The sequence below is a fragment of the Microbacterium maritypicum MF109 genome, from assembly GCF_000455825.1.
Lineage (GTDB): Bacteria > Actinomycetota > Actinomycetes > Actinomycetales > Microbacteriaceae > Microbacterium > Microbacterium maritypicum_A.
The window spans coordinates 1-174536 of the sequence record NZ_ATAO01000228.1 but is presented as its reverse complement, the minus strand read 5'-3'; the positions used below and the strand labels follow the sequence as shown (position 1 = coordinate 174536).

Annotated in this window: 174 protein-coding genes, 3 tRNA genes and 1 pseudogene; 78 read left to right on the top strand and 100 right to left on the bottom strand. The window is 67.6% G+C overall.

The features are described 5' to 3' along the window. Positions 1 to 83: 83 nt before the first annotated feature. Genes L687_RS40100 through L687_RS42025 form a run of 3 tightly spaced genes read right to left on the bottom strand, consistent with a single transcriptional unit; the run spans position 84 to position 3172 of the window. On the bottom strand, positions 84 to 947 hold the full coding sequence (locus tag L687_RS40100; RefSeq protein ID WP_021201493.1) for an amidohydrolase family protein: 864 nt from the start codon (positions 945 to 947) through the stop codon (positions 84 to 86). Next, on the bottom strand, positions 947 to 2137 hold the full coding sequence (locus tag L687_RS40095; RefSeq protein WP_021201492.1) for a CaiB/BaiF CoA transferase family protein: 1191 nt from the start codon (positions 2135 to 2137) through the stop codon (positions 947 to 949). The genes L687_RS40100 and L687_RS40095 overlap by 1 nt, the downstream gene beginning before the upstream one ends. A gap of 30 nt (positions 2138 to 2167) precedes the next feature. Then, on the bottom strand, positions 2168 to 3172 hold the full coding sequence (locus L687_RS42025; RefSeq protein WP_167540724.1) for an alcohol dehydrogenase catalytic domain-containing protein: 1005 nt from the start codon (positions 3170 to 3172) through the stop codon (positions 2168 to 2170). A 193-nt stretch (positions 3173 to 3365) separates the two neighbouring features. Here L687_RS42025 and L687_RS40090 point away from each other — a divergent pair, with 193 nt between their 5' ends. Next, a complete protein-coding gene (locus L687_RS40090) occupies positions 3366 to 4442 on the top strand; it encodes an ABC transporter substrate-binding protein (RefSeq protein WP_021201490.1) in 1077 nt (358 codons plus the stop codon). A gap of 162 nt (positions 4443 to 4604) precedes the next feature. On the opposite strand, the gene L687_RS40085 is transcribed toward L687_RS40090, so the two are convergent. The 8 genes from L687_RS40085 to L687_RS40050 form a co-directional block, all read right to left on the bottom strand. Further along, a complete protein-coding gene (locus L687_RS40085) occupies positions 4605 to 4853 on the bottom strand; it encodes a Txe/YoeB family addiction module toxin (RefSeq protein WP_021201489.1) in 249 nt (82 codons plus the stop codon). Positions 4854 to 4861: 8 nt separating this feature from the next. Beyond that, entirely contained in the window at positions 4862 to 5113 is a 252-nt protein-coding gene (locus L687_RS40080; protein ID WP_021201488.1) for a type II toxin-antitoxin system Phd/YefM family antitoxin, read from the bottom strand. Positions 5114 to 5248: 135 nt separating this feature from the next. Beyond that, positions 5249 to 6082, bottom strand: coding sequence for an ABC transporter permease (locus L687_RS40075; RefSeq protein WP_021201487.1), 834 nt, complete (start codon positions 6080 to 6082; stop codon positions 5249 to 5251). Beyond that, positions 6079 to 6912: an ABC transporter permease gene (locus L687_RS40070; RefSeq protein ID WP_021201486.1), complete on the bottom strand. Its 834-nt coding sequence runs from the start codon at positions 6910 to 6912 to the stop codon at positions 6079 to 6081. The genes L687_RS40075 and L687_RS40070 overlap by 4 nt, the downstream gene beginning before the upstream one ends. Beyond that, on the bottom strand, positions 6909 to 7736 hold the full coding sequence (locus L687_RS40065) for an ABC transporter ATP-binding protein (RefSeq protein WP_021201485.1): 828 nt from the start codon (positions 7734 to 7736) through the stop codon (positions 6909 to 6911). The genes L687_RS40070 and L687_RS40065 overlap by 4 nt, the downstream gene beginning before the upstream one ends. A gap of 40 nt (positions 7737 to 7776) precedes the next feature. Next, positions 7777 to 8751 carry an LLM class flavin-dependent oxidoreductase gene (locus L687_RS40060; RefSeq protein ID WP_021201484.1) on the bottom strand — a complete coding sequence of 325 codons (975 nt, stop codon included), beginning with the start codon at positions 8749 to 8751 and terminating at the stop codon, positions 7777 to 7779. Then, positions 8748 to 10160 (bottom strand): dihydroorotase, encoded by a 1413-nt coding sequence (locus tag L687_RS40055; RefSeq protein ID WP_021201483.1) that lies wholly within the window; start codon positions 10158 to 10160, stop codon positions 8748 to 8750. Before L687_RS40055 ends, L687_RS40060 begins: the two co-directional genes overlap by 4 nt. Next, on the bottom strand, positions 10157 to 11137 hold the full coding sequence (locus tag L687_RS40050) for an alpha/beta hydrolase (RefSeq protein ID WP_021201482.1): 981 nt from the start codon (positions 11135 to 11137) through the stop codon (positions 10157 to 10159). The genes L687_RS40055 and L687_RS40050 overlap by 4 nt, the downstream gene beginning before the upstream one ends. Before the next feature lie 230 nt (positions 11138 to 11367). Here L687_RS40050 and L687_RS40045 point away from each other — a divergent pair, with 230 nt between their 5' ends. From L687_RS40045 to L687_RS40035, 3 genes are read left to right on the top strand one after another with little or no spacing between them, the layout of a single operon-like run. Beyond that, positions 11368 to 12363, top strand: coding sequence for a putative F420-0 ABC transporter substrate-binding protein (locus L687_RS40045; protein ID WP_021201481.1), 996 nt, complete (start codon positions 11368 to 11370; stop codon positions 12361 to 12363). Continuing rightward, positions 12360 to 13430 carry a putative F420-0 ABC transporter permease subunit gene (locus L687_RS40040; protein WP_021201480.1) on the top strand — a complete coding sequence of 357 codons (1071 nt, stop codon included), beginning with the start codon at positions 12360 to 12362 and terminating at the stop codon, positions 13428 to 13430. Before L687_RS40045 ends, L687_RS40040 begins: the two co-directional genes overlap by 4 nt. Further along, positions 13427 to 14236: an ABC transporter ATP-binding protein gene (locus tag L687_RS40035; RefSeq protein WP_021201479.1), complete on the top strand. Its 810-nt coding sequence runs from the start codon at positions 13427 to 13429 to the stop codon at positions 14234 to 14236. Before L687_RS40040 ends, L687_RS40035 begins: the two co-directional genes overlap by 4 nt. Positions 14237 to 14256: 20 nt before the next feature. On the opposite strand, the gene L687_RS40030 is transcribed toward L687_RS40035, so the two are convergent. The 13 genes from L687_RS40030 to L687_RS39970 all read right to left on the bottom strand — a co-directional run bounded on the left by L687_RS40030 (position 14257) and on the right by L687_RS39970 (position 28771). Then, positions 14257 to 14670, bottom strand: coding sequence for a hypothetical protein (locus L687_RS40030; protein ID WP_136025495.1), 414 nt, complete (start codon positions 14668 to 14670; stop codon positions 14257 to 14259). A gap of 194 nt (positions 14671 to 14864) precedes the next feature. Continuing rightward, a complete protein-coding gene (gene cofD / locus L687_RS40025; protein ID WP_021201477.1) occupies positions 14865 to 15893 on the bottom strand; it encodes a 2-phospho-L-lactate transferase in 1029 nt (342 codons plus the stop codon). Further along, a complete protein-coding gene (cofC, locus tag L687_RS40020) occupies positions 15890 to 16561 on the bottom strand; it encodes a 2-phospho-L-lactate guanylyltransferase (RefSeq protein ID WP_021201476.1) in 672 nt (223 codons plus the stop codon). Before cofC ends, cofD begins: the two co-directional genes overlap by 4 nt. A gap of 10 nt (positions 16562 to 16571) precedes the next feature. Next, on the bottom strand, positions 16572 to 17606 hold the full coding sequence (fgd, locus tag L687_RS40015; RefSeq protein ID WP_021201475.1) for a glucose-6-phosphate dehydrogenase (coenzyme-F420): 1035 nt from the start codon (positions 17604 to 17606) through the stop codon (positions 16572 to 16574). Further along, the gene (gene cofE, locus L687_RS40010) at positions 17603 to 18433 is read right to left on the bottom strand and encodes a coenzyme F420-0:L-glutamate ligase (protein ID WP_021201474.1); all 831 of its coding nucleotides are present in this window, start codon (positions 18431 to 18433) and stop codon (positions 17603 to 17605) included. Before cofE ends, fgd begins: the two co-directional genes overlap by 4 nt. Further along, complete coding sequence (locus tag L687_RS40005; RefSeq protein WP_021201473.1) at positions 18430 to 19422, bottom strand: TIGR03557 family F420-dependent LLM class oxidoreductase; 993 nt, start codon at positions 19420 to 19422, stop codon at positions 18430 to 18432. Before L687_RS40005 ends, cofE begins: the two co-directional genes overlap by 4 nt. 216 nt (positions 19423 to 19638) lie before the next feature. Then, on the bottom strand, positions 19639 to 20040 hold the full coding sequence (locus tag L687_RS40000) for a hypothetical protein (RefSeq protein WP_021201472.1): 402 nt from the start codon (positions 20038 to 20040) through the stop codon (positions 19639 to 19641). Between the two features lie 151 nt (positions 20041 to 20191). After that, entirely contained in the window at positions 20192 to 22015 is a 1824-nt protein-coding gene (locus L687_RS39995) for an ABC transporter permease (RefSeq protein ID WP_167540723.1), read from the bottom strand. 47 nt (positions 22016 to 22062) lie between these two features. Next, the gene (locus L687_RS39990; protein WP_021201470.1) at positions 22063 to 23223 is read right to left on the bottom strand and encodes an ABC transporter substrate-binding protein; all 1161 of its coding nucleotides are present in this window, start codon (positions 23221 to 23223) and stop codon (positions 22063 to 22065) included. Between the two features lie 57 nt (positions 23224 to 23280). Beyond that, complete coding sequence (locus L687_RS42610) at positions 23281 to 24405, bottom strand: ABC transporter ATP-binding protein (protein ID WP_021201469.1); 1125 nt, start codon at positions 24403 to 24405, stop codon at positions 23281 to 23283. A 71-nt stretch (positions 24406 to 24476) separates the two neighbouring features. Beyond that, positions 24477 to 25967 carry a DHA2 family efflux MFS transporter permease subunit gene (locus L687_RS39980; RefSeq protein ID WP_031208211.1) on the bottom strand — a complete coding sequence of 497 codons (1491 nt, stop codon included), beginning with the start codon at positions 25965 to 25967 and terminating at the stop codon, positions 24477 to 24479. A 97-nt stretch (positions 25968 to 26064) separates the two neighbouring features. After that, positions 26065 to 27678, bottom strand: coding sequence for an LVIVD repeat-containing protein (locus L687_RS39975; RefSeq protein ID WP_021201467.1), 1614 nt, complete (start codon positions 27676 to 27678; stop codon positions 26065 to 26067). Between the two features lie 124 nt (positions 27679 to 27802). Then, on the bottom strand, positions 27803 to 28771 hold the full coding sequence (locus L687_RS39970) for a LysR substrate-binding domain-containing protein (RefSeq protein ID WP_021201466.1): 969 nt from the start codon (positions 28769 to 28771) through the stop codon (positions 27803 to 27805). 83 nt (positions 28772 to 28854) lie between these two features. Between L687_RS39970 and L687_RS39965 the strand changes: the two genes are divergently transcribed. Genes L687_RS39965 through kynU form a run of 9 tightly spaced genes read left to right on the top strand, consistent with a single transcriptional unit; the run spans position 28855 to position 37294 of the window. Continuing rightward, positions 28855 to 30363 carry a 2-hydroxymuconic semialdehyde dehydrogenase gene (locus tag L687_RS39965; RefSeq protein ID WP_021201465.1) on the top strand — a complete coding sequence of 503 codons (1509 nt, stop codon included), beginning with the start codon at positions 28855 to 28857 and terminating at the stop codon, positions 30361 to 30363. Beyond that, positions 30360 to 31202, top strand: coding sequence for a 2-keto-4-pentenoate hydratase (locus tag L687_RS39960; protein ID WP_021201464.1), 843 nt, complete (start codon positions 30360 to 30362; stop codon positions 31200 to 31202). The genes L687_RS39965 and L687_RS39960 overlap by 4 nt, the downstream gene beginning before the upstream one ends. Further along, positions 31199 to 32137: an acetaldehyde dehydrogenase (acetylating) gene (locus tag L687_RS39955; protein WP_021201463.1), complete on the top strand. Its 939-nt coding sequence runs from the start codon at positions 31199 to 31201 to the stop codon at positions 32135 to 32137. Before L687_RS39960 ends, L687_RS39955 begins: the two co-directional genes overlap by 4 nt. Next, positions 32134 to 33168: a 4-hydroxy-2-oxovalerate aldolase gene (dmpG, locus tag L687_RS39950; RefSeq protein WP_021201462.1), complete on the top strand. Its 1035-nt coding sequence runs from the start codon at positions 32134 to 32136 to the stop codon at positions 33166 to 33168. The genes L687_RS39955 and dmpG overlap by 4 nt, the downstream gene beginning before the upstream one ends. Continuing rightward, on the top strand, positions 33165 to 33968 hold the full coding sequence (locus L687_RS39945) for a 2-keto-4-pentenoate hydratase (protein WP_021201461.1): 804 nt from the start codon (positions 33165 to 33167) through the stop codon (positions 33966 to 33968). Before dmpG ends, L687_RS39945 begins: the two co-directional genes overlap by 4 nt. Then, positions 33965 to 34459 carry a RidA family protein gene (locus L687_RS39940; protein WP_021201460.1) on the top strand — a complete coding sequence of 165 codons (495 nt, stop codon included), beginning with the start codon at positions 33965 to 33967 and terminating at the stop codon, positions 34457 to 34459. The genes L687_RS39945 and L687_RS39940 overlap by 4 nt, the downstream gene beginning before the upstream one ends. Then, positions 34456 to 34992 carry a 3-hydroxyanthranilate 3,4-dioxygenase gene (locus tag L687_RS39935; RefSeq protein ID WP_021201459.1) on the top strand — a complete coding sequence of 179 codons (537 nt, stop codon included), beginning with the start codon at positions 34456 to 34458 and terminating at the stop codon, positions 34990 to 34992. The genes L687_RS39940 and L687_RS39935 overlap by 4 nt, the downstream gene beginning before the upstream one ends. A 6-nt stretch (positions 34993 to 34998) precedes the next feature. Further along, positions 34999 to 35991 (top strand): amidohydrolase family protein, encoded by a 993-nt coding sequence (locus tag L687_RS39930; RefSeq protein WP_021201458.1) that lies wholly within the window; start codon positions 34999 to 35001, stop codon positions 35989 to 35991. Positions 35992 to 36019: 28 nt separating this feature from the next. Continuing rightward, on the top strand, positions 36020 to 37294 hold the full coding sequence (gene kynU / locus L687_RS39925; RefSeq protein ID WP_021201457.1) for a kynureninase: 1275 nt from the start codon (positions 36020 to 36022) through the stop codon (positions 37292 to 37294). 189 nt (positions 37295 to 37483) lie between these two features. On the opposite strand, the gene L687_RS42020 is transcribed toward kynU, so the two are convergent. After that, on the bottom strand, positions 37484 to 38215 hold the full coding sequence (locus tag L687_RS42020; protein ID WP_021201456.1) for a GntR family transcriptional regulator: 732 nt from the start codon (positions 38213 to 38215) through the stop codon (positions 37484 to 37486). 371 nt (positions 38216 to 38586) lie between these two features. Here L687_RS42020 and L687_RS39920 point away from each other — a divergent pair, with 371 nt between their 5' ends. After that, complete coding sequence (locus L687_RS39920; RefSeq protein WP_021201455.1) at positions 38587 to 42273, top strand: efflux RND transporter permease subunit; 3687 nt, start codon at positions 38587 to 38589, stop codon at positions 42271 to 42273. Between the two features lie 141 nt (positions 42274 to 42414). Here the strand turns inward: L687_RS39920 and L687_RS39915 are convergent, their stop codons facing one another. Beyond that, positions 42415 to 43155, bottom strand: coding sequence for an alpha/beta fold hydrolase (locus L687_RS39915; protein WP_021201454.1), 741 nt, complete (start codon positions 43153 to 43155; stop codon positions 42415 to 42417). A gap of 73 nt (positions 43156 to 43228) precedes the next feature. On the opposite strand from L687_RS39915, the gene L687_RS39910 reads away from it, so the two are divergent. Beyond that, complete coding sequence (locus L687_RS39910) at positions 43229 to 43927, top strand: helix-turn-helix transcriptional regulator (protein ID WP_021201453.1); 699 nt, start codon at positions 43229 to 43231, stop codon at positions 43925 to 43927. Positions 43928 to 43998: 71 nt separating this feature from the next. On the opposite strand, the gene rplI is transcribed toward L687_RS39910, so the two are convergent. Genes rplI through rpsF form a run of 4 tightly spaced genes read right to left on the bottom strand, consistent with a single transcriptional unit; the run spans position 43999 to position 45663 of the window. Next, a complete protein-coding gene (gene rplI, locus L687_RS39905; protein ID WP_021201452.1) occupies positions 43999 to 44451 on the bottom strand; it encodes a 50S ribosomal protein L9 in 453 nt (150 codons plus the stop codon). 11 nt (positions 44452 to 44462) lie between these two features. After that, a complete protein-coding gene (gene rpsR / locus L687_RS39900; protein WP_017829850.1) occupies positions 44463 to 44717 on the bottom strand; it encodes a 30S ribosomal protein S18 in 255 nt (84 codons plus the stop codon). Between the two features lie 56 nt (positions 44718 to 44773). Next, positions 44774 to 45289, bottom strand: a complete 516-nt coding sequence (locus tag L687_RS39895; protein WP_021201451.1) for a single-stranded DNA-binding protein — start codon at positions 45287 to 45289, stop codon at positions 44774 to 44776. Positions 45290 to 45294: 5 nt separating this feature from the next. Further along, positions 45295 to 45663, bottom strand: a complete 369-nt coding sequence (gene rpsF, locus L687_RS39890) for a 30S ribosomal protein S6 (protein ID WP_021201450.1) — start codon at positions 45661 to 45663, stop codon at positions 45295 to 45297. Between the two features lie 255 nt (positions 45664 to 45918). Between rpsF and L687_RS39885 the strand changes: the two genes are divergently transcribed. After that, the gene (locus tag L687_RS39885; protein WP_235045255.1) at positions 45919 to 46623 is read left to right on the top strand and encodes a hypothetical protein; all 705 of its coding nucleotides are present in this window, start codon (positions 45919 to 45921) and stop codon (positions 46621 to 46623) included. A gap of 112 nt (positions 46624 to 46735) precedes the next feature. On the opposite strand, the gene L687_RS39880 is transcribed toward L687_RS39885, so the two are convergent. The 5 genes from L687_RS39880 to L687_RS39860 are packed head-to-tail and all read right to left on the bottom strand — an operon-like array spanning position 46736 to position 51962. After that, the gene (locus tag L687_RS39880) at positions 46736 to 47575 is read right to left on the bottom strand and encodes an ABC transporter ATP-binding protein (RefSeq protein WP_021201448.1); all 840 of its coding nucleotides are present in this window, start codon (positions 47573 to 47575) and stop codon (positions 46736 to 46738) included. Then, positions 47568 to 48401: an ABC transporter ATP-binding protein gene (locus tag L687_RS39875; RefSeq protein ID WP_021201447.1), complete on the bottom strand. Its 834-nt coding sequence runs from the start codon at positions 48399 to 48401 to the stop codon at positions 47568 to 47570. Before L687_RS39875 ends, L687_RS39880 begins: the two co-directional genes overlap by 8 nt. Continuing rightward, a complete protein-coding gene (locus L687_RS39870; protein ID WP_021201446.1) occupies positions 48398 to 49309 on the bottom strand; it encodes an ABC transporter permease in 912 nt (303 codons plus the stop codon). The genes L687_RS39875 and L687_RS39870 overlap by 4 nt, the downstream gene beginning before the upstream one ends. After that, positions 49306 to 50367 carry an ABC transporter permease gene (locus L687_RS39865; protein WP_021201445.1) on the bottom strand — a complete coding sequence of 354 codons (1062 nt, stop codon included), beginning with the start codon at positions 50365 to 50367 and terminating at the stop codon, positions 49306 to 49308. Before L687_RS39865 ends, L687_RS39870 begins: the two co-directional genes overlap by 4 nt. Before the next feature lie 11 nt (positions 50368 to 50378). After that, entirely contained in the window at positions 50379 to 51962 is a 1584-nt protein-coding gene (locus L687_RS39860; RefSeq protein WP_021201444.1) for an ABC transporter substrate-binding protein, read from the bottom strand. Between the two features lie 204 nt (positions 51963 to 52166). Here L687_RS39860 and L687_RS39855 point away from each other — a divergent pair, with 204 nt between their 5' ends. Next, positions 52167 to 52700 carry an Lrp/AsnC family transcriptional regulator gene (locus L687_RS39855; protein ID WP_021201443.1) on the top strand — a complete coding sequence of 178 codons (534 nt, stop codon included), beginning with the start codon at positions 52167 to 52169 and terminating at the stop codon, positions 52698 to 52700. Between the two features lie 24 nt (positions 52701 to 52724). On the opposite strand, the gene L687_RS39850 is transcribed toward L687_RS39855, so the two are convergent. Beyond that, positions 52725 to 53081 carry a hypothetical protein gene (locus tag L687_RS39850; RefSeq protein WP_235045254.1) on the bottom strand — a complete coding sequence of 119 codons (357 nt, stop codon included), beginning with the start codon at positions 53079 to 53081 and terminating at the stop codon, positions 52725 to 52727. Between the two features lie 128 nt (positions 53082 to 53209). On the opposite strand from L687_RS39850, the gene L687_RS39845 reads away from it, so the two are divergent. Further along, complete coding sequence (locus L687_RS39845) at positions 53210 to 55561, top strand: arylsulfatase (RefSeq protein WP_021201441.1); 2352 nt, start codon at positions 53210 to 53212, stop codon at positions 55559 to 55561. 75 nt (positions 55562 to 55636) lie between these two features. Here L687_RS39845 and L687_RS39840 read toward each other — a convergent pair whose 3' ends face one another. The 3 genes from L687_RS39840 to L687_RS39830 all read right to left on the bottom strand — a co-directional run bounded on the left by L687_RS39840 (position 55637) and on the right by L687_RS39830 (position 58025). After that, entirely contained in the window at positions 55637 to 56251 is a 615-nt protein-coding gene (locus L687_RS39840; RefSeq protein ID WP_021201440.1) for a GNAT family N-acetyltransferase, read from the bottom strand. Continuing rightward, positions 56248 to 57261, bottom strand: a complete 1014-nt coding sequence (locus L687_RS39835) for a hypothetical protein (RefSeq protein ID WP_021201439.1) — start codon at positions 57259 to 57261, stop codon at positions 56248 to 56250. Before L687_RS39835 ends, L687_RS39840 begins: the two co-directional genes overlap by 4 nt. A gap of 86 nt (positions 57262 to 57347) precedes the next feature. Then, on the bottom strand, positions 57348 to 58025 hold the full coding sequence (locus L687_RS39830) for a Pr6Pr family membrane protein (protein WP_021201438.1): 678 nt from the start codon (positions 58023 to 58025) through the stop codon (positions 57348 to 57350). An 80-nt stretch (positions 58026 to 58105) separates the two neighbouring features. Here L687_RS39830 and L687_RS39825 point away from each other — a divergent pair, with 80 nt between their 5' ends. Both L687_RS39825 and L687_RS39820 read left to right on the top strand, forming a co-directional pair. Then, positions 58106 to 59074, top strand: a complete 969-nt coding sequence (locus L687_RS39825) for a hypothetical protein (protein ID WP_031208199.1) — start codon at positions 58106 to 58108, stop codon at positions 59072 to 59074. Further along, on the top strand, positions 59071 to 60171 hold the full coding sequence (locus tag L687_RS39820; RefSeq protein WP_021201436.1) for a hypothetical protein: 1101 nt from the start codon (positions 59071 to 59073) through the stop codon (positions 60169 to 60171). The genes L687_RS39825 and L687_RS39820 overlap by 4 nt, the downstream gene beginning before the upstream one ends. Positions 60172 to 60497: 326 nt before the next feature. Here L687_RS39820 and L687_RS39815 read toward each other — a convergent pair whose 3' ends face one another. After that, on the bottom strand, positions 60498 to 61127 hold the full coding sequence (locus tag L687_RS39815) for a TetR/AcrR family transcriptional regulator (protein ID WP_021201435.1): 630 nt from the start codon (positions 61125 to 61127) through the stop codon (positions 60498 to 60500). A gap of 76 nt (positions 61128 to 61203) precedes the next feature. Between L687_RS39815 and L687_RS39810 the strand changes: the two genes are divergently transcribed. Both L687_RS39810 and L687_RS39805 read left to right on the top strand, forming a co-directional pair. Continuing rightward, a complete protein-coding gene (locus L687_RS39810) occupies positions 61204 to 61584 on the top strand; it encodes a DUF1761 domain-containing protein (RefSeq protein ID WP_021201434.1) in 381 nt (126 codons plus the stop codon). 16 nt (positions 61585 to 61600) lie between these two features. Continuing rightward, complete coding sequence (locus L687_RS39805; protein ID WP_021201433.1) at positions 61601 to 61882, top strand: DUF1905 domain-containing protein; 282 nt, start codon at positions 61601 to 61603, stop codon at positions 61880 to 61882. 9 nt (positions 61883 to 61891) lie between these two features. On the opposite strand, the gene L687_RS39800 is transcribed toward L687_RS39805, so the two are convergent. Both L687_RS39800 and L687_RS39795 read right to left on the bottom strand, forming a co-directional pair. Beyond that, complete coding sequence (locus L687_RS39800; protein ID WP_021201432.1) at positions 61892 to 62638, bottom strand: 3-hydroxybutyrate dehydrogenase; 747 nt, start codon at positions 62636 to 62638, stop codon at positions 61892 to 61894. Between the two features lie 18 nt (positions 62639 to 62656). Further along, on the bottom strand, positions 62657 to 64018 hold the full coding sequence (locus L687_RS39795; protein ID WP_036271975.1) for an MFS transporter: 1362 nt from the start codon (positions 64016 to 64018) through the stop codon (positions 62657 to 62659). A gap of 106 nt (positions 64019 to 64124) precedes the next feature. Here L687_RS39795 and L687_RS39790 point away from each other — a divergent pair, with 106 nt between their 5' ends. The 7 genes from L687_RS39790 (at position 64125) to L687_RS39760 (ending at position 70746) form a co-directional block, all read left to right on the top strand. Beyond that, positions 64125 to 65036, top strand: coding sequence for a LysR family transcriptional regulator (locus tag L687_RS39790; protein ID WP_021201429.1), 912 nt, complete (start codon positions 64125 to 64127; stop codon positions 65034 to 65036). 71 nt (positions 65037 to 65107) lie between these two features. Next, the gene (locus L687_RS39785; RefSeq protein WP_021201428.1) at positions 65108 to 65803 is read left to right on the top strand and encodes a DUF1684 domain-containing protein; all 696 of its coding nucleotides are present in this window, start codon (positions 65108 to 65110) and stop codon (positions 65801 to 65803) included. Positions 65804 to 65831: 28 nt separating this feature from the next. Further along, entirely contained in the window at positions 65832 to 67328 is a 1497-nt protein-coding gene (locus tag L687_RS39780) for an ABC transporter substrate-binding protein (protein ID WP_021201427.1), read from the top strand. A 52-nt stretch (positions 67329 to 67380) separates the two neighbouring features. Further along, on the top strand, positions 67381 to 68343 hold the full coding sequence (locus L687_RS39775; protein ID WP_021201426.1) for an ABC transporter permease: 963 nt from the start codon (positions 67381 to 67383) through the stop codon (positions 68341 to 68343). Continuing rightward, on the top strand, positions 68340 to 69200 hold the full coding sequence (locus tag L687_RS39770; RefSeq protein WP_021201425.1) for an ABC transporter permease: 861 nt from the start codon (positions 68340 to 68342) through the stop codon (positions 69198 to 69200). Before L687_RS39775 ends, L687_RS39770 begins: the two co-directional genes overlap by 4 nt. Next, complete coding sequence (locus L687_RS39765; protein WP_021201424.1) at positions 69197 to 69994, top strand: ABC transporter ATP-binding protein; 798 nt, start codon at positions 69197 to 69199, stop codon at positions 69992 to 69994. Before L687_RS39770 ends, L687_RS39765 begins: the two co-directional genes overlap by 4 nt. Then, positions 69991 to 70746, top strand: coding sequence for an ABC transporter ATP-binding protein (locus L687_RS39760; RefSeq protein ID WP_021201423.1), 756 nt, complete (start codon positions 69991 to 69993; stop codon positions 70744 to 70746). Before L687_RS39765 ends, L687_RS39760 begins: the two co-directional genes overlap by 4 nt. A gap of 13 nt (positions 70747 to 70759) precedes the next feature. Here L687_RS39760 and L687_RS42015 read toward each other — a convergent pair whose 3' ends face one another. The 5 genes from L687_RS42015 to L687_RS39735 all read right to left on the bottom strand — a co-directional run bounded on the left by L687_RS42015 (position 70760) and on the right by L687_RS39735 (position 75360). Then, positions 70760 to 71263: an HIT family protein gene (locus L687_RS42015; RefSeq protein WP_152525983.1), complete on the bottom strand. Its 504-nt coding sequence runs from the start codon at positions 71261 to 71263 to the stop codon at positions 70760 to 70762. Beyond that, positions 71260 to 71661, bottom strand: a complete 402-nt coding sequence (locus L687_RS39750; RefSeq protein ID WP_021201421.1) for a DUF779 domain-containing protein — start codon at positions 71659 to 71661, stop codon at positions 71260 to 71262. Before L687_RS39750 ends, L687_RS42015 begins: the two co-directional genes overlap by 4 nt. Before the next feature lie 67 nt (positions 71662 to 71728). Then, positions 71729 to 73279: an acetaldehyde dehydrogenase ExaC gene (exaC, locus tag L687_RS39745; RefSeq protein WP_021201420.1), complete on the bottom strand. Its 1551-nt coding sequence runs from the start codon at positions 73277 to 73279 to the stop codon at positions 71729 to 71731. A 109-nt stretch (positions 73280 to 73388) separates the two neighbouring features. Then, complete coding sequence (locus L687_RS39740; protein WP_021201419.1) at positions 73389 to 74717, bottom strand: GAF domain-containing protein; 1329 nt, start codon at positions 74715 to 74717, stop codon at positions 73389 to 73391. A gap of 76 nt (positions 74718 to 74793) precedes the next feature. Then, positions 74794 to 75360 carry a TetR/AcrR family transcriptional regulator gene (locus tag L687_RS39735; RefSeq protein WP_021201418.1) on the bottom strand — a complete coding sequence of 189 codons (567 nt, stop codon included), beginning with the start codon at positions 75358 to 75360 and terminating at the stop codon, positions 74794 to 74796. Positions 75361 to 75430: 70 nt separating this feature from the next. Between L687_RS39735 and L687_RS39730 the strand changes: the two genes are divergently transcribed. Genes L687_RS39730 through L687_RS42935 form a run of 3 tightly spaced genes read left to right on the top strand, consistent with a single transcriptional unit; the run spans position 75431 to position 76774 of the window. Beyond that, on the top strand, positions 75431 to 76000 hold the full coding sequence (locus L687_RS39730) for a dihydrofolate reductase family protein (RefSeq protein WP_021201417.1): 570 nt from the start codon (positions 75431 to 75433) through the stop codon (positions 75998 to 76000). 47 nt (positions 76001 to 76047) lie between these two features. After that, on the top strand, positions 76048 to 76395 hold the full coding sequence (locus tag L687_RS42940; protein WP_021201416.1) for a FitA-like ribbon-helix-helix domain-containing protein: 348 nt from the start codon (positions 76048 to 76050) through the stop codon (positions 76393 to 76395). Continuing rightward, on the top strand, positions 76382 to 76774 hold the full coding sequence (locus L687_RS42935; protein ID WP_046399039.1) for a PIN domain-containing protein: 393 nt from the start codon (positions 76382 to 76384) through the stop codon (positions 76772 to 76774). Before L687_RS42940 ends, L687_RS42935 begins: the two co-directional genes overlap by 14 nt. A 6-nt stretch (positions 76775 to 76780) precedes the next feature. Here the strand turns inward: L687_RS42935 and L687_RS39715 are convergent, their stop codons facing one another. Continuing rightward, positions 76781 to 78208 carry a CCA tRNA nucleotidyltransferase gene (locus tag L687_RS39715; RefSeq protein ID WP_021201414.1) on the bottom strand — a complete coding sequence of 476 codons (1428 nt, stop codon included), beginning with the start codon at positions 78206 to 78208 and terminating at the stop codon, positions 76781 to 76783. 283 nt (positions 78209 to 78491) lie between these two features. Between L687_RS39715 and L687_RS39710 the strand changes: the two genes are divergently transcribed. The 11 genes from L687_RS39710 to L687_RS39660 all read left to right on the top strand — a co-directional run bounded on the left by L687_RS39710 (position 78492) and on the right by L687_RS39660 (position 91395). Continuing rightward, positions 78492 to 81038, top strand: a complete 2547-nt coding sequence (locus L687_RS39710) for a purple acid phosphatase family protein (protein WP_021201413.1) — start codon at positions 78492 to 78494, stop codon at positions 81036 to 81038. A gap of 138 nt (positions 81039 to 81176) precedes the next feature. Beyond that, entirely contained in the window at positions 81177 to 81818 is a 642-nt protein-coding gene (locus L687_RS39705; RefSeq protein WP_152525982.1) for a hypothetical protein, read from the top strand. Positions 81819 to 81916: 98 nt separating this feature from the next. Then, the gene (locus tag L687_RS39700; protein WP_021201411.1) at positions 81917 to 82942 is read left to right on the top strand and encodes an Lrp/AsnC family transcriptional regulator; all 1026 of its coding nucleotides are present in this window, start codon (positions 81917 to 81919) and stop codon (positions 82940 to 82942) included. A gap of 115 nt (positions 82943 to 83057) precedes the next feature. Continuing rightward, complete coding sequence (locus L687_RS39695; RefSeq protein ID WP_021201410.1) at positions 83058 to 84548, top strand: aldehyde dehydrogenase family protein; 1491 nt, start codon at positions 83058 to 83060, stop codon at positions 84546 to 84548. Continuing rightward, positions 84545 to 85303 (top strand): gamma-glutamyl-gamma-aminobutyrate hydrolase family protein, encoded by a 759-nt coding sequence (locus tag L687_RS41690; protein ID WP_021201409.1) that lies wholly within the window; start codon positions 84545 to 84547, stop codon positions 85301 to 85303. Before L687_RS39695 ends, L687_RS41690 begins: the two co-directional genes overlap by 4 nt. Next, a complete protein-coding gene (locus L687_RS39685) occupies positions 85300 to 85770 on the top strand; it encodes a DUF3830 family protein (protein ID WP_017829890.1) in 471 nt (156 codons plus the stop codon). Before L687_RS41690 ends, L687_RS39685 begins: the two co-directional genes overlap by 4 nt. Positions 85771 to 85811: 41 nt before the next feature. Continuing rightward, a complete protein-coding gene (locus tag L687_RS39680; protein ID WP_021201408.1) occupies positions 85812 to 86891 on the top strand; it encodes an extracellular solute-binding protein in 1080 nt (359 codons plus the stop codon). Next, entirely contained in the window at positions 86888 to 87715 is an 828-nt protein-coding gene (locus L687_RS39675; protein ID WP_021201407.1) for an ABC transporter permease, read from the top strand. Before L687_RS39680 ends, L687_RS39675 begins: the two co-directional genes overlap by 4 nt. A 2-nt stretch (positions 87716 to 87717) precedes the next feature. After that, entirely contained in the window at positions 87718 to 88518 is an 801-nt protein-coding gene (locus L687_RS39670; protein ID WP_031208187.1) for an ABC transporter permease, read from the top strand. After that, positions 88518 to 89561: an ABC transporter ATP-binding protein gene (locus tag L687_RS39665; protein ID WP_021201405.1), complete on the top strand. Its 1044-nt coding sequence runs from the start codon at positions 88518 to 88520 to the stop codon at positions 89559 to 89561. Before L687_RS39670 ends, L687_RS39665 begins: the two co-directional genes overlap by 1 nt. Positions 89562 to 89628: 67 nt before the next feature. Next, positions 89629 to 91395, top strand: a complete 1767-nt coding sequence (locus L687_RS39660) for an alkaline phosphatase family protein (protein ID WP_021201404.1) — start codon at positions 89629 to 89631, stop codon at positions 91393 to 91395. Positions 91396 to 91416: 21 nt separating this feature from the next. On the opposite strand, the gene L687_RS39655 is transcribed toward L687_RS39660, so the two are convergent. From L687_RS39655 to L687_RS39635, 5 genes are all read right to left on the bottom strand, one after another. Next, positions 91417 to 93360, bottom strand: a complete 1944-nt coding sequence (locus tag L687_RS39655; protein WP_021201403.1) for an MSCRAMM family protein — start codon at positions 93358 to 93360, stop codon at positions 91417 to 91419. Between the two features lie 50 nt (positions 93361 to 93410). Further along, positions 93411 to 93833 carry a GNAT family acetyltransferase gene (locus L687_RS39650; RefSeq protein WP_021201402.1) on the bottom strand — a complete coding sequence of 141 codons (423 nt, stop codon included), beginning with the start codon at positions 93831 to 93833 and terminating at the stop codon, positions 93411 to 93413. A 36-nt stretch (positions 93834 to 93869) separates the two neighbouring features. Continuing rightward, positions 93870 to 94520, bottom strand: coding sequence for a dihydrofolate reductase family protein (locus L687_RS39645; protein WP_021201401.1), 651 nt, complete (start codon positions 94518 to 94520; stop codon positions 93870 to 93872). Between the two features lie 99 nt (positions 94521 to 94619). Next, positions 94620 to 95675 carry an LLM class flavin-dependent oxidoreductase gene (locus L687_RS39640; RefSeq protein WP_021201400.1) on the bottom strand — a complete coding sequence of 352 codons (1056 nt, stop codon included), beginning with the start codon at positions 95673 to 95675 and terminating at the stop codon, positions 94620 to 94622. Between the two features lie 28 nt (positions 95676 to 95703). Then, positions 95704 to 97212 carry a DUF7059 domain-containing protein gene (locus tag L687_RS39635; protein ID WP_021201399.1) on the bottom strand — a complete coding sequence of 503 codons (1509 nt, stop codon included), beginning with the start codon at positions 97210 to 97212 and terminating at the stop codon, positions 95704 to 95706. A 97-nt stretch (positions 97213 to 97309) separates the two neighbouring features. Between L687_RS39635 and L687_RS39630 the strand changes: the two genes are divergently transcribed. From L687_RS39630 to trxA, 4 genes are all read left to right on the top strand, one after another. Beyond that, positions 97310 to 99556 (top strand): DUF6049 family protein, encoded by a 2247-nt coding sequence (locus tag L687_RS39630; protein ID WP_021201398.1) that lies wholly within the window; start codon positions 97310 to 97312, stop codon positions 99554 to 99556. After that, complete coding sequence (murJ, locus tag L687_RS39625) at positions 99549 to 101165, top strand: murein biosynthesis integral membrane protein MurJ (RefSeq protein ID WP_021201397.1); 1617 nt, start codon at positions 99549 to 99551, stop codon at positions 101163 to 101165. The genes L687_RS39630 and murJ overlap by 8 nt, the downstream gene beginning before the upstream one ends. Before the next feature lie 119 nt (positions 101166 to 101284). Then, on the top strand, positions 101285 to 102265 hold the full coding sequence (gene trxB, locus L687_RS39620; protein ID WP_021201396.1) for a thioredoxin-disulfide reductase: 981 nt from the start codon (positions 101285 to 101287) through the stop codon (positions 102263 to 102265). Positions 102266 to 102329: 64 nt separating this feature from the next. Continuing rightward, positions 102330 to 102653, top strand: a complete 324-nt coding sequence (gene trxA / locus L687_RS39615) for a thioredoxin (RefSeq protein ID WP_021201395.1) — start codon at positions 102330 to 102332, stop codon at positions 102651 to 102653. 88 nt (positions 102654 to 102741) lie between these two features. Here trxA and L687_RS39610 read toward each other — a convergent pair whose 3' ends face one another. The 11 genes and pseudogenes from L687_RS39610 to rpmH all read right to left on the bottom strand — a co-directional run bounded on the left by L687_RS39610 (position 102742) and on the right by rpmH (position 111988). Next, positions 102742 to 103266: a GrpB family protein gene (locus tag L687_RS39610; RefSeq protein WP_021201394.1), complete on the bottom strand. Its 525-nt coding sequence runs from the start codon at positions 103264 to 103266 to the stop codon at positions 102742 to 102744. A 7-nt stretch (positions 103267 to 103273) separates the two neighbouring features. After that, on the bottom strand, positions 103274 to 103609 hold the full coding sequence (locus L687_RS39605; protein WP_021201393.1) for a hypothetical protein: 336 nt from the start codon (positions 103607 to 103609) through the stop codon (positions 103274 to 103276). 9 nt (positions 103610 to 103618) lie between these two features. After that, positions 103619 to 105067, bottom strand: a complete 1449-nt coding sequence (locus L687_RS39600) for a sugar porter family MFS transporter (protein ID WP_231479931.1) — start codon at positions 105065 to 105067, stop codon at positions 103619 to 103621. Positions 105068 to 105127: 60 nt separating this feature from the next. Then, positions 105128 to 106099 carry a ParB/RepB/Spo0J family partition protein gene (locus L687_RS39595; RefSeq protein WP_021201391.1) on the bottom strand — a complete coding sequence of 324 codons (972 nt, stop codon included), beginning with the start codon at positions 106097 to 106099 and terminating at the stop codon, positions 105128 to 105130. Further along, positions 106099 to 107025, bottom strand: coding sequence for a ParA family protein (locus L687_RS39590; protein WP_021201390.1), 927 nt, complete (start codon positions 107023 to 107025; stop codon positions 106099 to 106101). The genes L687_RS39595 and L687_RS39590 overlap by 1 nt, the downstream gene beginning before the upstream one ends. 1896 nt (positions 107026 to 108921) lie before the next feature. Further along, positions 108922 to 109613: pseudogene (rsmG, locus tag L687_RS39585) on the bottom strand (16S rRNA (guanine(527)-N(7))-methyltransferase RsmG). Continuing rightward, positions 109579 to 110070 (bottom strand): Jag family protein, encoded by a 492-nt coding sequence (locus L687_RS39580; protein WP_021201388.1) that lies wholly within the window; start codon positions 110068 to 110070, stop codon positions 109579 to 109581. The pseudogene rsmG and the gene L687_RS39580 overlap by 35 nt, the downstream one beginning before the upstream one ends. Next, positions 110067 to 111137, bottom strand: coding sequence for a membrane protein insertase YidC (gene yidC / locus L687_RS39575; RefSeq protein WP_021201387.1), 1071 nt, complete (start codon positions 111135 to 111137; stop codon positions 110067 to 110069). The genes L687_RS39580 and yidC overlap by 4 nt, the downstream gene beginning before the upstream one ends. A gap of 3 nt (positions 111138 to 111140) precedes the next feature. Then, complete coding sequence (gene yidD / locus L687_RS39570) at positions 111141 to 111491, bottom strand: membrane protein insertion efficiency factor YidD (RefSeq protein WP_029259463.1); 351 nt, start codon at positions 111489 to 111491, stop codon at positions 111141 to 111143. Beyond that, positions 111488 to 111844 carry a ribonuclease P protein component gene (gene rnpA, locus L687_RS39565; protein WP_021201385.1) on the bottom strand — a complete coding sequence of 119 codons (357 nt, stop codon included), beginning with the start codon at positions 111842 to 111844 and terminating at the stop codon, positions 111488 to 111490. The genes yidD and rnpA overlap by 4 nt, the downstream gene beginning before the upstream one ends. 6 nt (positions 111845 to 111850) lie before the next feature. Then, positions 111851 to 111988 carry a 50S ribosomal protein L34 gene (gene rpmH / locus L687_RS39560; protein ID WP_013584598.1) on the bottom strand — a complete coding sequence of 46 codons (138 nt, stop codon included), beginning with the start codon at positions 111986 to 111988 and terminating at the stop codon, positions 111851 to 111853. 316 nt (positions 111989 to 112304) lie between these two features. On the opposite strand from rpmH, the gene dnaA reads away from it, so the two are divergent. From dnaA to L687_RS39525, 7 genes are all read left to right on the top strand, one after another. After that, positions 112305 to 113696, top strand: coding sequence for a chromosomal replication initiator protein DnaA (dnaA, locus tag L687_RS39555; protein WP_017829913.1), 1392 nt, complete (start codon positions 112305 to 112307; stop codon positions 113694 to 113696). Positions 113697 to 114193: 497 nt separating this feature from the next. Then, positions 114194 to 115336, top strand: a complete 1143-nt coding sequence (dnaN, locus tag L687_RS39550; RefSeq protein ID WP_021201384.1) for a DNA polymerase III subunit beta — start codon at positions 114194 to 114196, stop codon at positions 115334 to 115336. Positions 115337 to 115412: 76 nt separating this feature from the next. Then, on the top strand, positions 115413 to 116606 hold the full coding sequence (gene recF / locus L687_RS39545) for a DNA replication/repair protein RecF (protein WP_031208177.1): 1194 nt from the start codon (positions 115413 to 115415) through the stop codon (positions 116604 to 116606). After that, positions 116599 to 117147, top strand: coding sequence for a DUF721 domain-containing protein (locus L687_RS39540; RefSeq protein WP_200861077.1), 549 nt, complete (start codon positions 116599 to 116601; stop codon positions 117145 to 117147). Before recF ends, L687_RS39540 begins: the two co-directional genes overlap by 8 nt. A 118-nt stretch (positions 117148 to 117265) precedes the next feature. Next, positions 117266 to 119335, top strand: a complete 2070-nt coding sequence (gene gyrB / locus L687_RS39535) for a DNA topoisomerase (ATP-hydrolyzing) subunit B (protein WP_021201381.1) — start codon at positions 117266 to 117268, stop codon at positions 119333 to 119335. A 43-nt stretch (positions 119336 to 119378) separates the two neighbouring features. Continuing rightward, positions 119379 to 121934 carry a DNA gyrase subunit A gene (gene gyrA, locus L687_RS39530; RefSeq protein ID WP_021201380.1) on the top strand — a complete coding sequence of 852 codons (2556 nt, stop codon included), beginning with the start codon at positions 119379 to 119381 and terminating at the stop codon, positions 121932 to 121934. Further along, a complete protein-coding gene (locus tag L687_RS39525; protein ID WP_017829919.1) occupies positions 121931 to 122335 on the top strand; it encodes a DUF3566 domain-containing protein in 405 nt (134 codons plus the stop codon). The genes gyrA and L687_RS39525 overlap by 4 nt, the downstream gene beginning before the upstream one ends. 69 nt (positions 122336 to 122404) lie before the next feature. Here L687_RS39525 and L687_RS39520 read toward each other — a convergent pair whose 3' ends face one another. Further along, a complete protein-coding gene (locus L687_RS39520) occupies positions 122405 to 123115 on the bottom strand; it encodes a VIT1/CCC1 transporter family protein (RefSeq protein WP_021201379.1) in 711 nt (236 codons plus the stop codon). A 125-nt stretch (positions 123116 to 123240) separates the two neighbouring features. Between L687_RS39520 and L687_RS39515 the strand changes: the two genes are divergently transcribed. From L687_RS39515 to L687_RS42290, 6 genes are all read left to right on the top strand, one after another. Further along, complete coding sequence (locus tag L687_RS39515) at positions 123241 to 124509, top strand: sensor histidine kinase (RefSeq protein ID WP_021201378.1); 1269 nt, start codon at positions 123241 to 123243, stop codon at positions 124507 to 124509. Then, on the top strand, positions 124497 to 125186 hold the full coding sequence (locus L687_RS39510) for a LuxR C-terminal-related transcriptional regulator (RefSeq protein WP_021201377.1): 690 nt from the start codon (positions 124497 to 124499) through the stop codon (positions 125184 to 125186). The genes L687_RS39515 and L687_RS39510 overlap by 13 nt, the downstream gene beginning before the upstream one ends. Then, positions 125183 to 126139 carry a hypothetical protein gene (locus L687_RS39505; protein ID WP_029268144.1) on the top strand — a complete coding sequence of 319 codons (957 nt, stop codon included), beginning with the start codon at positions 125183 to 125185 and terminating at the stop codon, positions 126137 to 126139. The genes L687_RS39510 and L687_RS39505 overlap by 4 nt, the downstream gene beginning before the upstream one ends. Positions 126140 to 126224: 85 nt before the next feature. Beyond that, positions 126225 to 126298, top strand: a tRNA-Ile gene (locus tag L687_RS39500). A 26-nt stretch (positions 126299 to 126324) separates the two neighbouring features. After that, a tRNA-Ala gene (locus tag L687_RS39495) sits at positions 126325 to 126397 on the top strand. 252 nt (positions 126398 to 126649) lie between these two features. Beyond that, complete coding sequence (locus L687_RS42290) at positions 126650 to 127903, top strand: CDP-alcohol phosphatidyltransferase family protein (RefSeq protein WP_021201375.1); 1254 nt, start codon at positions 126650 to 126652, stop codon at positions 127901 to 127903. Positions 127904 to 127909: 6 nt separating this feature from the next. Here L687_RS42290 and L687_RS39485 read toward each other — a convergent pair whose 3' ends face one another. The 4 genes from L687_RS39485 to L687_RS39470 form a co-directional block, all read right to left on the bottom strand. After that, complete coding sequence (locus tag L687_RS39485; RefSeq protein WP_021201374.1) at positions 127910 to 128371, bottom strand: GNAT family N-acetyltransferase; 462 nt, start codon at positions 128369 to 128371, stop codon at positions 127910 to 127912. 30 nt (positions 128372 to 128401) lie between these two features. Next, the gene (locus L687_RS39480; RefSeq protein WP_021201373.1) at positions 128402 to 128776 is read right to left on the bottom strand and encodes an HNH endonuclease; all 375 of its coding nucleotides are present in this window, start codon (positions 128774 to 128776) and stop codon (positions 128402 to 128404) included. A gap of 35 nt (positions 128777 to 128811) precedes the next feature. Then, positions 128812 to 129936 carry a M24 family metallopeptidase gene (locus L687_RS39475; protein WP_031208175.1) on the bottom strand — a complete coding sequence of 375 codons (1125 nt, stop codon included), beginning with the start codon at positions 129934 to 129936 and terminating at the stop codon, positions 128812 to 128814. A gap of 165 nt (positions 129937 to 130101) precedes the next feature. Beyond that, positions 130102 to 130548 carry a hypothetical protein gene (locus L687_RS39470; protein ID WP_021201371.1) on the bottom strand — a complete coding sequence of 149 codons (447 nt, stop codon included), beginning with the start codon at positions 130546 to 130548 and terminating at the stop codon, positions 130102 to 130104. A 137-nt stretch (positions 130549 to 130685) separates the two neighbouring features. Here L687_RS39470 and L687_RS39465 point away from each other — a divergent pair, with 137 nt between their 5' ends. Then, positions 130686 to 131108 (top strand): NUDIX hydrolase, encoded by a 423-nt coding sequence (locus L687_RS39465; RefSeq protein ID WP_021201370.1) that lies wholly within the window; start codon positions 130686 to 130688, stop codon positions 131106 to 131108. 24 nt (positions 131109 to 131132) lie between these two features. On the opposite strand, the gene L687_RS39460 is transcribed toward L687_RS39465, so the two are convergent. Both L687_RS39460 and L687_RS39455 read right to left on the bottom strand, forming a co-directional pair. Next, on the bottom strand, positions 131133 to 131588 hold the full coding sequence (locus tag L687_RS39460) for an aminoacyl-tRNA deacylase (RefSeq protein WP_029259474.1): 456 nt from the start codon (positions 131586 to 131588) through the stop codon (positions 131133 to 131135). A 56-nt stretch (positions 131589 to 131644) separates the two neighbouring features. Then, positions 131645 to 132145: a hypothetical protein gene (locus L687_RS39455; protein WP_031208173.1), complete on the bottom strand. Its 501-nt coding sequence runs from the start codon at positions 132143 to 132145 to the stop codon at positions 131645 to 131647. A gap of 147 nt (positions 132146 to 132292) precedes the next feature. Between L687_RS39455 and L687_RS39450 the strand changes: the two genes are divergently transcribed. Next, entirely contained in the window at positions 132293 to 132850 is a 558-nt protein-coding gene (locus L687_RS39450; protein ID WP_021201367.1) for a peptidylprolyl isomerase, read from the top strand. A 21-nt stretch (positions 132851 to 132871) separates the two neighbouring features. Next, the gene (locus L687_RS39445; RefSeq protein ID WP_021201366.1) at positions 132872 to 133771 is read left to right on the top strand and encodes a rhomboid family intramembrane serine protease; all 900 of its coding nucleotides are present in this window, start codon (positions 132872 to 132874) and stop codon (positions 133769 to 133771) included. Between the two features lie 210 nt (positions 133772 to 133981). Here L687_RS39445 and L687_RS39440 read toward each other — a convergent pair whose 3' ends face one another. Further along, positions 133982 to 134221, bottom strand: coding sequence for a cell division protein CrgA (locus L687_RS39440; RefSeq protein WP_021201365.1), 240 nt, complete (start codon positions 134219 to 134221; stop codon positions 133982 to 133984). Between the two features lie 113 nt (positions 134222 to 134334). Here L687_RS39440 and L687_RS39435 point away from each other — a divergent pair, with 113 nt between their 5' ends. Genes L687_RS39435 through L687_RS39425 form a run of 3 tightly spaced genes read left to right on the top strand, consistent with a single transcriptional unit; the run spans position 134335 to position 135942 of the window. Continuing rightward, positions 134335 to 135129, top strand: a complete 795-nt coding sequence (locus L687_RS39435) for a class E sortase (RefSeq protein ID WP_029259477.1) — start codon at positions 134335 to 134337, stop codon at positions 135127 to 135129. Positions 135130 to 135157: 28 nt separating this feature from the next. After that, entirely contained in the window at positions 135158 to 135313 is a 156-nt protein-coding gene (locus L687_RS42930; RefSeq protein ID WP_021201363.1) for a hypothetical protein, read from the top strand. Beyond that, complete coding sequence (locus L687_RS39425) at positions 135310 to 135942, top strand: anthranilate synthase component II (RefSeq protein WP_021201362.1); 633 nt, start codon at positions 135310 to 135312, stop codon at positions 135940 to 135942. Before L687_RS42930 ends, L687_RS39425 begins: the two co-directional genes overlap by 4 nt. Before the next feature lie 33 nt (positions 135943 to 135975). Here the strand turns inward: L687_RS39425 and pknB are convergent, their stop codons facing one another. Genes pknB through L687_RS39390 form a run of 7 tightly spaced genes read right to left on the bottom strand, consistent with a single transcriptional unit; the run spans position 135976 to position 144833 of the window. Beyond that, entirely contained in the window at positions 135976 to 137664 is a 1689-nt protein-coding gene (pknB, locus tag L687_RS39420) for a Stk1 family PASTA domain-containing Ser/Thr kinase (RefSeq protein ID WP_031208171.1), read from the bottom strand. Positions 137665 to 137709: 45 nt separating this feature from the next. Next, positions 137710 to 139446 (bottom strand): protein kinase domain-containing protein, encoded by a 1737-nt coding sequence (locus L687_RS39415; RefSeq protein WP_031208170.1) that lies wholly within the window; start codon positions 139444 to 139446, stop codon positions 137710 to 137712. After that, positions 139443 to 140897 (bottom strand): peptidoglycan D,D-transpeptidase FtsI family protein, encoded by a 1455-nt coding sequence (locus tag L687_RS39410; RefSeq protein ID WP_021201359.1) that lies wholly within the window; start codon positions 140895 to 140897, stop codon positions 139443 to 139445. The genes L687_RS39415 and L687_RS39410 overlap by 4 nt, the downstream gene beginning before the upstream one ends. 1 nt (position 140898) lies before the next feature. Continuing rightward, a complete protein-coding gene (locus L687_RS39405; protein WP_021201358.1) occupies positions 140899 to 142284 on the bottom strand; it encodes an FtsW/RodA/SpoVE family cell cycle protein in 1386 nt (461 codons plus the stop codon). Beyond that, on the bottom strand, positions 142281 to 143582 hold the full coding sequence (locus L687_RS39400; RefSeq protein ID WP_021201357.1) for a PP2C family protein-serine/threonine phosphatase: 1302 nt from the start codon (positions 143580 to 143582) through the stop codon (positions 142281 to 142283). The genes L687_RS39405 and L687_RS39400 overlap by 4 nt, the downstream gene beginning before the upstream one ends. Positions 143583 to 143589: 7 nt before the next feature. Next, entirely contained in the window at positions 143590 to 144111 is a 522-nt protein-coding gene (locus L687_RS39395) for an FHA domain-containing protein FhaB/FipA (protein ID WP_021201356.1), read from the bottom strand. Further along, the gene (locus L687_RS39390) at positions 144108 to 144833 is read right to left on the bottom strand and encodes an FhaA domain-containing protein (protein WP_031208169.1); all 726 of its coding nucleotides are present in this window, start codon (positions 144831 to 144833) and stop codon (positions 144108 to 144110) included. The genes L687_RS39395 and L687_RS39390 overlap by 4 nt, the downstream gene beginning before the upstream one ends. A 144-nt stretch (positions 144834 to 144977) precedes the next feature. Here L687_RS39390 and L687_RS39385 point away from each other — a divergent pair. Beyond that, positions 144978 to 145060, top strand: a tRNA-Leu gene (locus L687_RS39385). Positions 145061 to 145270: 210 nt separating this feature from the next. On the opposite strand, the gene L687_RS39380 is transcribed toward L687_RS39385, so the two are convergent. Beyond that, positions 145271 to 146086 (bottom strand): hypothetical protein, encoded by an 816-nt coding sequence (locus L687_RS39380; protein WP_021201354.1) that lies wholly within the window; start codon positions 146084 to 146086, stop codon positions 145271 to 145273. 213 nt (positions 146087 to 146299) lie between these two features. On the opposite strand from L687_RS39380, the gene L687_RS39375 reads away from it, so the two are divergent. Both L687_RS39375 and L687_RS39370 read left to right on the top strand, forming a co-directional pair. Further along, positions 146300 to 147331: a hypothetical protein gene (locus tag L687_RS39375; protein WP_021201353.1), complete on the top strand. Its 1032-nt coding sequence runs from the start codon at positions 146300 to 146302 to the stop codon at positions 147329 to 147331. A gap of 247 nt (positions 147332 to 147578) precedes the next feature. Next, complete coding sequence (locus L687_RS39370) at positions 147579 to 148049, top strand: hypothetical protein (RefSeq protein ID WP_021201352.1); 471 nt, start codon at positions 147579 to 147581, stop codon at positions 148047 to 148049. 139 nt (positions 148050 to 148188) lie between these two features. Here L687_RS39370 and L687_RS42600 read toward each other — a convergent pair whose 3' ends face one another. The 4 genes from L687_RS42600 to L687_RS39360 all read right to left on the bottom strand — a co-directional run bounded on the left by L687_RS42600 (position 148189) and on the right by L687_RS39360 (position 150926). Then, entirely contained in the window at positions 148189 to 148467 is a 279-nt protein-coding gene (locus L687_RS42600; protein ID WP_152525981.1) for a hypothetical protein, read from the bottom strand. 89 nt (positions 148468 to 148556) lie between these two features. Continuing rightward, positions 148557 to 148793 (bottom strand): hypothetical protein, encoded by a 237-nt coding sequence (locus L687_RS39365; RefSeq protein WP_152525980.1) that lies wholly within the window; start codon positions 148791 to 148793, stop codon positions 148557 to 148559. 573 nt (positions 148794 to 149366) lie between these two features. Continuing rightward, positions 149367 to 149738 (bottom strand): hypothetical protein, encoded by a 372-nt coding sequence (locus tag L687_RS42595; RefSeq protein WP_152525979.1) that lies wholly within the window; start codon positions 149736 to 149738, stop codon positions 149367 to 149369. A 480-nt stretch (positions 149739 to 150218) separates the two neighbouring features. After that, positions 150219 to 150926 carry a hypothetical protein gene (locus tag L687_RS39360; protein ID WP_031208165.1) on the bottom strand — a complete coding sequence of 236 codons (708 nt, stop codon included), beginning with the start codon at positions 150924 to 150926 and terminating at the stop codon, positions 150219 to 150221. Positions 150927 to 151210: 284 nt separating this feature from the next. Here L687_RS39360 and L687_RS42010 point away from each other — a divergent pair, with 284 nt between their 5' ends. Beyond that, a complete protein-coding gene (locus tag L687_RS42010) occupies positions 151211 to 152851 on the top strand; it encodes an SIR2 family protein (RefSeq protein ID WP_167540722.1) in 1641 nt (546 codons plus the stop codon). 189 nt (positions 152852 to 153040) lie between these two features. Here the strand turns inward: L687_RS42010 and L687_RS39355 are convergent, their stop codons facing one another. Continuing rightward, a complete protein-coding gene (locus tag L687_RS39355) occupies positions 153041 to 153490 on the bottom strand; it encodes a hypothetical protein (protein WP_031208159.1) in 450 nt (149 codons plus the stop codon). A 602-nt stretch (positions 153491 to 154092) separates the two neighbouring features. After that, entirely contained in the window at positions 154093 to 154941 is an 849-nt protein-coding gene (locus tag L687_RS39350; protein WP_021201346.1) for a ribokinase, read from the bottom strand. A 113-nt stretch (positions 154942 to 155054) separates the two neighbouring features. Here L687_RS39350 and L687_RS39345 point away from each other — a divergent pair, with 113 nt between their 5' ends. Next, positions 155055 to 155987: a nucleoside hydrolase gene (locus L687_RS39345; RefSeq protein ID WP_021201345.1), complete on the top strand. Its 933-nt coding sequence runs from the start codon at positions 155055 to 155057 to the stop codon at positions 155985 to 155987. A 3-nt stretch (positions 155988 to 155990) separates the two neighbouring features. On the opposite strand, the gene L687_RS39340 is transcribed toward L687_RS39345, so the two are convergent. Further along, the gene (locus tag L687_RS39340; protein WP_040569840.1) at positions 155991 to 157007 is read right to left on the bottom strand and encodes a LacI family DNA-binding transcriptional regulator; all 1017 of its coding nucleotides are present in this window, start codon (positions 157005 to 157007) and stop codon (positions 155991 to 155993) included. A gap of 112 nt (positions 157008 to 157119) precedes the next feature. On the opposite strand from L687_RS39340, the gene uriT reads away from it, so the two are divergent. The 3 genes from uriT to L687_RS42000 all read left to right on the top strand — a co-directional run bounded on the left by uriT (position 157120) and on the right by L687_RS42000 (position 160327). Next, positions 157120 to 158538 (top strand): uridine transporter UriT, encoded by a 1419-nt coding sequence (gene uriT / locus L687_RS39335; RefSeq protein WP_031208155.1) that lies wholly within the window; start codon positions 157120 to 157122, stop codon positions 158536 to 158538. A 360-nt stretch (positions 158539 to 158898) separates the two neighbouring features. Next, complete coding sequence (locus L687_RS42005) at positions 158899 to 159603, top strand: GntR family transcriptional regulator (RefSeq protein WP_021201342.1); 705 nt, start codon at positions 158899 to 158901, stop codon at positions 159601 to 159603. Next, the gene (locus L687_RS42000; protein ID WP_152525978.1) at positions 159596 to 160327 is read left to right on the top strand and encodes a GntR family transcriptional regulator; all 732 of its coding nucleotides are present in this window, start codon (positions 159596 to 159598) and stop codon (positions 160325 to 160327) included. Before L687_RS42005 ends, L687_RS42000 begins: the two co-directional genes overlap by 8 nt. Before the next feature lie 257 nt (positions 160328 to 160584). Here the strand turns inward: L687_RS42000 and L687_RS39320 are convergent, their stop codons facing one another. Then, complete coding sequence (locus tag L687_RS39320; RefSeq protein WP_031208151.1) at positions 160585 to 161553, bottom strand: GNAT family N-acetyltransferase; 969 nt, start codon at positions 161551 to 161553, stop codon at positions 160585 to 160587. A 150-nt stretch (positions 161554 to 161703) separates the two neighbouring features. Here L687_RS39320 and L687_RS39315 point away from each other — a divergent pair, with 150 nt between their 5' ends. Continuing rightward, positions 161704 to 162342 carry a hypothetical protein gene (locus L687_RS39315; protein ID WP_152525977.1) on the top strand — a complete coding sequence of 213 codons (639 nt, stop codon included), beginning with the start codon at positions 161704 to 161706 and terminating at the stop codon, positions 162340 to 162342. 55 nt (positions 162343 to 162397) lie between these two features. On the opposite strand, the gene L687_RS39310 is transcribed toward L687_RS39315, so the two are convergent. From L687_RS39310 to L687_RS39290, 5 genes are all read right to left on the bottom strand, one after another. Beyond that, positions 162398 to 162700 carry a hypothetical protein gene (locus L687_RS39310; protein ID WP_021201338.1) on the bottom strand — a complete coding sequence of 101 codons (303 nt, stop codon included), beginning with the start codon at positions 162698 to 162700 and terminating at the stop codon, positions 162398 to 162400. Next, the gene (locus L687_RS39305; protein WP_021201337.1) at positions 162697 to 162963 is read right to left on the bottom strand and encodes a hypothetical protein; all 267 of its coding nucleotides are present in this window, start codon (positions 162961 to 162963) and stop codon (positions 162697 to 162699) included. The genes L687_RS39310 and L687_RS39305 overlap by 4 nt, the downstream gene beginning before the upstream one ends. A 302-nt stretch (positions 162964 to 163265) precedes the next feature. After that, positions 163266 to 164069 (bottom strand): SDR family oxidoreductase, encoded by an 804-nt coding sequence (locus L687_RS39300; protein ID WP_021201336.1) that lies wholly within the window; start codon positions 164067 to 164069, stop codon positions 163266 to 163268. Continuing rightward, positions 164066 to 164566, bottom strand: coding sequence for a MarR family winged helix-turn-helix transcriptional regulator (locus tag L687_RS39295; protein WP_021201335.1), 501 nt, complete (start codon positions 164564 to 164566; stop codon positions 164066 to 164068). The genes L687_RS39300 and L687_RS39295 overlap by 4 nt, the downstream gene beginning before the upstream one ends. Positions 164567 to 164621: 55 nt before the next feature. Beyond that, positions 164622 to 165215: an isochorismatase family protein gene (locus tag L687_RS39290; RefSeq protein WP_021201334.1), complete on the bottom strand. Its 594-nt coding sequence runs from the start codon at positions 165213 to 165215 to the stop codon at positions 164622 to 164624. A gap of 114 nt (positions 165216 to 165329) precedes the next feature. Here L687_RS39290 and L687_RS39285 point away from each other — a divergent pair, with 114 nt between their 5' ends. Continuing rightward, on the top strand, positions 165330 to 166283 hold the full coding sequence (locus tag L687_RS39285) for a GlxA family transcriptional regulator (RefSeq protein WP_021201333.1): 954 nt from the start codon (positions 165330 to 165332) through the stop codon (positions 166281 to 166283). Positions 166284 to 166367: 84 nt separating this feature from the next. Here the strand turns inward: L687_RS39285 and L687_RS39280 are convergent, their stop codons facing one another. The 5 genes from L687_RS39280 to L687_RS39260 form a co-directional block, all read right to left on the bottom strand. Then, positions 166368 to 167795, bottom strand: a complete 1428-nt coding sequence (locus L687_RS39280) for an MFS transporter (protein ID WP_021201332.1) — start codon at positions 167793 to 167795, stop codon at positions 166368 to 166370. Positions 167796 to 167973: 178 nt separating this feature from the next. Next, on the bottom strand, positions 167974 to 168528 hold the full coding sequence (locus L687_RS39275; RefSeq protein WP_021201331.1) for a peroxiredoxin family protein: 555 nt from the start codon (positions 168526 to 168528) through the stop codon (positions 167974 to 167976). Beyond that, positions 168521 to 169552 carry a type I glyceraldehyde-3-phosphate dehydrogenase gene (gap, locus tag L687_RS39270; protein ID WP_021201330.1) on the bottom strand — a complete coding sequence of 344 codons (1032 nt, stop codon included), beginning with the start codon at positions 169550 to 169552 and terminating at the stop codon, positions 168521 to 168523. The genes L687_RS39275 and gap overlap by 8 nt, the downstream gene beginning before the upstream one ends. A 114-nt stretch (positions 169553 to 169666) precedes the next feature. Then, positions 169667 to 170818 (bottom strand): calcium:proton antiporter, encoded by a 1152-nt coding sequence (locus tag L687_RS39265; RefSeq protein WP_021201329.1) that lies wholly within the window; start codon positions 170816 to 170818, stop codon positions 169667 to 169669. Between the two features lie 139 nt (positions 170819 to 170957). Then, positions 170958 to 171242 (bottom strand): hypothetical protein, encoded by a 285-nt coding sequence (locus L687_RS39260; RefSeq protein WP_021201328.1) that lies wholly within the window; start codon positions 171240 to 171242, stop codon positions 170958 to 170960. A gap of 317 nt (positions 171243 to 171559) precedes the next feature. Here L687_RS39260 and L687_RS43270 point away from each other — a divergent pair, with 317 nt between their 5' ends. Next, positions 171560 to 171694, top strand: a complete 135-nt coding sequence (locus tag L687_RS43270) for a hypothetical protein (RefSeq protein ID WP_017829963.1) — start codon at positions 171560 to 171562, stop codon at positions 171692 to 171694. A gap of 235 nt (positions 171695 to 171929) precedes the next feature. On the opposite strand, the gene L687_RS39255 is transcribed toward L687_RS43270, so the two are convergent. Beyond that, positions 171930 to 172754, bottom strand: a complete 825-nt coding sequence (locus L687_RS39255; protein WP_021201327.1) for a shikimate 5-dehydrogenase — start codon at positions 172752 to 172754, stop codon at positions 171930 to 171932. Positions 172755 to 173274: 520 nt separating this feature from the next. Between L687_RS39255 and L687_RS0122115 the strand changes: the two genes are divergently transcribed. Next, entirely contained in the window at positions 173275 to 173481 is a 207-nt protein-coding gene (locus L687_RS0122115; RefSeq protein WP_017203899.1) for a cold-shock protein, read from the top strand. A 92-nt stretch (positions 173482 to 173573) separates the two neighbouring features. Here the strand turns inward: L687_RS0122115 and L687_RS39250 are convergent, their stop codons facing one another. Next, positions 173574 to 174239, bottom strand: a complete 666-nt coding sequence (locus tag L687_RS39250) for an HAD hydrolase-like protein (protein WP_021201325.1) — start codon at positions 174237 to 174239, stop codon at positions 173574 to 173576. Positions 174240 to 174536: the final 297 nt, after the last annotated feature.

The following is a 174536-nucleotide window of genomic DNA, read 5'->3' as shown; positions in this document are numbered from 1 at the left end:
CGCATCGCCCGCCACAGCAGCGGGTTGTGCGGGGTCGCTGCGGCCATCACCAGTTCAGCCACGATCGGCTCCTTCCTTCGCGCTCACAGTCGGAACAGCGTGCGTGCGTTGTCGAGCAGGATCTTCCGACGCGATTCCTCCTTGAGCCCGAGCTCGTCGAACTCGGCCATCCAGCGGTCGGCGGTCATCACGGGCCAATCCGACCCGAAGAGCACCCGGTCGGAGATCAGCGAGTCGGCGTAGCGGACCACCTCGGGCGGCAGGTACTTCGGCGCCCACCCCGACAGGTCGAGGTACACGTTCGACTTGTGCCACACCATCGCCAGGTTCTCGAGGTGCCACGGCCATGCCGGGTGCGCGCTGATGATGTTCAGCTCGGGGAACTCTGCAGCCACGTCGTCGATGTACGGCACAGGGCGGGCGTTCTCGAGCCGATATCCGCCGCCACCGGGAGTACCCGCACCGGCGCCGGGGAACCCGGAGTGGAACATCACCACGAGCCCGAGTTCAGCGCAGGTCTCCCAGATCGGGAAGAAGCGACGGTCGTTGGCGAGGAACTTCTGCCGCGACGGGTTGAGTTCGCCGACGCCCTTGATGCCGTACTCGGCGTGCATCCGACGGATCTCGGCGACCGCGGCCTCGCCCTTCCACGGGTCGATGCCGGCGAAGGCGAGGAACACATCGGGGTGATCCTGCTGCGCCTTGCCGAGGAGGTCGTTCGGTGCACCCTTGATTCCGCTCGTGGTCTCCGAGTCGGAGTTCACGATCACGGCCATCATCTTGCGGTCGCGGTACTGATCGGCCTGCTCGGCGAACGACACCACCGGCCGCTCGCGCCCGAAGTGCGCCGACATCTGGGAGTGCCGCTGGCCCATCGCCGCGATGAACTCCTCGGTCTGCGGGTGGGTGTGGACGTCGATCGCGACGAGGTCGTCGATACCGGACATCAGGCTGCCCCTTCCTTCGCTCGTGCGGGTTCGGATTCAGATTCGGTCCGCAGTCCCGTGATCTCCTCGGTGTCGGCGCCGAGCGCCGGCGCGTATCGCAGCTCGGGTCGACCGGACCGCTGGAACCGGATGCTGGGCACCGGGACGCGCAGCGCGCCATCAGGCCCCTCGATCTCCTCGACCAGACCCATGCTCGCGATCTGCGGATCGTCGAACAGGTCGCCCATCGTGTTCAGCGGACCGTGCGGGATGTCGTGCGCGGCGAGCCGGTCGAGCCAGTACTGCCGGGGTCGGGTGGCGGCGATCTCCTTGACCACCACGTCGAGCTCGTCATAGTTGCGCACGCGCGCTTCCCGGGTCGAGAAGCGCGGGTCGTCGGCGAGATCGGGCCGCTCGAGCACGTCGAGCAGTCCGGTCCAGAACTTCTCCGGCACCGACATATGGATCACAAAGGCCTTGTCGTCCGACCCCCGGCAGGCGTAGGCCTGCGCGCGGCGCGGACGCGAGTCGGGCGATGAGACCTGTCCGGTCTCGAGGAACGCCGAAGCGGACTCGGTGAGGAAGTCGAGCAGGGCACCCACCATCGTGACCTCGACATGCTCGCCCACCCCGTTGACGTCACGGGCGTGCAGGGCGGCGAGCACGGCCTGTACGGCCGACATCCCCGACAGCAGATCGGAGAACGCAGGCCCCAGCGGACGGATCGTGGAGGCCGGGACCACCTGGCTGTACATGCCGCCGGTCGCCGAGATCACGGTGTCGTAGGCAGGGCGCTTCGCGGCCGGCCCGGTGGGGCCGAAACCGGTGATCGAGCACGTGATCACCCGCGGGTTGCGCTCGTGCAGCGCATCGGGGCCGAACCCGAGCCGCTCGGCGACACCGGGGCGGAAGTTGTCCAGCACGATGTCGGCATCGTCGACCAGGCCGAACAGCGCAGCGAGCCCCTCGGCGCTCTTGAGGTCGAGCACGACCCCGCGCTTGCCCCGGTTGTAGGCGGCGAACTGGGGACTCATGGTCGCCCGCCCCTCCCATCGGCGCATCGGGTCCCCCTCGGGCGACTCGACCTTGACGACGTCGGCGCCGAGGTCGGCGAGCAGCTTGGCCGCGAACGGACCCGAGATGTACTGGCCCAGCTCGACCACGCGGATCCCGGCCAGCGCACCCGCGCCGGGTGATGCGGAATTCGTCACTTCTGGTCTCCTCTTCGATACCGAGGGCGGTCAGCGCACATCGACGACGACCTTCCCGTCGCCCTTGCGGGGGAAATCGCGATACGCCGTGGCGATGTCGTCCAGCGCGTAGCGGCGGCCGACGAGCGAGGGCAGGGCCCCGGCGGCGGCGAGCGCGAGAGCCTCGGCCACATCGTCGTAGCGTGCGCTGGCCACACCCGACAGCCGCTTGCGACGCAGGTAGAAGTCGCGGGCGTCGATGCGCAGGTCGCTGTCGACGGATGCCGCGCAGAACACGGCCCGACCTCCCCACCGCAACGCCGAGATCCCGGCGCTCAGGGTCGGAGCGTGGCCGGAGACATCGAGCACGACGTCGAACCCCTCTCCCCCGTCGAGGGCCGCCGCCAGCGCGGGAGCTCCCGAAGCCTGGATGAGCTGCTCGTCTCCGAGCGGTGAGAGAGTACGGCGCGACGCGGCGACGACCTGGGCCCCACGAGCGAGGGCTACGGCAACGGCCGCGCGTCCGAGCGTTCCGCCCGCGCCGGTGACGAGCACCCTGTCGCCCGCGGCGAGCGCGACCGTGCGCACGGCGTTGATCACGATGGAGGCGCTGTGCACGACGGCGGTCGCCTGTGCCGCGTCGAGGGCGTGGCGGTCGATCGCGTTGCGGGAGGGGACGACGACGTACTCGGCCGCTCCCCCGTCGCGGTGCACGCCGACGACGGTCTGGTTCGGGCAATCGGCTTCGTCTCCGGCCTGGCAATGAGCGCACTGCCCGCAGGCGATGTTGGGTTTGACCACCACGGTCTGGCCGATCCGCTTCTGGTCGACACCCGCTCCGATGGCGATGATCTCGCCGGCCGGGTCGATCCCGAGGATGCGAGGCAGCTGCGCCCGTGCTCCTGGGCCGACACCGGCGATGACGTTGAGGTCGAGCTGATTCACCCCGACCGTCTCCACGCGCACGAGCACTTCGCCGTCGCCGGGTGCCGGGACATCCGCGACCGCGACGGTCAGCCCGTCCAGGTCATGACGGCTCAGCACGGCGGCACGCATCTTCACCTCTTCATCGCGGGAATCTGTTTGGGATACTGTATCCAATTTTCATCACGGTCGTCTAGACCCTGTTCGAGCACGATATCCCGCAAACCATGGACACCCGATTCCAAATTGGATACCGTATCCCAAAATCCGCGTGAGGCGCCCCACTCCACGGAGGAGTCGCACGCACTTGCCCGAATGGAGAGTCATGCGCACGACACGAAACAGACTCGGCATCGCCGCGGTCGGGGGCGCAGCAGCACTGACGCTGCTCGCCGCCTGCGCCTCGCCGACGCCGACACCGGAAGGACCCGTCGACCTCGGCGACGGCGAACCCGGAGCCGCGGAGGACACCAGCATCACGGTGGCCATCCCCTTCCCCGACATCACGATGTACTCGATGTTCGTCCTGGCGTCCGACCTCGGCTACTACGAAGACGAGGGCCTCACCGTCGAGGTCATCACCGCCGACAACGTCACGGCCGCCGTCGCCAGCGGCAGTGCCGACATCGGCGTCGAGTCGACCGGCACCGTGATCGACGCCATCCGCGGCGGTGTCGAGATCGATCTGGTCTCCGGCCACTACTGCCGGCAGAACTTCGACTTCGCGGTGCAGTCCGACGTGAAGAGCGTCGACGACCTCGACGGCACGTCGATCGTGCTGGCCGGCACTCCCGGCGACCCGGCCGAGTTCCAGCGCGCCCAGGTGTTGAAGGAGGAGGGCTGGGACGTCGCATCCGTCGACACTGAGGTCGTCTACCCGGGCCCCGGATCGGAGTCGTGGACGGAGTTCTTCGTCAACGACAAGATCAGCCTGCAGCCGTTCTACGCCGACGACAGGGCAGCACTCGAAGCTCACGGCGCGAACATCGTGGTCGAGTCGCTGCGCAACTGGGCGAACGACGTGCAGATCGCCGGCACGAAGTGGGCGCAGGAGAATCCGAATACCCTCGTCCGGTTCCTGCGGGCCACGCTGAAGGGCACCGACTTCATGACGGCGCCCGCGCCCGGCGAGTTCCCCGAGAACGCGGAGGAGGCGCTGGACATCTACGAGGCCAACGACTTCGACGTCGCGGAACTGCGTGATTCGGACAGCGTCTGGATCCTCGACGGACACCTCGCCTGCCCGAACCTGTACTTCGACGGCGAGGCGTGGGACACCACCATCGAGACGCAGAAGCTCGAACCGCTGGAGTTCGATGACGAGCAGCTCGTCTACCTCCGCAAGGCGCAGGAGCTCCTGGGCCTCGACAACGAGGGACCGGCCACGCTGACCTACCCGTGAGTCGCTGACTCGCACGAAAGGCCCCACCGTTGCGCATGGCGGTGGGGCCTCTTTGTATGGCGGCTGGCGTGTTCGCTTAGGCCCCGCAACTCCCGCGGGATACAGAGCGATGCCACTTCACACCCAGCCGGCAGTCGACTAGACGGCCCTTCGGCCCGCGTCCTAGTAGTGGTCGCGAGCCTGGAGAATGACGATCTGCTCGTCGCTCACGTAGTAGACGAGGCGATTGGCCTGGTCGATGCGGCGGGACCACGCCCCGGAGAGCACGTGCTTCAGCGGCTCCGGTTTCCCGATGCCCTCGAAGGGATCACGGAGAACGTCGGCGATGAGCTGGTTGATCCGCCTCAGCGTCTTGCGATCCTGGCCCTGCCAGTACGTGTAGTCCTCCCACCCATGGGGGTCGAAGGCCAATCTCCGAGTCACTCGTCGATCAGGTCGTGCTGCTCGGCCTCACCGCGGCGCGCACGCTCGATCGCCGAGAGAAGTCGCTCTGCACCCACAGGGTTTCGCAGCAGGTACGCCGTCTCCGTGAGGGCGTCGTAGTCGTCCTTCGACATGATGACGGCGTTCCCACGTCGGGAGACGACCTCGACGGGCGCATGGTCATCGTTCACCTGCTGGATAAGGCCGAACAGGCTCTTGCGGGCCTCGGTAGCCGAGATCGCGGACATCCTCCACCTCCCTAGTGGTACAACAAAGCGTACCACTCGATCGCGAGTGAATGCCCGCCGAACGGACCCGACCCCCGTCGCGCATGAGACGGGGGTCGGGAGTCGAGGGGCGTCGGGAGTCTGCGTCGGTGCCGGTCAGCCGACGATCTTGCGCTCGTCGTACCAGGGCGCCAGCCGGCGCCGGAGGATCGAGATGAGCAGCAGCGTGAGGTTGGCGATGATGACCATCACCACGACCATCGCGATGGCCTCGTCCATCCGGAATTGGTATGCGGCGAACTCGAGCAGGTGACCGAGGCCGCCGGTGCCGCCGAGGAACTCGCCGAGCACCTCGCCCGTGAAGCCGAGGGCCGCACCGCGCTGGATGCCGGAGAGGATGTAGGGCAGCGTGGCGGGGAAGATCACCTTCCAGCCGAGGCCGATCCCCTTCGCGCCGTACACCCTGGCCGCGTTGACGAGCGAAGGGTTCACGGTGACCGCGCCCTCCATCGTGTTCAGCAGAATCGGGAACACCGCCAGCAGGATCACGAGGGCGATCTTCGACTCGCTGCCGAGGCCCAGGCCGAGGATGAACAGCGGGGCGAGCGCGACCTTGGGCGTGGAGTACAGCACCCACAGGAACGGGGCGACCATGAAGCGCAGCACCGGCGACCAGCCGACCGCGAGCCCCACGACCACACCGACGACGATCGCGATCGCGAGGCCGATCAGCAGGTTGGTGACGCTGAACGCGAAGGCGCTCCAGAACTCGGGGTCGACCATGAGCTGGCCGAACGCCGCGGCCACCGCGGTCGGTGCGGGCAGGAAGGCCGCCGGTATCCAGTGGAACCAGCTGACCGCCGCCTCCCACAAGAGCAGCACTGCGGCGATCACCCCGATCAGGAGCAGGGTCCACTTTCCCTCGCCGGAGCGCACCACCCGCCGCGGTCGCACGATGCGGACGGTTCCGGTTGCCGAGACGACGCTCATCGCGTGCCCTTCCTCGTCCACGGCGCGACCCCGCGTTCGATGGCCGTGACCACCTGGGTCATGCCCACGCTCCACAGCACGACGACGGCGATCGCGGCGAACGCCTGGTCGGTCTGATACGTGTTCGACGCGCGGATGATGAGCGCGCCCATGCCGCTCGACGAGCCCGCGAGCTCGGCCACGACCATGCCGATCGTGGCGAGGACGACCGCTTGCCGCAGCCCCGCGAACAGGAACGGGATCGTCGACGGCAGGTACACCGAGCGATACAGCCGCATCCGCCCCGCCCCGTACACGCGGGCGGCGCGGATGATCGACGGGTTCGTGGTGCGCATGCCCGCGGCGACGTTGAGCAGGATCGGGAAGATCGCGCTGATCGTCACGAGGAAGATCACCGGACCGATGCCGAATCCGAACCACGCCTTCGCGAGCGGCTGATAGGCGATCGACGGCGTGGCGTAGATCGTCCACGCGATCGGACCGATCACGCGGTCGACGGGAAGCGATGTTCCCATCAGGAGCCCGACCGGGATGCCGACGACCACCGCGAGCGCGAAACCGGTCAGCCACGCCTGCACCGAGATGCCGGCGTTGGCGGCGAGCGATCCGTTCGCCACGATCTCGCCGAACCCCTGCGCGATGGCCAGAGGCGGCGGCAGGAAGACCGGACTGATCCAGCCGAACACCCCGACGACCAGCTGCCAGAGCACGAGGAGCATGACGACCTCGACCGCGATGACCGCCGCCTTGCCCCGGGCGCTCAGCCCCGCGAGCCAGGCGGCGAGGCCACCCCTGCCGAGGTTCGGCCCGGTGGCGAGCAGCGCGGTCATTTCGACACCGCCGCTGCCGTGGCCTCACCCTCCAGCGCCTCCCAGAGGTGGTCGCGGAGTTCGAGGAAGCGCGGATCGTGCTGCACCGACCGTTCCGAGCGCGGGCGCGGGATGCCGGTCGTGATGATCTCCTTGATCGCACCGGGGTGGCTCTTGAAGACGACGATGCGGTCACCGAGGAGGATGGCCTCCTCGATCGAGTGCGTGATGAAGAGGACGGTCTTGCCCGTCGCCTCGATGAGCTTCTCGATCTCGTCGCGCATCACCTCGCGGGTGAGGGCGTCGACGGCACCGAGCGGCTCGTCCATCAACAGGATGCGCGGTTCCGCGACGAACGCGCGGGCGAGCCCGACGCGCTGCTGCATGCCGCCGGAGAGCTCACGGGGGTACGACGACTCGAATCCCGCGAGCCCCACCATCTCGATGGCCTCCTGCACCTTCGCCCGCCAGTCGGCGGTGCGCAGGCCCTTCTGCATCTCGAGTCCGAACTTCACGTTGTCGAACACGGTGCGCCAGGGCAGCAGGGCGTAGTCCTGGAAGACAACGGCCCGGTCGGGACCAGGGCCGTCGACCTGCTTCCCATCGACGAGGACGGCCCCGGTGCTCGGCGCGACGAGGCCGGCGATGACGTTCATGAACGTCGTCTTTCCGCACCCCGACGGGCCGAGCACCGTGATGAACTCACCTTCGAACACGTCGAGGTCGACGTCTTCGATGGCGATCAGCTTCTTTCCCGTCCGCGCGACGTCATAGCTCACCGAGAGCCCGGTGACCGAGATCAGCGGATCCGCCGAGTCCCGTGCGGTGTCGTTCACGTCAGTCATCGTCGACCTCTCGTCTCATCGCCGCGCGTCGGTGCGCGACTTATCGCAGCTTCGGAAGCACCTCGGTGCCGAGGAGTTCGATCTGCTCGAAGAACCGATCGAACTTGAAGCGGAAGTCGAACACCAGGTGCTCGGTGCCGACCTCCTCGAACCGCTTGATCTGCTCGACCGCCTCGTCGGGGCTGCCGACGATGAGCTGTCCTTCGAGGTCTTCGACGGTCTCGAAGCTGCCGGACGGCGGCTTCACCGCGAACTTGGCCTTGTTCGCCCAGGCGAGAAGGCCCGGGATGTTCACGTGCTTGAGCGCCTCTTCGCGGGTGTCCTCGATCGACGTGGGCGGGATGACGGCGATGGTCGGCATCGGGCGGCCGTTCTCGTCCGTCATCTCGCGCATGGTCTTGATGCGCTTCTCCATGGTGAGCAGGCCCGTGCGTCCCGGCATCCACCCGTCGGCGAACTCCGCCGCGAGACGGGCCGAACGCGGGGTCGCGCCGCAGTACCAGAACGGGATGCGTCCCCCCACGGGCTTGGGCTCGATCGTGACGTTCTCGAATGTGAAGATGCCGTCGTCGTAGGTGACATCGTTCTCGGTGAAGACGCGGCGCAGGATCTCGGCGTTCGAGCGCACCATCTCGACGCGGTCGAGGTCGCCCCAGCCGATCGCGTCGAACTCGTGGTCGAACGTGCCGGCGCCGAAGCCGAGGATCAGGCGCGGGCCGAGCAGCTGGGTCATCGTGCCGGCCATGAGAGCGGTGACGAGCGGGTGCCGGAACGGGATGAGCGATCCGGTGCCGAGCTCGATCTTGTCGGTGACGGCACCGATGGCAGTGAGAGTCGTCAGCGCGTCGTAGAACGTGCGGTTCGGCTTCTCCATCTCGCCGTGCGGCTCGAACACCAGGTGATCGCGCACCCAGACGGAGTCGAATCCGAAGCTCTCGGCGAGCTTCGATCCCTCCAGGAGCTTCTCCTTGCTCGCCTCCTCGCCGAAGTGCGGCAGCAGCAGTCCGAATTTCATGTCAGTTCCTCTCCAGCGGCGAACGCCGCCCTGTCTTCCGCCGATGCGGCGAGCTTTCCGAATGTGCGGTCGCCGACGACCTCGTCGCCGACGTAGACGTCGACACCGCGCACGAGCGTGCGCTGGATGCGGGCGCTGATGGTGCGCCCGTCGTAGGGGGTCCAGCCAATCTTCGACAGCACGCCGTCGTTGGTGATGGTCCACTCCTCGGCCAGGTCGGCGATGACGATGTCGGCATCCGCCCCGATCGTGAGAGACCCCTTCACACCCTCCAGGCCGAACTTGGCTGCGGGGATGTGGGCGACCATGTCGATCGCGCGCTGCAGGTCGAGCTCGCCCTTGTTCACGGCGTCGAGCATGAGCTCGTAGTAGTACTGGATGCCGGGGGTGCCGGTGTGCGAGCTCCACATCTGCGTCCACCCGACCTCCTTCTCCTCGCGCGTGTGCGGGGCGTGGTCGCTGGCGGCGATGTCGATCGTGCCGTCGCGCATGCCCTCCCAGACGGCCGCGCGGTTGTCGTCGGGCACCCAGTAGCTGAGCGCGTACGGGCCGAGGGTCTCGACGTCGTTCCAGGTCGACAGGAACGGCGCCCAGTGGTTGACCTCGCAGGTCACGTCGATGCCGTTCTGCTTGGCGCGCCGAACGGCCTCGATCGAGCGTCGGGTCTGGATGTGCGCGATGTGCACGGGACAGCCGGAGGCCTCGGCGAGACGCAGCACGACGTCGATGGCCGTGTCCCAGATCACACCCTCGCGCGCGGCGTAGGCGGAGGCGTAGCCCTCGGGGGTGTTCTCACCGCGGGCGAGGTAGGCGCCCTCGATGTAATCCATGAGCGCCTGGTCGTGCGGGTGCACGATGAAGCGCTTGCCGGTCTGGGCGATGTGATCCATGATCTCGAGCAGGTGGCCGTGGTTGTGGATGCCGGTGCCGGAGGGGTGCGGGTAGTCGCGGCCCGTGTCGACGACCATGTAGATCTTGTACGCCCGGATGCCCATCTCGCTCATGCCGGCGATCTCATCGAACTTCGTCGGCGCGGGGTTGTGGTTCCAGTCGACGATCGACGACTCCTCGTACCGGTGGAACACGTCGGTCAACGTGGCGACGTCGGTGGTCGGCGGCTTGAGGTTGGGCATCCCGAACATCGTGGTGACGCCACCGGCCGCGGCCTGCAGGCTCGTCGTGTAGATGTCGTCCTTGTGCTCGTAGCCGGGCTCGCGGGTGTGCACGTGCACGTCGACCATGCCGGGAAGCACGAGCTTGCCCGCGGCGTCGATCGTGCGCGCGGCCGCGACGTCGGTACCGGCCGCGACCATGCCGGCGACCTTGCCGTCGGCGACGAGCAGGTCGGCCAGGACCGGCCCTGCGGGGGTGACGACGGTGCCGCCGGTGATCTTCAGATCCACGCTCATCGCGCGACCTCCTCTTTGCTGTCGGACTGTGTCTGCACGGTTTCGGTGGTGATGGATTCGCCGATCGCGGGCGACGGCGAAGACCGGTGGATGAGGTGCGCCGGGCGCACGTACCGGTCGAACCAGCCCACGATCACCGGGGTGGTCTGCTCCCAGTACGCGTCGTAGGCGGCGTAGTGGGTGGTGTGCCGCTGCATGATGAGCTGCTTCGGTCCGCGTGCCGCCTCGTAAAGCGCCTCGGCGTGGTCGGTCGGGGTGGTGGCGTCGCCTTCGACGCCGATCACGAGCAGCGGTGTGGTCAGGCGGCCGGCCGCGTCGATCGGCCGGTACGCGATGATGCCCTCGGCGCACGCGAGCGGCACGGCTGTCGGGATGCGGTCGTCGACGTCGGCCTTGATCTTCGTCGCCCGACGCTCGGCCGTGGGGATCATGATCTCCTCACGGGGGTGCACGATCCGCCCCTCCCCCGTGGCGACGCGCTGGCGGCGGTCCTCTTTGAGGGACTTCTGGAAGTCGAGCCACTCGTACTCGCTGCGCATGCGGTGCAGCCAGTCCTCGCCGTCGGCGACCGGCACCTGGCTGACCGCGGCCTTGATGCGCGGGTCGGCGTCGGCGAGGAGCACGGCGTTGCCGCCCCCGGTGCCGCCGGTGCCGAAGACCCCGATCGCGTCGGCGATCACGTCGTCGCGGGTGGTGAGGTAGGTCACGGCGTTCACCAGGTCCTGCAGCTGCCAGGCCGGCGAGAGGTATCCGCGGTCGCCTTCGGAGTCGCCGAAGCCGCGGTAGTCGATCACGAGCACGGCGAAGCCGGCATCGACCAGCGCCTCGTGGTAGCGCACGTAGAGCTTGGCGTCCTTCAGCCCGAGCCAACCGGGGCCCTGAACGATCGCGCGGTACGGACCCTGATGATCGGGGGTGCGCCACACGGCGGAGATGCGCTGACCCTCGCTGAAGTACGAGACGGGTGTGGTCTGCATGGGTTCCTCTCGGCTGAACGCGGCGTCGCGATCGGCGATGTGCGCCGCTGCGGTGGGGCGCTCTCCATCCTCGTCGATTTTGGATCCAGAATCCAGTATTGATTTGGATCCAGTATCCGCACTACCATGACCCCATCGCGTCGACCCGATTGGCCGACGCCGGTGGTCCCGACCTGGACTGCGAACGTGCTCTCTCTTGCGCCCTTCCCGTCCTCGTCTCCCGGAGAACCATGCCTGCCACCGCCCGCGCCCTCGGCGCCCTCCCCGCCCTCGCCCTGCTCGTCGCCGCCGGACTCAGCGGCTGCGCCGGCGCGCCGGCGTCATCGGCCGAAGCGCCCGACGCCGAAACCCCCAGCACCGAGCCGATCGTGCTCGACAACTGCGGCACCGAGGTCTCGCTCGGCGCCACGCCGCAGCGCATCCTCACCGTGAAGTCGTCGACTCTCGAACTCGCGCTGGCCCTCGGCGCCGGGGATCGGATCATCGGCTCCGCCTTCTCCGACGGCCCGCTGCCTGACGATCTCGCGGCGGATGCCGAGGACATCCCGGTCGTCTCCGACAAGGTGCCGTCGAAGGAGGCCGTGCTCGACCTCGAGCCCGACCTGGTGTTCGCCGGATGGGAGTCGAACTTCTCGGTCGACGGCGCCGGTGAGCGAGCCGACCTGCAGAATCTCGGCATCACCACCTACGTCGCCCCCGCGGCCTGCAAGGCTCCGGCCTACATGCCCGACCCGCTCACGTTCGACACGGTCTTCGATGGCTTCGCGGAGGCCGGCCAACTGCTCGGCGAGACGGAGGCGGCGAGCGCGCTGATCGCCGAGCAGCGCGCAGAGCTCGACGCGATCACCCCCGACGACCGTGGCCTCACGGCGCTCTGGTACTCGTCCGGCACCGACCAGCCCTTCGTGGGCGCCGGCATCGGCGCGCCGGAGATGATCATGTCGGCCGCCGGGCTCGAGAACGTCTTCGCCGACGTGCACGACACCTGGACGTCGAGCTCGTGGGAGCTGATCGCCGAGGCCGACCCCGACGTGATCGTGCTGGTGGACGCCGCCTGGAACACCGCCGCGTCGAAGATCGCGCTGCTCACCTCGAACCCGGTCACCGCACAGCTCGACGCGGTGCGGAACGAGCGGTACGTGCTGGTCGACTTCCCGGCGACCGAGGCGGGCATCCGCAACGTGACGGCCGTGGAATCGATCGTGACGCAGCTCGGAGAGCAGTGAGCGTCACGGTTCCGCTGATCACGGCGCTCCCTGTCACGGCGGCATCCGCCCCCCACCCCCGGGGACGTACCGTCTCGGCGATCACGGTGCTGCTGCTCGCCCTGGCGGGATCGGTGGTCGCCGCGGTCGCGATCGGGCCGGCCGACGTCGCCCCGGCCGAGCTCGCGGCGAGCGTGTGGTCGCACCTGACCGGCGCGGCCACAGGCCTCACCCCGCTCCGCGACGCGATCATCTGGGAGGGGCGAGTACCCCGCGTTCTCACGGCCGCGGCGGTCGGAGGCGGCCTGGCCCTGTGCGGTGCCGTGATGCAGGCCCTCACCCGCAACCCGCTCGCCGATCCCTACCTGCTCGGTCTGTCCTCCGGCGCCTCGACCGGCGCGGTGATCGTCATCGTGCTCGGTGCGGCGGTGGCACTGCCGTTCGCCGCGTTCGCGGGTGCGCTGCTCGCCCTGACACTCACGTTGGGCCTCGCGCGCGCGGCCGGTTCCGCAGGAGCCACCGCCGTGGTCCTCGCCGGTCTCGCCGTGTCGGCCGTGCTCGCGGCACTGACCAGCCTCGTGATCTTCTGGAGCGCGACGAACGACAGCTACCGTGAGATCCTCAGCTGGCTGCTCGGCTCCCTCGGAGGTGCCGACTGGGCGGACGCCGCCCTCGCCGGGGTCGCCGTGGTGGTCTGCGCCGTCCCCCTGCTGGCTGCAGCCCGGCCACTGGACACCCTCGTACTGGGTGACACCGCGGCCGAGGCACTCGGCATCCCGGTGACCCGGCTGCGCGTGCTGCTCTTCGTGTGCACGGCGCTGCTGACCGGAGCGCTCGTGGCGGTGAGCGGGTCGATCGGCTTCGTCGGACTGATCCTGCCGCACGCGGTTCGGGCGGTCGTCGGCGCCCGGCATCGCGCGCTGCTGCCGGTCTCGTTCCTCGCGGGCGCCGTGTTCCTCATCTGGGCCGACACCATCGCCCGCACCGTGTTCGAGCCACGCGAGCTCCCGGTCGGGATCGTCACCGCTTTGATCGGCGGCCCCGTGTTCGCGCTGCTGATGCTGCGTATGCGGAAGAGCCGCGCATGACCGGAGTGCGTGAGGACGGCCTCGATGCCCGACGCATCCGATTCGCGCACGGGGGTCGGATCCTCTGCGACGACATGCACATCACCGCCCCCGGAGGTTCGGTGACCGCTCTCCTCGGACCCAACGGCTCGGGCAAGAGCACGCTGCTGCGGCTGATCGCCGGAACCCTGCGGGGCGAGGTCGAGACCCTCGCGATCGACGGCGCATCGCTGCCGTCGATGCGGCGGCGGGAGCGCGCACAGCGCGTCGCCCTGGTCGAGCAGGAGTGGTCGACCGCCGAGGGGATGACCGGGCGCGACATCGTCGGGCTCGGACTGCTTCCCCACCGCGGGTGGCTGTCGTTCGAGGGGGCGCAGACGGATGCCGTCGCCACCGATGCGGCTCTCGTCCGCGCGGGGGCGCTCGAGTTCGCGGAGCGCGATGCCGCGACCCTGTCCGGCGGCGAACGCCAACGGGTGAACCTCGCGCGGGCCCTCGCTCAGCGACCGGCGCTGCTGTTGTGCGATGAGCCGACGAACCACCTCGACATCCGCGCGCAGCTGGACGCACTCGCCCTCCTCGCGTCCCTCGCGCGCGACGGCATGACCGTGCTGGCTGCTCTGCACGATCTCAATCACGCGGCGGCATTCGCCGATCGCGTCGTCGTGATCGCCGACGGTCACGTGCAGGCGGCGGGTTCCCCACAGGAGGTGCTGACGCGGGAGCTCATCGCGCGCGTCTGGCAGGTCGACGCCGAGGTGCTCCTCCGGCCGGGCAGCGATCGTCCGCTGATCGTGTTCGATGCGGCTCCCGCCCTCACGCGCTGACCGGTTCGGACGATCGGGATTCAGACGAGCTCGGCGGATGCGAACTGCGGAGCGAGGACGAACGAGCCCAAGCGGTGCGCGAGCGCTTCCGCCTCGGCCTCCAGCGCCACCTGCTCCTGGCAGTCGTCGAGCGCCACGGAGCCGGCACCCCCTCCCACCCCGACGAGCGCGCATACCTGCGCGGGCTTCCGCAGCTGGTCGAAGGTCATGGGCAGACTCTCGCATCGCGTGTGCCCGCACAGCAGGTGCGAGAGCTCGTGGATCACCACGTGCAGTCGGTACCACTGCGGATCGGAGCGGCGGACCGGAATCCTCGCACGGTCACCGTCGACGAGCAGGAACCGCGGAACGGCCCGCCACTCCTCCTCGTTCAACACGTCGACCTCGATGTCCAGCCCCAGCAGGGCGGACGCCCGTTCCGTGATGCACTGCATGCTCGCGCCGCACTCGACCTCCAACTCTTCGAAGAGCCGGTCCACTCGACTTCGACCACTCACGATTCCCTCACCCCTCGCACAGCCCGACCCCCTTTCGGCCGGACAACCCTCACAGTGGAGAGACGGCGGTGGGGGCCCGGTCATTACGCCGAAAGACTGGGAACTTTCGGCCAGTCTTTCGAGACCTGTGACTATGACGTTTGGTGCGCGTCGAGCTCAGCCGAGTGGAGAGCCTCGGCGGCGAGAGCCGTCGCAGTGTCGAGATCGCGCATCCACAGCGGATGCACCGGCGCGCGCAGCCCGGCCGCCTCGAGCCCGCCTGCGAGAGAAGCATCCTCCTCGGCGATGAGCCACGCATCCAACAGTCCGCCGGCTGCGCGTGCCCCGTAGTGGTGTCCGACCGCGTCGGCCGTGGCGGCGAGACCGATGGCGGCCAGACAGGCGTCGGCCATACCGCGCACGGGCGCGCCGGCGATGATCGGCGACACCCCGACCACGGCTCCGGGGGCGGCACGTACGGCGTCGGCGATGCCGGGGACCGAGAGGATCGGCCCGAGCGAGACCACAGGATTCGACGGGGCGAACAGGATGACGTCCGCCGCAGCCAGCGCGTCGACCGCTCCGGGTGCGGGCGCGGACTGCGCGATCCCCGGGGCATCGAACCCCTGCGCCGGGAGGGTCGCACGATGCCGGGTCCACCACTCCTGGAAGTGCATCCGACCCTGGGCGGTGAACACGTGGGTGTCGACTTCGGTATCGGTCATGGGCAGCAGTCGGATGCCGAGCGGCCATCGGGAGGCGAGGCGATCGACGACCTCGGTCACGGAGGCGCCGTCGCGGAGCCAGCCTGTGCGGGCGATGTGGGCACCGAGGTCGAGGTCACCCAACGTGAACCACGGCCAGCCGGCTCCCCATGCCTGCAACTCGGTGGCGACGCGCTCGCTCTCTCCCGCCCTCCCCCATCCGCGTGCGGTGTCGTTGACACCGGCGAGCGCGTAGATCATCGAGTCGACATCGGGCTGCAGCCGCAGGCCGCTGAGCCACAGGTCGTCGCCGGTGTTGACGATCACCGTGATCTCGGCTCGGGCTCCTCCCGCGGCATCCGGCCACCGTCGCCGTGCGGCCTCCCGCACACCGACCACGAACTTCGATCCGCCGACGCCACCGGCGAGGACGACGATGCGCGGGCCATCGGAAGTGTCGGCGACGCCGCCGGTCATGAGGCGAGCACCAGCGGTCGGTCGACCAGCGCCGCGGTGCGCGGGCCCAGTCCGGCACGGCGGGCGGCCCGCAGGTGCTCGGCATGATCGAGGTCGCGTCGCAGACCGCTCAAGACGGGAAACCCGACCTCGACGAAGCCGGCCGCGCGATGTGCGGAGGCCGAGTCCGCCCCGAAACACGGAGTGAGGTCGAAACCCGCCCGCGCCGTGGCGAGCACGGTGCCGGTGCCCTCGGCGTCCGGCACGAACGCCCGGGAGTGCGAAGAGGCGAACGCGAGCGCCCTGGCCAGCTCGTCGGGGCGCAGCGCCGGCAGGTCGCCGAGCATCACGGCACGAGGGCGCATGTCGGGGGCCGCGCTCACGCCGAGCCCGATCGCCGCGGTCAGCCCTTCGCTGCGGTCGCGCACCAGTCGCACCCGCGGCAGCACACGCAGAGCGGTCGCCGTGACCTCGTCGCTCGTGACGACGATGACTTCGACGACGCGCTCGCATGCGGTGGCCGCCTCGACCGTGTCGAGGGCGATCGCGCGGGCGAGGGGCTCGCGATCGACGCCGGGGATGCGCAACCGCGACTTGCCGATCTCGGCGCGCTTCACCGGGATCACCACGATCCACTCACGAGCGGGCACTCCCGGCAGCGGCACCCCGACTCCCGAACCGCGGATCATCTCCGTCGCCTCACCCGCGCAGTTCGGCAGCGGTGTCGCGCAACCGGGGGGCGATGTCGCGCTCGAAGAGCTGCAGGAACCGGCGCTGGTCGTGGCCCGGCGCATGGAAGACGAGGTGGTTGAAGCCCCAATCGATGTACTGCTGGATCTCGGCGGCCACGGCATCCGGGTCGTTCCCGACGATCCAGCGCTTGGCGATGGTCTCGAGCGGCAGCGCATCGGCGGCCTTCTCCATCTCGACGGGGTCGGTGATGTCGTGCTTCTGCTCCTTCGAGAGCGACAGCGGCGACCAGAAGCGGGTGTTCTCCAACGCCGCCTCCCGGGTCTCCTCGTACGACAGCTTGATCTCGATCATCCGGTCGTAGTCGTCGAACGAGCGCTCGGACTGCTCGAGCCCCTCTCTCACGGCCGGGAGCAGCTGGTCGACGTAGAGCTCCTGGCCCTTGCCCGAGGTGCAGATGAAGCCGTCGCCCGCGCGCCCGGCGTAGCGCGCGACCATCGGTCCGCCCGCGGCGATGTAGATCGGGATGCCGCTCTCGGGACGGTCGTAGATCGAGGCGTCGTGCGTGGAGTAGTACTCGCCGTCGAAGTTCACCCGGTCGCCCGACCACAACGCCCGCATCAGACGCACGGATTCGCGCAGCCGCGCATAGCGCTCCTTGAACTCGGGCCACTCCTGCTCCCCGGCGCCGCGGAATCCGGTCGCGATCTCGTTCAGCGCCTCGCCAGAGCCGACGCCGAGGATGATGCGGTCCTGGTACAGGCAGCCCAGGCTCGCGAACGCCTGCGCGAGCACGGCAGGGTTGTAACGGAAGGTCGGGGTCAGCACCGAGGTGCCGATGCGGATGCTCGACGTGCGCTCGCCCACCGCCGCCATCCAGGTGAGCGAGAACGGAGCATGGCCGCCGGTGTGGCGCCAGGGCTGGAAGTGGTCGCTCGCGAACACGGACTGCATGCCGTGCGCCTCGGCCGCGACCGAGATCTCGACCAGCTCCCGGGGGTCGAACTGCTCCGCGCTGGCCTTGTATCCGAGAGTCAGTGTCATGTCGCATCCTTCGTGTCGGGTTCCTGCTGTGCGTGTAGGTGCTGTTCCTGGGTGCCGAGGTCTGCGAGCGCAGCGGCGTAACCGTCGCGGTATCCCTGGTCGAGTGCTTCGGCGGTGCCCAACCAGAAGAGGTCGCGCTCCGCGCCGCGCACGATGCTGGCGGCCCCGGGCAGGGTGAGGGGTCCGACAAGGTCGCCCCGCCCTCGCACCACGGCGACCGGGTTGCCGCTCGCCTTGCCCTTGACCAGATCTGCGGCCGCGGCGAGCTCGTCCGCGACACACGGGGTCGTGACGCTCAGGACCTTTCCCGCCTGGTCGGTCGTGCCACGGAGGTCGGCGATCATGTGCACGCCCCCGCCGCCGATCGCGACGTCGGTCTGCCCTTCGCGCCAGGGACGGCCGAGGGTGTCACTGAGGATCACGCCCACCTCCGCGCCCGTGGCCGCCCGCAGTCCCGCGGCGAGCGCACGCGCCGAACGGTCGGGGTCTTCGGGGAGCAGCAGCACCCAGCCGTCCGGGGTGTTGCTGGCATCGACGCCGGCGGCCGCGGCCACCATGCCGAGCCGGTTCTCGACGATGCGCATGGTGTGCCCGTCGAAGGTGCGAGAGGCGACGAGCCGCACGGTCTCGGCGGTGATGGCCTCTTCGCGGTCGGCGGCCTGTACGTAGCGGCCTTCGGCCTTGGAGACGATCTTCGAGGTGACGACGAGGATGTCGCCGTGGGCGAGTTCGACGCCGGTCGCGAGGATCAGGGCCACGAGGTCATCACCGGGGTGCACCTCGCCGATGCCGGCGAGGGCGAAGACGGTGATCGCGGGGGCGCTCATGCGTGCACCTTCGGCAGCACGTCGCGGCCGAAGACCTCGACGAACTCCCGCTGGTCGGGCCCGACGTTGTGCAGGTAGATGCGCGTGAAGCCGAGGTCGACGTAGCGCTGGATCTGCGCGCGGTGCACCTCGGGGTCAGCGGAGATGAGCATCGACGCCCGCATGTCGTCGGCCGTCACCCCGCGCACGAGTTGCTCGAAGTCGTACGGCGAGCGCACGTCGCCCCGGCGCATCCGGAGTCCGCCGATCGGCCACTCGGTCAGTGCGTTCGCGAGGGCCTGCTCGTCGGTCGGCGCCCACGAGAGCCGCAGCTGGAGCACCTTCGGGAGGGCCTCGGGGTCGTGCCCCGCCTCCCGTGCCCCGTCGGCGAATCGGGCGAGCAGCGGGGCGAGGCGCTCGACTTCGGCCGAGGTCGTGATCAGGCCGTCGGCGTTCCGGCCGGCGCGGCGAGCGGTGGCCGGGCCCGCCGTGGCCACGTAGACCGGTGGCGCAGTGGGCGGCATCGTCCAGAGCCGGGTCGATTCCATGCGGAAGTGCTCGCCACGGTGGCGGGTGTCGCGACCGGCGATCGAGGCGGTGAAGAGCTTGCGGATCAGGTCGACGGCCTCGAACATGCGGTCGATGCGCTCGGCGGGTTCGGGCCAGTATTCGCCGACGATGTGCTCGTTCAGCGCCTCCCCCGATCCGACGCCGAGCCAGGCCCGGTCGGGGTAGAGGGTCGCCAGCGTCGCTGCGGCCTGCGCGACCACGGCGGGATGCGTGCGGAAGCCGGGGGTCGTGACGCCGGGGCCGAGGTCGCCGGTGGTGTGCGCGCCGATCGCGCCGAGCATGGTCCACACATGGGCGGCGTTGCGGTGGCGGGGAAGCCAGGGCTGGAAGTGATCGGTGGCCATGATCCCGCGGAACCCGTGCGCCTCGGCGAGGACGCAGTTCTCGATCACGGCGGTCGGCTCGATCTGCTCGAGCATCGCGGCGTACCCGATGTGCATGCGGCCTCCTCACCCTTTCTTCTCCTGCTGTTCCTATTGAATGGATACTGGATCCAAAAGTCAAGGGAGAGGTTCGGAGTGGTGTCGAATGCACGGGATCTCGCCGAGCGCACGGCGTGTTCACGCCAAGAAGCCGTGCACTCGACAGGAAGCCGTGCACTCGGCGGGAGCGAGAGGGCGGGAGCGAGAGGGTGGGAGCGAGGGAGCGAGGGCGGGCTATCCCTTGTGCGGCCGCTCGACGCGGGCGAGGCGGGTCGCGGAGAGCGCATATGCCCCGGCCACCGCAAGCGTCAGCAGCGCGCCCAGAACGACAGCGGCCGGGAACGGGGCGGTCCCCGCTCGGAAGAGACCGACGACGGCCTGAACCGCGAAGAGCACGGAGAGGACCGCGCTGGAGAGAGCCGTCGTCGTCATCCGCCACCACGGCCGCGGCGCCATGCTCTCTCCGGGACCACGGAACACCCGCGCGGTGAACACCACCAGCGCGATGACCGCCAGCAGCGACCAGACATATCCGGCGAACAGATCCATCACGGCGAGGACGACCCCGAGCATCGGGAGGATGAGCAGGGCTCCGACGACGATCCCGGCCTTGGCCGATGGTGCGCGTACACGCATCGCTCCCTCTCCTCTCCCCCACACGACAAAGAGCACGTTACCCGTCGAACGCACGTTATCCGTCGAGAGCACGGGATCTCGTCGAGCGCACGGCTTCTTCACGCCAGGAAGCCGTGCACTCGACAGGAAGCCATGCACTCGGCGGACGGGGTCAGCGCTTGTGACGCTGCACGGCCAGGGTCACCGTCGCGGAATCGGCGGGAGCGGGAGCAGGAGAGGCGGCGGCGAGGTCGGGGAGACCCGCGGAGACCGCCTTGCGTGTGCGACCGATCGCTCGGCGAGAGAGCGCCCACTGCAGGCCGTAGCCGATCGCGAACACCATCAGCGTGAAGATCAGCGCCATCGCGGCCCCCTGGTCCGGCGCATACAGCTGTGCGGACCGCGGGTTGATCATGGCGTAGATGTACATCGACAGCGGCCGCGACGACGGGGTCGCCAGGAACGCCGGGAGCGTGAACTCATTGGTGCCGAGGATGAACATCTGGATCCACACGGCCATCACGGTCGGCATCAGCAGCGGCGCGATGATGCGTCGGAATCCCTCGAACCGACTCGCTCCGCTGGTGAGCGCCGCCTCCTCCAGCTCGGGTCGGATCTGCAGCGTCGCGCTGTACGACGAGCGGTAGGCGATCGACACCCGGTAGGAGTACGCGATCACGAGCGCGAGCAGCGTGCCCGCGATCGGGATGTACGGGTTGATCACCATGAAGGTGAGGAACATCGCGAAGCCGGCGATGGTCGCGGGGATCGCGACCGATGAGGAGGCGAACAGGTCCATGGCCTTCACCCACCCGGTCTTCTTGCTGCGGGCGATGCCGTAGGCGAGCACCGTGGCGAAGACCACCGCGATCGTGGCGCTGCCGCCCGCGATGATGACCGTGCGTCCGAGCGACACCCAGAACTCGGGGTCGGCGAGCACCGTGCCGAAGGCGCCGAAGTCGGTGCTGCCGAGCATCGCGTCGATCGAGAACGCCACCGGATAGGGCGTGATCGCCGCCCACAGCAGAGCGAGCAGAGGGAGGATGCCGGTGAGCAGGATGAACACGGCGACCAGCAGCATGACCGGGATCTTCCACGGCCCCATCCGCATGGTCGACGGCCGGAAGCCCTTGCCCGACACCGAGGCTCTGCGCTCGGCGTTGCGTGTCGCCCGCAGGTAGATCGCGAACGCGACGGTCGTGATCACGAGGAACACCAGCCCCCATGCGGCGGCCAGACCGTACTGCGGCAGTTCGCCCGCGTTGGAGCTGATGAGGGTCCAGAGCTTGAGGGCGAAGATGTCGCGTCCCGACTCCTGGCCGAACAGCAGCGGCACCTCGAGACTGCCGAGGCCGAGGATGAAGGTCAGCACCGTCACCCCGAGGAGCCCCGGCCACAGCATCGGTAGCGTCACTCGACGAAGCGTCTGCGGCCAGGAGGCCCCCGAGACCCGCGCCGACTCCTCCAGCGAGCCGTCCATGTTCGTCAGGATCGGCACGATCATCAGGTACGGGAACGTGACGTTCGTGAGCGCCTGGATGAAGATCATCGTCGGGAACGCATAGGGATCGATCGGCACGTCGCTCGCGAACGGCAGCAGCCGCAGCAGCTGGTTGAGCACCCCCGACTCGGGCGACAGCATCAGCAGGTAGGCCTGGGCCTTCACGATCGGCGGGATGATGTACGGCACGATCACCAGCACCGAGATCAGACGGCGCCACGGGGCATCCGTGCGCACCGTGACCCAGGCGAGGCCGAACGCCATCAGGAGCGTGAGGAGCGTGGACCCGCCGACGAAGGCGCCGGTCGCGCCGAGCACGCCCCAGAAGTCTTCGCGCAGCTGCCACAGGGTGACGAAGTTCTCGACACCCCACTGGGCCGACGAGACGCCGAAGGGCAGGAACGGACCACGGAACGCGGTGATCACCTGGACGATCAGTGGTACCGCGAGAAGGATGAAGATGACCGCGCCCGAGACGATCATCGCGATCGTCATCGTGGTGGGACGCTTTCGCCCCGTGGTCCGTCCTGCCTTGAACATCGTTATCCGTTCAGCGCCTTGTCGGCGGCGTTGATCATGGCCTGCCAGTCGTCACGAGTGGCCTGCGTCTCGGTCTCGGCACCGTTCTCGAGGCCGAGCAGCAGCGCGTCGGAGTTCGTCTTCATGAGTCCGGTGGACTCGGCGAAGGTCGCGGCGGGGAGACCGGCGAACGGCACCTGCGTGCTGGCGAAGCGCTCGTCCGTCATGCGGAGGCTGATCCAGTCGGGGTCGAATGCGTTCCACAGGGTCCACAGCGCGGCCCCCGGCTTGTTCTTGGCGTCGGAGTTGACGCCGGAGAACTGCGCCCAGACTCCCGCGTGCTCGAACGGTGAGACCTGCAGCGCCGGGTTCGGGTTGAACAGCGTCTGGTTGAGCGCGACCGGCACGTCACCACTCGACAGCGGAGCGCCCTGGTCCTCCAGCAGCTTCAGGTTGCCCGACGACAGGAGCTCGTCGATCAGCGAGACCATCTTGTCCTCGCCCTCGGCCATGCCGTATCCGGCGAAGACCACCGCGTTGTAACCGGCGACCGACACCTTGTCCTTGTATTCGGTGGCGAGCAGCCCGTCGAGCGTCTCGGGCACCGCGGTCACCTTGTCGGTGTTGTACTGGATGAGCGTGCCGTTGATGCTGTCGGGCATGAGCTCGGGGGCGCCGATGGTCAGGAACTCCTTCGGAACGCCGAAGCTCTCCCAGTCGACCTTCTCCCAGAAGCCCTCGTCGTACATCGCGGCCATCGAGGTGATCGAGCCGGACACCACATCGGTGTTCCGCGAACCGGTCGCCTTCGCCGAGATGATCGCCGACGACAGGTTGTACGTCAGCCCCCTGGTCTCGACCTTGATGTCGGGGAAGCGCTTGTTGAACTGCTCGATCACGTCAGGCGACAGCTCGTACCAGTCCCAGATGACCAGCGTGCCGCCGTCGGCCTTCTTCGCCTCTTCGTAGAGGGCGTCGAGCTGCTTGTCGATCTCGGGCCAGTAGTCGTCGTAGAAGTTCTCGCAGCGGGTGATCGCTCCGACTTCCACGGCGTCGCAGGTGGCCGACGCGGCGTCGCCCTCGAGCGCGCTGTCACCGCCGCCGGCATCGGTCGAGGTGTTGCATCCGGTCAAGGCGAGCGCGAAGACCGCCGTGATGGCGACAGCTCCCAGTGTTCTCTTCATGATCTGAATGTCCTCTCTGACATCAGGTGTGTGATTGCGGGTGTGGTGCGGGGTGGATCAGGCGCCCAGCACGCGGCAGGCGTGCGAGACCAGTTCGAGGAAGACCCTGCCGCCCTCGGGGGGTGTCGCGAGTGGCGCTCCGCGTCCGACGATCGTGGCGACGGGCTCGCCATCGGTGAGCACTTCGGCCTCGTACTCGACGATCTCGCCGAGGAACTCCACCCGCACGATGCGCACGGGAAGGACGTTCGGGCGATCGATGTCGGTCTCATGCCAGCGCACGGTCTCGGGCCGGAATGTCAGCGTGACCTCGTCGCCGATCGAGACCCCGTCGGGCACCGGCGTCTGCAGCCGGGTGCCGAGCGCCTCGACCACCGCGTCGCCGGCGCCGTCACGATCGATCACCACGGCGGGGATCATGTTCGCGCGACCGACGAAGTTCGCCACGAATCGGTCGGCCGGCTGGTCGTAGAGCTCGCGGGGTGACGCCTCCTGCACGATGCGTCCGCCGTTCATCACGGCCACCCGATCCGACATCGACAGCGCCTCGGATTGATCGTGCGTGACGTAGAGGGCACTGATGCCGAGGGTGCGCTGCAGGCTCCGCAGCTCGTTGCGCATGGTGTCGCGCAGCTTGGCGTCGAGGTTCGACAGCGGCTCGTCGAGCAGCAGCAGACGCGGTCGGTGGGCCAACGCACGAGCGAGGGCCAGGCGCTGCTGCTGACCGCCTGAGAGCGCGGTGGCCGGGCGCTGCGCGAGATGATCGAGCTGCACGAGCTCCAGCGCCTCCATCGCCCGCTTGCGCGCCTCCTGCTTCGGAAGCTTCGAACCCGCGACCTGCAGCGGGAAGATCGCGTTGGCGAACACCGTCATGTGCGGCCAGATCGCGTAGTTCTGGAACACCATGCCGATGTCGCGCTTGTCGGGCGACACGTGCGCGGTGCCGGTCGACAGCACGTTGCCGTCGAGCGAGATGACGCCGCCGTTGCTCCGTTCGAGGCCGGCGACACAGCGCAGGGTGGTGGTCTTGCCGCATCCCGACGGGCCGAGGAGCGAATAGAACGTCCCGGGCTCGATCGTGAACGTGACGTCCTTGACCACGGGGACGGCGGCGCCGTCGAGCTCATAGTCCTTCTTCAGGGCGTCGACGACCAGTCGACCGCCTCCGGAGCTGACCGTCATCGGAGTCCTCTCGTCCTTCGTGCTCGTGGTCGGATTCGTTCTGGATGTTGGATCCACTGCGATCGCCGCCATCATCGTCCCTCTCTCACGACAGAACCCGCCGTCTGCGGGGTGACCGGGGCTCCCCAGGCTCGCGGCTTCTCGAAGAACACCACGACGACCGCGCACACCGCGAAGGCGATGGCCGAGAGCAGCAGCGACTGCGACATGGCCGCGGCCAGTCCGATCCCGTCCTTCGTCGACAGCTCGCTCCCCGGGTGGATCGCCCCTGGCACGAAACCGGTGATGTGCGCGGCGAGCGTCACGTTCATCAGCACCGCCAGCAGCGCCGATCCGATCACGGACCCCATCTGCCTGGTGGTGGAGTAGACGCCGGATCCCGCTCCTGCTTGCGTGTGCGGGAGATTGCGGGTGGCCGTCGACGCGAGCGGACCGAACATCCCCGATACGCCGACGCCCAGCAGCGCCGAGGGCAGAAGCAGGAGCCAGAACGGGGCGTCGATCGTCATCGTCGCCGCATACCAGGCCATGGCCACCGCCGAGATGACGAAGGCGGCGAAGGTGACCCACCGCGGACCGATCCGGTCGCTCAGCTTGCCGACGAACGGCCCGAGCACCCCCGAGACGACCGCCATCGGTGCGAGCATGAGCGCTGCGAGCGTCGGGTCGAGCCCGCGGGCGACCTGGAAGTAGAAGGCGAGGGGGACGGGCATGGCCGTGATGCCGACACCGACGAGGAAGATCGTGGCGTTCGCGACCGAGAAGTTGCGGTCGCGGAAGAGGCTGAGGGGCATGAGGGGCTCTGCACGATTGACGCGCTGCCACACGACGAAGAGCACCAGGAGCACGGCTCCGGCGACGATGACGCCCCACACGGTGACCGGACCGAACATCACCCCCCAGTCGTAGACCTCGCCCTCCTGGATGCCGAAGACCAGCAGGAACAGTCCGAGTCCGGACAGCGCGACCCCCACCACGTCGAAGCGGTGCGGGTGTCCTTCGAGATCGGGGACCAGACGCCAGGCAACGACGAAGGCGACGATCCCGACAGGCACGTTGACGAAGAAGATCCACTCCCAGCCGACGGTGTCGGTGAGCACGCCGCCGAGGATCGGGCCGACGAGCGTCGCGAGCCCTCCGACAGCGCCCCACGCCCCCATCGCCTGACCCCGACCGCGCGGCGGGAACACCCGCGCGATGATCGCCATGGTCTGCGGCGTCATCAGCGCGGCACCGAAGCCCTGCACGGCGCGAGCCGCGATGAGCATCTCGATGCTGCCGGCCAGACCGCACGCGAGCGAGGCGAGGGTGAACAGCACGAGCCCCACGAGATAGACCCGCTTGGGACCGAAGCGATCCCCCAGGCGACCGGTCACCAGCAGGGGGACGGCGTAGGCGAGCAGGTAGGCACTGGTGACCCAGATGACCGTGGTCAGGTCGGCGTCGAACGCCGCGAGGATGACCGGGTTGGCGATGGCCACGATCGTCGTGTCGACGAGGATCATGAAGAAGCCGATGCACAGCGCCCACAGGGCCGGCCACGGCCTAACTGTCTGAGTCATGGATCACTTTCGGGACGGATCGTCAGGGGTCGGGAGCCGGTGTCCGTCCACTCAGCCCCTTATGTGGAGGACGGACACCGGAGTTTCCGGGAAGAGTTCAGCCTTCGGTGGCGGGGAGACCGACCACGGGTTCACCCAGCAGCGGGGTCGACACCGCGTAGATGCCGTGGTTGGCGAAGAGCCAGATCACGTTGCGATCCCACTCCACGAAGATGCCGTGCACGGGTGCGGCGAGGTCATCGTCGTCCTTGAGGCCGATCGGAGGGACGAAGTACGCGCCGACCTGGGGGTTCTCCGGGTCGCGCACGTCGAAGATCTGCAACCCCGCGGCGTAGAACGCGTAGGGGATGACGCCGCCGTGCGGCGTGCCCGTGTTGGTGAAGTACCCCGAGCGCTTGGGCCCGAACGACCCGCGGCGCTGCGCCCAGTCGGTGAACGCGGCCTCTGCCGGCGGCGTCGGGCGCGGCAGCGTGCGCACGACCCGCGGGTTCGTCGGATCGCTCACGTCGATCTGGTAGATCTCCTTGGCCGGCTCGTAGCAGTCGGTGTTCATCGGGTAGCCCGAGACATAGACGTAGCCCGTCTCCTCCACCTGGGTGGTGTCGACGTTGTCGCCCTCGGTGCCGGCGACGCTGACCGGCAAGTGGCACCAGCCGACGTGGTGGATGTTCGCGGGATCGGACACGTCGAGCACGAAGAAGCCCTGACCGCCCTGGGCGGCGTAGCCGTACTTCCATCCGGACTCGACCGAGCGCGGCAGGAAGATGCCCATGCGCGAGCCGAACCACGAGGTCTTGTTGTTCCAGCGCTCGTTGTCGGCGAGGTACTCGGAATCCGCCTCCTCCCCGGCACGCGACCCGGGCACCCACCAGTTCGAGAGCAGTTCGGGCTTCGCCGGGTCCGACACGTCGTAGGCCGCGTGTCCGGCGGTCCACAGCGTGGTCTTGTACGGCTGGTTGGTGAAGGTGTTGTCGGGCGCGGTCGCCACGAACAGGTACTTGTCGCCGTAGTAGACAGGAAGGTCGAGCACGCCGTTGCCCTCCTGGATCTCGTCCGGCCCGTGGTTCGGATCGGTCGAGACCTCGGTGAGGAGGGTCCAGTCGCGGGGGCTCGGGCCGTTCATCTCCCACGTGCGGAAGCCGCGCAGGCCCTCCCACTCCTTCAGCTGGCCCTCGACGGTGTCGTCGATCCACTTGTTGGCGACGCGCCCCTTGAGGAAGTACCGCGGAGTCTCGCTCGCCTGGATCGCGATGTGCTTTCCGAGCTTCTGGTTCCACTGCACCGTGGTGGCGCCGAACTGCGGGCGGGGGTCGTCCCAGCCCCACTGCTCCTCGTCGACGATCGTCAGGTCGCGAGGGTCGGTGATGTCGTAGAGCTTCCAGTGGTTGCCGCCGCCGTAGTGGAGCATGAGGCGACGGCCGTCCCAGTCGTAGATGCACTGCCACGAGTGACTGGTGTTCACCACGATCGGGTAGAACGCCTCGGCCTTGGCGTTGAGCGCATACGTCTCGGGGTCGCGGTAGTCGAGCTGGCCCGGCCAGTCGATGAAGACGTCGCGCGGGACGGACGGCGTGTGCGCCGGCGGCAGGAAGGTACCGTCGGGCTGCATGCCCCAGCTGGAGGGATCGGGATCGGCCGGTTCACCCTCGACGCGCTGGAAATCCTCCGGGCGGTACTTCTTCGCATCGGGCACGTAGGGAGAGCCGGCCATGTCGCCTCCATTGGCTGAATCGGGTGAGATCGTCACGACGTGGTGTCGTTCTCATCAGGTTCGTCCCGGTGAAGCGATGCTGTCCAATATCCATACGGGTCAGAGCTATGACCGTTCGGGCATATCAGCCGGCGAAGCGCGGCTCCGTCTCCGCGTAGTCCCGCTCGAGCTCCGCCAGGCGGGCGCCCTCTTCGCGAAGATGGGTCAGCAGCGCGGTGGCCGCTGGCGACGGCGCCCGATCCTTCGGCACCGTCACGCCGACCGAGCGGCGGATGGAGCTCAACGGCGTGGGCAGGATCCGCAGTTCACGGTCGTCGACGGCGATGAACATCGGCAGCGCCGCGATCACGTCGGTCGAGATCAGCAGGGTGCGCAGTGTCAGCATGGAGGTGCACTCGACGCGGTCGGGCGGCAACGGCAGCCCCTCGTGGAAGAAGACCGCTTCGAGCTCGGCCCGGAGCGCCGTCTGGGCCACGGGGAAGATCCAGGGATACGCGATCAGCTCGGCGAGGGAGTTCGCCTTGACACCGCCGAGCACCGGATGCCCGGCCCGTGCGACCAGACGGATCGGCTCCAGGTGCAGTCGCTCCTGCTCGAGCCGCACCGGCACCGTCGGCGAGAGCCGCCCGACGGTCAGGTCGAGGTCGCCCGCGAGCAGCAGCTGCTGCAGGGTGTCCGGGGTGCCCTCGCGCACCACCACGGTCAGCCGTGGATGCTCGGCCTTCAGCGCCGCGATGGCCCGCGGCAGCAGCAGGTTGGAACCTGCGAGGTGCGTGCCGACGGTCACCGTGCCGAGCTGCCCCGACTGCAGCAGCCGCACCTCCTCCCCCGCGGCGCGCAGCTCGGCGAGCACCGAGCGGGCGCGCTCGATGAACGAGTGCCCGTATTGCGTCGGCCGCACGCCGCGCGGCAACCGTTCGAACAGCGGCACACCCAGCACCTCTTCGACCTCGCGGAGACCGCGGGTGACGACCGGCTGGGTGATGTGCAGCGACTCGGCGGCGCGCACCAGGGTGCCTTCGTCGGCGATGGCGGTGACGAGGACGAGGTGGCGGATCTTGACCCGCCCGTCGAGCAGTCGATCGGTGACCATGATCCGGACTATAGCCGTACGGGCATGGCAGTGCATCAAGAGAGTATTTGTCGGCATCCCTCGAACGTTCCTAGCCTGAGCCCATGCCTTCCGAGACGATGACGCCTCCCCTCCGTGCCTCCGAGCAGGAGCGAACGCCCCGCGCGATCCACAACATGATCGCCGGCGAGCGCGTGGAGGGCATCGCCACCTTCGCGAAGGTCAGCCCGGTCGACGGCTCGGTCATCGCCGAGGTGCACGAAGCCGGCACCGAGCAGGTCGACCGCGCCGTGGCCGCCGCGCGCGCCGCGTTCGACGGACCCTGGGGACGGATGACGATCGCGGAGCGCGCCCGTCTGCTGCGCGGTGTGGCCGACGCGATCGACCGCCGCGCCGATGAGCTCGTCGCGGCCGAGGTCGGCGACACCGGCAAGCCCGAGGCACTCGCCCGCGACCTCGACGTGGCCCGTGCCGCCGCGAACTTCCGCTCCTTCGCCGACACGGTCTCGACGGCAGGCCTCGACTCGTTCCTCACCGAGCTGCCCGACGGCCGGCGCGCCCTGAACTACGCCGTGCGCAAGCCGCTCGGGGTCGTCGCCGTGATCGTGCCGTGGAACCTGCCGCTGCTGCTGCTCACGTGGAAGCTCGCTCCCGCCCTCGCCACCGGCAACACCGTGGTGATCAAGCCCTCGGAGGAGACGCCGTCGTCGGCGACGCTGCTGGCCGAGATCCTCGCCGAGGCGGGGGTGCCCGCGGGGGTCGTGAACGTCGTGCACGGTTTCGGCGCCGATTCCGCGGGCGAGGCCCTCACCACGCATCCGGGCATCGACGGGGTCACGTTCACCGGCGAATCGTCCACCGGATCCGCGATCATGCGGGCGGTCGCGCCGCGGGTGCGCCCGGTCTCGTTCGAGCTCGGCGGCAAGAACGCCGCGCTCGTGTTCGCCGACGCCGACCTCGATGCCGCCGTCGCCGGGCTCGCCCGCTCCACGTACCTCAACACCGGCCAGGTGTGCCTGTGCACCGAGCGCATCTACGTGCAGCGCGCGGTCTTCGATGAGGTGGCCGCGGGCCTCGCCGAGCACGCCGCCCGTCTGCGTCTGGGCCGCCCGGAGGACCCGGCCACGACCACCGGTCCTCTCATCTCGCAGGCTCACCGTGAGAAGGTGCGCTCGTACTTCGACCTCGCCGTCGCGGAGGGGGCGACGGTGCTCGCGGGCGGCGGCATCCCCACGCTCGGCGACGGACTCGACGGCGGATCGTGGATCGAGCCGACGCTGTGGACCGGCCTCGACAACAGCAACCGCACCGTGCGCGAAGAGGTGTTCGGTCCCGTCGCCGCCCTCATCCCCTTCGACACCGAAGAGGAGGCGATCCGATTGGCGAACGACACCGACTACGGCCTCGCCGCGGTCACCTGGACCACCGACCTGACCCGCGGACACCGCGTGGCGCAGCAGATGCGCACGGGCATGTCGTGGGTGAACACCTGGTATCTGCGCGACCTGCGCAGCCCCTTCGGCGGCGTCGGACTCTCGGGCATCGGCCGCGAGGGCGGGCACCACTCGCTCGAGTTCTACACCGAGCCGACGAACGTGTGCGTGCAGCTGTGACCGGCCTCCCCGAGTCCGACGGTGTGCGTGCGGCCGACGAACGGCTGCGACGCGCGGCCGAATCGGGGCACCCGTGCGCCCCGGTGCGCGACCTGCTCGGCGAGACGGATCAGGATGCCGCGTACGCGGTGCAGTCGCTCGGCATCGCCCGCCGCCTCGACGAGGGTCGACGGGTCGTCGGCCGCAAGATCGGCCTCACCTCCCCCGCCGTGCAGACGCAGCTCGGCGTCGACAGCCCCGACTACGGGGTGCTGCTCGACGACATGATGTTCGCCGACCGCGAGCCGATCGACCTCGCCCGCTTCCTGCAGCCGCGGGCCGAAGCCGAGGTCGCCTTCGTGCTCGGCAGCGACCTCGACTCCCCCACCACCCATGTCGCCGACGTGATCCGTGCCACGGAGTTCGTGCTGCCCGCGATCGAGGTCGTCGACTCCCGCGTGGCCGGGTGGGACATCCGCATCACCGACACGATCGCCGACAACGCCTCCAGCGGGGCGGTCGTGCTCGGCACCACGCCTCGGCGCCTCGACGGGTTCGATCTGACCGCGCTCGCCATGACGCTCGACCGTGAGGGCCGTCCGGTCTCGACCGGTTCGGGGGCCGCATGCCTCGGCAGCCCGGTGATCGCGGTGGCCTGGCTCGCCCGCGAGGTCGCCCGCCGCGGGCAGCCGCTGCGCGCCGGCGAGGTGCTCCTCTCCGGAGCCCTCGGCCCCATGGTCGACGCGACCGCCGGGGTGTATCGCGCCCGACTCGACGGTCTCGGCGAGGTCCGTGCCGACTTTTTCGGCACGGCATCCGGAAGAGCGTCGGGCACATCATCGGAAGGGGCTGCGGCATGACCGTCGGCATCGCCATCATCGGCTCGGGCAACATCGGCACCGACCTGCTCATCAAGGTGAAGCGGCTCTCGACCACGCTGCATGTGGTCGCGATGGCCGGCATCGACGAGCACTCCGACGGCCTCGCCCGTGCGCGACGGCTCGGAGTCGCCACCACCCACGAGGGCGTGGACGGACTGATCGCGATGCCCGAGTTCGCCGACGTCGAGCTCGTGTTCGACGCCACCTCGGCCGGCGCCCACGCCCGCAACGACGCCCTCGTGCGCAACGCCGGACGCCTCATGGTCGATCTGACCCCCGCCGCGATCGGGCCGTACGTCGTGCCCGTCGTCAACCTCGACGCCCACCTCGGTGCGACCAACGTCAACATGGTCACGTGCGGCGGCCAGGCCACGGTGCCGATGGTGGCCGCCGTGTCGCGCGTCGCCCCGGTGGCCTACGCCGAGATCGTCGCCTCGATCGCCTCGAAGTCGGCCGGTCCCGGCACCAGAGCGAACATCGACGAGTTCACCGAGACCACGGCCCGTGCGCTGGAGGTGATCGGCGGCGCCGACCACGGCAAGGCCATCATCGTACTCAACCCCGCCGACCCGCCGCTCATCATGAGGGACACGGTGTTCTGCCTGGTCGAGGGCGACCCTGAAGCCTTGGATCGGGATGCCGTCAGCGCCTCGGTCGCCGACATGGTCGCCGCGGTGCAGGCCTACGTCGGGGGCTACCGGCTCAAGCAGCAGGTGCAGTTCGATGCGGTCGACGAGCCCTACGTGCCCGCACTCGACCGACCGTTCCGCGGGACGCGCGTGACCGTCCTGCTGGAAGTCGCCGGCGCCGGCCACTATCTTCCGGAGTACGCGGGCAATCTCGACATCATGACCTCGGCCGCCCTGCGCACGGCCGAACGACTCGTCGCCGAACGGACAGGGGTTCCCGCATGACCACCTCATCTCCCCGCGTCTACGTGCAGGACGTCACGCTCCGCGACGGCATGCACGCCATCGGCCACGGCTACACGACCGACCAGGTGCGCGATATCGCCCGTGCTCTCGAGGCGGCAGGCGTTGATGCCATCGAGGTCGCGCACGGCGACGGCCTCGGCGGTTCGAGTGTGGCTTACGGACAGGGAGCGCACACCGACTGGCAGTGGATCGAGGCGGCGGCCGAGGTGCTCGACCGCGCCGTCCTGACCACCCTGATCCTTCCCGGCATCGGCACGATCGACGACCTCGCCCGGGCCCGCGACCTCGGCGTCGCGAGCGTGCGGGTCGCGACGCACTGCACCGAGGCCGACGTCGCCATCCAGCACATCACGTGGGCGCGCGAGCACGGCATGGACGTCTCGGGCTTCCTGATGATGAGCCACCTCAACGACCCGCGCGGTCTCGCGGAGCAGGCGAAGATCATGGAAGCGGCCGGCGCGCACTGCGTGTACGTCACCGACTCGGGCGGGCGCCTCACGATGCGCGACGTCGCCGACCGCGTCGATGCCTACCGCGAGGTGCTCGACCCCGGCACGCAGATCGGCATCCACGCGCACGAGAACCTCTCGCTGAGCGTGGCCAACAGCGTCACGGCCGTCGAGCACGGCGTGTACCGGGTCGACGCCTCGCTCGCAGGGCAGGGTGCCGGAGCGGGCAACTGTCCGATCGAGGCGTTCATCGCGGTGGCCGACCTGCTCGGCTGGGAGCACGGCTGCGACCTGTTCGCCTTGCAGGATGCGGCGGAGGAGCTGGTGCGTCCGCTGCAGCGCCGCCCCGTCCGCGTCGACCGCGAAACCCTCACGCTCGGCTACGCCGGGGTGTACTCGAGCTTCCTGCTGCACGCCGAGCGCGCGGCCGAGAAGCACGGCCTCGACGCCCGCGACATCCTCGTGGAGCTGGGCCGCCGCCGCATGGTGGGCGGCCAGGAGGACATGATCGTCGACGTCGCGCTCGACCTTGTCGCCACCCGTTCGGGGGTGACCGCATGACCGCGGACGCGGTGTTCGCCGCCGCGCTCGACACCGCGCAGCGCACCGCGACCGCGATCAGCCAGCTCTCCGCATCCGCAGAGGTCGATCTCGACACCGCGTACGCCACGCAGCATGCACTGATCGCCCGTCGGATCGCCCGCGGCGAGCGCCTCACGGGCCTCAAGCTCGGGTTCACGAGCCAGGCGAAGGCGCAGCAGATGGGCGTGCATGACGTCATCGTCGGCAGCCTCACCGATGCGATGCGCCTCGACGACGGCGCGCTGTTCGACCGGCGGTCCGCCATCCACCCGCGCATCGAACCCGAGGTCGCGTACCTGCTCGCCGCGGACTTCGACGGCTCCGAGGTCGACCGTCCGTTGAGCGAGGTCGTCGCGGCCGTCGCTCCCGCACTGGAGATCATCGACTCCCGGTACCGGGACTTCCGTTTCAGCCTCGCCGATGTCGTCGCCGACAACACGTCGGCCGCCGCGTACGTGATCGGCCCCTGGACCCCGTTCGTCCAAGCCGGTGCCCTCGACAACAGGGCCGTGCGGCTCGAGGTCGACGGCAGGATCAGCGCCACAGGCTCCACCGCGGCCATCCTCGGCGACCCCGGCCGTGCCGTCGCCGCGGCCGCGCGCCTCGCCTCCCACCACGGCTTCACGCTGCGCGCCGGCACGGTCCTGCTCGCCGGCGCCGCGACCGCCGCCGTCCCGCTGCCCGACCACGGCATGGTCGAGGCGACGATCACCGGCCTCGGACGCGTCTCCATCCACACCCACGACGGATCCGACAGCCTCGAGAAGGGATCACGATGACAACATCACGCGGCATCCTCGTCGAGGGCAAGGCGACGCCCCGCGGCCGCTTCCCGCACGCCAAGGTCTCCGGCGACCTGGTCTTCGTCTCGGGCACGTCCAGCCGACGCCCCGACAACTCCATCGCCGGAGCGGAGGTCGACGAGTTCGGCGCGACCCGGCTCGATGTCGCGGTGCAGACCCGCGCGGTCATCGAGAACATCCGCGAGGTGCTGGCCGCCGCCGGCTGCACCCTCGACGACCTGGTGCAGGCGACGAGCTTCCTGGTCGACATGAATGACTTCGCTCCCTACAACGCGGTCTGGGCCGAGTACTTCGACGAGCAGGGACCCGCCCGCACGACGGTCGCCGTGCACGCCCTGCCGCATCCGCATCTGCGCATCGAGATCCAGGCGATCGCGCGCCGCCCCGACACAACGATCGAACACAACACCGCTGACCACACCACCGCTGACCACAACACCGCTGCCACTCTCGAGGAGGAGAAATGAGCACCACCACACCCGTCATCCCACCCGTGATCGATTTCCCGGCCTGGATCAAGGAGAACGAGCATCTCCTGAAGCCGCCGGTCAACAACAAGGCCGCCTGGACGCCCCTGGGCGACTTCATCGTGCAGGTCGTCGGCGGCCCGAACCAGCGCACCGACTTCCACTTCGACCCGTACGAGGAGTGGTTCTACCAATACCGCGGCAACATGCACGTGAACATCCAGACCCCCGACGGCCTGCAGCGCATCGACATCCGCGAGGGCGAGATGTGGCTGCTCCCCGGTAACGTCTTCCACTCCCCGCAGCGCCCCGAAGAGGGCTCCATCGGGATCGTGATCGAGCGCATCCGCGAAGAGGGCACGCTCGAGAAGTTCGCCTGGTTCTGCCCCAACTGCAATGCCAAGGTGCACGAGGTCGAGCTGCAGGTGCGCGACATCGTCGAGGACCTGCCGCCGGTGTTCCGCGACTTCTACGAGAGCGAAGAGGGGCGCACCTGCCCCGAGTGCGGCGCCGTCCACCCCGGCAAGGGCTGAAGCCCCTTGGGCACGATCGACGTCCACACGCACTTCGTGCCGAGTTCCTGGCCCGACCTGTCGACACAGGTCGGGCCGGGTGTCTGGCCGACCCTGCGGGTGGATTCCGAGCGCGAGGCGATGATCATGCTCGGCGAGACCGAGTTCCGCCGCGTCGGCGACGACTGCTGGGATGCGTCGGTGCGCGTGGCCGACATGGACGCCGACGGCGTCGAGATGCAGGTCGTCTCTCCCACGCCGCTGTTCTTCTCGTACGACAAGTCGGGTGACGAGGCCGTCAAGGTCGCGCGCATCTTCAACGACCTCGCTCTGGAGATCTGCGCTCCGGCCCCCGGCCGGCTGATCCCGTTCGCACAGGTACCCCTGCAGGATCCGGATGCCGCGTGCGCGGAGGCCGACCGCGCGATCGCCTCGGGCCACGCCGGTGTCGAGATCGGCAACCACGTGGGCGACCGCGACCTCGACGACGAGGGCACGGTGACCTTCCTGCAGCACTGCGCCGACAGCGGCATCCCGGTCTTCGTGCATCCGTGGGACATGCCGGGCTCCCCTCGTCTCGACCGCTGGATGGCCCGGTGGCTCACCGGCATGCCCGCAGAGACGCACCTGTCGATCATCGCGATGATCCTGGGCGGGGTCTTCGATCGCGTCCCGCCCACCCTCCGCCTGGCGTTCGCGCACGGCGGCGGTTCGTTCGCGTTCTGGCTGGGCCGGTTCGAGAACGCCTGGCGGCAACGCCCCGACCTCATCGGCGTCAGCGAGCGGCCGCCCTCTGCGTACCTCGACCGTTTCAGCGTCGACAGCGTCGTGTTCGACCCCGTGGCCCTGCGCGTGCTGGTCGAGACCCTCGGCGCCTCCCAGGTGATGGTGGGCAGCGACTACCCCTACCCCCTGGGCGAGCGACCCGTCGGCGGCGTCATCGACCGGGCCGACTTCCTCGACGAGGCGCAGAAGAGCGCCATCCGCCGCGACAACGCCCTGCGATTCCTCGGGCGCTGACCCGCATGATCTCGAACGGACCCGCCGCATGAGCACCACCTCCACCCGCCCCGCCATCGACCGCGCGACCTGCACGGCCCTCGACGATGCCGATCCGCTCGCCTCGATGCGCGAGCGCTTCGTGCTGCCCGACGGTGTGATCTACCTCGACGGCAACTCGCTCGGAGCGCTGCCCCGCCACACCGCGGCGCACCTGCAGCGCGTGATCACCGAGGAGTGGGGCACCGGCCTCATCCGCAGCTGGAACGATGCCGGGTGGTTCGCCAAGCCGCGCACGATCGGGGACCGCATCGCGCCGCTCGTCGGAGCGGATGCCGGAGAGGTCGTGCTCGGCGACTCCACGTCGGCGAGCCTGTTCCAAGCCGTGGTCGCTGCGGTCAGACTCCGACCGGGACGACGCGTGATCGTCGCAGAGCGGGGCAACTTCCCCACCGACCTCTACATGCTCGAAGCGGTGCAGGAGCTGCTCGGCAGCGGAACGCCCCTGGAGCGCCGACTGATCTCCGACGACGGCCCCACGTTCGACGACGTGCTCGACGATCACGTCGCCGTCGTCGTGCTCACCCAGGTCGACTACCGCACGGGACGCATGCACGACATCGCCGAGGTCACGCGCAAGGTCCACGCCGCCGGCGCCCTCGTGGTCTGGGATCTGTGCCACAGCGTCGGTGCCGTGCCGATCGACCTGAACGCCGCCGACGCCGACTTCGCGGTCGGCTGCACCTACAAGTACCTCAACGGCGGCCCCGGTTCGCCCTCGTTCATCTGGGCGGCCGCTCGGCATCACGATGCTGCCCGCCCCGCCCTCACCGGCTGGCACGGCCACGCGCGGCCGTTCGACTTCACCGTGGACTACACCCCGGCCCCGGGCATCGAGCGGTTCCGCGTCGGCACCCCGCAGCTGCTCTCGGTGGCCGGACTCGAGGCGAGCCTCGACATCTGGGACGACGTCGACCTGGAGCTCCTCCGCGAGAAGAGTCTGCGGCTGACCGAGCTCTTCATGTCGCTCGTCGACACCCGCCTCACACCGCGCTGGGGCATCGAGCCGGTGACCCCCCGTGAGTCCGCCCGCCGTGGCAGCCAGGTCTCCCTCCGACACGAAGACGGCTATGCGGTGATGCAGGCGCTGATCGAGCGCGGAGTGATCGGCGACTTCCGCGCCCCCGACCTCATCCGCTTCGGGTTCACACCTCTCTACACCTCCTACACCGACGTGTGGGATGCGATCGACGCGCTGGAAGACGTGCTGCACAGCGAGATCTGGCGTGAACCTCGCTTCGCACGTCGCGGCACCGTCACCTGAGAGCACCGTCACCTGAGAGCACCGTCACCTGAGAGCACCGTCACCTGAGAGCACCGTCACCTGAGGACACGGTCACCTCAGAGCACGGTCACCTAGGTCACACACCTGCATGACTGCTGCCCGGATGGATGAACGGACTGGTGTGCCGAGTCATGCATCCGTGTAGGAGTCATGCATTCCCCCCAGGCGTCAGGCTCCGTCGCCGGCAGCCTCGGTCGCCGCCGCGTCGAGCAGTGCGATGACCCCGTCGCGCACGTGGTTCAGGTGCGACTCGAGCACGCGCAGAGCCTCGTCCACATCTCCAGCTGCCACGACGTCGATCAGCTCACCGTGGGAGTGGTCATGTGCGCCGGGAGAGACCAGACGCCAGCCGAGCACGTAGCGTCCGAGCTTGAGCCGCAGCTGCTCGATCATCTCCCACATCACCGGCCGGGCCTCGGCGTCGTAGAGCGTCGCGTAGAACTCGGTGCGGGCCTCGACGAACTCGCCGCCCTCCGAGATGTCGTCCGCCGTCTTCGCGAGCTCCCGCAGCCGGCTGACCCGCTCCGGGGTGATCTCCTCCATCGCCAGGCGCAGCGCGTCCTTCTCGAGCAGCGTGCGCAGGTGGTAGACCTCGGTCGCCTCCTGCACCGAGAGTGCCCGCACCATCGCGCCGCGGCGGGCATGGAAGACCACGAGGCCGTCGGCCTCCAACTGGATCAGGGCGGAGCGGATCGGCAGTCGCGAGATGCCGATGGACTCCGCCAGGGTCTCCTGCCGCAGCTTCATCCCCGGAGGCAGGGTGCCGTCGAGGATCGCATCGCGGATGATGTCGTAGGCCATCGCTCCGACGGACCGGTATCCGGCTCCATGTCGCTGCGCGAGCTTCTGCAGAGCCTCGGCCCGTTCCTTGGGCGACGCGGCGTTCCCTGATTGCACCATGGGAGCGAGAGTATCGGATCATCCCGGCCAACTCTGCATTCTGGATCCAAAATCACCTCGCGTCGCGGGACCACTGTCGCGCCTCGGCGTGCGCACGCCGGGGCGCCCGGGACGCATGTCGGGCCGGGCACGCCGAGTCCACCCGCGGGGGGACGAGGATCACCCCGCGGGAGGATGCCCCGGCACCCTCGACCCGGCAGGCTCGAACTGTCGATCGTGTCGCCGAAGCTCAGTCGCCTCTCGTCGCGCTGAGCCGGAGCCACAGGATCCGGCTCAAGTGACGAGGGTCGGGTGACCACAGGCGGCTTCCGCGTCGCGCGCGTGCTTCTCGGCCTGCCGCAGCGACCCAGCCGAAAGCACCTCATCGCTCCATGTCGTTCCTCACACGCAGCAGTCTCAAGAACCGCCTGATCCTCTCTCTCGCGACGCTCGCCGTCGTCGTCCTCGGCCTGATATCGATGGGTTCCCTCAAGCAGGAGCTGATGCCCTCGCTGCAGGCTCCGATGGCGTTCATCTCCGCACAGTCGCAGGGCCTGGCACCCGAGGAGATGGCGAGCAGCGTGACCGAGCCGCTCGAACAGGCGGTGCGAGCGGTTCCCGGTGTGACGAGCGTGACCTCGACGACATCGAGCGGCAACGCGCAGGTGCTCGTCGAGTGGACCTTCGGCGAAGACGACGAGGAGACGCTGCGCACCATCCGCAGCGCGGCCGAGTCGCTGAAGCCGAGCTTCCCCTCGGACACGGAGGTCAGCGTCGCGTCCGGCGGTGCGGGCGACCTGCCGGCCATGGCACTGAGCGCCGGCACCAGCGGCGACCAGGAGGCGTTCGGCGATGCGCTCCAGCAGACCGTCGTCCCGGCGCTGAAGGGCGTGCCGGGTGTGCGCGACGTCACACTCGCCGGCCAGGAGACGCAGCGCATCACGATCGACCTCCGCCCTGCCGACGTCACCCGCCTGAAGGTCGAGCCCTCGACGCTCGGACCGATCCTCGAAGCGCATGGCGCCGCCCTCCCGGCTGGACAGGCGGATTCCGCCGAAGGCCCCCTCTCGATCACGGTGGGGTCGCGTCTCGCGACGCCGGAAGACATCCAGGCGCTCCCGGTGCCCACGAGCGAGGGGGCCGTCACGGTCGCGGAGTTCGCCGACGTCACGGTCGAGACCGTGCCGGCGGAGACCATCTCGCGCGTCAACGGCAAGCCGTCGCTCACGCTGCAGGTGATGCCGGCACAGGGTGCCAACGTCGTCGACATCTCCCACGGCGTGAACGCCGAGCTCGACCGGCTCGCGCCGATCCTCGACGCCGAGTTCGTCACGATCTTCGACCAGGCCCCCTACATCGAGCAGTCGATCCACGACCTCTCCGTCGAGGGCGGGCTCGGTCTGCTCTTCGCGGTGCTCGTGATCCTCGCGTTCCTGCGCTCGTGGCGCTCGACGGTCATCGCGGCCGTGTCGATCCCGCTGTCGCTGCTGATCACCCTGGTGGGCCTGTGGTGGAGCGGCAACACCCTCAACATCCTCACCCTCGGCGCCCTCACCATCGCCATCGGACGTGTCGTCGACGACTCCATCGTGGTGATCGAGAACATCTCCAGACGCCGTGGTGACAGCCCGCTCACGATCGACGGCATCGTCGCCTCTGTGCGTCAGGTCGCCGGGGCCATCACCGCCTCGACACTCACCACGGTGGCGGTCTTCCTGCCGATCGCATTCGTCTCGGGCATCGCCGGCCAGCTGTTCCGACCGTTCGCGGTGACCGTCTCGATCGCGCTTCTCGCCTCGCTCGTCGTCTCGCTCACGATCGTGCCGGTGCTCGCATCCTGGTTCCTCAACAAGGCTCCGAAGCAGCGCGCCGCCGACGCAGACACGGCTCAGCCTGCGGCCGAGGGCATGACGACCGACGCAGCTCCTGCCGCCGCAGCCACCGCGGTGGCGGCAGAGGTCGCGGCTCCTGCCGCGGCGACCGTCTCGCCGTCGCCGTCTGCGGAGAGCGACGTCCCGTCCGAGCTCGACGAGATCCACACCGCCCCCGACCGGCTGCAGCGCACGTTCATGCCGGCGTTGAACGCGACCCGTCGTCACCCCGTGATCACCCTCGTCGCCTCCGCGCTGCTGCTCGTCGCCACGCTGGGGATGACACCGTTCATCCAGACCGACTTCCTCGGTTCCTCCGGCCAGGCCACCCTGCAGGTCGTCCAGACGCCCCCGAAGGAAGCCACCGCCGACCTGGTCGCCGCGGCCGAGCCGGTGGAGAAGACTCTCGGGAAGGTTCCGGGCATCGCCGACATCACCACCTCGATCCCGGTCCCCACTCCCGGCACCCCGGCGTCGATCACGTACGACCTCCGTCTGAAGGACGGCTCCGACGTCGCCGAGGTCGAATCGGAGGTGCAGAAGGCGCTCGACGGGCTTCCCGACAGCGGTGAGATCGACCTCGCGTCGCAGGACGCCTCGCTGGCAGGTGCCGGTGACGGCATCGACCTGCAGATCCAGGGCAACGATCCGGCAGCATTGCGCGCGGCGAGCGACCTGCTCGAGAAGCAGCTCGCCGACGCCGACGGCGTGCGCTCCGTGAAGAGCGAGCTCGCAGGCGAGCAGCCGGTGCTGCGGGTGAAGGTCGACGAACCGTTGGCCGCGCGCCTCGGCTTCGACCGCGCCACGATCGCGAAGGCCGTGCAGGAGGCACTCTCCGGCACCACGGTCGGCACGCTCATGTACGAGGGCCGTGAGCGCGACATCGTCGTGCGCACCCCTGGTGCGGCGCGCACCGCCGACAAGATCGGTGAGATCATGCTCCCGGTCACGCCCCAGCAGACCGCCGAGGCGCAGAAGGCGGCAGCGGATGCGCTCCAGGCCAAGGCGGAGGCGAAGGCCGCAGAGGCGAAGACCAAGGCCGAGAACGAACTGAACTCGCAGATCAACACCGCCACGAAGCAGCGCGCCGAGCTCGCCGGCCAGATCGGGGCCCTGAACAGGCAGCTCGCCGAGCTTTCGGCGGCACCGATCGTGCCCGAAGACCCGCTGAGCCCGGATGAGGAGGCCGTGCTCAAAGCGCAGGCCGAACGCGCCGAGCAGCTCGCGGCGCTGCAGGGTGCGATCGAGGGGGCCCAGTCCGGCGTCGCGGCGGCGGACGAGCAGATCAAGGCCCTGCGCCAGAGCCGCAGCGACGCCGCGGCCCAGCAGGCCGAGGCCGATGCCGCCGAGGCCGAGCAGAAGGCGGCCGCCGAGGTCACCGGCACGGCGATCCCGCTCGCCGCGATCGCGACCGTCGAGGAAGAGCTCACGGCGCCGACCATCACGCGCGCCGAGGGCGAGCGTCAGGTCACGCTGACCGTGACCCCGGAGAAGGGCGGGCTCGCGGCTGCCGGTCGGGCGATCGACAAGGCGATCGCCGACACCGATCTGCCGGCGGGAGTCACCTTCCTGCAGGGCGGCGCGTCCGCACAACAGGATGAGGCCTTCAGCCAGCTCGGACTGGCGATGCTGGCCGCCATCGTTCTCGTGCTGCTGGTGATGGTGGCGACCTTCCGCAACTTCCGCGGACCCCTCGTGCTGCTCATCTCGATCCCGTTCGCAGCGACCGGCGCGATCCTCGGCCTGCTCCTCACCGGAACCCCGATGGGTCTTCCCGCCCTGATCGGACTCCTGATGCTCATCGGCATCGTGGTGACGAACGCCATCGTGCTCATGGATCTCGTGAACCGCCTTCGTGGGGCGGGAGCGAGTCTCGACGAGGCGGTGGAGCATGGAACCCGCCTGCGCCTGCGCCCGATCCTGATGACGGCGGCCGCGACCGTGTTCGCGCTCGTCCCGATGTCTCTCGGGCTGACCGGCGGCGGAGTGTTCATCTCGAAGCCGCTGGCGATCGTCGTGATCGGCGGCCTGGTGTCGTCGACGCTGCTGACTCTGGTTCTGGTCCCGGTTCTCTACACGCTCGTGGAGCGCAGTAGGGAACGCCGGATCGCCAAGCGCGCCGAGCGACGAGCCCGGCGCGAGGAGCGTCGTGCCGCTTCGGCCGAGACGTCGACGGACATCTTCGAGGTCACGTCCGAGAAGCCGTAGCCCCGAGGCACGGCGACGTGCGGCACATGTCGGGAGAATCGGGCGGATCCCCTGCGGACCCACCCGATTCTCCCGACTTCCGCGCTTTCTCCAGGCATCCGTGCCGGGGTACGGGATCGGGGCGCTGGCTCAGGGGTGGGTTCAGCGGCCGCGCGACGCGGCCGCCTGGATCAGCTCGGCGAGGTCACCGGGACGGCTCCACATCGGCCAGTGCCCCGTGGGCAGGTCGACGACGTCGAGGTGGTCGAGCATCGCGACCTCGGCGAACATGGGATGACCGGCGCGCGCGAGTTCGAGCAGCTGTGCACTCGGAATCGAGCAGCAGATGAGGGTGGTCGAGATCGTGCGTCGCTCGTCGTTCGTGAGCTCGACGGGCTGACGCAGCACGGGCCCGGGCTCGGGAACGGCCCGCTCGCGGAAGCGCTCGAGCACCTCTGCACTCAGGCCTTCGAGGCTCGCCTGCTGTCCCAGCACCTCGAAGGGCGGAAGCGGAAGCTCCTCCACGTCGTCCGGAAGGTCGGGCGCGAACACGCTCCCGGCGGCCACCGGGCCGGAGTCGACCCACACCACGCGTGCGATCAGGGCGGGGTGTCGGTCGAGCACGAGGCTCACGGGGGCGTTCGCCCCGCTGTGCGCGACGATGATCGCGGGCTGCTGCTCCGAGACGCCGAGCTGGCCGACCTCGTCGAGAATCGCGTCGGCCTGGTCATCGAGCGTCTTCGCCGCCCGCGCGGGGTCGGTCGCGTCGAGACCCGGCAGCGTCATCGCGACGGCGCGAGACCTGTCGGCGCCGAGGCTTTCGAGGACCTCGTCCCACGCCCAGGCACCCAGCCAATGGCCCGCGATGAGAAGGATGGTCGGAGTGCTCGTCGTGTGTGTCATACCCCCATGCTGCTCCGCACTGTGGACAGGTGTGTGTCACTATTCATGTCATGAATTCCCCACGGATCGAACGATGAAGCGCGCAGAGCGTCTGCATGCCCTCTCCGAGATGCTGCGCCGCAGCGGGTCGCGGGGGACGTCGGCCGAACGCCTGGCCCGCGAGTTCGAGGTGTCCGTGCGCACGGTCAAGCGCGACCTGGCGGCCCTCGAGCGCGGTGGAGCACCGCTGTGGTCGCGCCCGGGCCCGGGCGGCGGCTACGGATTGGCGGCAGGTGCATCCCTGCCACCCGTCAGCCTCTCCCCCGCGCAGGCCGTGGCGCTGCTGGCGGCCGTGTCCGCCGCATCCGATGCTCCGTACGCCGACTTGGCCGCAGCCGCCGTGCGGAAGATCCTCGACGTGCTCGATCCCCGCACCCGTGCGCGAGCCGACGAACTCGCCCACCGCGTCTGGGTCGACGCGTCACCCATCCCCTCACGCGCGATCAGATCGGCACTGGAGGAGGGCATGGCGGAGCAGCGGGTGGTACGCATCCGCTACACCGCAGGAGACGGGAGCACCACCACCCGTGATGTCGAACCCGTGCTGTTCGCCTCCACGAACGGCCAGTGGTATCTGGTCGGATGGTGCCGACTGCGCGACGCCATGCGGTGGTTCACCGTGTCGCGTGTCGAGAGGGCCAGCGTGACCGCGACGGCGTGCAGCGGCCACACCGTCGATGAGGTCGGCGAACCCCCGGCGAACGCCCGACCGGTGCACGGTCGGAGCGGGTGAGGCGGCGCCGATCACCCTCGGAATGCAGAACGCCCCCTGTCCCGAAGGACAGGGGGCGTTCTCGACGTGCCTTACTTGGCGGCGACGACCTGCAGCGTGATCACTGCGGTGACGTCGTCGTGCAGACGCACGGTCGCCTCGTGCTCACCGGTCACCTTGATGGGCGACGGGATGTGCACCTTGCGCTTGTCGATCGAGCCCAGGCCAGCGGCTGCGACAGCATCCGCGACGTGGTCGGTCTTGACGGAGCCGAAGAGACGACCCTCCTTGCCGGCCTTGACCGTGAGGCGCACCTTCGTGCCCTCGAGAGCGTTCTTCAGTGCGACAGCGTCATCACGATCGTGGATCGCGCGTGCCTGACGCGCGGCCTGGATCGATGCGACCTGCTTTTCGCCACCGCGGGTCCACGCCGTAGCGAAGCCCTGCGGGATGAGGAAGTTGCGGGCGTACCCGTTCTTGACCTCGACCACGTCACCGGCGCTACCGAGCCCGGCGACCTCGTTCGTGAGAATCAGCTTTGCCATCTCGATACCCCTTACCGGCCGGCGCCAGCGTAGGGCAGGAGCGCCATTTCGCGCGCGTTCTTGATCGCCGTGGCGATCAGACGCTGCTCCTGCACCGAGACACCGGTGATACGACGGGCACGGATCTTGCCGCGCTCCGAGACGAACTTGCGAAGGGTGGCGACATCCTTGTAATCGATGACACCGACCCGGATGGACTTCGCGGGAGCGGTGGGCTTGCCACCCTTCCGCGGCTTGCGGCGGTCGCCGCTCGACTTTCCAGCCATAGTTTTTCCTTAGTGATGAGCGGATGCCGGCCGTGCAGGCCGGATCCAGAAGTTGTTCAGAACGGGGTGTCGTCGCCGAAGCTGCCGGGAGTGCTCCAGGCATCCGCGCTGGTCGACGAACCGGGCGTGGACCACGGCTCCTCCGACACCTGCTGCTGCGCGGGACGGGACTGTCCACCGCCACCGGCACCGCCGGCACCGCCGGTCGAGGCCGCACGGGTGACCTGCGCGGTCGCGTACCGGAGCGAGGGGCCGATCTCGTCGACCTCCAGCTCGATCGCGGTGCGCTGGTTGCCCTCGCGGTCCTGGTAGGAGCGCTGACGCAGACGGCCCTGCGCGATGACGCGCATGCCCTTCGTCAACGAACCCGCCACGTGCTCGGCGAACTCGCGCCAGACGGATGCACGGAGGAACAGCGCATCGCCGTCCTTCCACTCATTCGCGGCACGGTCGAAGTTCCGAGGCGTCGATGCGATGGTGAAGTTCGCCACCGGCAGCCCGTTCTGCGTGTAGCGCAGCTCGGGGTCGGCCGTGAGGTTTCCCACCACGGTGATGACGGTTTCGCCGGCCATGAGACTTAGGCCTTCGCAGCCTTGGCGGCCTTGCGGGCAGCCTTCTCTTCGGAGCGCTTGGCCTCGGAGGCGATCATCGCCTGAGCCTCTTCAGCGCGGAGCACCTTGGTGCGCATGATCTGCTCGTTCAGCTTCAGCTGACGGTCGAGCTCCTGCGTGGCGGCGCTGGTCGCGGTGAAGTTGACGACGGCGTAGATGCCCTCGGTCTTCTTCTGGATCTCGTATGCGAGACGGCGCTTTCCCCAGATGTCGACGTTCTCGATAGAGCCACCATCGTTGGTGATGACCTTCAGGAACTTGTCGAGCGTCGGGGCGACCTGGCGCTCGTCGATCTCGGGGGTCAGAATGACCATGAGTTCGTACTGGTGCGTCACTTACCCACCTCCTTCGGACTAGAACGGCTCTCGGGACTTTCCCGGGAGCAGGAGGGTGTGTGCACGTGCCCGCCTCTGGAATCCCGAATGGACGCCGCAAGGCAGACAACCTCGACAGTCTAGCGGAATCACGCGTCCGCCGCGAATGACGCCCGACACCACGACTGCGGGGCGCGAGAACCTCTGCGACGTTTGGCATGCTGGGACGAGTGCCCGATGACGGTCATCGGGCATCTCGACCTGAGGGGGGACGCGATGCGCGTCAACAAATGGGGGGTCGGCGTCATTCTCGCCGCCGCCGTGCTGCTCACGGGATGTGCAGGGGGCGGATCGGACACGACAGCCGAGAAGAAGCCCGACTCCGGGGCATCGCAGGAGGCGGAAGCGCCGAAGACGGACTGCCCCGAGCTGAAGGAGGGCGCGACCGTCGACGGCTCCACGCTGGCGGAGTGCGTGACGGCGGCGATGACCGACACCGCCGGATTCTCGGCGACGATGACGACTCTGGGCATGGAGTCGACCACCCGCTACAACCCGGCCGACAAGGCCGTCGAGACCAGCACCAGCTTCGGCTCGGTCATCGTGATCGGCGACGACGCCTGGGTGAAATCCACCACCGGCGAGTGGCAGGTCGCCGACGAGAACTCCACCGACCAGGAGATCAGCACGCTCAGCACCGCCGCGAAGGCCGTCGACGCCTCCGACCCGATGGGCGTGGCCGACACGCTCTCCGGCGAATACACGGTCACCGGCACGGGCTCGCGCCTGGGCCAGGACGTGTACCTGCTCAGCGGCACGACCGAGTCGCAGGGATCGACCGTCACGATGCTCTTCGAGGTCACGAGCGACTATGTGGTGCTCGCGGCCAACGCCTCCACTGAGGTCGAGGGCCAGAAGATCGAGAGTGTTCAGGAAGTCACCGAGTGGGACGTGAAGCAGGACATCGTCGCACCGCTCTGACGCCGCAGACCCGTGCGGGCCGAGGGCTGCAGCCTCGGCCCGCACGGTCCTGTCACGGCCGGGGCGCTCGGAGCACACGCGCGAGCGGAGCACGGGTGAGCGCGGAGAGTTCTCAGTACATGACCGGCGGGATCTCCGCCCACACCGTGCGGTCGTCGACCGACGGGGCGGCGGGGATGCGACCCGCGCCGTCGGGCTCGGGGATCGCCGCGAGCAGCGCCTGTGTATAGGGGTGCCGCGGTGCGGCCCAGAGCTGATCGGTCGGACCCGACTCGAGCACGCGTCCGCCGAACATCACGAACGTGCGGTCGGCGATGCGGCGGACCACGGCGAGGTCGTGCGAGATGAACAGCATGCCCGCTCCCGACTCCGCCACCAGGTCGCGCATCAGGCCGGCGACGCTCGTCTGCGTGGACGCATCGAGCGCTGAGATCGGCTCATCCGCCACCAAGAGCGAGGGACGAGCGGCCAAGGCCCTGGCGATCGCGATGCGCTGCTTCTGCCCGCCCGAGAACTGATGCGGGAAGCGTGTGCTCACGGTGGTCGGCAGACCGACGCGCTCCAGCCACTCGTCCACGGTCGATCCTTCGGCGCCACGGGCGCGGGCGGTGGCGATGCCGTCGGCGATCTGGTCGCCGACCCGGCGCCGCGGATTCAGCGAGGTCGCCGGATCCTGGAACACCATCTGGATGCCGGTGAGGGCGATCGAGCGACGGCGGATGCCGAGCGGCGACACCGGAGCATCGCGGAACAGCACGGTCCCTGCGGCGGTCTTCTCGATGCCGACGACGGCACGGGCGAGACTGGACTTGCCGCTGCCGGACTCGCCCACCAGGGCCACGGTCTCCCCGGCGGCGACGCTGATCGACACGCCGTTCACGGCGATCACCGGCGGGTTGCCCGGGTAGCGCACGACCACGTCCTGCGCATCGAGGACGGAGACCTCACTCATCTGCGGCCTGCCCTTCCGGTGCCTCGTCGATGCGCGACCCCGGCAGGGCCGCGAGCAGCATGCGCGTGTATTCGTGCTGGGGATCGCGGAACAGCGTCTCGCGATCGGCGAGCTCCACGATCCGGCCGTCCTTCATGACGGCGACCCGGTCGGCGATCGCGCTCATCACGCCCAGGTCGTGCGTCACGAGCAGCACGGCCAGGTTGCGTTCGACCGCCAGGTCGCGCAGCAGCTTCAGGATGCCGGCCTGCACCGTGACGTCGAGAGCCGTGGTGGGCTCGTCCGCCAGCAGCACCTCGGGGTCGCAGGCCAGGGCGCATGCGATCGCGATGCGCTGACGCTGGCCGCCGGAGAACTGGTGCGGATAGCGCTTCAGTGCCTCGGCGGGGTTCGGCACCTGCACGGTCTCGAGCAGCTCGACCGCCCGCGCCCGTGCGGCGGCGCCCTTGAGTCCGAGGTGCACGCGCATGTGGTCGGTGAGCTGGCGTCCGACCGGCAGCTGCGGGTGCAGAGAGGCCGACGGATCCTGGAAGACCATGGCGATCCGCTTGCCGCGCACCCGGTTGAGGGCGCGACGGCGCAGTCCCACCAGCTCTTCGCCGCCGAGCAGGATCGACCCGCCGGTCCGCGCCTGCCGCGGGAGCAGCCCCAGCACGGCGAGCGAGGTGAGCGTCTTGCCCGACCCCGATTCCCCGGCGAGGCCGTGGATGCGACCGGCCTCGAGTTCGAGCGAGACACCCTTCACGAGCGGGCGTCCGATGTCGATCGTCAGGTCGCGGATGCTGAGCGTCGATGTCTGCTGCACGGCAGCGCTCTGCGCGCTCATGCGGCCACCCCCGTCGCGGAAGCCTTGTGATCGGCGGCCTTCTCGTGCGTGATCTCGGCCGTGGGGTCGAGCACGTCGCGCATCGCGTCTCCGAGGAAGTTGAACGCCAGCACCACGGTCAGGATCGCGAGCCCGGGGAAGACCCCGAGCCACCAGGCGTCGAAGTTCTGCATCGCGCCCGAGATCATCGAACCCCACTCCGCGGTCGGCGGCTGCGCGCCGAGACCGAGGAAGGAGAGGCCGGAGAGGAGCAGGATCGCCGCACCGATGTCGAGCGTCGCGAGCACCAGGACGGGGCCGGCGATGTTCGGGAGGATGTCGACGAACAGCGTGCGTGCCGGCGAGTGCCCGAGCAGGCGGCCCGCGATCACGTAGTTCTGACCCCGGAGCCCCAGCACGATGCTGCGCGTGACGCGGGAGTACTGCGGCCACGACACCACGATGGCGGCGATCACCGCGTTGAACAGCGACGGTCCGAGCGAGGCGGCGACCACCATGGCGAGGATCACGGTCGGGAAGGCCATGAACAGGTCGGTGATGCGCATCAGCGTCTCGTCGACCCAGCCACCGAAGTATCCGGCGAGCGCACCGATGAGCGTGCCGATGATCATGGCGGCGATCACGAGCATGAGTGCCAGCGGGAGACTCACGGTGGCTCCGGTCATCAGACGCGAGAAGATGTCGCGTCCGTTGCCGTCGGTGCCCAGGAACGTGTCGATGCCCGGCGGCTGCAGACGCGGCAGCACCTGCGCGTTCGGCGGATACGGGACCCACCACTGCGCCGTGAAGGCCACGATGATCCACGCTCCGGCGATGACGGTGCCGATGATGCCCAGCGGCGTGCGCCAGGCACGGGGCCAGCGGAATCGGAAGCGCCCGGCGGGGGACGCGGCGGCGATGCGGCTCATGCGATCCTCACTCTCGGGTCGAGCACGCCGTAGAGGATGTCGACGATGAAGTTGATGAGGAGGTAGATGATGCCGACCACGAGGCCGACGCCCATGATGCCGGGCAGATCGAGGTTCGCGGCCGAGTTGTAGGCGTAGGTGCCGAGGCCCGGCCAAGCGAACACCGACTCGACGAGCACCGTGCCCGACAGCAGTGCCCCGAACGCCACGCCCACCACCGTGAGGATCGGCAACGAGGCGCCACGCAGCACGTAGTCGAGGATCACGCGCATGGCCGGGAGGCCCTTGGCGCGTGCGGCGCGCACATAGTCGCTGCCGAGCACCTCGAGCACCGAGGTGCGGATGAAGCGGGTCAGCAGGCCGATGGTCACGAGCGAGAGCACCATGACGGGAAGAGTCAGGTGCGCGAGGGCGTCGAAGAAGCCGACGGCGTCTCCGTTCAGGAGATAGTCGACCGTGTAGAGCCCGGTCACGCGCGGCGGCGGGGTGATCGACGGCGAGATGCGACCGGAGCCCGGTGCGATGCGCAGCTCGAGGAAGAAGACGTAGAAGCTCACGAGCGCCAGCCAGAAGGTCGGCACGCTGAGGCCCACCAGCGTCACGACCCGGATGACCTGGTCGGTGACGAGTCCACGGCGGTAGGCGGCGAGCGTGCCGAGCACGATGCTGACCGCCAGGCTGACGATGATCGCCCCGATCGCGATCTCGATGGTCGCCGGCACCGCGGTGGCGAGGTCGCTGGTGACCGGGCGTCCGGTCACCAGCGACGTGCCGAGGTCCCCGCGCAGCAGGTTCCCCATATAGATGAAGTACTGCACGAACAGCGGCTGGTCGAGACCATGCTCCTTGATGAACGCATCACGCGTCGCGGGGTTCTGCGACGCACCCTCACCGAGCGCGGCCGAGACCGGGTCTCCCGGCACCAGGTTGGTGAGCGCGAACGTGACGATCGTCACGCCCACCAACAGGAGCAGGGAGGTGCCGGCCCGCCGCAGCAGGTATCCGATCAGAGGCGACCGGCGCCGTTGCGCCTGCCTCTGCACCGCCACTGTCGTCATGGGATGTCCGTTCAGCCGGCCGGCGTGATCTCGGCGATGTCCATCTCCCAGACGGAGTTGTACACCGCACCCTTCACGCTGTCCGCGGAGGAGATGTTGCGACCGGGCACGATCAGCGGGACGAACGGACCCTCGGCCTGCATCGCCTCGGCGAAGTCGGTGAAGGCGGCGGTGCGCTGGTCGGGGTCGGTCGCGGCGGCAGCACCGGCCGCGATACCGGCGATCTCCGGGTTGGCCTCGGCGGCCCAGCCGGCGCGGAGGCCGACCTTCAGGCCCGGGGCGAAAGGCAGGAAGTTCGCGGAGTCCGCGTAGTCCGGACCCCAGAACCACAGACCGAAGCCCTCGGTGCCGTTGACGTAGGCGTCGAGCTCGGTCGCGAAGGGCGCGGGGGCGAGGTCGACCGTGATGCCGGCGTCTTCGAGCTGTGCCTGCACGCGCTCGGCGAGCGGGGTGAACTCCACGCCGCCGACCGGGTAGTCGTTCGGGAACTGCAGCTTCAGGGTCTGGCCCGTGTAGCCGGCCTCTGCGAGCGCGGCCTTCGCCTTGTCGAGGTCCTGCTCCACGCCGCTGTCGAGAGCACCCTCGAATCCGGGAGGGATGACGCCGGTCGCCTGCACGGAGCCGGCGCCGGCCAGCTCCAGCAGCGCGTCGTAGTCGAGCGCGTAGCGGATCGCCTCGGCGATCTTCACGTTCGCCAGGTCGCCGGCGACGGCCGAGGACTGGTTCAGCAGCAGGAAGATCGTCTGGCCGGACGGAACGGAGTCGACCGTGATGTCGTCGCCGAGGCCGGCGACCTGGTCGCCGTTCAGGTCCATCGCGACCATCGAGTCGCCGCCCTTGAGGTTGGCGAGCTGGGTGGCGCTCTCCGAGACGTTGCGGACGACCACGCGCGTGTAGTCGGAGGCCTCGTCACCGTTGTACTCGTCGTTCTTGGTCAGCACGACCTGCGAGCTGAGGTCGAGGGTGTCGAGCACGAAGGGACCGGAGCCGGCGGATGCGCCGTCGAGGAACTTCTGTGCCGAGTCGGTGCCGTCGATCGCACCGCCGTTCTCGATCACGACGTCGGAGTTGACGATGCCGAGTGCCGGGTTCGCGAGGATCGCGGGCAGCTGCAGCAGCGGGGTCTCGGACGTGAACTGGATCGTCTTGTCGTCGACCTCGGTGATCGTGAGGCCGCCGAGGAGGAAGTTCGGCTTGGCGTCTTCCATGCCCTGGATGCGCTGCAGCGAGAACACGACGTCCTTCGCCTCGATCGGCGATCCGTCGGAGAAGACGCGGTCGCCCTCGAGCGTGAAGGTGAACTCGGTCGCCTCGTCGTTCTGCTCCCAGGATGCCAGGCCCGGCACCGGGGTCGAGACGTCGGAGCCCTCGAAGTCGACGAGGGTCTCGTACAGGGCCTTCGCGATCATGTTGCCGGTCGGGTCGTAGGTGTGACCCGGGTCGGTGGTCTCGATCGAGAACGCGGTGTCGATGACGAGGGAGTCGGAGCCGGACTGTCCGCCGCCCGTCGCCGAGTTCCCTCCCGAGCAACCTGCGAGCGCGAGGAGCGCGACGGCTCCGAGCGCGATGACCGGCGTGATACGGCGTGACGACATGAGGGCCTCCAGAGGCGAGGAGTACATTCGGGTGAGTCGCCACCGATGTGGACGACCGTGGATCAGATTCGCATCATATGCGACGATGTGTCCAGCAAGAGCGGGTCACCTCGACACGCTCTGTCCAGAACCTCGGATGTGAGGAACAATATGTCCAGCAAGAATGCGGAAGATCCGAAGCATTCTGGACGAAGTGCTGCCCCTTTGGACGAGACGGCGTACAGAATCCTCGAAGTCCTGCGTGATAACGGTCGTGTCTCGATCGCGGCACTCGCCGACAAGGTCGGGATCTCCCGCGCGAATGCGTACACGCGGGTCGAGTCGCTCGTGCACGACGGGGTCATCACGGGCTTCAGCGCCCGCGTCGATCAGGCGAAGGCGGGGCTCTCCATCGGCGCGCTCGTGTTCGTCACGGTGATGCCGCAGGCCTGGGCGTCGTTCCGCGAACGCGTGCTGGAGATGCCCGACGTCGAGTGGTGCGCCATCACCACCGGCGAGCACGACGCCATGCTGCTCATCCGCGCCGTCGACGTCAGCGGCGTGCACGAGTTCTCCACCGGCGTGATCGCCCAGCTGCCCGAGGTGCGCACGGTCGTGAGCGTCGTCGTGCTCGACGAGGTGATCCGCCGCCCCTACCTGCTGCCGGCGGACCTGCCGAAGCGCGACACCGAGATCCCGCTCGGGATGACGCGGTGGACGCCCGCCTCTCCCGGTCGCGACGCCCTCCCGCCGCGCTGAGGCGCCGTCACTCAGGCGCAGGCCTCAGGCGGAGATCTCCTCGCACACGCTGAGCTGCGGGAGTCCGTGCATCTCGTAGTGCTCCACGAGACGGATGCCACCGTCGTCGGTCAGCTCCAGCTCGCTCTCACCATCGCCGGTGACGACCGTGCCGTCGGCCTTGAGCACGTGCACGAACGACACCCAGATCGTGTCACCCATGCGGGTGCCGACGAACTTGCCGAAGGTGACCGTGTCGCCCTCGTACCCGCCCCAGATGGCGCCGTCACGTTCGAAGTACTCGAAGATGCTCGGGGCTTCCGGGTCGACCGCAGAGGTCGTGGACGACACCATCCGGAATCGGCGGCCGTCGAGGGAGGGAAGGGTTGCAGTCGCAGTCACACCCTTGATTATGCCCGCCGAAACTCACCCGCAAAGTCACCCGTCGCGGGTGGTGACACCCTGGACCCGCCTGCTTAGGCTGAGCGCGAAGCGGGCTGCTCTGCTCGCCGAGAGCCGTAGGAGTCAGTATGTCCGAACCCCAGCGTTCCAGTCTTCCGATCCCCGATCTGGCCTACACGGGCACGGTCACCTACGACGCGACCGACCCGGACACGTCCTTCCCGCCGATCACGCCCGTGCGCCCGCCGAAAGATGCCCCGAACGTCCTCGTGGTACTCATCGACGACGTCGGCTTCGGCGCGTCCAGTGCCTTCGGCGGTCCGATCCACACCCCGAACTTCGAGCGTGTGGCCGCCGCAGGGCTCAAGTACACCCGCTTCCACACCACGGCCCTGTGCTCGCCGACCCGTGCCGCTCTGCTCAGCGGACGCAATCACCACACCGTCGGCATGGGCGGCATCACCGAGATCGCGACATCGGCCCCCGGCTACAACTCCCTGCGCCCCAACAGCTGCGCGCCGCTGGCCGAGACCCTCAAGCTCAACGGCTACAACACCGCCCAGTTCGGCAAGTGCCACGAGGTGCCGGTGTGGCAGGCGAGCGCGATCGGACCGTTCGACGGCTGGCCCACCCCGGGCAACGGCTTCGAGTACTTCTACGGCTTCATCGGCGGCGAGACCAACCAGTGGTATCCGGCGATCTACGAGAACACCACGCCCGTCGAGCCGTGGGGCACACCCGAGCAGGGCTATCACTTCATGGGCGACATGACCGACAAGGCGATCGGCTGGACGCGCGAGCAGAAGATGCTGGCCCCCGATGTGCCGTCGTTCACCTACTTCGCCCCGGGCGCGACGCACGCCCCGCACCATGTGCCCGCCGAGTGGGCCGACAAGTACAAGGGGCAGTTCGATCAGGGATGGGACGAGATCCGCAAGGAGACCTTCGCCCGCCAGCTCGAGCTCGGTGTCATCCCGGCCGACGCCGTGCTCACCGACCGCAGCCCCGGCATCCCCGCATGGGACGAGATGAGCGACCTGATCAAGCCCGCCCTGGCCCGACAGATGGAGGTGTACGCCGGCTTCCTCGCCTACGCCGACCATCACGTCGGTCGCCTGCTCGACGCCTATGAAGAGCTCGGCATCCTCGACGACACCCTCGTCTACGTGATCATCGGCGACAACGGCGCGAGCGCCGAAGGGTCGATGCACGGCACGACCAACGAGGGCTTCACGATCAACCACATGAACGATGTCGAGACCGAGCAGTATGTGGCCGACCACATCGACGACATCGGCACCCCGAGCTCGTACAACCACTACGCGGTGGGCTGGGCCCACGCCATGGACACCCCGTATCAGTGGACCAAGCAGGTCGCCAGCCACTGGGGCGGCACCCGCAACGGCACGATCGTCAGCTGGCCGAATGGAGGCGTGGAGAAGGGCGGCATCCGCAACCAGTTCTCGCACGTGATCGATGTCGCCCCGACGGTGCTCGAAGCCGCGGGCATCCCCGAACCGACGAGCGTGAACGGTGTGACGCAGCGCCCCTACGAGGGGACCCCGATGAACTACACATTCGCGGACGCGGAGGCCGAGGAGCGCCACATCACGCAGTACTTCGAGATGGTCGGCAACCGCGCGATCTATCACAAGGGGTGGACGGCGGTCGCGAAGCACAAGGATCCGTGGCTCGGATCGGACCACGGACTCGATGACGACCGATGGGAGCTCTACAACGTCGACGAGGACTGGACCCAGTCCCACGACCTCGCCGACCAGGAACCGGAGCGGCTCGCCCACCTGCAGCAGCTCTTCCTCATCCAGGCAGCGCGCTTCAACGTGCTTCCCCTCGACATCCGCACTGCCGAGCGGTTCAACCCCGACCTCGCCGGTCGGCCGGTGCTCTCGATGAGCGACACCCAGAAGTTCTACCCGGGCATGAAGCGCCTCAGCGAGAACACCACCATCAACATCAAGAACAAGTCGTGGACCGTGACCGCCCGCGTCGCGGTGCCCGAATCCGGAGTCGACGGCGTGCTCATCGCGCAGGGAGGGGCGTACGGCGGCTGGTCGTTCTACACGAAGGACGGACGCCTCGCGTTCGCCTACAACCTGCTCGGAATCGACGTCGACATCATTCGCTCCGACGATCCGATCCCTGCCGGCGAGCAGGAGCTGCGGGCGCACTTCGCCTATGACGGCGGCGGACTCGCCAAGGGCGGCACCGTCACCCTCTACGCGGGCGACGACAAGATCGGCGAAGGGCGCGTGCACAAGACGATCCCGTTCCAGTTCACTTTCGACGAGACCGTGGATGTCGGCTGCGACCTGGCCTCGCCGGTCTCGCCCGACTACCCGGCAGCAGGCAACGGCTTCACCGGCACGCTCGAGTGGGTGCGCATCGATCTCGGAGACGACGACCACTCCCATCTGATCGACGACTCGCACAAGCTCGCCGTCGCGATGCTCAAGCAGTAGCGGGAGGGCTTCGGGACGGCGTGCGATCAGTGATCGCACGCCGTCCCGGTCATCTCCGCCCGCTATCTCCGCCCGCTACCTCCGCCCACGGCGTCCGCGCCATTCGTCGCCGAGGAGGGCGTAGACGAGCAGGGTCGTCCACTCGTCCTTGAACCACTCGCTCTCCACGAACCGCGCCTCGCGTCGGAAGCCGAGCCTCTCGGCGACCCGCGCGGATGACGTGTTGCGCTCATCGAGCCGCGCGACGATGCGGTGCAGACCCAGGCCGTCGAAACCGAGGGCGAGGAGCGCGTCGACCGCCTCGGTCGCATAGCCCCGACCACCAGCCCGCGGGTCGAAGATGTATCCGACCTCGCCGGATCGGTCGTTCTCGCTGCGCCAGAACAGCACCACGTCGCCGACCAGGGCTCCGGACGCACACTCCTCGACGGCGAGGGAGACAGCGTCGCCCTCCTTCGTGAACCGCGTGTTCGACCAGGTGGTGGCGATGCGCCGTTCGACGTCGGCCAGCTCCAGCGGTGGATACGGCACGTATCGCACGGCATCCGGATCCGACTTGTACACGTGCATCGCGACGGCATCGGCGGGGGCGATCGGGCGCAGGAGCAGCCGCTCCGTGCGGATCGGGTACTCGGGGGCGAACCTCGCCGGCTCCGGCACCGGCACCGGCCCCTGCTCCGGCGCCGTCACTCGAGATCCAGGGAGAGCAGGCCGGGCAGATGCGCCGTCCTGGCACGTACCGCCAGGAGGAGATCGCCGTAGTCCGGGGTGATGCCCACGCGCGAGGAAGCGAGCAGGTGCGTCGTGGCCTTGCCGCCGGCACGCTCGAGGCGGAGGCGCTTGACCGGGTACGCGGGCGGAGTCAGCCAGATGCGGGTGAGCTGCGAGTAGGGGGTGTCGACGCCGTCGATGCGGATGCCCTGACCATCGACGGAGACGTGGGCGGGAATCGACCGCACCAGGCGTCGTCGCTGCACCGCCCCGATCCCGAACCCGATGGCGGCGAGTGCCGCGAACGGGGCGAGCAGGATGAGGGCCGAGAGCTCGCTCTCGACGAAACCGGGCACCGCCACGAGCAGCCCGACAGCGATCGCGACGACGAGGAACACGACAGCGGCGATGGTGATCCGCGTCGCCAGGCGCCGCTCGCCCCCGCCGTCGATCGCGAACTGCGTCGGCAGCTGGGCCCCGGCGCGCGCGGCGGCGACGGGATCGTCGAACACCGGCTGCGCGATCGGATTGAGCGTCGCCATCAGCTCGTTGAACATCGGCCTCGAATAGCCGGGGAGCTCGATCGTGATCTCCCGGTCGCCGCTGTGAACGATCAACGCACGCGTGGTGCCGCTGGGCAGTCCGTTCGTGCGGTGCTCGGTGATCTTCGCGCGGAAGGCGGTCGTCGCCCGTGCGAACGTCTCACGACTGCCCGCCTTGCCGATCTCGACCTCATGGGGACGCACCACGATCCGGATGTTGCGGAACCAGAAGAAGCCGGTGAACACGGCGATGGTCAGCGCGATCGCGACCACGAGCACCACGACGCCGCGGGTCGAGATCTTCATGGTGGCGGGCAGGAACCTCGGGAGAAGGAAGAGCGTCGCCGCAGAGAGCACCACCGAGAGCATGATCGCCCCGACGGCCGAGCGGAGCGGGTGCCTGCGGAAGACCCTCTCGCCGGACACCGCTTCGGCCTGATTCAGCATTCGGACTCTCCCCCAACCACCATCGGCTCGCGTGACGCGGTTCCTACCGTAGTGCCCGGCCCGGGACAGCACAGCACCGGGTCGGATCAGGTGCGGTCGATGCCACGACCGGCGCTCCACACGCCGCGGAATCGGCTGGCGGACCAGACCAGGACTCCGGCGAGCAGAACGGCGGCGAGCAGGACGACGATGTGGAGCAGCAGCGACAGCGGGCCCCGCTCCGGGAGCAGGAAACCGTACGGAACCCACCCGTCCGTCACGCCACGCAGGAGCACCACGATCAGCCACATCACGGGGTACGGCAACAGCAACCACAGCAGGCGCCACGGCAGGCGCGGGCGATCGCCGACCAGCAGCCAGTCGAGCACGACGACCACGGGGAAGACGACGTGCAGGACGACGCTCACCCAGGGCGGCGCCGAGCCGGTGCCCGGGACGAGCACGTTGTAGATCACGCCGACGACGATCAGGTACGCGGTCACGAGGCCGCGCAGCAGGGTGAGCCAGGACGGAGCCCGTCGGCCGCTCACACCGAGGAATCCGGTGCCGATCAGGACGCCTGCCGCGATCAGACCGGTCAGATTCGTGAAGTACCCGAAGTAGTCGAACGGATTCACGTCTCCGACGGCGATGCGCAGGGCATAGGCGTATACGAGGATTCCGACGACCGCGATGCCGATCAGAATGCGGGAGAGCTCCCACGCGGGAGCGGGCCGCAGCGCGACGGAGGATCGCGGCGCGACGGTCCTTCTCCCGGTCTCCACGCCGTCAGCCTAGAGCCGCTCTCTGCACGCCCGGTGTCCGCCGACACTGCGCGCCGCGATGTGCCGGGTAGCGTGGGGGCATGGAGTGGATGTCCGATCCCTCGGCGGGAGCGTGGCTGCGCGAGCGGCTCGACGCAGACTACGAGACCATGCACGGGGTGGTGCCCCGTGGTTTCCCTGCGTACGCACGCATCTTCCATCCGGCGATCGCCCGGTCGCTGCCCGGCCGGACGATCCCGACGGCTGACGAGCTGGTGCGCATGCCAGAGCCCGAGCAGCGCGCACTCATGGCCGAGTTCGTCGACGAGCCCGTCTCCTGGGCGCAGACCGCCGCGGCATTCGGCACGGTCCTGCATCCGCTCGCGCAATGGCAGCGGATCGTGCGCACCCCGCCCGACGGCGACTGGCGCACGCGGATCGCCCCGGACGGTCGCGAGTTCACCGCCCCGATGGAGAGTGAGCTCGATCCGACCCTTCTGGCGGCCATCGCCGCTCACCTCGTGGACCACACTCAGACCCCGGATGCGGGCTTCGCCGCGCTCTGGGAGGGGCGAGGGGGGCTGCTGGGCTTCTTCGGTGTCACACCCTCCCGCTCCTTCCTGACCTTCACCGACGATCCGAACCATCAGGCGATGCTCGAGCGCAGCGCGCACGACCCGTTCAACAACGTCTTCCGTCGGCCCACCTGGCAAGAGGGCATCCTCTCGCGGGAGATCTCGGAGGGGCCTCGGCTCGATCTGCCGGGGCGCGACCACGTGCTGTTCTCCGCTCCGCCGCGCGCATTCGCCGACCCGGAGTGGGTGCTGCACGTGCCGTGGCGCGATCTCCCCGCCGAGGAGCACGGATTCCCGCCATCGGGCCAGAGCCCGAGCATCCTCTGGCCCGAGGATCGTGCCTGGGTGATGGTGAGCGAGGTCGACTACGACTCGACGATCGTGGCCGGCTCGCCTGCCCTGATCGAGGCGCTCTGCGCGGACGAACAGCTGGAGGCGCTCCCTCTTCCCGAAGGGGCCGCCCTCACGTGGGACGCCGATGCGGTGAACCGGTGACCTCCCCGCAGCCGCCCTTCGACGCGCGCCCGCTCACCGATGCGGTGGATCCCGCTGCGGTGCGCGCCTTCGCCGCCGAACTCCGTTCGCGACCGACGGGCGGCGTGACGGCGTCCACGGTCATCGGCATCGTCGCGGCAGCGATCTTCGCGGTCGTGATGCTCCCGCTCCTCGTCGGCGTCACCCTGAGTCTGGCGTCCTTCGGCGACTCGCCCGCCGCCGCGGCGATCCCCCTCGTGCTGATCGTGCTCCTCCTCGCCGCGGTGGGAGTGATGATCTGGTTGGGGGTGCGCAACGCGCAGGCCCGGCGATATCGACTGCACAGCTTCGCCCAGGCGAACGGAATGACCTACGAGCCGAAGGTCGCCGACCCACCCCTGCCCGGGATGATCTTCCATCTCGGCCGCGCACGGCAGTCCACCGATCTGATCCGCGGCACCCGCCCGCGCTTCGTCGAGTTCGGCAACTACCAGTACACGGTGCAGTCGGGAAAGAACTCCACGACCTACCGGTGGGGATACGTGGCCGTGAAGCTCGACGTGCCGCTGCCGAACATCGTGCTCGACGCCACGGGCAACAACGGCTTCGGCTCGAACCTGCCGGCATCGTTCCAGCGAAGCCAGCGCCTGTCCCTCGAGGGCGACTTCGATCGGCACTTCACGCTCTACTGCCCTGAGGGGTACGAACGCGATGCCCTCTATCTCTTCACGCCAGACATCATGGCGAGGTTCATCGACAACGCCGCCGAGCTCGACGTGGAGATCGTCGACGACTGGCTGTTCCTCTACACGCAACGGAAGGTCTCGACCCTCGATCCCGCCACCTGGGCCTGGCTCTTCGGCACCGTCGGAGCCCTGCTGACGAAGTTCGATCAATGGACGCGGTGGCGCGATGAGCGGCTCGTGGCCGAGACCGGATCGCTCGCCTCGGCGCCGGCGCCGACTCGCTCATTGCCGTTCGCTCCCCCGGCCGGGCTGCTCACCCCGCCTCCCGGCGTCGCGCCGCAGGGCCGACGGCTCAAGCGCGGCGGCACCTGGGTGCCGGTCGTCATCGTGATCGCGGTCATCGGCTTCTGGATCGTCAGCCGACTGTACTGAACCCATTCCACGGAGCCGACCGAACGGAGGCCGACGGAACCGAGCCGACGGAACAGAGGCCGACGGAACCGAGCCGACGGAACGAGCCGAGCTGAGCCGACGGGCGGAGAGAGGCGGAGGGCCGAGTGTGGGGGTGGGTGCCGGCTGGGGACCGAGCTCCCACCCCATCCCCCCTCGGGATCGAAAAGAGATCCACTCTCCCTCCGCATGACGGCTGAGCCGCCCCGCCCACGGTCAGCTGGGGACTGACGCTGCTGGGCGTATGGCCAAATGGTATACCGGGCGAGGTTGCAACCCGTTGCATCCATTCGGGCGAATGCGCTTGCTTACCCGCGGTCCTCGCGAGGGAGGTAGCCCGCCAAGAACAGATCGACGGCTCTGGCCACCGGTGGCTCACCTGTCTCCACACCCAAGAGGCCGGCGTTCAAAGGTGCGCCCACGACCAGCCAAGTGAACTCGCTCGCGAGTGCGTCGGCGTCGTCGACGGTCAGACCGTGCGCGTCGGAGAGATCGATCATCGCGTCTGCGAGATTGCGTATATTCGCGTCCCAGCTCTGCGCCAGGTAGTCCCTCGCGACCTCCGGATGCGCGGCCGCCTCGGCGATGACCAGTCGACGCATCGCCACCACCGGCGCGCTCAGCATCCCGGCCCGCATCGTCTCGCCGAGTGCGACGAGCCCCTCCCTCAGGTCGGGATGCGCCCTCACCGCTTCGAGAGCCGGTCTCATGGCATCACGGCCGGCGAGCGCCCAATGCCGGACGACGGCGGCATACAGCGCCGACTTCGACGCATGCTCCCGATAGAGGGACGCCTTCGAGATGCGGGCGCGCTTGGCGACCTCGTCCATCGATGCCCCCGCGTATCCGAACTCGAGGAAGACATCACGGGCGGTATCGAGCAGCGCTTCGCCCGTGCGACCGGCCGGACGTCCAGGCGTTCGAGTCATCGCGGTCATGTCGTTCAGTTTAGTACTTGACAGTTTCCCCTGTTGGGCATACTTTGAGTACCAACAAGTACTAAAGGAGGCCGACATGATCGTTCCGGCAATCGTCCTCGCCACGGTGGCATCGTTCATCGCGAGCGCTCTGCTCTACGCCGTGCCCCCGGTCTCCGCGCTCATCTCTCGGACGAGCACTCCTCGACCCGGCCTCCCCGCCGCCGCACAGATGGCATCGGTGGTCCTGCGCAGCCTCATCGTCTCCTGCCTCGTGGCCGGGCTGATGATCGCAGCCGGCTGGCACGGCGCCGGTTCCGGGTCGCTCCTCGGACTGGCGCTGTGCACACTCCCTCTCGTCCTGCTCATGGGCGGCGTCGTGCACGAGAACACCGCGCTGCCGGCAGCGGGCGTGCACCTGCTCGACTGGATCCTCAAGCTCGTCATCATCGGAGCGATCGTCGGATCGTTCGTCTGACCGAAAGGAGAGGCACATGAGCAGCCCCCTCGACATCACATTCACGGCCACCCTCGGAAAGGTTCGCGAAGGCGACACCTGGACCTGCGTGCAGCTGGACGACTCCGCGACCATCTTCGGCACACGAGGACTCGTCAAGGTCGCGGGCACCATCGACGGCGAGCCCTTCCGCGGCGCCTTCATGGCGCTCGGCGACGGCACCCACAAGCTCCCGGTCGCCGCCCCCATCCGCACGCGCATCGGAAAGGGCGACGGCGACGAGGTGACCGTGCATCTCACCGAGCGCCTCAACGGCTGAAGCACGCCCTCAGCGGGCCGACCAGCCGCCGTCGATCGTGTAGCTGGCCCCGGTGACCATCCCCGCGGAGTCACCGGCGAGCCACAGCGCGAGCGAGGCGACCTCGCTCGGCTCGACGAGCCTCTTGATGGCGGACTCGATGAGCATCACGGTCGCGAGGACCTCTTCCTCGGGGATCCCGTGCACGCGGGCCTGATCGGCGATCTGCTTCTCGACGAGGGGCGTGCGCACGTAGCCCGGGTCGATGCAGTTGCTCGTCACACCTCGGGGCCCGCCCTCCAGCGCCGTCACCTTCGACAGCCCCTCCAAGCCGTGCTTCGCTGCGACGTACGCCGCTTTGTAGGCGGAGGCGCGCAAGCCGTGCACGCTCGACACGTTGATCACCCGTCCGAAGCCCCGGTCGTACATTCCGGGGAGGGCGGCCCGGATGAGCAGGAACGGCGCCTCGAGCATGAGCCGCAGGATGAAGGAGAACCGCTCCGGCGCGAAGTCCTCGATCGGGCTCACGTGCTGCACTCCCGCATTGTTGACGAGGATGTCGACGTCGATGCGGGCATCGGCCAGCGCCCCGAGGTCGGAGAGGTCAACGTGCCACGCCTCTCCGCCGATCTCCGCCGCGAGCGCCTCCGCGGACGCACGGTCGACATCGGCGACCGTGACCCGGGCGCCCGCCGAAGCGAGCTCACGGGCGCAGGCCGCCCCGATCCCGCTCGCCCCACCCGTGACGAGCGCCCTGCGTCCATGCAGATCGGTCATGTCGTACTCCTTCGCATGTCAGGCCGCGGCCGCACGGGCGGCATCGGCGTCATCGATGGCCTGCAGCGAGATGCCCTTCGTCTCGCGCAACGACACCACGGCGATGGCGGTCACGACGCAGGCGATGACGATGTAGATCGCGATCGGCAACCAGGATCCGAAGTCGCGCAGCCACTGGATCGCGAGGATCGGGGCGAGCGAGCCGGCGAGGATCGCGGTGACCTGGGAGCCGAGGGAGACGCCCGAGTACCGCATCCGCGTGGGGAACAGTTCCGCCATCACCGCCGGCTGCGGGGCGTACATGAAGGCGTGGAAGCAGAGCCCGATGGTCACGGCCAGCACGATGAGGACCGGGTTGAGGGTGTCGAACATCGGGAAGGCGAAGAACGCCCAGGTCGCGCTGAGGATCGCGCCGGTGAGGTAGACGGGCTTACGCCCCCACCGGTCGGCGAGACGCCCCAGCTGCGGGATGATCGCGAAGTGCACGACGTGCGCGATGAGCAACGCGAGCAGCAACTGACTCGTGTCGTATTCGTGCACCGTCTTCAGGTAGACGATCGTGAAGCTGACGACGATGTAGTAGACGATGTTCTCGGCGAAGCGGATGCCCATCGCCTGCAGGATGCCCTTCGGATAGCGGCGCAGCACCTCGACGACACCGTACGACGTGGCCTTCTCCGCCTCGACCTGCGCCTTGGCCTCGAGGAAGATCGGCGCCTCTTCGACGTGACGGCGGATGTAGAAGCCGACCAGCACGATCACCGCCGACAACCAGAAGGCGATGCGCCAGCCCCATTCGAGGAAGGCGGCCGAGCTCATCACCCATGAGCTCACGAGCAGCACGAGGGTGGCGAGCAGGTTGCCCACGGGCACGGCGGCCTGCGGCCAGCTCGACCAGAACGAACGCGAGCGGTCGGGGCTCTGCTCGGCGACCAGCAGCACGGCGCCGCCCCACTCCCCGCCCACGGCGAAGCCCTGGAGGAAGCGCAGCGCCACCAGCAGGGCGGGCGCCCAGTAGCCGATGCTCTGGAACCCGGGGAGGCACCCCATCAGGAACGTCGCTGCGCCGACGATGATGATCGTCGCCTGCAGGGTGGGCTTGCGGCCGAACCGGTCGCCGATCTGCCCGAAGACGATGCCGCCGAGCGGACGCGCGATGAATCCGATCGCGTAGGTGACGAAGGCCGCGATGATCCCGTCGAGGGGAGAACCGGTTGCGGGGAAGAAGTAGGTGCCGAACACCAGGCTGGCCGCGGTGGCGTAGAGGAAGAACTCGTACCACTCCACGACCGTGCCGGCCATGGAGGCCGCGACGACCCGCTTCAGCTTCGAGTTCGGGGCGGAGGGGGCGGTGGGGGCCGCGCTCACTGAGGATGTCATGTCTGTCTCCTTCGGGTGTCGCCGGTGACACCCGCGTCCCAGTGTCGAGCACGGCGGTCTCTGCAACAACGCCCAGTGCTGCACATCGACTGTGCATAATTGCAGAATGGATGCTGTCAAGCGGCCTCGCGCCGACGACCTTCTCGTGCTCCTCGCGGTCGCGCGCACCGGACGTTACACGAGTGCCGCCGCGCATCTGGGACTCGATCACACGACTGTCGCCCGCCGTATCGCCGCCCTCGAGGACGTGCTCGGCGGGCGCGTGGTCGCACAGTCGGCGACGGGGTGGGAGTTGACCGACCTCGGCCGGTCCGCCGCAGAGACGGGAGGCCGGATCGAAGCGGCGCTGTCGCAGCTCGACGGCGGCACCGAACCGCCGGATCCGATCTCCGGCGTCGTCCGCATGTCGGCGACAGACGGATTCAGCGCCTACATCGCGGCCCCCGCGGTCGCCGCGCTGCGCAGGGACCATCCGCGACTCACGGTCGAGATCGTCGCGGCGACCCGGCGCGCCGCCGAGCATCGCGCCGGTCTCGATCTCGAGGTCGTGGTGGGGGTGCCGCAGACGCGTCGTGCGCACGCCGTGAAGCTCGGCACCTACACGCTGGGAATGTACGCGTCCCGCGACTACCTCGATCGGGTCGGAACGCCGAGCACCGCTGCCGAGTTGGAGCAGCACCAGCTGGTGTACTTCGTCGATTCGATGCTGCAGGTCGATGCCCTCGACCTGCCTCGCCGACTCGTGCCGCGCATGCAGGACGGCCTGACCTCCACCAACGTCTTCGTGCATGTCGAGGCCACGCGAGCAGGCGCCGGCATCGGCCTCCTCCCCTGTTTCGCGGCAGACCGCCACCACGACCTCGTGCGGCTGCTGCCCTCGGTGTTCGCCGAGAAGCTCCCCTACTACCTGGTCGCTCGTCCCGAGTCGCTGCGCCTGCCCGCCGTCTCCGCTCTGGCCGCAGCTCTGCGCGCGCAGACGCGCGCGTCGAGAACGATGCTCGACGGCGCGAGCGACTGAGCACCGCCCTGTGTGACCCCGGGTGACGAACCCGACCCCGCCCCCTTCTGCATGCAAGAGAATTGAAAGCGATGTCTGAACGAGAAGAACACACCCACTGGCAGACCGAGCGCCGCGCCGCCGTCACGTCGCCGACCGGCAACCTCGCCCTGGTCGAGACCCGCTGGACCGGTGAGCGCCCCGATGTCGAGGCAGAACAGCGCGCCGCGGCCGGCACAGTGACCGTGACGCCGATCGAGCGCACGAACATCGAGACGGGTCAGGCGGAGCACGGGCTGCGCGTCTGGGATGCCGACGCCCCCGCCATCCGCGCCTTCGACCGCATCGACACCTATGATTACGACCCGGCGTGGGTGCTCGAGGGACACTTCACCCCGGTCTCCGGTGATCGACGCGTGTCGTTCGAGCACATCCGCGACAACGGCGGCACCCGTGATCTGGTCGTCCCGGGCGACATCCGCCTCGAGCTCGACGGCCAGGAGTACACCCTCGCCGCGTTCGACGACGGCGGCACGCTGTTGCTCGTGTTCGGCGACGAGACGAACGGCTCGGAGACCTACGGATCCGGTCGCTTCCTGTTCGTGCAGCTGCGCGACGACGAGGGCTCCGTCGTCCTCGACTTCAACCGCGCCTTCGTGCCGCCGTGCGGATTCAGCGCCCAGTACAACTGCCCGCTGCCGCCGGCATCCAACCGCTTCCCCCTGCCTATCCGAGCAGGCGAGAAGAACGTCGTGTTCCGCGACGGCTTCGACATCTACGCGGCGTGACGCCGCACTCGCTCACCCTGGAGTACTCATGAGAAGAACCCGCATCCTCGGCGCGCTCGGCGCCGTCGCCACGCTCGCCCTCGTGGCCGGCTGCGCGTCGGGCACGAGCAACGACGCCACCGCGAGTGAAGACGCCACGATCCTCATCGGGTCGCTGTACGAGCCCACCAACCTCAGCAACACGCAGGGCGGCGGCCAGGGTGTGACCGAGGCGCTGACCGGCAACGTCTACGAGGGCCTGTACCGGCTCACGGACGACGGCGAGGTCGAACCGCTCCTCGCCGAAGACGCCGAGGTGTCCGACGACGGCCTGACCTACACGATCACGCTGCGCGACGACGTGACCTTCCACTCGGGCGACCCGCTCACCTCCGCCGACGTGAAGTCGAGCATCGAGGCCGTCACCGCCGAAGACTCCGTGTCCGCCCGCAAGTCGAGCTTCAAGACCATCGCCGACATCGCCACCCCCGATGACAAGACGGTCGTGTTCACGCTGTCGGAGCGCTCGATCTCGTTCCTGTACAACCTCAGCTACGTCTGGATCGTGAACGACGAGGCCGGCGACATCACGTCGTCCGAAGACGGCACCGGCCCGTACACGCTGGACGAGTGGAAGAAGGGCTCGACCCTCACCCTCCAGCGCTGGGACGACTACTGGGGCGAGCCTGCCAAGAACGGCGAGGTCGTCTACACGTACTTCACCGACGCGACGGCGGAGAACAACGCACTCCTCACGGGTGAGATCGACGTCATCACCAGTGTGCAGAACCCCGACTCGCTCACGCAGTTCGACTCCGACGACTACGTCGTGAGCGAGGGCACCTCGACCACGAAGGAGCTGCTCGCCTTCAACGACCGCGTCGCCCCCTTCGACAACCCGCTCGTGCGCAAGGCGGTCTATTCCGCGATCGACACGAAGAAGCTCCTCGAGTCGATCTGGGGCGACTACGGCACGCTGATCGGGTCGATGGTGCCGCCGACCGACCCCTGGTATGAGGACCTCACCTCCGTGAATCCCTACGACGTCGAGCTCTCGAAGGATCTGCTCGCGCAGGCCGGCTACGCCGACGGCTTCACGTTCACGCTCGACACCCCGAGCTACGACCCGCACCCCGCCGTGGCGGAGTTCCTGCAGTCGCAGCTCGCCCAGGTCGGCATCACGGTCGAGATCAACACGATCAGCGCCGACGAGTGGTACACGAAGGTGTTCAAGGAGCAGGACTTCGAGGCCACTCTGCAGGAGCACGTGAACGACCGCGACGTGGTCTGGTACGGCAACCCCGACTTCTACTGGGGCTACAACGACACCGACGTGCAGCAGTGGGTCGCCCAGGCCGAGCAGGCCGCAACGACCGACGAGCAGACGGCCCTGCTGAAGCAGGTCAACGAGAAGATCGCCGCGGATGCCGCGAGCGTATGGTTGTACCTGTACCCGCAGATCGTGGTCGCCTCCAGCGATCTCAGCGGGTACCCGGTCAACGGCCTGAACTCGCAGTTCTTCGCCTACGACATCGTCAAGTCCTGACGTTCGTGGGGGATGCCGCGCGTCGGCATCCCCCACGTCATCCTGAGAAGCCATGCTCGCCTACCTCCTGCGCCGCCTCGCGTTCCTCGCGGTATCGCTCGTCGTCGCGATGGTCGCGATCTTCGTTCTGCTGCGCCTGCTTCCCGGCGACCCGGCCAACGCCCTGCTCTCGGTGAACGCCACCCCGGAGCAGATCGATGCCGCGCGCGCTCAGGTCGGCTCCGACCAGCCGCTGCTGCAGCAGTTCACGACGTGGGCGAGCCAGGTACTCCGCTTCGATCTGGGTGAATCATTCCTGAGCTCGCGCCCCGTCGGGCCCGACATCGCCGACCGTCTCGCCGTGACGCTCCCGCTCACCCTCATCGCCTTCACGATCGCGCTGCTCGTCTCCCTCGTCATCGGCATCACCGCCGCCGTGAAATCCGACCGCTGGTACGGCATCGCCCTCTCGGGCTTCGCGCAGCTCGGTGTCGCGGTCCCCGTGTTCTGGGTCGGCGTGGTGCTCGTCTGGGTGTTCGCGCTCGGCCTCGGTGCTCTGCCGTCCGGCGGATTCCCCCGCAAGGACTGGGAAGATCCGGCGGATGCACTGCGCTCGCTCGCGCTGCCCATCCTCACCATCGTGATCGTCATGAGCGCCTCCCTGAGCCGCTACGTGCGCTCGGCGACGCTCGACGTGCTCGGCAGCGACTATCTGCGCACCGCCCGCGCCGGTGGTTCCGGCATGGGTGAGGCTCTGCTCCGGCATGGGGTGCGCAACGGCGCGGTGCCCGTCGTCGCGGTGCTCGGCATCGAACTGTCGACGACGCTTCTCGGCGCGGTGGTCGTCGAGAGCGTCTTCACGCTTCCGGGACTCGGCAGCCTGCTGCTGTCGGCCATCGAGCAGCATGACTTCCAGGTCATCCAGGGCGTCCTCGTCGTCAGCACCCTGTTCGTGCTGCTGGTCGGGTTCGCCGCCGACATCGTGCAGCGCCTGATCGACCCGCGCCTGCGCACGAGCGTCTCGGGGAACCGATGAGCCGCGTCGCCGAACAGCTGATCACCGCGTCCGTGCCCGTGCGCCGGCGGCCGAAGGCGACCCTGCTGATCGGGATCGTCCTCACCGGCATCATCGTGCTGATCGCCCTGGTCTCCCTGTTCTGGCTCCCCTATCCGCTGGCCGACACCAGCGGCGGCCGTCTCGAGGGGCCCAGCGCCCTGCACCTGCTCGGCACCGACCGACTCGGACGCGACCTGTTCTCGCAGCTGATGTGGGGCGCACGTATCGCCCTCATCGTCGGCACCTGCGCCGTCGCGATCGCGGCGATCCTCGGCACCGTCGTCGGGCTTCTCGCCGCATTCGCGCGCCCCTGGGTCGACGACACCCTCTCCGCCGGACTGGATGTCGTGATCGCGTTCCCCGTCCTCCTGCTCGCGATGCTGGTCGTCGCCGTACAGGGAGCGTCGCTGTGGTCGGCGGTGCTCGCGATCGGACTCGCGATGTCGGCGGTCGTCGCCCGCCTCACGCGCATCCTCGCGCGTCGCGTGCTGCAGGAGCAGTACATCACCGCCGCGCGCACGAGCGGCACCGGCGTGCTCGGCATCGTGTTCCAGCACGTGCTTCCGAACATCGCCCCTACCCTCGCCGTGAGCCTGGCGCTGCAGTTCGGCGCAGCCGTGCTGGCCGAGGCGAGCCTGTCGTACCTCGGGTTGGGGGCACCGCCGCCCAACGCCTCCTGGGGGCGGATGCTGCAGGAGGCGCAGGGCACCGTGCTCACCGCCCCCGTCGGCGCCATCGCTCCCGGTGTCGCGATCATCGCGCTCGTGCTCGGCGTGAACTTCCTCGCCGACGGTCTGCGTGACCTGGCCGACCCGACCCGCAGGAGGAGCCGATGAGCATCCTCGACGTCTCCGGCCTCACGGTCCGCTCCGGCGCGGGCACCCTCGTGCGCGATGTCGCCTTCTCCCTCGCGCCCGGTGAGCGCCTGGGCCTGATCGGTGAGTCCGGCTCGGGCAAATCACTGACCTCCCTGGCCGTGACCGGGCTGCTGCCGGATGCCCTCAGCGCGTCGGGCTCGGTGCTGCTCGACGGCCACCAGGTGATCGACGCCCGCGACGCCGACCTCCGCCCGCTGCGCGGACCCGTCGCGCAGATCGTGTTCCAGGAGCCCCTCACCGCGCTCGACCCGCTGATGAAGGTCGGCCGCCAGATCGCCGAACCGCTGCGCCGCCATCTCGGGCTGCGCGGGGCAGAGCTGAAGAGCGCCGTCGCCGCGGCCCTCGACGAGGTCTCCCTGTCCGACGCCCGCATCGCACGCGCCTACCCGCATGAGCTCTCGGGTGGCCAGCGTCAGCGGGTGGCGATCGCCGTCGCCCTCGCGGCTCGCCCGCAACTGCTCATCGCCGACGAACCGACGACTGCACTGGACGTGACCGTGCAGGACGGGGTGCTCGCGCTGATGGAACGCCTGGTCGACGAACGAGGCATGGCGCTGCTGTTCATCAGCCACGATCTGGCCGTCGTCTCGCGCATGGTCGATCGCATCGTCGTGCTGCGCGACGGACTCGTGGTCGAAGCAGGCACGGTCGCGCAGGTGCTGCAGGAGCCCTCCGAGCCGTACACGAGGATGCTGGTCGACAGCGCCCGTGCACTCGACGCCTTCCTCGACGCCGGGGAGGTCGGCGCATGAGCCTGCTCGAACTGCGTGGTGCCGGCTTCGCCTACGGGTCCCGCCGCGTGCTCGACGACGTGTCGCTGCGCATCGACGAAGGCGACTCCCTCGGCCTGGTCGGCGAATCGGGTGCGGGCAAGTCGACGATCCTGCGACTGCTGCTCGGACTCGCCGCCCCGCGCGATGGACAGGTGCTGTTCGAGGATGCCCCGCTCGCACTGCGCGACCGGGCGCAGATGCGTCGCTTCCGCGCGAGCGTGCAGCCGGTGTTCCAGGACCCGTACTCGTCTCTCGACCCGCGCCAACGCATCGACCGGATCATCGGCGAACCGCTCCGTTCGCTGGGTCTGGCATCCGGCGCCGATGCACAACGCCGCATCGCCGAGGCGCTCGACTCCGTCGGACTTCCCGCCGATACCGCGCGCCGCTATCCGCACGAGTTCTCCGGTGGGCAGCGCCAGCGCATCGCGATCGCGCGCGCCGTGGTCTCACGCCCCCGGGTGCTGCTCGCCGACGAACCCGTCAGCGCCCTCGACGTGACGACGCGCGTGCAGGTGCTCGAGCTGCTCGACCGGCTGCGCCGCGAGAACGGCCTGTCGCTCGTGATGGTGTCGCACGACCTGACCGCGATCGCCTCGGCCTGTGATCGCACGCTCGTGCTGCAGAACGGCCGCGTGGTCGAGCAGGGGGCCACCCCGGCCGTGCTGCACAAACCGCAGGACCCGTACACGCGGGCTCTGGTCGATGCCGTGCCGCGGCTGCCGCGCTGAGCACCGGGCGGGGTCAGGCGAAGTCCCGCCACGTCTCGCGAAGAGCGGCGACGGAACCATCCAATTCGGACGCCGACAGGTACACAGGCCCCTCCGCGATATCCACATTCCGAAGCGGGTCATCGTCTCGATGCTGCGGGAACACATGGCAGTGCAGGTGCGGTGCGCGATGCCCCATCACGAGGTAGTCGATCTTTCGGGGCGTGAACGCCGCGCCGACCGCCTTCCCCGCGCGCTGCACGTCGTGCCAGAAAGCATTGAGCTGGAGCGCATCGAGCCGATCGAGGTCGGTGACGTGTTCACGAAGAATCACCACGGAATAACCGGCGTGAGCTTGATTTCGCACGAGACGAAAGTACGTGGCCTCGGTGGAACCCACCAGGATGCTGTGTTCGTTCTCCTCCAGGTGAGCGTCGCCGCACATGCCACACCGCGCGGGATCGATGAGCTCCGACCACTGCTCGTCCGTCCACCACATCGGCTCATCGTAACCAGAAGCCTCCGTCGCGCCGTTCACACCGCTCGCGTCGACAAGCCGAAGTACTCCAGCTCCGCATCGTTCAGCATCCGGGACCGGATCAGGAATCGCATCCCGGTCGGGCCTTCGACCGAGAAACCCGCACCGCGCCCCGGCACCACGTCGATGGTCAGGTGCGTGTACTTCCAGTACTCGAACTGCGACTCCGACATGAACACCTCCACCGTCTGCGGCAGCCCGACGTCGAGGGCACCGAGCAGCACGTCGCCCGGCCCCGTGATGAACATCCCGATCGGATAGCACATGGGTGAAGAGCCGTCGCAGCAGCCGCCGGACTGGTGGAACATGAGCGGCCCGTGCTGTGCGGTCAGCTCACGCACGAGTGCGGCCGCCGCCTCCGTCACGTCCACGCGCTGATAGGTGCCGATGCTGACCATGACTGCCGCCTTCCGGGGAGGGAGCCGGGCGGACGCTGAGGGAGCAGCGCCCGCCCGGGGATCGAGCTCAGAAGAAGCCCATCGGCCCTTCCGCGTACGAGACGAGGAGGTTCTTCGTCTGCTGGTAGTGGTCGAGCATCATCTTGTGGTTCTCGCGCCCGACGCCCGACTGCTTGTACCCGCCGAACGCCGCATGCGCCGGGTACTGGTGATACGTGTTCGTCCAGACGCGTCCGGCCTCGATCGCTCGTCCTGCACGATAAGCCGTGTCCCCGCTGCGGCTCCACACGCCGGCACCCAGTCCGTAGAGGGTGTCGTTCGCGATCGAGATCGCGTCGTCGAAGCCGTCGAACGAGGTGACCGACAGCACCGGCCCGAAGATCTCCTCCTGGAAGATGCGCATGTCATTGGTGCCCTCGAACACGGTCGGTGCGACGTAGAAGCCCTCGCTCAGATCGCCGCCGAGATCGACCCGCTCGCCACCGGTGAGCAGTCGCGCACCGCCCTGCTTGCCGATGTCGATGTAGCTGAGGATCTTCTCGAGCTGATCGTTCGACGACTGCGCGCCGATCATCGTCGCCGGATCCAACGGATTGCCCTGCACGACCTTCGCGACCCGTTCCAGCCCGTCGGCGAGGAAGCCGTCGTAGATCGACCGCTGGATGAGTGCGCGCGAGGGGCAGGTGCAGACCTCGCCCTGATTCAGCGCGAACATCGTGAAGCCCTCGAGCGCCTTGTCGTAGAACGGATCGCTGGTCGAACGCGCGACGTCTTCGAAGAACACGTTGGGGCTCTTGCCTCCGAGTTCCAGCGTCACCGGGATCAGGTTCTGCGAGGCGTACTGCATGATGAGGCGACCGGTCGTGGTCTCGCCCGTGAAGGCGACCTTGCGGATGCGCTTGTGCTGCGCGAGCGGAGCGCCCGCCTCGATACCGAACCCGTTCACGATGTTCACGACGCCGGCCGGCAGCAGGTCGCCGATGATCTCGAACAGGAACAACAGGGATGCCGGTGTCTGCTCGGCGGGCTTGATCACGACGCAGTTGCCCGCGGCGAGCGCGGGCGCCAGCTTCCAGACCGCCATCAGGATCGGGAAATTCCAGGGGATGATCTGCCCGACCACACCCAGCGGTTCATGGAAGTGGTACGCGACGGTGTTCTCGTCGAGCTGGCTGATGCCGCCTTCCTGCGCCCGCAGGACGCCGGCGAAGTAGCGGAAGTGGTCGACGGCGAGCGGGATGTCGGCGGCGAGGGTCTCGCGCACCGGCTTGCCGTTCTCCCAGGTCTCGGCGACCGCGATCTCCTCGAGGTGCTGTTCGATCCGGTCGGCGATCTTGTTGAGGATCACGGATCGCTCGGCAGGACTGGTCTTGCCCCAGGTCGCGAACGCCTGCCACGCGACCTCGACGGCCCGGTCGATGTCTTCGCTCGTGCCGCGACCGACCTCGGTGAAGACCTTGCCGTTCACGGGGCTGACGTTCTCGAAATACTGGCCCTTCACGGGCTCGACGAACTCGCCGCCGATGTAGTGGCCGTAGCGCGGCCGGTAGTTCGCGAGGGCGCCCGGCTGGCCCGGGGCCGCGTAGGCGAGGGACACGTCTTCTTCGACGATGCTCATGGGGTCTCCTTCGACGGGGCCGCGCGTCGGTGCAGCGGCTCTTCTCCGAAGGTAGGTCGCCCGGGGTTGCGCCCCGATGCGCAACGTTGCGCCCGGTTGCAGGCCGCGGTCAGGCCTCGAGGCGCTCGATCCTCGCGACGAGCCCTGCGCGCTTCGGCGACCGGGCGGGGAGCATCTCCAGCGCGAGACGGAGTGCCTCGGCATCTCCCTGCCCCTCGGGGATCTCTGCGTAGGAGAGCAGCACGTCGAGACTCGCCTCGGACAGCATCGCTTCGCGGAGCGCTCCCCTCACCGACTCCCGGAACTCCTCGACGCCGGGCGAGGTCGACTCGGGGAGCACCGGACCCCGATAGGCGGTGAGCGCCACCCGGTGCGCGCCGCGATCGAGCAGTGACAGCACGTCATGTGCGTCGGTATCGAGGGCGACGGGAAGGCGGTACGGGCGCGACTCGGGCACCAGATCGGGGGCCGTGCGCTCGAGCACCTTGCGCAGGCGAACCATCTCCGGGCGGAGCGTGTCGGGCGAGACGCCCGGGCCGTAGACGAGCTCGCAGAGGCGCTCGGCCGAGAGACCCTGGCGGTGCACGGCCAGCATCAGCAGGATCGCCGCGTGGCGTGCGCTGAGCTCGATCATGGACTCGTCGTGTGCGGACTCGGTCTCCAGGCGGGCTCGATCCCGGCCGAGCACATGCAGCGTCGCGCGCGCGGTCGCCGGCATGCGTCCCTTCGTCACGCTGGTTCGCGGCCGGGACTCCTCGCTCCGTCGGCGCAGACGAGCCACCATCAACTCCGACTCGACCGCGCGGGCCGTCGCATCGACCAGCAGTCGCGCCTGCAGCGAGACCACCTCGGGGCCTCCGGTGATGTCGATGACTCCGAGCACACGCTGCGTCTCGGGGTCGCGGACGGGTGCAGCCGTGCATGACCACGGATGCACGAGGCGGTTGTAGTGCTCCGCGCCGCGGATCTGCACCGACTGGCCGAGGGCGAGCGCGGTTCCGGGGGCGCTCGTGCCGACGGCATCCTCCGACCAGTTCGCACCGGCGACGAAGCCCATGCCGTCGGTGAGCGAGCGCAGCTGATCATCCCCCTCGATCCAGAGCAGGCGTCCGGCCTGGTCGCCGACGGCGATGATCACTCCGGTGTCCTCCGCCTCGCCGGGCAGCAGCAGCGCACGGATCATGTCCATCACCGAGGCGAGAGGGTGGGCGAGGCGGTAGGCCTCGAGCTCGTCGCTGACCAGTTCGAGCGGAGGAGCGCCTTCGGGTCCGACCCGACCGCGCCACGACCTCTCCCACGACTCGCGGACGAGGGGGCGCACCTCTTGCAGGCGCCGGTCGTCGAGATTGCCGGCGAGCAGCTCTTCGTGCGCACGCTCGATGAGCAGTCGCGATGTCGGGGGGAGGGACTCGCGGGATACCTGCCACGGCGCAGACACAGCGGTCTCCGATCGTCGAGAGCGTGCGTTGCCTCAGTGTACGAGCAGCGCGGCCCCGAGGGAACACCTCACCGCGTCAACGGAGGAGGCCGGCGACGAGGTCGTCGATCACCTCGTCCGTCGAGGTGTCCGGATCGATCGGCGTGGTGAGCCGGTCGAGCAGCAGTCCGTCGATCGCGTAGTGGAAAAGCGCGATCTCGCGCCGTCCGCCCGGGAGCCCTGCCGAGGTGTTGAAGGCGATGTCGCCGTCGAAGCCGGCACGTTGCCAGGCGCCCAGCACGGCGGCGACCTCGGGGCGTCGGCCGCCTTCGAGTCGCAGCTCGAACAGGGCGAGCGTCACGTCTCGATCCTCGGTCAGCCTTCGCACGATGTCGCGGATGTAGTCGGCGAACAGCGCGGGGCCGGGTGGCACGTTCGCGCGGCGCTCGAGATCCTCGGTCGTAGGAGCGAGACGCTCTCCGATTCGCTCGACGAGTCCCTCGATCAGGGCGTTCCGACTGCGGAAGTAGTTCGATGTGGTGCCGGTCGGAACCCGCGCGGCGACGTCGACCGCGCGGTGCGTGAGACCTCTCGACCCTTCCCGTGCGAGCACCGTGAGTCCCGCATCCGCGATCGCCCGCCGCCGGGAGTCGTTCTTGACCATGGGAAGAAGACTAGCGCAATCACTACGCCTGTTGTACTGTAACTGCGACAAGTGTAGTGATTGGAGCATCATGCGAGAACTCGTGTACTACGCCGCCGTCACCCTCGACGGCTACATCGCCGGCCCGAACGGCGAGTTCGACGCGTTCCTCGTCGAGGGCGACCACATGGACGGCATCAATCGGCGCTTCGCCGACACCCTCCCGACCGCCGCGGCCGCAGCGCTCGGGATCGCACAGAACCTCGACGTCTTCGACACGGTGCTGATGGGGTGGAACACCTACGCCGTCGGCGGGGTCTCCAGCCCCTACCGTCACCTGCGACAGATCGTCTTCAGTCGTTCGAAGACGGCCGAGGGCGAGAGCCTCGTCGTCACGGCCGAGGATCCGATCGACGTCGTGCGGCGACTGAAACAGGAAGATGGCGCCGCCATCTGGCTCTGCGGCGGGGGCGCCCTGGCGGCGACACTCGCCGACGAGATCGACCGACTCGTCCTCAAACGACAGCCCTTGCTGTTCGGCTCGGGCATTCCCCTGTTCGGTGAGCGCCCGTATCGCCCCGAGAGGTTCGACGCCGTGCAGACGGTCGCCTACGAAAGCGGCGTGGTGTTCACCGAGCTGGAGCGTCGGCGCGAGGGGTGATGCGAGAGAGATCTTCCTGCTAGCATTCTGCTGTCAGGAGGCGGGATATGGCGACCGTGACCATCCGGAATCTCAGCGACGATGTCGTCGACGCGCTGAAGGAGCGTGCCCGACAGAACTCCCGCTCGATGGAGGCCGAGGTGCGCGACGTGCTCACGCGATTGGCGAAGAACAGCGCGAGCGGGCTCGAAGCCGACCTGGCGCAGCGGATGGCCCGTCCGCGCCGGTGGTCGGTCCCATCAAGCGAGATCATGGCGAGGGTGGAAGCGAACCCGTCGACCCCGGAACAAGACAGGATGCGTCGGGAATGGGCGGCGGAGCTGGAGGCGGACAGGCCGAATCCCTTCTTCCTCGAACCGCTCCGGGACCCGTGGGAGAGTCGTGATTCTTCTTGACACGAACGTGCTGATCCAGCTCGACAGCGTGCAGTTGCCCCCGGACGACGTGGCTCTGAGCGCCATCGTCTACGCCGAACTTCAGCTCGGAGTCGAGCGTGCGACGGATCCGGTTCTTCGCCGCAGCCGCCGCAACGAACTGATGCGCCTCTCCTCACTCCTCGAAGCCGACTGGCTCCCGTTCGATCGGGCAGCCGCGGAGGGATACGCCCGCCTTGCGTCGGAGGTGATCCTGACCCGTCCCGCACATGCCCGGAGCAAGGACCTCATGCTGGCCGGGCACGCCTACGCACTCGGCGCCGCCCTCCTCACCTTCAACCCGAAGGACTTCGAGCTCGTGTCCGGCGACGTCGAGATCATCGTCCCCGAACTGCGCTGAGACAGGTCAGCCGCGCGCGGCCCACCACTCCCGAAGCCGCTGCTCGGCGACATCGGGCCCGAGCACGCCCTCGTCCAGGCGCAGGTCGAGGAGGAACCGGTACGCCTCGCCGACCTCGCGTCCGGGGCTGATGCCGAGCACCTGCTGGATGCGGTTGCCGTCGAGCTCCGGACGGATCGCGTCGAGCTCCTCCTGCTCGCGGAGTGCGGCGATGCGCGACTCGATGTCGTCGTAGGCGCTCGCGAGACGACCGGCCTTGCGCTTGTTCCGCGTGGTCACGTCGGCGCGGGTGAGGATGTGCAGGCGCTCCAGCAGATCGCCGGCATCGCGCACGTAGCGACGCACGGCCGCATCCGTCCAGGCGCCCTCGGCGTAGCCGAAGAAGCGCAGGTGCAGCTCGATGAGCGTGGCGACGGCGTTCGTGGTCTCGGTGTCGAAGCGCAGCGCCTGCAGCCGCTTGCGCGCCATGCGCGCCCCGACCACATCGTGGTGGTGGAACGTGACCACTCCCCCGGCCTCGAGCTTGCGGGTGCGCGGCTTGCCGATGTCGTGCAGGAGTGCCGCGATGCGCAGCGGCACGTCGGGCGCGGCGCCGGGGTGCCGGGAGTGCTCGAGCTCGATCGCCTGGGCGAGCACGGTGAGCGAGTGCTCGTAGACGTCCTTGTGGTGGTGGTGCTCGTCGACCTCGAGGCGCAGTTCGGTGACCTCGGGCAGGAACTCGTCGATCAGCCCGGTGTCGACCAGCACGCGGATCCCGCGCACCGGGTCTTCGGTCTGCATGAGGCGCACGAGCTCGGACTGGATGCGCTCCGGACTCACGATCTTCAGCGTCTCGCGGAGCTCGGCGATCGCCTCGGCCGTGGCCTCTTCGACGCGGAAGCCGAGCTGGGCGCTGAAGCGCGCGGCGCGCAGCATGCGCAGGGGGTCGTCGCCGAATGAGATCCGGGGGTCCGCCGGGGTGCGCAGAACACCCGCGATCAGATCTTCCACCCCACCGGTCGGGTCGACGAGCTTGACCGACGGCACCTGCAGGGCCATGGAGTTGACGGTGAAGTCGCGGCGCACGAGGTCGCCGTCGATCGTGTCGCCGAACTCCACCGTGGGCTTGCGGGTCACACCGTCGTAGCTGTCGGCACGATACGTCGTGATCTCGACCTGTTCGCGCTGCACGCGCGCGCCGATCGTGCCGAACGCCCGGCCGATGTCCCACTGGGCGGTCGAGATCGGCGTGACGATGGTCAGGATCTCGTCGGGCGAGGCGTTGGTCGTGAAGTCGAGGTCATGGGTCACGCGTCCGAGCAGCGCATCGCGCACCGGACCACCGACGACGGCCAGATCGAAGCCGGCCTCCTCGAACGCCGTCGCGAGGGTGCGGACGACCGGATTCTCGGCGAGCGCACCGAGACGGGCGAGGCCGTCAGCCATATTGAGCATGGGTTCCAGCGTACCGGGGTGAGCCGTTCGTGCCGGGGCAGTCTGCTGCCCCTGCCTCTTCTCCGAGCCCTTCTGCGAAAACCCAGACCGTCCGCCCGCGCGCCGGCGCGCCACCCCTCGACACGCCGGTCCCCGCGACGTCGGTCTCCGTTTCGGCCGAAGGAGCGTCGGTCGCGGAGTTCACCCACCCTTCCCTTCGGGGTCAGACGCCGGTCATCCGTCTTCGATGGGGTGGAGGGGCCTCGTGCGGCTGAGCACGGAAACCCCACCTCGAAGGACTGACATGACCTCCCCCACCCCTGCGGTGCGGTGGCGGCGTCGCGGACTGACGTCCGTCGCGCTCCTCGCCCTGCTCGGCGGCGCCGTCGTCGCCCCCGCGGCTCTCGCCGCACCCGACCCCGAGGTGCCGACGGGATCGCTGATCACCGGCGACACCTCCTGGCACTACCTCGACGACGGCTCCGACCCGTCTCCCGCACCGGCGGCGCTCCGTGACTGGACGCTGCCCGCCTATGACGACAGTGCATGGAAGACCGCTGCCGGCTCGTTCGGCGCGAAGGGCGGGAAGCTCGCACCGGTCGGTCCGCAGACGCCGAAGACCCTTCTGAACCACTACCTCGACGGCACGGCGGCCCCCACCGTCCCGACCTACTTCTTCCGCACGACCTTCGAGCTCGAAGCGGGCGTCGCCGAGCAGGTCGCGGCCCTCCAGAGCACTATCACGTACGACGACGCGATCATCGTCTGGATCAACGGCGAAGAGGTCGCCCGCTACGTCGACGGCCGCATCACCGACACCACCAACGTCGAGTACGCGGGAGACGGCAACGGCGACCCGCTCACCAGCACGTTCAGCGCCGAAGGCGACCTGCTGCACGACGGCACCAACACGATCGCCGTCTCGCTGTTCCAGGACCGGGAGACCAGCTCCGACATCTTCTTCGACATGTCGTCGCTGACCCTGGTCAAGGCATCCGCCCCCGGCACCCCGGTCGTCGCCCCGCCGACCCGCGTCATCCTCACCCCGACCGAGCAGCCTGCCGTCTCGCAGTCGTTCTCCTGGCTCGCCGGCGACTCCTCGCACACGGTCGGACAGGTCGAGATCGCGCCCTCGGCGGGCGGCGAGACCCGCACCGTCGACGCATATGACGCGGGTGTCGTGAACGGCAACCCGAACAAGCACTTCTCGGCCACCGTGACCGGCCTCACCGCCGCCACCGAGTACCGCTATCGCGTCGGCCTCCCGGGCAGCTGGAGCGACTGGTTCACCTTCCGCACCGCGGATCCGTCCGCGACCGACTTCCAGTTCATCTACTACGGCGACGCGCAGATCGGCCTCGACACCACGTGGCCGAGCGTCGTGAAGCAGGCGGAAGCCGCCGCGCCCCGGTCGATCGGCTCGGTGCACGCGGGTGACCTCATCAACACGTCGAGCAACGAGAACGAGTGGGTCAACTGGTTCAAGGGCATGAAGGACTCGGCCGTCCGCACCAACGTGATGGCCGCCCCTGGCAACCACGAATACTCGGGCGACAAGCTGCTCACGGCGTGGAAGGCCGCGTTCGAATACCCGCGCAACAACCCGTCGACGAGCTCGATCGGCGAGCTGGCCGACCTCGCCAAGGGCGACTCCGCCGTGGCGCAGCAGTACCGCGCGTTCTTCGACCACTGGAGCTCGTTCGCCGCCGAGACCGCGTACTACACCGACTACCAGGGCGTGCGTTTCATCACGCTGAACGCCACCCGCGACACGACCTTCCTCACCCCGGCCGGACTCCCGTCCTGCACGGGCACGGAGTGCCCGTCGTCCCAGATCGGCACGCTGTGGACCCGCTTCCAGGGCGCCTGGCTCGACCTGCTGCTGCAGAACAGCCCGTCGAAGTGGAACGTCGTCACGTTCCACCAGCCGGTGTTCTCGGCATCCGAGGGTCGCGACGAGCCGGTGTTGCGCGCCGAGTGGCTCCCGGTCTTCCAGCGCAACGACATCGACCTGGTGCTCATGGGCCACGACCACACCTACGCTCGCGGCTACGTGAACACCGATGCCACCGAGACCACCGGCCTCACCACCGGCCCGGTCTACGTCGTGTCGAACTCGGGCGCGAAGCACTACGACCTCGAGATCCCCGAGAAGAACGTCTGGACCAACAACGGCGCCACCCAGGTGCTGCGTGGCCAGGGTGTCACCACGTACCAGGTCATCGACGTGTCGAAGAATCAGCTGGTCTACCGTTCGTACCTCGCCGAGAAGCAGCCGGGCGCGACCACCGACCTCCCCGTCGGCGCCGTCTACGACACGTTCACCGTGACGAAGTCGAATGCCGGGGAGAAGTGGGTCACCGAGGCCGGCGTCACGCCTCCGGTCACGCCGGAGCCCGAAGTTCCGGCCAAGGTCGAGCTCGGCGCGGCATCCGTGAAGGCCGGCGGCACGGTCACGGTATCGGGCAGCGGCTTCGCGGAGGGCGCGCAGCTGCGACTCGAGCTGCGGTCCGACCCGGTGCAGCTGGGCACCGCCACCGCCGGTGCGGACGGATCCTTCCAGCGCACGGTCACGATCCCGGCGAACACCCCGGCCGGCGGGCACACGCTCGCGGTGATCCTGCCCGACGGCACCGAAGTCACCGCGGCCCTCACCGTCGCAGCGGCAGCCGGTGGCGGAGCGGTGGCACCGGGCAACGGCGGCTCGACAGGCGGCGACCTCGCCACCACAGGTGCCGACAGCGCGCCGTACATCGTCGCAGCCGTCGTGCTCCTCGCCGCCGGCCTCGGCCTGTTCGCGATGCGCCGTCGTCGCCGCCACGCCGCGGTGGAGACGACCGAGGCGGAGTAGTCCGCACGAGAGGGTGCCGTGCCGTCTTCGGACAGGCCGGCACCCTCTTTCCCTGCACAGATATCCCATCGATAACGATGCGGATTCCGCTGCTCACGGGGAGCCATCCCCTCCTCCACACACCCCTACGCTGTGGACATGCGCCCTCACTCTCGCCTCATCCTCGCTTCGGCCACAGCCGCACTCCTGGGCCTCTCGCTCACCGCCTGCGCCCCGGCGAGCACAGACGGCTCGGTGACGCCGTCATCGTCATCGTCGCCGGTCGCCTCTCCGTCCCCCACGCTTGCGGACCGGGTCGTCGAGATCTCGGTCGACGGCCTCTCGGTCGACGACGGCGCCGTGATCGCGTACGACGACCCTGACGGCGCTGTCGCCGCCCTCACCGACGCCTTCGGATCGGCTCCGACGGAAGGAACCGTCGAGGGCCCCTACGGCGCCGTGTACTCCGGATACGACTGGCAGGGCACGAAGGCGACGGTCCGCGAGACCCGTATCGACCTGGTCGTGTCGGCGGATGCCCCCGGTGTGATATTCCGCACCCCGGAGGGCATCGGCATCGGTTCCACGCGCGCCGAGGCGATGGCCGCAGGAGCGGTGGACGGCTGGGATGAAGACGGCGACGGCGTCGCCGACTACCTGAGCATCGGCGTGCGAGAGGTTCCCGGCACGTCATCCCTCGTGAATCCCGGAGAAGTCGGCGTGGAGTACATCGACCTCAAGATCACCGGCGATGTCGTGACCCGCCTCAGCAGCGGAGGCAACGACTTCAGCGACATCTGACGCGAATCCAGACGCTGCCGACAAGACTCCCCATCGCCTGACGGAACCGCCGACTGAGATAACCTTCACCCGAGTCCGTCCCCGGTGAAGGAGAGCAAGTGTCCGCGAATGATGTGATCGCCGACGAGACCGATCGGATCGTCGCCGCGGCCCTGCAGGTGAACGGCCGCGCGTCGTGGGGCGAGATCGCTCGCGTGGTCGATCTGCCCGAGCGCACGGTCGCCCGTCGAGGCCAACGGCTGCTGGATCGAGGACTGGTCCGCGTCTCCACCTACGTCGACCCGGCCCGCGTCCTACACGCCCGCGCGGTGCTGTTCCGCATCACGACCGAGCCCCATGCCCTGTGGCACGTGGCACGCACGCTCGCGCGGCGGGCGGACGCGTCCTCGGTCTCGGTGCTCGAGGGCAGCAGCGACATCGCCGGAATGCTGCTCCCCCACGATGACGCCTCCATCCGCGAGCTGCTCTTCACCGACTTCCCCGAGCTCGACGGCATTGACTCGATCAATGTCACGACAGTGCTGAAGTTCTTCCGCTCGGGGCACGACTGGCGCGCGGGAGTGCTCACCGACGAGCAGGCGCGCATGCTCGACGAGTCGTCCGGATCCGAGGTCGACCCCGCCGATTCTCTGAGCACGGACGAAGAGGCGCTCATCCGGCTGCTGCTGAAGGACGGACGGATGCCGGTCGCTCAGCTTGCCCGATCGCTGGGACTGAACGTCACGACCACCCGGCGCCGGATGGAGTCCCTGAGCCGTCGCGGTCTGATGCATCCGCGGACCGAGGTCGTGCCGAGTCTGTTCGGGTTGGGACTGGAGGCGCTCGTCTGGCTCCGGGTGCCGATGGCGCGCCTCGAGAGAGTGGGAACCGCCCTGGCGGCAGCGCCCGAGGTGAAGTTCATCGCCGCGACCACCGGCACCTCGCAACTGCTCGCCAACGTGCTCGTGAAAGACGCCGACGAGTTCTACGAGTTCCTCACCGGGCCGGCCGTGGCGGGCCACGAAGGCCTCGAGGTCGTGGAGTCGCTGGTCGTCATCACGCCGGTGCTGCGTGGGTCGCTGATCGTGGATGAGGCACCCGAAGCACTGGCGAACGACATGCCCACCGGCGCCATCCGCCTATAGTCTGATTCTGTTACTGACATGTAACGAAATGGCGAGATCGTTCTTCAACGCTTGACCTAGTGGCGAAATAGGGCAAGTATCCTCTCCAGGGCCATCACCCCTGGAGAGGACGACCGTGTTCACGGCAACGGGAGACAACTGGGCGGATCGCGCGGCGACGCTGCCCCTGCGCACGCGCTTGTTCATCGACGGTGCGTGGGAGGAGGGCTCGGCCGAGCCACTGACGCCGGTGAGCCCGCGCGACGGACGGACGCTCCCGCCGATCAGCGCAGCCTCGGTGGGCGATGTGGACCGTGCTGTGCGCTCGGCGCGCGCGGCATTCGACTCCGGGATCTGGTCGCGGATCGCTCCCCGCGAGCGTGGACAGCTGCTGATCGCGTTCGCCCAGAGGATCCACGACAACGCCGAAGAGCTCGCCCTCACCATCTCGCTCGAGATGGGCAAGCCCCTGCGCGAGGCGCTGCAGACCGAGCTCCGCGCCGTCGTGAACTGCTTCCGCTGGTACGGCGAGGCTGCGGACAAGGTCCTCGACGAGATGCCGGTCACCGCCCCGGGCAGCCTCGCGCTCGTCACCCGCGAACCGGCGGGAGTGGTCGCGGCCGTCGTGCCCTGGAACTTCCCCCTGACCATGACCGCCTGGAAGCTCGCCCCCGCTCTCGCGGTCGGCAACAGCGTGGTGCTCAAGCCCGCCGAGCACACCACCTTCTCGGCGCTCCGTCTGGCCGAGCTCGCACACGAGGCCGGGATCCCCTCCGGCGTCCTGAACGTCACACCCGGCACCGGCCAGGTCGCCGGCCGTGCTCTCGGCGAGCACCATGACGTCGACGTCGTCACCTTCACGGGCTCGCCCGAGGTCGGCCGCAAGTTCCTCGGCTATTCGGCGGCGTCGAACGGCAAGCGCGTCTGGCCCGAGCTCGGTGGCAAGACCGCGAGCCTGGTGCTGCCGGATGCCGACCTCGAGCGCGCGGTGCGGGCCACCGCCGACGGCTGCTTCTACAACCAGGGCCAGATGTGCACGGCCTCGTCGCGTCTGCTGGTTCCCCGCGCCCAGCGGGACCGTGCCCTCGAGATCGCCGCCGACGTCGCACGCACGACCCTTCCCGCCGACCCCTTCGAGGTCACGACCTCGATGGGCGCGATCGTCAGCGAGAGGCAGCTCGCGGGCATCGCCGGCTTCGTCGAGCGCGCCCAGGCGGAAGGCGGCGAACTCGCGGCCGGCAGCCCCGAGCGGTTCCACGCCGTCGATGGTGGCAGCTACTTCGCCCCGGTCGTGCTCGGCGTCACTCCCCAGCACGAGGTCGCGCAGCGCGAGGTGTTCGGCCCCGTGCTCTCGGTCATCGCCTACGACGACGTCGAAGACGCCCTCGAGATAGCGAACGGCACCGAGTTCGGACTCGCCGCCGCGCTCTGGAGCACCGACCTCAACGCCGCGCACACCCTGTCTCGGCGCCTGCGCGCCGGCGTCGTGTGGGTCAACTGCTTCGAAGAGGGCGACATGACGATCCCGTTCGGCGGCGTCAAGGGATCCGGATTCGGTCGCGACAAGAGCCTGCACGCGCTCGAGAAGTTCACCGATCTGAAGACCACCTGGATCGAGCTCTCATGACGCGCCCGTTCATCGGCATCACCACCTGGCGCCGGTTCATCGACACCGATCTCGGGGCCGGCCGCGCGGCGCACACCCTGGGAACGGAGTACGCCGCCCCCATCGAAGCGGCCGGCGGTGCCGTCGTTCTCCTCCCTCCGACGGCGAGCGTGGACGAGGTGCTCGACCGCCTCGACGGGCTGGTGCTCTCCGGCGGCGAAGACGTGCACCCCTCGCGCTATGGTGCCGAACCGCAGGAGGGGAAGAACTACGACCCCTCGCGCGACGGCTTCGAGATCGAACTCGCCCTCGGGGCACGCCGGCGCGGTGTCCCCGTACTCGCGATCTGTCGCGGACTGCAGGTGAGCAACATCGCCTTCGGCGGGTCCCTCGTGATCGATATCCCGACCACGGAACACCACCAGCCGGTGCGCGCCGCCGACCAGCAGCTCGCCGCCCGGCATCCGATCGTCCTCGCGGACGGGAGCCGGCTCGCCGCCCTCTACGGCACGCGGGAGCGGATCGTGAACACCATCCATCACCAGTCGATCGACATTCCCGCCCCCGGTGTCCACTCCGTCGCCTGGGCGCCGGACGGGATCGTCGAAGCCGTCGAGTCCGACGACGACTGGCCCTTCTGGGCAGTGCAGTGGCACCCCGAGAAGATGATCGACCCCGATGAGGCCGCAGAGGAGATGCCGCTGTTCACGGCGTTCGTCTCGGCCGCCCGCGAACGAGCAGCGGAACACCCCGCTGCGGAGAAAGGAACACGATGACCAAGCAGGTCTTCCTCGAGTACGAGAACGGCGTCCGCGCCGTCGCCACCCTGTTCGAGGACCTCGCCCCTCGCACGTGCGAGGCCATGTGGGGTGCGCTGGAGAAGCCGGTCACCATGCAGGCGATGCACGCGATGTATGCCGGACCGGAGGTCATGGTCGGGCTCCCCGAAGAGGCTCAGAACTTCGACCCCGAGAAGGTGCCGTTCGAGAACCAGCAGGTCGTGCCCGCACCGGGTGATCTGCAGTGGTACTGGCAGCGACCCATGCAGATGGGTGGGCTGCCGTTCGAGTGGTACGAGATCGGCGTCTTCTACGATCGTGGTGCCCGTACTCTCGGCCCGCTCGGATGGACACCCGTCAACATCTGGGGCGGCATCACCGAAGGACTCGCGGAGTTCGCCAAGGAGAGCGCGGCGATCCGCATCGACGGAGCCAAGCAGCTCACCATCGGACGCCTGGTCTAAGGCGTCTACTCAGTGCTGGACCCATCCCGAAGGAGCAGTGCATGAATACCCGAAGAATCCTCACCACCGGAGCGCTCGTCGCCACCGGAGCCCTCGTCCTCGCCGGCTGTGCTGCCGGTGACGACAGCGCATCGTCCGGCGACAAGGAGTTCGCCGGCGAGACCATCGTCGTCACGTCGTTCGGCGGCGACTGGGAGAAGGCCTTCATCGAGGCCGTCGTCGATCCCTTCGAGGAGGAGACCGGGGCGAAGGTCGAGCTGATCACGCTGTACAGCGCCGACGCCCTCGCGCAGGTCACCGCCCAGAAGGCGAGCCCGCAGATCGACGTCGTGCATTTCTCCGGAGGGCAGGAGTTCACCGCGGCCGCAGACGGTCTCATCGCGCCGATCGCCGCCGACGAACTCTCCGAGACCGGCGACCTGATCGACCTGGCCACGGCCGGACTCGAACGGGGCGAAGGCCCGGTCATCCAGCTCGCGCCGATCGGGCTCGTGTACAACACCGAGGCGGATGCGCCGGCACCCACCTCGTGGTTGGATCTGTTCGACGAGGCCTACGCAGGGCACGTCGCCCTCACGGACTTCTCGAACACGTACGGCGTGCTCTCGATGCTCCGGGTCGCCGACGCGCTCGGTGGTGGCATCGACGACCCGTCGCAGGCGATCAGCGATCTCGGGGCCCTGGCTTCCTCGGGCGACGCGATCGTCGTCCCGACCTCGCCCGATCTGCAGACCGCCTTCGCCCAGCGCGACACGTGGCTCGCACCGTACGCGATGGACTACGCCGGCACGCTGCAGGACGCCGGCCTTCCGGTAGAGTTCATCGTCCCGGAAGAAGGCGTCACCGCCTCCCTCATCACGGCGAACGTGGTCGAGGGCCGGGACAACCCCGACCTCGCGAAGCTCTTCATCGATTTCGAACTGCGCCCCGAAGCACAGGCCGTCTTCGCGGAGAACATGCGGTACTCGCCGGTCAACACCAAGACCGAGCTCTCCGACGAGGCTGCGGACGCGGTGCTGACGGGTGACGAGCTCGAGACGGTCGTCGTCTACGCTCCGGGCGATGTCGCGGCTTCGCGACCGGCCTGGACCGATGAGTGGAATGCGCTGATCACCAAATGAGTGTGCGAACCCGTAGGGAGCCCTGGCTCCTGCTCCTGCCGGCGATCGTGCTGCTCGCGCTCGCCTTCATCACCCCGGTGGCTGGCATGCTCCTCATGAGCGTGCAATCGTCGGCAGGCGGGTTCACCCTCGACAACTTCACCCGGTTGTTCACGAGTGAGTATCACCTCCAGGCGGCGCTGCGCTCGCTCCGCCTGGGGGTGATCCAGACGGTGATCACCCTGCTCATCGCCATCCCGCTGTCCTACGTGATGGCGCGCGCCGGATCCAAGGTGCGCTCGTTCCTGCTGATCGTCGTGATCCTCCCGCTCATGACGAGCGTCGTCGTCCGCACGTTCGGGTGGGTGGTCCTGATGGGACCGTCAGGGCTCCTCATGAAGATCCCCGGTGCCGAGTTCCTCGTGAGCGGCACCCAAGGCTTCCTCGGAACCGAGACCGGTGTCGTGATCGCGATGGTGCAGGTTCTCCTCCCGTTCGCGGTGCTGAGCATCCTCGGCGTGATCTCGGGCATCCGGCCGCAACTGGAGGAGGCCGCACGCACCCTCGGCGCCGGATTCTGGCGCACACTGTGGCACGTCGTCCTCCCCCTCGCGATCCCCGGCATCGTCGCCGGCGCCTCGCTCGTCTTCGTCCTGTCGGTGAGCTCGTTCATCACCCCGCGCTTCATCGGCGGCGCGCAGATCCCGGTGTTCGCGCAGACGATCTACATCGATGCGACCACCAACCTCGACTGGTCGTTCGCGGCCGCGCAGGCCGTGCTGCTGTTCGCCGGGGTCATGCTCGTGCTCGCAGCGACGTCCCGACTCGGGAAGCAGAAGGTGTGACCATGGTCCGTTCCGTTCCGATCCTCGGCGGGGTCCTCGCCATCGTCCTCGGCGTCGTGGTGACGCTCTACATGCTCGTGCCGCTCATGGTCGTCGCCGGAGCCTCGATCGGCGAGAACCGCTTCCTGACCTTTCCCGGTCAGGGCTTCACGCTCGAGTGGTACGTCGAGGCGCTCACCTCCGACACGTATCTCGAGCCGTTTCGGCTGAGTCTGCTGGTCGGCATCACGGTCGCGATCGTCGCCGCAGCCATCGGCACCGCAGCCGCTCTCGCCCTCACCCGCTTCAAGGTCCCCGGCGGTGCCGCCATCCAGGGGCTGCTGATGTCGCCGCTGACGATCCCCACGATCATCCTCGCCATCGGCGCACTGTCCATCTCCTCACTCACGATCGGGTCGCCGAATGTGGGTGTCCTGATCGCGATCCACGTCGTGATCGCGATCCCCTATGTCATGCGCACCGTCACAGGTGTCATGACCAGGGCCGACCACTTCACGGAAGAGGCGGCACGCACCCTGGGCGCCAGCACCTGGAACCGCTACCGCCTGGTGGTGCTCCCCATCGCCCGCCCCGGCATCGCCGCCGGCGCGTTCTTCGCCTTCAACATCTCGTTCGACGATGCGGTCATCGCCCTCTTCCTGCGTACTCCGCAGCTCGAGACCCTGCCCATCGCCATCTACGGCCAGCTGGAGTTCAGCACGTCGCCCACCGTGGCCGCCGTCTCGACTCTCATGGTCCTGCTCACCGTCGTCCTCATGATCGTGCTCGAACGCATCATCGGCCTGGGAAGGTTGTTCGTCTGATGACAACACTCACCATCACTGCTCTCACCAAGGACTTCAAAGGGACGAAGGTGCTCAAGGGCATCGACATCTCGATGCGTTCGGGGGAGTTCGTCTCCTTGCTCGGGCCCTCGGGGTGCGGCAAGACCACGCTCCTGCGCTGCATCGCGGGCCTCGAGTCGCCCAGCGGCGGCACGATCGAGATCGCAGGCCAGGATGTGACCGGGCTCCCGCCCGAGAAGCGCCACCTCGGCATGATGTTCCAGAGCTATGCGCTGTTCCCGCACATGAGCGTCGTCGAGAACGTGCGCTTCGGTCTGCGCATGTCGGGCGAGAAGACCAAGGCCGAGCAGAAGGAACTCGCCGTCCGTGCGCTCGAGCGCGTGCAGATGGGCCACCTGGCCGATCGGATGCCGGCGCAGCTGTCGGGCGGACAACAGCAGCGCGTCGCCCTGGCCCGTGCCATCGCGTTCGAGCCGCGCGTACTGCTGCTCGACGAGCCGCTGTCGAACCTCGATGCCCGCCTACGGGAGGACATGCAGGTCGAGCTGAAGGAACTGCACCGCACGCTCGGCCTGACCACCGTGTTCGTCACCCACGACCAGGAGGAGGCGATGAGCCTCTCGGACCGCATCGTCCTCATGAACGCGGGTGTGATCGAGCAGGAGGGCGCACCGGCCGAGCTCTACGGAGCACCGCGCACTCCCTTCGCCGCCGACTTCATCGGTGCCGCGAACCTGCTGCCTGCGACCCGTTCCGGCGCCGTGGCGACATTGAATGGCACCACGATCCAGGTGCCGATGACCGGCGCGGGCCCCGATGGCGCCGGCGAGGTGGTGCTCCGCCAGGAAGATCTGCGGCTCTCCCCGACGATCGGAGGCGACGCTCCGGTACGTGTCGAGGTCGTCACCCATGTCTACCGAGGCGCCGACGTCGTCTACATCGTCGAGCTCGCGGGAAAGCGGATGCGCGTCGTGCGTCCGCGGCACGAGGCGCCGATCCCCGAGGGTGCGGCCGGTCTCGGCTGGCGAGAGGGTGCCGTGCTCTGGATCGCCGCGGCCTGACGAACAGATCCGCTCCTCGTCGGAGGGCGCCCTCCGACGAGGAGCGGCACCGTCGTAGGATCGCGGCATGGCCGACGAAGATTCCCCCTCCCCCGACGCCCCCCGCGATGCCTCCCGCCGAGGCTTCTTCAAGGTGGGCGGCGCCGCCCTCGCCGGCGCGGTGGTCGGCGGTGTCGGCGGCGCGGCCATCGGAGCCTCCATCGCCGGTAACGGTCGCGACGGTTTCGCGGCGGATCCCGATCCGTTCGCCGCCCTCACGCCGCGCAGCGAACCCGGTTTCGATCACCTCGTCGTCGTGATGGGCGAGAACCGCTCCTTCGACAACCTGCTCGGGTACCTGTACTCGAAGGAGAACCTCCCGGCGGGCGAGACGTTCGAGGGTCTGGAATTCGGCTCCTACAGCAACACCGCCTCCGACGGCACGGTCGTCGACGCGCACGTGTACGAGGGCGACACCGACCGGATCATGAGTCTTCCCGACCCGGACCCGGGCGAGGAGTACCCGCACGTCAACACGCAGATCTTCGGCACGGTCGATCCTCCGACGAACGCCGACCTCTTCGTCGACGAGATGACCGCGCCCTTCAACGCCCCGACGCGCGGCGAGAAGGCCACGATGTCGGGTTTCCTCGAGGACTACATCATCAACTTCCGACGCCTGCGCAAGGGTGTGGATCCCCGGCCCGACGAAGCCGCGCACATCATGGGCTCGTTCTCTCCCGAGATGCTGCCGGTGCTGTCGACGCTCGCCTCGGAGTTCGCGGTGTTCGACCACTGGTACGCCGGAGTGCCCTCGCAGACCTTCTGCAACCGTTCGTTCTTCCACGCCTCCACGTCTCACGGTTTCGTGACCAACCAGGCCGGAGGCGGCTACCGGAAGTGGTTGGATGCGCCGGCAGCGCCCACGGTGTTCAACCGGCTCGAAGACAAGAAGGTGAGCTGGAAGATCTACATCGACAAGCTCCAGCTCGTCTCGTTCACCGGCATGCTGCATGCGGCGGTGCTGGAGAAGTATTGGCGCACCGATCATTTCGGAACGATGGAGGACTTCTACGCCGAGGCGAAGGACGGCACGCTCCCCGCATACGCCTTCATCGAGCCGCGGATGGTTTACGACCACAACGACTTCCACCCTCCTTTCGGTTCCCCCCGCGAGAGCGAGGTCGACGGTGAGGCCGTGTTCGACAGTGCGATCTCTGACGTGCGTGCCGGAGACCGCCTCATCCACGACATCTACGAGGCGGTGCGCACGAGCGCTTCCCCGAAGGGCTCCAACGCCGTCAACACCCTGCTGCTCATCACCTTCGACGAGCACGGCGGGTGCTACGACCACGTGCCGCCGCCCGCCGTGACGAAGCCGACGCCCGAGACCGGCCCGGGTGAGATGGGCTTCACCTTCGATCGGCTCGGGTGCCGGGTGCCGGCCATCGCCGTCTCGGCCTATACCAAGCGCGGCAGCATCATCCATGACGAGATGCATCACGGATCCGTGACCGCGACCCTCTCTCGCCTGCACGGCCTGACGCCCCTCAACGACCGGGATGAGTCGGCGAACACGCTCCTGAACGTCGTCAACCTCGACAAGCCGCGGCATCCGTCCGACTGGCCGGTGACCACCCCGGCCTACACGCCGCCCAACCCGGAGGACACGGCACCACAGCCCGGAGAGAAGGATCAGCTGAAGCCTCTCACGCCGCCCGCACGCGGTCTGCTCGGCCTACTCCTCGCGCGATACGGCAAGCCCGGTGAGCAGGAGCCGGAGACCTTCGCCGACGCGTACAAGCTGCTGCACGAGCACGGCGAGGAGCTGTTCGGTCCGCCGAGCGGCAGTTGACCGCGACTTGCGGCCACCGGGCTACTGCCGCCCTGAGCGCCGGCGGGAGACGATCAGGAGAGTCGCGCCGAGGATGATCACGACCGCACCGCCCGCCGCCCAGGCGAACGTCTCGGGTCCGAGTCCGGTTGCAGGCAGTCGTCCGCTGCCGCTGCTGTTCCCGTTTCCGGTCGAAGGACCGGGCGACGGCAATGGTGGGCCGACGACCGCCGCGAGAGTGAAGTCCTGCCCCTCGATGGACTCGCCGGCAGCGGAGATCACGACGGTGCGGGTCGCCGCGCCGACCACACTGCTGCCGTTCGGCGTGCGCACGCTCAGCTCGTAGGTTCCAGGAGCGAGGCTGCCGAGACCGTAGGTGCCGTCGGCGCCAGTCGTGTACTGCTGGGGACCCCCGGGTCCATTCACGTCGATCACCACACCCCCGATGGGAGTGCCGCCGTCGGTGCGCACCGTGCCGTCGATGGCCCCCAACCGCGCCAGGTCGAAGTCCACACCCGTGACGTCCGTTCCCGCGACTGGTGCGGTGCGGCTGACAGGAGATGTGGCGATATACCCCTCGGGCGTCGTCATCGTCACCGTGTAGCTGCCGGCGGGCAGGCGCGGGAACGCATATCCGCCGTCCGCTCCGGTCACGGCCGTGAGCGTGTCCCCACCCTGCAGCACAGCGGTGACCGTGACGCCGGGCACCCCGCTTCCATTCCACCGTACGGCGCCGCTCAGACTCGGATCCGCCTTGATGACGAAGTCGGCGAGGGTGATCAGATCCTCGTTGTCTGCGGGAACCACGAACCCCGGCGGGGCGCTGACGACGGTGTATCCGGTCGGACGGGCGATGCTCGCTTCCTGCGGCCCGTCCAGGACCATGTCGAACAGATACCGTCCATCAGCGTCGGTCATCATGGTCTGTCCGCCGATCGTGACCGCGATACCCGCCATCGGGTTGCCGTCCACGTCGACAACCAGACCGGTGACGGGCGAGGGGATGATGTCTCGCACCGTGAAGTCGACCCCCTCGGCATTGCCGCCGCTGAGGTTGACCGGGGTCGTGGTCTGTCCGACCGCGATCTTGTCCTCGGGTGCCGTCACGCTCACGCGGTATCCGTCGGTGGCGATGAAACCGGGGAACGAATAGGTGCCGTCCGATGCAGTGGTCGTCCTGTCGACGATCGAGCCGTTGCCGTCTGTCAGCGTCAGGGCGACACCGCCCAGAGGACCGGTGACCGCGTCTGTGACGGTGCCTCGGATGTCGTTCGCTGCCGAGACGAACCAGGTCTGGTAGACGGGAAGACCGGCCCGGCGGGTGAAGATGAAGCTGAGGGAGCGGATGGGGGTCGAGGGCTCGAACCAGGCCGCGGAGCCGTTGGTGTCGGCGGCCGCGGGGTTTCCGGTCAGGGTGAGGGTCGTGGCATCCCATGCCGGGACGTCGTCCGCCGCACCGTTGCACGCCGGCTTTCCGGCGACACCCGGGGCGCAGTAGTTGAAGCGGTCTCGGAGGCCGAGCTCGGCGGCACTCAGCACGTGCCCGTCGGGCGCGACGGCGTGGATGCGCACGCTGTCGGAGTCGATGTCGCCGAGCGCGAAGGCCCATCCCGAGGTCGGAGTGGGTGCGGCGAATGAGTAGGTCGTCGTCGAGGGACTCATCGCGTTGTCGGCTTTGGGCCGCAGATTCAGGTACGGCTGGTCCCTGCTCGATCCGTACTTCGCCCCGATGGGTGTGCCCTCGGACAGCCAGATCGACGTCCCGGAGATGACCCCGACCTGCCCGGCGCGAGAGTCGCTGGTCATGGTGGCGGTGAGCGCAGGATCGGGCGCCACCTGCACCGTCGTCGTGTAGGCACCGCTCGTGCCGGCGAGCGGGCCCCACGTAGCCCACGACGTCACCGCCGCCGCGGCAGGAAGGGCGCCGACGAGCACGGCGATGAGGACGATCGATCCGGCGATGATCCCGTTGCGGCGAAAACGCATGGCGTCAGCGTACTGATATACCGGATCGCTGAGAAGTGGATTCCTCCCGACTACACGTCGGCGATGAGCCTCTTGCCCAGGTCGACCGTGTCGTCGATCTCGTAGCCGAGGCGTCGGTAGAACTCGACGACCTGGGCGTTCCCCGACCGCACCTGCAGGTTCACCTTGGGGCAGCCCAGCTCGCGCAGACCGGCCTCGACGTGGGCGACGAGTGCCCTGCCCACCCCGAGCCCTCGTGCATCGAGATGCGTGGCGAGATAGTTCATCCACCCGCGATGTCCGTCGTAGCCGGCCATGACCGAACCGAGGATCCGCCCTGTCTCGTCCTCCGCCACCACGAAGAGATGCGGCTGCACAGTCGCCTTGCGGGCGATGTCCTGAAGCGGGTCGTTCCACGGTCTCGTGAGACCTGCGGTCTCCCACAGGGCCACGACGGCATCGGTGTCTTCGGGCTGGAACGGTCGGATGCGCACCGGTCCAGCTTTCCAGATCGACCCCGCCTGCCCGGGTCAGCCCTCGCGGGAGAACGTGATGTGCGTGACACCGGACTCGGCGACCTCCGAGGTCACGCGGTAGCCCGACTCGAACCCGCGCAGGTCGTCCCACAGGCGGATCCCGCTGCCGATCAGGATCGGCGTGATCCCCACATGCAGGTCGTCGACGAGTCCGGCGCGAAGATACTCGCGCACGGTCGTCGCCCCGCCTCCGACGCGCACGTCGCGTCCATCCGCAGCGGCGACCGCCTTCCGGAGCGCCTCCTCGGGCTCGGCAGACAGGAAGTGGAAGCTCGTGCCGTTGGCGAACTCGATCGACGGACGCGGAGTGTGCGTGAGCACGAACACCGGAGCCTGGAACGGCGGCTCCTCTCCCCACCACCCGCGCCAGTCGGGGTCGTCCGGGTTCGCGTGGAGCCCGAACATCCCTGCCCCCATGATCTCGGCGCCGATGTTCTCGAAGTAGTGCGAGGCGTACTTCTCGTCCACGCCGGTGGTGCCCGCCCCGCTGGTGTCATGGAAGACGCGTTCGTGGAACGTGCGGGTTGCCGTATATGCCGCCGTCAACCGCCCCCAGTCCTCGCCGAACGGGTTCTCGGGAGTCTGATCCGTCGTCGTGGCGAAGCCGTCGAGCGAGATGTTGAGATCGACGCGAACACGGGTCATGACTGCCTCCGGAACTGCACGGGGTGACGACGCGTCCATCGACGCGCCGTCACCCAGCGTCAGCGTTCAGCGACGCCTTGTCAAGGACGAGGGTAGTGTTCAGACGGCGTCGCCCTGAACGGGCCCTTCCGTGTTCGGCTTCCATCCGAGTGCAGGTGCCACATGCTTCGCGAACGACTCCAACACGTGCAGGTTGTACTCCGGCCCGAGCTGGTTCGGGATCGTCAGCATCAGGGTGTCAGCGGCCATCACCGCCTCGTCCTGCTTCAGCTGTTCGATCAGCACGTCGGGCTCCGCCGCATAGGTCTTGCCGAACGTGGAACGGAAGCCGTCGATGATGCCGATCTGGTCGGCGTTCTCCTCGCTGCGAAGGCCGAAGTAGGCCCGGTCCATATCGGACACCAGCGGGAACACGCTGCGACTGACCGAGACGCGCGGTGTGCCGGTGTGACCGGCCTCCTTGTACGCCGAGCGGAAGAGGTCGATCTGCTCACGCTGCAACTCGTGGAACGGCTGCCCTGTGGCCTCGGTGACGAGCGTCGAGCTCATCATGTTCAGGCCCTTGCGACCCGTCTCGATCGCGGTGGGACGCGAGCCCGATCCCCACCAGACGTGATCGCGAAGCGTCGGCGACTGCGGCTCGATCGCGAGGTAGCGTCCGGCGCCCACCATGCGGGGATCACCGGGGGCGATTCCCTCGCCGTCGATCGCGCGCAGGAACAGGTCGAACTTCTCCCGGGCGATGACGCTCCCGCGCTCGGTGTCCTCCTCATCGACGTAGCCGAAGGTCTCATAGCCGCGCAGAGCCGTCTCGGGTGAACCGCGGCTCACCCCGAGCGCGATGCGTCCGTCGGAGATCAGATCCAGCGCGGCCGCTTCTTCCGCGAACTGGAACGGGTTCTCGTAGCGCATGTCGATCACCCCGGTGCCGACCTCGATGCGCTTCGTGCGCGCCGCCATGGCCGTCAACAGGGGCATCGGCGAAGCCGCCTGACGCGCCCAATGGTGCACACGAACGTATGCGCCGTTCACACCGATCTCGTCTGCGCCCTCGGCGATCGCGATGGTCTGCTTCAGCATGTCCCCCGCGGTGCGGGTCGCTGAGCCGGGCACATCCGCATAGTGCCCGAAGGAGAGGAATCCGAAAGCCTTCATGATCTATTCCAACGCATGGAAACGCCGTCTATTCCCCCGGTACCAGGATGCCGTCGAGCACGAGTGACCGGATGCGTGGCTCGATCTCGGCCCACAGATCCGGGAGCGGAACCTCGAAGAGGTCGGCCAGCGCCGAGACGATCTGCACCACGGTGAGCTCGCCGTCGCACGCGCCCACGAACCCGGCGAGCGCGGGATCCACGTTCACCGTCCGGGCGAAGCCGCCGCCCTGTCGCAGCTCGATGACGCTCGGGTCGTCGTTGCCCGGAAGCAGGTGCCGGGCCTCGGTGACATCGGGTGCCGTCACCAGCGTTGCAGGAAGCCCGTCGGCGAGGGCGTCGTGCGCGGCCAGCCCGGTACCGAGAGCGGCACCGACGTTGGAGACCGGCTGGGCGATGCGCTCCGTACGGCGAAGCGGAGGCGTCGAGCCTCGCCGCATCAGTACGTAGCCGAATCCGACCGACGTCACCCCTCGCGCGGCGAAGTCGTCAAGCCAGGCGGTCAGCAACGGGGTGAATGCAGGGTCGCGGGGTGTGGTGCCGCCGTCACGGATCCACAACTCCGCGTAGCCGAGCGGCGACAGCTCCTCGCGTTCGATCACCCAGAGGTCGATGTCGCTCGGCACCCACGCGTCGAGACGTGCGAGGCCCGTGATCCCGGCCCGCGACTCCCAATTGCCGAGCAGCTGGGCGATGCCGTGCTGCGTCAGATACGCGGGTGCGCTCCGCACGAACTGCTCGACGAGCGCGTCTCCCTCCAGTCCGCCGTCGCGGTATTCGTACGCCGGGACGCCGTCCATCCGGGGGGTGATGACGAACGGCGGGTTGGAGACGATCAGGTCGAAGGCCTCGCCCGCGACGGGCTCGAACATGCTGCCGTGTCGGAACTCGATGTTGGCCACGCCGTTGAGGCGGGCGTTGAGTTCCGCGAAGGCCAGGGCGCGCTCCGAGATGTCGGTCGCGATCACGGTGCCGGCCCGACGGGCGACGAGGAGCGCCTGGATCCCGCACCCGGTCCCCAGATCGAGCGCGCGATCGACCTGGATGGGAACGATCGTCTCGGCGAGAGTGCGCGACGCCCCGCCGACCCCGAGCACGTGGTCGAGAGGAAGAGGGCCGTCGAGCGCGACCTCATCGAGGTCGCTGGCGATCCACCACTCCCCGACGCCGTCGGCGTCTACGAACGACTGTGGACGCAGCAGGACGGTCGGGGTCACGGTATCGGCATCGGCTTTCGCGAGTGCGAGCGCCACGAGCCCGTCCACGCCGAGCTGCGGCAATGCGGCGGCGACCGCCACCCGCGGCTGCGGCATGCCGAGCACCAGGAGGCGTCCCAGGGTCGCCAGCACGCCCCCGTCACCGGCGATCGCGCGCAGGATAGGCTCTCTCATCCCGCGGGCGAGGGCATCGTCGGCCTCCTCGCCCCACAGTCGGCGAAGGGGCGCGGAACGCAGGTCGGCGGCGTCGAGATCAGAAGCGAGTGCGGCGACGAGAAGCGGGTCGGTGTGGGGTGCGGGGGTGTCGGACACGGCCGTCACTCTACGCGTCTTCAGGGTTCTCCTTCCCCAGGCCTCCTAGAATCAGGGGGTCAGTACTCACGATCAGCCCTTTTCCGGGCGTTCGAGGAAGACCTTCATGACCGCGATCACCCCCGAGCACGGCTTCCGTGCGCGCCTGCGAAGGCTCGCAGGCGGGACCGCTGTACTCGCGATCGCTTTGGGCGCCTACACGGTCGCTCTCCCGAGCACCGCCATCGCCGCCGGCGGATCCTCCTCAGACGACGAGCAGAGCATCGGGTTCCATGTCTCCGCAGGTCTGCGGGGGCTCGTCGCCCCCGGTTCCGCGACCACGGCGATGATTACGCTGCAGAACGACACGGATTCGAAGCTCTCCGGCGGTCAGGTGCAGGTGGAGCTCAGCAAGACTCCCCTGACGGATGAGGCGTCGGTCACGAGCTGGCTCGACGAGGGTGAGGCTCCTGGCGACTTCGCGACGATCGGTTCCGAGACGACGGCGCCACTCGAGGCCGACACGTCGGCCACGGCGACGGTCTTCGTGCCCGCCGACACCCTCTCCGATCTCACCCCTGGTGTGTACCCGCTGCGCGCAGAGCTCACCGGCGCGAAGACGGCGAGCGCCACCGACGATCGCGCGACAGCCGTCGCGGCCGCCGCCACGAGCGTGCTGGTCGTGGCGGACTCCCAGACGACGCAGGTCGGTGTCCTGGTCCCGGTCACCGCGACGCCGGAGGGTGGGGCGCTGCTCAGTTCTGACGAACTCGCCGCGCTCACCGCGCCGGACGGTGCTCTCACCGCTCAGCTCGACGGTGTCGCAGGAACCACCGCGGTGCTCGCGATCGACCCCTCGATCCTCACGGCCATCCGCGTGCTCGGCTCCTCAGCGCCGCGGTCGGCCCAGGACTGGCTCACCCGTCTCGAAGCTCTGCCCAACGCACGGTTCGCACTGCAGTTCGGTGATGCGGATGCCACCGCTCAGGCACAGGCGGGGCTACCCGCACTCCTGCAGCCGACGACGCTGGCTCCGTTCCTCGATCCCGCGAACTTCCCGCAGGCACCTGCCAGCGTCTCCTCGACGGACGGACCGAGCGCGACGCCGGGCCCGTCCCCCAGCCCGACCAACACACCGCAGCTTCCTGACGACCAGGAGCTCACGGCCGTCGAGGGTGCCCTTCCTCGAATCCTGTGGCCGGACGACGACCTCGGACCCGACGACCTCTCCTCGTTCACGCGCTACCTCGGCGAGGGCACGACCACGGTCGTCTCCTCGGCAGCGCTCGGCGGACAGAGTGCGGCGCACGCCACGCTCGGCGGAAACGACCTCCTGGTCACAGACACGGGCCTGTCCGAGTCCTTGTCCGACGTCGCGGCCGAAGCGGACCCGCTCGATCGCCAGCGCCTCCTCGCCGAGGCCGCTGCTCTGCTCCTGCTCGCCGAGGATCGCGTCGCCGGTGCCCCCCTGCTCGTCGGACTCGACCGCGACGAGAACCGCGACGCCGACGCGTTGCGCGACGCGATCTCGGCCGCCGATTCGATCGGATTCGAGCTGTCCGCGCTCCGCGCGACACCGCCGGTTCCGGCCGCCCTCACCTCCCAGGCCGATCCCGCTCGCGCCACCGCGGTCAACGAGCTCCTCGCCGATGAGGGCACTCTCACCGCCTTCTCCTCGATCCTCACCGACCCCCAGGTGCTGCTGAGCCCCGAGCGCATCAGGATCCTCCGCACGCTGGCCGTCGGATCGTCGGCGAAGTCCTTCGCCGACGGTGTCGAGAAGCACCGGAAGCGCACCACGGAGACGCTCGCGGCCGTGAGCATCCCGCCGTCCAGCACCATCCAGCTGCTCACGGCCAACGCCGACCTGCCGATCGCCGTGCGCAACGACCTTCCGTGGCCGGTGACGGTGCAGCTGTTCGTCTCGCCGACCGACCCGCGCCTCGAAGTCACCCCGATGACCGAGACCGTCGTCGAGGCGAACTCGACGAAGCGCGTCAAGGTCCCGGTATCGGCACGCGTCGGCAGCGGTGAGGTCGACCTGCGGCTCAGCCTCTACAGCCCCACCGGCGTGCAGATCCACGGTCAGCAGGAGATCCGAGTCGCCGTTCGCGCCGAGTGGGAGACCATCGGTCTGGTCATCTTCGGAGGTCTCGCCGTCCTCCTGATCACCCTCGGTGTGATCCGGACGGTCCGCCGCAAGCGCCACGAGGCTGCTGAGGAGGCCGAGGCGGAGGCCGAGCTCGAGAAACTCGACGAGGTGGCCGCGGAGGCGGAGGTGTCCACGGAAGACGAGGTGGTCGTGGAAGCCGAATCCGATGCTCCTGCACCGACGACTGGAGACAAGACCGGCGACGGGAGACAGATTGAATAGTCTCGGCCGCGCGAGCGCCATCATCGGCGCCGGCACCCTCGTCTCTCGACTGACCGGCCTGCTCCGCAGCATCGTGCTCGTCGGAGTGATCGGCTCGTACAAGTCGGGTCCTGCTGATGCTTTCGCCGCTGCCAACACATTGCCGAACAGCGTGTTCTCGCTCATCTCCGTGGGAATCCTCACGGCGGTCATCGTGCCCCAGATCGTCAAGGCAGCTGCGGATGCCGACGGCGGAAACGCCTTCATCTCGAAGCTCTTCACGCTCGGCACCGTCGTACTCGTCGCCGTCACTGCCATTGCGACGATCGCGGCCCCGTGGCTGATCCAGCTCGTGGCTGGCGGCCTCTCTCCCACCACCCAAGCCTTGGCGACTGCATTGGCCTACTGGTGCCTCCCACAGATCCTGTTTTACGGCCTCTACGCGCTCCTCGGCGAAGCGCTCAACGCCCGTCGCATTTTCGGCCCGTTCACGTGGGCGCCCGTCGTCAACAACATCGTCTCCATCATCGGGTTCCTCGTGCTGGGCTGGGTGTTCTCGCCGGTCTCCCGGGTGTCGGCGGACTGGACCCCCGACATGATCGCAACGCTCGGCGGTACCGCGACGCTGGGCATCGCTATCCAAGCGCTCGTTCTTCTGCTGTTCTGGCGGCGCACCGGACTCTCTCTACGGCCTGACTTCCGCTGGCGCGGCGTCGGACTGGGAGGGGTCGGCAAGCTGGCAGGCTGGACTTTCTTGATGGCTTTTGCGTCGCTGGCGGCTGGCATCCTGCAGGGTCGGATCGTGAGCGCCGCCTCTGGGACTGGAGCCTCCCTCGCCGTCACGGGCAACGCATGGCTAATCTTCATGTTGCCGTACTCAGTCATCGTTCTCTCCATAGGTACGCCGTACTTCACGCAGATCAGCGAGCATGCTGCGGCCGGTCGTCACGACGAGGTACGTGCGGACATCTCCCGCAGCATCCGAACTCTCCTCTTCTTCATCGTCGCCGCGGTCGCTGCCGTCGCAGCGGCGGCGATCCCGGCCTCTCGTGTTTTCACCGAGAGCGCCCCGGACGCTCAGGGCGCGGCGCTGGTGCTGCTCTGTTACCTGCTCAGTCTGATTCCGTTGACCATCCTCTTCATTGTCCAGCGCACGTTCTACGCTTACGACGACACGCGCACGCCGTTCTGGTTCACGATCTTCCAGTGTGTGCTGATCGTCGTCACCGCGCTCGCAGCCGCAGCGCTCCTCTCGGCAGACGTCATTCCCCTGACTCAGCTCGCCGCGGCCGTCGCCCTCGGGCAGTCGATTGCCAGCACCCTCCAGACGATCGTTGCCACCTGGTTGCTCCACCGCAAGATCGGCGGGCTGGGCGTCGCATCCTGGATGATCGCGATCCTTCGTTTCGCGATCGCCGGGCTACCGGCAGGACTCGCGGGTTGGGGAGTGTTCCAGCTTCTCGGTGGCACCACCGGATGGGCCACCTCCGGTGTGATCCCCGCCACCCTCGGCACCGCGATCATCGGGCTCGTCGTGGTGATCGTCTACATCGCGATTCTCGCTCTCCTGCGTGCCCCTGAGCTCAAGGCCGGCAGCGCCCTCATCCGTCGCTTCCTGCCCGGTCGCTGATCCCACCCCAAAGGCTTCTCCCAGCGCAGCGGCGCAGACTGTGCGGGGAATGCCTCGCGGTTACCATGGGTTGAAGCATTCGAAGGTCATTCGACTGCAGTTTCTAAGACGGAGAGCACATGCGTCAGGTCATCATCATCGGCTCCGGCCCCGCCGGATTCACGGCTGCCATCTACGCGGCCAGGGCGAACCTCAAGCCGCTGCTCATCGCGAGCTCCGTCGAGGTCGGCGGCGAGCTGATGAACACCACCGAGGTCGAGAACTACCCGGGCTTCCCCGAAGGCATCCAGGGCCCCGAACTCATGGCCAAGTTCCAGGAGCAGGCGGAGAAGTTCGGCACCGAGGTCGTCTACGACGACGTCACCGAGCTGCAGCTCGACGGTCCCGTCAAGAAGGTCATCCTCGGCAGCGGTGCGGAGCACGAGACGCAGTCCCTGATCTACGCGACCGGTTCCGCCTACCGCAAGCTCGGCATCGAAGGTGAAGAGCGCCTCTCGGGCTACGGCGTCTCCTGGTGTGCCACGTGCGACGGGTTCTTCTTCCGCGAGAAGACGATCGCGGTCGTCGGAGGCGGCGATTCCGCGATGGAAGAGGCCACGTTCCTCACCCGTTTCGCCGACAAGGTCTACGTCATCCACCGCAAGGACACCCTGCGAGCGTCGAAGATCATGCAGGAGCGCGCCTTCGCGAACGAGAAGATCGAGTTCGTCTGGAACAGTGAGGTCGCCGAGGTGCTCGGTGGTGACTCCGTGACCGGCGTGCAGCTGCGCTCGACCGTTGACGGCACCCTCAGCGACCTCCCGCTCGACGGACTCTTCATCGCCATCGGCAACGACCCGCGCACGCACCTCGTGCACGACAAGCTCGAGCTGACGTCGGAGGGCACCATCTGGGTCGACGGCCGTTCGTCGAAGACCTCGGTTCCCGGAGTCTTCGCTGCCGGCGACGTCATCGACCCCACCTATCGTCAGGCCATCACGGCTGCCGGCACGGGGACGGTCGCCGCTCTCGACGCGGAGCACTTCCTCGCAGACTTCGAAGACGCCTCCGTCGAGGTCCCGGCGGCCGAGGCCGCTGAGATCCTCACCGCCTCGGCATAGCCCGGGAACACTTTCCCCTCGTCGGCTGTTGTAGCAGACGAACCTCGAATCAAGGAGAACTCTGATGAGTGCAAAGGCTACGAGCCAGGCGACCTGGGAGCAGGACGTTCTGCAGGCCGACGGTCCGGTGCTGGTGGACTTCTGGGCTGAGTGGTGCGGTCCGTGTCGTATGGTCGCGCCGGTTCTGGACGAGATCCAGGCCGACAACCCCGACAAGATCACCATCCTCAAGCTCAACGTCGACGAGAACCCCGAGCTGGCGATGAAGTACCAGATCACGTCGATCCCGGCGATGAAGGTCTTCCACGGTGGTGAGGTCAAGACGACCATCATCGGCGCCAAGCCCAAGTTCGCGCTCGAGAAGGACCTCGCCGCATTCATCGGCTGATCCTCTGACAAGAAGGGGCCGTACCTCCCGGGGAGGTACGGCCCCTTCTTCGTCTCCGCGTCGCATCGCGGCCGCGACGCCGTTCGTCTCAGTGCTTGTCGTGCACCGAGACGGCCGGCAGTCCGCGCGCGGCGCGAGCCCGATCGAGGATGTTCTGGATCACGGCCGTCTTCCCGTCGTTGTACGAGCCCTCTCCCCGAAGGGCGGTGCCCACGGCGGCATGCTTCGCACGTGCGTAGAGCTCGACGTCGTCCGGATGCTGCAACAGCCAGTCCCGAAGTATCCGCTGGTTCACATCAGCCCACTCGTCCGCGCCGAAGAAGTGGGCAATTCGCGTGCGGACGCCGTCCTGCTCGAAGATCATCACCCGGTGGCTGCGCACTCCGCTCCCGAGCCTCCACCCCACGGCTTCGAGACCGGCTCGGTGCCGCCCGAAGTCATCCTCGTCTGCGATTCGCACGGCGAGGTCGATGATCGGTTTGGCATCCATGCCCGGGATGGCGGTGGATCCGATGTGCTCGACGAGCCAGTGCGGATTCCCGCACTCCCTCAGCTCCACTGCGATGTTCTCGAAGACCGCTGCCCAGCTCGGATCGTGGGGAACGAGAACCACGCCCACCTCAGGAGGCGTCGGCGACGGTCGGATCCCAGCGGCGGTGCCGCTGCTTCTCGTCCAGCAGGCCCCAGACGGCCGATGTCAGCTCCGGGTACTCCAGGGCGATCTGCCGGAGCACGCGATAGTGTCGGGCCGCATTGGGACGCACGCCGTCGTTCGCATTGATGTTGTCCGCGCGTAACAGGTAAACGACGAGCTCATCGACGCTGGGGAGCTCTTCCATGAACTCCCAGGGGTCCTCTCCCCCGAGAAGGCGCTCCTGGATGAGAACCGCGAGTTCGTCCGCCGCTTCGGCACGCAGCACTTCCAGGCTGGCGCGACGCTGTACGGACTCGGTCATACTGCAAGCCTACGTCGGCTGCGGGCCCCTCCGGCGCTCCACCTTCATGTTCTCGGTCATGTCTTCGAGCTCCCTGCCCTTGGTCTCCGGCACCTTGAAGAACACGAAGAAGAACGACAGGAGCGCGAAGAACGCGTAGAACCCGTAGGCGAACGTGAGGCCGATCTCAGCGAACGCCGGGAACGTCGTGGAGATGAAGAAGTTCGCGACCCACTGCGCTGCAGCCGCGACGGCGAGAGCACCGGCTCTGATCGAGTTCGGGAAGATCTCGCCCAGCAGCACCCACACCAGCGGACCCCAGCTCGCGCCGAAGAACACGACGAAACCGTTCGCGCAGATCAGGGCGATGGTGGCCCACGGGTCGGGAAGCGTCGCCGTCCCCTGCGCGTCCAGCGTGCCGAACGAGAATGCCACCGCCATGAGGCCCAGCGTCACGGTCATCCCGACGGACCCCACCAGCAGCATGATCCGGCGACCGATCTTGTCCACCAGCAGAATCGCCACGATCGTGACGACGATGTTCGTGACCGAGGTGATGACGGAGGTGAGCAGGGCACTGGATTCGTCGAAGCCCACCGACTGCCAGAGGGTCGTCGAGTAGTAGAAGATCACGTTGATGCCGACGAACTGCTGGAACACCGACAGCAGGATGCCGATCCAGACGATCGGCTTCAGGCCGAGACGGTTGCCGCGCAGGTCACGCAGCGACTCCGAGCGCTCCGTGTCGATGGTTCCGGTGATCTCGTCGATCTTCCCCTGCACATCGACGGTCCCGGTGACGGTCTCGAGAACGTCGGCAGCTCTCTTCAGCTCACCCTTGCGCACCAGATATCGCGGAGACTCCGGCAGCCGAAGCGACATGAGCCCGTAGACCAGGGCAGGGATCGCGGCCACCATGAACATCCAGCGCCACGCGGTGAGACCCCACAGCGGCTGGTCCGCGGCACCGGCGATACCGGCGAGCAGTGCGTCGGAGAGCAGTGCCGCGAAGATGCCGGTGACGATGGCGAGCTGCTGCAGGGAGCCGAGGCGCCCGCGGATGGCGGCCGGCGATACCTCGGCGATGTAGGCCGGTGCGATCACCGAGGCAGCACCGACGCCGAGGCCCCCGATGACTCGCCAGATGATGAGATCGACGACGCTGAAGGCGAGACCGGAACCGATGGCGGAGATGAAGAACATCGCGGCGGCGACGACCATGACCGGGATGCGGCCGTACTTGTTGGAGACCGGACCCGCGAACCAGGCACCGACGGCGCAGCCGATGAGGGCCGAGGACACGGCGAAGCCCTTCAGGGCCGTCCCGAGATCGAACCCCGAGACGTCGCCCGCCAGCGCGTCGACGGCGCCGTTGATCACGGCGGTGTCGAATCCGAAGAGGAAACCACCCAACGCGGCCGCGATACTGACGGCGATCACACGGCGCTTGATGGCTGCTGGGCCGGCTGTTCTCGACATGACATCCCCCTCGTCGTCACGATGACGCGAGTCTAGGCTAGCGCTGCTCCTGTCGGGAGATCACTTCGACGAGCCGTAGCCGCCCTCTCCCAGTTCTTCGAGAATGCGGTTGAGATCCTGGATCGAAGCGAAGTCGATCGTGACCTGGCCTTTTCGTGCACCTAGAGCGATCTTCACCCGGGTGTTCAACCGGTCACCGAGCTTGCCGGCGACCTCATCGAGGTACGCACGTCGTGCACCGGGAGTCGGCTTCACGGACTTGCCGGCGCTGGGCTGCGACTTGGCCGCTTCCTCCGTGGCGCGCACCGAGAGGTCTTCGTTCACGACCTTGTCCGCGAGGCGCTGCATGGACTCGGGATTGTCGAGGCTGAGGATCGCGCGTGCGTGGCCCGCGGTCAGGACTCCCGCCGCCACCCGCTGCTGCACCGGCACCGGCAGTTTCAGCAGACGGATCGTGTTGCTGATCTGCGGACGAGAGCGTCCGATACGAGTGGCCAGCTCTTCCTGGGTGATACCGAAGTCTTCGAGCAGCTGCTGATAGGCCGAGGCCTCTTCCAGCGGGTTCAGCTCGGAGCGGTGAAGGTTCTCGAGCAGCGCGTCCCGCAGGAGGTCTTCGTCGGCGGTGTCGCGGACGATCGCGGGGATGACGTCGAGACCTGCCTCGCGAGCGGCACGAGTGCGCCGCTCGCCCATGATGAGCTCGTACTGTCCCTCGGTGTTCTTGCGAACCACGACGGGCTGCAGCACACCGAACTCACGCACGCTGTGCACCAGTTCTGCCAGATCTTCGGGGTTGAAGTGTGTTCGAGGCTGGCGGGGGTTGGCGACGATCGTGTTCGGGTCGACCTGGATCAGGTGGATGCCGGGGACGATCTCGAGATCGGGTGCGTCGGCTTCCACCTCCGGCGCGGTCTCCGCGTTCGCCTGTCGCAGGCTCGCACCAGGGAAGAACACGTCGACGGGACGTTCCGACTGATCAGCTGTGGGGATGAGGGCGCCGATACCCCGACCCAGCCCAGTGCGCTTCGCCATCATTTCTCCTTGCTCTGCGTCGCTGTGCGCGATGCGATTTCAACAGCGGCCTCACGGTACGCGATCGCGCCGGCGGACTGACCGTCGTATGCGATCACGGTCTGACCGAAGCTGGGGGCCTCCGATACCCGGACGGAACGCGGGATGACCGTCTCGAGTACCTGCTCCGGGAAGTGCGTACGCACCTCTTCGGCGACCTGCTGCGCCAGGCGCGTACGACCATCGAACATCGTGAGCAGGATCGTGGAGAGGTGAAGGACCGGATTCAGGTGCTTCTGGATCATCTGAATGCTCCCGAGCAGTTGACTCAATCCCTCGAGGGCGTAGTACTCGCACTGGATCGGGATGAAGACCTCGGTCGCGGCCGTGAAGGCGTTGATCGTGAGCAGCCCCAACGAAGGGGGGCAGTCGATGATGACGAAATCCATAGGGTGGTCGGCCAGGTACGCCTCGAGCGCGCGACGCAGGCGATGCTCTCGGGCGACCTGTGCAACGAGTTCGATCTCTGCACCCGCGAGATGGATGGTGCTCGGCGCACAGAAGAGGTTCGAATCCTCGGGGCTCTCCTGCACGATGTCCGCTAGTGGGAGCTCATCGATCAGTACGTCGTAGACGCTGGGAATCTCAGCGCTGTGCGGCACACCCAAGGCCGTGGACGCATTGCCTTGGGGGTCGAGGTCGATGACCAGAACCTTCGCCCCCATTCCCGCCAGGGCGGAGGCGATGTTCACGGCGGTAGTGGTCTTACCCACACCGCCCTTCTGATTCGACACCGTCAGCACACGGGTTTCCCCGGTGAACTCCACGGTGGTGGCCTCGAGTGCGCGCCGGCGCGCGGAGAGGTCAGCGAGTTCCCGCGCGAGCGGCGTATCCATCCCGAACGATCCGTTCGATGACGTCTTCTCGGACTGTTTCACGTGAAACATCCACTCCTTTCGGGGCCGCGTTCCACTCTAATCGCTGGGACTGACCTTCGATGACGGAGCGTACGCCGTGGGCCCTTCGAGCGTGCGTTGCGGGCGGAAAGGGATCCGAGATCTCAGGGGGTCTGAGGGCCCCACTTTGCGGTCGAGGCCGTTGTTTCACGTGAAACGGGGGTCGTTCGCGAGGCGCGTGCACCCTGGGAGGCGCTTCCTCCCCGGCAGAACGACAGCGGGGCACAGCCTGGGTATGTCAGTTTTGGGGCGCCATGGACTTTCGTGCCGAGCCGCGTCTCCTGAAATGTCTTCCCGAGCCCGTGCACCCCAACCGAAGCGCACTCCCTGAACTACATTCCCTTGACCGCGCCCCCTAGCCGCACCCCCTGGCCGCAATACCTGAGCCACACTCTCCTAGCCGCGCTGACCGAGCTACGCGCCTGAACCGAAGGTTTACATGGCCTGGCGCAGAGCGGCGTTCTTCCTCACATCAACTCGTCCGTACTGCGCTCACGGACAAGGCCGCTTGCGCCAGAGGGCGGGACTCGGCGCACCGCGCGAGCCCCGATGCTGCCGATCAGCCTCGTAAGGACGTACCTCGAGATGACCGCCCGCGGCGCGACCACGCTACCTCGAGCCGTTTCACGTGAAACATGAGTGAAGAAGGGCTGCACGGACGAGAGCGGACACTAATACCAGCGCAGTGATTCCTGGAGGAAGTGCATCCACACCTGACCATGCGCTGGGAGGACAACCACGCGAATCCCCGCACCTCGGAGCGGGAAGCGGCGACCAGATCGCGCTCCGCCGCGAAGACCATTCTCCACAGGAAGTCCCGGTCTTGCGGCGAGTCGCAGATCTACAGGGAGCCCCCCCCTTTTTCACAAGAGAGGCCGCAATCCGCAACACCGGCGCTCGGTGGCCAAAAGGTCAGGCGCACATAGGTGAAACGCAGAGAGATGAGACGCACATGGAAGACGTTGACCCTTGGAGGGGTACGTCTCGCAAGCAAAAGACAGTGGCCACCTCCCTCCCCCACCCCACTATCCGCGCCTCTCCAGATCAATGTCGCTCGCGCGGTTCTGGTGGGAGAACGGACTCTACGCGGGATAGCGGACGAATAGGCGGTCATGTTTCACGTGAAACACCCTTCCAAAGCCATCGAGAACCGTGACCGTGGCAGATGGGCATCCACAAAGGTGGGGTCGACATAGTGCTCGCTCCGTCAAGGGGGACTCGGTGGAGCTTGAGCCGTCGATCTCGCGCCTGGACGCGACGTCAGCGTTTCACGTGAAACCAGGCAGCAAGCGTGTTCGGCATCACCCGGTCCCCGCCGGCAGCAAGCCTGCGCACCATGCTTCTTGGTGCGCATCTGCCACGCCCACGCCCACGCCCACAAGCCACACCCACAAGCCATCACGCTGACAGCCCGTGACAACTCCAGCGACGACAATCCGCGATGGCTATTCCCCACAACGTCGTCATTGCGCCCAGTCGAGCACCCAGAGACACAGGACCACTACGAGAGGCTGCGCCACGAGGTGCGTCTATCCACCGTGTTTCACGTGAAACATCTCCTCTCGTCTGCTCGACGAAGAAGTGCGCCGCGTAATGGGCGGCACTTCAGCGATCTCCGCGTCGAGCGGCGCCCAAGCCCCGCTTTCCCCCAGACAGACATAGCGAGGACGGAGCACCGGCATGCTTGGCCCGCTCCCACCAGAATCCTCCGTCGGGAGCCCGACCGCATCCCCGGGTCGTCCGGCCTCTACGGAAAACAGGCGCCCGACAGTTCATCACGTCCAAAGCCGACACTCCGGCGCGAGGCAAACGGGCCCCGACAGCACTACACGGAAAAGCGGGGTGTTTCACGTGAAACACCCCGCCTATCTGTGGAACTGGACGGCCCTAGCGAACGCGCGCGCGAACCACCCGGGTGGTTTCGGGGAGGATACCCTCCCCCAAGACCTCGACCCTCACATCCGCCAGACGGAACTTCTTGATCTGCTTCTGGGCCGCCTCGATCTCATTCGGTGCGTTCATTCCCTTGAGGAGAGCGAGTTCGCCGCCATCTCGAACCAGCGGAGCAGTCAACGGAACCAGGGTGCGCAGTGCGCTGACGGCGCGAGCAGTCACGACATCAAAGCCTTCCGCAGGACGTACATCCTCCGCACGCGATCGAAGAACGGTCACGTTCGAGAGCTCCAGTCCATCGACCTGCTCGTTGAGCCAGGTGACGCGTCGCTCCATCGGTTCGACAAGAGTCCATTGCACGTCCGGGCGCGCGATCGCGAGCACCAGGCCAGGAAGTCCGGCACCAGAGCCGATATCAGCGACGGAACCGTGAAAGAGGGGAGCAGCGATCACGCTGTTGAGGATGTGACGCGTCCATAGCCGTGGGAGCTCGAGTGGACCGATGAGGCCCCGCTCTTCCCCCTCGCGAGCGAGAGCAGAAGTGAACGAACGTGCCACATCGATGCGGTCTCCGAAGAGATCGGAAGCGACCGAGGGTTCCTGCTCAAGCTCACTCATACCTGCCCCCGGAACGATGTTTCACGTGAAACATCAACGACGGCGAAGAACCGTGTGGCGGTCGGCACCCTCACCGTAGGACTCGGAGACCAGACCCCGTTCGGCAGCAATGTCATGCACCAGCTTGCGCTCGTAACTCGACATCGAAGGCAGGGACGCCTGGGACGAGCCCTCGTCGAGCTTCGCGGCGGCGGCATCGACCAACGTCTCCAACTGACGGCGACGGGTGTCGCGGGAGCCGGCGATGTCGAGGATCAGTCGAGAGAACGACCCGGTCTTGCTCTGCACCGCGAGACGCGTCAGTTCCTGCAGCGCCTGCACCGTATCCGGGGCGGAGAGCAACGCCAATGCATCTCCCTCGGCCTCGACCGAGACATAAGCGCGGCCCTGACGAACGTCGAGGTTCAAGTCGCCATCGATGTCCGCGATGTCGAGAAGTTCCTCGAGATAGTCCGCGGCGACGTCGCCTTCGTTCTCGAGCTGAGCAACGGTGGGCTCGGTGCTGTCGGTCATGGTCTCGCTCATGAACCGCTCCCCTTCTTCTTCGCGCGCTTCTTGCCGACCGGCTGCTGACGCTTCGGTGCTTCCGCCTTGGCCTTCTCGGCCTCTTCGAGCAGACGCTGCTGCTCCGCCTCATAAGCGGCCATCGGGACGACCTTGCCAGAGGAATCGATGGCCTTGCCCTTGCGGGCGAGACGCTCCTCGCGAGCCTTGGCGGCTTCTGAACCGGGTGTCGGCATCTCGCGGATGACGAGGAACTGCTGGCCCATGGTCCAGAGGTTCGAGATGAACCAGTACACGACGACGCCCAGCGGGAAGAAGACACCGGAGAAGATGAAGCCCAGCGGCAGCACGTAGAGCATGATCTTCTGCATCTGGTACGCCTGGCCGGTCTTGGCCTCGGGCGACAGGTTCTTCGAGATGATCTGCAGCTGTGTGAAGAACTGCGAAGCGATCATGAGGACGACGAGCGTGACCAGGATGACGATCGCCGTGGTGTTCTTCGCATCGATCGCATTGCCGAGGTTCTCGTGCAGCGAGGCGACGCCGAACAGCTTGGCGTCGTAGAACTCCTTCGTCAGCTCCGGGCTCAGGAGCCCGACGCCACCACCACCTGCCTTCGCATGCTTGCTCACATCGCTCAGCACGCTGTACAGCGAGAAGAAGATCGGCATCTGCACCAGCAGAGGCAGACAGCTCGACATCGGTGTCGTGCCGTGCTTCTTGTACAGCGCCATGGTCTCGCGGCTCATGGCCTCGCGAGAGAGCTGATCCTTCTTGCCGCGGTACTTCTCCTGAACTTTTCGCAGTTCAGGAGCAATTTCCATCATCTTTCGCTGACTCTTGATCTGCTTCACGAAAAGCGGGATCAGAGCGGCACGGACCACGACGACGAGTCCGACGATCGACAGCACCCAGGTGATGCCGGATGCCGCAGGAAGCCCGACGGCGGTGAACAGCCAGTGCCAGGCGACGAGGATGAGCTCGACGACCCACTTGAGCGGCCACAGGATGGTGCCGATCAGATCGAACCCACCTGCCGCGGGTTCGGGGCTGGGAGTCGCACTGGCGAGCAGAAGGTCAAGACCCACCGATCAGTCCTTTCGGGAAGGGACGACGAAACCGTGTGCAGTCAGGTCGTAACGGAAGTGGTCGTGCGGACGGACATCATCGACGCCGCCGGTAGTCCAGGGGTTGCAGCGGAGGATGCGCCATGCCGAGAGCGCTGCTCCCTTCACTGCACCGTGCTGCTGCACCGCACCTACAGCGTAGGCGGAACAGCTGGGATAGTACGCACAGACATCTCCGTACATCGGGGAGATGACCTTGCGATACGCGGTGAGGAATCCCAGCACGAGATTGCGCGGGATCACCGGGATGCTGCGGATCAGGTCCTGCGCGTGCAACTGCGCGGTCCCGACAGACGAGGCTGGAAGCGCAGTCATGCCGACACCGCGGCAGGAGCCGGCGTCAGTCTGCCCAAGCAGCGTTCGACATCGGCTCGAAGCTCCGCGAAGGAGGCCGTGGCAGACGCAGGAAGGGCACGGATGACGACATCCGTGCCCTCGGGAACACCCGGGAGCGCCTCCGCGCACACGGCTTTGAGCCGACGACGCACGGTGTTGCGCACCACAGCGGTGCCTACCTGCTTGCTGATGATGAATCCGAACCTTGCGGCTCTGCTCTCGCCCGTCGTCAGCATCGAGGTGATGACGCGCGCCCCGCCACAACGGGAACCGCGACGAACGACCAGACGATAGTCGCTCCCGCGGGTCAGCCGATACGGGCGGGCGAGCACAGCGGACTACGCAGAGAGCTCGGTGCGGCCCTTCGCGCGGCGTGCAGCGAGGATGCCGCGGCCTGCACGCGTACGCATGCGGGCACGGAAGCCGTGCTTCTTGGCGCGACGACGGTTGTTGGGCTGGAAGGTGCGCTTGCTCATGGAATCACTCCGGGAATGCTGCCACCGGGTTCACTTCGACCGGAGACATGGGGTACTGCCAAAAATGGCATAAGTCAACCAAGTAAGGGTACGTCTTACCGGCGCGCAGAGCAAATCTGCGCGCTCCTCTGGTGGTCTTCCGGTACGAACCGCACAGCCATTATCCACAACCCCGGGTCGGCCGGCAGCTGCAACACGCACGCGTGTTTTCAAGGGCAGGTTGCCGTTCACAGCCGGGATGACTACCGTGGCATCCTAAGTTATCCACAGGGGACACGGCACGTCGACCCCGCCTCGATCACTCGTCCGGAGCGTCATGTCATCACCTGCCCAGCCCGACGTCCCCATCTGGACCACGGTGCAGGAGCTTCTGGTCGACGACGATCGGGTCACACCTCAGCTGCAGGGCTTCCTCAGTCTCGCCGTCCCGGCAGGGGTGATGTCAGCGACGCTGTATCTGGAAGTGCCGAACGACCTCACCGCGGCGCAGATCAACAAGCGCCTGCGCCTGCCGATCATGGAGGCCCTCTCGCACATCGGCGAAGAGGTCACGTCCTACCGCGTCGTCGTCAACCACGAGCTGGCAGAGCAGCAGACGGCGCCGATCGCGGTCGGCGACTTCGGGCGCCACGAGCAGGTGCGTGTCGAATCCCCCATGGAACAGCCGACCCAGCTGCGCCACGAATCGCGGCTGAATCCGAAGTACACCTTCGACAACTTCGTGATCGGACAGTCCAACCGCTTCGCGCACGCCGCGGCCGTCGCGGTCGCCGAAGCGCCGGCCAAGGCCTACAACCCCCTCTTCATCTATGGAGACTCCGGTCTCGGGAAGACCCACCTCCTTCACGCCATCGGCGACTACGCGCAATCCCTCTACGCAGGGGTCAAGGTCCGCTACGTCTCGAGCGAGGAGTTCACGAACGACTTCATCAACTCGATCGCGAACAACCGCGGCGCCGCGTTCCAGGCGCGCTACCGCGACGTCGACATCCTCCTGATCGACGACATCCAGTTCCTGCAGGGACGCGCCGAGACGCAGGAAGCCTTCTTCCACACCTTCAACACGCTGCACGATCACAACAAGCAGGTCGTGATCACCAGCGACGTGGCCCCGAAGCACCTGACCGGGTTCGAGGACCGTATGCGCAGCCGCTTCGAGTGGGGTCTGATCACCGACGTGCAGGCGCCCGACCTCGAGACGCGTATCGCGATCCTCCGGAAGAAGGCGCAGAGCGAGGCCCTCCATATTCCCGACGAGGTACTCGAGTACATCGCGACCGTGGTGTCATCGAACATCCGGGAACTGGAGGGCGCACTCATCCGGGTGTCGGCCTTCGCGAGCCTGAACCGCTCCGCTCTCGACATCTCCCTGGCGCAGACCGTGCTCCGCGACATCATCGACACGGCCGAGGACAACATCATCTCGCCGACCGACATCATCACGGCGACTGCACAGTACTTCAAGCTCACGGTCGACGACCTCTACGGCTCCAGCCGGTCGCAGCAGATCGCGACCGCCCGCCAGATCGCGATGTACCTGTGTCGCGAGCGGACCAGTCTCTCCCTGCCGAAGATCGGACAGCTGTTCGGCAACCGCGACCACACCACGGTCATGTACGCGTACAAGAAGATCAGCGAGCTCATGAAGGAGCGCCGCTCAATCTACAACCAGGTCACCGAGATCACCACGCAGCTCGGACGACGCTGACACGCCGCGTCTCCGAGAAAAGGGGAGGACAGCACCTGAACCGGTGCCGTCCTCCCCTTTTTTGTGAGCCCGACAGGGATTCTGATCGTCCGATAGATGCCTCTATGCACATGTGGATAACTTGTGGATGACCGTGGATTCCATCGGGACGAATGTGGGCTGATCACCCAAACCTGTGGATAACTCGGGGAGGGCCATCGCCGACCGGAAAGCCCGGAACCCGCGGATTCCTCAGGGTTTCCACAACTGACAACTGTGTAGTTCCCTACTCGCCACTGCTATCCACCGAGTTATCCACAGTATCCACAGCTGTTAACACCGTTAAGGAGTTAAGTCATTCAAGGCGCGATCCGATCACCAGACGGTGGGGACAACCGGTCGACCGAATGACAGGAACCTCGGCGTAGGGATACGCCGGACTGTGGGGCTAGCATGGGAAGCCCTGCACCGGCAGGGCCGACGACAACGCGTCACAGTTCGACGACAAGGGAGCACCCGTGAGGTTTCAGGTCAACCGCGATGTCTTCAGCGAGGCTGTCTCGTTCGTCGTCAAGCTTCTGCCGCAGCGCAATCCTCAGCCGATCCTCGCCGGCGTCCTGATCGAAGCCGATGGTTCCGGTCTGACGCTCTCGGCATTCGACTACGAGGCTTCCGCCCGCACCACCATCGAGGCGACGGTCGAGACCCCGGGAACGATCCTGGTGCACGGCCGGCTCCTCTCGGACATCGCCAGCCGACTTCCGAACGCTCCGATCGAGATCGCCGTCGAGGAAGACGGGGGCATCGCGGTCACCTGCGGCTCCGCACGATTCACCCTCGCAGCCATGCCCGTCGAGGAATACCCCTCGATCCCCGAGGTGACCGGTTCGTCCGGTGTGGTCCCGGCCGACGACTTCGGCACGGCGATCGCCCAGGTCGGATTCGCCGCGTCGCGTGACGACGTGACTCCTGTGCTCACGGGTGTGCAGCTCGAGGTCTCGGGACACACGCTGAGCCTCGTCGCGACCGACCGTTACCGCGTCTCGCTGCGGGATGTGCCGTGGGACGGCGAGGCCGTCGAAGCCACCGCCCTGGTCCCTGCCCGCACTCTGCTCGAGGTCGGCAAGACCTTCGGACACGCCGGCACGATCCAGGTGGCGTTCTCCGGAGCGGGCGACCGAGAGATCATCGCCTTCACCGCGGGCAACAAGACCGTCACTTCTCTCCTGATCAAGGGCAACTTCCCGCCTGTACGCCGACTGTTCCCCGAGCAGACCGACCACTACGCGGTCGTGAACACCGCAGACCTCGTCGAGGCTGTTCGCCGAGTCTCACTCGTGCTCGATCGTGCTGCTCCCCTGCGTTTCACGTTCTCGAACGACAGCGTGACGATGGACGCCTCCGGCGGAGACCACGCACGGGCATCCGAGTCGGTCGACGCGATCCTCTCCGGCGGCGATGAGGTCACGCTGGGCCTGAACCCGCAGTACCTGATCGAGGCTCTCGGCGCCGTCAAGAGCGAGTTCGTGCGCGTCACGTTCACGTCGAGCGACAACGCCAACAAGCTGAGCCCCGTGCTCATCACGAGCCAGACCTCGGTCGACCAGGCGGGTCTCGACTCGTTCAAGTACCTGCTTCAGCCGAACCTCCTCCTGCGCTGATCTTCTCCGCTTCCTCCATACCCGGAACGTTCCCCGGGAAATACGGACTGTCAGACCCCGAAGGTAGGCTGACTCCGTGATTGTGGAGCACCTGAGTCTGGTCGATTTCCGCAATTACGCGACCGCTGAACTCACCCTCCACCGCGGACCCAACGTGCTCGTCGGGCGCAACGGTCAGGGAAAGACGAATCTGGCCGAAGCCGTGGTGTTCCTCGCCACGCTCGGTTCGCACCGGGTGTCATCTGATGCGCCGATGGTCCGCGATGGCCAGGAGTTCGCGGTGATCCGTGCCCGACTGTCGCACGGAGAGCGTCGCGTGCTCGCCGAAATCCAGGTGAACAGGCAGGGATCGAACAAGGCTCGCATCAACGGATCGCCGTCGAAGCCGAACGAACTCCCCCGCTACGCGCACGTCGTGCTGTTCGCTCCGGAAGACCTGCAGATCGTGAGGGGGGACCCCTCAGCTCGGCGCCGCTTCACGGATCAGCTCCTCATCCAGCGCACGCCGAGGCTCGCAGCTGTGCTCGCCGACTACGACCGCGTCCTGAAGCAGCGCAATGCGCTGCTGAAGTCGGCGCGTGCTCGCGGCGTTCGCGGCGAAGGTCTGAGCACTCTGGACGTCTGGGACGACAAGCTGGTCTCCCTCGGATCGGAGATCATCACCGCCCGTCAGCGCCTGGCGGCGGATCTGCAGCAGCCCGTGGCCGATGCCTACGAGGCGATCGCCGGTGCAGATCATCGTCCCCAGCTGGAATGGGCGCTCTCGGTGGGCGGCGGAGACCCCGAAGAGGGGGAAGAGGGAGCGGAAGGTGCCGAGACGGGGCCGTCCGCAGACAGACTCACCGATCCGATTCGTATCGCCGAGGTGTTCCGCGCATCCCTTGCGGCGAAGCGATCGAAAGAACTCGATCGCGGACTGACCCTCACCGGGCCGCACCGAGACGACCTGGTGCTGCGGGTCCGCGACCTCCCGGTCAAGGGATACGCCTCCCACGGGGAATCGTGGTCGGTGGCTCTCGCCCTGCGGCTCGCGTCGGCCGAGCTGCTCCGCAGCGAATCTCCCGCCGGCGATCCGGTGCTCATCCTCGACGACGTCTTCGCAGAACTCGACGCCGATCGGCGTCAGCGGTTGGCGGCCTTGACCGCCGGTTATGAGCAAGTGGTGGTCACGGCAGCGGTGGAGGAGGATATCCCCGAGGTGCTGCATGCCCACGTGGTACGGATCAGCGCCGGAACCATCAGCGACGAGCGGGAGGCGACGGATGACTGACGCGGCACGCCATCCGTCCGCTTCGAGCCCCTCGGCACCGACTCCGGACACTCCCCCTCCGGTGGCCGATGTTCCCGAGACGATCGGCACCTATCTGCGGCTGCGCGGGCTGCAGCCGAGTTCCAAGAGCTGGAAACGCAAGCGACGCATCGCGACCGACGACGACAACGCACCCTTCACGCCCGGGCGAGACCCCGGCGCGCTCGGTGCGGTGCTCGACAAGCTGAGTCGTGACTCCGGCTGGCAGATCACCCTCGCCCGAGAAGATCTCGTGCGCCAATGGGCTGATCTCGCAGGCGCAGACACCGCGAAGCACTCCGAACCCGTCTCCCTGGAGCGCGGCCTGCTCACCGTGAAGTGCGACTCGACCGCGTGGGCGAAGAACCTGCAGTTCATGCGGGCGACGATTCTCACCGAGATCGGCCGACGGTATCCCGATGCGGGCGTCGAGAACCTCCGCTTCATCGGACCGGACGTTCCCTCGTGGAAATGGGGTCCCAGAGCCGTTCCAGGACGGGGCCCGCGCGATACCTACGGGTAGGGCACCACGCGAGGGGGTCGAAAGGCTCAGAGGCCCACACACGGCCGTTGAGCGGCATTTCCCGATGAAACTCCGCTAGAATGGGAGTTCGTGATATCGATGTGGAGAATGCCCTCTGATGACGCCTGAATCCCCTGCTGACGAGACGGAATCGAACACCGGGGGAACCCCCGCAACCGAGGGCACCATCGCACCCAAGGCGAAGCAGCCGGGTGAGTACGGTGCGGATTCGATCCAGATCCTCGAAGGCCTCGAAGCCGTGCGCAAGCGCCCCGGCATGTACATCGGGTCCACCGGGCCTCGAGGACTCCACCACCTGGTCTACGAGATCGTCGACAACTCCGTCGATGAGGCACTGGCCGGTTACGCCGACACGATCTTCGTGACGATGCTCGCGGATGGCGGTGTGCGCGTCGTCGACAACGGTCGCGGCATCCCGGTCGACCCGCACTCGTCGGACCCCAACAAGTCGACGGTCGAGGTCGTGCTCACCATCCTGCACGCCGGTGGAAAGTTCGGCGGTGGTGCCTACGCCGTCTCCGGTGGTCTGCACGGTGTCGGCTCCTCCGTCGTGAACGCGCTGTCGACGCGCTTCGACGTCGAGGTCAAGCAGAAGGGCTTCGTCTGGCGGCACAGCTTCGCCGACGGCGGTATCCCCCAGCAGAAGCTCGAGAAGGGCGAAGCGACCGAAGAGACCGGAACGAGCATCACGTTCTGGCCGGACGCCTCGATCTTCACCGAGACGATCGAGTTCGAGTACGACACCCTCCGCACGCGGTTCCAGCAGATGGCATTCCTCAACAAGGGCCTTCGCATCGAGCTGCGCGACGAGCGGGAGTCCTCCGCCTACGAGGTGGAGGAAGACGGGGCCACCGTCACCAAGCAGCCCGGCGACGTGTTCTTCTACGAACGGGGTCTCGTCGACTACGTCGAGTACCTCAACAAGGTGCGTCACGCCGAAGTCGTCAACGACGAGATCATCGCGTTCGAATCGGAGGACACCGAGCGCAAGATCTCGCTCGAGGTCGCGATGCAGTGGACCACGTCGTACACCGAGAACGTCTTCACCTATGCGAACACGATCAACACCCACGAGGGTGGAACGCATGAGGAGGGCTTCCGCGCGGCGCTGACCACCCTGGTCAACAAGTACGCCCGCGCGAACAACCTGCTCAAGGAGAAGGACGACAACCTCTCCGGCGACGACGTGCGCGAGGGCCTGACGGCGGTCATCTCGATCAAGCTCGGCGAACCGCAGTTCGAGGGCCAGACGAAGACCAAGCTCGGCAACACCGAGGCGAAGGCTTTCGTTCAGAAGGTCGTCGGCGATCAGCTCGGGGACTGGTTCGAGCGCAACCCGAACCAGGCGAAGAACGTCATCCGCAAGGCGATCGACGCCGCGACCGCTCGCCTCGCCGCCCGCAAGGCGCGCGAGACCGCCCGCCGCAAGAGCGTCTTCGAGTCGGCCGCCATGCCGGACAAGCTCAAGGACTGCACGAGCAAGGACCCGTCCATCAGCGAGATCTTCCTGGTGGAGGGTGACTCGGCCGGTGGCTCCGCGGTGCAGGGTCGCGACCCGCACACGCAGGCGATCCTGGCGCTGCGAGGGAAGATCCTCAACGTCGAGCGTGCGCGTCTCGACAAGGCCCTGGGCAACAAGGAAGTCCAGGCGATGATCCAGGCCTTCGGCACGGGCATCGGCGAAGAGTTCGACATCGAGAAGGCGCGCTATCACAAGATCGTGCTGATGGCCGATGCCGACGTCGATGGCCAGCACATCACGACGCTGCTGCTGACGCTGCTCTTCCGCTACATGCGCGGTCTGATCGAGGCCGGCTTCGTGTACCTCGCGATGCCGCCGCTGTACCGCCTGAAGTGGTCCAACTCCGCGCACGAGTACGTGTTCAGCGACGCCGAGCGCGATGCCCTGCTCAAGCACGGCATCGACAACGGCAAGCGGATCCCGAAGGACGCCGGCATCCAGCGGTACAAGGGTCTCGGTGAGATGAACCCGAAGGAGCTGTGGGAGACGACGATGGATCACACCACGCGCACCCTGCAGCAGATCACCATCGAGGATGCGGCCGCGGCCGACGAGATCTTCAGCGTGCTGATGGGCGAGGACGTCGAGTCCCGACGCAGCTTCATCCAGCGCAACGCCAAGGACGTCCGCTTCCTCGACATCTGATGCCCGCGGGCTCAGACCAGATGTGTGACAGAGAGATTGATTCATGACTGACGAAGAACGCACCGAGCCGGAACACGATCACGGCAAGATCGATCAGGTCGACCTGCAGTCGGAGATGCAGCGCAGCTACCTCGACTACGCGATGGCCGTCATCGTGGGGCGCGCGCTCCCCGACGTGCGCGACGGGCTCAAGCCCGTGCACCGCCGCGTGATCTACGGCATGTACGACGGCGGCTTCCGCCCCGACAAGTCGTTCTCGAAGTGCGCCCGTGTGGTGGGCGAGGTCATGGGCCAGTACCACCCGCACGGCGACTCGGCGATCTACGACGCCCTCGTGCGACTGGTGCAGCCGTGGTCGCTGCGGTATCCGCTGGCTCTCGGCCAGGGCAACTTCGGGTCCCCGGGCAACATGGGCGCGGCAGCCCCGCGATACACCGAGACCAAGATGGCCCCGCTCGCGCTCGAGATGGTGCGCGACATCGAAGAAGACACCGTCGACTTCACCGACAACTACGACGGCCAGACGCAGGAGCCGACGGTCCTCCCGGCCCGCTTCCCGAACCTGCTCGTCAACGGCTCGGTCGGTATCGCGGTCGGCATGGCCACGAACATCCCCCCGCACAACCTGCGCGAGGTGTCCGATGCGGCGCTCTGGGCACTCGACAACCCCGGCATCTCCCGTGAGGAGCTGCTCGAAGGTCTTATCCAGCGCGTTCCCGGTCCCGACTTCCCGACCGGTGCGCAGATCCTCGGCACCAAGGGCATCCACGAGGCGTACCGCACGGGTCGCGGCTCGATCACGATGCGCGCGGTCGTCAACGTCGAGGAGATCCAGGGCCGCACCTGCCTCGTCATCACCGAGCTGCCGTACCAGGTGAACCCCGACAACGTGGCGGTGAAGATCGGCGACCTCGCCCGTGACGGCAAGATCACCGGTATCGCCGACATCCGCGATGAGTCCTCGGACCGCACGGGTCAGCGTCTGGTCGTCGTGCTCAAGCGCGACGCGGTCGCGAAGGTCGTGCTGAACAACCTCTACAAGCACACGCAGCTGCAGGAGAACTTCGGCGCGAACATGCTCGCGATCGTCGACGGCGTGCCGCGCACCCTCGCGATCGACGGTTTCATCACGCACTGGATCTCCCACCAGATCGACGTGATCGTCCGCCGCACCGAGTTCCGTCTGCGCGAGGCCGAGAAGCGCATGCACATCCTGCGCGGATATCTGAAGGCGCTCGACGCCCTCGACGAGGTCATCGCGCTCATCCGCCGCTCGCAGACCACGGCGGATGCGAACGAGGGACTCCAGAAGCTCCTCGACATCGACGAGATCCAGGCCGACGCGATCCTGCAGATGCAGCTGCGCCGTCTTGCGGCTCTCGAGCGTCAGAAGATCATCGATCAGGCGAACGAGCTCGAAGCGCAGATCACCGATTACAAGGCGATCCTGGCCGACGAGGGTCGTCAGCGCACGATCATCCGCGAAGAACTGACGGGCATCGTCGACCGCTTCGGCGACGAGCGTCGCACGCACATCCTGCACGGCTTCGACGGTGATGTCTCGATGGAAGACCTCATCGCCGAAGAGGAGATGGTCGTCACCGTCACGCGCGAGGGGTACATCAAGCGCACGCGCAGCGACAACTACCGTTCTCAGCACCGTGGCGGCAAGGGCGTCAAGGGTGCGCAGCTGCGCGCGAACGACATCGTCGAGCACTTCTTCGTGACGACCACGCACCACTGGCTGCTGTTCTTCACCGACAAGGGGCGCGTCTACCGCGCGAAGACCTACGAGGTGCCCGAGGCCGGACGCGACGCGAAGGGCATGCACGTCGCGAACCTGCTCGCCCTGCAGCCGGACGAGAACATCGCCCAGGTGCTCGACATCCGCGACTACCAGGTGGCCGACTACCTGGTGCTGGCGACCCGTGAGGGCCTCGTCAAGAAGACGCGACTCGAGGCGTACGACACCAACCGCCAGGGCGGCGTCATCGCGATCCGTCTGAACGACGAGGACGAGCTCGTCAGCGCATTGCTCGTGAACGCCGAGGACGACATCCTCCTCATCAGCCGCCGCGGCATGTCGGTGCGCTTCGAGGCGACCGATGAGGCTCTGCGGCCGATGGGTCGGGCGACAGCCGGTGTCCGCGGCATGAAGTTCAAGATCGACGAGGACTGCCTGCTCTCGGCATCCGTCGCAGCGCCGGGCAAGTTCGTCTTCGTCGTGACCGACGGAGGCTACGCGAAGCGCACCGCGGTGGAGGAGTATCGGGTGCAGGGACGCGGCGGAACAGGCATCAAGGTCGCCAAGCTCAACGACGATCGGGGCACTCTCGCGGGTGGTCTGATCGTCTCCGAGGACGACGAGGTCTTGGTGGTTCTCTCCAGCGGCAAGGTGGTACGCTCTGCCGTGGCCGAGGTCCCCGCCAAGGGTCGAGACACCATGGGAGTGGTGTTCGCCCGGACGACGGAGGCCGATCGCATCCTCGCCATCGCCCGTAACGGTGAGCGTGGCCTCGCCGAAGACGAGGCGGATGCGGAGGATGCCGAGACCCAGGCCCCCGAGACGACACCGACCCCCGAGGATACAGACGCATGAGCACAGTGGCCGACAAGCTGGCGAAGAAGTCGACCCGCAAGACGAGCGGCAAGCAGGTACGCCTCCGACTGGTCTACGTGGACTTCTGGTCGGCCGTGAAGCTCTCGTTCCTCGGAGCGGTGGCCCTCGCGGTCGTCACGATGGTCTCGTTCTTCCTCATCTTCCTGGTCTTCCAGGCGACGGGGATCATGACCACGGCGGAGAGCTTCCTGCTCGGCATCACCGACAACACGTTCGTGCTCTCCGAGGTCGTCGGACTTCCGCAGGTGATGGCGTTCGCGGCGGTTGTCGCGATCCTGAACCTCATCGTCTTCACGGTGCTCGGCGCCGTCGTCGCGGGAATCTACAACCTCGCAGTGAAGGTCACGGGCGGACTGCTCGTCGGCTTCATGTCGAACTGATCCTCGGAACGTTTCACGAAGGGCGGGTGCTTCGGCATCCGCCCTTCGCTGTTTCTCTTCGCGCTTTCTCTAGACGACGCCCGTCGTGCCGAGAAGCGTGCCGATGAGCCAGGTCGCCGCCAGGGCGAGCCCACCACCGATCACCAGTCGGACCGATGCTCGCACGGGCGCCGAACCTCCGATCTTCGCGGACAGTGTTCCCGTGACGGCCAGGGCGAGGAGGACGGCGACGAAGGTCACCGGAACCCGCCACTCCGGCGGCGGAAGGAGGATGGCGAGCAAGGGCAATAGCGCGCCGAGGGTGAAAGCGATCGCCGACGACATCGCCGCATGCCAGGGATTGACGAGGTCGTCCTGGTCGATGCCGAGTTCGACCTCCAGGTGCGCGGCGAGGGCATCGTGCGCGGTGAGCTCTTCGGCCACCTGTCGCGCCGTCTCGTCCGAGAGCCCCCTCTCGCGATAGAGCTGCGTGAGTTCGTCGAGCTCCACAGCGGGCATCGTGCGCAGTTCCTCGCGCTCTTTCGCGATGAGGGCGCGTTCGCTGTCTCGCTGACTGCTCACCGAGACGTACTCCCCGAGGGCCATGGAGATCGCTCCGCCGACCAGGCCGGCGATACCCGCCGTGAGGAGCGCCGCGTTGTCGGTCGTGGCACCGGCGACCCCGACCACGAGGGAGGCGACCGAGACGATGCCGTCGTTCGCTCCGAGAACTCCCGCACGCAGCCAGTTCAGTCGCTGACCGAGACCGGCACCGTGCGGTTCACCTTCATGCGCTGTCATGCCCCCAGTGAAGCAGACGGTGGCCGGAGAAGGAGGAAGTCCGCGACGGGCATTACGGAAAACCCGAAGTCGAGTGTCCGGTTGACTCGGTATCGAGCCCATCCGGCCCGCCGTACCTTGGAACCATGACCACTCAGACTGCGACTCCGACTCCCGCAACGGCGGTGAAGCCGCCGTTGCGCATCTTCCTCACGATCCTGCATCTGGCAGGTGTCGGCATCCTCGGTGGTGCCATCTTCGGCATGCTCGGCGGGCTCCTCGGCACGGGCCTCGGACTTCTCTTCGCCGCCGGTATCGGGCTCATCATGCTGGTGGGACTGGTCTACGCGCTCTACGGTGTGGGCTGGTTCGAAGTCGCTCGTGTCGGTGCGCTGTACCGCACGCCGATCGCACCGCTGCGTCTGCAGCCGCGCGACCGTCCCGGCTTCGTCGGTTGGTTGCGAGCTCTCGGCCGCCAGGCCATCGACGGGCGCATGTGGCGCGCGGTCGCGAACTTCGCCATCTCGGCGCTTCTCGGCTGGCTGGTGCTCCGCCTGTTCTGGGGTCTGGTGTGGTCCATCATCATCTCGTTCGCTCCCCTCACCGCGGCGGATTCGGTCATGGGACCGTTCGGTGGGGGAGGCATCCCTGTCGCATGGGCGCCGCTGATCGGCATCTTGGGAATCGCGGCCTGCGTCGTCGGGACCATCGGCTTGGCGCTGCTGCACCGCACGCTCTCGCTCGCGATCGTGATCCGCAGCAAGGAGACCGAGCTCACCGAGCGCGTGCGCACCTCGACCGCGCAGCGGGAGGGCGCCGTGCGCGCAGCCGACGTGGAGCGCACCCGCATCGAGCGCGACCTGCACGACGGTGTCCAGCCCCGACTCGTGTCGGTCGGCATGACGCTCGGCCTCGCGCAGCAGAAGATCGACAACGATCCCGAGGCCGCGAAGGAGCTCATCAACGAGGCGCACACCTCGACCAAGGCGGCCATCACAGAGCTGCGTCAGCTGGCTCGGGGCATCCACGCCTCGGTGCTCGATGACAGAGGCCTCGACGCTGCACTGTCGGCACTCGCTGGACGCTCGCACATCCCCGTGCACCTGGATGTGCGCATGGACGGGCGATGCAGTCGCGAGGCCGAGGCTGCCGTGTACTTCTCGATCGCCGAGTCGCTGACCAACGCGGCGAAGCACTCGAGAGCCAGCGAAGCCCGCGTGATCGTGCGGCTTCGAGAGGGCAACACGCTCTGGGCACGCGTCGAGGACAACGGCATCGGCGGCGCTCAGGTGCAGCCCGGCGGCGGGCTCGACGGCATCGCGAATCGCATCCTGGCCGCAGGGGGAACCTTCCGCCTCGACAGTCCCCAAGGCGGGCCGACCAGCCTGGAGGTGAACGTACCGTGCGCATCCTGATCTGCGAGGACTCGGTCCTCCTGCGCGAGGGCCTGGTCCGTCTGCTCGAAGACGCCGGCCATGAGGTGGTCGCCGCCCTCCCCGACATCGAGGGTCTCGACCGGGCCGTCGCCACCACGGCGCCTGACCTGTGCATCCTGGACGTGCGTCTCCCCCCGACGTTCACCGATGAAGGCATCCGGGCCGCTCTCGGTCTGCGCTCGACGCATCCGTCTCTCGCGATCCTGGTGCTCTCGCAGTACGTCGAAGAGCGGTATGCGTCGGATCTGATCGCGGCGCAGGGTGGGCCCCTCGGCTACCTGCTCAAGGATCGGGTCGCCGACGTCTCCGAGTTCCTCGCCTCGGTGCAGCGGATCTCCGAGGGCGCCACCGTGCTCGACCCCGAGGTCGTCGCCCAGCTGCTGACCCGCCGCAACCGCGACGATCGAATGCTGCGGCTCACGGAACGCGAGCGCACCGTGCTCGCACTGATCGCCGAGGGCAAGTCGAACCAGGCGATCGCGGGGCTGCTGTTCCTCTCAGAGGCGAGTGTCGAGAAGCACATCACCTCCATCTTCCAGAAGTTGGGCTTCGAGCAGGACGAGGCGGGAAACCGTCGCGTGCTCGCCGCCCTCGCACACATCGAGAACACCGGCGGCCCGACGCCGCCGACAGGCCAGACGGGAGTGGCACGATGACCACCGACAACAACGGCACCCCGGGCGAGCACGCCCCACTCACCCCGCCGCCGCCCTCCCCGCCCCAAGGAACGGCCCCGCAGGCGGGTCCGTCCTCTCCTGCCGCGCCTTCTACAGGCGCGTCCACTCCTTTCGCGCCGACCAACGGGCGCACCCCAGGGGCGACCGCGGTCATGGTGGTGACGGCGGTGGTCGGGGGGATCGCGCTTCTCGGGGCCGGCGGCACGGCTGCTGCCGCGGCGGCCGGGACCATCGTGTCGTCGAGTCGTCCGGACTCCGTGCAGAGCGTGGACGTCGAGGGGCTGGACAGCATCGACCTCGCCGCCGATGCCAGCAGCATGCGGGTCGAGTTCGGCGACGTCGACGAGGCCACACTCGCCATCACGAACGGGCGCGGTACACCGTGGACGTTCGAGCGCGATGGCGACGAGCTGGTCGTCCGGAGTCCACAAGGAGTCTTCGGGTGGTGGCTCGGCGGCTGGTTCGGTGATGAGGAGATCGCCGTGCTCACGCTCCCGGAAAGTCTTCGCGACGCAGGACTCGACGCCGACCTGAACCTCGATGCGGGCAGCCTCGACGTGAACGGCGACTTCGGTGTGCTCGACGTCAGCGTCAACGCCGGAGCGCTCGACGTCGAAGGGGCCGCGAAGGAACTCGATGTGCAGATGAGCGCCGGCCGCGCCGACATCCTCCTCGACGGCGTCTCCCAGGCGGACCTCGGCGTCTCCGCCGGCGATCTCACGGTCGAGCTCACGGGTGCTCCCCCGACCCGGACGGCGATCGACGTGAGCGCCGGCACCCTCGATCTGACCGTTCCCGACGTGGAGTACGCGATCTCTCAGGAGATCAGCGCGGGCACGCTGAATGCCGAGGTCGACGAGGCTTCGAGCGCGCGGAGGACGATCGAGGTCTCGCTGTCGGCCGGCACCGCGACCATCCGACCGGGCCGCTGAACACGCTCGAGGGGGAGGACACTCCCGGGTGCTCCCCCTCGATTCGGATTTTCCGTATTTCTCCGGTAAAGTCTTGGAGGTTGACGGGGCTATAGCTCAGGCGGTTAGAGCGCTTCACTGATAATGAAGAGGTCCCAGGTTCAAGTCCTGGTAGCCCCACTCCTTAACTCAAGAAAATCCCTCACGGGGCCTTAGCTCAGTTGGTAGAGCGCCTGCTTTGCAAGCAGGATGTCAGGAGTTCGAATCTCCTAGGCTCCACAGGATCGAGAAGCCCCCGGCCCCCGGCCGGGGGCTTCTTCTGTTGAGGCGGGTGTCGACCCATCGCGTCTGCCTGGTTGTGCATCTCCGCCCACGGGGGGACGCGAATCGTCCCGGTGGACGACGCGAGGGAGTGAATACTTCACGTAGCGTGTTACCCATGTAGAGCTTGCCTCGTGCTGAGCTGCTTCAGATCAATGTCGCCCCCGCACATGGCAGGGCCGGCTCCAGCTCGCAAGACTCAGGAGACACATGGACATCCTCGAATGGGTGAGGACGACCGCATCAGCCCTTCCCGACCCTCTGGTCTGGGCCCTCGGCGGATTGTTCGCCTTCCTCGAGAACGGCTTGGGCCTCGGCTTCTTCCTGCCCGGTGAGACGATCGTCGTCTTCCTCTCCGCTTCGCTCTCCGACGTCTGGGCGGTGGTGGTGATGTTCCTCGTGGTCGTCGTCGCGGGAAGCGCGGGAGACCACGTCGGCTATCTCCTCGGGCGACACTTCGGCGTCGGCATGCGTGACCTCAAACTGGTCAAGCGACTCGGGATCGATCGATGGGATCGGGCCGTCGAGATCCTCCACCGGCGCGGTGCGATCGCCGTCTTCCTCACACGACTCGTCCCTGTCGTTCGCACGTTGACCCCGGCTGCTGCGGGCGTTGCGAAGGTGAGGTACCCGTCGTTCCTGCTCGCCTCGCTCGCCGGAGCAGCGACCTGGGCTGCGATCTACGTCAGCGTCGGGTTCCTGTTGAGGGCATCCCTCGACGCCGTCACCAAAGCGCTGGGACCGATCAGCAACGTGCTGCTCCTCGTCGTGGTCGCCGGCGTCGTCGTCTTCTTCGCGGTGCGATTCATCCGCACCCGGTCGCTCGCACGCGCCGTCGATGCGACCGATGATGCTGCGCCCATCCACCCCACCGTCGTCGACCGTCTCTTCCGTGAAGACGAATGGCGCACGTGGCCCAACCTCATCACCGGGATCCGCCTGCTCCTGCTGCCGGTGTTCCTCTGGCTGATCACCGCCAGGATGCTGTGGGCCGCGCTGGTCGTCATCGGCCTGGTCTTCCTGACGGATTGGCTCGACGGTTGGCTCGCGCGGCGGACGAACAGCGTCTCCGCCCTCGGCACCTGGCTCGATCCGGTCGCCGACCGGATCACGGTGGTCGTCACGGCCGTCGCCTTCACGCTCGGGCATCTCATCCCGTGGGAGACGCTCGTGCTGCTGCTCATCCCCGACGTCCTGCTCGGATCGGCCGCCCTGCTCTTCTTCCGAGGAGACCCGGCAGTCCCGGTCACGATGGTCGGGAAGGTCCGGACGGCTCTGATCTTCGTCGGACTCCTCGGCGTCCTCCTCGGCAGTGCGCTGACTGAGTCGGGTCTGGAGTCGCTGAGCTGGATCGTCGGGATGTCGTTCCTGCTGTTCCTGATCGGGATCGTCGGTCACTACATCGCGGCGTCCCAGTACGCCCGTGCCATGATCACGCAGAAGCTGAGTGTGCGCGAAGGCTGAAGCTCGTCAGGCCTCGGTGCCCGTCTCGAGGTCGATCTCGTAGTGGATCATCCCCGAGCGGGCGGCGAGGCGGTCGTAGAGTCCGCGCGCGGTGGTGTTCGTCTCGGCCGTGAGCCAGTAGAGCTTCGCCGCGCCCTGCTGCTCAGCCCATGCGCGGACGTGCGCGATCAGAGCCCGGCCGACCCCGCCACCGCGCACGCCGGGTGCGACGAACAGGTCTTCGAGGTAGCAGTAGTCCGTCGTCGCCCACGTCGAGGGGTGCGTCAACCAGTGGACGATGCCCACTGCGGTGCCGCTCTCGTCGCGGGCGAGCGCGCCATGGAAGCCGGAATCGGCGTCGATGAGGCGTTCGAAGGTGGCATCCGTGGTCGCGGGGTCGAGGGCTTCCTCATAGAAGGACAGATAGCCGCTCCACAGGTCGTCCCACTCGGCACGGTCCTCGGTCGTGATCGGTGCGATCGTCGTCATGACTCGAGAGTAACGAAGTGGTGCGGAGGTTCACTCGACGGGTCGAAGGCTCCGCAGGATCGTGGCGTGACGAACCAGGAACGTGCGTTCGTCGAGCTTCTTGCGCCGCAGCCAGCCGGTGACCTCGTCGTTGTGCTTGCTCGCGTTGCACGAGGCGCACGCCGGGACGACGTTCTCGAGCGTGTAGCGGCCGCCGCGCGACACGGGTTGGATGCAGTCGCGTTGCAGGGCGGCACCGTCCCCACCGCAGTACGCGCACCCGCCCCAGGCATCCATCAAGTCGTACCACTGCTCGTCGGTGAGGTCGTTGTCGACGCGGGCGAGCCGGTTCTGTCGGCGCTTGGCATAGCGGGCACGGGTCGCCGGCGACGCGGTGGCGGAAGAGACCTTGCGACGGCGGCGCATGGGCCGATGCTATCGCGGTGAGCGCTCGACGCGCCTCAGCCCTGGCCTACCGAGGTCAGCTCATGTGGCGCGAGATTCAACCGCTCGCCGCCGACCGCGGTCACGACCACGATGTCCTCGATGCGGGCACCCCAGGAGCCGGCGAAATAGATACCCGGCTCGATGCTGAACGCCATGCCCTCGCGAAGCACCATGTCGTTGCCCGGAGCGATGTACGGCTCCTCGTGCACCGAGACGCCGATGCCATGGCCGGTGCGGTGCAGGAACGCCTCATCCAGCCCGGCGTCGGCGAGAACGTTTCGCGCCGCAGCATCCACCTCCGCCGCGGTGGCGCCAGGACGCACGGCGTCCACTGCTGCCTGCTGAGCGCGCACGAGCACCGCGATGCGCTCGGCGGCAGCGGGGTCGGGAGTGCCGACGACGTAGGTCCTGGTGCTGTCGGAGTTGTAGCCGCTCGGCACTGCCCCTCCGATGTCGACCACCACGATGTCGCCGTCCTCGATCACGCGGTCCGAGACCTCGTGGTGCGGATCGGCGCCGTTCGGGCCGGATCCTACGATGACGAACTCCACCGTGCGGTGTCCTTCGGCGACGATGGCATCGGCGATGTCGGCGGCGACCGCGCGCTCGGTGCGTCCGGCCCGAAGCCACTCGTGCACGCGGCGGTGCACCGCATCGATCGCCTCTCCGGCGCGGCGAAGCTCGGTGATCTCCTCGGCGTCCTTGACCATGCGGCCCTCGCGGAGCACGGGCGTCGCGAGTTCGAGACGCACACCCAGTCGCTCACCGATCGGGATCACGTGCAGGGCGGGGAGGGCATCGGAGACGCCGACGCGCGATACGGTGCCGACGGATGCGGTGATCAGTGCGTACGGGTCTTCGCCGTCGACCCAGTCCGCGACGGCGAGTGCGAGCTCTCCGACCGCCGTGGTGCGCACCTTCGCGAGCTCCATCCGTGGGACCACGATCGTCGGCGCGACGTCGGGGCCGATGACCAGCGCAGTGAGTCGTTCGATGGTGTCGCCTTCGACGCCCACCAGATACTGCAGATCGGGACCCGGGCCCACGATGATGGCGTCGAGCCCGGCCTCGGCGGCGAGGGATGCGGCACGGCTGAGACGGGCGGCGTACACGGAAGCGGGGAAGGGCAATGTGCTCACGGGCTCCACGCTACTGCGCGGGTGCTCGCAGGGCATCCGATTCGTGGTTCGATCCATTTCGCGCGCACGGTCGGGGCTGAGCGACTCGCCCCGGTCGCAATGCCGCAGATCATCGACGGCTGAACGGAGGGGCGCGGTCGTTCAGCCGCTCCCCCTCCGCGGTGGTCAGCTGATGGCGACGCGGATGCGCTCGGCGAGGAACTCCAGATCGGCCTTCGTGAGGTCGGTCACCGCGTAGGCAGTAGGCCAGACGGTACCGTCGTCGAGGTTCGAGATGGGCTCGAACCCGAACGTGCCGTAGCGCACCTTGAATTTACTGGCCGGCTGGAAGAAGCAGAGCACCTTGCCGTCGCGGCCCCATGCCGGCATTCCGTAGTAGGTGCGCGGTACGAGCTCCGGGGCGACCTCCGAGACCAGGGCGTGCAGCTTCTTCGACAGCGCCTGGTCTTCGGGAGTGAGCTTCTCGATCGCCTCCTTGATGTCGGCCTCTCCCGCCGCTCGAAGCTCTTCCGGGGACTTCTTCGCGCGGGAGCGCCGGGTGCGGGCCTCCTTCGCGGCGGCCTGCATGGCCTCGCGTTCCTCAGCGCTGAAGTTCTTCTCTTTCTCGGCCATGATCGGTCCTCTCGACGTGCGTCCGGTGTGCAGATCACACTACGGACGCCGGGTGGCGATGCGCTTCTCGATTCGTGATCGATCTCGGCAGGACGCACGGTCATCGACTGTCGTCGCCGACGGATAGTGTGTGATCCATGGACCTGCGTGTGGCGGCGTACGCGGTCGTCACCGATGACGACGGGCGGTTGCTGCTGGCGCGCTGGACCGAGGGTCGCCGGGTGGCATGGACGATGCCGGGCGGCGGACTCGAAGCGGGAGAGTCTCCGGAGGATGCCGTGCGTCGTGAGCTGCGCGAGGAGACCGGTTACACGGTCAAGGTCGGTGAACTCCTTGGCATCCACTCGCGGGTGATCCCCGCCGGTCGACGCGTGCAGAAGGCTGCAGATCCGCTGCATACCCTGCGGATCCTGTATCGGGCCGAGGTCACGGGCGGCAAACTGCGCTTCGAGACCGGCGGCTCGACCGACATGGCGGAGTGGTTCCCCCTGAAGGCGGTTGCCGAGCTGCAGCGCGTCAAGCTGGTCGACATCGCCTTGCGGATGGCTGGCATCCTCTGACAGGAGCTGCGCCGCCGCCCGGGATCAGCGCTCTTCGGGGACGGAGATGTCGGCGACGGTGGCGCCGTAGGCCGCGAGCAGGTCGTCGGCGTCGACGAACAGGCTGTATCCGTGAGCCCCCGCACCCATGGCGATGCGCTGACCGACGATCGACTCGTCGGCGTAGATCGGCCAGTCCGTGGTGCTGCCGATCGGCACGATGGTTCCGCGTTCGTAACCGGTTGCCGCGAGCGCCAATTCGGGCTCCGGCAATCGCAACTTGTTCACCCCGACCAGCGCGCGCAGCTTCGGCCAGGAGATCGAGCGGCCGCCGGGTACCAGGGCGAACAGGAAGGTGTCATCGGACCGCTTCACCACGAGGGTCTTCACGATGCCCGACGGAGGGATGCCGAGGAGCTCGGCCGCCTCGAACAGGCTGCCGGCGGCGGGACGTTCACGGATCTCGATGTCGAGCCCTCGAGCGGCCGCCGCGTCCCGCACCCGTGCATGCTGATCGCCTCCGTCACCGGAGGCGACGGAGGCGGGATCAGACGGGGTCACGCGTCGGGTGCGGCGAGCGGGTCGTCCGCGACCCAGAGCTCATCGTCGGCGCGCAGAGTCTGCCAAGCGGCGTAGAGCACACCGACGGCCGCAGCAGCGCCGAGGATGATCGCGATGACGGAGCCGAGGCCCGGTCCCGACTTCTGCGGCTTGGTCGCCTTGCGCACCTGCACGGCGACGCCGTGGCGCTTGGCGTTGGCGACGTCCCACGCGCTGAGTGCCGAACCGACAACTCCGCCCACGATCGGGACGAACTTGTCGTCGACGACGTGCTTGCCGATCTTCACGCCACGGTCGACGACCGGGGCGACACGGCGGTTGTACGTGTCCTGGATGGCCGGCACGACCTGCTCACGATTGAGGTTGCCGAGCTGACGGCCGGCCTCACGGGCGACATCGGCGGCGTGACCGACGAGCACCTGCTGGTTCTCCCAGAGCTGGTTCGCGTCGTTCTGAAGACGACGCAGTTCCTTCTTCCGCTTGCGGCTGAGGCTCACGATGCTCTCCTGTCCATTGGAGTACGGGTTCCCCATCTTGCCACGAGAGGCTGGAAGCCGGGCGGGAATCGCCCGGCCCTTGCTTCTTCGCCTCATCAGGGGTAGATACCACGGCCAACTCACCGGAAGCTCTGCGAGAATGAGGACATGGCTCACGCTTCTCATGTCGCAACCCTGCACACCAACCACGGTGACATCGTCATCAACCTCTTCGGTGACCACGCCCCGAAGACGGTCAAGAACTTCGTCGGCCTCGCCGACGGCACCCAGGAGTGGACCGATCCCGCCACCGGCAAGCCCGGCGAGGGACCCCTCTACAAGGACGTCATCTTCCACCGCATCATCCCGAACTTCATGATCCAGGGCGGCGACCCGCTCGGACAGGGCGTCGGCGGCCCCGGCTACAACTTCGACGACGAGATCAACATGGAGCTCAACTTCAACGAGCCCTACATCCTCGCCATGGCCAACGCCGGTCTCCGCCGCAACGCCATCACCGGCAAGCCCGAGGGCACCAACGGTTCGCAGTTCTTCATCACCACCGACCCGACGCCGTGGCTGCAGGGCAAGCACACGATCTTCGGCGAGGTCGCCGATGACGCTTCCAAGGCCGTCGTCGACGCGATCGGCGCCGTGCAGACCGGTGCGGGCGACCGTCCCGTCGAGCCGGTCGTGCTGCAGTCGATCGACATCGTCGCGGCCTGACGACAGCTGCGGCCGATCCGGATGACCACGCCTGAGTTCACGAGCAATCGCGACAACTTCTGCTACCGGCATCCGGATCGGCAGAGCTTCGTGCTCTGCCAACGGTGCATGCGCACCATCTGCCCCGAGTGCCAGACGCAGGCGCCCGTCGGCGTCATCTGCCCGGAGTGCATGAACGCCGACCGCAAGAACCGCACCCCGGCCCAGAAGAAGGCGGCCCGTCGTTGGGGCGGCAGCGGTGGAGCGAGCATGGCGATGGCTCGCAGCGGCAAGCCGGTGGTGACCTACGCGCTGCTCGCGGTCACGTCGTTCATCGGACTGCTGCAGCTGATCCCTGGTATCGGCGAGCAGATCACCGGCCAACTGCTCTTCGCGGCGCCGTATCTGTATCCGAACCTGTCGCCGCTGCCCTTCGAGCCCTGGCGATTGCTGACCGCGATCTTCGCCCATGGCGGCTTCATCCACCTCGCGCTCAACATGCTGGCCCTGTGGATGCTCGGACAGAGCCTCGAGCCCATGCTCGGTCGCGTTCGCTTCCTCGCTCTCTACCTCATCAGTGGTCTCGGCGGCTCGGTCATGGTGGCGGTGCTCGCGCCGCTGACCTCGACCGTCGGTGCCTCCGGCGCGATCTTCGGCATGATGGCCGCTCTACTCATCGTCGGTCGACACCTCGGTGCCAACGTCACGGGTCTTCTCGTGATCCTCGGCATCAACTTCGTCTACGGCCTGGTATTCGGCGGCGGACGGATCTCCTGGCAGGCACATCTCGGCGGCCTGCTCATCGGAGCCCTGGTGGCGTTCATCTACGTCAAGACGAAGCGACGAGACCAGCGCACCCTGCAGATCGTGCTGCTCTCCGCTCTGGTCGTCCTGTTGATCGTTGTGGTGGCGTTCGTGCCGCCGCTCATCCTTTTGTCCTGATCCAGAGTTGTTAACAGGGTTGTTAACCCCTGTGAATAACAACGGTGTAATTCTCCCCAGGCTGTGGAGAGGGCTGTGGATAACTTTCGCTCTGGGTGGCTTGTGGGGCGGGAACGGGGCCGTTCCCTTACGTGAGTCGTACTTCGCTGCTGACATGAGAAAGGCCCTCTCGCATCGCGAGAGGGCCTTTCTGGAAGAAGGAGTGAGGCGTCAGCGCCAGCGGGTGGTCATCAGGAATCCGATCAGCGCGATACCGAGTCCGATCGCCAGGTTCCAATTGGAGAGACCCGGGATCGGGTACTGCATGCCAGAGATGTAGAACACCAGGATCCAGGCGAGACCCAGGAGCATGAACCCGATCATCACCGGCTTGAACCACACGGCGTTGGGAGCGGCGTCGCCTTCAGCGCGCTCGACGGCGGGTTCTTCAGTCTTGCGGTCACGTGCCATTCCGTCATTGTACCCATGAGACCTGTCTCGGACGAGGTCGAGCAGGCCCTGGGACAGAGGGCGAGACGGTGACGCCACGGCATCCGCCCAGCGTTCCCGGATATGATCACCGCATGACTGCATCCGTCGCGCCTGGGGGGCGACGTCCGCGCCGGCAGCGACCACGCTCCCGTGCAACGTTCGCGAGCGTACTCGGCGAGCTCCTTCTGACGGCAGGCGTGGTCGTTCTCCTCTTCGTGGCCTGGCAGATGTGGATCGGCGACATCATCATCAGTGCACAGAAGAACGACGAGGGTGCCGCCGTCTCCCAAGCCCTCGCGCAGGCGGAGGCACCCGCGCTCCCCCCGGTCGTCGAGGGCGAAGACGGCACCTCCACCTACATCCCACCCGTGCCCGCAGCCCCGGCCGACGCGCAGTGGTTCGGCCAGATGCACATCCCCCGTTTCGGAGCCGAGTACAACTTCGGGATCTTCGGGGGCACGAGCCGTGCGCGCACGCTCGATCAACAGGGCATCGGAATCTATACGAACTCCAAGATGCCCGGCGAGGTCGGAAACTTTTCCCTGGCCGGGCACCGCACGACGTGGGGCAAGCCGTTCAACCAACTCGACAAGCTGCAGCTGAACGACGCGATCGTCGTCGAGACGCCCGACGGCTGGTACACCTACCGCTTCCGTACGCTCGAGTACGTGAAGCCCTCGCAGACCGATGTGCTCGCCGATGTTCCGCAGATGCCGGAGCAGCAGACCGGCGAGCAGTACATCACCCTCACCGCCTGCTCGCCTCTGTACTCGCTGGCGGAGCGCATCGTCGCCTACGGGGTGTTCGAGAGCTTCCAGCCGCGGGCCGAGGGACCGCCGACCGCGCTGACCGACCCGCCGCCCCCGCCGGCCGCGCCATCCGTGTGATCGTGGACCGCCATAAGGGAGAAGACTGATGTACGCCGCACTCTGGCGCCTGCTGCCCGGACCGTGGTGGCTGCGTGTGCTCATCCTCGTGGTCGTCATCGCCGCCGTGCTCTATGGCCTGTTCTGGTACGTGTTCCCCTGGGTGAGCCCGATCATCGCCCCCGGTGAGGTCGACGTCGAATGACGCGAGTTCTCGTGGTCGACAACCACGACAGCTTCGTGCACACACTGGTCGGATACCTGAGCGAGCTCGGCGCGCACACGGTGATCATCGAATCCGATGCCACGGATGCGGCTCAGCTGGAGCGGATCCTTCCCGAGTACGACGCGTTGATGCTCTCTCCGGGCCCCGGTGCACCCGTCGACGCGGGTGCGTCGCTCGACGCGGTGCGCATCGCCGCTCGCCTGCGGGTGCCGACGCTCGGGGTGTGCCTCGGGCATCAGACGATCGGCGAGGCGTTCGGGGCTCCGGTCGCCGCAGCGCCCGAGCTCATGCACGGCATGGTCTCGGCGGTGACGCACGACGGCTCCGCGTTGTTCGCCGGGATCCCTTCGCCGTTCGACGCCGGGCGCTACCACTCCCTCGCGCTGGCGGCCTCCGATCTGCCCTCCGAAGTCGTCGTGACCGCCTGGACCGAGAACGGAACCGTGATGGCTCTGGCTCACCGCGATCAGCCCCTCTGGGGCGTGCAGTTCCATCCGGAGAGCGTGCTGACCGAGGGAGGCTACCGGCTCCTGGCGAACTGGCTGGAGCTGTGCGGCGACGCGAACGCCGTCGGGCGCGCTGAGGAACTTCACCCGCTGGCTCGCTGAACAGCGTCGGGCGGGGGCATACGCCCGACGGTGCTATCCGGTGCAGAAGAAGATCTGGACCGAGGAGCCCACCGGAACGTCACCCGGCGCCACCGACATCGAGTGGACCGTGGTCGGCTCCGTCGCGGGGCACTCCGCGGTCTCCGTCGGCACAGCGACCAGACCGAGGTCCGCGAGGTTTGTCGTGGCGGCATCGACGGTCCAGCCGACGAGGTCGGTCAGCGTGACCTTGCCGCTGGCCACGACGAGATTGACGACGGTTCCCGGATCCAACTCCGCATCGGCCTTCTCGCTGGCGGAGATGACCGTGTTCGTCGCCAGGGCCTTGTCGTTGCGCTGGATGACGGTCCCGAGTTCGAGGCCGGCCGCCGTGAGGGCCTTCGTGGCATCGTCGAGGGCCATCCCCTCGATCTTCGGCATCACCACGGTCTCCTCGCCCTTGGAGACGTACAGGGTGATCGTGGAACCCTCTTCCACCGACACTCCCGCTTCGGGGTCGGTGCGGATCACGTTCCCCTCCGTCACCTCGGAGCTCGTCTCGATCACGATCTTCGATGAGAGGTCGAGTGCGGCGAGGTCGTCCTGTGCCCGTTCCGAAGACACGTTGACGAGGTTGGGGATGGTGCGCGACGTGCTCGACACCTCAGTGGGCCGCATGCTGATCGTGACGACCCAGAACAGCACGGAGGCCAACAACACGGCGAGCAGCGCCACGCCCGCCCAGATCCAGGCGACCGGAGGACCGGACTGGGTTCTGGTCATGGTCGTGTCCGTGCTCAACTGGCGAAGCGATCGCGCGGTCTCCTGCGCCTGCCGCGGGCTCGCCCCGTACAGCTCGCTGGTCAGCGCACCGAGCTCCTTGCGGGTCGGAGCGTTTCCCGTCATCGCGGAATCGAGCGCCGCGCGGAAGTGCGCGGCATCCGGATAGCGCTGGTACGGGTCCTTGGCGAGCGCGCGGAGCACGATCGGGTCGAGATTCCGCGGGGCGTCCTCGTTGACCTCGGTGGGAGGAACGGGAGTCTCGCTGACGTGCTGATAGGCGACCGCTACCGGCGACTCGCCACGGAACGGCTGCCGCCCCGTGAGCAGCTCGTACAGCACGACACCGGTGGAGTAGAGGTCGGCACGAGCATCGACGGGTTCGCCCTTCGCCTGCTCCGGTGAGAAGTAGGCGGCGGTCCCGATGATCTGGGTGGTCTCGGCGACGGTCGACGACGAGTCGGAGACGGCTCGGGCGATGCCGAAGTCCATCACCTTGACCTGACCCTTGTCGGTGACCATCACGTTGCCGGGCTTGATGTCGCGATGCACGACACCGGCGCGGTGCGAGTAGTCGAGCGCCTCGAGGATTCCGTCGACGTAGCGGACCGCATCGGTGGCCGGCACCGGGCCGGCGGCGATGATGTCCTTGAGGAGGGTGCCCTTGACGAGCTCCATCACGATGTACGGCGGTTCCGTGGAGCCGATCTCGCTCGTCGAAGGGTCGCCGGCGTCGAACACGCGGACGATCGACGGATGCGACATGCGCGACGCCGCCTGGGCCTCGAGGCGGAACCGGTTACGGAAGGTGGTGTCGCGCGCAAGGTCGGCATCGAGGATCTTGATCGCGACCTCGCGCCCGAGCGTCAGGTCGTACCCGCGGTACACCTTCGCCATTCCGCCATGCCCGATGAGCTCGTCGACGCGGTACCGACCCGCGATGACTTGTGGCTCTGTGGACACGGAAGACCCCCCTGGAAACTACGCTTGCTGAACTGGAACTACAGATTACCCGTCGGTGCCGCTGTTCCCATCGCCGGGGTCGGTGGCCGCCGTGATCGTCACCGAGAGCGGCGGAGACGCGGCGGAGGTGCGCTGGTCGCCGCCGGAGCACATGCCCTGGTAGCTGACGATGAGCTGCTGTCCCGCGGCGTCGGCGATCTTCACCTGCGTGTTGCGCTGCGTCGGCTGGAAGTTCGGGCCGCCCGAGACGAAGGTGCCGTTCTGGACCGACACGACGTAGCCGGAGAGAGTGGTTCCGCTGGGGCAGGTGAATCCGGTGCCCCAGGAGATGGTCACCGTCGAGCCGGCGACAGGGTTGCCCGTGATGGTCGGGGCGTCGGTCGGGGTCGGCAGACCGGCACGAGCGGCGTAGACCGTGAGGGTCATCGCCTGGGTGGTCTCCACGTTGCCGGTGGGAGCCACGCGGTAGACCTTTCCGACCTCTTCATCGCTGGGTGCCGGGTCTCCGTCGACACAGGTGATCTCGCTGTTGAAGCCGGCGCCCTTGAGCGTCGAGGTGGCCGCGCCGCAGTCCATGCCGTTCAGGTTCAGGGCGGTCACATCCACTCGCGTCACCTCCGGCGTCGGGGTGTTCGGCGGTGGAGTCGTCTGCGTCTGGGTCGGCTTGCTGCTCGGCGACCCCGTGGGGTCGGCGTCGCCGCCCTGGTTCGCGAGCATCGCCCACACCGTGCCGCCGAGCACGATCACCAGCAGCGCGATCAGAGCGATCAGCGGCCAGGTCCAGGGGCTGCGCTTCTTCTTCTTCTCCTCTTCCACGGCTTCCTCCGTGGGAAGCTGAGCGGTGGTGGGAAGGATGCGCGTGGTGCCGTCGTCGCCGGAGGCATTCAGGAGTCGGGTCGCGTCGTCGCCGCCGGCGATACCACCGGTCGCGATCGCCGGCACAGCGATGGCCGCGGAGTTCAGATCGCCCCGGCGAAGGGCCTGGGCCGCTCGTGCCACCGTCGCGGACGACGAGGGACGATCGCTGGGCTTCTTGGCGATCATCGCCATGACCAGATTCTGCACCGGGATCGGGACGGTCGGAGGCAGGGGCGGCGGCTGCTCGTTGATCTGCGCCATCGCGATGGCCACCTGCGACTCGCCCGTGAAAGGACGCTTGCCCGCCAGGCACTCGTACGCGACGATGCCGAGCGAGTAGGTGTCGGTCGCTGGCGATGCCGGGTGACCTGACGCCTGCTCGGGCGAGAGGTACTGCACCGTGCCCATGACCTGGCCGGTCGCGGTGAGAGGCACCTGGTCGGCGATGCGGGCGATGCCGAAGTCGGTGATCTTGACGCGGCCGTCGGGCGTGATCAGCAGGTTTCCCGGCTTGATGTCGCGGTGCACGAGACCGGCCGCGTGGGCTGCCTGCAGCGCGGAAGCCGTCTGGGCGACGATGTCGAGAGTCTTGTCGGCGCTCAGCGCACCATCGCGCTCGAGCACGGTCGAGAGTGCCTCGCCCGGCACCAGTTCCATGACGAGGTAGGCGCTGCCGTTCTCCTCGCCGTAGTCGAACACGCTGGCGATGCCCTCATGGTTGACGAGAGCAGCGTGCCGCGCCTCGGCACGGAAACGCTCGAGGAACCCGGGGTCCCCCATGTACTCGTCCTTGAGGATCTTGATGGCGACGGTACGTCCGATGACGTGATCCGTCGCCTCCCATACCTCGCCCATGCCACCGATCGCGATACGCGACTGCAGCTCGTAACGACCACCGAACGACACACCCTGCGTCGGCCTCATCTGCCCAGCACCGCCTCTATGACCTTCTTCGCAATCGGAGCCGCGATGGTGTCGCCGCTCCCTGATTGTCCCTGTCCGCCGCCGTCTTCGACGACGACCGCTACTGCGACCGCGGGGTCGTTCGCCGGCGCGAAGCCGGTGAACCACAACGTGTGCGGCCTGTTTCCGTTCTCTGCGGTGCCCGTCTTACCGGCCACGTCGATCCCGTCTATTCTTGCACCCTGGGCCGCGCCCGTTGCGACGCTCGCGACCATCGCCGCGGTCACGTTGTTCGCCACATCGGCCTCCATCGCACGTCCGAACTCACTGTCCTGGAAAGCCTTGATGACTGAGAGGTCGTTGCCGATGACGGCGTCGACCATCCGCGGGTTCATCACGATGCCGTCGTTCGCCAATCCGGACGAGACCATGGCCATCTGCAGCGGGGTCGCCGTGACCTTTCCCTGACCGAATCCGGTCAGCGCGGTCTGGGCGTCGTCGAGGCCGCGCGGGTAGCTCGACGGCGTCGACGTGAGCGGCGTGTCGAACGACTGGTTGAAGCCCAGCTTGTCCGCCATCTCGCGGATGGTGTCGTCACCGAGCTCGACGGCCAGCTCGGCCATCGGGATGTTGCAGCTCAGACGGATCGCCTCGGCGATCGTGACGGTCTCACCCGGACCGCACGTGCCCCCCCAGGCGTTGGAGACGCGGTTGCTCGAACCGGGAAGGGTATACGCGATCGGGTTGGGCAGCGTGGAATCCGGAGTCCATTTGCCGGTCGCATAGGCGGCAGCCGCGACCACGACCTTGAACGTCGAGCCGGGAGGGTTCAGGTCACCGGCGATCGCCCGGTTGGACAACGGCTTGTTCGCGTCGGCGACCAGCTGATCGTAGGTCGCGTTCGCAGCGTTCGCATCATGCGTCGCCATCAGGTTGGTGTCGAAGCCGGGAGTCGAGACCATCGCGAGGATGCGTCCGGTTTTCGGGTCCATGGCCACGACCGCGCCCTTGAGGTCGCCGAGGGCGTCGTAGGCAGCTCGCTGCGCCGCGGTGTTCAGAGAGAGCTCGACGCTGTATCCGCGCTGCGGCTGGCCGGAGAGGATGCGCTCGACCTCGCCGAGGAACGCGTTCGACCCCGTGCCGGAGAGCTCGGCGTTCATGGCCTTCTCGATGCCGGTGCTCGAGCCCAAGGCGGGGTTGAAGTAACCGGTGACCGGTTCCCACAGCGCCGCATCCGTGTAGACGCGCTGGAACTGGTACCGGTCGTCGCTCGGCACCGAGTTGGCGATCGCGACCCCGTCGACGATGATCGATCCGCGTTGGATCTCGTAGCTGTCGAGGCGCGTGCGCTTGTTGTTGCTGTTCTGGGCCAGCGCATCCGCCTCCACGACCTGGATCCAGCTGGTCGCGGCGAACAGTGCGATGAACATGAACAGCATGATGATGCTGAGGCGACGGAGTTCCTTGGTCATGTCAGCCGATCACCACCCGGGGCTGACGGCGCACACCGTCGGAGATGCGCAGCAACAGCGCCACGATGAGCCAGTTGGCCACGAGGGAGGAGCCACCCGCGGCGAGGAAAGGAGTGGTCAGACCCGTCAGCGGGATGAGGCGGGTCACGCCGCCGACCATGATGAACACCTGCAGAGCGATCGTGAACGAGAGTCCGGTGGCGAGCAGCTTTCCGAAATCGTCCTGACCCGCGAGGCCGATGCGCATGCCGCGGCTGACGAACACCATGTAGAGGCAGAGGATCGCGAACAGCCCGATCAGGCCGAGCTCTTCGCCGAGGCTGGTGATGATGTAGTCGCTGTGGGCCAGCGGGGTGACCTCGGGACGGCCCTGACCCCACCCGGTGCCCATGAGTCCGCCGCGTGCGAGGCCGAAGAGTCCCTGCATGGGCTGGTAGCCGGCGCCGTCGGGATCGACCTGGTCGGCGTCGAAGAGGAAGAGCCAGTTGATGAAGCGTCCCTGCACGTAGCTGAGGATCTGCGTCGCGAGTGCCACGCCGGCGACCACGAGGGCCAGGCCGATGAGCACCCAGCTGGTCTTCCCCGTCGCGACGTAGAGCATCGCGACGAACATCCCGAAGATCAGGGTTCCGGTTCCGAGGTCGCGCTGGAACACGATGATCCCCAGCGAGATGAGCCAGACGACGAGCACAGGTCCGAGCTCGCGCATACGGGGCCAGGTGATGCCCAGCACCCGCTTGCCGACCGATGTCAGACTCTCGCGGGTGCGCACCAGATAGCCGGCGAAGAAGATGGCCAGGCAGATCTTGGCGAGCTCGCCCGGCTGGAAGGCGAAGGCACCGCCGAGCGACACCCAGACCGCCGCATTCGCATCGGGGATGCGCAGCCCGGGGACGAACGGCAGCAGCAGGAGCAGGATTCCGGCGAGGCCGAAGATGTAGGTGTAGCGGAACAGCACGCGGTAGTTGCGCAACAGGATGACGACCGCGATCGCACCTGCGAGCGAGATCGCGGTCCACGCGAGCTGCTTGGTCGAGTAGGCGTTCCAGCCGGTGTTCTCGAAGGCGATGTCGATCCGATAGATCATCGCGATGCCGAGGCCGGTGAGGAGGGTCGCGATGGGCACGACGAACGGGTCGGCGTCGGACGCGACGAAGCGGAGCACGATATGCAGGGCGAATGCGAGGGCGGCGAGACCGCCGCCGATCGCCAGGATCATCGGGTCGATCACGCCCAGTGCGCCCAGCTGCACGAGCGTGAGGGCGGCTCCGCTGATCGCGCAGGCGAACAGCAGCAGCCAGAACTCGCGATTGCGCTGGTTCTGCGGCATCCGGATGCGCTTGAGCGCCTTGATGACGCTGGTGTCGGCGGCGACGTCGGTGCTCATCCCTCACCCCCGGCCGGCGTGTCGACAGGGGTCGGCATGGGGGTGGGCAACGGGGTCTCGATCGTGTTCGCGTCGGCCCCGGCGCGGAGCCGGTCGACGATCGCCATCGCGTCGGACAGAGATCGTGCGGTGATGGTGCGCTCGACCGATGCCCGCTGATACGGAGGCAGATTCGCGAGGAGGATGTCGGTGTCTTCGACCGGAGTCGACAACGTGATCGGCCCGATGTTCTGCTGCACGCCTTGGAAGATCACGACGCTGTCCTCGTCGGCGCCGATGAAGTAGCGCGTCTGGGTCCAGCTGTAGGCGGCGAAGGCGGCGACGCCGAGCATCACGATCACCACGAGGGCACCGGCGATCCAGCCGAGACGACGGCGCTTGGCGCGACGGCGATCTTCCTCGATCAGCTCCTCGAGGTACTCGGGAGCCGGCTCGAAGTGGCTCGGCTCGTTCGCGGCCTGGCGCACCGGGTGCAGCCAGTTGCCGCGCGGAGGTCGGACCGGAGGCACGTAGACGCCGTCGGGGTTCGATGCCGAGCCGACGATCGTGGGGGTGCCCGAGTGGATCGGATGCTGCCCGCCCACGTCGACGAGGACGATCGTGACGTTGTCGGGCGCGCCGCCGTCGAGAGCCTGCTTGAGGAGGTTGTCGGCGGTGCGGCCGGGCGCGAGGCCGAGCTGCATGGCCTTGAGGATGTGCGGTTCGTCGACCACGCCCGAGAGGCCGTCGGAGCAGAGCAGCCACCGGTCGCCTGGTTGCGTGTGCATCACGAACATGTCGAGCTCGGGATCGGAGTCCATGTCGCTGAGCACGCGCATGAGCACGGAACGGCGGGGGTGGTAGCGCGCCTCCTCCGGCGTGATGCGGCCCGAATCGACCAGACGCTGCACGAAGGTGTGGTCGGCGGTGATCTGCGTCAGTGCGTCGTCGCGGTACAGGTAGATGCGCGAGTCGCCGATGTGGCCGATGACCGCGTATTCGTCGACCATGATGATCGCGCTGACCGTGGTGCCGAGGCCGGCGAGTTCCGGGCGGTCCTTCGCGGCGCGGATCAGGTCGCCCGCTGCGGTGGTCGCGGCGGCCTGCAGCGAGGCCTGCGCGTCTTCGGTCGACGCATAGGGCTGGTCGAGGGGCTCCAGACGCTGGATCGCGATGCTGGAGGCGACGTCTCCGCCGGCGTGCCCGCCCATCCCGTCGGCGACGACGAAGAGATTCGCACCGGAGTATCCGGAATCCTGGTTGTTGGAGCGGACCTTCCCGGTGTGGGAGATCGCGACGCTCGAGCCCTCGAAGACCATGCCGGCGTCAGGCTCGCAGCTCGAAGGTCGTGGCGCCCACCTTGATCGGGGTGCCGAGCGAGAGGGCGACGGGCGAGCCGGAGACGCGCTGGCCCGCGACGAAGGTGCCGTTGGTGGAGTCGAGATCCTGGATCGCCCAGCTGTCGCCGCGCAGCATCAGGCGCGCGTGGTGACTGGACGTGTAGTCGTCGCGGATCACGAGAGCGGACTCGCTGGAGCGGCCGATCGTGAGGGAGTCGGCGCTGAGCGGCAGCTCGAGGCCCGCTTTGGGGCCGGAGGTGATCACGAGCCGCTTGGCGGTCGCGACCGTGGCCGGACCGGTGGAAGGGCGAGCGGATGCCGGTTTCGCCACCGGTGCTGCGGGGGCTGCGACCGGCGCGGCGGCCGACCCTGCCGCCGCCTCTGCGGGGAGCTTGCGCACTCGCACGCCGAACAGGTCGGCACGCAACGAATACACGACCCCGAACACGAAGAACCACATCAGGATGAGGAACCCGATGCGGAGCAGAAGGAGGATCAGTTCACTCACCCGAGGGCTCCGAACGCTCGGGTGGCGTCGTCGCCGCGGGGTGCAGGACGCGAGGGTGACGCGACCGGGACGACGCGGAACACCAGATCGGTGCGTCCGATCGTGATGGTGGTGTCGCTCGGGAGCGCGGCTTCGCGCAGCTTCTGGCCGTTGACCTTCGTGCCGTTGGTGGAGCCGAGGTCGCGCATCATGGCGCGCTCGCCATCCCACAGGATCTCGGCGTGCTTCCGACTCGAACCGGCGTCGGCGATCGTGATGTCGGCATCCGAGCCGCGGCCGATCACGGTGCGGGCACGGGAGATCGAATGACGACGGCCGTCGACGTCGACCACGGCCTGCCAGGTCACACGACCTTCGACCGTTCCCGAGCTCACACGCACCGTGCCGGTGGCGACCTTCTCATCGGCCTCGAGAGTGATGGCGAGCGGTCCGGAGAAGCTGTATCCCTGGGACTTGGCGTGTGTGGTGAGAAGAGCATGCAGCTCGTCGGTGAGGGCGCCGCCGAGTCCGCGCATCCGCTCCGCATCGTCGGCACTCAGCCGCACGACGAAGCTGTTGGGCGCGATGATGCGGTCGCGGCTCACGACCGCAGCCTTCGTGTCGGCTTCGCGCCGCAGCGCCGAAGCGATCTCCACTGGCTGGATGCCGCTGCGGAAGGTCTTGGCGAACGCGCTGTTAACTGCGCGTTCGAGACCCTTCTCAAAGCTGTCAAGTAGTCCCACTGGGCTCCTCTGGCATGCCGACTGGTAGACACATCGTAGCCAGGTGTCCTGGGGGAACGCCGCCGATGACCCTCCAGGCATGTGCAACGAGGCCGAAAACGCATGATATCTTTGGGAAGTTGAGTTCTTCGGAACGAGACACACGCGCGAGTGGCGGAATGGTAGACGCGCTGGCTTCAGGTGCCAGTGTCCGTAAGGACGTGGGGGTTCAAGTCCCCCCTCGCGCACAGGGCGGGTTCATGAAAAGTCCATGAATCAGTTCATGAAATGCGAGTTCGGCGGTTGCTTCGATGAAAATCGGGGCAGCCGCCGCCTCATTTTCCGGCCTCCGCGGCCGATTTGTAGCCTGATCCGCGCTCGTCGCAGTTCCTTCCCACGACGAATGGCCCCTTGAGGGGCTGCCGGTCTTGCTATTCGGTTCGGGTGAGTCTTTCCGACTACGCGGGTGGGGCGAGTGCCCCTACGGTCTCCGGTCGGACGTTCGGAAGGTCGGCGACAGTGAACTTCTTCCGGGACTTGCGGCGCTTCTTCTCTGCGGGCGTGCATTCCTCGCGGATTGCTCGCACCAGCACCCGCAGGTTGTAGGCGACAGCCATGAGCGCGGTGGCGATGGAGTGGTACGCCTCGCCTCGTCCGGGGCGCTTGGCGGCGGACTCCATGTCGGGGAATCGGGTGTGCTTGATGGACTTGTTGACGGACTCGACCTGGTTGCGCTGCCCGTAAACCGACTTCCACTGTGTTGTGCCCCACAGGTGCCGCTGTAGGTGCCGTACGACCTCCGGGTACGGGTGGATGGTCACGGAACCGCGGAGGCGGTTCTTCGAGGGTTGGATGCGCTTGCCGGTGGCGGGGTCGTAGGCCATGTAGGTTTTCGGGTCGGGATAGGTGAACCGCTGGTCACCTCGGTTGTGCTTCTTGTGAGAGATGTCGCCGTGACGCTTCATGGCATAGGGCTTGCGCGCCTCGATGGCCCACTCGACGTCCGCCTCAGTGACGGGCTTCCCGGTCTCGTCGTTCAGCTCACCCTCGTGGAACCACTTGGTCATGTACCTCAGTTCCGTAGGCATGTACTCCACGTAGAGCGCTCCATCGACGACAACGATGGGGAGACCTGGGACGGTGGCCTGAACGCCGAACTGCCTCTTGCCGTAGTCGTACGCGAACTCCCATCTGTCGACGCGGCATGCCTGTGAGAAGTTCTCCGACAGCATGCCGTTGAAGGCGCGGTCCGCGGCCGCGATACCGCGCTGCACGTTGTTCCCGGAGCGTGGCGGATGGCACAGGAGACGACCTTCAAACCCTGTTGGACGCCCAGCGCGGGCGGGCTACCAACCTCGATTCGTGAGGGCCTAGGCGATGATGCTGACCGCGCCCGCGCGCCCGCGCGCCCGCGCGCTCGTGTGCGGCCCCATAGTCGACGAAGACTGTGGTCGAGGTTTCCCCCAGACCGCTGAGACAATACGTCCATGCCCGCTGATATCAACTGGTTGCTGAGCTCCATCGCTCAGGCGTCCGCAGCCATGATCGCCATCGTCGGCGGTCTCCTCGTGTCCCGGTACGTGGGCTTGCATGCTGAGCAGCAGGCGACTGGTCGGCGCTTGAAGGACTTGACGGCACGGGCGACGGGTGCGCGCAAGCGGGCGGCGCGGTACCTGCGGGAGATGCAGGAGCTAAGTGCAGCCGATCTCGTTGATAATCCTGCTGTTTTCGAGGCAATCGTCCGCTCGGAGTATGACCTGCCCACGAGCGAGGTGTTCCGCATCACCGGAGATTCCGCTCGCGACTACGAGGACGATCTAGTGCTGGGTCAGCTCCGCGCGGTGACCGTCGAGTTGCAGAAAGCGGGCGCGGCCCTTAGCAGCCTTGTGCCCAGTGGCGAGTATCACGAGGACTGGGAGACGTTTCGGATCGCGCATCCTTCTCTAACGTTCCAACACAGGAACGCGTGGGAGTGGATGTACAACACCCTCTGCGACGCGCAGCAGGAGGCGGCGGAGAATAAGCTCGAACCTCTGATGAGGGCCTTGAGGAACGTAAATGCCGTGACGTGGGGGCGTGACGATGCTCCCACGGTCCGGCTTGACACCGTCCGAAAGCGCGAGCGCCTCACGGCCCTCTACGAGGCTGCGAACGAAGAGGGTACGGCCGCGGAGAGCGAGGCGGTGCTCGCCCAGGAGGCTTACGACCTGACGCGGCAGCCGGAGGGTTTTTCGCTTGCTCTGCAGGTACTTGTGACACTGGCGATCTTGGGGATCGTGCCGTCGGTGACGTTGATGGGCTTCGGAGTCGCGACGCTGGACCTTCTACCGCGACTCATCCTCGTCGGGTTCTTCCTCGGGGGCGTCGCATTGCTCCTGCGGTTCCTCTACGTGTACGCGCGTTTCCTGCAACAGGGCGGGAGAGCCACCCTGCCCACCAAGGTGTGGTTTGAGCTCTTCGAATCTGAGAAGCATGCGAATCACGCGGCCACGAAGGCTGCGGAAGCCGAAACCAACTAGTCAGCGGGCTGTCACCGCACGGTCTCGTGCCGCCAAAGACACGGCTGGAGATGCGAAGCGTGCTGGGACAACATCGCTTATGGAGGACACCGAAAGGCCTGGTCAGCTATCGGTTGAAGAAGTAGGTGGCCTGCACCAACCGGCTTTCGTATGACGGGCCGCCTAGGTGCAGCGCATCCGAACCACGAGTCGGCGCCCTCCCCGCGGCTACTTCTGCCAGGCTGGCGCTGTGACGGACTCATTAGACATGAACCTCGGCATGGTGGCAGCGACGTGGAAGTCGGTGGAAGCCGTGGGCATCCCGGATTCTCCTGTACGGCGCATGTTGTTCGATCTGGCTGACCGTTTCCAGAACCATGGACCAAATGACGACATCGCGCTACTTTCCGGGGCGTTCACTGCCCTGATGGATGTTCTGCAGGAGCATCACGCGGACAAAACTCCACTCCAGGTGCAGGCAGAAGCGCGACGTACGACCCGTGACCTGCGAGCGAGAGGGATCAATATCCCCGATATCGTCTTCCGCCACACGGACTTCGAGCTCCCGCCGCAGACACCGAACGAGCTTGCCGTGCAGTTGGGCTACGTGGACGGCGGACGCGCTGTCCGCCGCGTGCTACGTAGCGGGTTCCCGGAGCACGAGAAGCACGCTCGGTGGGAGCCGCTGACGGATGCACAAGTCCATTACGTGCGCGCGCACCTGCCGGCGCGGCCTTAGCGGGAGGTGCGGCTGGGGCCGACTCGTCCGTGAAGCGCACCGGAGACTAGTTCGTTGTCGGTGCGCGATCTGTCAGCTCGTCACCCACGGCGGGGACGATGAGCGTTCCGTCGTGCGCGCGCAGGTACTCGATGCCCGCTCAATAGGCGGTGGGCAGGATCTCCCACACCCACCCGTACAGGTTCTTTGCACGGCGCGCGGCTGAATAGAGCGGTGCCTTCATGCGTGGTGGATCGCCTTCGACAATGTCAAACGTGCACATGACCGTGCCGTATCCGTTGTTCAGGTGCGATGTCTGTGAGGGATTCTGAAGACCACAGTCTGCCGTGCATCCTCGATCCTCGCCAAAGTGGCCGCTGTCTCCGTGACTGAGTACGCCCAGGAGTTGCTTCATCGCGTCGAGGTTGCCGCGGCTCATTCTTATACTTCGCGGAAGTATAAGAATGAGCCACGGTGGATGCTCGAACAGCCGGCGTGCCGCGGCCATGGTTCAACGTCTTCAGGTGCTCACTGGCTCCACACCCAGGCGTCGTGCCGGGCGTCACGAAGCACATCATCCAGGTGACCTGCGCGCAACTGCTCGATGGCGCTGGGCTCCACGCCGTCGCCCTCCGGTCGGGCGATCAGCCACTGGGACCACGTCCATTTGGAGTTGGTCCCGGTGGCCAGTGTCTGCAGAACTTCGCCGCTGTAGCAGGGGCCGATGATGTCGGCCGACGGGTTCCTCGCCTTGGCCAACATCATCCTTCTGCCGCATCTCGGATCTGCCGCAGGCTCGGGGTCTTCAACGTCAAGGTGCGCACGTCGAGAAACACAGGACTACCTTCTTGGACATCGCATCTTAGGCTCGCTACTCGCCGTAACCCGGCCTCTCGCGATGTGCATGTGGCCGTGCAACAGCAGCTCAAGGCGCGCGGAATACCAAACCTCGGCGACGTGTGCGCGAGAGGCCGCAGATTCCGCTAGAGCGTCATCGGGGAAGCCCATCGGATTCTTGCGAAGTGCCTCCCGCACGCCGCGCACGGGCGTGCGGGCCGGAGGCTCGTGGGTGAGCATGACGTCTGCGGGACCGCTGGCGATGGCCGCGGCAACAAGTTCGTCGGTGATGGCCTCGTCGGGCCACGAGTTGATTCCTTCACGCCGCCATGCCCTATCGACCGAGGCGGCACCCCCCGAGGAAGAGGAGACTGCGTCCGCCGATCCGGAGGCGAGTATGCCGGGGCAGCAAGCATGTGATCTCGGAGACTTGTACGACGGCACCGGAGTAGGCATTCCTACATCCGCGTGATGTCGCCTCCCGGCTCGTGGTAATAGTGCTCAGACTTTCTCCACTCCATCAAGGCGAGTCAGCAACAACTCGGCTGCGCTCGTGACCTGATAGTACGCAAACAAGCCAACCGCTGCCGCTATGAAACCGTAGAGCAGAATCCAGTAGATCTGCTCTCGTCGCCGCAGTGTATCGACAACAAGGACCAGTGCGGTCAGCACAGCAACTGTTTGCCCAGCCACCCCAGCGAACGCCATCCGAACCGCACTCGAGGCCGTCAGTTCGCCGGCACCACCGACAAGAATCGCGAGGGCAAACGGCACAATAAGAACTCCGGTGATGAGGCAGATTGGCCTGCTAAAGCGCTCCAACGGACCTTGCCCTGTACGGACACCCGACTTCGACCTCGCTGGCGACATCATCTTGTGAGCGTAACGTGTACCTCCGATGGATGGTCGCGCGCTGTCGACAGGTCCGTTATCTGGCGCCTGAGGTGTGCGCGCATCGACGGCCCTCTGACACGGTCACGAGACCAACCACCTGGCGTCGCGAGCTGCGCCATGAGGGAGGAGTTCGATCCTGGGCGGCGACAGGGGGGAGTCATGTGGCAGGCATTTTGGCAGGCCGCGATGCCCTTTTTGGCTTGGGGCCATCGAGGGTAGGGTCCGCAGCATCGTTAGCAGATCGCTTCAGGCAACGCTGAGTGCGCAGGTTGGAAAACTCACGGTCGTACGCGATGCAGTGCTGTTCGAGGTTGTTTGCCCGCCGCGGGGTGGCGGCGAGTGATATCGACCCGACGAGCCCGGCCGCGGATCCCCCTCGCACAGGAGTTCGGATAAGAGTTGCTGCATCTACAGTGTTCGCAGCCGCTGCGTTCTGTATGGAAGCCTTGCGGTCGGCTGCTACCAGGGCAGCTTAGGGAGTTCCCGGGTGAGTAGGCGCTCAACGGACTGCGCCAGCGCGGCGGGGGTCTCGCATCCTTTCATGAAAACCTGGTCCAGGGTTGGCACCTCGCCCGCACCGTCCCACCGCATGAGGGCCCGCCCGAGCTCAAGAAGCTGCTCTCCATTTGGTGTGAAGTACTCGTCAGCGAGCGCGAACAAGACGTGTGCCTGCTGCTCCCTCGGGAGCCGCTTCAAACGACCACTGTCATGCACGGAACGGACGCCATGCCACCACGCCAGACGCACTCGGCGCAGACGGAGGATGATGTCGTCGAGGTCAAGCTCATGTTCGGCCACCCGGAAGGCCCTGTAGATGGTCTCTGCGCCCGGAGCGCCTTGGTCGCGGTTGAACCCTGGACGGCTCGCCGCCTCGAACAACGTGGGACCATCCATCGAGTTGAACTCATCCTGAGCCGTGATGAGTGCGTTCCCGAGCTTTCGTGCCGCCTGACGTCGGGCATCGTTGACGCGCTCGGTGCGCTCCGCGGCCAACTGGACTTGGGTCAGCTGCCTGTCATGGGAAAGCTGTCCGCGGAACAGCCAGAAAGCACCGAGGAACGCGAGGCCGACGCTGAGCAGTGTGAGCACGACGTCTGCAGCGGCAGTTGGACTGATGAGGGCTGCCAAGAATTGGTCCCACCAGCTTGCGGGTGCACTTTCGGTCACGACTCACAGCGTAAGGGCGCGACCCTGAAGTGGACGGCGACTGCTGAGGCATGTGGACCGCGCCGGCGATGTGCAAGGGTGGCAGAGCGCATGAAATGCGCCCGCTGAACTACTCCGGATTCACCCCAAGCGCTCATCGCGTGTCGGAAGGACCGTCTGTGCCTCCTGCAATCTCCCCCCTCGTTTCGCTGGCGACCACCATGCATGCCCAACCAGGGGTGTATGCGCTGCTCCTGGGCTCTGGCGTCTCAACCGGCGCCGGTGTTCCGACGGGGTGGGGAGTCGTGAGTGAACTCGTCGCCCGCGTCGCCATGCTGGAGGGGGATGGCGAGGGTGCCGATGCAGCACGGATCGATGCGGATGCGTGGTGGCGGGCCCACGGGAAAGGAGAACTCGGGTACTCCACGCTCCTCGAACAGCTCGCTCACACGCCAGCGGCGCGACAGGGACTCCTAGCTGAGTTCTTCGAGGGCACGACGGCGGACGGCGAGCCACTCGTCCCCAGTCGAGCGCACCATGCCATCGCCCAGCTCGTCAAGCGTGGGGCCGTCCGGGTCATCGTCACCACAAACTTCGACCGACTCATGGAACAAGCGTTGGAGGCCGTTGGGATCTCCCCACAGGTGATCTCCCGCGCGGAAGCGGTAAACGGGATGATGCCGCTCGCTCACGCTCCCGCCACTGTCATCAAGCTTCACGGAGACTACAAGGATCTCGGTTCGCGCAACACGCCGTCGGAACTGTCCGAGTACCCTGCCGAGTGGATAAATGTGCTGTCACAAGTGTTCGAGGAGTATGGACTGGTCATCTCCGGATGGTCCGCCGAATGGGACAACGCACTTGTCCACGCGCTTGAGGTAGCGCGGCACCGGTATCCGCTCTTCTGGGATGAACGCAGCGCTCGGAAGGCAAATGCGAAGCGTCTCATCGCGGCTCGACGAGGGGTGTGCGTCCCCGCTACGAATGCGGATGCGCTGTTCACCGAACTTGCGGAAAACCTTGACGCCCTGGACCGTATGTCGGCGGCGCCACTCACCACCGCCTTGGCGGTTGCGCGTCTGAAGAAGTACCTCCCTGATCCTGTCCGTCGGTTGGATCTTCACGATCTGGTGATGGGAGTGGTCGACGAGGTGGTCGAGGGGATCGCCACCCAGCCCATCACAGGGGGCGGGGCTGACGTCACCGGCGAGGATCTCCAAGCAGTTTGGGAGGAGCGATTCCGATCCATGGAGCGTCTTGCGCCACTCCTCATTGAAGGTGTCTGGCACGACATCGAAGGGCACCACGACCAGCTGTGGCAAGACGTCGTGCAACGTCTCGTGGACGTGGCGGCGGCCTTCGAGCCGAGTTACAACGAGGGCTATCGGGGGGCGCGGCGGATACCGGCGCTCGTCGCTCTCGAGGTGATCTCCATAACCGCGACCAAGCGCGGGCGGGAAGAATTGCTCCCCCAACTCACGTCCCGTGTAGAGGTAGTCGACCGCTACCGAGGCACTGACCCGCAGAACTGTGTCCAGTTTCTCCATTACCTACGCATCGCGAACGACGAGTGGGTCAACGTCATGCCGCGAAGTGAGCAAACACACTTCTACTACCCGGTCAGTCACGTCTTCCTTGAAGACACCCGCAGATACTTCGGTGACCTCATCGGCGGTGACGACAGCTTTCAAGCTGCATTTCACGGGTTCGAGTACCGCATGGGCCTCCTCCAATCGCACCGCGGCGGCTACCGTGCCATCTCCGGCGAGTATGTCGGGGACTGGGCATGGCTGGACGAGGTTCCGAAAGCCGAAGCTCGGTTCCGTCGCGATGTGGAGCGCAACGGCAGCGACCAGTGGATTCGTGTTCTCGTCAGCGATGAGGGCACGCTCGATGACGCGCTCATCGCACACCGGGCTACGCTCGAGCGTTACCGCCGGTACTAAAGTGCAAGGGTTGAGGCGCATCGCTGGTGATTGTTGTTCTTGTCACTGTCCCTATCGCGTGGGTCGCGGCTTTCAAGACCGGTCCCCGTGGCAAGACCGCCCTGGAGGTTCTGGCGCGCAGACGCGAAGAGCATGATGTCTGTGGGCTTCCTGGCGGTCGGACTGCAGTCCACGGGAGTCGGCCTGTGCTTAGAGAGTGGCCGAACCAATCAACTGCAGCACCGCTCCAATCGCAGCGAAGCAGAGGCCGGCGACAGCCACGCGGGTGTCCGACCGCGCCTCAGCCTTTCGTTCAGCGTTCTCGCGGTCCCAGTCGACTCGCACGGCGCTCGCCAGCCGCGCGATGGACTGTTCGCGGTCATGAGTTTCAGTCGTGATCCTTCTGTCGAGCGTGGCAAGAACTGAGTGCACTCTCGCAAGCTTCTCGTCGACGGTCTCGTCTGGGTGCGTCACATACCCGTACGCGCTGGCCGAGATTGCGACCGTCCCACTGGCAGCGACACCGGTACGGCGATGTCTTCGTCGGAGCGGGATCAGGGGGTGACCGTCCGCGACCCCGCGCCAGCTGAGGAAGAGTCCGTAGGCGGCGACGGCAAGACCAACGATCTCGATGCCGCGGCCGATGAGAGTCCAGAGCATGCTCGGAGCGTACCGCGGCGTGACGGGCCAATGGCCGGGCGGGCCGCGGTCCGTCACGTTCGATCTGAGGCGCCGCAGTGTTCACGGTCAACCGCGCCACGAACACGGCATCGCCCGTGCGTACCCCAACTGCCGCCCTGTGTGCGCAGAACGCTAGACCGCGAACCAGGCTGCCGCTGCGGCGCTTTTAAGCTGACGGACTGCGGTCTATGCCATTGGGCTTGAAGTGAGACTCCAGCTTGCTCGCGCAGCCCGGGATGAAACAGGAATCCACCGATCTGAGGGCGATCCTCGCAGGCGAAAGCGTGTCCGTCTCGGGCGTGTGCGGGCAGATGCACATCCCGGAGACACAAAGGCTTTCCGAGGGTGTGGAAAATCGGAGTGCTTAGCGTGGAAAGCGCTGAAATCCCCCTTCCACGAGCCTTACTCTCGACTGGGATCGCGGAAAAGCTGAAACCCCCACAGTAGGTGCGTTTCGGATGTTCATCCGATCCGAGTGTGAGAATGGCCCGGTTCCGTTGAGGAAGCCGGGCCTTCTCTTTTGGATCAGGTCCGTGGACGCCGCGCCCACGGAGCCGGCGCCGGAGGTGCGGTCAGCCTCCTCACCGCACGGGCAGATACCGGTTCAGGTGCGCGAGCGGCGGCTGCGACGAGAGGTGCGACACGGCCGCGGATCCGACCGCACAGGCGGCTGCGAGCGCGTCGGCCGGCGAATTTCCGGCGCGAAGCGCGAGCACGAGAGCCGCACAGAACGCATCGCCCGCGCCGACGGTGTTCACGGCCTCCGCACGGACGCCGTCGGCCCGTGCGATCTCCTCGCCCCGGCGGTACAACGCCGCCCCGGCCGCCCCGTAGGTGACGGCGACGAGCTCGGCTTCGGCGAGCTCGGGCATGAGCTCGCGTTCGGTCTCGTTCACGATGAACAGGTCCACGCGGCGCAGCAGGGCCTCGGGCAAGGGCTGGGCGGGGGCGGCGTTGACCGCGACGAAACCGGTGGCGATGGCGGCCACCGCTTCGACGACGGCGAGTGCGATCTCCAACTGCATGAGCACCGCCTCGTCTTCTCGGAAGGTCACCCCGTCGAGGGCCACGTGGTCGTTCGCTCCCGGGCAGACCGCGATCTGATTCTCGGCGTCGGAATCCACCACGATCAGGGCCGTTCCGGTAGGTGCGTCCACGGTCCGCAGATCGGCGACGTCCACTCCGGCCCGGATCATCTCCTCTCGCGTCCAGGTCCCGTCGGCGTCATCGCCGACGGCGCCGACCATGCGCACCCGTCCCCCGAGCTTCGCGGCGGCGACGGCCTGATTCGCACCCTTCCCGCCCAGATCGCGGGAGAGTCGTCCTCCCGCCACGGTCTCACCTGCGGTGGGGAGGCGATCGACGAACGCGGTGACGTCGACGTTCGCACTGCCGACGACGACGAGAGACGGAAGAGCGGGAGTGACCATGGCGGCAGCTTTCGGATCGAGGAGGCGGGATCGGAACGACGGCGTCGCAGTCGACTTGACGTTCCCGTGAGAAAGTGTAAACGTTTACGCACGAACATCTGCAAAGGAGCACCATGACCACTCCCGTCCTTCTCGACTGCGATCCGGGCCACGATGACGTCTTCGCGATCTGGCTCGCAGCCGCAAACGACGCCATCGACCTACGCGGGGTGACCACTGTCGGCGGCAACGGCTACCTCGAGCACACGACCCGGAACGCGCGGATCGCCCTCACCGTCGCCGGTGTCGAGAACGTGCCGGTCGCGGCAGGTGCCGACAAGCCGCTCACCCGTGAGCTGACGCCCGGGGCATGGATCCATGGGGAGAACGCCCTGGGTGGGCCCGCCCTCCCGGAGCCCACGGTGCCGCTGGACCCCCGTCACGCGGTCGAGTTCCTCGCCGACACTCTCGCCGCCTCACCGGAGCCGATCACGCTGATCCCGACCGGCCCCCTCACCAACATCGCGCTCCTGCTGCAGCAGCACCCGGAGGTCGCGCCCCAGATCAAGGAGATCATCTGGATGGGCGGCTCGACCGGCCGCGGCAACGTCGGCGCGTACCCGGAGTTCAACGCCTGGGCCGACCCGGAAGCCGCAGCGGTCGTGTTCGCCTTCGGGCTGCCGCTGACGATGGTCGGGCTCAACATCTCCCATCAGGCGCTGATCACCGAAGAGGTGATCCGGCGGATCGGTGCGGTCGGCAACGAGACAGCGGCCTTCGGCGTGGAGCTGCTGCGCTTCTTCTGCAGCACCTACGAGAAGGCGGAGGGGATGCCCGAAGGCCCTCTGCACGATCCCATCACCGTGGCGATCGCGATCGACCGCGCCGTCGCATCGATCCAGCGCTGCCACGTCGACATCGAGACCGCGGGTGAGTTCACGGCGGGCGCGACCTGCGTCGATCTTCACGACATGCTGGGCAAGGAGCCGAACACCGACGTCGCGATCACCCTCGACGTGCCGAAGTTCTGGAACCTGGTGACGGATGCTGTCGCGGCACTGGCCTGACGTTCAGCGCGGCGCGACGAGCGTCGTCGACTCGGCCACACGCAGACTCGGCGCGAGGCGGCTGAGCACGTACGGGGCCTCGGGATCGTCCATTCGACGCACCAGCGCCTCGGTCGCCTCCCGGGCGAGCTCGTCGAACGGCTGCACCACGGTCGTCAACCGCGGTTCGCATACGTCGGCGAGCATCGTGCCGTCGAAGCCGGTGACCTGCACATCGGAGGGCACGCTCTTGCCGGCACGTTTCAGCGCCGCGATGGCCCCGGCAGCGACGAGGTCGTCGCCGGCGATGATCGCATCGGGAAGAGGGCCGCGCGCCAGCAGCTCCTCCGCAGCCCTCTCGCCGAAGGCAAGCAGGTACTCGCCGAAAATGTTCTGTTCGCGGGGCATCGATCGGGTGCGCACCGTGGCCTCGAACGCCGCTCGTCGTTCACGGCCCACGGAGGTGACGTCGTTGCCCGAGACGAGCACCACACGGTGTGCGCCCCGGGCGGTGACGTGCTCGACGGCGAGATCGATGCCGGCGTCGTTGTCGACACCCACGAAGTCGGCAGGAAGATCGAGCACGCGACGGTCGAGCTGCACGAGCGGAACCCTTCGCGCGGTGTCTGCGACGGCGTCGAACGAGAGCTCGGCGTCGGAGGGGACCACGAAGATGCCCTCGACGCGACGTTCGACCAGCATGCGGAGGCGGTCGCGTTCGCGGTCGACCTCGCCGTGGGAGTCCGCGATGACGAGATCGAAGCCGCGGCGCTGCAGATGGTCCTCGAGGCGGTGGATGAGCTCACCGTAGAAGGGGTTGCTGATGACCGGGACCACGACGCCGATGGTGGCGCCGGTGCCGGCGCGCAGGCCGCGGCCGATGAGGTTCACCCGATAGCCGAGTCGCTCGGCCACCTCGGCCACATGCTCCGCGGTGCGACCGGACACCCGGTCCTTGCCGTTGAGGGCTCGCGAGACGGTCGCGATGGACACACCGGCGGCGGCTGCCACCTCGTGCAGCGTGACGGACGCCTTCTTCACCACGACTTCCCACCCTGACCGGTGCCGCCGTCGACACCATCAGTCCAAGATAGGGCGTGCGTAAAGGATTACGCACGCGAACAGCCAACGATTCGACACGAAGAAGTGAGCAATGACCAATCAAGTAGATGCGGTTCGCACCCGGACCAGCGTGGTGTCGCTGATGATCGCCCTCCTCGCCGCGTGCCTGGCCTTCCAGCTCAACGCCAGCATGCTGAGCCCCGCGCTGGTGACGATGGAGCGCGAGCTCGATGCGACGTCGACCGAGATCGCCGCGACGCAGACCGTCTTCTTCACGGCCGCCGCGCTGTTCACCCTGTTCCTCCCCCGCCTGGGTGACCTGATCGGGCGCCGACGCGTCCTGGTCGGAATGCTCGTGGTGATGGCGATCGGCTGCGTCGTCGCGGCGCTGGCCACCAACGTCCCGATGCTCTTCATCGGTCGCCTCATCCAAGGCGTCTCGGGGCCGGTCGTGCCTCTCTGCCTCATCATGCTGCGGGCGGCCGTCAAGGATCCGAAGGCGTACGGGACCCTCCTCGGTGTCGTCACGGCGGTCAACGGAGGGATCGCCGGTGGAGATGCTCTGCTCGGCGGATACCTGGCGACGAACCACGGCTTCGCCTCCATCTTCTGGACGATGGCGGGTGTGGCGATCATCGCTGCGCTCACCGTGCGATACCTCGCCCCGGAGACGATGGCCGACGACCGCCCGCGTATGGACTGGTGGGGATCACTGCTGCTGGTCATCTCGGTGGGGTCGATGCTCGTCGCTCTCAACGAACTGGGCGCGCTCGCCGAGGCGAACCTGGTGCTCGTGATCGTTCTCGCGGTCGTCGCCGTCGTGGCGTTCACCTCTTTCTGGAAGCTCGAGGGCAGGATCGACGATCCGCTCGTCTCGACGGCCCAACTCAAGCAACGAGCCACCTGGGCGCTCAGCGCCACCTCGCTGCTCACCCTGTCGGGGATCTTCGCGATCATGAACGGAGTGGTCCCCGCCCTCGCGCAGGACACGGCGATGAACCTCGCGATGACTGCCGAGGAGGTCTCATTGTGGATCCTGATGCCCTACGCGCTCGCCGGCCTCCTGATGGGACCGCTCAGCGGCAGGCTCGCCGCCACCGTCGGGTACCGCACGATGCTGCGCATCGGGCTGGGCGGCACCGTCGCGGTGCTCGCGATCATGGTCGCCAATGTCGAGACCTCATCCCGGTTCGTCCTGCTCCTCCTCTCCATCGCGGTCGGCGTCACCTATGCCGGGATCGGCAACATCATGCTCAACGGCCTGGGTGTCGTGCTGTCGCCGAAGGACCGCCCTGGCTCGCTTCCCGGCCTGAACACGGGCGCCATCAACCTCGGGGCGGGACTGAGCTTCGTCGTCATCTACGCGGCGCAGACCTCGTTCGCCTCCGGAGCAGGCGATGCGACGGCGGGATACGTCGCGGCACTGATCACCGGGGCGGTGGTGCTGGTCGGCGCCCTCGTCTTCTCGATGTTCATCCCCAAGCCCGTGACCGCCGAGCTGTCGCGCTAGTCCGCGTCACAGAGGGCCCCTCGCCCGCCCCGGGCGGGGGTCCTCGTCATCGAACACTCGGGAAACATCCGTCCGTAGTACGACGCCGCCGCTACCTTCGGCCGATGCTTCCCCGTGCCGTCCCGGCGACGATGGAAGTCCACCCTCCCCAGAGAAGACGTTCTGTGACCGCACGCACCCCAGACCCCCGTTTCGCTCTCGCTTTGGCCGCCGTCGGGCTCAGCACCTCGGCGCTCGCGCTCGCCGCGTGCGCTTCGGCTGCCTCCTCCGCGTCCCCCTCCACCGCCCCCGCCACGGGAGAAGATGCGCCAGCCCACCACGGCGGAGACAAATCGAAGGCTGCTGGTTAGTCTGGCCGGTATGACGGACGAGCCGAAGCCCTCGACGAAGGCCCGTCCTCGTACTCTGATCCGAGATCAGGTGTACGCGCGGTTGGCTCAGGAGATCGTGACCGGACGCCTGGCTCCGCTCGAGGAGATCCGCGATCAGGACCTGCAGGCCGAATACGGCGTCTCCCGCACACCGATCAGGGAGGCCCTCATCCGGCTCGCCGACGTGGGCCTGGTCGAGATGAGCTCGAACCGCTTCACGCGGGTGGCCCCCATCGATCTGCGGGCACAGGCGGATCGCGCCGAGGCCGCTGGCGCGCTGATCGCCTACGCAGCCGCGAAGGTGGTGCCCGCCCTCACCGACGCCCAGCTCGACTCCCTCGATGCCCGCGTGCAGGCGATCCTGGACTCCGACCTCACTCGCGGAGGGATGCCGGACGGGCTGCGGCTCTGGTTCGCCCTGTGGGTCGAGGTGATCGAACTCGCCGACAACGCGATCGTGACCGAGATCCTCGATCGCAACCTCGTGCTGCACCTGAGCCGCTCGGTACAGGATCGCCCTCTCCCCGAATGGCTCGGACAGCAGCAGCGCGTACTCGTGGAGCCGCTGCGGGTGGCGTTTCGAGCGCGAGACGGCGCGGCCGCACGGGATGCCGTCTTCGAGCTCTTCCGCGTCACCACGGTCGAGCCACTGCGGGCGGCGCTGACCGGCGAATGGCGGCATCCCGGTGAGTAGCCCGGAGTCGGAAAGGCGCGCGGGTGCTCCCTCGTTCCTGTCGGTCGAGATCCTCGACCTCGTCGATCGGAAGGATCTGGACGCGCCGAGACCTGTGGCCACACGGCTGGAGTCGGTCGTCGAGGCACTGACCCGCAAGATGGAGACCGGCGAGCTGCCCCCGGGAGCCGCGTTGACGGTCTCGACGCTCGCGAAGGAGCTCGACGTCGCCACGAACACCGTGCGCGAGGCGATATCGATCCTGACGGTGCAGCATCTGGTCGAGGCTCGTGCGCACAAGTCGTCGGTGGTGGCGACCCCCACACGCGCGTGGCTCGCGGCCGTCGTCGCGGAATGCTCCGGGCTGTCGACTCTGGCCGCGACCCTGGGCATCGCGCGGGCGACCCCGAGCGAGCGCCGGGCGTTCCGGGTGGCCGCCGAGCAGGCGATCACGGCATGGCGGGCGCAATCCGTCGATCACCGGGTCGCGTCCGGCTTGACCTGGAACCTCTTCCAGATACTGGCGTCCTACTCGCGAAGCCAGTACCTCGAAGCGATGCACGCCGCCAAGCGTCCCGCCCTCGTGCTCGGGTTCACGCACCTCGGGCGCGAGCGCAACGCCGCGATGGTGACGGGCGCGGTCGCGGAGCTTCTCGAAGCGGTCGACGACGGGGCCGCGCACGAAGGGGCGGAGATCGTCGGCGACCTCTACGTCTACGTGCTCGATGACCTCATCCTGAACTGACCGCGCACCGATATTTCACTGGGCCGGTCGGAGAGTGGATACCGTTCAGTAGTCGCCTTCTGAGGGCGACCGCCCAGCATCCCTGGCTTCCCCGCCGTCACGGTGATCGTCCCCAAGATCACCATCGAGGGGTGCTGCGCCTCGTTCGTTGGCCGCCGTTCCCCACGGCGGCCGGCGGACGTCCATCCGGTGATGAAGAGTGTGAGCCGACCGCTGCCGGATCGTGAGGAGAGCGCGGCCGGCGATCGGGACGGCCGTCAGCCCAGCGGCCCCTCGAGAACGGTGAGCACGTCGACCTCCTCGAACCCGACCGACCTGTTGAGGGCGAGCATCGGCTCGTTCGTCAGCGCCGTGTACGTCTGCAGGAAACGCGAGCCGGCACTCTCCGGAACGCTCAGGAGTCGGCGGAGGTTGGCGACCTTCAGCGCACGCCCGATGCCGCGAGCTCGAACCCGCTCCTCGACGAAGGTGTCGTCCTGAAGGGCGATCGTCGGATCGGGCCGAGAGAGCAGGATCTCGGTGTAGCCGACGGAGTGCCCGTCGATGCGAGCGACGCTCCGCACCAGGGCATACCCCTGTTCCGACATGCGCTCCTCGTTCCGGCGGACGGCCGCGACATCGACGGGCGCGGCAGTGCGTGTCAGGTCGCCCATCGGTACGTCGTCCGACATGTGCGCGCGCAGCCGAGCCCAGTCGTCGAGAAGCTCCTCCGGACAGGCGTCCACCCACGAGATGACCTCGACGTTCGACGGCGGGCCGGGGAAGCTGTCGAGGATGCCCTGCGGCAGCGGGAGATCGACCACCTGCCGGCTCTCGCGGACGCCGATCCGCATGCCCTCGGAACGTGCGAACGAGACGCCGGCATCGGAGTACGTCTCGGTGCGCATCACCGTGGCGGTGCCGCGCAGGGTGTTCCGCACGGCGTGGAGCAGCGCACGGGCGACTCCGCGTCGACGGAACGCATCGAGAACGGCGATCTCGACGTCTGCCGGCTCGCCAGGGTGCGCGTGCGCCTCGGCCGCGCCGACCGGCACTCCGTCGATCTCCGCGAGCAGCAGCACCGAGCTGCGGGTGGGATGCGGGTTCTGGAACTGCAGGCGCGTGGCCTCGTCGCTGCGGGACCACGCCTTCTGACGGCCGAAGGCGCACCCGTCGCGGAGGATGCCGTTCCACCGCAGCAAGAGGGTGACGTTCTGCGGATCGACGGGTTCGACGCGGATGCTCATCGCGGTCACGACGCTTTCGGGGGTTCGACGACGGGCGGGTGCATGACCAGGGTGCCATGCCAGGGAGGCGTTCATCCCTTTTCGCGCTGTCACGGAGCCTCTGAGAGGGTGGAGGCAGGACCTGCCCTGAACGATGACGAGCGGTGAGCGATGAGTGGACCTGAATCCCCGATGGTCGCGGTCGAGGGCGCATCGACGCGGTGGTCGCCATGGTGGCTGGCCTCCGGAGTGCTCTTCATCGTCTCGGCGCTGCTGGCCGCGTTCCGCAGTCTCCCCGGGTCGCTCGAGGGGAATGCTCTCGTCGGTATTTCGACGGCGGCGACCGTGGCCTTCAGCCTCGCGCTCGCCGCGGCCGGGGTCGGAGCTGCACGTCGTGACGGCACCCTGCGGCCGCCGAGGTCCGCGGTCATCTCCCTCTTTCTCCTGGCGGTCTGGCTGCCGGTCGGTCCCCCGTCGCTGGCGGCGTCGTTCGACATCACGTCGGCTGCACCGATCTACGTGGACGCCCTCGTGGGGTTGGGGCTCAGCGGAACGATCGTGGCAGGTGTCCTCCGCAGTCCACTCGCGAAGCCCTGGAACGTGGTCCCCGCGGGCGCGCTCGCCACGGTGATCCTGGGGTCGTTGATCGAGGTCGCCGTGATGTCCGGCAGCGTGACCGATCAGAATGCGATGATCCTCGTCTCCCACGTGCTGACGCTGACACGAATCCTCGCCACCGGAGCGATGGGAGCCGTGGCCATCCAGGCCGCGCGCTCGCGGAGGCGATCGGTGGTCGTGTTCGGGGATTGACCCTCGTTCTGCGCATGTCGGTCGCCCCGCTCCCGCCGGGCGACCGACGCTCCCGTCAGGCGGCCGACACGTATCCGTTCGAGGAGTCGTCCTCGACGAGGACGTACGCGAGCAGGCCGTCCGTCTGCGGTCGTGTCCGCCGCCACACTCGCTCGTGTCCACCGGTGGCGTAGTCGAGCACGATCCATTCGGGAGCGTGCGGATCGCGCCGTCCGACCACGTATGACGTGCTACCGAGGCCGACGGATCCGAGCTGGGCGACGAACTGATCGTCGTCGAGGGAGGCGGGCGGCGTACGGCAGAGCTCGGTCGAGCGGATGTGCATCGTCTGCGCGGCCTGCGCGGCTCGCCGTCTCATGCGAGGTCACCGGCTCGGACGCCCAGCTCGCTGGTGTCGCGGAGACCGTGCGCGTCGAGGTAGGCGCGGATGGTGTCGTGGACGATGCGGATCTGCGCCTCGTTCCCCATGGCGGCCTGCATCGTCCCCATCGTGGGTGCCGGCTTGCCGTTCACGCGGTCGAGCGCCTCCCAGACGATGTCCTCGCGGGAGCCGCGGCCCATCGAATGCGGCATCGAACTGAACACCGGGTTCGGTTTCCAACCGGTTCGGTTCTCCTCCATCAGTGATTCCTCTCCTGTGTCTCCTGGCGCCGTCGAACGCGGGTGCATCCGTTCTTGCGCGTGGGCGCGCCGAACACCCCCTGGGGCCAGAGACCCCCGACGGACGGCGCGCTGTCCTGCGGCCAGGAGCCTTCCCGCAGAGCTGTCGGATGCCGACGGAGGGAAGGACGATCTGGCCGTCCGGTTCCCTACGACAGTAACACTTATTTTTAGTCATTCAAAATAAGGAGGTGGTCCGAGTGGGTCGGAAGCGCCGAGAAGGCCCGATCCACGGGGGACCGGGCCTTCTCGCGGGGTGGGTGTCAGGCGCGCGGAGCGTCGTTCCAGGACCAGATGTCGTCGCCGCGCAGCACGGCGTCGGCACCGCCGTCGCAATAGATGGTCTGACCTGCCATATGGGTGTTGGCCGGGCTGGTCAGCCACACCAGCAGCTCGGCGATCGACGATGCGGGCTGGTGGTAGTTGAGGGGCATCGGCACGGCGGCGTCGACCTGTGCCAGGCCCTCAGGGCTCGCCAGCAATCCGGCGGTCATGGCCGTGGTGACCGTGCCGGGCGCGACGGCGTTGAGGGGGATCCCCGCACCGGCCCAGGCGTCGGAGACCGACGCGCGTCGCACCCAGCGCGAGAGGGCGCGCTTGCTCGAGGAGTAGTTGAGGAACCCTCCCTCAGCCGTGGCGGCGAGCTGATCGCCGATCTCGAGGGCGAGGGGCTCGTCGCCGCTCAGTGCCGCGTCGACGAGCTCGGCCGAGACGGGCTGCAGCGATGCCATCGACGACACCACGGCGGCGCGCGGCTGGTCCGCCAGGCTCAGGTTCGGCAGCAGCGCGGTGAGGAACTCGGTCACACCGAAGTAGTTGATCGCCATGGTCTTGGCGATCGGCGCCGCGATCCCCGCGCACGCGATGATCGCGTCGATGCCTCCGTCGGCGGTGGCGAGCACGGCGTCCGCGGCGGCAGCGCGGCCTTCGGGAGTCGAGAGGTCGCCTGTGACCTCCACGCCGGCGAGGTCGACACCGATCACGGTGTGTCCGTGCGCGCGAAGCAGCTCGGCGGTCGCGGCGCCGATGCCGGATGCGGCGCCGGTGACGACATAGGTGCGGGTCATGATTCCTCCTGGGGTGATGAGACGGCATCGGACGGCGACCGCGATACGGTCGCCTGTGTCGCCCCTGGCAGGGCGGCGACGAAACGGCTGAGGTGAGCCTGGAACTGGGCGATCTCCTGTGTCGACCAGCCCGCGAGGGCGCCGCCGACCATCTGCTGCCCGGCGGCGACGAGTCGTCCGTAGGCTTCGCGGCCCGCGTCCGTCAGGCGCACATCGACCGTGCGGCCGGAGCGGACCCGGTCGAAGAAGCCCTGCGCTGACATCCGCGAGACCAGCTTCGACGTCGTCGGGCGCGACAACGCGGCTCGATCGGCCAGCTGACTGAACCCCAGGGAGCCGCCGCTCATGCCGACCAGGTACAGGCTGCGCACCTCTGCGGCATCGAGGGATCTGTCGACGCTCTCGGCGACCTCTACCTGCAGCTCGCTCTGCGTCCACTCCGCGACGACGCCGACCAGCGCCTCACGGATGTCTTCGATCCTGCCTTCGATCGCCACAAGCTCATCGTATCAGCTCAGTTGCGTGAGGCAACTGTAAAGGGAGGGCTGTCCGTCAAGAGAGGTCGGCCGCTGTCGCGACGACCGTGGCGTACAGATCGGCGATGCCGGCGAGGGCTGCGCGGTGCAGCTGCGCGGCCGACACGTCGCCGACGACCGAGGGGAGGCTTCGCGTCGCGGTGGCGGCAGCGACCACCGTCGGACGGTTTCCGCGGAGGAAGGCGCCCTCGGTCGTGTAGGTGACGCACATGTGCGTCATGAACCCGGCGATCACGACATCGTCGTGGCCCGCGGCGTCGATGAGGTCTCCGAGCTCGGTGCCGACGAAGGAGTTCGGAGCGGTCTTCACGACGACCGCCTCCCCGTCGGTCGGAGCGACACGCTCGTGGATCGCGCCGATGTCCTCGCGGATGTCGTATGCCGAGCCGACCCCGCCGTCGTGCTGCACGTGGATCACCGTCGCACCGGCGCTGCGGGCCCGCATGAGGAGGTCGGCCGCGGCGTCGAGGGCGGCGTCCCACCCGTCGAGCTCCATCTCTCCGCGGGTGTAGGTGTTCTGGAAGTCGACGAGGATGACGGTCGAGGCCGCGAGGGCGGCAGGGGCGTCGACGAAGCCGCTCAGGGCGCGGAGTGTGGATGACGTGGTCATGAGGTGTCCTCTCTCGGGTCGTCTGTAGTCTTGTTGACCCGAACGACTCTGAACAGCCGGATTCGGGTCAGCCGTCGCCGTGATCGGCTCGCCCTAAGGATGGAGGGACGCGCAATGAGCGCACCGCGTGTGACCGTGATCGCCGTGGACGGCATCAGCCCCTTCCACCTGTCCGTCCCGTCCCTCGTGTGGGGAGGCGAGACGCCCGTCGGCGAGATCGATCCATGGCCCATCCGCGTCGCGGCGCTGCGCGCGGGCACGCTCCGCACCTCCGCCGACTTCGACATCGACGTGCGACACGGGCTCGAAGCGGTTCGCGGTGCCGACGTCGTCGTGGTGCCGTGGTGGGGCGAGCCCGACCGGGCGGCGCCGGATGAGCTGTCGAGCGCGCTGCGGGAAGCGCACGACGAGGGAGCCGAACTGGTCGGACTCTGCCTCGGGGCTTTTCCCCTCGCCGACAGCGGCGTGTTGGAGGGTCGCACCGCGACCACGCACTGGAAGTGGGCCGACGTGTTCCGGCACAGGTTCCCCCGGGTCGCGCTCGAACCGGACGAGCTGTACATCGACCAGGGGCAGATCGTCACGGGAGCAGGCGCCACGGCCGGGATCGACGCCTGCTTGCACCTCCTCGCCCGCCGAGAGGGCCAGCTCGTCGCGAACCGGGTCGCCCGGAGGATCGTCGCACCGCCCCATCGCTCCGGTGGACAGGCGCAGTTCATCGAGCGGCCGGTTCCGGACGCGGGAGGAGCCCCGATCGCCGAGGCGATGCGATGGAGTGCCGCGAACCTCGATGCCGATCTGTCCATCGACGTCCTCGCCGCTCGAGCCCATCTCAGCCGGAGTTCGTTCACCCGGCAATTTCGGGCGCAGACGGGGTCGACGGTGGCGAAGTGGGTGCTCGCGCAGCGGCTGGCGGCGGCTCGGGAGCTGCTCGAGGCCACGTCGCTCCCGGTCGACACGGTCGCATCGACGACCGGGTTCGGCGGGGCCGCGCTCTTCCGCCAGCACTTCGGTCGTGCATTCGGTGCGACTCCGAGCCAGTATCGGTCGGCGTTCCGAACCACCTGAGTGGATGCACGCCGCCCCGCGGAGGCAGGGGGCGGATCATCCTCCCCCTGCGCCCGCGGGGCGCTGTCGGTGTCGGGGCCGATGTCACACGGAGACGGACTCCTCGGACGCCTCGCTCCGTGCCCGCGGCTTCGTCATCCAGATCGCGGTGACGATCGCGCCGACAAGGGCGAGGATCGCCGCGCCCAGGAAGGCGGCGGAGTACCCGCGCGTCAGGTCGACCGCCGTCGGAGCGGTGCCCGAGATGCCGTAGACGATCGCGGTGAGGACGGCGAGCCCGAGGGCCGATCCGATCTGGTAGCTCGTGCTCACGAGTCCGGAGGCGACGCCCGTCTCCATCGGAGGTGCGGCGTTGATCGCGGTGCCCAGCGACGGGACGAAGGCGAGCGACATCCCGAGCGCGGCGAGGAGCGACGCCGGCAGCACGTCCGCGGCGTAGTCGCCGTCCGGGCGGACGAACGACAGCCAGAGCAGGCCGCCGGCGAGGATCAGCAGGCCGCTGACGATCATCGACCTGGCTCCGAACCGCGCAAGGAGGCGAGGGGCGAGGGCGACCATCACCAGGACGACCAGGCCCGTCATCGGCAGCAGTGCGGCACCCGCGGCGAATGCGCTCGCCCCGAGGACCTGCTGCAGGTAGAGGTTCAGGAAGAACCACATCGACACCCAAGCCGCTCCGAGGAGCAGCTGGGCGCTGTTGGCCGCGGCCAACAGCGGTGCACGCAGCAGCCCGAGGCGCAGCAGGGGGTTCCGGCTGCGTGCTTGGATCACGAAGAAGATCGCGAGCAGGACGATTCCGGCGCCCACGAAGGTCAGGGTCGACCAGGTGAGCCATCCGACCTCGGGGGCATTGACGACGCCGTAGACGACGGCAGCGAGACCGAGGGTGACGGTGAGAGCACCGGCCACGTCGATCGATCCGGCGGCCGTGCGGACGGTGCGAGGGAGGGTGGATGCCGTGAAGGCGAGCACGAACAGCGCGATCGGCACCGTCACGTAGAACACCCACGGCCAGCTCGCGTACTCGGTCAGCACTCCGCCGAGGAAGACACCAGCCGTGCCGCCGATGGGGGCGGCGGCGCCGTACACCGCGAACGCCTTGGGAAGGTCGGAGGTGCCGCCGAACAGCATCATGAGCAGGGTGAGCGCGGCGGGAGCGATCAGAGCGGACCCGGCACCCTGAATGGCACGACCGGCGATCTCAAGCCCGACGTCGGTGGCGGCGCCGGCGAGGAGCGAGCCGATGATGAGGACGATCCACCCGCTCACGAAGATCTTCCTCGCGCCGAACGCGTCGGCCAGGCGTCCGCCGAGCAGCAGCAGACCGCCGAACGCCACGACGTAGGCGTTGAACACCCACGACAGTGATTCCGGAGTGAAGCCCAGGTCGCGCTGGATATCGGGCAGAGCCACTCCGATGATCGAGGTGTCCATGATGACGACGAACTGCGCCGTGGCGATGAGGACGAGCCCGAGCCAGCGCTGGGCTCGGGAGATGGGCGGGCGGGACATGGGTTCCTCCTGAGGGTGCGTGCCGGTGGGTCCGGTCAGAGATCACCATATACCCATAGGGGGTAGGGGTATCCAAAATGTCTGGAAGGGGTCTGTTCGCGTCGAGACCTGACGAAGGCCCGGACCTCCCAGAGACCGGGCCTTCACAGAGTCCTGCGTGCCGGTCGTCCGTCGACGCTCAGGTGCACACGCCGTCGATGCTGCACGCCTCGCCGGCCGCCGACATCGAGGCGGAGACCGACGTCATCGACGGTGTGGTCGGTTCGGCGAGAAGACGCCCGAGGTAAGTGCCGAGGGCCAGTTCATCGACCGCGCCGAATGCGATCTGACGTACGCGCCCCTCCCGGTCGACGATGATCGTCGACGGCGTTCCCCGGAGTCCGTATCTGTGCATGGTCGCCGGAATCGCCTGACCGTCGAGCGGCCGATCGATCGCCACCGGGAACTCGATCCGGTATTCCGACAGGAAGGCCTCGAGCGCCTCGCGGCCCATCACGGCGTGATGCTCGAACACCGTGTGCAACCCGAGCACGACGAGCTCGCGGGAGTCGAACATGCCGTGGAGACGCTGGGCAAGCGGGAGGCCGTGGCTCACGCATCCGGGGCAGAGCATCTGGAACGCTTCGACGACCACGACGCGTCCGCGGAGCGATTCCGGGCTGATCGGGGCACTGTTCACCCAATCCGAGACGTCGAGCGCGAAGGCGTCGGCCCCGAGCAGCGGCTCAGGCACGGGCTTCCTCCTCACGCTCGGGCAGCCGCGCTGCGACGTACTCGGTGAGGTCTGCCAGGCGGTTCGAGTAGCCCCACTCGTTGTCGTACCAGGCCGAGACCTTCACCTGGTCGCCGATCACACGGATCAATCCCGCGTCGAGGATCGAGGAGTGCGGATCGGCGACGATGTCGGCGGAGACGATCTCGTCCTCGGTGTAGCGGAGGATCCCCTTGAGCGGCCCTTCCGCCGCGGCGCGGTAGGCGGCCTTCACCTCTTCCACGGTCACGGGGCGCGATGCGGTGACGGTGAGGTCGGTGATGGATCCGGTGAGCACCGGCACGCGCAGCGCGAATCCGTCGAGCTTCCCGTCGAGTTCGGGGATGACGCGTCCGATAGCCTTGGCCGCACCCGTGCTCGTGGGGACGATGTTGACCCCCGCCGCCCGTGCGCGCCGGAGGTCGGAGTGCGGGCCGTCCTGCAGGTTCTGGTCGGCCGTGTACGCGTGCACCGTCGTCATCAGGCCGGCCTCGATCCCGAAGGCTTCGTGGAACACCTTGGCCACCGGGGCGAGGCAGTTCGTCGTGCAGGAGGCGTTCGAGATGATGTGGTGTCGCTCGGGGTCGTAGGTGTGCTCGTTCACGCCGAGCACGAACGTTCCGTCGTCTCCGGTCGCGGGCGCCGAGATGATCACCTTCCGCGCCCCGGCCTCGACGTGCTTCGCGGCGAGCTCCGCCTTGGTGAACAGCCCGGTCGACTCGATCACGATGTCGACGCCGAGGTCTGTCCAGGGAAGGCGGAGTGGATCGCGCTCCGAGAACACGCGGATCGCCTGACCGTTGACGAACAGGTGCGCGTCGTCGTGCTTCACGGGCCCCGGCAGGGTGCCGTTCGCCGCGTCGTACTTGAGCAGATGGGCGAGCGTGCGCGTGTCGGTGAGGTCGTTGACCGCGACCACCTCGAGATCCGAGTGCTTCGCGAGCAGGGCTCGGAAGTAGTTGCGCCCGATGCGCCCGAAGCCGTTGATGGCGATCTTCGTGGACATGATGCTCCCTCCTGTGCCGGATTCCGGCGGTGATTGACTTTGGCCTATGCCAAAAATATCACGCGAGAAGAGGGGTGGGGTCGGTGGGGGGTTCATCGCCCCACCGACCCAGGATCAGCTGAAGAGCACCACCAGGTAGGCCGCGAACGTCACCAGGTGCGCGGCGCCGTGCATGGCGGTCACCCGCTTCGCGGCGAACGTCGTCACCGACAGCAGCAGTGTCACGCCCAGCATCAGCAGGTTCGCCGGCGACTCCGCCAGAACGACGGTCTGACCGGTGAACATGCCGATGATCAGCACCGCAGGAATGGTCAGCCCCACGGTCGACACGAGGGCGCCGTGGCACAGGTTGTTCACGCGCTGGGCCTCGCCGCCGAGAGCAGCACGCACTGCGGTGATCGACTCCGGCAGGAAGACGATCCCCGCGATGAGCACGCCGGCGAGGGCGACCGGCGCTCCGAGGCGGCCCAGGCCGTCGTCCAGGAGCGCCGCCATGTCATGCGACAGGAGCACGATGGGGATCACGGTCACCACCAGGAGCGCGAGACGCACGAGCACCTCGGTGCGATGCTCCGCGAGAACCTCGCGGATCCCGCCACCCGCCTCCGCCTTCGCCCGGTGCGGAGTGGTCTCCAGCATGCGCGGGTCGACTTCGGTGAAGTCACTCGCCTGGGCACCCATCTGCCGGTAGAGGAAGAAGGCGTAGAGCACGAGGGTGAGCACGATGATCGGGATCTCCTGCGCGGTCGTGTACGAGCCGTCCGTGCCGATGAGGGCGGGGAGGCCGAATGCGAGCGCGACGAGCACGACCAGCATCGACAGATACGCCGAGGTGCCGGTGCGATTGTGGGCCATGCCGCGATGGCGGAGTCCGCCGAGGAGGAGTGCGAGGCCGATGACGAGGTTCAGGATGATCATCGAGACGGCCATGACCGAGTCGCGCGCGATGGTGGCGTGCTCTCCCGGACCGAGCATGACCGCCGAGATCAGGATGACTTCGATCAGGACGATCGACAGGGTCAGGACGAGCGAGCCGTAGGGGTCGCCGAGGCGATGCGCGAGGGCCTCGGCCTGCTTCACGACACCGAACGCGCAGACGAGGATCACTGCGATGATCGCCCCGAGCGCGATGATGAGTACCGGGGTGGGCACGGGGGGTTCCAGCACCGGGTGGAGGAGGAGGAGAGCTGCGAAGGCCCCCCATCCCAGGATGACGCGGACGATGTCCGTGACGCTGATCAACTGTTTCAGTTCCGTGCGTGACATCGCCGGACTCCTTCGAGCTGGGGCCGTCCCCGAGTGGTGACCACGACCGGGTCGTCCCGGCCGCAGCGCTGTCTCAGCGCACTGCTTCTGATGGTACGCGGCGTTCGCGGCGGATGGCCGGCGATCGACGGCGGTGGCGTCACTCCGGAGCGGAGGAGCGGGAGAGCGCGTGGATGTACCGCTCGACGTCGCGGCGGAACGCCGATTCTCGATGTCGACGACGCTCGACGCAGCCCCACTGCGCAGTAGCCCAGACGAGGAATCCCGCCGAGAGGAGGAGTTCCAGCCAGATCCCGCGCACGCCGACGGACAGTGCTGCCGCGCTGACCATGGAGAACGAGACGAAGCACAGCACGAGCGTGGCGCGTGCGGCCCGAGGTTCGCGGGATACGACCCAGAGGGGCCAGGTCGACGAGTGATTCACGGGAGACTCCTGTCGGGGTCGTCCCCGGTCTGTCTCTCCGTCGGAGGTCGTCCTCCGTCGTTGTTCCGCTCCCAGGGTAGCAAACCCGTTCGCCTCGCCGCCTGCTCGGGTTCCTCCTCGGCGGATTCCCGGGGGGCGCCAGGGCTTGTCGCGGGCACCGTCGCAATGTGTCGCGCATGAGATAGTTCACTGAATATTCCGAAAACGGCATGAGCCTGGCGACGAAGATTTTTCCCGTTCAGCGGGAAATTTGACTTCCCCTGGTTCCGGGCTATGGTCGGAGGTTACGCCAGCCACCGAAGGGGAAGCGAGTAACCATGTCCGGAAAGTCCATCCAGGGTCGCGACAGCAAGAAGGCGCCGCAGCTCTCGCTCAAGGAGAAGCGAGCTGCCAAGCGGGAGAAGAACGCACCGGCCGAGTTCATCAAGCCCCGCAAGGGCGCGAAGGGCTGAGTCGGTTCGACCCGTGGGCGGGCACATCCGCGCTGCGCGAGATGCCCGCCCACCGGCCGAACGCGATCTGCCGAGCGTTCGAGCGTGGCATCGATCGTGCCCACGGCTCGGCCCCCACTCGGGAATGCGGCCTGCCGATGCGACAAGCTCCCACACATCGCTGATCGGCGCCGGAACGAAGATGGAGCGTGTGCCCGACAGCTCGTCGCTCCGGCTGCGTGCGGGAGGGCAGTCGTCAGGCGTTTCCGGCTCGCATGAACTCCTCCGCCGCGCGCACCTGCTCCGCCGACGGACGGATGCCCGTGTAGAGCACGAACTGCTCCAGTGCCTGCAGGGTCGCCACCTCCGCCCCCGTGATCACCGTCTTGCCAGCCCTGCGAGCCGCAGCGATGAGAGGTGTCTCCGCGGGGAGGGCCACCACGTCGAAGACGACGGATGCGGCCCCGATCGCCTCTTCCGAAAACGACAGCGTGTGCTCTTCCGCGCCCCCGGCCATGCCGATCGGCGTGACATTGACCAGGATGTCCGCCCTGGCATCGTCGAGCCCAGCGGTCCAGGCGAAGTCGTACAAGTCGGCAAGGGGGCGCCCGTTCGCCTCATTCCTGGCGATGATCGTCACCCGCGTGAAGCCGGCGTCGCGGAACGCGGCGGCCGTGGCCTTCGCCATGCCTCCCGATCCGCGCAGCAGCACCGAGGCCGTGCGATCGAGACCTCCGCGTTCGATGAGCTGCGCGATCGCGGAGTAGTCGGTGTTGTAGGCCGTGAGCACGCCGTCGTCGTTGACGATCGTGTTGACGGAGTCGATGGCGCTCGCCGAGGGATCCATCCGGTCGACGAGCGCGATGACCTCTTCCTTGTACGGCATGGAGATCGCGCACCCACGGATGCCGAGACCCCGGACACCTGCGATGGCCTGCGCGAGGTCGGTCGGCGCGAACGCCTTGTAGATCCAGTTCAGGCCGAGCGCCTCGTAGAGATGATTGTGGAAGCGTGTTCCGTTGTTGCTCGGGCGTGCCGACAGCGAGATGCACAGCGTCATGTCTTTGTTGAGCAGAGTCACCGGATCAGGCTACTCGCGCGCCGATGAAAGTCCGTGGCGAGAACGCGGATCCTCCCCTATGGTGAAGGTGCGTGCACATGGGGATCGATCGTCGACGTCTCTCCCCAGGAGACGGTGGCCCACCCCAGGGGCAGACGATCCGTGCATGCGATTGGGCCCTCTCGAGTAGTTCAGTCCCCAATGGGCTACTCGAGGGGGCCGCTGTCGTTCGTCTCGCAGACAAGTTCAGATTTGTCCCCCAAAAGGGGGACAAGAACATCGAAAAGGGGCTAAGCTGTCTCTGACGCACCCTCCGGTCGTCTTCGGCCCTCATCGCTCCCCCCGCGGTGAGGGCCACACCATTTTCTGGGCGTTCTCGTGCGTCCGCTCCCGCGCTCGCGCCGATGACGGCCGGATGCCGCTCGTGCAACATTTGGATTACCTTCTTGCGGCGGCTATTCCGCTCAGGGCCTCCTCCACTAGCGTTAGCGATGTCGGGGCATCCCTGCGTCGGCTTCTTCACCAGCAGAACAGGCAGTACATGAGCACCCAGGGCACGGTTAAGTGGTTCAACTCGGAGAAGGGCTTCGGCTTCATCTCCCCCGACGACGGAGGCGCTGACGTCTTCGCGCACTACTCCGCCATCCAGTCATCCGGCTACCGGTCTCTCGAAGAGAACCAGCGAGTCGAGTTCGATGTGGCGCAGGGCCCGAAGGGCCTGCAGGCAGAGAACATTCGCCCCGTCTGAGACGGGCGAGACACCGAACTCCCCACCGGATCGCGTCCCCGATGCGTCATCCGGAGGGGAGTTCTGTGCTTTCTGAGCGTTGATGAGGGCGATCAGGCGGTCAGCAGCGCGCGCAGCTCTTCGACCGAGGACACGCGGAACGCGGCCTCGTCACCCTCGTGCGAATCACTGAACCCCCACTCGACGAAGATCACGGGAACGCCGTTGGCATTGCCACCCTCGACGTCGTGGTGCCGGTCTCCGACCAGGACGGGACGCGAGGTGTCGGCGCCGAGCTCGCGCAGCCGACGAAGAGCCTCTGCCACGATGTCGGTCTTCGAGGCGAGGGTCGACTCGTCCGGGGTCGCCCCGACGGTCGTCAGGAATGCAGGGCGCAGACCGAAGTGGTCGACCAGTGCGTCGACCTGGTTCTCGGGCTTCGAGCTGGCCGTCGCCTGGGGCACTCCGGCGGCGTGCAGCTCGTGGATGAGGTCGACCACTCCCGGGTAGGTCGCGACGTCTGTGGTGTAGCCGTCGGCCTTGCCGAGGGTGCGGTAGAAGGCGACCGCCTCGGCGGACTGCTCCGGCGTCATGCCGGCCTGATCCTGGAAGGACTGGAACATGGGGGGACCGATCCAGTGCACCAGCTCTTCGCGGGTCGGCGCCGGTCGGCCGAAGTGGGTCAGCGCGACATTGAGCCGGCGGAGGATGCCGACGGACGCGTCGACGATGGTGCCGTCGACGTCCCACAGCACGCAGGAGTAGGGGGAGTGAGGCATCTCTCCAGCCTATGGGCCGGACGGAGGGTGTCCGCTCTTCCTGCACAGGTGTGCAACGCAAAAGCTTGTGCACACCTCATGTGGGCACCGTGTGTCCCCATATAAGGTCGTGACATCGGCGGATACGCGGGCGAGAATGGGGGCATGTACGTGTCGGTGGAAGTCATCACGATGCTGGCGACAGCAGTGACGCTCCTGGTGGCGATCATCAGCGGTTTCGGCTGGATGATCAACCGGATGGACGCGCGATTCGCGGCGCAGGATGCAAGGTTCGACGCGCGGTGCGATGCGATGGAG

Coding starts and splice junctions, on each gene's coding strand:
- L687_RS40100 (WP_021201493.1), bottom strand. CDS start 947: ATGTCCGGTATCGACGACCTCGTCGCGATCGACGTCCACACCCACCCG.
- L687_RS42025 (WP_167540724.1), bottom strand. CDS start 3,172: ATGCGTGCCGCCGTGCTGAGCCGTCATGACCTGGACGGGCTGACCGTC.
- L687_RS40090 (WP_021201490.1), top strand. CDS start 3,366: ATGCGCACGACACGAAACAGACTCGGCATCGCCGCGGTCGGGGGCGCA.
- L687_RS40080 (WP_021201488.1), bottom strand. CDS start 5,113: ATGTCCGCGATCTCGGCTACCGAGGCCCGCAAGAGCCTGTTCGGCCTT.
- L687_RS40075 (WP_021201487.1), bottom strand. CDS start 6,082: ATGAGCGTCGTCTCGGCAACCGGAACCGTCCGCATCGTGCGACCGCGG.
- L687_RS40070 (WP_021201486.1), bottom strand. CDS start 6,912: ATGACCGCGCTGCTCGCCACCGGGCCGAACCTCGGCAGGGGTGGCCTC.
- L687_RS40065 (WP_021201485.1), bottom strand. CDS start 7,736: ATGACTGACGTGAACGACACCGCACGGGACTCGGCGGATCCGCTGATC.
- L687_RS40060 (WP_021201484.1), bottom strand. CDS start 8,751: ATGAAATTCGGACTGCTGCTGCCGCACTTCGGCGAGGAGGCGAGCAAG.
- L687_RS40055 (WP_021201483.1), bottom strand. CDS start 10,160: ATGAGCGTGGATCTGAAGATCACCGGCGGCACCGTCGTCACCCCCGCA.
- L687_RS40050 (WP_021201482.1), bottom strand. CDS start 11,137: ATGCAGACCACACCCGTCTCGTACTTCAGCGAGGGTCAGCGCATCTCC.
- L687_RS40045 (WP_021201481.1), top strand. CDS start 11,368: ATGCCTGCCACCGCCCGCGCCCTCGGCGCCCTCCCCGCCCTCGCCCTG.
- L687_RS40035 (WP_021201479.1), top strand. CDS start 13,427: ATGACCGGAGTGCGTGAGGACGGCCTCGATGCCCGACGCATCCGATTC.
- L687_RS40030 (WP_136025495.1), bottom strand. CDS start 14,670: ATGCAGTGCATCACGGAACGGGCGTCCGCCCTGCTGGGGCTGGACATC.
- cofD (WP_021201477.1), bottom strand. CDS start 15,893: ATGACCGGCGGCGTCGCCGACACTTCCGATGGCCCGCGCATCGTCGTC.
- cofC (WP_021201476.1), bottom strand. CDS start 16,561: ATGATCCGCGGTTCGGGAGTCGGGGTGCCGCTGCCGGGAGTGCCCGCT.
- fgd (WP_021201475.1), bottom strand. CDS start 17,606: ATGACACTGACTCTCGGATACAAGGCCAGCGCGGAGCAGTTCGACCCC.
- cofE (WP_021201474.1), bottom strand. CDS start 18,433: ATGAGCGCCCCCGCGATCACCGTCTTCGCCCTCGCCGGCATCGGCGAG.
- L687_RS40005 (WP_021201473.1), bottom strand. CDS start 19,422: ATGCACATCGGGTACGCCGCGATGCTCGAGCAGATCGAGCCGACCGCC.
- L687_RS40000 (WP_021201472.1), bottom strand. CDS start 20,040: ATGCGTGTACGCGCACCATCGGCCAAGGCCGGGATCGTCGTCGGAGCC.
- L687_RS39995 (WP_167540723.1), bottom strand. CDS start 22,015: ATGACGATCGCGATGATCGTCTCGGGCGCGGTCATCTTCATCCTTCTC.
- L687_RS39990 (WP_021201470.1), bottom strand. CDS start 23,223: ATGAAGAGAACACTGGGAGCTGTCGCCATCACGGCGGTCTTCGCGCTC.
- L687_RS42610 (WP_021201469.1), bottom strand. CDS start 24,405: ATGACGGTCAGCTCCGGAGGCGGTCGACTGGTCGTCGACGCCCTGAAG.
- L687_RS39980 (WP_031208211.1), bottom strand. CDS start 25,967: ATGACTCAGACAGTTAGGCCGTGGCCGGCCCTGTGGGCGCTGTGCATC.
- L687_RS39975 (WP_021201467.1), bottom strand. CDS start 27,678: ATGGCCGGCTCTCCCTACGTGCCCGATGCGAAGAAGTACCGCCCGGAG.
- L687_RS39970 (WP_021201466.1), bottom strand. CDS start 28,771: ATGGTCACCGATCGACTGCTCGACGGGCGGGTCAAGATCCGCCACCTC.
- L687_RS39965 (WP_021201465.1), top strand. CDS start 28,855: ATGCCTTCCGAGACGATGACGCCTCCCCTCCGTGCCTCCGAGCAGGAG.
- L687_RS39955 (WP_021201463.1), top strand. CDS start 31,199: ATGACCGTCGGCATCGCCATCATCGGCTCGGGCAACATCGGCACCGAC.
- dmpG (WP_021201462.1), top strand. CDS start 32,134: ATGACCACCTCATCTCCCCGCGTCTACGTGCAGGACGTCACGCTCCGC.
- L687_RS39945 (WP_021201461.1), top strand. CDS start 33,165: ATGACCGCGGACGCGGTGTTCGCCGCCGCGCTCGACACCGCGCAGCGC.
- L687_RS39940 (WP_021201460.1), top strand. CDS start 33,965: ATGACAACATCACGCGGCATCCTCGTCGAGGGCAAGGCGACGCCCCGC.
- L687_RS39935 (WP_021201459.1), top strand. CDS start 34,456: ATGAGCACCACCACACCCGTCATCCCACCCGTGATCGATTTCCCGGCC.
- kynU (WP_021201457.1), top strand. CDS start 36,020: ATGAGCACCACCTCCACCCGCCCCGCCATCGACCGCGCGACCTGCACG.
- L687_RS42020 (WP_021201456.1), bottom strand. CDS start 38,215: ATGGTGCAATCAGGGAACGCCGCGTCGCCCAAGGAACGGGCCGAGGCT.
- L687_RS39920 (WP_021201455.1), top strand. CDS start 38,587: ATGTCGTTCCTCACACGCAGCAGTCTCAAGAACCGCCTGATCCTCTCT.
- L687_RS39915 (WP_021201454.1), bottom strand. CDS start 43,155: ATGACACACACGACGAGCACTCCGACCATCCTTCTCATCGCGGGCCAT.
- L687_RS39910 (WP_021201453.1), top strand. CDS start 43,229: ATGAAGCGCGCAGAGCGTCTGCATGCCCTCTCCGAGATGCTGCGCCGC.
- rplI (WP_021201452.1), bottom strand. CDS start 44,451: ATGGCAAAGCTGATTCTCACGAACGAGGTCGCCGGGCTCGGTAGCGCC.
- rpsR (WP_017829850.1), bottom strand. CDS start 44,717: ATGGCTGGAAAGTCGAGCGGCGACCGCCGCAAGCCGCGGAAGGGTGGC.
- L687_RS39895 (WP_021201451.1), bottom strand. CDS start 45,289: ATGGCCGGCGAAACCGTCATCACCGTGGTGGGAAACCTCACGGCCGAC.
- L687_RS39885 (WP_235045255.1), top strand. CDS start 45,919: ATGCGCGTCAACAAATGGGGGGTCGGCGTCATTCTCGCCGCCGCCGTG.
- L687_RS39880 (WP_021201448.1), bottom strand. CDS start 47,575: ATGAGTGAGGTCTCCGTCCTCGATGCGCAGGACGTGGTCGTGCGCTAC.
- L687_RS39875 (WP_021201447.1), bottom strand. CDS start 48,401: ATGAGCGCGCAGAGCGCTGCCGTGCAGCAGACATCGACGCTCAGCATC.
- L687_RS39870 (WP_021201446.1), bottom strand. CDS start 49,309: ATGAGCCGCATCGCCGCCGCGTCCCCCGCCGGGCGCTTCCGATTCCGC.
- L687_RS39865 (WP_021201445.1), bottom strand. CDS start 50,367: ATGACGACAGTGGCGGTGCAGAGGCAGGCGCAACGGCGCCGGTCGCCT.
- L687_RS39860 (WP_021201444.1), bottom strand. CDS start 51,962: ATGTCGTCACGCCGTATCACGCCGGTCATCGCGCTCGGAGCCGTCGCG.
- L687_RS39845 (WP_021201441.1), top strand. CDS start 53,210: ATGTCCGAACCCCAGCGTTCCAGTCTTCCGATCCCCGATCTGGCCTAC.
- L687_RS39835 (WP_021201439.1), bottom strand. CDS start 57,261: ATGCTGAATCAGGCCGAAGCGGTGTCCGGCGAGAGGGTCTTCCGCAGG.
- L687_RS39825 (WP_031208199.1), top strand. CDS start 58,106: ATGGAGTGGATGTCCGATCCCTCGGCGGGAGCGTGGCTGCGCGAGCGG.
- L687_RS39815 (WP_021201435.1), bottom strand. CDS start 61,127: ATGACCGCGATGACTCGAACGCCTGGACGTCCGGCCGGTCGCACGGGC.
- L687_RS39810 (WP_021201434.1), top strand. CDS start 61,204: ATGATCGTTCCGGCAATCGTCCTCGCCACGGTGGCATCGTTCATCGCG.
- L687_RS39805 (WP_021201433.1), top strand. CDS start 61,601: ATGAGCAGCCCCCTCGACATCACATTCACGGCCACCCTCGGAAAGGTT.
- L687_RS39800 (WP_021201432.1), bottom strand. CDS start 62,638: ATGACCGATCTGCATGGACGCAGGGCGCTCGTCACGGGTGGGGCGAGC.
- L687_RS39795 (WP_036271975.1), bottom strand. CDS start 64,018: ATGACATCCTCAGTGAGCGCGGCCCCCACCGCCCCCTCCGCCCCGAAC.
- L687_RS39790 (WP_021201429.1), top strand. CDS start 64,125: ATGGATGCTGTCAAGCGGCCTCGCGCCGACGACCTTCTCGTGCTCCTC.
- L687_RS39785 (WP_021201428.1), top strand. CDS start 65,108: ATGTCTGAACGAGAAGAACACACCCACTGGCAGACCGAGCGCCGCGCC.
- L687_RS39780 (WP_021201427.1), top strand. CDS start 65,832: ATGAGAAGAACCCGCATCCTCGGCGCGCTCGGCGCCGTCGCCACGCTC.
- L687_RS39775 (WP_021201426.1), top strand. CDS start 67,381: ATGCTCGCCTACCTCCTGCGCCGCCTCGCGTTCCTCGCGGTATCGCTC.
- L687_RS39770 (WP_021201425.1), top strand. CDS start 68,340: ATGAGCCGCGTCGCCGAACAGCTGATCACCGCGTCCGTGCCCGTGCGC.
- L687_RS39765 (WP_021201424.1), top strand. CDS start 69,197: ATGAGCATCCTCGACGTCTCCGGCCTCACGGTCCGCTCCGGCGCGGGC.
- L687_RS39760 (WP_021201423.1), top strand. CDS start 69,991: ATGAGCCTGCTCGAACTGCGTGGTGCCGGCTTCGCCTACGGGTCCCGC.
- L687_RS39750 (WP_021201421.1), bottom strand. CDS start 71,661: ATGGTCAGCATCGGCACCTATCAGCGCGTGGACGTGACGGAGGCGGCG.
- exaC (WP_021201420.1), bottom strand. CDS start 73,279: ATGAGCATCGTCGAAGAAGACGTGTCCCTCGCCTACGCGGCCCCGGGC.
- L687_RS39735 (WP_021201418.1), bottom strand. CDS start 75,360: ATGGTCAAGAACGACTCCCGGCGGCGGGCGATCGCGGATGCGGGACTC.
- L687_RS39730 (WP_021201417.1), top strand. CDS start 75,431: ATGCGAGAACTCGTGTACTACGCCGCCGTCACCCTCGACGGCTACATC.
- L687_RS42940 (WP_021201416.1), top strand. CDS start 76,048: ATGGCGACCGTGACCATCCGGAATCTCAGCGACGATGTCGTCGACGCG.
- L687_RS39715 (WP_021201414.1), bottom strand. CDS start 78,208: ATGCTCAATATGGCTGACGGCCTCGCCCGTCTCGGTGCGCTCGCCGAG.
- L687_RS39710 (WP_021201413.1), top strand. CDS start 78,492: ATGACCTCCCCCACCCCTGCGGTGCGGTGGCGGCGTCGCGGACTGACG.
- L687_RS39705 (WP_152525982.1), top strand. CDS start 81,177: ATGCGCCCTCACTCTCGCCTCATCCTCGCTTCGGCCACAGCCGCACTC.
- L687_RS41690 (WP_021201409.1), top strand. CDS start 84,545: ATGACGCGCCCGTTCATCGGCATCACCACCTGGCGCCGGTTCATCGAC.
- L687_RS39685 (WP_017829890.1), top strand. CDS start 85,300: ATGACCAAGCAGGTCTTCCTCGAGTACGAGAACGGCGTCCGCGCCGTC.
- L687_RS39680 (WP_021201408.1), top strand. CDS start 85,812: ATGAATACCCGAAGAATCCTCACCACCGGAGCGCTCGTCGCCACCGGA.
- L687_RS39675 (WP_021201407.1), top strand. CDS start 86,888: ATGAGTGTGCGAACCCGTAGGGAGCCCTGGCTCCTGCTCCTGCCGGCG.
- L687_RS39670 (WP_031208187.1), top strand. CDS start 87,718: ATGGTCCGTTCCGTTCCGATCCTCGGCGGGGTCCTCGCCATCGTCCTC.
- L687_RS39665 (WP_021201405.1), top strand. CDS start 88,518: ATGACAACACTCACCATCACTGCTCTCACCAAGGACTTCAAAGGGACG.
- L687_RS39660 (WP_021201404.1), top strand. CDS start 89,629: ATGGCCGACGAAGATTCCCCCTCCCCCGACGCCCCCCGCGATGCCTCC.
- L687_RS39655 (WP_021201403.1), bottom strand. CDS start 93,360: ATGCGTTTTCGCCGCAACGGGATCATCGCCGGATCGATCGTCCTCATC.
- L687_RS39645 (WP_021201401.1), bottom strand. CDS start 94,520: ATGACCCGTGTTCGCGTCGATCTCAACATCTCGCTCGACGGCTTCGCC.
- L687_RS39640 (WP_021201400.1), bottom strand. CDS start 95,675: ATGAAGGCTTTCGGATTCCTCTCCTTCGGGCACTATGCGGATGTGCCC.
- L687_RS39630 (WP_021201398.1), top strand. CDS start 97,310: ATGACCGCGATCACCCCCGAGCACGGCTTCCGTGCGCGCCTGCGAAGG.
- trxB (WP_021201396.1), top strand. CDS start 101,285: ATGCGTCAGGTCATCATCATCGGCTCCGGCCCCGCCGGATTCACGGCT.
- trxA (WP_021201395.1), top strand. CDS start 102,330: ATGAGTGCAAAGGCTACGAGCCAGGCGACCTGGGAGCAGGACGTTCTG.
- L687_RS39605 (WP_021201393.1), bottom strand. CDS start 103,609: ATGACCGAGTCCGTACAGCGTCGCGCCAGCCTGGAAGTGCTGCGTGCC.
- L687_RS39600 (WP_231479931.1), bottom strand. CDS start 105,067: ATGTCGAGAACAGCCGGCCCAGCAGCCATCAAGCGCCGTGTGATCGCC.
- L687_RS39595 (WP_021201391.1), bottom strand. CDS start 106,099: ATGGCGAAGCGCACTGGGCTGGGTCGGGGTATCGGCGCCCTCATCCCC.
- L687_RS39590 (WP_021201390.1), bottom strand. CDS start 107,025: ATGTTTCACGTGAAACAGTCCGAGAAGACGTCATCGAACGGATCGTTC.
- L687_RS39580 (WP_021201388.1), bottom strand. CDS start 110,070: ATGAGCGAGACCATGACCGACAGCACCGAGCCCACCGTTGCTCAGCTC.
- yidD (WP_029259463.1), bottom strand. CDS start 111,491: ATGACTGCGCTTCCAGCCTCGTCTGTCGGGACCGCGCAGTTGCACGCG.
- rpmH (WP_013584598.1), bottom strand. CDS start 111,988: ATGAGCAAGCGCACCTTCCAGCCCAACAACCGTCGTCGCGCCAAGAAG.
- dnaA (WP_017829913.1), top strand. CDS start 112,305: ATGTCATCACCTGCCCAGCCCGACGTCCCCATCTGGACCACGGTGCAG.
- L687_RS39540 (WP_200861077.1), top strand. CDS start 116,599: ATGACTGACGCGGCACGCCATCCGTCCGCTTCGAGCCCCTCGGCACCG.
- gyrB (WP_021201381.1), top strand. CDS start 117,266: ATGACGCCTGAATCCCCTGCTGACGAGACGGAATCGAACACCGGGGGA.
- gyrA (WP_021201380.1), top strand. CDS start 119,379: ATGACTGACGAAGAACGCACCGAGCCGGAACACGATCACGGCAAGATC.
- L687_RS39525 (WP_017829919.1), top strand. CDS start 121,931: ATGAGCACAGTGGCCGACAAGCTGGCGAAGAAGTCGACCCGCAAGACG.
- L687_RS39520 (WP_021201379.1), bottom strand. CDS start 123,115: ATGACAGCGCATGAAGGTGAACCGCACGGTGCCGGTCTCGGTCAGCGA.
- L687_RS39515 (WP_021201378.1), top strand. CDS start 123,241: ATGACCACTCAGACTGCGACTCCGACTCCCGCAACGGCGGTGAAGCCG.
- L687_RS39505 (WP_029268144.1), top strand. CDS start 125,183: ATGACCACCGACAACAACGGCACCCCGGGCGAGCACGCCCCACTCACC.
- L687_RS42290 (WP_021201375.1), top strand. CDS start 126,650: ATGGACATCCTCGAATGGGTGAGGACGACCGCATCAGCCCTTCCCGAC.
- L687_RS39485 (WP_021201374.1), bottom strand. CDS start 128,371: ATGACGACGATCGCACCGATCACGACCGAGGACCGTGCCGAGTGGGAC.
- L687_RS39480 (WP_021201373.1), bottom strand. CDS start 128,776: ATGCGCCGCCGTCGCAAGGTCTCTTCCGCCACCGCGTCGCCGGCGACC.
- L687_RS39470 (WP_021201371.1), bottom strand. CDS start 130,548: ATGGCCGAGAAAGAGAAGAACTTCAGCGCTGAGGAACGCGAGGCCATG.
- L687_RS39465 (WP_021201370.1), top strand. CDS start 130,686: ATGGACCTGCGTGTGGCGGCGTACGCGGTCGTCACCGATGACGACGGG.
- L687_RS39450 (WP_021201367.1), top strand. CDS start 132,293: ATGGCTCACGCTTCTCATGTCGCAACCCTGCACACCAACCACGGTGAC.
- L687_RS39445 (WP_021201366.1), top strand. CDS start 132,872: ATGACCACGCCTGAGTTCACGAGCAATCGCGACAACTTCTGCTACCGG.
- L687_RS39440 (WP_021201365.1), bottom strand. CDS start 134,221: ATGGCACGTGACCGCAAGACTGAAGAACCCGCCGTCGAGCGCGCTGAA.
- L687_RS39435 (WP_029259477.1), top strand. CDS start 134,335: ATGACTGCATCCGTCGCGCCTGGGGGGCGACGTCCGCGCCGGCAGCGA.
- L687_RS42930 (WP_021201363.1), top strand. CDS start 135,158: ATGTACGCCGCACTCTGGCGCCTGCTGCCCGGACCGTGGTGGCTGCGT.
- L687_RS39425 (WP_021201362.1), top strand. CDS start 135,310: ATGACGCGAGTTCTCGTGGTCGACAACCACGACAGCTTCGTGCACACA.
- L687_RS39415 (WP_031208170.1), bottom strand. CDS start 139,446: ATGAGGCCGACGCAGGGTGTGTCGTTCGGTGGTCGTTACGAGCTGCAG.
- L687_RS39410 (WP_021201359.1), bottom strand. CDS start 140,897: ATGACCAAGGAACTCCGTCGCCTCAGCATCATCATGCTGTTCATGTTC.
- L687_RS39405 (WP_021201358.1), bottom strand. CDS start 142,284: ATGAGCACCGACGTCGCCGCCGACACCAGCGTCATCAAGGCGCTCAAG.
- L687_RS39400 (WP_021201357.1), bottom strand. CDS start 143,582: ATGGTCTTCGAGGGCTCGAGCGTCGCGATCTCCCACACCGGGAAGGTC.
- L687_RS39375 (WP_021201353.1), top strand. CDS start 146,300: ATGCCCGCTGATATCAACTGGTTGCTGAGCTCCATCGCTCAGGCGTCC.
- L687_RS39370 (WP_021201352.1), top strand. CDS start 147,579: ATGAACCTCGGCATGGTGGCAGCGACGTGGAAGTCGGTGGAAGCCGTG.
- L687_RS42600 (WP_152525981.1), bottom strand. CDS start 148,467: ATGAGCCGCGGCAACCTCGACGCGATGAAGCAACTCCTGGGCGTACTC.
- L687_RS39365 (WP_152525980.1), bottom strand. CDS start 148,793: ATGATGTTGGCCAAGGCGAGGAACCCGTCGGCCGACATCATCGGCCCC.
- L687_RS42595 (WP_152525979.1), bottom strand. CDS start 149,738: ATGATGTCGCCAGCGAGGTCGAAGTCGGGTGTCCGTACAGGGCAAGGT.
- L687_RS39355 (WP_031208159.1), bottom strand. CDS start 153,490: ATGCTCTGGACTCTCATCGGCCGCGGCATCGAGATCGTTGGTCTTGCC.
- L687_RS39350 (WP_021201346.1), bottom strand. CDS start 154,941: ATGGTCACTCCCGCTCTTCCGTCTCTCGTCGTCGTCGGCAGTGCGAAC.
- L687_RS39345 (WP_021201345.1), top strand. CDS start 155,055: ATGACCACTCCCGTCCTTCTCGACTGCGATCCGGGCCACGATGACGTC.
- uriT (WP_031208155.1), top strand. CDS start 157,120: ATGACCAATCAAGTAGATGCGGTTCGCACCCGGACCAGCGTGGTGTCG.
- L687_RS42005 (WP_021201342.1), top strand. CDS start 158,899: ATGACGGACGAGCCGAAGCCCTCGACGAAGGCCCGTCCTCGTACTCTG.
- L687_RS39320 (WP_031208151.1), bottom strand. CDS start 161,553: ATGAGCATCCGCGTCGAACCCGTCGATCCGCAGAACGTCACCCTCTTG.
- L687_RS39315 (WP_152525977.1), top strand. CDS start 161,704: ATGAGTGGACCTGAATCCCCGATGGTCGCGGTCGAGGGCGCATCGACG.
- L687_RS39310 (WP_021201338.1), bottom strand. CDS start 162,700: ATGAGACGGCGAGCCGCGCAGGCCGCGCAGACGATGCACATCCGCTCG.
- L687_RS39305 (WP_021201337.1), bottom strand. CDS start 162,963: ATGGAGGAGAACCGAACCGGTTGGAAACCGAACCCGGTGTTCAGTTCG.
- L687_RS39300 (WP_021201336.1), bottom strand. CDS start 164,069: ATGACCCGCACCTATGTCGTCACCGGCGCCGCATCCGGCATCGGCGCC.
- L687_RS39290 (WP_021201334.1), bottom strand. CDS start 165,215: ATGACCACGTCATCCACACTCCGCGCCCTGAGCGGCTTCGTCGACGCC.
- L687_RS39285 (WP_021201333.1), top strand. CDS start 165,330: ATGAGCGCACCGCGTGTGACCGTGATCGCCGTGGACGGCATCAGCCCC.
- L687_RS39280 (WP_021201332.1), bottom strand. CDS start 167,795: ATGTCCCGCCCGCCCATCTCCCGAGCCCAGCGCTGGCTCGGGCTCGTC.
- gap (WP_021201330.1), bottom strand. CDS start 169,552: ATGTCCACGAAGATCGCCATCAACGGCTTCGGGCGCATCGGGCGCAAC.
- L687_RS39265 (WP_021201329.1), bottom strand. CDS start 170,818: ATGTCACGCACGGAACTGAAACAGTTGATCAGCGTCACGGACATCGTC.
- L687_RS43270 (WP_017829963.1), top strand. CDS start 171,560: ATGTCCGGAAAGTCCATCCAGGGTCGCGACAGCAAGAAGGCGCCGCAG.
- L687_RS0122115 (WP_017203899.1), top strand. CDS start 173,275: ATGAGCACCCAGGGCACGGTTAAGTGGTTCAACTCGGAGAAGGGCTTC.
- L687_RS39250 (WP_021201325.1), bottom strand. CDS start 174,239: ATGCCTCACTCCCCCTACTCCTGCGTGCTGTGGGACGTCGACGGCACC.